Annotated in this window: 209 protein-coding genes, 3 rRNA genes, 2 pseudogenes and 1 riboswitch (1 of these 215 only partly in view); of the genes and pseudogenes, 121 read left to right on the top strand and 93 right to left on the bottom strand. The window is 71.4% G+C overall.

The genetic code is table 11. From position 1 onward, the window contains the following. The 7 genes from CEB94_RS10005 to CEB94_RS09975 all read left to right on the top strand — a co-directional run. On the top strand, positions 1-408 hold the end of the coding sequence (locus CEB94_RS10005; RefSeq protein WP_175431845.1) for a 1-aminocyclopropane-1-carboxylate deaminase. It extends 609 nt beyond the left edge of the window; 408 of the gene's 1,017 nt are visible here — the last part of the coding sequence; its start codon lies off the left edge, out of view; its stop codon occupies positions 406-408. A gap of 80 nt (positions 409-488) precedes the next feature. Continuing rightward, a complete protein-coding gene (locus tag CEB94_RS10000) occupies positions 489-893 on the top strand; it encodes a VOC family protein (protein WP_175431844.1) in 405 nt (134 codons plus the stop codon). Positions 894-1,197: 304 nt separating this feature from the next. Next, the gene (locus CEB94_RS09995; protein ID WP_175431843.1) at positions 1,198-2,235 is read left to right on the top strand and encodes a LacI family DNA-binding transcriptional regulator; all 1,038 of its coding nucleotides are present in this window, start codon (positions 1,198-1,200) and stop codon (positions 2,233-2,235) included. Positions 2,236-2,531: 296 nt separating this feature from the next. Continuing rightward, complete coding sequence (locus tag CEB94_RS09990; protein ID WP_246111762.1) at positions 2,532-3,827, top strand: ABC transporter substrate-binding protein; 1,296 nt, start codon at positions 2,532-2,534, stop codon at positions 3,825-3,827. A 1-nt stretch (position 3,828) separates the two neighbouring features. Then, on the top strand, positions 3,829-4,851 hold the full coding sequence (locus CEB94_RS09985) for a carbohydrate ABC transporter permease (RefSeq protein WP_175431842.1): 1,023 nt from the start codon (positions 3,829-3,831) through the stop codon (positions 4,849-4,851). Beyond that, entirely contained in the window at positions 4,841-5,713 is an 873-nt protein-coding gene (locus CEB94_RS09980; protein ID WP_175431841.1) for a carbohydrate ABC transporter permease, read from the top strand. Before CEB94_RS09985 ends, CEB94_RS09980 begins: the two co-directional genes overlap by 11 nt. 68 nt (positions 5,714-5,781) lie before the next feature. Further along, on the top strand, positions 5,782-6,357 hold the full coding sequence (locus CEB94_RS09975; RefSeq protein WP_175431840.1) for a TetR/AcrR family transcriptional regulator: 576 nt from the start codon (positions 5,782-5,784) through the stop codon (positions 6,355-6,357). 60 nt (positions 6,358-6,417) lie between these two features. Here CEB94_RS09975 and CEB94_RS09970 read toward each other — a convergent pair whose 3' ends face one another. The 8 genes from CEB94_RS09970 to CEB94_RS09935 form a co-directional block, all read right to left on the bottom strand. Further along, a complete protein-coding gene (locus tag CEB94_RS09970; RefSeq protein WP_175436953.1) occupies positions 6,418-7,626 on the bottom strand; it encodes a TerD family protein in 1,209 nt (402 codons plus the stop codon). A gap of 64 nt (positions 7,627-7,690) precedes the next feature. Continuing rightward, entirely contained in the window at positions 7,691-7,912 is a 222-nt protein-coding gene (locus CEB94_RS09965; RefSeq protein WP_175431839.1) for a hypothetical protein, read from the bottom strand. A gap of 74 nt (positions 7,913-7,986) precedes the next feature. Next, positions 7,987-8,976 carry a zinc-dependent alcohol dehydrogenase family protein gene (locus CEB94_RS09960; protein WP_175431838.1) on the bottom strand — a complete coding sequence of 330 codons (990 nt, stop codon included), beginning with the start codon at positions 8,974-8,976 and terminating at the stop codon, positions 7,987-7,989. Next, entirely contained in the window at positions 8,973-9,824 is an 852-nt protein-coding gene (locus CEB94_RS09955; RefSeq protein WP_175431837.1) for a carbohydrate ABC transporter permease, read from the bottom strand. Before CEB94_RS09955 ends, CEB94_RS09960 begins: the two co-directional genes overlap by 4 nt. Then, complete coding sequence (locus tag CEB94_RS09950) at positions 9,821-10,762, bottom strand: carbohydrate ABC transporter permease (RefSeq protein WP_175431836.1); 942 nt, start codon at positions 10,760-10,762, stop codon at positions 9,821-9,823. The genes CEB94_RS09955 and CEB94_RS09950 overlap by 4 nt, the downstream gene beginning before the upstream one ends. Continuing rightward, complete coding sequence (locus tag CEB94_RS09945; RefSeq protein ID WP_175431835.1) at positions 10,759-12,132, bottom strand: ABC transporter substrate-binding protein; 1,374 nt, start codon at positions 12,130-12,132, stop codon at positions 10,759-10,761. Before CEB94_RS09945 ends, CEB94_RS09950 begins: the two co-directional genes overlap by 4 nt. Before the next feature lie 83 nt (positions 12,133-12,215). Continuing rightward, complete coding sequence (locus tag CEB94_RS09940; RefSeq protein WP_175431834.1) at positions 12,216-12,983, bottom strand: DeoR/GlpR family DNA-binding transcription regulator; 768 nt, start codon at positions 12,981-12,983, stop codon at positions 12,216-12,218. A gap of 312 nt (positions 12,984-13,295) precedes the next feature. After that, a complete protein-coding gene (locus tag CEB94_RS09935; RefSeq protein ID WP_175431833.1) occupies positions 13,296-14,120 on the bottom strand; it encodes an NAD-dependent epimerase/dehydratase family protein in 825 nt (274 codons plus the stop codon). A gap of 223 nt (positions 14,121-14,343) precedes the next feature. Between CEB94_RS09935 and CEB94_RS09930 the strand changes: the two genes are divergently transcribed. Both CEB94_RS09930 and CEB94_RS09925 read left to right on the top strand, forming a co-directional pair. Further along, complete coding sequence (locus CEB94_RS09930; RefSeq protein ID WP_175431832.1) at positions 14,344-15,285, top strand: 5-dehydro-4-deoxyglucarate dehydratase; 942 nt, start codon at positions 14,344-14,346, stop codon at positions 15,283-15,285. After that, positions 15,282-16,445 carry a hypothetical protein gene (locus CEB94_RS09925; protein ID WP_175431831.1) on the top strand — a complete coding sequence of 388 codons (1,164 nt, stop codon included), beginning with the start codon at positions 15,282-15,284 and terminating at the stop codon, positions 16,443-16,445. The genes CEB94_RS09930 and CEB94_RS09925 overlap by 4 nt, the downstream gene beginning before the upstream one ends. Here CEB94_RS09925 and CEB94_RS09920 read toward each other — a convergent pair. Continuing rightward, positions 16,382-17,620 carry an MFS transporter gene (locus CEB94_RS09920; protein ID WP_175431830.1) on the bottom strand — a complete coding sequence of 413 codons (1,239 nt, stop codon included), beginning with the start codon at positions 17,618-17,620 and terminating at the stop codon, positions 16,382-16,384. The genes CEB94_RS09925 and CEB94_RS09920 overlap by 64 nt on opposite strands. 504 nt (positions 17,621-18,124) lie before the next feature. Between CEB94_RS09920 and CEB94_RS09915 the strand changes: the two genes are divergently transcribed. The 21 genes from CEB94_RS09915 (at position 18,125) to CEB94_RS09815 (ending at position 41,674) form a co-directional block, all read left to right on the top strand. Continuing rightward, positions 18,125-18,499, top strand: a complete 375-nt coding sequence (locus CEB94_RS09915) for an SseB family protein (RefSeq protein ID WP_342789598.1) — start codon at positions 18,125-18,127, stop codon at positions 18,497-18,499. Then, on the top strand, positions 18,496-19,167 hold the full coding sequence (locus tag CEB94_RS09910) for a hypothetical protein (protein WP_175431828.1): 672 nt from the start codon (positions 18,496-18,498) through the stop codon (positions 19,165-19,167). The genes CEB94_RS09915 and CEB94_RS09910 overlap by 4 nt, the downstream gene beginning before the upstream one ends. Then, on the top strand, positions 19,167-20,906 hold the full coding sequence (locus CEB94_RS40340; protein WP_179956570.1) for a putative T7SS-secreted protein: 1,740 nt from the start codon (positions 19,167-19,169) through the stop codon (positions 20,904-20,906). Before CEB94_RS09910 ends, CEB94_RS40340 begins: the two co-directional genes overlap by 1 nt. Beyond that, positions 20,907-21,224 carry a YrhB domain-containing protein gene (locus CEB94_RS09900; RefSeq protein WP_175431827.1) on the top strand — a complete coding sequence of 106 codons (318 nt, stop codon included), beginning with the start codon at positions 20,907-20,909 and terminating at the stop codon, positions 21,222-21,224. A gap of 3 nt (positions 21,225-21,227) precedes the next feature. Then, positions 21,228-22,526 (top strand): YrhB domain-containing protein, encoded by a 1,299-nt coding sequence (locus CEB94_RS09895; protein WP_175431826.1) that lies wholly within the window; start codon positions 21,228-21,230, stop codon positions 22,524-22,526. Positions 22,527-22,759: 233 nt separating this feature from the next. After that, on the top strand, positions 22,760-23,365 hold the full coding sequence (locus CEB94_RS09890; protein ID WP_175431825.1) for a TIGR03086 family metal-binding protein: 606 nt from the start codon (positions 22,760-22,762) through the stop codon (positions 23,363-23,365). Between the two features lie 149 nt (positions 23,366-23,514). After that, positions 23,515-24,174, top strand: coding sequence for a GntR family transcriptional regulator (locus tag CEB94_RS09885; protein WP_175431824.1), 660 nt, complete (start codon positions 23,515-23,517; stop codon positions 24,172-24,174). Beyond that, positions 24,171-25,082 (top strand): dihydrodipicolinate synthase family protein, encoded by a 912-nt coding sequence (locus CEB94_RS09880; RefSeq protein WP_175431823.1) that lies wholly within the window; start codon positions 24,171-24,173, stop codon positions 25,080-25,082. Before CEB94_RS09885 ends, CEB94_RS09880 begins: the two co-directional genes overlap by 4 nt. Next, positions 25,079-26,809 carry an L-arabinonate dehydratase gene (araD, locus tag CEB94_RS09875; RefSeq protein ID WP_175431822.1) on the top strand — a complete coding sequence of 577 codons (1,731 nt, stop codon included), beginning with the start codon at positions 25,079-25,081 and terminating at the stop codon, positions 26,807-26,809. Before CEB94_RS09880 ends, araD begins: the two co-directional genes overlap by 4 nt. 134 nt (positions 26,810-26,943) lie before the next feature. After that, on the top strand, positions 26,944-27,876 hold the full coding sequence (locus tag CEB94_RS09870) for a carbohydrate ABC transporter permease (protein WP_031143502.1): 933 nt from the start codon (positions 26,944-26,946) through the stop codon (positions 27,874-27,876). Next, complete coding sequence (locus CEB94_RS09865; RefSeq protein ID WP_175431821.1) at positions 27,873-28,769, top strand: carbohydrate ABC transporter permease; 897 nt, start codon at positions 27,873-27,875, stop codon at positions 28,767-28,769. Before CEB94_RS09870 ends, CEB94_RS09865 begins: the two co-directional genes overlap by 4 nt. Beyond that, a complete protein-coding gene (locus tag CEB94_RS09860; RefSeq protein WP_175431820.1) occupies positions 28,766-30,052 on the top strand; it encodes a pectate lyase family protein in 1,287 nt (428 codons plus the stop codon). Before CEB94_RS09865 ends, CEB94_RS09860 begins: the two co-directional genes overlap by 4 nt. Beyond that, a complete protein-coding gene (locus CEB94_RS09855; RefSeq protein WP_175431819.1) occupies positions 30,049-31,236 on the top strand; it encodes a Gfo/Idh/MocA family protein in 1,188 nt (395 codons plus the stop codon). Before CEB94_RS09860 ends, CEB94_RS09855 begins: the two co-directional genes overlap by 4 nt. Then, the gene (locus CEB94_RS09850) at positions 31,233-32,078 is read left to right on the top strand and encodes a DUF6807 domain-containing protein (RefSeq protein WP_175431818.1); all 846 of its coding nucleotides are present in this window, start codon (positions 31,233-31,235) and stop codon (positions 32,076-32,078) included. Before CEB94_RS09855 ends, CEB94_RS09850 begins: the two co-directional genes overlap by 4 nt. Then, positions 32,075-33,583, top strand: a complete 1,509-nt coding sequence (locus CEB94_RS09845; RefSeq protein ID WP_175431817.1) for a glycoside hydrolase family 43 protein — start codon at positions 32,075-32,077, stop codon at positions 33,581-33,583. The genes CEB94_RS09850 and CEB94_RS09845 overlap by 4 nt, the downstream gene beginning before the upstream one ends. A 33-nt stretch (positions 33,584-33,616) precedes the next feature. Beyond that, entirely contained in the window at positions 33,617-35,605 is a 1,989-nt protein-coding gene (locus CEB94_RS09840) for a pectinesterase family protein (RefSeq protein ID WP_175431816.1), read from the top strand. Between the two features lie 50 nt (positions 35,606-35,655). Beyond that, the gene (locus tag CEB94_RS09835; protein ID WP_175431815.1) at positions 35,656-37,017 is read left to right on the top strand and encodes an ABC transporter substrate-binding protein; all 1,362 of its coding nucleotides are present in this window, start codon (positions 35,656-35,658) and stop codon (positions 37,015-37,017) included. Positions 37,018-37,163: 146 nt separating this feature from the next. Further along, the gene (locus CEB94_RS09830) at positions 37,164-37,961 is read left to right on the top strand and encodes a rhamnogalacturonan acetylesterase (RefSeq protein ID WP_175431814.1); all 798 of its coding nucleotides are present in this window, start codon (positions 37,164-37,166) and stop codon (positions 37,959-37,961) included. Positions 37,962-38,013: 52 nt separating this feature from the next. Then, the gene (locus CEB94_RS09825) at positions 38,014-39,324 is read left to right on the top strand and encodes a pectate lyase family protein (protein WP_175431813.1); all 1,311 of its coding nucleotides are present in this window, start codon (positions 38,014-38,016) and stop codon (positions 39,322-39,324) included. Between the two features lie 99 nt (positions 39,325-39,423). Further along, positions 39,424-40,530: a pectinesterase family protein gene (locus tag CEB94_RS09820; RefSeq protein WP_175431812.1), complete on the top strand. Its 1,107-nt coding sequence runs from the start codon at positions 39,424-39,426 to the stop codon at positions 40,528-40,530. Further along, the gene (locus CEB94_RS09815) at positions 40,517-41,674 is read left to right on the top strand and encodes a dienelactone hydrolase family protein (protein WP_175431811.1); all 1,158 of its coding nucleotides are present in this window, start codon (positions 40,517-40,519) and stop codon (positions 41,672-41,674) included. Before CEB94_RS09820 ends, CEB94_RS09815 begins: the two co-directional genes overlap by 14 nt. A 3-nt stretch (positions 41,675-41,677) precedes the next feature. On the opposite strand, the gene CEB94_RS09810 is transcribed toward CEB94_RS09815, so the two are convergent. Beyond that, the gene (locus tag CEB94_RS09810; protein WP_175431810.1) at positions 41,678-43,894 is read right to left on the bottom strand and encodes a glycoside hydrolase family 43 protein; all 2,217 of its coding nucleotides are present in this window, start codon (positions 43,892-43,894) and stop codon (positions 41,678-41,680) included. A 247-nt stretch (positions 43,895-44,141) separates the two neighbouring features. On the opposite strand from CEB94_RS09810, the gene CEB94_RS09805 reads away from it, so the two are divergent. Further along, positions 44,142-45,296 carry a right-handed parallel beta-helix repeat-containing protein gene (locus CEB94_RS09805; protein ID WP_175431809.1) on the top strand — a complete coding sequence of 385 codons (1,155 nt, stop codon included), beginning with the start codon at positions 44,142-44,144 and terminating at the stop codon, positions 45,294-45,296. Positions 45,297-45,512: 216 nt separating this feature from the next. Here CEB94_RS09805 and CEB94_RS09800 read toward each other — a convergent pair whose 3' ends face one another. From CEB94_RS09800 to CEB94_RS09790, 3 genes are all read right to left on the bottom strand, one after another. After that, positions 45,513-46,346 carry a pectate lyase gene (locus CEB94_RS09800; RefSeq protein WP_175431808.1) on the bottom strand — a complete coding sequence of 278 codons (834 nt, stop codon included), beginning with the start codon at positions 46,344-46,346 and terminating at the stop codon, positions 45,513-45,515. Positions 46,347-46,431: 85 nt separating this feature from the next. Beyond that, positions 46,432-47,283, bottom strand: a complete 852-nt coding sequence (locus tag CEB94_RS09795; protein ID WP_175431807.1) for a hypothetical protein — start codon at positions 47,281-47,283, stop codon at positions 46,432-46,434. Next, complete coding sequence (locus tag CEB94_RS09790) at positions 47,280-47,879, bottom strand: SigE family RNA polymerase sigma factor (protein ID WP_175431806.1); 600 nt, start codon at positions 47,877-47,879, stop codon at positions 47,280-47,282. The genes CEB94_RS09795 and CEB94_RS09790 overlap by 4 nt, the downstream gene beginning before the upstream one ends. A gap of 270 nt (positions 47,880-48,149) precedes the next feature. Between CEB94_RS09790 and CEB94_RS09785 the strand changes: the two genes are divergently transcribed. Next, the gene (locus CEB94_RS09785) at positions 48,150-49,607 is read left to right on the top strand and encodes an NCS2 family permease (RefSeq protein ID WP_175431805.1); all 1,458 of its coding nucleotides are present in this window, start codon (positions 48,150-48,152) and stop codon (positions 49,605-49,607) included. 126 nt (positions 49,608-49,733) lie between these two features. Here the strand turns inward: CEB94_RS09785 and CEB94_RS09780 are convergent, their stop codons facing one another. The 6 genes from CEB94_RS09780 to CEB94_RS09755 form a co-directional block, all read right to left on the bottom strand. Continuing rightward, the gene (locus CEB94_RS09780; RefSeq protein ID WP_175431804.1) at positions 49,734-51,191 is read right to left on the bottom strand and encodes a peptidoglycan D,D-transpeptidase FtsI family protein; all 1,458 of its coding nucleotides are present in this window, start codon (positions 51,189-51,191) and stop codon (positions 49,734-49,736) included. Between the two features lie 75 nt (positions 51,192-51,266). After that, the gene (locus tag CEB94_RS09775) at positions 51,267-51,929 is read right to left on the bottom strand and encodes a response regulator transcription factor (protein ID WP_175431803.1); all 663 of its coding nucleotides are present in this window, start codon (positions 51,927-51,929) and stop codon (positions 51,267-51,269) included. Then, positions 51,926-53,179 carry a sensor histidine kinase gene (locus CEB94_RS09770; RefSeq protein ID WP_175431802.1) on the bottom strand — a complete coding sequence of 418 codons (1,254 nt, stop codon included), beginning with the start codon at positions 53,177-53,179 and terminating at the stop codon, positions 51,926-51,928. Before CEB94_RS09770 ends, CEB94_RS09775 begins: the two co-directional genes overlap by 4 nt. Further along, the gene (locus CEB94_RS09765) at positions 53,176-54,183 is read right to left on the bottom strand and encodes a hypothetical protein (protein WP_175431801.1); all 1,008 of its coding nucleotides are present in this window, start codon (positions 54,181-54,183) and stop codon (positions 53,176-53,178) included. Before CEB94_RS09765 ends, CEB94_RS09770 begins: the two co-directional genes overlap by 4 nt. Positions 54,184-54,271: 88 nt before the next feature. Further along, positions 54,272-54,745, bottom strand: a complete 474-nt coding sequence (locus CEB94_RS09760) for a GNAT family N-acetyltransferase (protein ID WP_175431800.1) — start codon at positions 54,743-54,745, stop codon at positions 54,272-54,274. A gap of 3 nt (positions 54,746-54,748) precedes the next feature. Continuing rightward, positions 54,749-55,522 carry an IclR family transcriptional regulator gene (locus CEB94_RS09755; RefSeq protein WP_031109054.1) on the bottom strand — a complete coding sequence of 258 codons (774 nt, stop codon included), beginning with the start codon at positions 55,520-55,522 and terminating at the stop codon, positions 54,749-54,751. Between the two features lie 132 nt (positions 55,523-55,654). On the opposite strand from CEB94_RS09755, the gene CEB94_RS09750 reads away from it, so the two are divergent. The 5 genes from CEB94_RS09750 to CEB94_RS09730 all read left to right on the top strand — a co-directional run bounded on the left by CEB94_RS09750 (position 55,655) and on the right by CEB94_RS09730 (position 60,372). Then, positions 55,655-57,184 (top strand): aldehyde dehydrogenase (NADP(+)), encoded by a 1,530-nt coding sequence (locus CEB94_RS09750; protein ID WP_175431799.1) that lies wholly within the window; start codon positions 55,655-55,657, stop codon positions 57,182-57,184. A 98-nt stretch (positions 57,185-57,282) separates the two neighbouring features. Beyond that, complete coding sequence (locus CEB94_RS09745) at positions 57,283-57,891, top strand: DUF1349 domain-containing protein (RefSeq protein WP_175431798.1); 609 nt, start codon at positions 57,283-57,285, stop codon at positions 57,889-57,891. Positions 57,892-57,937: 46 nt separating this feature from the next. After that, positions 57,938-58,432 (top strand): GNAT family N-acetyltransferase, encoded by a 495-nt coding sequence (locus CEB94_RS09740; RefSeq protein ID WP_175431797.1) that lies wholly within the window; start codon positions 57,938-57,940, stop codon positions 58,430-58,432. Between the two features lie 74 nt (positions 58,433-58,506). Further along, positions 58,507-59,223, top strand: coding sequence for a DsbA family oxidoreductase (locus CEB94_RS09735; protein WP_175431796.1), 717 nt, complete (start codon positions 58,507-58,509; stop codon positions 59,221-59,223). A 96-nt stretch (positions 59,224-59,319) separates the two neighbouring features. Further along, a complete protein-coding gene (locus CEB94_RS09730) occupies positions 59,320-60,372 on the top strand; it encodes an aminotransferase class V-fold PLP-dependent enzyme (RefSeq protein ID WP_175431795.1) in 1,053 nt (350 codons plus the stop codon). A gap of 63 nt (positions 60,373-60,435) precedes the next feature. On the opposite strand, the gene thpD is transcribed toward CEB94_RS09730, so the two are convergent. The 6 genes from thpD to CEB94_RS09700 all read right to left on the bottom strand — a co-directional run bounded on the left by thpD (position 60,436) and on the right by CEB94_RS09700 (position 65,678). Continuing rightward, positions 60,436-61,344 (bottom strand): ectoine hydroxylase, encoded by a 909-nt coding sequence (gene thpD, locus CEB94_RS09725; RefSeq protein WP_175431794.1) that lies wholly within the window; start codon positions 61,342-61,344, stop codon positions 60,436-60,438. A 7-nt stretch (positions 61,345-61,351) separates the two neighbouring features. Then, on the bottom strand, positions 61,352-61,750 hold the full coding sequence (locus CEB94_RS09720; RefSeq protein ID WP_031142802.1) for an ectoine synthase: 399 nt from the start codon (positions 61,748-61,750) through the stop codon (positions 61,352-61,354). A 39-nt stretch (positions 61,751-61,789) separates the two neighbouring features. Continuing rightward, positions 61,790-63,061, bottom strand: coding sequence for a diaminobutyrate--2-oxoglutarate transaminase (gene ectB / locus CEB94_RS09715; RefSeq protein WP_175431793.1), 1,272 nt, complete (start codon positions 63,059-63,061; stop codon positions 61,790-61,792). A 58-nt stretch (positions 63,062-63,119) separates the two neighbouring features. Further along, entirely contained in the window at positions 63,120-63,626 is a 507-nt protein-coding gene (gene ectA, locus CEB94_RS09710) for a diaminobutyrate acetyltransferase (RefSeq protein ID WP_175431792.1), read from the bottom strand. A 339-nt stretch (positions 63,627-63,965) separates the two neighbouring features. Next, the gene (locus CEB94_RS09705) at positions 63,966-64,499 is read right to left on the bottom strand and encodes a DinB family protein (protein WP_175431791.1); all 534 of its coding nucleotides are present in this window, start codon (positions 64,497-64,499) and stop codon (positions 63,966-63,968) included. 57 nt (positions 64,500-64,556) lie between these two features. Next, complete coding sequence (locus tag CEB94_RS09700; protein ID WP_246111761.1) at positions 64,557-65,678, bottom strand: pyridoxal-phosphate-dependent aminotransferase family protein; 1,122 nt, start codon at positions 65,676-65,678, stop codon at positions 64,557-64,559. Between the two features lie 113 nt (positions 65,679-65,791). On the opposite strand from CEB94_RS09700, the gene CEB94_RS09695 reads away from it, so the two are divergent. From CEB94_RS09695 to CEB94_RS09685, 3 genes are all read left to right on the top strand, one after another. Beyond that, positions 65,792-66,883, top strand: coding sequence for an amidohydrolase family protein (locus CEB94_RS09695; protein ID WP_175431790.1), 1,092 nt, complete (start codon positions 65,792-65,794; stop codon positions 66,881-66,883). 207 nt (positions 66,884-67,090) lie between these two features. Next, entirely contained in the window at positions 67,091-68,002 is a 912-nt protein-coding gene (locus CEB94_RS09690; RefSeq protein ID WP_175431789.1) for an SCO1860 family LAETG-anchored protein, read from the top strand. Between the two features lie 92 nt (positions 68,003-68,094). Then, the gene (locus tag CEB94_RS09685) at positions 68,095-68,745 is read left to right on the top strand and encodes a hypothetical protein (protein ID WP_175431788.1); all 651 of its coding nucleotides are present in this window, start codon (positions 68,095-68,097) and stop codon (positions 68,743-68,745) included. A gap of 4 nt (positions 68,746-68,749) precedes the next feature. On the opposite strand, the gene cobC is transcribed toward CEB94_RS09685, so the two are convergent. The 16 genes from cobC to CEB94_RS09605 all read right to left on the bottom strand — a co-directional run bounded on the left by cobC (position 68,750) and on the right by CEB94_RS09605 (position 88,716). Continuing rightward, a complete protein-coding gene (cobC, locus tag CEB94_RS09680) occupies positions 68,750-69,805 on the bottom strand; it encodes an Rv2231c family histidinol phosphate aminotransferase CobC (RefSeq protein WP_246111760.1) in 1,056 nt (351 codons plus the stop codon). Beyond that, positions 69,795-70,724, bottom strand: a complete 930-nt coding sequence (locus CEB94_RS09675) for a sirohydrochlorin chelatase (RefSeq protein ID WP_175431786.1) — start codon at positions 70,722-70,724, stop codon at positions 69,795-69,797. Before CEB94_RS09675 ends, cobC begins: the two co-directional genes overlap by 11 nt. Next, entirely contained in the window at positions 70,721-71,308 is a 588-nt protein-coding gene (locus CEB94_RS09670; protein WP_175431785.1) for a precorrin-8X methylmutase, read from the bottom strand. The genes CEB94_RS09675 and CEB94_RS09670 overlap by 4 nt, the downstream gene beginning before the upstream one ends. After that, positions 71,305-72,996, bottom strand: coding sequence for a precorrin-3B C(17)-methyltransferase (gene cobJ / locus CEB94_RS09665; RefSeq protein WP_175431784.1), 1,692 nt, complete (start codon positions 72,994-72,996; stop codon positions 71,305-71,307). Before cobJ ends, CEB94_RS09670 begins: the two co-directional genes overlap by 4 nt. Next, positions 72,993-74,231 carry a precorrin-6y C5,15-methyltransferase (decarboxylating) subunit CbiE gene (cbiE, locus tag CEB94_RS09660; protein ID WP_175431783.1) on the bottom strand — a complete coding sequence of 413 codons (1,239 nt, stop codon included), beginning with the start codon at positions 74,229-74,231 and terminating at the stop codon, positions 72,993-72,995. The genes cobJ and cbiE overlap by 4 nt, the downstream gene beginning before the upstream one ends. Continuing rightward, positions 74,228-75,046 (bottom strand): precorrin-4 C(11)-methyltransferase, encoded by an 819-nt coding sequence (gene cobM / locus CEB94_RS09655; protein WP_175431782.1) that lies wholly within the window; start codon positions 75,044-75,046, stop codon positions 74,228-74,230. Before cobM ends, cbiE begins: the two co-directional genes overlap by 4 nt. A gap of 56 nt (positions 75,047-75,102) precedes the next feature. Further along, a complete protein-coding gene (gene cobI, locus CEB94_RS09650) occupies positions 75,103-75,834 on the bottom strand; it encodes a precorrin-2 C(20)-methyltransferase (protein ID WP_175431781.1) in 732 nt (243 codons plus the stop codon). Then, positions 75,831-77,240: a cobyrinic acid a,c-diamide synthase CobB gene (locus CEB94_RS09645; RefSeq protein ID WP_175431780.1), complete on the bottom strand. Its 1,410-nt coding sequence runs from the start codon at positions 77,238-77,240 to the stop codon at positions 75,831-75,833. Before CEB94_RS09645 ends, cobI begins: the two co-directional genes overlap by 4 nt. Next, positions 77,237-77,836, bottom strand: coding sequence for a cob(I)yrinic acid a,c-diamide adenosyltransferase (gene cobO, locus CEB94_RS09640; RefSeq protein WP_175431779.1), 600 nt, complete (start codon positions 77,834-77,836; stop codon positions 77,237-77,239). The genes CEB94_RS09645 and cobO overlap by 4 nt, the downstream gene beginning before the upstream one ends. Next, the gene (locus tag CEB94_RS09635) at positions 77,836-79,833 is read right to left on the bottom strand and encodes a putative cobaltochelatase (RefSeq protein WP_175431778.1); all 1,998 of its coding nucleotides are present in this window, start codon (positions 79,831-79,833) and stop codon (positions 77,836-77,838) included. The genes cobO and CEB94_RS09635 overlap by 1 nt, the downstream gene beginning before the upstream one ends. Then, positions 79,830-83,486, bottom strand: a complete 3,657-nt coding sequence (gene cobN / locus CEB94_RS09630) for a cobaltochelatase subunit CobN (RefSeq protein WP_175431777.1) — start codon at positions 83,484-83,486, stop codon at positions 79,830-79,832. Before cobN ends, CEB94_RS09635 begins: the two co-directional genes overlap by 4 nt. Continuing rightward, the gene (locus CEB94_RS09625) at positions 83,483-84,991 is read right to left on the bottom strand and encodes a cobyric acid synthase (RefSeq protein WP_175431776.1); all 1,509 of its coding nucleotides are present in this window, start codon (positions 84,989-84,991) and stop codon (positions 83,483-83,485) included. Before CEB94_RS09625 ends, cobN begins: the two co-directional genes overlap by 4 nt. Position 84,992: 1 nt before the next feature. Then, positions 84,993-85,946 carry a cobalamin biosynthesis protein gene (locus tag CEB94_RS09620; protein ID WP_175431775.1) on the bottom strand — a complete coding sequence of 318 codons (954 nt, stop codon included), beginning with the start codon at positions 85,944-85,946 and terminating at the stop codon, positions 84,993-84,995. A 100-nt stretch (positions 85,947-86,046) separates the two neighbouring features. Beyond that, positions 86,047-86,204: riboswitch (cobalamin riboswitch) on the bottom strand. Between the two features lie 115 nt (positions 86,205-86,319). Then, positions 86,320-86,541 carry a hypothetical protein gene (locus CEB94_RS09615; RefSeq protein WP_175431774.1) on the bottom strand — a complete coding sequence of 74 codons (222 nt, stop codon included), beginning with the start codon at positions 86,539-86,541 and terminating at the stop codon, positions 86,320-86,322. Between the two features lie 34 nt (positions 86,542-86,575). Continuing rightward, positions 86,576-87,820, bottom strand: a complete 1,245-nt coding sequence (locus CEB94_RS09610) for an inorganic phosphate transporter (RefSeq protein WP_175431773.1) — start codon at positions 87,818-87,820, stop codon at positions 86,576-86,578. A 143-nt stretch (positions 87,821-87,963) separates the two neighbouring features. Next, complete coding sequence (locus tag CEB94_RS09605; protein ID WP_175431772.1) at positions 87,964-88,716, bottom strand: lysozyme; 753 nt, start codon at positions 88,714-88,716, stop codon at positions 87,964-87,966. Between the two features lie 140 nt (positions 88,717-88,856). Between CEB94_RS09605 and CEB94_RS09600 the strand changes: the two genes are divergently transcribed. The 3 genes from CEB94_RS09600 (at position 88,857) to CEB94_RS09590 (ending at position 92,458) form a co-directional block, all read left to right on the top strand. Beyond that, positions 88,857-89,588, top strand: a complete 732-nt coding sequence (locus tag CEB94_RS09600) for a class II aldolase/adducin family protein (protein WP_175431771.1) — start codon at positions 88,857-88,859, stop codon at positions 89,586-89,588. 84 nt (positions 89,589-89,672) lie between these two features. Continuing rightward, positions 89,673-90,800 carry an alpha/beta hydrolase gene (locus CEB94_RS09595; protein WP_175431770.1) on the top strand — a complete coding sequence of 376 codons (1,128 nt, stop codon included), beginning with the start codon at positions 89,673-89,675 and terminating at the stop codon, positions 90,798-90,800. Positions 90,801-91,057: 257 nt separating this feature from the next. Continuing rightward, positions 91,058-92,458 (top strand): hypothetical protein, encoded by a 1,401-nt coding sequence (locus CEB94_RS09590; RefSeq protein WP_175431769.1) that lies wholly within the window; start codon positions 91,058-91,060, stop codon positions 92,456-92,458. A gap of 25 nt (positions 92,459-92,483) precedes the next feature. Here the strand turns inward: CEB94_RS09590 and CEB94_RS09585 are convergent, their stop codons facing one another. After that, positions 92,484-92,897 (bottom strand): VOC family protein, encoded by a 414-nt coding sequence (locus CEB94_RS09585; protein WP_175431768.1) that lies wholly within the window; start codon positions 92,895-92,897, stop codon positions 92,484-92,486. Between the two features lie 251 nt (positions 92,898-93,148). Between CEB94_RS09585 and CEB94_RS09580 the strand changes: the two genes are divergently transcribed. The 3 genes from CEB94_RS09580 to CEB94_RS09570 all read left to right on the top strand — a co-directional run bounded on the left by CEB94_RS09580 (position 93,149) and on the right by CEB94_RS09570 (position 96,255). After that, on the top strand, positions 93,149-94,747 hold the full coding sequence (locus tag CEB94_RS09580) for an ABC-F family ATP-binding cassette domain-containing protein (protein WP_175431767.1): 1,599 nt from the start codon (positions 93,149-93,151) through the stop codon (positions 94,745-94,747). A gap of 335 nt (positions 94,748-95,082) precedes the next feature. Then, on the top strand, positions 95,083-95,301 hold the full coding sequence (locus CEB94_RS09575) for a helix-turn-helix domain-containing protein (protein WP_010037790.1): 219 nt from the start codon (positions 95,083-95,085) through the stop codon (positions 95,299-95,301). 150 nt (positions 95,302-95,451) lie between these two features. Beyond that, a complete protein-coding gene (locus tag CEB94_RS09570; protein ID WP_175431766.1) occupies positions 95,452-96,255 on the top strand; it encodes an enoyl-CoA hydratase/isomerase family protein in 804 nt (267 codons plus the stop codon). Positions 96,256-96,282: 27 nt separating this feature from the next. On the opposite strand, the gene CEB94_RS09565 is transcribed toward CEB94_RS09570, so the two are convergent. Next, a complete protein-coding gene (locus tag CEB94_RS09565; protein WP_175431765.1) occupies positions 96,283-97,005 on the bottom strand; it encodes a nucleopolyhedrovirus P10 family protein in 723 nt (240 codons plus the stop codon). An 87-nt stretch (positions 97,006-97,092) separates the two neighbouring features. On the opposite strand from CEB94_RS09565, the gene CEB94_RS09560 reads away from it, so the two are divergent. Genes CEB94_RS09560 through amaP form a run of 5 tightly spaced genes read left to right on the top strand, consistent with a single transcriptional unit; the run spans position 97,093 to position 99,448 of the window. Further along, the gene (locus tag CEB94_RS09560; RefSeq protein ID WP_175431764.1) at positions 97,093-97,566 is read left to right on the top strand and encodes an Asp23/Gls24 family envelope stress response protein; all 474 of its coding nucleotides are present in this window, start codon (positions 97,093-97,095) and stop codon (positions 97,564-97,566) included. 46 nt (positions 97,567-97,612) lie between these two features. Beyond that, positions 97,613-97,795, top strand: a complete 183-nt coding sequence (locus CEB94_RS09555) for a hypothetical protein (RefSeq protein ID WP_175431763.1) — start codon at positions 97,613-97,615, stop codon at positions 97,793-97,795. Next, on the top strand, positions 97,792-98,175 hold the full coding sequence (locus CEB94_RS09550) for an Asp23/Gls24 family envelope stress response protein (protein WP_175431762.1): 384 nt from the start codon (positions 97,792-97,794) through the stop codon (positions 98,173-98,175). Before CEB94_RS09555 ends, CEB94_RS09550 begins: the two co-directional genes overlap by 4 nt. Next, the gene (locus CEB94_RS09545) at positions 98,172-98,864 is read left to right on the top strand and encodes a DUF6286 domain-containing protein (protein WP_175431761.1); all 693 of its coding nucleotides are present in this window, start codon (positions 98,172-98,174) and stop codon (positions 98,862-98,864) included. Before CEB94_RS09550 ends, CEB94_RS09545 begins: the two co-directional genes overlap by 4 nt. Continuing rightward, positions 98,861-99,448, top strand: a complete 588-nt coding sequence (gene amaP / locus CEB94_RS09540; RefSeq protein WP_175431760.1) for an alkaline shock response membrane anchor protein AmaP — start codon at positions 98,861-98,863, stop codon at positions 99,446-99,448. Before CEB94_RS09545 ends, amaP begins: the two co-directional genes overlap by 4 nt. 41 nt (positions 99,449-99,489) lie before the next feature. Here the strand turns inward: amaP and CEB94_RS09535 are convergent, their stop codons facing one another. From CEB94_RS09535 to CEB94_RS09515, 5 genes are all read right to left on the bottom strand, one after another. Further along, the gene (locus CEB94_RS09535) at positions 99,490-100,245 is read right to left on the bottom strand and encodes an SDR family oxidoreductase (protein ID WP_175431759.1); all 756 of its coding nucleotides are present in this window, start codon (positions 100,243-100,245) and stop codon (positions 99,490-99,492) included. A 5-nt stretch (positions 100,246-100,250) separates the two neighbouring features. Next, entirely contained in the window at positions 100,251-102,035 is a 1,785-nt protein-coding gene (locus tag CEB94_RS09530) for a glycoside hydrolase family 15 protein (protein ID WP_175431758.1), read from the bottom strand. Positions 102,036-102,248: 213 nt separating this feature from the next. Next, positions 102,249-103,046, bottom strand: coding sequence for an SURF1 family cytochrome oxidase biogenesis protein (locus CEB94_RS09525; protein WP_175431757.1), 798 nt, complete (start codon positions 103,044-103,046; stop codon positions 102,249-102,251). Between the two features lie 49 nt (positions 103,047-103,095). Next, positions 103,096-103,329 carry a hypothetical protein gene (locus tag CEB94_RS09520; protein ID WP_078615365.1) on the bottom strand — a complete coding sequence of 78 codons (234 nt, stop codon included), beginning with the start codon at positions 103,327-103,329 and terminating at the stop codon, positions 103,096-103,098. A gap of 97 nt (positions 103,330-103,426) precedes the next feature. Further along, positions 103,427-104,428: a DEDDh family exonuclease gene (locus CEB94_RS09515; RefSeq protein WP_175431756.1), complete on the bottom strand. Its 1,002-nt coding sequence runs from the start codon at positions 104,426-104,428 to the stop codon at positions 103,427-103,429. A gap of 277 nt (positions 104,429-104,705) precedes the next feature. On the opposite strand from CEB94_RS09515, the gene CEB94_RS09510 reads away from it, so the two are divergent. Together CEB94_RS09510 and CEB94_RS09505 are read left to right on the top strand one after the other, a co-directional pair. Then, positions 104,706-105,629, top strand: coding sequence for a sterol desaturase family protein (locus CEB94_RS09510; protein ID WP_175431755.1), 924 nt, complete (start codon positions 104,706-104,708; stop codon positions 105,627-105,629). Then, positions 105,626-106,306, top strand: coding sequence for a lysoplasmalogenase (locus tag CEB94_RS09505; RefSeq protein ID WP_175431754.1), 681 nt, complete (start codon positions 105,626-105,628; stop codon positions 106,304-106,306). Before CEB94_RS09510 ends, CEB94_RS09505 begins: the two co-directional genes overlap by 4 nt. A gap of 12 nt (positions 106,307-106,318) precedes the next feature. On the opposite strand, the gene CEB94_RS09500 is transcribed toward CEB94_RS09505, so the two are convergent. The 3 genes from CEB94_RS09500 to CEB94_RS09490 all read right to left on the bottom strand — a co-directional run bounded on the left by CEB94_RS09500 (position 106,319) and on the right by CEB94_RS09490 (position 110,658). Continuing rightward, the gene (locus tag CEB94_RS09500; RefSeq protein ID WP_175431753.1) at positions 106,319-107,344 is read right to left on the bottom strand and encodes a CopD family protein; all 1,026 of its coding nucleotides are present in this window, start codon (positions 107,342-107,344) and stop codon (positions 106,319-106,321) included. A gap of 195 nt (positions 107,345-107,539) precedes the next feature. Continuing rightward, the gene (locus tag CEB94_RS09495; RefSeq protein WP_175431752.1) at positions 107,540-109,066 is read right to left on the bottom strand and encodes a S8 family peptidase; all 1,527 of its coding nucleotides are present in this window, start codon (positions 109,064-109,066) and stop codon (positions 107,540-107,542) included. A gap of 62 nt (positions 109,067-109,128) precedes the next feature. After that, a complete protein-coding gene (locus CEB94_RS09490; protein ID WP_175431751.1) occupies positions 109,129-110,658 on the bottom strand; it encodes a S8 family peptidase in 1,530 nt (509 codons plus the stop codon). Between the two features lie 254 nt (positions 110,659-110,912). Between CEB94_RS09490 and CEB94_RS09485 the strand changes: the two genes are divergently transcribed. The 3 genes from CEB94_RS09485 (at position 110,913) to moaA (ending at position 114,052) form a co-directional block, all read left to right on the top strand. Further along, positions 110,913-111,269: a DUF485 domain-containing protein gene (locus CEB94_RS09485; RefSeq protein WP_175431750.1), complete on the top strand. Its 357-nt coding sequence runs from the start codon at positions 110,913-110,915 to the stop codon at positions 111,267-111,269. Then, on the top strand, positions 111,266-112,891 hold the full coding sequence (locus CEB94_RS09480; RefSeq protein ID WP_175431749.1) for a solute symporter family protein: 1,626 nt from the start codon (positions 111,266-111,268) through the stop codon (positions 112,889-112,891). Before CEB94_RS09485 ends, CEB94_RS09480 begins: the two co-directional genes overlap by 4 nt. A gap of 171 nt (positions 112,892-113,062) precedes the next feature. Continuing rightward, a complete protein-coding gene (moaA, locus tag CEB94_RS09475) occupies positions 113,063-114,052 on the top strand; it encodes a GTP 3',8-cyclase MoaA (RefSeq protein WP_218945898.1) in 990 nt (329 codons plus the stop codon). On the opposite strand, the gene CEB94_RS09470 is transcribed toward moaA, so the two are convergent. Both CEB94_RS09470 and CEB94_RS09465 read right to left on the bottom strand, forming a co-directional pair. Continuing rightward, complete coding sequence (locus CEB94_RS09470) at positions 114,049-114,264, bottom strand: hypothetical protein (RefSeq protein WP_175431747.1); 216 nt, start codon at positions 114,262-114,264, stop codon at positions 114,049-114,051. The genes moaA and CEB94_RS09470 overlap by 4 nt on opposite strands. Positions 114,265-114,490: 226 nt before the next feature. Continuing rightward, positions 114,491-114,886 carry a DUF3099 domain-containing protein gene (locus CEB94_RS09465; RefSeq protein ID WP_175431746.1) on the bottom strand — a complete coding sequence of 132 codons (396 nt, stop codon included), beginning with the start codon at positions 114,884-114,886 and terminating at the stop codon, positions 114,491-114,493. Between the two features lie 244 nt (positions 114,887-115,130). Between CEB94_RS09465 and CEB94_RS09460 the strand changes: the two genes are divergently transcribed. Beyond that, positions 115,131-115,406, top strand: coding sequence for a GlsB/YeaQ/YmgE family stress response membrane protein (locus CEB94_RS09460; RefSeq protein ID WP_175431745.1), 276 nt, complete (start codon positions 115,131-115,133; stop codon positions 115,404-115,406). Positions 115,407-115,466: 60 nt separating this feature from the next. Here CEB94_RS09460 and tyrS read toward each other — a convergent pair whose 3' ends face one another. The 3 genes from tyrS to CEB94_RS09445 are packed head-to-tail and all read right to left on the bottom strand — an operon-like array spanning position 115,467 to position 119,693. After that, complete coding sequence (tyrS, locus tag CEB94_RS09455) at positions 115,467-116,735, bottom strand: tyrosine--tRNA ligase (RefSeq protein ID WP_175431744.1); 1,269 nt, start codon at positions 116,733-116,735, stop codon at positions 115,467-115,469. A 43-nt stretch (positions 116,736-116,778) separates the two neighbouring features. After that, positions 116,779-118,173 (bottom strand): metallopeptidase TldD-related protein, encoded by a 1,395-nt coding sequence (locus tag CEB94_RS09450; protein ID WP_175431743.1) that lies wholly within the window; start codon positions 118,171-118,173, stop codon positions 116,779-116,781. Continuing rightward, a complete protein-coding gene (locus tag CEB94_RS09445) occupies positions 118,170-119,693 on the bottom strand; it encodes a TldD/PmbA family protein (protein ID WP_175431742.1) in 1,524 nt (507 codons plus the stop codon). Before CEB94_RS09445 ends, CEB94_RS09450 begins: the two co-directional genes overlap by 4 nt. 270 nt (positions 119,694-119,963) lie before the next feature. On the opposite strand from CEB94_RS09445, the gene fabG reads away from it, so the two are divergent. The 3 genes from fabG to CEB94_RS09430 all read left to right on the top strand — a co-directional run bounded on the left by fabG (position 119,964) and on the right by CEB94_RS09430 (position 121,967). Then, complete coding sequence (fabG, locus tag CEB94_RS09440; RefSeq protein ID WP_175431741.1) at positions 119,964-120,683, top strand: 3-oxoacyl-[acyl-carrier-protein] reductase; 720 nt, start codon at positions 119,964-119,966, stop codon at positions 120,681-120,683. Positions 120,684-120,688: 5 nt separating this feature from the next. Beyond that, a complete protein-coding gene (fabI, locus tag CEB94_RS09435; protein ID WP_175431740.1) occupies positions 120,689-121,456 on the top strand; it encodes an enoyl-ACP reductase FabI in 768 nt (255 codons plus the stop codon). A 160-nt stretch (positions 121,457-121,616) separates the two neighbouring features. Beyond that, a complete protein-coding gene (locus tag CEB94_RS09430) occupies positions 121,617-121,967 on the top strand; it encodes a hypothetical protein (protein WP_175431739.1) in 351 nt (116 codons plus the stop codon). Here the strand turns inward: CEB94_RS09430 and CEB94_RS09425 are convergent. Continuing rightward, positions 121,945-122,637, bottom strand: coding sequence for a FadR/GntR family transcriptional regulator (locus tag CEB94_RS09425; RefSeq protein WP_175431738.1), 693 nt, complete (start codon positions 122,635-122,637; stop codon positions 121,945-121,947). The genes CEB94_RS09430 and CEB94_RS09425 overlap by 23 nt on opposite strands. Before the next feature lie 70 nt (positions 122,638-122,707). Here CEB94_RS09425 and CEB94_RS09420 point away from each other — a divergent pair, with 70 nt between their 5' ends. The 4 genes from CEB94_RS09420 (at position 122,708) to CEB94_RS09410 (ending at position 125,196) form a co-directional block, all read left to right on the top strand. Then, positions 122,708-124,054, top strand: a complete 1,347-nt coding sequence (locus CEB94_RS09420; RefSeq protein ID WP_175431737.1) for a CynX/NimT family MFS transporter — start codon at positions 122,708-122,710, stop codon at positions 124,052-124,054. Between the two features lie 69 nt (positions 124,055-124,123). Next, entirely contained in the window at positions 124,124-124,240 is a 117-nt protein-coding gene (locus CEB94_RS41680) for an SGM_5486 family transporter-associated protein (RefSeq protein ID WP_104779641.1), read from the top strand. 165 nt (positions 124,241-124,405) lie between these two features. Then, entirely contained in the window at positions 124,406-124,612 is a 207-nt protein-coding gene (locus tag CEB94_RS09415; protein WP_175431736.1) for a hypothetical protein, read from the top strand. 65 nt (positions 124,613-124,677) lie between these two features. Further along, positions 124,678-125,196, top strand: a complete 519-nt coding sequence (locus tag CEB94_RS09410; protein WP_175431735.1) for a SixA phosphatase family protein — start codon at positions 124,678-124,680, stop codon at positions 125,194-125,196. Positions 125,197-125,254: 58 nt separating this feature from the next. Here CEB94_RS09410 and serB read toward each other — a convergent pair whose 3' ends face one another. Both serB and CEB94_RS41870 read right to left on the bottom strand, forming a co-directional pair. Continuing rightward, positions 125,255-126,481 (bottom strand): phosphoserine phosphatase SerB, encoded by a 1,227-nt coding sequence (serB, locus tag CEB94_RS09405; protein ID WP_175431734.1) that lies wholly within the window; start codon positions 126,479-126,481, stop codon positions 125,255-125,257. A 129-nt stretch (positions 126,482-126,610) separates the two neighbouring features. Further along, on the bottom strand, positions 126,611-129,265 hold the full coding sequence (locus CEB94_RS41870) for a streptophobe family protein (protein ID WP_342789597.1): 2,655 nt from the start codon (positions 129,263-129,265) through the stop codon (positions 126,611-126,613). Positions 129,266-129,506: 241 nt separating this feature from the next. On the opposite strand from CEB94_RS41870, the gene CEB94_RS09395 reads away from it, so the two are divergent. Then, entirely contained in the window at positions 129,507-132,044 is a 2,538-nt protein-coding gene (locus tag CEB94_RS09395; protein ID WP_175431733.1) for an ABC transporter ATP-binding protein/permease, read from the top strand. Positions 132,045-132,133: 89 nt separating this feature from the next. Here CEB94_RS09395 and CEB94_RS09390 read toward each other — a convergent pair whose 3' ends face one another. The 3 genes from CEB94_RS09390 to CEB94_RS09380 form a co-directional block, all read right to left on the bottom strand. Beyond that, positions 132,134-132,862, bottom strand: a complete 729-nt coding sequence (locus CEB94_RS09390) for a transglycosylase SLT domain-containing protein (protein WP_175431732.1) — start codon at positions 132,860-132,862, stop codon at positions 132,134-132,136. A gap of 343 nt (positions 132,863-133,205) precedes the next feature. Further along, on the bottom strand, positions 133,206-134,249 hold the full coding sequence (locus CEB94_RS09385) for an S-adenosylmethionine:tRNA ribosyltransferase-isomerase (RefSeq protein ID WP_175431731.1): 1,044 nt from the start codon (positions 134,247-134,249) through the stop codon (positions 133,206-133,208). Next, complete coding sequence (locus tag CEB94_RS09380; RefSeq protein WP_175431730.1) at positions 134,246-134,944, bottom strand: SDR family NAD(P)-dependent oxidoreductase; 699 nt, start codon at positions 134,942-134,944, stop codon at positions 134,246-134,248. Before CEB94_RS09380 ends, CEB94_RS09385 begins: the two co-directional genes overlap by 4 nt. Before the next feature lie 234 nt (positions 134,945-135,178). Between CEB94_RS09380 and CEB94_RS09375 the strand changes: the two genes are divergently transcribed. The 3 genes from CEB94_RS09375 (at position 135,179) to CEB94_RS09365 (ending at position 137,390) form a co-directional block, all read left to right on the top strand. Continuing rightward, the gene (locus tag CEB94_RS09375; protein WP_175431729.1) at positions 135,179-136,357 is read left to right on the top strand and encodes a GAF domain-containing sensor histidine kinase; all 1,179 of its coding nucleotides are present in this window, start codon (positions 135,179-135,181) and stop codon (positions 136,355-136,357) included. Then, complete coding sequence (locus tag CEB94_RS09370; RefSeq protein WP_175431728.1) at positions 136,350-136,991, top strand: response regulator; 642 nt, start codon at positions 136,350-136,352, stop codon at positions 136,989-136,991. The genes CEB94_RS09375 and CEB94_RS09370 overlap by 8 nt, the downstream gene beginning before the upstream one ends. Positions 136,992-137,147: 156 nt before the next feature. Beyond that, entirely contained in the window at positions 137,148-137,390 is a 243-nt protein-coding gene (locus CEB94_RS09365; protein ID WP_030852293.1) for a chaplin, read from the top strand. A 257-nt stretch (positions 137,391-137,647) separates the two neighbouring features. Here CEB94_RS09365 and CEB94_RS09360 read toward each other — a convergent pair whose 3' ends face one another. After that, entirely contained in the window at positions 137,648-138,433 is a 786-nt protein-coding gene (locus CEB94_RS09360) for a hypothetical protein (protein ID WP_175431727.1), read from the bottom strand. Between the two features lie 161 nt (positions 138,434-138,594). Here CEB94_RS09360 and CEB94_RS09355 point away from each other — a divergent pair, with 161 nt between their 5' ends. The 3 genes from CEB94_RS09355 (at position 138,595) to CEB94_RS09345 (ending at position 141,010) form a co-directional block, all read left to right on the top strand. Next, the gene (locus CEB94_RS09355) at positions 138,595-139,392 is read left to right on the top strand and encodes an ABC transporter ATP-binding protein (RefSeq protein WP_175431726.1); all 798 of its coding nucleotides are present in this window, start codon (positions 138,595-138,597) and stop codon (positions 139,390-139,392) included. Between the two features lie 95 nt (positions 139,393-139,487). Next, a complete protein-coding gene (locus CEB94_RS09350) occupies positions 139,488-139,919 on the top strand; it encodes an NfeD family protein (protein ID WP_175431725.1) in 432 nt (143 codons plus the stop codon). A 131-nt stretch (positions 139,920-140,050) separates the two neighbouring features. Continuing rightward, a complete protein-coding gene (locus CEB94_RS09345) occupies positions 140,051-141,010 on the top strand; it encodes an SPFH domain-containing protein (protein WP_175431724.1) in 960 nt (319 codons plus the stop codon). A gap of 60 nt (positions 141,011-141,070) precedes the next feature. Here CEB94_RS09345 and CEB94_RS09340 read toward each other — a convergent pair whose 3' ends face one another. From CEB94_RS09340 to CEB94_RS09330, 3 genes are all read right to left on the bottom strand, one after another. Continuing rightward, positions 141,071-141,577, bottom strand: coding sequence for an HNH endonuclease (locus CEB94_RS09340; RefSeq protein ID WP_175431723.1), 507 nt, complete (start codon positions 141,575-141,577; stop codon positions 141,071-141,073). A 215-nt stretch (positions 141,578-141,792) separates the two neighbouring features. Next, complete coding sequence (locus CEB94_RS09335; RefSeq protein ID WP_175431722.1) at positions 141,793-142,332, bottom strand: YbhB/YbcL family Raf kinase inhibitor-like protein; 540 nt, start codon at positions 142,330-142,332, stop codon at positions 141,793-141,795. A 40-nt stretch (positions 142,333-142,372) separates the two neighbouring features. After that, a complete protein-coding gene (locus CEB94_RS09330; RefSeq protein WP_175431721.1) occupies positions 142,373-143,155 on the bottom strand; it encodes a sporulation protein in 783 nt (260 codons plus the stop codon). Between the two features lie 144 nt (positions 143,156-143,299). Here CEB94_RS09330 and CEB94_RS09325 point away from each other — a divergent pair, with 144 nt between their 5' ends. The 6 genes from CEB94_RS09325 (at position 143,300) to CEB94_RS40390 (ending at position 151,790) form a co-directional block, all read left to right on the top strand. Continuing rightward, positions 143,300-143,941, top strand: coding sequence for a DNA-3-methyladenine glycosylase (locus tag CEB94_RS09325; RefSeq protein ID WP_175431720.1), 642 nt, complete (start codon positions 143,300-143,302; stop codon positions 143,939-143,941). Between the two features lie 527 nt (positions 143,942-144,468). Beyond that, positions 144,469-145,994, top strand: a 16S ribosomal RNA gene (locus tag CEB94_RS09320). Between the two features lie 302 nt (positions 145,995-146,296). Beyond that, positions 146,297-149,418: ribosomal RNA gene (locus CEB94_RS09315) — 23S ribosomal RNA — on the top strand. Between the two features lie 105 nt (positions 149,419-149,523). Further along, positions 149,524-149,640 (top strand): 5S ribosomal RNA (gene rrf, locus CEB94_RS09310). The 16S, 23S and 5S rRNA genes sit together here, the layout of an rRNA operon. A gap of 189 nt (positions 149,641-149,829) precedes the next feature. Further along, on the top strand, positions 149,830-151,044 hold the full coding sequence (locus CEB94_RS41675) for a hypothetical protein (protein WP_218945986.1): 1,215 nt from the start codon (positions 149,830-149,832) through the stop codon (positions 151,042-151,044). Further along, positions 150,981-151,790 carry a tetratricopeptide repeat protein gene (locus tag CEB94_RS40390; protein WP_218945971.1) on the top strand — a complete coding sequence of 270 codons (810 nt, stop codon included), beginning with the start codon at positions 150,981-150,983 and terminating at the stop codon, positions 151,788-151,790. The genes CEB94_RS41675 and CEB94_RS40390 overlap by 64 nt, the downstream gene beginning before the upstream one ends. Positions 151,791-151,873: 83 nt before the next feature. On the opposite strand, the gene CEB94_RS09300 is transcribed toward CEB94_RS40390, so the two are convergent. Then, positions 151,874-153,166 (bottom strand): DUF1015 domain-containing protein, encoded by a 1,293-nt coding sequence (locus CEB94_RS09300; RefSeq protein WP_175431718.1) that lies wholly within the window; start codon positions 153,164-153,166, stop codon positions 151,874-151,876. A 73-nt stretch (positions 153,167-153,239) separates the two neighbouring features. Here CEB94_RS09300 and CEB94_RS09295 point away from each other — a divergent pair, with 73 nt between their 5' ends. From CEB94_RS09295 to CEB94_RS09280, 4 genes are all read left to right on the top strand, one after another. Continuing rightward, on the top strand, positions 153,240-154,271 hold the full coding sequence (locus CEB94_RS09295; RefSeq protein ID WP_175431717.1) for an HAD hydrolase-like protein: 1,032 nt from the start codon (positions 153,240-153,242) through the stop codon (positions 154,269-154,271). A gap of 105 nt (positions 154,272-154,376) precedes the next feature. Beyond that, positions 154,377-155,420, top strand: a complete 1,044-nt coding sequence (locus tag CEB94_RS09290) for a FecCD family ABC transporter permease (protein WP_175431716.1) — start codon at positions 154,377-154,379, stop codon at positions 155,418-155,420. Continuing rightward, the gene (locus tag CEB94_RS09285; protein ID WP_175431715.1) at positions 155,417-156,457 is read left to right on the top strand and encodes a FecCD family ABC transporter permease; all 1,041 of its coding nucleotides are present in this window, start codon (positions 155,417-155,419) and stop codon (positions 156,455-156,457) included. The genes CEB94_RS09290 and CEB94_RS09285 overlap by 4 nt, the downstream gene beginning before the upstream one ends. Positions 156,458-156,465: 8 nt before the next feature. Continuing rightward, positions 156,466-157,347, top strand: a complete 882-nt coding sequence (locus CEB94_RS09280; protein WP_175431714.1) for an ABC transporter ATP-binding protein — start codon at positions 156,466-156,468, stop codon at positions 157,345-157,347. Here the strand turns inward: CEB94_RS09280 and CEB94_RS09275 are convergent. Beyond that, positions 157,331-157,678 carry a sterol-binding protein gene (locus CEB94_RS09275; RefSeq protein WP_175431713.1) on the bottom strand — a complete coding sequence of 116 codons (348 nt, stop codon included), beginning with the start codon at positions 157,676-157,678 and terminating at the stop codon, positions 157,331-157,333. The two genes, CEB94_RS09280 and CEB94_RS09275, sit on opposite strands and share 17 nt — an antisense overlap. Positions 157,679-157,720: 42 nt before the next feature. Here CEB94_RS09275 and CEB94_RS09270 point away from each other — a divergent pair, with 42 nt between their 5' ends. The 5 genes from CEB94_RS09270 (at position 157,721) to CEB94_RS09250 (ending at position 163,000) form a co-directional block, all read left to right on the top strand. Next, positions 157,721-157,996 (top strand): hypothetical protein, encoded by a 276-nt coding sequence (locus tag CEB94_RS09270; RefSeq protein ID WP_175431712.1) that lies wholly within the window; start codon positions 157,721-157,723, stop codon positions 157,994-157,996. Positions 157,997-158,003: 7 nt separating this feature from the next. After that, positions 158,004-158,819, top strand: coding sequence for a TlyA family RNA methyltransferase (locus tag CEB94_RS09265; RefSeq protein ID WP_175431711.1), 816 nt, complete (start codon positions 158,004-158,006; stop codon positions 158,817-158,819). Further along, positions 158,816-159,721 (top strand): NAD kinase, encoded by a 906-nt coding sequence (locus tag CEB94_RS09260; protein ID WP_175431710.1) that lies wholly within the window; start codon positions 158,816-158,818, stop codon positions 159,719-159,721. Before CEB94_RS09265 ends, CEB94_RS09260 begins: the two co-directional genes overlap by 4 nt. A gap of 172 nt (positions 159,722-159,893) precedes the next feature. Beyond that, positions 159,894-161,612, top strand: coding sequence for a DNA repair protein RecN (gene recN / locus CEB94_RS09255; protein WP_175436950.1), 1,719 nt, complete (start codon positions 159,894-159,896; stop codon positions 161,610-161,612). 245 nt (positions 161,613-161,857) lie between these two features. Next, a complete protein-coding gene (locus tag CEB94_RS09250) occupies positions 161,858-163,000 on the top strand; it encodes a glycosyltransferase family 4 protein (protein ID WP_175431709.1) in 1,143 nt (380 codons plus the stop codon). A 4-nt stretch (positions 163,001-163,004) separates the two neighbouring features. Here the strand turns inward: CEB94_RS09250 and CEB94_RS09245 are convergent, their stop codons facing one another. Beyond that, positions 163,005-164,648, bottom strand: a complete 1,644-nt coding sequence (locus tag CEB94_RS09245; protein ID WP_175431708.1) for a PucR family transcriptional regulator — start codon at positions 164,646-164,648, stop codon at positions 163,005-163,007. A gap of 104 nt (positions 164,649-164,752) precedes the next feature. On the opposite strand from CEB94_RS09245, the gene CEB94_RS09240 reads away from it, so the two are divergent. Beyond that, positions 164,753-165,709, top strand: a complete 957-nt coding sequence (locus tag CEB94_RS09240) for an LLM class F420-dependent oxidoreductase (RefSeq protein ID WP_175431707.1) — start codon at positions 164,753-164,755, stop codon at positions 165,707-165,709. Positions 165,710-165,730: 21 nt separating this feature from the next. Here CEB94_RS09240 and CEB94_RS09235 read toward each other — a convergent pair whose 3' ends face one another. Then, entirely contained in the window at positions 165,731-167,533 is a 1,803-nt protein-coding gene (locus CEB94_RS09235) for a glycoside hydrolase family 15 protein (RefSeq protein WP_175436949.1), read from the bottom strand. A gap of 528 nt (positions 167,534-168,061) precedes the next feature. Between CEB94_RS09235 and CEB94_RS09230 the strand changes: the two genes are divergently transcribed. From CEB94_RS09230 to CEB94_RS09180, 11 genes are all read left to right on the top strand, one after another. After that, complete coding sequence (locus CEB94_RS09230; protein WP_175436948.1) at positions 168,062-169,720, top strand: CTP synthase; 1,659 nt, start codon at positions 168,062-168,064, stop codon at positions 169,718-169,720. 94 nt (positions 169,721-169,814) lie between these two features. Next, complete coding sequence (locus CEB94_RS09225) at positions 169,815-170,441, top strand: NUDIX domain-containing protein (protein WP_175431706.1); 627 nt, start codon at positions 169,815-169,817, stop codon at positions 170,439-170,441. Positions 170,442-170,962: 521 nt separating this feature from the next. Further along, positions 170,963-173,002 (top strand): tetratricopeptide repeat protein, encoded by a 2,040-nt coding sequence (locus CEB94_RS09220; protein WP_175431705.1) that lies wholly within the window; start codon positions 170,963-170,965, stop codon positions 173,000-173,002. 135 nt (positions 173,003-173,137) lie between these two features. Then, positions 173,138-174,262, top strand: coding sequence for an alanine dehydrogenase (gene ald, locus CEB94_RS09215; RefSeq protein WP_175431704.1), 1,125 nt, complete (start codon positions 173,138-173,140; stop codon positions 174,260-174,262). 413 nt (positions 174,263-174,675) lie between these two features. After that, the gene (locus CEB94_RS09210; protein WP_078899435.1) at positions 174,676-175,803 is read left to right on the top strand and encodes a ParA family protein; all 1,128 of its coding nucleotides are present in this window, start codon (positions 174,676-174,678) and stop codon (positions 175,801-175,803) included. Further along, positions 175,788-176,372 carry a hypothetical protein gene (locus CEB94_RS09205; RefSeq protein ID WP_175431703.1) on the top strand — a complete coding sequence of 195 codons (585 nt, stop codon included), beginning with the start codon at positions 175,788-175,790 and terminating at the stop codon, positions 176,370-176,372. Before CEB94_RS09210 ends, CEB94_RS09205 begins: the two co-directional genes overlap by 16 nt. Positions 176,373-176,732: 360 nt before the next feature. Continuing rightward, positions 176,733-177,776 (top strand): segregation and condensation protein A, encoded by a 1,044-nt coding sequence (locus CEB94_RS09200; protein ID WP_342789596.1) that lies wholly within the window; start codon positions 176,733-176,735, stop codon positions 177,774-177,776. Beyond that, positions 177,773-178,462 (top strand): SMC-Scp complex subunit ScpB, encoded by a 690-nt coding sequence (gene scpB, locus CEB94_RS09195; RefSeq protein ID WP_175431701.1) that lies wholly within the window; start codon positions 177,773-177,775, stop codon positions 178,460-178,462. The genes CEB94_RS09200 and scpB overlap by 4 nt, the downstream gene beginning before the upstream one ends. Further along, positions 178,462-179,523, top strand: a complete 1,062-nt coding sequence (locus CEB94_RS09190) for a pseudouridine synthase (protein ID WP_175431700.1) — start codon at positions 178,462-178,464, stop codon at positions 179,521-179,523. Before scpB ends, CEB94_RS09190 begins: the two co-directional genes overlap by 1 nt. A gap of 80 nt (positions 179,524-179,603) precedes the next feature. After that, the gene (locus tag CEB94_RS09185; protein ID WP_175431699.1) at positions 179,604-180,323 is read left to right on the top strand and encodes an NUDIX hydrolase; all 720 of its coding nucleotides are present in this window, start codon (positions 179,604-179,606) and stop codon (positions 180,321-180,323) included. Then, positions 180,320-181,339, top strand: coding sequence for an ADP-ribosylglycohydrolase family protein (locus tag CEB94_RS09180; RefSeq protein ID WP_175431698.1), 1,020 nt, complete (start codon positions 180,320-180,322; stop codon positions 181,337-181,339). Before CEB94_RS09185 ends, CEB94_RS09180 begins: the two co-directional genes overlap by 4 nt. Positions 181,340-181,363: 24 nt before the next feature. Here CEB94_RS09180 and CEB94_RS09175 read toward each other — a convergent pair whose 3' ends face one another. Beyond that, complete coding sequence (locus CEB94_RS09175) at positions 181,364-181,804, bottom strand: Rieske (2Fe-2S) protein (RefSeq protein ID WP_175431697.1); 441 nt, start codon at positions 181,802-181,804, stop codon at positions 181,364-181,366. Between the two features lie 181 nt (positions 181,805-181,985). Here CEB94_RS09175 and aroH point away from each other — a divergent pair, with 181 nt between their 5' ends. From aroH to der, 5 genes are all read left to right on the top strand, one after another. Continuing rightward, positions 181,986-182,348, top strand: a complete 363-nt coding sequence (gene aroH, locus CEB94_RS09170) for a chorismate mutase (protein ID WP_175431696.1) — start codon at positions 181,986-181,988, stop codon at positions 182,346-182,348. After that, on the top strand, positions 182,345-183,430 hold the full coding sequence (locus CEB94_RS09165) for a prephenate dehydrogenase (protein ID WP_175431695.1): 1,086 nt from the start codon (positions 182,345-182,347) through the stop codon (positions 183,428-183,430). The genes aroH and CEB94_RS09165 overlap by 4 nt, the downstream gene beginning before the upstream one ends. Before the next feature lie 167 nt (positions 183,431-183,597). Further along, complete coding sequence (gene cmk / locus CEB94_RS09160; protein WP_175431694.1) at positions 183,598-184,278, top strand: (d)CMP kinase; 681 nt, start codon at positions 183,598-183,600, stop codon at positions 184,276-184,278. Further along, the gene (locus CEB94_RS09155; RefSeq protein ID WP_175431693.1) at positions 184,275-184,922 is read left to right on the top strand and encodes a lysophospholipid acyltransferase family protein; all 648 of its coding nucleotides are present in this window, start codon (positions 184,275-184,277) and stop codon (positions 184,920-184,922) included. The genes cmk and CEB94_RS09155 overlap by 4 nt, the downstream gene beginning before the upstream one ends. Positions 184,923-185,003: 81 nt before the next feature. Further along, entirely contained in the window at positions 185,004-186,497 is a 1,494-nt protein-coding gene (gene der / locus CEB94_RS09150; RefSeq protein WP_175431692.1) for a ribosome biogenesis GTPase Der, read from the top strand. Positions 186,498-186,557: 60 nt separating this feature from the next. Here the strand turns inward: der and CEB94_RS09145 are convergent, their stop codons facing one another. Continuing rightward, positions 186,558-186,947, bottom strand: coding sequence for a hypothetical protein (locus CEB94_RS09145; RefSeq protein WP_175431691.1), 390 nt, complete (start codon positions 186,945-186,947; stop codon positions 186,558-186,560). 85 nt (positions 186,948-187,032) lie between these two features. Continuing rightward, positions 187,033-187,815, bottom strand: a complete 783-nt coding sequence (locus tag CEB94_RS09140; protein WP_175431690.1) for a hypothetical protein — start codon at positions 187,813-187,815, stop codon at positions 187,033-187,035. Positions 187,816-188,358: 543 nt separating this feature from the next. On the opposite strand from CEB94_RS09140, the gene CEB94_RS09135 reads away from it, so the two are divergent. Beyond that, positions 188,359-188,991, top strand: coding sequence for a LysM peptidoglycan-binding domain-containing protein (locus tag CEB94_RS09135; protein ID WP_175431689.1), 633 nt, complete (start codon positions 188,359-188,361; stop codon positions 188,989-188,991). Between the two features lie 72 nt (positions 188,992-189,063). Here CEB94_RS09135 and CEB94_RS09130 read toward each other — a convergent pair whose 3' ends face one another. The 3 genes from CEB94_RS09130 to CEB94_RS09120 are packed head-to-tail and all read right to left on the bottom strand — an operon-like array spanning position 189,064 to position 193,306. Next, a complete protein-coding gene (locus CEB94_RS09130) occupies positions 189,064-189,705 on the bottom strand; it encodes an ABC transporter ATP-binding protein (RefSeq protein WP_175431688.1) in 642 nt (213 codons plus the stop codon). Beyond that, positions 189,702-192,830 carry a branched-chain amino acid ABC transporter permease/ATP-binding protein gene (locus CEB94_RS09125; protein WP_175431687.1) on the bottom strand — a complete coding sequence of 1,043 codons (3,129 nt, stop codon included), beginning with the start codon at positions 192,828-192,830 and terminating at the stop codon, positions 189,702-189,704. The genes CEB94_RS09130 and CEB94_RS09125 overlap by 4 nt, the downstream gene beginning before the upstream one ends. Further along, positions 192,830-193,306, bottom strand: a complete 477-nt coding sequence (locus CEB94_RS09120; protein WP_175431686.1) for a hypothetical protein — start codon at positions 193,304-193,306, stop codon at positions 192,830-192,832. The genes CEB94_RS09125 and CEB94_RS09120 overlap by 1 nt, the downstream gene beginning before the upstream one ends. A 145-nt stretch (positions 193,307-193,451) precedes the next feature. Here CEB94_RS09120 and CEB94_RS09115 point away from each other — a divergent pair, with 145 nt between their 5' ends. Genes CEB94_RS09115 through CEB94_RS09105 form a run of 3 tightly spaced genes read left to right on the top strand, consistent with a single transcriptional unit; the run spans position 193,452 to position 196,353 of the window. After that, positions 193,452-194,012: an MTB12 C-terminal domain-containing protein gene (locus CEB94_RS09115; protein ID WP_175431685.1), complete on the top strand. Its 561-nt coding sequence runs from the start codon at positions 193,452-193,454 to the stop codon at positions 194,010-194,012. Continuing rightward, positions 193,987-195,273: an ABC transporter substrate-binding protein gene (locus CEB94_RS09110; RefSeq protein WP_175431684.1), complete on the top strand. Its 1,287-nt coding sequence runs from the start codon at positions 193,987-193,989 to the stop codon at positions 195,271-195,273. The genes CEB94_RS09115 and CEB94_RS09110 overlap by 26 nt, the downstream gene beginning before the upstream one ends. Positions 195,274-195,312: 39 nt before the next feature. Then, the gene (locus CEB94_RS09105) at positions 195,313-196,353 is read left to right on the top strand and encodes a helix-turn-helix transcriptional regulator (protein ID WP_175431683.1); all 1,041 of its coding nucleotides are present in this window, start codon (positions 195,313-195,315) and stop codon (positions 196,351-196,353) included. On the opposite strand, the pseudogene ctaD reads toward CEB94_RS09105, so the two are convergent. Further along, a pseudogene (gene ctaD / locus CEB94_RS09100) lies at positions 196,352-197,923 on the bottom strand (aa3-type cytochrome oxidase subunit I); the annotation flags it as partial. The gene CEB94_RS09105 and the pseudogene ctaD sit on opposite strands and share 2 nt — an antisense overlap. A 430-nt stretch (positions 197,924-198,353) precedes the next feature. Between ctaD and CEB94_RS09095 the strand changes: the two are divergent. Then, on the top strand, positions 198,354-198,569 hold the full coding sequence (locus tag CEB94_RS09095; RefSeq protein ID WP_053672320.1) for an I78 family peptidase inhibitor: 216 nt from the start codon (positions 198,354-198,356) through the stop codon (positions 198,567-198,569). Between the two features lie 76 nt (positions 198,570-198,645). Here the strand turns inward: CEB94_RS09095 and CEB94_RS09090 are convergent, their stop codons facing one another. Then, positions 198,646-199,644 carry a phosphatase PAP2 family protein gene (locus CEB94_RS09090; protein ID WP_175431682.1) on the bottom strand — a complete coding sequence of 333 codons (999 nt, stop codon included), beginning with the start codon at positions 199,642-199,644 and terminating at the stop codon, positions 198,646-198,648. A 227-nt stretch (positions 199,645-199,871) separates the two neighbouring features. Continuing rightward, positions 199,872-201,086 (bottom strand): glycosyltransferase family 39 protein, encoded by a 1,215-nt coding sequence (locus CEB94_RS09085; protein ID WP_175431681.1) that lies wholly within the window; start codon positions 201,084-201,086, stop codon positions 199,872-199,874. 263 nt (positions 201,087-201,349) lie between these two features. Between CEB94_RS09085 and CEB94_RS09080 the strand changes: the two genes are divergently transcribed. Together CEB94_RS09080 and CEB94_RS09075 are read left to right on the top strand one after the other, a co-directional pair. Continuing rightward, on the top strand, positions 201,350-202,951 hold the full coding sequence (locus tag CEB94_RS09080; protein ID WP_175431680.1) for an MFS transporter: 1,602 nt from the start codon (positions 201,350-201,352) through the stop codon (positions 202,949-202,951). 488 nt (positions 202,952-203,439) lie between these two features. Beyond that, complete coding sequence (locus tag CEB94_RS09075; RefSeq protein ID WP_175431679.1) at positions 203,440-204,630, top strand: acyl-CoA dehydrogenase family protein; 1,191 nt, start codon at positions 203,440-203,442, stop codon at positions 204,628-204,630. Between the two features lie 49 nt (positions 204,631-204,679). On the opposite strand, the gene CEB94_RS09070 is transcribed toward CEB94_RS09075, so the two are convergent. Next, positions 204,680-205,117 carry a cell division protein SepF gene (locus tag CEB94_RS09070; protein ID WP_175431678.1) on the bottom strand — a complete coding sequence of 146 codons (438 nt, stop codon included), beginning with the start codon at positions 205,115-205,117 and terminating at the stop codon, positions 204,680-204,682. A gap of 291 nt (positions 205,118-205,408) precedes the next feature. On the opposite strand from CEB94_RS09070, the gene CEB94_RS09065 reads away from it, so the two are divergent. The 4 genes from CEB94_RS09065 (at position 205,409) to CEB94_RS09050 (ending at position 209,692) form a co-directional block, all read left to right on the top strand. Continuing rightward, on the top strand, positions 205,409-206,647 hold the full coding sequence (locus CEB94_RS09065; protein WP_175431677.1) for a DUF5685 family protein: 1,239 nt from the start codon (positions 205,409-205,411) through the stop codon (positions 206,645-206,647). A 210-nt stretch (positions 206,648-206,857) separates the two neighbouring features. Next, positions 206,858-207,151 carry a hypothetical protein gene (locus CEB94_RS09060; RefSeq protein ID WP_175431676.1) on the top strand — a complete coding sequence of 98 codons (294 nt, stop codon included), beginning with the start codon at positions 206,858-206,860 and terminating at the stop codon, positions 207,149-207,151. A 184-nt stretch (positions 207,152-207,335) separates the two neighbouring features. Then, positions 207,336-208,241 carry a S1 family peptidase gene (locus tag CEB94_RS09055; protein ID WP_175431675.1) on the top strand — a complete coding sequence of 302 codons (906 nt, stop codon included), beginning with the start codon at positions 207,336-207,338 and terminating at the stop codon, positions 208,239-208,241. Positions 208,242-208,609: 368 nt separating this feature from the next. Then, a complete protein-coding gene (locus CEB94_RS09050) occupies positions 208,610-209,692 on the top strand; it encodes a S1 family peptidase (RefSeq protein ID WP_175431674.1) in 1,083 nt (360 codons plus the stop codon). 320 nt (positions 209,693-210,012) lie between these two features. Here the strand turns inward: CEB94_RS09050 and CEB94_RS09045 are convergent, their stop codons facing one another. Continuing rightward, on the bottom strand, positions 210,013-211,035 hold the full coding sequence (locus tag CEB94_RS09045) for a DUF3533 domain-containing protein (protein ID WP_175431673.1): 1,023 nt from the start codon (positions 211,033-211,035) through the stop codon (positions 210,013-210,015). Positions 211,036-211,189: 154 nt separating this feature from the next. Between CEB94_RS09045 and CEB94_RS09040 the strand changes: the two genes are divergently transcribed. Together CEB94_RS09040 and CEB94_RS09035 are read left to right on the top strand one after the other, a co-directional pair. After that, positions 211,190-214,678 carry a DNA polymerase III subunit alpha gene (locus tag CEB94_RS09040; protein WP_175431672.1) on the top strand — a complete coding sequence of 1,163 codons (3,489 nt, stop codon included), beginning with the start codon at positions 211,190-211,192 and terminating at the stop codon, positions 214,676-214,678. Continuing rightward, positions 214,675-215,658, top strand: coding sequence for a DNA polymerase Y family protein (locus tag CEB94_RS09035; protein WP_175431671.1), 984 nt, complete (start codon positions 214,675-214,677; stop codon positions 215,656-215,658). Before CEB94_RS09040 ends, CEB94_RS09035 begins: the two co-directional genes overlap by 4 nt. A 16-nt stretch (positions 215,659-215,674) precedes the next feature. Here CEB94_RS09035 and CEB94_RS09030 read toward each other — a convergent pair whose 3' ends face one another. Then, a complete protein-coding gene (locus tag CEB94_RS09030) occupies positions 215,675-216,049 on the bottom strand; it encodes a cupin domain-containing protein (protein WP_175431670.1) in 375 nt (124 codons plus the stop codon). A gap of 79 nt (positions 216,050-216,128) precedes the next feature. Here CEB94_RS09030 and CEB94_RS09025 point away from each other — a divergent pair, with 79 nt between their 5' ends. Beyond that, on the top strand, positions 216,129-216,575 hold the full coding sequence (locus CEB94_RS09025) for a MarR family winged helix-turn-helix transcriptional regulator (protein WP_175431669.1): 447 nt from the start codon (positions 216,129-216,131) through the stop codon (positions 216,573-216,575). Between the two features lie 173 nt (positions 216,576-216,748). Continuing rightward, on the top strand, positions 216,749-217,609 hold the full coding sequence (locus CEB94_RS09020) for an esterase/lipase family protein (RefSeq protein WP_175431668.1): 861 nt from the start codon (positions 216,749-216,751) through the stop codon (positions 217,607-217,609). Between the two features lie 93 nt (positions 217,610-217,702). Here the strand turns inward: CEB94_RS09020 and CEB94_RS09015 are convergent, their stop codons facing one another. Then, complete coding sequence (locus CEB94_RS09015) at positions 217,703-218,707, bottom strand: lytic polysaccharide monooxygenase (RefSeq protein ID WP_175431667.1); 1,005 nt, start codon at positions 218,705-218,707, stop codon at positions 217,703-217,705. Positions 218,708-218,890: 183 nt separating this feature from the next. On the opposite strand from CEB94_RS09015, the gene CEB94_RS09010 reads away from it, so the two are divergent. Continuing rightward, positions 218,891-219,340, top strand: a complete 450-nt coding sequence (locus CEB94_RS09010) for a GNAT family N-acetyltransferase (protein ID WP_175431666.1) — start codon at positions 218,891-218,893, stop codon at positions 219,338-219,340. Positions 219,341-219,370: 30 nt separating this feature from the next. Here the strand turns inward: CEB94_RS09010 and CEB94_RS41670 are convergent, their stop codons facing one another. After that, complete coding sequence (locus CEB94_RS41670) at positions 219,371-219,505, bottom strand: hypothetical protein (protein WP_281292498.1); 135 nt, start codon at positions 219,503-219,505, stop codon at positions 219,371-219,373. Positions 219,506-219,644: 139 nt separating this feature from the next. On the opposite strand from CEB94_RS41670, the gene CEB94_RS09005 reads away from it, so the two are divergent. Then, complete coding sequence (locus CEB94_RS09005; RefSeq protein WP_246111759.1) at positions 219,645-220,277, top strand: class I SAM-dependent methyltransferase; 633 nt, start codon at positions 219,645-219,647, stop codon at positions 220,275-220,277. On the opposite strand, the gene CEB94_RS09000 is transcribed toward CEB94_RS09005, so the two are convergent. Both CEB94_RS09000 and CEB94_RS08995 read right to left on the bottom strand, forming a co-directional pair. Then, positions 220,236-220,736 carry a ribonuclease FAU-1 family protein gene (locus CEB94_RS09000; RefSeq protein WP_175431665.1) on the bottom strand — a complete coding sequence of 167 codons (501 nt, stop codon included), beginning with the start codon at positions 220,734-220,736 and terminating at the stop codon, positions 220,236-220,238. The two genes, CEB94_RS09005 and CEB94_RS09000, sit on opposite strands and share 42 nt — an antisense overlap. Further along, on the bottom strand, positions 220,717-221,646 hold the full coding sequence (locus CEB94_RS08995) for a GNAT family N-acetyltransferase (protein ID WP_175431664.1): 930 nt from the start codon (positions 221,644-221,646) through the stop codon (positions 220,717-220,719). Before CEB94_RS08995 ends, CEB94_RS09000 begins: the two co-directional genes overlap by 20 nt. 71 nt (positions 221,647-221,717) lie before the next feature. Between CEB94_RS08995 and CEB94_RS08990 the strand changes: the two genes are divergently transcribed. Beyond that, complete coding sequence (locus CEB94_RS08990; protein ID WP_175431663.1) at positions 221,718-222,086, top strand: GntR family transcriptional regulator; 369 nt, start codon at positions 221,718-221,720, stop codon at positions 222,084-222,086. 6 nt (positions 222,087-222,092) lie between these two features. On the opposite strand, the gene CEB94_RS08985 is transcribed toward CEB94_RS08990, so the two are convergent. The 7 genes and pseudogenes from CEB94_RS08985 to CEB94_RS42195 all read right to left on the bottom strand — a co-directional run. Further along, positions 222,093-222,869 carry a DUF72 domain-containing protein gene (locus tag CEB94_RS08985; protein WP_175431662.1) on the bottom strand — a complete coding sequence of 259 codons (777 nt, stop codon included), beginning with the start codon at positions 222,867-222,869 and terminating at the stop codon, positions 222,093-222,095. A gap of 63 nt (positions 222,870-222,932) precedes the next feature. Further along, positions 222,933-223,328, bottom strand: coding sequence for a hypothetical protein (locus tag CEB94_RS08980; RefSeq protein WP_175431661.1), 396 nt, complete (start codon positions 223,326-223,328; stop codon positions 222,933-222,935). A gap of 113 nt (positions 223,329-223,441) precedes the next feature. Then, positions 223,442-224,536 carry a DUF5925 domain-containing protein gene (locus CEB94_RS08975; protein WP_175431660.1) on the bottom strand — a complete coding sequence of 365 codons (1,095 nt, stop codon included), beginning with the start codon at positions 224,534-224,536 and terminating at the stop codon, positions 223,442-223,444. A gap of 75 nt (positions 224,537-224,611) precedes the next feature. Next, positions 224,612-225,412 (bottom strand): polysaccharide deacetylase family protein, encoded by an 801-nt coding sequence (locus CEB94_RS08970; protein ID WP_175431659.1) that lies wholly within the window; start codon positions 225,410-225,412, stop codon positions 224,612-224,614. Next, complete coding sequence (locus CEB94_RS08965; RefSeq protein ID WP_175431658.1) at positions 225,405-226,403, bottom strand: glycosyltransferase family 2 protein; 999 nt, start codon at positions 226,401-226,403, stop codon at positions 225,405-225,407. Before CEB94_RS08965 ends, CEB94_RS08970 begins: the two co-directional genes overlap by 8 nt. Then, entirely contained in the window at positions 226,400-227,221 is an 822-nt protein-coding gene (locus CEB94_RS08960; RefSeq protein WP_175431657.1) for a glycosyltransferase family 2 protein, read from the bottom strand. The genes CEB94_RS08965 and CEB94_RS08960 overlap by 4 nt, the downstream gene beginning before the upstream one ends. 187 nt (positions 227,222-227,408) lie before the next feature. Beyond that, positions 227,409-227,806, bottom strand: a pseudogene (locus CEB94_RS42195) (S8 family serine peptidase); the annotation flags it as partial. Positions 227,807-227,985: the final 179 nt, after the last annotated feature.

Raw genomic sequence — 227,985 nt, 5'->3', positions numbered from 1 at the left:
GGCATGGTCGCCGGGTTCGCCGCGCTGGAGGAGGCGGGCGGGTGGCCCCGGCGGGTACTCGGCATCGACGCCTCGGCGAAACCGGCCGCGACCCGCACCCAGATCGCCCGGATCGCGCACGGCACCGGGCAGCTCATCGGCGTCGCACGGGAGCTGACCGAGGCGGACGTCGCACTCGACGAGCGGTACCACGCCGGCGTCTACGGCATCCCCGACGACGCCACCCTGGAGGCGATGCGGCTCGCGGCCCGGACCGAGGGGATGGTCACCGACCCCGTCTACGAGGGCAAGTCCATGGCCGGGATGATCGACCTGGTGTCGAGGGGCGAGATCCGCCGCGACTCCACGGTGCTCTACGCCCACCTGGGCGGGCAGCCGGCGCTGAACGCGTACAGCGCGTTGTTCTGACCGCTCGGCGGGGTGCGTACGGGAATCTTCCGGCCGGCCGTCGGGTTGTCGCGGTCAGCCGATGACCTGGAGGAGCCGCCATGTCCGACGAGCCAGCCGTTCGCGAACTCCGTCTGGTCGTGACCGCCGAGGACTACGACGCCGCGCTGCACTTCTACCGGGACGTGCTCGGGCTGACCGAGCAGGCCGCGTTCGCCTCGGAGGACGGGCGGGTCACGATCCTCGACGCCGGGCGGGCCACCCTGGAGCTGACCGACCCGAACCACGCCGCGTTCATCGACGAGGTCGAGGTGGGGCGGCGGGTGGCCGGGCCCATCCGGGTCGCCTTCCAGGTGGACGACTCCGTCGCCACGACGGCGAAGCTGGCCGCCGCGGGAGCCGAGGTCGTCGCCGAGCCGACACGCACCCCCTGGAACTCCCTGAACTCCCGGCTCGAAGGCCCGGGCGCCCTCCAGCTGACGCTGTTCACCGAGCTCGGCGACTGACGGGGGTGGTGGGTGCCGGGGCGGGGTGATCGGCCGGCTGCGGCGGCGTCTGGGGCGCCTGACGCCGGGTGGTGGGTCGAGGCCGCGCAGGGGGGTGTCCGTCCTCGGAACGGCGCGATGGACCCACTTACCGACTGACTGGCGTTGACGCGCCAACCGCTGCGGGCGGACACCCCCCGACACGTCCCCTTCTCGCCGTGCGCGGGTGCGGAGCGGCGGGTGCGTCTGTACCGGGGGGCATCCGGAGGGCGTTCGTCCGGCTTCCCCTGCCGGGCAGGCTCCGGCGCCGGATACAGTGCTGACCGTGTGGACGGACAATCAGCGTGCGGAGCCGAGTGCCGAGCGGCCCGGCGGTGCCCGGCGCCGGGCCACGATCCACGACGTCGCACGGCTGGCCGGGGTGTCACGCCAGACGGTCTCCCGGGCGGTCAACGACAAGGGTGAGATCGACCCCGGCACCAAGGAACGGGTCCTGGAGGCGGCGCGGCTCCTGGACTACCGGCCGAGCCGGTTCGCGCGCGGACTCGTCCAGAAGGGGGCCGTCACCGCGGGCCTGGTCATCCCCGACCTGCGGAACCCGTACTTCCCGGAGGTGGCCGCCGGGGTGCTGGAAGCCGCCGAGCAGCGCGGCTGGCAGGTCGTGGTGTGGGACTCCCGGATCGACGAGGCCAGGGAGCGTGAGGCGCTCGACGTGCTCTCCCACCAGGCGGACGCGGTCGTGGGCTACTTCAAGGACCCGGACGACGTGCTCACCCGGCACCTCGGAGGCGTACCGCTGGTGCTGCTGGAGCGCGGCCCGCAGCAGACCCGGTTCGCAGCCGTGGGCATCGACGCCGCCACCGGTGTCGAGCAGGGCATGAACCATCTGTTCCGCGCGGGGCACCGCAGGATCGGCATGCTGGACGGCGTGCACGGCCCCGGCCCTCGCCGGCAGGCCTTCCTGGAGCAGGTACGACGGCTGGGCCTGCCGGTCGACGAGCGGTGGGTCGTGGTGTGCCCCGAGCACAGCGTGGCGGGCGGCGAGGCCGGCATGGACCGGCTGCTGACCGCGCGGCCCGAGATCACCGCGGTCTTCGGCTTCAACGACCTGATCGCGGTCGGGGCGATGCGCACCGCCCGCCGCCGCGGCCGGAGCATTCCGGACGACCTGGCCGTGCTCGGCTTCGACGGCCTCTCCCTGGGCGAGCTGGTCGAACCCGCCCTGACCACCCTGCACATCGACAAGCGGCAGCTGGGACGGCTGGCCGTGGAGCAGGTGGCCCGGCTGCGCGCGGGTGAGGAGCCGTTGCGGGGCGCGGAGGCGTGGGTGACGCCCGAACTCGTGGTGCGCGATTCCGCCTGACGTTCCCTCGCCGCCCGTCCGCCCGGCGCCTCGGTAGATCAGCGCCGCCGTTCCCTTGACACCGGATTTCGGGCGCCCCGATACTCGACGGCAACGCTCACGTGAACGTTCACGGACGCTCACGGACCCCCACCGCGAGACCCGGCGGCCCCACACCCACTGCACGCCGACATCGTTGTCTTCCACTTCCGCATCCAGGAAGCCTCCCCCCATCCCCCGTGAGAACGGGCCCGCGGCAGCGCTGTGCCCCGGCCGCGGCACGCCCGGAAAGCGAGTGCGCGCCCATGGAACACCGAATGATGTCCCGCAGACGCTTTCTGGGGGCCTCCCTGGGCGGCGCGGGCGCCGGCCTGCTGACGCTCTCGGGGTGCGGGACCGCCGAGGGATCGGCCTCGGCCGGCTCCGGCCACCTCAGCCTCTGGTACTGGAAGGGCTCGCTCAGCGACAGACTCCTCGCCACCGCCGCCCGCGGGGTCCCCGGCGTCCCGGGGCTGAAGGTGAAGGGCTCCCAGGTCCCGGACGGCGACATCGACTCCAAGGTGCGCACCAGCCTCGCCGCCCGCGCCTACGTGCCGGACCTGACGGTCGTCAACAACGACAACCTCGCCACGTTCTTCCCCGACGAGGACGAGTTCCTCGACCTGCGCACGCTCGGTGCTCAATCCGTCCGCGACCAGTACCTCGACTGGAAGTGGAAGGCCTGCTTCACCCCGACGGGCCGGATGATCGGCTTCCCCCTCGACGCCGGCCCCACCGCGCTCTACTACCGCCGCGACCTCTTCGACCAGGCCGGACTGCCCCACGAGCCGGTGGACGTCGCCGAAGAGCTCTCCTCGTGGGAGGACTTCATCGCCGCCGGACGGACGCTGCGGCGAAAGGTGCCCGGCACGCCCTACCTCGTGAGCAACATCGGCAACGTCTTCCAGCAGGTGCTGCTGCAGAGCCCTAAGCAGTTCGTGGACGCGGACAACCGCTTCATCGGCGACCAGGAGCACATCCGGCGCGCCTGGGACCTGTCCGTGGACATCCTCCGCCAGGGCCTCAGCGCCAGGATCACGGACGGCACGCCCGACTTCAACGCGGCCATGAGCGGCGGCCGCGTCGCCACCATGACCACGGCGGTGTGGGCCATCAACAGCCTGAAGGACACCGCGCCGAAGACCTCCGGGTCCTGGCGACTGACCACCCTGCCGGACGGCCCCTGCAACTACGGCGGCTCCTATGTGACGTTGACCCGCTACTGCCGGGAACCGGAGGCCGCCTTCGCCTTCCTGAAGTGGCTGCTCAGTCCGGCGAACCAGCTCGAGAGCTACCAGGAGATGGCCCTGTTCCCCACCACTCCGGCCTCCTACGCCGACCCGGCGATGCACAAGCCCGACCCCTTCTTCGGCGGTCAGCAGCCCATCGACGTCTTCGGCCCGGCCGCCCGGAAGGCCCCGGTCGTCTACTTCAGCCCCTACGAGGAGACCGCCAACACCCCGTTCTTCCAGGAGCTGACCAACGTGGAGACGCTCGGCAAGAACCCCGAGCGGGCCTGGCGGGACGCCGTGAACACTGCCGGGACCGCGCTGACCCGGCTGGGGGTGAGCTGACATGGCCACGGTTCTCGATCCGGCCGGGGCGTCGGCGGCCGACGAGCGGCGCCCTGTCCGCCGTAGCGAGTCCGCCCCTCCCGGCGGACGCCGGCGGTTCCTCCCGCCGCTGCTCGCCATCTCCCCGTTCTACGTGCTGTTCGCCGTGTTCGGCGCCTTCCCGGTGGTTTTCTCCATGTACCTGTCCTTCCAGGACTGGGACGGCATCGGGGACATGCGGTTCGTCGGGCTCAAGCAGTACGGCTGGCTGCTCCAGGACACGGTGTTCTGGCACGCGGTGCTCAACACCTTCGAGATCTGGTTCCTGTCGACCGTTCCGATGCTCTTCCTGGCACTCGTGCTGGCGTTCCTGCTGCACTCCCAGGTCCGCTTCGCCGGCGCCTACCGGGTGGCGTACTTCATCCCCAACGTCACCTCGATGGTCGCCATGACCATCGTCTTCGGCTCGGTCTTCGCCCAGGCCGGCCTGGCCAACGCGCTGCTCAGGGCCGTCGGTCTGGACGGGATCGGCTGGCTGTCCTCCGAGTGGGGCATCAAGTCGTCCGTGTCCGTCATGATCATCTGGCGGTGGGTCGGCTACAACGCGCTGATCTTCCTCGCGGGCATCCAGGCCATCCCCACCGAGCACTTCGAGGCCGCGCGCGTCGACGGCGCGAACAGCCGGCAGACCCTGTTCCGCGTCGTGGTGCCGCAGTTGCGTCCGGTGGTCCTCTTCGCAGCCGTCACCTCCACCATCAACGGCCTGCAGATCTTCACCGAGTCCCAGGTGCTCTTCCAGTCGACCGACGTCGGCACCACCGGCGGCCCCGGTCAGGAAGGGATGACCATCGTGCTCTATCTGTGGCAGAAGGCCTTCAAGGAGCACCAGTTCGGCTACGGCGCCGCCATGGGCTGGCTGCTCTTCGCCATCATCGCGGTGTTCACGATCATCAACTGGCGGCTGGTGTCCGGCTCCGACCGCGACGACCGCCGGCCCGGCATCGCCGGACTGCTGCGCCGCAAGGGGGCTCGCGATGGCCGCTGACCACAGGACGACCGGCACCGCCGGGCTGGCGATCGGCTCCGGCGGCAGGCTCTCCCGGATCTGTGTCCGGGCGGTGCTGCTGCTCGGTGTGCTGATCTCGCTGTTCCCCTTCTACTGGCTGGTGGTGATGGCCTCCGGCACGACCCAGGACATCTACAGCTACCCGCCCGAGCTGGTGCCGGGCCCGCACCTGCTGGACAACATGGGGCGGGTGCTCGACACGATCGACTTCTTCGGCTCGCTGTTCAACACGGTCGTGGTGTCCGTGGTCGGCACCGCGCTCGTGCTGTTCTTCGACTCACTGGCGGCGTTCGCCTTCGCCAAGTACGAGTTCCCGGCGAAGAAGTTCCTCTTCGGCATGCTGCTGGTCACGTACATGATCCCCGCCCAGCTGTCCCTGGTGCCGCAGTTCGTCACCATCGCCGAGTTCGGCTGGGCCGGTTCACTGAAAGCGCTGATCATTCCCGGCGCGGCCAACGCCTTCGGCATCTTCTGGATGCGCCAGTACGCCCAGAACTCCCTGCCCGACGAACTGCTGGACGCCGGGCGGATCGACGGCGCCGGCTTCTTCCGCCTCTACTGGCAGGTCGCCCTGCCCCTCTTCCGCCCGGCCCTGGCCTTCCTCGGCATCTTCACGTTCATCGGCCTCTGGAACGACTACATCTGGCCCCTGGTCGTGATGATCGACCCGGAGAAGGTGACCTTGCAGGTGGCGCTGGCGAACCTCAATGTCCTCTACAACGCGGACTACGCCCTGGTGATGGCAGGAGCGCTGATGAGCGTCATCCCGCTGATCGTGGTGTTCCTGTTCGGGGCGCGGCACTTCCTGCGGGACCTGGCGGCGGGGGCGATGAAGATGTAGGGCCGGGCCCGGGGTCTGCCGTCTCGGTAAGGTGCGGAGAGAGTCCCCGGTTCGTGAGGAGTGGTCGCGTGGCGCAGGTCCGGCCTATGCGGGCGGATGCCCGGCGCAACTACGAGCGGTTGCTGACGGTCGCCGTGGAGGCCTTCGCCGAGCATGGGGAAGGCGCGTCGCTCGACGACATCGCCAAGCGTGCCGGGGTCGGCTCCGGCACGCTGTACCGGCACTTCCCGACCCGGCGGGCGCTGCTGGAGGCCGCGTATCTGGACCGCGTCGAGGCGATAGCGGCCCGGGCCGATGTGCTCGCGGCCGAACTGCCGCCGGGCGAGGCGCTGGGGGAGTGGCTGTACGAACTGGGTGCCGGGCTGACCCGGATACGGGGGCTGAAGGCGCTGCTGGGCCCGGCCGTCACGGACTCCGGCTCCCTCGTGAACACGGCCTGCGGCGACTCGGTCAAGGCCGCGGCCGGGCGGCTGGTCCGGGCGGCGCAGGAGGAGGGCACGCTGCGGCGGGACGTCGACCCGGTCGACGTGCTGCGGCTGGCGCACGGGGTGGCGACGGCGTCGGAACTGGCGGACGGGGAGGGCCGGCACATCCGGCGGTATCTGACGCTGCTGATGGAGGGGCTGGTGGTGGGGCGCCGCTGACCCGGTGAGCCCGGACGCCCCCTGGGTGAGGGGGCGTCCCCGGAGGCCGGTTCGGTCGGGTTACAGGGACTGTGCCGCCGGCTTCACCATTCCCCTCACCGTGCGGGACTTCACGAAGTCGCCCATGGCCGTCATGTCCCACTCGCCGGAGAACTGGCGGATCAGCTTGGCCATCATCACGCCGGTCTGCGCCTCGGCGCTGGTGAGGTCGAAGCGGACCAGTTCCTCGCCGGTCGCGCCGTCCAGGAGGCGGCAGTAGGCCTTGGCGACCTCCGTGAACTTCTGGCCGGAGAAGGAGTTGACCGTGAAGACCAGGCCGGTGACCTCCTGGGGCAGGCGGCCGAGGTCGACGGTGATGACCTCGTCGTCGCCTCCGCCCTCGCCCGTGAGGTTGTCGCCGGAGTGCCGGATGGCGCCGCCCACGATCTGGAGCTTGCCGAAGTAGCAGCTGTCGATGTGGTTGCGCTGCGGCCCGTAGGCGATGACCGAGGCGTCCAGGTCGATGTCCTTGCCGCGGTAGGCCGGCTCCCAGCCGAGGCCCATCTTCACCGAGGAGAGCAGGGGGCGGCCGCCCTTGATCAGGGAGACGGTCTGGTTCTTCTGGAGGCTGACGCGGCCCTTGTCGAGGTTGATCTTCCCGGCGCCCGGGGCGGGCGGAGGAGGCGTGGCCGGGGCGGCCGGGGGCGCGGCGGGGGCGCTGACGGGCGGGGCCGGCGGCTGCACCGGGGCCGGCGGCGGGGTGACCGGCTGGGGCGGGGTCACCGGCTGGGCGGCCGGTTCCTCCACCGTGACTCCGAAGTCCGTGGCGATGCCCGCGAGGCCGTTGGCGTATCCCTGGCCGACGGCGCGGGCCTTCCACTGGCCGCCTCGCTGGTAGACCTCCACAATGACCAGGGCCGTCTCGCTGCCGAGCTGCGGAGGCGTGAACGTGGCCAGGACGGAGCTGTCGTCGGCGTTGCGGATGGTGGCCGTCGGCTCGATGCCCTGGAAGGTCTGGCCCGCGGCGTCCGGGCTCGCCGTGACGACGATCTTCTCGATGCCGGGGGGCACGGCCGTCGTGTCGACCACGATCGCGTCGGGCGCACCACCGCCGCCCGAGCGGTACGTCACGCCCGGGCCCGACGGCTGGTTGTAGAAGATGAAGTCGTCGTCGGAGCGCACCTTGCCGTCGGCGGTGAGCAGCAGGCCCGATACGTCGAGCCGCACCGGGGCGGTGACGTCCACCGTCACGCGGGCGGCGGACAGGGGGATGTTCGAGCCGGGGGTCATAGCTGTCATGCCGGGTGAACGAGCGAGGTGGTTTTGCCGTTCCCTTACCTTGGGGCCAATCGGGTCACCGGCGATTTCGGGGGTGGGCGCGGGCGGTGCGTTCGTTGCCCCGCTTGTAGTTGCCGGTCCAGCGGGCCATGACCAGCTGTGGGTCGGCGGTCTCGACCTCGGCGAGGAACCGCGTGGCCCGGGGCCCGTTCAGGGTGGTGGCGGGGCGGCCGTGGTGGCTGATGCGGACCGTGCCGCCCGTGTGCTGCTCGTAGGTGAATCCGTGGGGTCGTGGCATGCCGCGAGCGTAGAGATGCGGGGGCGGGCGGCCCACTGAATTTCCGCCCGCCCCTCCTACGGTGGTCCGTGGCCCTACGGCACGACCACGATCTTGCGGCCGACCCCCGCCGCGAACTGCTCCAGCGCCTGCGGGTAGCGCTCCAGCGGTATGCGGTCGCTGATGAAGATCTCCGGGTCCAGGACGCCGTTCGCGAAGAGTTCCGCCGCCCGCTCGAAGCTGTGCAGGACCGCCATCGAACCCGTGATGGTGATCTCCTGGTTGTAGATGCGGTAGGGGTCGATCGTCACCCGCGTCGCGTAGTCGGCCACCCCGAACTGCAGGAACGTGCCGGCCTTCGCCACCCGGTCCAGGCCGTCCTGGATGGCCGCCGCGTTGCCCGTGGCGTCGACGACCAGGTCCCAGCCCTGCGGACGGTCCAGTTCGTCGGGGTTCGCCGCCGACGCCGAGACACCGAGGCGGCGGGCGGTCTCCAGGCGGGCCGGGTTCACGTCGACGACGTCCACGCTCGCCGCGCCCGTGCGCTTGGCCAGCTCCAGCATCATCAGGCCCATGGTGCCGGAGCCGTAGATCAGCACGTGCGCGCCCAGGCGGGACCGGAGCACGTCGTAGCCGCGCACAGCGCAGGACAACGGCTCCACGAGCGCCGCGTCCTCGGTGCGGACGTGCTCGGGGAGCTTCACGCAGTTCGCCACCGGCGCGACCGCGTACTGCGCCGCGCCACCGGCCGTGGTCACGCCGATCGCCGCCCAGCGTGCGCAGAGGTTGTTGTGGCCGGTACGGCAGTAGCGGCACTCGTAGCAGTAGAGGGACGGGTCGACGGCGACCCGGTCACCCACCGCCACCTCGGTGACCTGGGTGCCGACCCCGACGACCGAGCCTGCGAACTCGTGCCCGGGCACGATCGGGAGCTTCGGGGCGAACTCGCCCTGGAGGATGTGCAGGTCCGTGCCGCACAGCCCGCAGGCCGCGACCTCGACGACGACCTCGCGCGGCCCTGGCGTCGGGTCCGGGACCTCGGCGACGACGGCCTTGCCCACGGACTCGATGACGGCGGCCTTCATTTCACGGCTCCCAACGACAGGCCCTGGACCAGCTTGTCCTGGGCGGCGAACCCCGCGGCGAGCACCGGCAGGGAGATGACGAGCGACGCGGCGCACACCTTCGCCAGGAACAGGCCCTGGCTGGTGATGAAGCCGGTCAGGAAGACGGGGGCGGTCTCGGCGACCACACCCGTGAGCACCCGGGCGAACAGCAGCTCGTTCCAGCTGAAGATGAAGCAGATCAGGGCGGTGGCGGCGATACCGGGGAGGGAGATCAGGGCGACCACGCGCGCGAGGACCGTCGGCAGCCGCGCCCCGTCCACCCGGGCCGCCTCGATCACCGCGACCGGGATCTCGGCGAGGAACGACTGCATCATCCACACGGCGATCGGCAGGTTCATGGAGGTGTAGAGGATGACCAGCAGCCAGATGTTGTCCAGCATCCCGGCGTTCTTGGCGAACAGGTAGATCGGCAGCAGGCCGGCCACGACGGGCAGCATCTTCGTGGAGAGGAAGAAGAACAGCACGTCCGTCCACTTGCGGACCCGGTTGATGGACAGCGCGTACGCGGCTGGGAAGGCCAGCAGCAGGACCAGCAGCGTCGAGGCCACGGACGCGACCAGGGAGTTGACCAGGGCCGGCCAGGGACTCGCGCCGCCGCCCGCGCCGAAGAACTCGCGGTAGCCGTCCAGGGTCAGCGAGGCCGCGAAGGACGGCGGGTTGGTCGCCGCGTCCGCCTCCGAGTGGAAGGACGTCAGCGCCATCCACGCGATGGGCAGGAAGAACGCGATGCCGAGCAGCCAGGCCAGCAGGCCCAGGCCCGCTCCCTTGCCACGGACACGGGGGGCACGCGGTGCGGTCGTGCTCATGCGCGGGACACCTCCTCGCGGAACAGGGACGACACCACGCGCAGGGCGAAGGTCGCGATGACGATCGAGCCGATGACGACCAGGACGCCCGCGGCCGAGGCGAGGCCGTTCTCGTGGGCCTGGTAGAAGCTCTGGTAGACGGTGTAGGGGAGGTTGGCGGTGCCCAGGCCGCCGGACGTGATCGTGAAGACCGCGTCGAAGTTCTGGACGATGTAGATCGAGCCCAGCAGGGCGCCAAGTTCGAGGTAGCGGCGCAGATGCGGAAGCGTCAGATGGACGAAGATCTGCCAGTCGCTCGCGCCGTCGACCCGGGCCGCCTCGATCTGCTCGTGGTCGCGGCTCTGCAGGCCGGCGAGCAGGATCAGCATCATGAACGGCGTCCACTGCCAGACGAGGGAGGCCTCGACCGCGAGCAGCGGGGTGGTGGAGATCCAGTCGGGCTGTGGTCCGCCCACATAGTGCAACAGCCCGTTGAGCAGCCCGTATTCAGGGTTGTAGAGCACATGTTTCCAGAGCAGGGCCGCCGCGACGGGTACCACCAGGAAGGGTGCGATCAGCAGGGTCCGTACGATGCCCCGGCCGCGGAACCTCCGGTCCAGCAGCAGCGCCAGGACCAGTCCGAGGACCAGGCTGGCCAGGACCACAGCCACCGTCAGCAGCACGGTCGTCCACACCGAGTGGCGCAGGTCCGAATCGGTGAGGACCTCCTGGTAGTTGTCGAGGCCCGCGAAGTGCCGGGCGTCGGGGTAGAGGCTGTTCCAGTCGAAGAAGGAGATCACCAGCGTGGCCACGAAGGGCAGCTGGGTGACGACGATCATGAAGATCAGGGCGGGCAGCAGCGGGGCCCGGGTCGCCCAGGCACGCAGCCGGGCTGAGGGGCGGCGGACCGGGGTGCGCGTCTCTGGTGCGGCCACGGGAGCCGTCGTCGTGGCGGTCATCGTCCCTCGTACTCCTCGGAGATCTTCTCGGCGAGCGCCTGAGCCTTCTTCAGGGCCGACTCGACGGACTGGCGTCCGGCGATGGCCGCGCTGATCTCCTGGGAGACCTTGGTGCCGAGGTCGGTGAACTCGGGGATGCCGACGAACTGGATGCCGGGCGCGGGCCGCGGCTGCACGCCGGGATCGTTCGGCCGGGCCTTCTCGATGGCCTCCTTGGTCATCTCCTGGAAGGCACCGGCCTCCTTGCGGTAGTCGGGGTTGGCGTAGGTCGAGGCCCGCTTCCCGGCCGGGACGTTGGACCAGCCGGCCTTGTCCCCGACCAGTTCCTCGTAGCCCTTGCCGGACGCCCAGGAGACGAACTTCCAGGCGTTGTCCGGGTTGCGGGAGGCCTTCTGGATGCCCCAGGCCCAGGTGTAGAGCCAGCCGGAGGACTCGGTCTTCTCGACGGGGGCGGGGGCGTAGCCGACCTTGCCTTTGACCGGGGAGTTCGCCGCCTCCAGGGATCCGGCCGCGGAGGTGGCGTCGTACCACATGGCGACCTTGCCCTGGGTCATGTTGTTCAGGCACTCGGCGAAGCCGGACTGGGCGGCGCCGGACTCGCCGTGCTCGCGTACCAGGTCGACATAGAACTTCGTCGCCTTCTCGAAGGCCGGGGAGTCGAGCCGCGCCTTCCAGTCCTTGTCGAACCACGTGCCGCCGAAGGTGTTCACCACCGTGGTGAGCGGGGCCATCACCTCGCCCCAGCCGGGCAGGCCGCGCAGGCAGATGCCCTTCATTCCGGGCTCGGCGCCGTCCGCCCGCGCCGCGAGGTCCGCCACCTGCCGCCAGGTGGGGTGCGCGGGCATCGTCAGGCCCTGCTGTTCGAACACGTCCTTGCGGTACATCAGGAACGACGACTCGCCGTAGAAGGGCTGGCCGTAGAGCTTGCCGTCGTCGGCGGTGAGGGACTGGCGCATCGGCCTCAGGACGTCCTGCTCGTCATAGGCCGGGTACTTGGCGACGTAGCCGTTCATCTCGCGCAGCCAGCCGTTGCGGGCGTAGATCGGTATCTCGTAGTTGGACAGCGTGGCCACGTCGTACTGGCCGGCCTGGTTGGCGAAGTCCTGGCTGATCTTGTCGCGGACGTCGTTCTCGGGGAGGACGGTGAAGTTGACCTTGATGCCCGTCTCCTCGGTGAAGTGGGCACGGGTCAGCTTCTGCAGCTCGACCATCTGCGGGTTGTTGACCATCAGGACGTTGATGGCGTCGCCGCCGGATCCGGCCCCGCCCGCGCCGACCCAGCAGCCGGACAGCAGCGGGGCGAGCAGCGTCCCTGCGGCGGCCAGGGCGAGCGTGGCTCGCGGTGGCCGTCGTCGGCTCTGGGTTCGCATGGATCGCTCCTGGATGTATGGGGAGATATGGGGCACCGCAGGGCCGTGCGGGTGCCCTGGGGAGACGTGGGGTCGGAGTGGGGTCAGACGCGGATGACCTGTGGTCCGAGCAGCGAGTACCGGTGGGCCTCGGCGGTCGGCAGCAGCGTGCTCGTCACGATCGCCTCCAGTGCGGCGACCTCGGCGAACCGGCAGAAGCTGACGGCTCCGAACTTGGTGTGCACGCCCGCGAAGACCACGCGGCGGGCGGCCCGGATCGCCTGTGTCTTGACCTCGCTGACGGCCGGGTCGGGGGTGGTGAGGCCGTGTTCGCGGGAGATGCCGTTGGCGCCGATGAACGCCAGGTCGACGACGAAGCCGGACAGCATCTTCGTCGTCCAGTGGTCGACGGTGGCGAGGGTGCCGCGCCGCACCCGGCCGCCGAGCAGCAGCACGGACATGTGCTCGGCCTCGGCGAGGGCGCCCGCGACCGGCAGGGACGCGGTGACCACGGTCAGCGGCCGGTCCCGGGGGAGCGCCTCGGCGATGAGCTGCGGGGTGTAGCCCTCGTCGACGAAGACGGTCTCGGCGTCGCCGAGCAGCTCGGCCGCGGCGGCCGCGACCCGGCGCTTCTCGGGTACGTGGCTCGTGGCCCGGAAGGCGAGCGTCGTCTCGAAGCCGGCGCTCTCCACGGGGTAGGCGCCGCCGTGGGTGCGGCGGAGCAGGCCGTGCTCCTCCAGGACGCGCAGATCCCGCCGTACGGTCTCCTTGGCCACGTCCAGCTCGGCGGCGAGGGCCGTGACGTCGACCGAGCCGTCGCGCCGTGCGGCCCGCACGATCTCGCGCTGGCGTTCTTCCGCGGTCCTGTTCATGGCCGTCACCCGCCTTTCCGCTGTGCTGCCCGTTCGGGCCCTCGGTCGGGCCTTGGGGGAAGTTCTACAGCGGGTGTTCGGCGGTGGCCAGGTCTGTTGCGGGCGTGATCCTGCCCGTGTGTGCCCGTTCGGTCTTGCGGATGCGCGCGGTGCCGCGGGGAGGTCGTGGCCGTCCTCGCGTGCGTTGTGGCTGGTCGCGCGGTTTCTCGCTCCCCTGAGGGCGTTGGCCTGCCGCTTGCAGGCCGTGCCCGAATGCCCGAGCGGGCGGGCCCGTTCTGTGCCCGCCCGCCCTGGTGCGATGACTCTTTCCGGTCAGTACGGCCAGATCGGGGGGTCCGTCACGAACTGGCCGCCCAGGTAGGCGTGTGCCTCGTTGCCGTCCTGCAGCTCGCCCTGCTCGGCGATGAGCTTCTCGGCGAACGGCTCGGAGTCGTCCTGCGGCTCGTAGCCGAGCGCCCGGGCGGTGCCGAGGTCCCACCACAGCCGGGTGTTGGCGGAGGAGCCGTGGACGACGGTGTGGCCGACGTGCTCGGCGGTCAGGGCCGCGTGAAGGAGACGGGCGCCGTCGGCGGGGCTCATCCACACCGAGAGCATGCGCACGCTGGTCGGCTCGGGGAAGCAGGAACCGATGCGCACCGAGACCGTCTCCAGGCCGTGCTTGTCCCAGTAGAGCTGGGCGAGGTCCTCGCCGAAGCACTTGGACAGGCCGTAGAAGGTGTCCGGGCGACGGGGGGTGTCGATCGGGATGAGCGCGCTCGGATCGAGAGGTGTGTCGCCCTGGGGGCGCGGGGTGTAGCCGACGGCGTGGTTGGAGGAGGCGAAGACGATCCGGCCGACGCCCTCCTCGCGGGCGGCCTCGTACAGGTGGTAGGTGCCCTCGATGTTCGCCTTGAGGATCTTCTCGAAGGGGGCTTCCAGGGAGATGCCCGCGAGATGGATGATCGCGTCGACACCCCGGACCGCCTCGCGCACGGCGTCCCGGTCGGCCAGGTCGGCGGTGATCGCGTCGGGCACGCCCTCGATCGGGCGCATGTCCAGCAGGCGCAGGTCGTAGCCGTAGTCCGGGAGCAGGTCCCGCATCAGGGTGCCGAGGCCGCCGGCGGCGCCGGTGAGCAGGACGGTGCGGGGAGCGGGCATCCTCGGGTCTCCTTGATCGCCAACCGTGCACATGAGCGCACGGCATTCATATGCGTGGACACGCTAAGGATCTGGGGCGGAGCCCGTCAAGTATGCCGCGGAGGGGGTGAATCCGCAGGTGCGTCGCGGGTATGCACGCTTGACCGGCGCCGAGGGGGCGCCTTAGCGTGAAGTCGTTCAGAAATATAGACGCCAATCATGAATATGGAACCGGGAGAGCTTTGTGACGTCAGCCCTTCTCGCTGCTCGACTCGACATCCCCAGCGGGCCGCTGTTCTTCCCGGTCACCGCCTACGGACCCGACGGCTCCGTGGACCTCGACACCTACCGCACGCACGTCCGGCGCGGCGTGGAGGCCGGAGCCGCCGCCGTGTTCGCCTGCTGCGGCACCGGCGAGTTCCACGCGCTGACGCCCGAGGAGTTCGAGGCCTGCGTACGGGCCGCCGTCGAGGCCGCCGACGGGCGTGTGCCGGTCGTCGCGGGCACCGGGTACGGCACCGCGCTCGCCGTGCGCTACGCCCGCCTCGCCGAGGCCACCGGGGCGGACGGGCTGCTCGCCATGCCGCCGTACCTCGTCGTCGCCGGGCAGGAGGGGCTGCTGCGGCACTACCGGGAGGTGGCCGCCGCGACCGCCCTGCCGGTCATCGTCTACCAGCGCGACAACGCCGTGTTCACCCCCGAGACGGTCGTCGGACTCGCCCGCACGGACGGGATCATCGGCCTCAAGGACGGGCTCGGCGACCTCGACCTCATGCAGCGCTTCGTCAGCGCTGTGCGCACCGAGGTCCCGGGCGACTTCCTCTACTTCAACGGCCTGCCGACCGCCGAGCAGACCCAGCTCGCCTACCGCGCCCTCGGTGTCACGCTCTACTCGTCCGCCGTGTTCTGCTTCGCGCCCGAGATCGCCCTCGCCTTCCACCAGGCCCTGCGGACCGGCGACGACGCCACCGTGGAGAAGCTGCTGGACGGTTTCTACCGCCCGTTCGTCGAACTGCGCGCCCAGGGCCGCGGCTACGCGGTCGCCCTGGTCAAGGCCGGTGTACGGCTGCGCGGCCTCGACGTCGGGGAGGTGCGGCCCCCGCTGCACGAACCGGCCGGGGATCATGTGAAGCAGCTCGCCGAACTGATCGAGCGGGGTTACGCGCTGCTGGAGGAGACCAAGTGAAGGCGTCGGCATTCGTCTACCCCTGGGACGTCAACGGGGACCCGGAGGCGGCCGCGCGGATCGCCGCGCTCGGCGTGCGGCAGGTGACGCTCGCCGCCGCCTACCACTCCACGCGCGCGCTCACGCCCCGCCACCCGCGCCACCGCATCGTCACCGCCGAGCACGCCGCCGTGCTGTACCCGGCGGACGACCGCTGGACCGGGCGGGAGCTGCGCCCTTACCCGGCCGGTGACTGGGCCCCCGGCGACGCCGTCGGTGAGGCCGCCGCCGCGCTCGCCGAGGCCGGTCTCGAGGTGCACACCTGGGTCGTCCTCGCGCACAACTCCCGCCTCGGCGCCGAGCACCCGGACACCTCGGTCGTCAACGCCTACGGCGACCGCTACCCCTGGGCGCCGTGCATCGCGCAGCCCGCCACGCGCGCGTACCTGACCGACCTGGCCGCCGAGGCCGCCGTCCGGCCCGGGGCGCGCGGCACCGAGCTGGAGTCCCTGGGCTGGTACGGCCTGCAGCATCTGCACGCCCACGACAAGACCGGCGGTGTCGGCCTCGGGGACGCCGGGCAGTACCTGATGGCGCTGTGCTTCTGCCCGTCCTGCCGGGACGGCTACGGCCGGCACGGCCTGGACGCCGACGAGCTCGCTGCCGCCGTACGGACCGCGCTGGAGCCGGTGTGGCAGGGCACGCCCTCCGACGGGGGCTGGGCCGGCATCGAGAAGCTCCTCGGCGAGACCCTCGCGCACACCACGCGCACGTACCGCGACGAGACCGCCCGTACGCTCCAGGAACAGGCCGTCGCGGCGGTCCGGACGGCCGCCCCCGACGGCTTCCAGGTGCTGCTGCACGCGGACCCCGTGTCCTACCACGTCGGCGCCAACCCGGGGGTCGACCCGGCGCACATCCTGTCCGTCGCCGACGGTGTGGTCGTGCCCTGCGCGGGCGGGACCGGAACGCTGACGCCGTTCGCGCGGCAGGACCGCCGGGGCGCCGTCATCGCGGCCAACTTCACCGTCGTCTCGGGGATGGGCGGCAGCCCCGGCACCCTCGCCGCCGACGCGGCCGGGGCGCGGGAGCTCGGCGCCACCGAACTGCGGCTGTATCACGCCGGGTTGGCGTCCGACGACGACCTGGAGACGGTCCGCTCCGCCCTCGCCGGCCTCTGACACAGCGCGGCCGCCGTCACCAGCAGGGCCACGCCCAGGGCCACCAGCACCAGCCGGTGGCCCACCAGCTCGACCAGGGCCGCCCCGGCGGCCAGCCCGACCACGTTCGGTGTGTACACCAGGGTGTTCGCGGTGGCCGTGACCCGGCCCAGCAGCGCACCCGGCGTCTCACGCTGCACGGACGTCAGCGCGGCGATCAGCACCGCGGCCAGCCCCACGCCGATCGCCGCGCCGCACACCAGCGCCACCGGATCGGACGGCACCGCCCGCAGGGCCACGGCGAACGCCAGCAGGGCGATCCCGGAGGCCGCGAAGCGCCGAGCACCCAGGTGACGCAGGGCGGAGCCGGACAGCAGGCCGGCCGCGACCGAACCGGCGCCCTGCACGGCGTACAGCACGCCGGTGTACGCGGGGGAGTGCCCGAGGCCGTCGACAACGGCGTACACCATCGCCCCGTTCAGACCGGCGCACAGCATCGTGACGCCGCCCGCCAGGACCAGGGGGCGCAGCACGGGGTGCGCCCACAGGTGGCGGACGCCTTCGGTGGTCCGCCGCCGGCGGCTGCCGGTGGGCGGCGCGGGCTTCCCCTCCCTCACCCGCAGCATCGCGTACAGCCCCGTGGCCAGCACGAACGTCGCCGCGTCCAGGAGGGCGACGCTCGCGCCGCCGTGCGCCGCGTAGAGGCCCGCGCCCGCCAGCGGGGCCAGGAGCTTCATGCCCTCGGTGGCGGTCATGCGCAGGCCGTTGAAGTCGCCCAGCAGGGACGGGTCGACCGCGGTCGCCACGAGGGCCGACTCGGCCGCGTCATGGACGACGCCCGCCGCGCCGTACACGAACAGCACCGCGTACAGCAGCCACAGGCCGCCCGGGGCGTCGACGCTCACGAGGGTCAGCAGGAGGGCGGCCAGGAGCAGGTTCACGCCGATCAGCAGGGGCTTGCGGCGGACCCGGTCGGCGAGAGTGCCCAGCAGCGGGCCGGCCAGGGTCGGCAGCCACATGGCGAGCACGCACAGCGCGGCCAGGCCGTCCGAGCCGGTCAGGTCCTTGACCCACACGCCGGACGCCAGCCACAGGGCCGAGGTGCCGAAGCCGGAGACCACCACGCCGGAGAGGTAGAGCCCGGCGTCGCGGTCGCGCAGGACGCGCACGAGCGGCCGGGTCGTCTTGGTCGTCATACCCGGCCATCGTGCGGCTAAGGACCCGGGGAGTGGATCGGGCAGGTTCCTTAGTGGAGCGTCCAGGAGTCGCCGGATCTCTGCCACTTGAACGAGACCGCCTGTTCCGCGCGCCAAAGGGGGCCGAAGGACCTGCGGCCGGAGCCCCACCCACTCAGGCTGCTTCCTTCAGGCCCTGACCTGGCCGGGAATCGTGATTGCTGCGTATCGATCTTGTGTGTGACTGAGGTGGCCCATGAGGCTGAGGAGGAGCGCTAGTGCGTCACATGCAAAAGTTACGTCGTGACAGATTTCGGGGGAGGATCGGAGACGCCGATGCGGCGCTCCCGACTTGCCGAGTACGCAGAGATGACCTTGCGGCCCGAGCCACCCGTGCCTGAGAAGTCCGGTCCTGACGAGGAGAATCGACCGGTTGAGCCGGACGGTGCTCCCAGGCCACCTGAGGCCTCGGGGGCCGCCGAGGTGCCGTCGCTCAACGAGGCGTCAGAGCCCACCGAGGAGGAAGTGGCCCTCCGGCGAAGCGAGTTCGCCGTGCTGCTGGAGGCGTTCCGGGACACGGCGGTGCTGGTGCCGCTGCACGACGGCGGCTGGCTCACCGCCGACTTCGGCGGGATCCGCTGGATCCTGGCCTTCTCCGACGAGTCGGCGCTGTCCCGGTACGCGCTCGCTCGGGACGAGGCCGACCGGGAGTGGACGTACCAAACGGTCCTCGGGGCGAGGCTGTTGGACGTGGCGGTACCGGAGGCCGGTGTGCCGTGCGGGGTGGCTCTGGACGCGGCCGACGGTGCCGAACACGCGCTCCTGCTCCCGCCGGTGACCGGAATCGTGCCCGACGCGTTCGCAGTGGACCAGGTACAGCAAGGAGGGACGCCTCGATGACGGGGGGCGGCGGCAACGGCAACGATCTGACGGCGATCGGTCTCGACGAGATCGCCAAGGGACTGACGGCGGCGCTGGGCGAGTTGAAAGAGCTCGGCATGGTCGGTGAGGCAGGCGCGGGCCGTGGCTTCGGCGACATCGCATTGTCCGGTCTGGAGCTGGGGGCGGAGGGCCTCACCGGCGCCTTCGGCTCCTTCTGTGAGCGGTGGGAGTGGGGTGTTCGTTCGCTGATCCAGGAGGGCAACGGGTTCGCGCTGAAGACGGGGCTCGCGGCCGGGACGTACTACGAGACCGACCAGTACGTCGCAGGAGCGATGAAGGTCGGCGTCAACTCGGTGATCGGCAATCCGCACGCCTCGGAGGACGAGATCACCGGCAAGGACTGGGGCGAGGTCTGGTCGAACAACCCGGTCACCCAGATCAGGGACGCCGACTACAGCAAGGAGTCCTTCGACCGGGCTTGGGAGACCAGCGCCCAGGGTTGGCGGGACGCGGGCCGGGACGTCATGACGTCCGAGAACCTGGCCGGCGCGGGGTCGCTGGCGCCCGAGAACATCCGCGAGCGTTCGGGAGTCTCGGAGGCCGCGTGGGAGCGGATGCTGGACGAGCAGTTCGGCCCCTCGCCGGAGGAGCGCGCCCGTATGCAGGGTGGCGGGGGTGAGGGCTGATGGGCGTCCTCGACGACATCGGCAGCGGCCTGGGCAGGCTGAAGGACGGCGTCAACCACGGCCTGAACGTTCTCGAGGACGGTGTCGACGCCGGTAAGAAGGTCGTCGGCGAGGGCATCGACTGGGGCACCGACCGGCTCGGTGACGGCCTTGACCGGGTCGGCATGGAGGATGCCGCGGACGCGGTGGAGGATTGGGGCGACGAAGTCGCGTCCGACCTCGGGGCGACACCGGGAGAGCAGCAGCTCGGCCAGACCGAGGAGGCCAACGAGCTGATCCACGGCAACGCCGAGAAGATCCGGAGCAGTGCCAAGCACCTGCGGGACTTCTCCGCCGCCTTCGACAAGGTCGGCTCGGGGATGAAGAAGGTCGACTCCTCCGCCTGGCGCGGCAAGGGCGGGGACACCTTCCGTGAGAAGTTCGGCGTCCATCCCTCGAAGTGGCTCCAGGCCGCCGACGCATGCGAAACCGCCGCCACTGCGCTGGACGCCTACGCGGGCACGGTGAAGTGGGCGCAGCAGCAGGCGCAGGAGGCCATCGAGCTGTACGCACGCGGCAAGAGCGCGTCCGAGAGAGCCATCGGGGAGTACAACCAGAAGGTCGACGCCTACAACGCCAAGGTGCGGGCGGACCAGGACCCCGGCCCCACTCCCGGGCCGTTCCACGACCCCGGCAAGGAGACCATCCGGCAGGCGCGGGAGCAGCTGGCCCGGGCCCGCGCTCAGCGGAACACCGCCGCCGGTGACGCCGAGGCGGACATCAGGAGGGCCCTCGCCCATGCCCCGGCGGAGCCGCCGCCGCTGGACCGCCTGACCGGCAACGTGGTCGACGGCCTCGTGGCGACCGGCGTCGAGCTCAACCATTTCGTGGGCGGTGTCGTCAAGGGCAGCGCGGGCCTGGTCAGCTTCGCCCGGGGCCTGAACCCGGTCGACCCCTACAACCTGACGCACCCGGCGGAGTACCTCCAGAACATCTCCCTGACGCTCTCCGGCCTGGTCTCGACCGCGGCCCACCCCGAGCGGGCACTGAACGCAGCGGTGGAGGGCTTCAAAAAGGACCCGTCCGAGTTCATCGGCCGCCTGGTACCCGAGCTCATCGGCACGAAGGGGGCGGGGTTGGCGCGCGGGGGTCTGCGCATGGCCGTGAAAGAGGGTGCGGGGACCGCCGACAATCTGGCAGCGTCCGGAGCGAAATACGCCGACGAGGCCGCCGGCTCGGCGCCCAAAGGTTGGAGCGACCTCGCACGGTCGACGGACCACGTCAAGGAAAAAGCCATCCATTACGACTCCGTGGACCCGCAGAAGGCCCAGGAGTTTTTGGACAGCGAATTTCCATGGCTGAAAGAAATTAACAATACCGGCACTCCTGGATATCGAGACAACTGCAGCCACAACGTCGTCTCCGTGGACCGCAGGCTGGATGGGATCGAAGTGAGTGCGGCGCCCAAGCCGCAGCCCGATCACATTCCCCCGGAGCAACTCGGCCTCAAGGACAGGGCCAAGGGCCACTACGACATGGTGGACAGCTACGATGACATCATCCGAGACCTCCAGGCGCGGGGAGAAGGTTCAAGGAGTGCCATGTACGTGAGCCGGCCCGACGGCAGCGCCCACGTGTTCAATGCCGTGAACACCAAGCACGGGGTCGTTTTCCTCGACGGGCAGTCAGGAACCCTCGCCATCCTGGAGAAAAGCGTGTCATCGATCGGACACATTCCTTACCGTAATGGGAGCTCCTAAGTGCTGAGCCGTGACGAGGCCGTGGCAGCAGCCGCCGAATACCTGAAAACCAAGGCTTTCCCTGAGAAGCCCGATTCGGTAGTGATGCTGCCGGATACAGCGGTCCGGTTCACCTACGGCTGGACCGTGCGTTTCGATTTCAAGGAACACATCGACACGGGCGACCCCACGCAGGCTCCGTTCTCGTCGCTCATCGTGGTACCGCACGACGGCACCGCTCCGCACTTCTCCCCGACCAATCTTCCGGGGGATAGGTACATGGAACTCCGTGAGACGGGCGAATGGCCTCATGGATGGCCGCCGAAGAGGGGGCACTAGAAGATGTCGAGTCCCGACCAGCGGGCAACCGCCTGGCTGAACGCCACCTATGGTGGCCTCGTGCGGCTGGCCGTCGGGCACCCCGTGCACGAAACGGCCGCCGCGTGGCTGATGGCCTGCCGGCCGTTGCCGCAGCCGGGGTTTCCCGAGACGCCGATGATGGCCGCGTCGGTCGTCGTGCCCAAGGACGGCGGGACCCCGTTCCACCCGGCGCCCAGTGCCCCACTCGTGGACCTGGAGCCCGTGCCGCCGGAGGATGCGGCTCGCCGGGCTGCGACGCAGGCCCGTCGGATCAACATCCGCGGATGTGTCGTGACTCTGCACTCCGCGATCGACGGCGCCCCGTCCACGCCCCTGCCCTGGCAGCCCTCGGACGAGGCGCCCGGCTGGTGGGATCGGCTGACCCGCCGCTATTTCCCTCAGTTCACGCGGGTCGAGGTCGGCGGCTGGGACGACGTGATCCGGGCGGTCACGGAGACCGGGCCGGACACACGTGGCGTGGTCTGGGTCCGCCGGGAGGTCGGTGGCCATGAGGCCACCGGCAACCTGCTCTACGCGCACAACCACAAGGGACAGGTGGTTCTCCTCGACGCGCTGACGTCCTCCCTCGCCCGCCTCGACCCGTCCCTGGTCCGCGAGCTCGTGCTGATCCGCGCTCTGCCGGGCGCGTGCACGCCCCGCCTCGCCCCATGGGAGCACGCGGCACCCGACTTCGCCTCCGCGGTCGACAAAGCACGCCGTTGGCTCCAGGACGCCTACCACGGCGAAGTGGAACTACACGCCCCGACGGCGCAGGACGAGACCACTCGCGGCTGGGTCTTCTCCTGCAACACGAGCCGTTTCCTGAGCGCAGGCCACTGGCCGGACTGCATGCTCGACGCGACAGTCGTGGTCCCGAAGGACGAGGCCGCGCCTTTCGGCCTGCCCAACACCGACCCTTGGGCCTGGCTCGCCCGCTGGGACGCGGGCGGTACCGTCGGAACGGCGGACCTTCCGAAGCCACCGCCGCCCGCCCGCGCCGCGTGGTTCGAGCCGACACTCGACGACCTCGGCCCCGTGCTGTCCGTGTCCGAGCACCAGGACTGGGCGGCGGCGGTCGAGGCGGCTTCCGCACTGCCGGTCGCAGCCCGGGCCCTGATCTGGGCCCGCCGTACGGACGGCCGGGGCCGCGAGGCCGTCGGCCAGTTGGTGAACGCGCTCCGCCTGGAGGACGGCGTGGTCCTCGTCGACGGTTCGTCGGGCGAGCCGGCCGTCCTGGACCCGACGGGAGTCCACCGGTTGCACGTCGTCCGGTACCGCTGAGGAACGACGGGACAGGCGACGCCGATGAGCACCCGACACGCGATGGCCGGGCGCTCCGCGTCTCGCGCAGGACACCCGGGGCGTCATCCTGCCCGCTGAGCCGCCCCGCTACGCCCCTCACACCGACCGGCCCGTGTGAAGCGGTATCGGACGCGAGGGGCGCAGAAGTGCGGGCGATGAGTTCCGCGGCCGGCGTCGGTCTACTCCCCAGGACCACATCCTGAGGAGCTCGCATGACCGACATCACCGGGACCGGCACGACCCTTGACCTCGGCCCCCAGACGGAGGAGCTGGCGCGGCTCGTCGCCGGCGTCACCGATGAGCGGCTGGCCGGCCCGACGCCCTGCCCCGAGTACGCGGTGCGCCACCTGCTCGGCCACCTGGCGGGGCTGGCCGCCGCCTTCCGTGACGCCGCCCGCAAGGACCTCGGCGCCACCACCGACACCAGCCCGGGCTCCGCGCTCCCGGACATCACGCCCGGCTGGCGCGAGGAGCTGCCCGAGGTCCTCGCCGAACTGGCCGAGGCCTGGCGCGACCCGGCCGCCTGGACCGGTATGACCCGGGCCGGCGGGGTCGACCTGCCCGGTGACATCGCGGGCCTCGTCGTCATCGACGAGCTGGTCATCCACGGCTGGGACCTGGCCCACGCGACCGGCCAGGGCTACGACCCCGACCCGGCTGCCTTGGAGACCTGCCACGCCTTCCTCGCCGCGAGTGTCGACGACCCCGACCGCGGTGAGATCTTCGGGCCCGTCGTCACCGTCGAGCCGGAGGCATCCCTGCTGGCCCGGGCGGTGGGACTCGCCGGGCGCGACCCGGAGTGGGCGCCCAGGCCATAGAAAGCGATTGCAGTTTCTTTGCCGGAAGCATTGACGCAGCGAACGCGCCCTCCTACCGTCATCGCGTCGTACTTCGTACGTCATATATGAGACGCGATACGCGAGATCCGATACGCGATCCACCGAGACGCGAGATCCGAGAGGCGCGCATGACCTCTGTGCCCACGCCGATCCCCTCACGCACGCAGTACGTGCTGGAGGGGATCAAACACCGCATCCTCACGGGGCAGTTGACGCCCGGGCAGGCGCTGGTCGAGACCGAGCTCGCCGCGCAGTTCGGGGTGTCCAAGACCCCGGTGCGTGAGGCGCTCAAGACCCTCGCCGGGACCGGGCTGGTCGTGATGAGCCAGTACAAGGGCGTCACCGTGCGCATGGTGGACGCGGACATGGCGCGCGAGGTCTACGACGTCCGGCTGTTGCTGGAGCCCGAGGCGCTGAAGCGGGCTGTGCAGCGCGGGGCCTCCCTGGACGTCGCCCGCGAGGCGCTGACCCGGGCCGACGCCGCCACCGACACCGCCGAACGCTCCCTCGCCAACCGGGAGTTCCACCGCGCCCTGTATCTGCCGTGCGGCAACCCGCTGCTCGGCCGGATGCTCGACGAGGTCCGTGACCAGGCCGCCCTGGTCTCCGCCGTCGCCTGGGCCGCCTCGCCCTCCTGGGAGCGGGAGGCCGGCGAGCACCGGGAGATCCTGCGGCTCGCCCTCGACGGCGACGCCGACGGCGCGGCGCGTGCCCTGCACGCCCACATCGCGTCCTTCGTGCAGCGCGCTTTCCCCCAGGCAGGACTGGAACAGGAAGGTCAGGAATGAGCAGCGTGGCGTTCGAGACCCAGCGTGCGGCCCTGGCCGACGTGGTGGCGATCCCGGTGACCCCGTTCGCCGAGGACGGCTCCGTCGCGCAGGACACCCACCGGGCCCTGCTGCGCCGCCTGCTCGACGGCGGCATCACGACCCTCACCCCGAACGGCAACACCGGCGAGTTCTACGCCCTGACCCCCGAAGAGCGCCGCCTGGTCACGGAGCTGACGATCGACGAGGCCGGGGAGCGGGCCGTCGTCCTGGTCGGCGTCGGGCACGACATCCCCACCGCCGTCGCCTCCGCCCGGCACGCCCGGGAGCTCGGCGCCCACATGGTGATGGTCCACCAGCCCGTCCACCCCTACGTCTCCCAGGCCGGCTGGGTCGACTACCACCGCGCCATCGCCGCGGCCGTGCCCGAGCTGGGCGTCGTGCCGTACATCCGCAACGCGCAGCTCACCGGTGCCCGGCTCGCCGAACTCGCCGACGCCTGCCCGAACGTCATCGGCGTGAAGTACGCCGTCCCCGACGCGGCCAGATTCGCCGCGTTCGCCCGGGACGCGGGTCTGGAGCGGTTCGTGTGGGTGGCGGGGCTCGCCGAGCCGTACGCCCCCTCCTACTTCTCCGCCGGCGCCACCGGATTCACCTCGGGGCTGGTGAACGTCGCCCCGGCCGTCTCCCTGAACATGATCGAGGCGCTGCGCTCCGGCGACTACCCGGCCGCGATGAAGGTCTGGGAGCAGATCCGCCGCTTCGAGGAGCTGCGCGCCGCCAACGGCTCCGCCGACAACGTCACCGTCGTCAAGGAGGCCCTCGCCTCCCTCGGGCTGTGCCGCCGCGAGGTCCGCCCGCCGAGCAAGTCGCTGCCGGAGAGCGAACGCGCCGAGGTCGCCGCCATCGCCGCCGGGTGGTCGATATGACCGGCCGGAAGCGTCCCGAGGAGCTGCGGAGCCACCAGTGGTACGGCACCGAGGGGCTGCGCACCTTCAGCCACCGCGCCCGCACCCGGCAGCTCGGCTATCTGCCCGAGGAGCACCTGGGCAAGCCGGTCATCGCGATCCTCAACACCTGGTCCGACATCAACCCCTGCCACGTCCACCTGCGCGACCGCGCCCAGGCCGTGAAGCGGGGGGTGTGGCAGGCCGGCGGTTTCCCCCTGGAGTTCCCGGTCTCCACGCTCAGCGAGACCTTCCAGAAGCCGACCCCGATGCTCTACCGCAACATGCTCGCGATGGAGACGGAGGAGCTGCTGCGGTCGTATCCGGTCGACGGGGCCGTGCTGATGGGCGGTTGTGACAAGTCGACGCCCGCGCTGCTCATGGGAGCCGCGTCCGCCGATCTGCCGGCGGTGTTCGTGCCGGCCGGGCCGATGCTGCCGGGCCACTGGCGCAACGAAATCCTCGGCTCCGGCACCGACATGTGGAAGTACTGGGACGACAAGCGGGCCGGCGTCATCGGCGACTGCGAGATGCAGGAGCTGGAGAGCGGCCTGGCCCGCTCGCCCGGCCACTGCATGACGATGGGCACGGCCTCCACGCTGACCGCTGCCGCCGAGGCCCTCGGCGTCACCGTCCCGGGTGCCTCCAGCATCCCGGCCGTCGACTCCGGGCACGACCGGATGGCCGCCAGGGCGGGCATGACGATCGTCGAACTGGTCGACAAAGACCGCAAGCTGAGCGACATCCTCACCGCCGAGGCCTTCCAGGACGCCGTGACGACCGTGCTCGGACTCGGCGGCTCCACCAACGCCGTGATCCACCTGATCGCCATGGCGGGCCGCGCGGGGGTCCGGCTCACCCTCGACGACTTCGACCGCGTCGCCCGCACGGTCCCGGTGCTGGCCAACGTACGGCCCGGCGGACAGACGTACCTGATGGAGGATTTCCACTTCGCGGGCGGCCTGCCCGGGTTCCTCTCCCGGATCACGGACCTGCTCCACCTGGACCGGCCGACCGTCTCGTACGACACCCTGCGCGAGCAGATCACCGGCGCCCAGGTCCACAACGACGACGTCATCCGCACCCGGGACAACCCGGTCGCGCCGGAGGGCGGAGTCGCCGTGCTGCGCGGCAACCTCTGCCCGGACGGCGCGGTCATCAAGCACATCGCCGCCGAGCCGCACCTGCTCAAGCACACCGGGCCCGCCGTCGTCTTCGACGACTACAAGACCATGCAGCGCACCATCAACGACCCGGCGCTCGGCATCACCCCCGACCACGTGCTCGTGCTGCGCAACGCCGGCCCCAAGGGCGGCCCGGGCATGCCCGAGTACGGGATGCTGCCGCTGCCCGACCACCTGCTCAAGCAGGGAGTCCGGGACATGGTCCGGATCTCCGACGCCCGGATGAGCGGCACGAGTTACGGCACGTGTGTGCTGCACGTCGCGCCAGAGTCGTACGTCGGCGGACCGCTCGCCCTCGTGCGCACCGGCGACAGCATCACCCTCGACGTCGAGGCGCGCGCCCTCCATCTCCACGTCGACGACGAGGAACTGGAGCGGCGCAGGGCGCAGTGGACCCCGCCGCCCGTCCGGTACGAGCGCGGCTACGGCGCGCTCTACAACGAGCAGATCACGCAGGCCGACACCGGCTGCGACTTCGAGTTCCTGGCCCGACCGGGCAAGGTGCAGGACCCGTACGCGGGCTGAACAGGAACGACTCACGCGCCACCGCACCACCTTTGCTCAGCACGACCCGGCACGACCCTGCCCGGGGAGAAAGCGCTTCCCGCGCACGTACCGACGCACGACGTACCACGACGTACTGAGAACGGAGAACAGTCATGGCCCAAGCCGCAGCCGTGGCGAAACCGCCCGCGCCACCCCGGCGGCGCCGGGCCTCCGCCACGCCGCGCAGGCTCCCGTACCTGCTGATCGCACCGGCCGCCCTGCTCATGGTGGGGTTCATCGCCTATCCGGTCATCAGCGTCTTCTACTACAGCCTGCAGAACTACAACCCCACCAAGCCATGGCGGAACGGTTACGCGGGCTTCGACAACTTCGTCCACGCCTTCACCAAGGACCCGATCTTCTGGGACACCCTGGTCTTCAGCGCCAAGTGGGTCGTCGTCGAGGTCGGGCTCCAGCTGCTGTTCGGCCTCGCGCTCGCCCTGATCGTCAACCAGACCTTCGTGGGCCGGGGCCTCGGGCGCGCCCTGGTCTTCTCCCCATGGGCCGTCTCCGGCGTGCTGACCTCCGCGATCTGGGTGCTGCTCTACAACTCCCAGACGGGCATCACCCGTTACCTCGCGGACATGGGCATCGGCTCCTACGGCACGAGCTGGCTGTCGGACACCTCGACCGTGTTCCCGGCGGCGATCGTGGCCGACCTGTGGCGAGGGGTGCCGTTCTTCGCGATCCTCATCCTCGCCGACCTCCAGTCGGTCTCCAGGGACCTCTACGAGGCCGCCGAGGTCGACGGAGCGAGCCGGATCAAGCAGTTCTGGCACATCACGCTGCCGCACCTGAAGGACGCCATCATCCTGTCCACGCTGCTGCGCGCGGTGTGGGAGTTCAACAACGTCGACCTGCTCTACACCCTGACCGGCGGCGGCCCGGCGGGTGAGACGACCACGCTGCCGCTGTACATCGCCAACACATCCGTCGACGCCCACAACTTCGGCTACGCGTCGGCCCTGACCACGGTGGCGTTCGTGATCCTGCTCTTCTGCTCGATGGTCTACCTGCGGCTGAGCAAGTTCGGAGGCGAGAAGTGAGCGTCAAGGAAGCCACCAAGGCCGCACCCGCCCCCGTGCGCGCCACCACCGAACCGCCGCGCCCCGCCAAGGGCCACCGCGCCTGGGACGAGGCACCCCGCTGGCAGATCTACCTGCCCCTGGGCATCTACCTGCTCTTCACCCTCGTCCCCTTCTACTGGATCCTGCTGTTCTCGCTGCGCCCGGCCGGCTCGACCTCGCTCGTGCCCTGGCCGATGACCTTCGACCACTTCGAGAAGGTCTGGACGGAGCGCAGCTTCGGCACCTACTTCGCCAACAGCGTGCTCGTCGGCGTCGCCACCCTGCTGATGACGACGCTCGTGGCGCTGGCCGGCGGCTACGCCCTCGCCCGGTTCGACTTCAAGATCAAGCGGGCGTTCATGCTGGGCCTGCTGTGCTCCCAGTTCGTGCCGGGCGCGCTGCTGCTGGTGCCGCTGTTCGAGATCTTCGCCGAACTGCAGATGATCAACTCGCTGGGCAGTGTCATCCTCGCCGAGACGGTCTTCCAGCTGCCACTGTCGATGATCCTGATCAGCAACTTCATCAAGAACGTGCCGTACTCCCTGGAGGAGGCGGCCTGGGTCGACGGCTGCAACCGTATGACGGCCTTCCGGATCGTGGTGCTGCCGCTGCTGCGGCCCGGCCTGATCGCCGTCGGCTCGTTCGCCTTCGTCCACTCCTGGAACCACTTCCTGTTCGCCCTGATGTTCCTGAACAACCAGGACAAGCAGACGATCCCCGTCGGCCTCAACAGCCTGATGAGCGCCGACAGCGTCGACCTGGGCGCGCTCGCCGCGGGCGGCATCATCGCGGCCGTTCCGGTGGTGCTCGTGTTCGCCTTCATCCAGAAGTGGCTGATCACCGGGTTCAGCGCGGGGGCGGTGAAGGGATGAGGGGCCGACACCTGGCCGTCGCGGCCGGGCTGCTGGGGGTGCTCTGCGTGCCCGCGCACGCCGAGGCCCGGGACATCGGCCGCGACACCCTGCCCGCGAACGACGGCTGGGCCGCCGAGGGAGCGGGCACCACCGGAGGCACGGCCGCCGACGCCGACCACGTGTACACGGTGACCGACCGCGCAGGGCTCGTCCGGGCCCTCGACGGCGGCAGCGACACCCCGAAGATCATCAAGATCGCCGGGACGATCGACGCCAACACCGATGCCGAAGGCGACCGGCTGGACTGCTCCGACTACGCCACCGGCGGCTACAGCCTGAAGAAGTACCTCGCCGCCTACGACCCCCGCACCTGGGGTTCCGCCAAGCCCGGCGGCCCCCAGGAGGAGGCCCGCCAGGCCTCCGCCGCGCGCCAGGCCGAACGGATCGTGCTCCCCGTCGGCTCGAACACCACCCTCGTCGGCCTCGGCGACTCGGCCGTCCTCAAGGGCGCGAGCCTCCAGGTGAGGAACGCCGACAACGTGATCATCCGCAACCTCGACGTGCGCGACGCCTACGACTGCTTCCCCGTCTGGCAGCCCAACACCGGCGGCCTCGGCGACTGGAAGACGGCGTACGACAACATCTGGCTGACCGGAGCCACCCATGTGTGGGTGGACCATGTGACCCTGAGCGACAAGGGCCACCCCGACGCGAAGGAACCCACCTACTTCGCCCGCAACTACCTGCGCCACGACGGCCTGCTGGACATCACCAACGGCTCCGACCTGGTCACCGTCTCCTGGAGCCGCTTCGCCGGCCACGACAAGGCGATGCTCATCGGCAACGGCGACACCGCCACCGGCGACCGCGGCAAGCTCCGGGTCACCCTGCACCACAACCGGTTCGAGTCCGTCGTCCAGCGCGCCCCGCGCGTCCGCTTCGGCCAGGTGCACCTCTACAACAACCGGTACGACATCACCGGCGACGACCACCGCTACTCGCTCGGCGTCTCCACCGAGTCGAGGATGTACGCGGAGAACAACGCCTTCCACGCGCCCGGCCATGTGGAGGTCGCCGACCTGGTCAAGAGCTGGAACGGCAGCGCCCTGCACCAGAGCGGCACGCTCTTCAACGGCTTCCCGGTCGACCTGCTCGCGATCCACAACGCATACAACTCGGGCAGCGAGCGCGATCTGACGGCCGACGTCGGCTGGACGCCCGCCCTGCACGGGCGGATCGACAGCGCCCGGGAGGCAGACCGGGCGGTGGCCCGCGGCGCGGGTGCGGGGAGGATCCCATGAGCGGTCGCATGATCGATCCCATGAGCGAACCCCTGAGCACGCCCCTGCCCGTCGTCCTCGCCGGTGCCCGCGGTCACGGCCGCTGGCACGTGGAGAACATCCGCCGTCTACAGCGCAAGGGCATCGTCCGGCTCGTCGGAATCTGCGAGCTGACGCCGCTGACCGAGGAAGAACTGGGCGACCTGGGCACCCCCGAGCAGTCCGCCGACTTCGGCGCCCTGCTCGACTCCACCGGCGCCCGGATCGCGGTGATCTGCACCCCGATCCCCACCCACACCGACCTCGCCCTCACGGCGGCCGAACGGGGTGTGCACCTCCTCCTGGAGAAGCCGCCCGCCCCCTCCTACGCCGAGTTCCGCCGGATGGCCGACGGGGTCGCCGCGGCCGGAGTCGTCTGCCAGATCGGCTTCCAGTCGCTGGGCTCGCACGCCCTGTCCGCCGTCCGCGAGCTGATCGAGAAGGGCGCGATCGGGGAGCTCGTCGGGATCGGCGGCGCCGGTGCCTGGGTGCGCGACGAGGACTACTTCCGGCGGGCGGCCTGGGCGGGCAAGCGGCGGCTGAACGGCGTCGACGTGATCGACGGGGCGCTGACCAACCCCCTCGCCCACGCCGTCGCCACCGCCCTCGCCCTAGGCGGCAGCACCCGCGCCGAGGACGTCACCCGCATCGAGACCGAGCTGCTGCACGCCAACGACATCGAGTCCGACGACACCTCCTGCGTCCGGATCACCACCGCGCAGGGCCACCCGGTCACCGTCGCCGCGACCCTGTGCGCCGAGCGGGCCGACGAGCCGTACGTGCTGGTGCACGGCAGCAGCGGCCGGATCACCTTCTGGTACAAGCAGGACCGCGTGCTGCTCCAGCGCGCGGGGCACGGCCCGGAGGAGTCCGAGCACGGCCGCACCGACCTGCTGGAGAACCTCGTCGACCACCTCACCACCGGCGCGGACCTGCTCGTCCCGCCGGACGGGACCGGCGCCTTCATGAAGGTCGTGGAGGCCATCCGCACCGCTCCCGACCCGGCATCGCTGCCCGACACCGCCTGGCACCGGATCCCCGGCGAGAACCGCCGGGTGGTGCCCGGCATCGACGGACTCGTCGCGGCCGCCGCCGACACCCTCTCCCTCTACTCCGAGCTCGGCGCCCCCTGGGCACCCCTGTCGAACGAGGTGAGCACCCGATGACCGGCAACGACACAGCGGTCCTGCGCGTCGCCGGCCGGCCGGTCGGCCGGTACGTCACCCGGCCCGAGCTGCCGGCCCGGCTCTCCCCGCGCCCCTACCTGCACCCCGTCACCACCCTGGCCGGCACGGCCGTGACCGAACTCGCCCCGGCCGACCACGCACACCACCTCGGCGTCGGTGTCGCCGTTCCCGACGTCGAGGGGTTCAACTTCTGGGGCGGGCGCACCTACGTCCGCGACCAGGGCCCGACCGAACTCGACAACCACGGCTCGCAGCGGCACATCGCCTTCCAGCTGCGCGACCCGGACGGCTTCGTGGAGGAGCTGCGCTGGGTGAGCCCGGGCGGCGAGCTGCTGCGCGAGCGCCGTACGGTCGCCGCCACCGAACTCACCGGCCACGCCTGGGCGCTGGACCTCACGTTCTCCCTCACCAACGTCACCAGGAGCCCGCTGTCGATCGGCAGCCCCGCGACCAACGGGCGCCCGGGCGCGGCCTACGGCGGCTTCTTCTGGCGGGCCCGCAAGGAGTCCACCGCGCCGGAGGTCTTCACGGCCGGGGCCGACGGTGAGGAGAAGGTCCACGGCCGCCCCGCCGACTGGCTCGCCCTCCGCGGCGGCACCTGGACGCTGGTCTTCGCCGGCGCCACCGAACAGACCCGCCGCGACCCGTGGTTCGTGCGCACCGAGGAGTACCCGGGCGTCGGCTCCTCCCTGGCGTACGACGCACGCGTGCCGCTCCCGCCGGGCGAGACCGTCGTGCGCCGGGTGGTCACCGTCGTCGCCGACGGCCGGCTCGACCGGGACGCCGCGGCGTCCCTCGTCCGCAAGGCGGTGAGCCCGTGACCTCCGGGACCTACCGCAACCCGGTCCTCGACGCCGACTGGTCCGACCCGGACGTCGTCCGCGTCGGCGACGACTTCTACCTGACCGCCTCCAGCTTCGGCCGCGCCCCCGGACTGCCGCTGCTGCACTCCCGGGATCTGGTCAACTGGACCCTGGTCGGCCACGCGCTCGAATGCCTTGAACCGGCCGCCGAGTTCGGCAGACCCCGGCACGACTGCGGTGTCTGGGCCCCCTCCCTCAGGTATCACGACGAACGCTTCTGGATCTTCTGGGGCGACCCCGACCAGGGCATCTTCCAGGTCAACGCCCCGCAGATCAGGGGCCCCTGGACCCGCCCGCACCTGCTGAAGGCCGGCAAGGGCCTGATCGACCCCTGCCCCCTGTGGGACGAGGAGACCGGGGAGGCCTACCTGGTCCATGCCTGGGCCAAGTCCCGCTCCGGCGTCAAGAACCGCCTCACCGGCCACCGGATGCGCCCCGACGGCACCGGCCTCCTCGACGAGGGCAAGGTGATCGTCGACGGCGACCGCATACCCGGCTGGTTCACCCTCGAAGGCCCCAAGCTGTACCGGCACGACGGCTGGTTCTGGATTTTCGCCCCCGCCGGCGGCGTGGAGACCGGCTGGCAGGGTGCCTTCCGCTCGCGCGGCTTCTTCGGGCCGTACGAGGAGAAAGTCGTCCTGGAGCAGAAGGACACCGACGTCAACGGGCCCCACCAGGGCGGCTGGGTACGCACCCCGTCCGGCGAGGACTGGTTCCTGCACTTCCAGCAGCGCGGCGCCTACGGCCGTGTCGTCCACCTCCAGCCGATGCGCTGGGGCCCGGACAGCTGGCCGGTGCTCGGGGACGACGGCGCCCCCGTCCGCGAACACCGCCGCCCCGCCCTGCCGCCGCAGCCGCCCGCCGCGCCGGCCACCGACGACGACTTCCCCGGCGGACGGTACGGCCGCCAGTGGCAGTGGACCGCCAACCCGGGCGACGGCTGGGCCACCCAGCACTCCGGGGACGGGCTGCGACTGACCTGCGTCCGCTCGGCCGACGCTCACGACCTGCGGAAACTGCCCCACGTGCTGACGCAGCGGCTGCCCGGAAAACCCTGCACCGCCGAGGTGGAGCTACGCCTCGACAGCGACGATCCCGGGGCCCGGGCCGGACTCGCGGTCCTCGGGGACGCGTTCGGCTGGATCGGACTCCAGCGGGGCTCGGACGGCACCGTCCACCTCGTGCACCGGTTCGCCGAGGGTGTCGCCGAGGCCGAACGTGACGCCGCCCACCCCCGACTCGCCCCCGAGGGCCGGGTCCGGCTGCGGATCGAGATCGGCGCGGACGCCCGCTGCCGCTTCTCCTCCGACGTCGGCGACGGCTTCCGCCCGTCCGGCCCAGTCTTCGCCGCCACCCCGTGGCGCTGGGTCGGCGCCCTGCTCGGCCTCTTCGCCCTCGCGCCCGCCGGTCAGGGACACGCCGGCGCGGCGACCTTCACCCAGTTCCGGATCAGCTACTCGTAACGAACCCTTGTCGTACGCCTGTTGGGAGCCGCAATGACGCACCTCCGTAGCAAGCGCTTGTCGAGACCGGGGCACGGCAGGATCGCGGCCGCCGTGCTCGGCCTGGTCGTCGCGCTCGGCCTCGGCTCGATCGAGGACGCCCAGGCGGCCCCTGCATCGCGGCCCGGCCCCACCGCGGACCGCTGGACCGACCGGCCGCACGGCTTCGCCTCCCTCGCCGGCGGCACCACCGGCGGGGCGGGCGGCAAGGTCGTCACCGTCACCGACCAGGCCGCACTGGCGAAGTACGCGGCGGCCGAGGAGCCGTACGTCATCCGCGTCGAGGGCACCCTGGAGATGGAGCCCTTCGGTACGGAGATACCCGTCGCCTCGGACAAGACCATCATCGGCGTCAGCGACACCGCCGAGATCGTGCACGGTGGCTTCACCCTCGACCCCGGCACGCACAACGTCGTCATCCGCAACCTCACCATCCGCGACACCGCCATCGAGGGCAACTGGGACTGCAAGGACACCGACTACGACGGCATCCGCCTGGACACCGCCCACCACGTGTGGATCGACCACATACGGTTCTCGCGGATCTGCGACGGGCAGCTCGACATCCGCAAGGACAGCGAGTACGTCACCGTCTCGTACAACCAGTTCACGGACAACAACAAGACCTTCGGCATCGGCTGGACCCCGAACGTCAGGACGCAGATCACCGTCGACCACAACTGGTTCCGGGGCACCAAGCAGCGCAACCCGTCCGCCGACAACTGCGCCTACGCGCACCTCTACAACAACTACCTGTCCGCGCAGCTGTCCGACGGCGACCCGGTCTGGACGTACGGCAACTGGTCGCGCGGCAGGACGAAGATGGTCATCGAGAACAGCTTCTACGACGGCGTCCAGCACCCCTACCAGGCCGACGCGAGCGCCGAGCTGGTGCAGCGCGGGTCGATCCTGCGCAACACCACCGGCCGGCACGACGCGTGGGGCACCGCGTTCGACCCGCGGGACTTCTACTCCTACCGGCTCGACCCGGCCGCCGCCGTGCCCGCGCTGGTGAAGCGGTTCTCCGGGCCGCAGCAGCGGATCGGCGGGCCGGTCACGCTGCGCGTCCCGGGCGACTACCCGACCGTGCAGGCCGCCGTGGACGCCGTCCCCGACGGCAACGACATCCCGCTGACGATCGCCGTCGCGCCGGGCACCTACCGCGAGAAGGTGTTCATCCCCGCGAGCAAGCCGGACATCGAACTGCGCGGCACCGGACGGGACCGCTACGACACCGTCATCGTCTTCGACACGCCCGCCGAGTACGGGGGTTCGACGGGGAGCGCCACCGTCCGGATCGCCGCGAACGACGTCACCGCCCGCAACCTCACCTTCAGCAACGACTTCGACGAGGCCGCGCACGAGCTGAAGGGCGAGCAGGCCCTGGCGATGAAGACGACCGGCGACCGGATCGTCTTCGAGGACACCGCGTTCCTGGGCAACCAGGACACCCTCATGACCGACAGCCCCAAGCTGACCACCGTCAGCCGGGTCTACGTCCGCGACTCCTACATCGAGGGCGACGTCGACTTCGTCTACGGACGGGCCACGACGGTGATCGAACGGTCGGTGATCCGGGCACTGAGCCGCGGCTCGGACTCCAACAACGGCTACATCACGGCGGCTTCGACATGGAAGGGCAACCCGTACGGGTTCCTGATCACCAAGTCGAAGATCGTCAGCGACGCTCCCGCCGGGACCTATCACCTGGGACGGCCCTGGCACCCGGGCGGCGAGCCGGACGCGGTCGCCCAGGTGCTGATCCGGGACACCCGGCTGCCCGCCGCGGTCAAGTCCTCGCCGTGGACCGACATGAGCGGCTTCTCGTGGAAGGACGCGCGGTTCACCGAGTACCGGAACCACGGCCCGGGCGCGTCGGTCACCGCCGACCGTCCGCAGATGAGCGACCGGGATGCGCGCTCCCACACCGTCACCGCCTACCTGGCGGGCACCGACGGCTGGGCGCCGCACACCCGCCACTGACCCCCCCACACCTTCAAGTTCCGCTGGATCCAGAAGAAGAGAGCCGACCAATGAAGATCAGCAATCGCACCAGCAGCAGAGGCGGGCGCCGCACCTCGGCCGCCGTCGCCCTGGGGGCCGTGCTCGCGCTGACCGCGACCGCCTGCGGCGACGACGGCAGCGGGGCGGGCGGCGACAAGGGCGCCGACGGAAGCGGCAAGGGCAAGATCGTCTTCTGGGACAACAACGGCGGTGTCCGCACCGAGAGCTGGAAGGAGATCATCGCCGACTTCGAGAAGGCCAACCCGGACATCGAGGTCGACTACGTCGGGATCGCCTCGACCGAGTACCAGTCGAAGGTCGACACGGCCCTCCAGGGCGGCGGCCTGCCGGACGTCGGCGGTGTGGGCGCGGCGATGCTCGCGGGGTTCGCCGCGCAGGGCGCGCTGGAGCCGCTCGACGAGCGGCTCGGCTCGTCGTCCCTGAACGGCAAGCTCAACAAGGACATGGTCGAGTCGCTGAAGGCCGCCGGCGGCGGGGACGACAAGCTGTACTCGATCCCGACCTCCGCGAACAACGGTGTGCTGTACTACCGCACCGATCTGTTCGAGAAGGCGGGGCTCCAGGCGCCGACGACGTGGGACCGGTTCTACGAGGCCGCGAAGAAGCTGACGAACGCGGGCAAGAACGAGTTCGGCTACACCATTCGCGGCGGTGCGGGTTCCATCGCCCAGGCGCTGGACGCCATGTACGGGCAGTCCGGCATCACGTCGTTCTGGGACTCCAGTGGTGAGAAGACCACGGTCAACGACCCCAAGAACGTGGCGGCGCTGGAGAAGTACGCGGCGCTGTACAAGAAGGTCACTCCGGCCGCCGACCTCAACAACGACTTCACGAAGATGGTCGCGCAGTGGGACTCCGGCACGATCGGGATGCTGAACCACAACCTCGGGTCGTACCAGGACCATGTGAAGGCGCTCGGGGTCGAGAAGTTCCGGGGCATTCCCCAGCCGGTCGGCTCCTCCGGCAAGCGGGTGCAGGTGTCCAACCCCGTGGACGGGCTCGGGCTGTTCAAGAGCGGCAAAAACAAGGACGCGGCCTGGAAGTTCATCGAGTTCGCCACGTCCAGGGCGGAGAACTCGAAGTTCAACGAGGCGGCGGGGCAGGTGCCGTCGAACACGGACGCGGCGAAGGACGCGTGGATCTCGAAGGCCGAGCCGACGAAGCTGGCCGCTGACGCGTTGTCGGACGGGTCGACGACGATTGTGCAGCTGCCGTATTACCTGCCGGACTGGAACACGATATCCAAGGCCGACAACGAGCCGAACTTCCAGAAGGTGCTGCTGGGGAAGATGAGTGCGAAGGAATTCCTGGACACGATGGCTGAGCAGCTGAATGCCGCGCAGGAGGAGTGGGACCAGCAGAACGGGTAGTTCTGGACATCGCCGTGGGGCGGCCTGTGGTTCGCAGGGTGCGGGCCGTCCCTGGCTTGTCGCGCCCACGCGGCGGAGCCGCATATTGATACAGCCCCGCGCGCCCCTCGGTGAGTTGACCAGCCCCCCGCTGAAAGGAACTCCGCGTGTCTCTGAGTCGTAGACAGGTTGCTGTTGCCGCGGCCGCCGTGCCCCTGGCGTTTGCCGCCACCGGTACCGCTCACGCCGGTGCCCGTCGTACCCCCATCCTCTACATCGCCGGTGATTCCACCGCCGCGCAGAAGTACAAGGACGCCGCGCCCGAGACCGGGTGGGGAATGGCGATTCCCTTCTTTCTGCAGAGCTCCCGGCTTGCTGTGTCCAATCACGCCGTGAACGGGCGGAGTTCGAAGAGCTTTGTCGACGAGGGGCGGCTGAAGGGGATCCTGTCCGCCATTCGGCCGGGGGACTTCCTCCTCGTGCAGTTCGCTCACAACGACGAGAAGGCGGAGGACCCCACCCGGTACACCGAGCCCTGGACGACGTATCAGCAGTATCTGCGGATGTACCTCGACGGGGCCCGGGCCCGTGGGGCGCGGCCGGTGCTGGCGACCTCCGTGGAGCGGCGGCGGTTCGACGCCGCCGGGAAGGCCCTGCCGACGCACGGGGAGTACCCCGCGGCCATGCGGGCGCTCGCCGCCGAGGAGCGGGTGCCACTGCTCGACGTCCAGGCGCTGTCGCTGGCCCTGTGGCAGCGGCTCGGCGTCGAGGAGACCAAGAAGTACTTCAACTGGACCGCGACCGAGCAGGACAACACGCACTTCAACCCGCCGGGGGCCATCGAGGTGGCCCGGCTCGTGGCGCGGGAGCTGCTGCGGACCCGGGTGCTCGGGCCGCGTGATGTGCGGCGGCTGGACGGGCGGATCCCCGAGTCCTGGATCACCTGGCCGGAAGCCGCCGCGTAACACCCCGACGGCCGCGTAACACCCCCCGACGAAGAAGGAAGAGAGCCGCACCATGCACCTTCAGAAGTGTCATGATCATGTCATGGCGAGAGCCGGCGTGCTCGTCGGCTGCACCGCGCTCGTGCTGTCCCTGAGCGGCACCGGCGCGCACGCCCAGCCACGGGATCTCGCCCGGCAGACCCTCGGGGCCGGCGACGGCTGGGGCTCCCACGGCACCGGTACCATCGGCGGCTCCGAGGCCGACGCGGAGCACGTCTACACCGTCACCACCTGGGAGCAGTTCCGGGCCGCCCTGAAGGACGGCGGGTCGGCGCCCAGGATCATCAAGGTGAAAGGGGTGATCGACGCCGTCTCCGAGGGCTGCGACGCCTTCGCGGCCGAGGGTTACGACTTCCAGAAGTACCTCGCCGCCTATGACCCCTCCGCCTGGGGCCACGACAAGCCGGTCAGCGGTGAGCAGGAGGACCTGCGGGCCGCGTCCGCCGCCGCGCAGGACAAGACCATCAAGGCGAGCGTGCCCGCCGACACCACCATCGTGGGCGTGGGGAAGGGCTCCGGGATCCGCGGCGGCAGCTTGCAGATCAAGGGCGTGGACAACGTCATCGTCCGCAACCTCGCCTTCGAGGCCCCGGTCGACTGCTTCCCGCAGTGGGACCCGACCGACGACAACAAGACCGGCGCCTGGAACTCCGAGTACGACGGCGTGGTGGTGTACGGCTCTACCCATGTGTGGATCGACCACAACACCCTCACCGACGGGCGCTACCCCGACAGCAGCCTGCCGACCTACTTCGGCAAGATCTACCAGCAGCACGACGGCCTCGTCGACATCGTGCGCGGCGCCAACCACGTGACGGTGTCCTGGAACTCCTTCGAGGACCACGACAAGACCATGCTGATCGGCAACAGCGACGGTGCCGCCGCCGACGACACGGGCAAACTCAAGGTCACGCTGCACCACAACCGCTTCGAGGGCATCGTCGAGCGGGCCCCGCGCGTGCGGTTCGGGCAGGTCGACGCGTACAACAACCACTTCGTGGTGACCAAGGACCAGCCGTACGCCTACACCTTCGGCATCGGCGCCTCCTCGCAGCTCCACGCCACGGACAACGCGTTCTCGCTGCCCGCCGGCATCGGCGTCGGCAAGACCCTGAAGAAGTGGAACGAGTCGCCGCTCACCGCCGAGAACAACTACGTCAACGGCAAGCGGACCGACCTCATCGCCGTGCACAACGCGGAGATCCCCAGCGAGATCCTCAAGTCCGGCGCGGGCTGGAAGCCGGTCCTGCGCACGAAGGTCGACTCGCCGAAGGCCGTTCCGCGGATCGTCGACCGGCAGGCCGGCGCGGGCCGGATCTGCTGACGTCCCCTTGATACCGGCCGGGGCGGCCCGCATCGCATCCCCCACCCCGGGGATGCGCCCGCCCCGGCCCCCGCGCAGTGACAGAGAAGGAGCACCCGCATGCCCCTGTCCAGAAGAGGATTCCTGACAGTGAGTGCCGGAGCGGGCGCCGCGCTCGGTCCGGCCTCCGTTCCCGCACGGGCCGCCGGCCGCCCGCGCCCGTTCGGCCGGTACGGCTCACCGGCCGCGCGCCTGACTCCCAGGACGCTCTACGTCCATCCGGGCGGCGCCGGGGACGTCACCACCGTCCGGGACGCGGTGGCCGCGGCGAACGGGGCCGGGCACACCCTCGTCATCGCCCCCGGCACCTACCGGGAGACAGTCGCCGTCGACCGCACCCGCACGGGGATGACCTGGATCGGGGCGAGCGAGAACCCCCGTGACGTCGTCGTCGTGTACGACAACGCGGCCGGAACCCCCAAGCCCGGCGGCGGCACCCACGGCACCACCGGCTCGGCCACCACCACCCTGCAGGCCGACGGCTTCACCGCCCGCTGGATCACCTTCGCCAACGACTGGCTGCGCGCCGACCACCCCGGGACCACCGGCACCCAGGCCGTCGCCCTCAAGGTCCAGGGCGACCGGTCCGCCTTCCACCACTGCCGGTTCCTCGGCCACCAGGACACCCTGTACGCCGACTCCATGGCCCTGGGCACCTTCGCCCGCCAATACTTCACCCACTGCTACGCCGAGGGCGACGTCGACTTCGTCTTCGGACGGGCGACCGCGGTCTTCGAGCAGTGCCACTTCCGGACCCTGACACGGACCGACCTGGCCGGCGCCCCCTACGGGTTCGTCTTCGCGCCGTCGACCGCCGGCGCCAATCCGCTCGGTTACCTGGTGACCCGCAGCCGCGTCAGCAGTGAGGCACCCGACGGCTACTACAAGCTGGCCCGGCCCTGGGTGCCCAGCTTCGACACCACCGCCCGCCCCATGCTCACCGTGCGGGACACCCGGCTCGGCCCGGGCATCGACGCGGTCGCGCCCTACGCCAACATGTCGGACTCCCACCCGTGGCAGGCCCAGCGGTTCGCCGAGTACCGGAACACGGGGCCGGGGGCGGCGGTCCCCGTCCCCGAGAACCGGCCCCGACTGAGCCGCGAGCAGGCCCGGTCGCACACCAGGCAGACCTACCTGGGTGACTGGCGGCCGTATGGACGCCCATGAGGCGCTGGGGCGACGGACGTTCGTGGTCGGGGCGGGGACCGCGCTGCTGGGCGGGGGAGCGGTGAGCGGGGCGCGGGCGGCGGTCGTGGACGGTCCGCTGCCCGACTTCCACCCGGCGCTGAAGGACGCCCTGACCTTCCCGCTCGCCTGGGGCCGGTCCCCGATCCGCGACGTCCGCGCCTGGCGGCGTACCGCCCGGGCCACCGTCGAGGAGCACCTCCTCGTCGAGCGGCAGGACGTCACGCCGTACGCGCCGGAGTTCACCGGCCGTTCCCGGACGCGTGACTACACCCGCGAGCTGGTGACCGTGTCCCTCACCCGCTACGAACGGGTCCGCGGCGTCCTGCTGACCCCGCACGGCCGCGGGCCCTTCCCCGCGGTGCTGCTCCTGCACGACCACGGCGCCAGGTTCGACATCGGCAAGGAGAAACTCGTCCGGCCCTGGTACGACGACACGCGGCTCGCGTCCGCCCGAGCGTGGGCCGAGAAGTACTTCAGCGGGCGGTTCGTCGGCGACGAACTGGCCCGGCGCGGCTATGTGGTGCTGTGCCTGGACGCGCTCGGCTGGGGCGAGCGCGGGCCCCTGGCCTACGAGCAGCAGCAGGCCCTGGCCGCCAACTTCTACAACCTCGGCTCCTCACTCGCCGGGCTCATGGCCCGCGAGGACCAGCGGGCCGCCGCGTTCCTGGCGGGCCTCGACCGGGTGGACGCCCGGCGGGTCGCGGCCGTCGGCTTTTCCATGGGCGCCTACCGGGCCTGGCAGACCGCCGCCCTCAGCGGTCACGTCGCGGCCTCCGCGAGCGTGTGCTGGATGACCGGCCTGAAGGAGATGATGGTGCCCGGCAACAACACGCTGCGCGGGCAGTCGGCGTACTACATGCTCCACCCCGGCCTCGCCCGGCACCTCGACATCCCCGACGTGGCGAGCATCGCCGCACCCAAGCCGATGCTGTTCTTCGACGGTGGACTCGACACGCTGTTCCCGGCCGAGGGGGTGCGGGTCGCGTACGACAAGCTGCGTGCCGTCTGGCGCGCGCACCACGCCGAGGAGCGGATACGGATGAAGACGTGGCCGGAGCTCGGCCACGTCTTCACCGACAGGATGCAGGACGAGGTCGTCAGCTGGCTCGACGACGTCCTGTGAGACTCACCGCCGTACCGGTTTGATGCCCTCCAGGGTCGGTATCACGGGCTTGATCGTCCCGTCGGCCGCGAACTCCATGCGGTCGATGGTGGTCTCCCGGTGCATGCCGTCGCCGCCCGGCCTGCCGGGGCCGTTGAGGGCGAAGCGGTGGTAGACGGCGTACCAGTCGTCGGTGCCGGGGGTGTTCACCACCGAGTGGTGGCCGGTGCCGAGGATGCCGTACTCGGGCCGCTTCTCGAGGATCGTCCCGCGCTTGGTCCACGGGCCGAGCGGGGACGGTCCCGTCGCGTACGCCACGTGGTAGTTCTCGCTGCGGGTGTCGTCCTCCGACCACATGAAGTAGTACGTGCCCTTCCGCTTGATCACGAAGGAGCCCTCGCGGAAGTTGTCCGGGGTGATGTCCTGCACCTTCGACGCGTCGTACGACACCATGTCGTCGTTGAGCGGCACCACGTACCCGTGGCCGTTGCCCCAGTACAGGTAGGCCTGGCCGTCGTCGTCCGTGAAGACCGCCGGGTCGATCATCTGGCCCTTCAGCGATCCGCCCTTGGCGACCAGGGGCTTGCCGAGCGCGTCCTTGAAGGGGCCGGCGGGGGAGTCCGCCACCGCGACTCCGATCTGCTGCTCGGCGCAGAAGTAGAAGTAGTACTTGCCGTTCCGCTCGGCGATCGCGGGTGCCCAGGCGTTGTTGTCGGCCCAGCTCACGTCCGGCCCGAGGTCGAGGATGACGCCGTGGTCCTTCCAGTTGACCAGATCCTTCGACGAGTACGCCTTGAACCTGGTGCCGCTCCAGCCCTGGAAGCCGTCCGTCGTCGGGTAGATCCAGTACTGGCCGTTCAGGTAGTGCACGTCGGGGTCGGCGTTCAGGCCCGGCAGGATCGGGCTGCGGGTGCGGACCGCCTCGACCGTCCAGGTGCGCTGGGTGCCGTCGGCGGCCGTGACCGTGTACTTCTGCGGCGTGCGGAAGTCGCGGCGCGTGCCGGACTTCGGGCTGAGCTTCGCGCCCTCACCGACCCACAGCTTGGGGGCGAGGTTTCGCGGATCGGCGTCCGGCTCGAGGGGCAGGACGACCTTCGAGGCGCTGTCCGTGACGATCGAGTACCCCTTCTGGTGCTTCGCCGTCGCGTCTACGACCGAGGTGGGTGTGGACGGGTAGGCGGCCAGCAGGCGGTCGTACTCCTTCTGCGTCACCGGCAGGACCGTGCCGTGCCGGGGGCTCGCCGGGAGCTGGTAGTCCGTGGACGGGGTCCACTTGCCCGAAGCGAGGTCGGTGGTCTCGAAGGGGAGGTAGCCGCGGCCTCCGTACTCGTCGATGAACAGGTACCACTTCTTCTCGGTGTTCGATTTGAACACCGTCGGGCCCTCACCGCGGTCCATCGCGCCCTTGCCGACGCAGTCGGCCACGAAGTCGTACTTCGTCGAGGTCAGGGAGGTGGACTTCTCCCCGGTGATGAACTTCGAGCAGGGGCTGGAGGAGCTGGGGTCGCGCTCGTCCTTGGTGTAGCGGTAGTACTCGTCCTTGTACTTCACGACCGTGGAGTCGATCACCGAGTAGCCCGGGTCGTTCCAGACCTTCGGCTCGCTGAAGGTGCGGAAGTCCTTGGTGGTCGCGTACAGCATCTTGTTGTACGTGTTGCCCTTGTGGTCCGGGTCGTCGTCGGCGTACAGCTTCGACGCCCAGAAGACGACGTACTCACCGAGTTTGTCGTCCCAGTAGGCCTCCGGGGCCCAGGTGTTGCCCGCGCTGTCCGGGGAGACCTTCACCAGGCGCTGGTCGGTCCAGTGGACCAGGTCGGTGGACTCCCAGACCATGATCGACTTGCTGCCGTGCCGCTGGACCTGGTCCCAGCTGCCGCTGGAGTTCTTGTACATCCGCAGGTCGGTGGCGATCAGGTAGAACTTGTCGCCCTTGGGGGAGCGGATGACGAACGGGTCGCGCAGGCCCTTCTCGCCGGTCGTGGACGTCAGCACCGGCTTGCCGGCGTTCAGCTCGCGCCAGTGCAGCGGGTCGTTGCCGCGGCTGAGGGCGTAGCGGATCTGCTCGCCGTCGGCGGTGCCCTCGCCGGTGAAGTAGGCGAAGAGATAGCCGGCGTACTTGCTGTGCTTCACGGGTGGGGCTCCGGGGTCTGCGGTGCTGGGCGGTGCCGAGAGAAAGGTCAGGAGGAGGCCGGTCAGGGCAAGGAACGGAAGCAGGAGCGTGCGGGCGATGCGGGGGCGCATGACACTTCCTGTCGGAGTGTGGGGGATTCTGTTGGATAGCGGCCCTCGGAGTTTCACCGGAGGGACGCAGGGCGTCAACGGGTGCGCGTGAGGCCGGTGGCTCCGAAACTTTCGGAGCATCGAGGTCTCCGGCGCACGTGACGGCGGCAACCCTTTCCGGCGCGGCGGCGACTGCTGGACGGAAACGGGCCGGAGCGGGCCCCTCCGAGCCGTTTCCGTCCCCGGTCCCCCAGGAAAGGAACGCTCCGTGCTGCCGAGCGCCGGACGTCATCGCAGGACCCGTACGCTCTCCATCGCCGCAGCCGTGGCCTGTGCCGCGGGGGCCGGCGGCGTCTACCTCGGGCTGTCGACCGGCGGCGCGCAGGCCGCCTCGACGACGGTCACCGTCAGCGCCGCGGCCCAGCTCGAACAGGCCGTGAAGCACGCCACCGCCGGCACCGTGATCCAGGTCCGCGGCGGCACCTACTACCCGGCCGCCACCCTCAAGTCCACGGCCGACGGCACGAGTTCCGCGCCCATCACCCTGCGGGCGTACGGCGCTGAGAAGGTGCGGATCGACGGATCCAAGCTGCCCGCCGGGTCCTGGCTGGCCGGGATCTACGGCGACCACTGGACCGTCCAGGACCTCGCCTTCGTCAACTCCCCGGCCCAGGGTTTCGTCGCCACGTCCTCGGTCGGCGGCATCTTCAGGAACCTGGTCACCGCGGACAACGGCGGCTCCGGCTTCACCCTGCGCGGCGACGGCACCACCGGCAACCTCGTGCAGAACCTGGACAGTCACGGCAACTACGACCCGGCCGGACACGGCCAGAACGCCGACGGCATCGCCGTCACGTTCGGCTCCGGCACCGGCAACCGGATCACCGGAGGCCGGCTGTACGGCAACGCCGACGACGGCCTCGACCTGTGGCAGTTCTCCTCGCCGGTCACCATCGAGCACTCCTGGGCCTTCGGCAACGGCGAGAACCGCTGGAACGACGCGGCCTTCGAGGGCAACGGCAACGGCTTCAAGCTGGGGGGCGGGGGCGCGTCCGTCGCCCATGTCGTCAACGACAACGCGGCCTGGGACAACACCCTGCACGGCTTCACCGAGGGCTCCAACACCGCAGCCATCGCCCTGAACCGCAACACCGCGTACGCCAACGCCGGGAACGGCTTCTCCTTCGCCACCGGCAAGGCCCGCCTCGGCGGGAACCTCGCCGTCGGCGACAAGGGCGGGGCGGCGAAGCTCGGCTCCTCGACGGTCTCCGCCGGCAACGCCTGGGACAGTGGCATCGCCACCCCGCCCTTCCGGTCGACGGACGCGGCGGGCGCGTACGGGGCGCGCCGGGCGGACGGTTCCCTGCCCCCGACGACGTTCCTGACGACCGGCTCCACGACCATCGGCTCGACGATGGACTAGGGACGCCCGCACACAGGACGACGCCCCCGCCGGTGCGAAGCGGCGGGGGCGTCCTGCCGACCGGCCGAGGGGGGCTCGGCCGGTACTGTCCGGCCGTCCGGAGGGGGGCTCCGGAGGGCCGTGGTGCCGGGACGTCCGGCTGGGGGGCCGGACACCCGGCGTTCCGGCGGGCCCAAGGGGGGACGAGGGCCAACCGGAGTCACAGGGGGGCAGGCCCTACTGGTAGCTGATGTCGGAGGCCTTGAACTTGCAGCTCTTGCCGTCCGGGCCGGGCGGCGTCAGCTCCTTGGGCTCTTTGCCCGTGTTGTTGCCCTCGAAGCGCACACACGTCTTGATCTTCTTCTTGCTGTCGCCGTGGATACGGATCTTCGACAGCGTCGCCGTGTCGCCGTAGTTGGCGTTCACTCCGACGATCGAGTTCATCGGCGCCGTCACGTCGATGTCGCTGAGCACGATCGTGCGCTTGTACTGCGTCTTGCAGTTGCCGCAGGAACGGACCAGCTTGCCGGCGTTCTGAACCTGGAAGCCGGACACGTTCAGGGTGCCGGCGCCGTTGAACTGCAGCACCTTGTCGTCGGCGTTCCGCGCGCCACCGCCGATCACCTTGTACACCGCGGACGAGGACTTGCCCTTGAAGCTGGCCGCGTCCTCGCCGACGTCCGTCCACCAGACGTTCTGCAGCGTGCAACTGCCCTTGCAGTGCACACCGTCCGCTGCCGGGGTGCCGATGATGACGTTCTTGAGGACGGCGCCGTCGGCCAGCTCGAAGAGCGGGGCCTGACCCTCGTCCTGGCTGCCGCCGCCGAGCGCGCCGGTGCCGTAGAACATCTTCATCCCGCCGTCGCGCACACCGGAGACCGGGATGGTCTTGGAAACGGGCGTCTTGCCCTTGTCCGTGGGCCAGGAGGACGCGGCGCCCGCCGTCGACAGCATCGACGTGGTGACGATCGCCGCCCCCGTGATGCCGAACGCGGACACCGCGGCGATCACCGCCCGCCGCTTGGTGACCCTGCGGCGGTGGCGGACGCGCTGTTCTGCTGGTGCAGTCATGTACTGATTCCTCAGCTGCGTGGTGACTCTTGCGCATAGTGGTCGCCACACGTGAGGAAAGGGTTGCCGCCTCTTCAGGAAGTTTTCACGAATCGCCGTCACCGTCGTCGGCGGCGGCGAAACCACCGCCGACGGACAGCTGCCGCGAACCGGCGGTGGCCGTCAGCGTGTAGGCGTCCTCCCCCGCGTCGCGGCCGCCGCGGGCGTGGTCGAACTGACCGGCGAACACCCACTCGCCCGCCGGGACCGTACGGCCTTCCCGGAGGGTCCAGGTGTAGACGAGGAAGCCGTCCTGCTCGGCGACCGCGAGGGTGAAGTCGTTCTCGGGCAGGGAGCGCCAGGCGCCGGCGTCGGAGACCCCGCCGGTCTGGGCGACCTTCAACCGCACGGTCAGCGCGGTCAGTTGCGCGCTGGTCCTGAGGGTGATGTTGCTCTGCGCCCAGAAGTCGTTGCTGTGCGGGTCGACCGAACCGTCCGACCACAGCGGGCCGTCCTCGGTGGCCGCGGACGGCCGCTCGCCGGCCGGAGCGCTCGGCGTCCTCGACGGCGGCGGGCCGGACTCGCGGCGCTCGGGCGACCGGCTCGGCGCCGGCTCCACCGGTGCCGGAGGCACGGGGGCCCGGCTCGTCGCCTCCGGGGACGGCGTGGGTGTCGGCGACGTCGCCACTTCCTGCTGCCGCGGGGTCGTCTCGTCCTTCACCGCCGATGCCACCGCGTAACCGCCCACCGCCAGCACACCGGCGACCGCGGCCGTCGCCCCCGCGACCCGCATCCAGCCGAACACCGGCGGACGCGTCGCCCGGTGGCCGGAACCGGCCGGACCGGCCATGCCGCGCTCGACCCGGGCCAGCATGCGCTCCCGGTCGGGCTCGTGCGCCCCGGCCGCCTCGTGCAGCCGGGTGCGCAGCTCCTCGTGCACGTCCCGCCGCATGGTCATCGGTCCCTCCCTCCGCCCTCGCCGGTGCGCACACCCTCCACGGCGGGCGAGCGGCGGGGAGCGACCAGCGCCGCGTGCATCCGCTGCGGCACTCCCTGCGTCCCCAGCAACCGCTGGAGTTCGGCCATTCCCTTCGAGGTCTGGCTCTTCACCGTACCCACCGACACACCCAGTGCCAGCGCGGTGTCCTTCTCCGACAGGTCGAACGCGTGCCGCAGCACCACACAGGCCCGCTTGCGGAACGGCAGCATGCGCAGGGCCTCCTGCACGTCGACCACGCCCGCGATGTCCGGGTTCTCGGTGTTCTCCTCGCGCTGCGACCAGAACAGGGCGATGCGCCGCCGCTCACGCACCGCGCTGCGGATGCGGGTCCGGGCCAGGTTGGCGACCACACCGCGCGCGTACGCCGCCGGATGGTCGGCCGCGCGCACCCGGTCCCAGCGGTGCCACAGCGCCAGCAACGCGTCCGCCGCCAGGTCGTCGGCGGTGTCCGGCTCGCCCGTCAGCAGATGGGCGAGGCGGGACAGTTCGGCGTAGTGGCGCTCGAAGAAGGCGTGGAACTCCACGGAGGCGGCGTCGTCGACGACTGTGCCCACGGGCGACCTCTCCTCGCAGCGGCTACGGGCGTTCCCGGACGGGGCACCCTGTGGCTGTCATGTAGATGACATGTGATCATCCGGGGGAGGCCCGGACGAGATCGGGAAGCGTAGCAGCGATCGTCAGATGGTTCGTACGGAGCTTCGAACGGCGTATGGCAGGCCGGACTCTGATTCCGTAACACGGAGAAAACCTGAACAGGGTTCAACGCGGGCACAATCCGGCCAGCATCCGCACACCGATCACCCAGGCACCGAGGAGCACGCGCCATGTCCGAACCGCAGCAGGTCACCGACCGGCCGCCCACCACCCCACCCCCGGCGAACAGCGTCGACCGGTTCTTCCGGATCTCCGAGCGGGGCTCCACCTTCGGCCGGGAGATCCGCGGCGGCTTCGCCACCTTCTTCACGATGGCCTACATCCTTGTCCTGAATCCCATCATCCTGGGCAGCGCGAAGGACAAGTTCGGACACCAGCTGGACGCCGTCCAACTCACCACCGCCACCGCCCTGGTGGCCGCGGTCATGACGATGATCATGGGCGTGGGCGGCAACCTGCCCCTGGCGCTCGCCGCCGGACTCGGCCTGAACGCCGTGGTCGCCTTCCAGATCGCCCCGCTGATGAGCTGGGACGACGCGATGGGCCTGATCGTCCTCGAAGGCCTGCTGATCTGTGTGCTGGTCGTGACCGGTCTGCGCGAGGCCGTCATGCACGCGATACCCCAGCCGCTCAAGCAGGCGATCAGCGTCGGCATCGGCCTGTTCATCGCCTTCATCGGCTTCGTCGACGCCGGGTTCGTCAGCCGCATCCCGGACGCCGCGAACACCACCGTGCCCGTTCAGCTGGGCGGCACCGGCACCCTCACCGGCTGGCCCATGCTCGTCTTCTGCCTCGGCGTGCTGCTGACGATCGGACTGCTCGCCCGCAAGGTCAAGGGCGCCATCCTGATCAGCATCGTCACCATGACCGCCCTGGCGATCGCGATCAACTCCCTGGCCGACATCAAGTCCTGGGGCCTGACCACACCCTCCTGGCCGGACCAGCTCGTCGACGCCCCCGACTTCGGGCTCATCGGCGACTTCGACCTGTTCGGCGCCTTCAGCGCCCCCGGCGTCGGCGTCATCACCGTCGTCCTGCTGATCTTCACCCTGATCCTGTCCGACTTCTTCGACACCATGGGCACGGTCGTCGGCATCAGCGCCGAGGCCGGGCTGCTCGACGAGGAGGGCAAGGTCCCGAACCTCGGCCGGGTACTGCTCATCGACGGGGCCGCGGCCGTCGCGGGCGGTGCGGCCTCCGCCTCCTCCGCGACCTCCTACATCGAGTCGGCGGCCGGTGTCGGCGAGGGCTCGCGCACCGGCTTCTCCAACCTCGTCACCGGCGGCCTGTTCGGCCTCGCGCTGTTCCTGACCCCGCTGCTCACCATCGTCCCGCTCCAGGCGGCCGCCCCCGCCCTGGTCGCCGTCGGCTTCCTGATGATGACCCAGGTCAAGCACATCGACTGGGACCGCTACGACATCGCCATCCCCGCGTTCCTCACCATCGCCGTGATGCCGTTCACCTACTCCATCACCAACGGCATCGGCGCCGGGTTCCTCGCCTACGTCGTCATCAAGACCGTGCTCGGCAAGGCCAAGGAGGTGCACTGGCTGCTGTGGGGGACCTCGGTGCTGTTCCTCGTGTACTTCGCGATCGACCCGATCGAACAGCTCCTGGGAGCGAAGTGACGCCGGGCGGGCGATGACATGAGGACGGGCCGCCCCCGGGGGGAAGGGGGCGGCCCGTCTCGTCTGTACAGACGGCTCATCGACGGCTGAGGTTCAGTCCGTCAGCGGCTCATCGACGGCTGATGTTCAGTCCTTCAGTGCCGCTTGCATCATCGCCTTGGCGACCGGCGCCGCCAGGCCGTTGCCGCTGACCTCCGAGCGGGCCGCGTCCGACTGCTCCACGACGACCGCCACGGCGACCTCCTTGCCCGACGAGTCGGACTTGCCGTACGACGTGAACCAGGCGTACGGCACCTGGCTGTTGTTCTCGCCGTGCTGGGCCGTACCCGTCTTGCCGCCCACGGTCGCGCCCGGCACCTGGGCGTTGGTGCCCGTGCCCTTGTTCACGACCGTCTCCATCGCCGACTGCAGCTGCTCGGCGGTCGAGGAGCTGACGATCTCCTTGGTGCCCGCGTCGTCGTCGTAGTCCTGCAGTACATCGCCGCCGCTGTCGGTGATCTGCGAAACCATATGCGGCGACACCAACTTGCCGCCGTTGGCTATGGCCGCCGACACCATGGCCATCTGCAACGGGGTGGCGGTGACATCGAACTGGCCGATGCCCGTCAGGGCCGTTTGCGAGGGGTACATGTCCGAGGGGTACACGCTCGTGTAGGCCCGGACCGGCACGTCCAGCTTGTCGTCGTTGAAGCCGAACTTGTCGGCCATCGCCTTCACCTTGTCCTGGCCCAGCTTCACGGCCATCTTCGCGAAGACGTTGTTGCACGAGTACTCCAGCGCCGTGCGGATCGTGGCGTTGGTGCAGGGCGCGTTCGGGTTCTCGTTCGTCAGGTCCCGCGTGGTGCCCGGCAGCGTGTACGGGTCGGGGCTGTCCGTCTTCTCGTCCACCGACGAGTACAGCCCGTCCTCCAGCGCGGCCGCCGCCACGACCAGCTTGAACGTCGAACCGGGCGGCAGCGGCTGCCGCAGCGCACGGTTGACCAGCGGCTTCTCCGGGTCGGTGGTGAGCTTCTGCCAGGCCGCCCCCGCGGTGTTGGCGTCGGTCAGTGAGGAGGGGTTGTACGACGGCGTCGACACGACCGCGAGGATCTTGCCGGTCTTCGGGTCGATGGCGACGGCGCCGCCCTTCTTGTCGCCGAGCGCCTCGTAGGCAGCCTTCTGCACGTCCGGGTCGATGGTCGTGACCACGCTGCCCGGCTCGGCCCGCTGGTTGGTGAGCGTGTCCAGCACGGACTTCAGCCGGCTGTCCGTGCCGTTGAGCAGGTCGGTGTAGATGCCCTCCAACTGCGTCGGGGCGTACGCCTGAGACGCGTAACCCGTCACCGCCGCGTACAGCGGGCCGTCCGTGTACGTCCGCTTGTACCTGAGGTCGCCCGTCTTCGTCGGCGCCGAGCCGGTGACCGACCGGCCGCCCACGATGATGTTGCCGAGCGGCGCCGAGTACGTCTCGATCGCGTTCCGCCGGTTGTCCTTGTCGTCTGCCAGCGCCCGGCCCTCGTAGAACTGCACCCAGGTCGCCCTGACGAGCAGAGCCAACACCAGGAGCAGTGCGAAGACCGAAGCGCGCCTGATCGTCTTGTTCATTGCGAACAGGAAGACGAGCCACACCGGGCGGATCGTTCCCGTCCGTCCTGGTTTCTCATGCAGAGGGCCGGATTCTCATCCGCCGTTCAGAAAGCCGGCTTCGTACGCCGCGATCACCGCCTGCGTACGGTCCCGGGTGCCGGTCTTGGCCAGGACCGCCGCGACGTGCGACTTCACCGTGGCCGGGCCGACCTCCATCCGGCGGGCGATCTCCGCGTTGGTCAGCCCCTGCGCCATGTGCCGCAGCACCTCCCGCTCGCGACCCGTGAGCTTCGCCACCCACGCGGGCGGCGCCGGGTGCGCGCGGGCGTGTTCGGTCGCGAGGGTGCGGACGGCCGCCGGGAACAGCAGGCTGTCGCTGCGCGCCACCAGCCGGACCGCCTGCACGAGCGCGTCGGCGTCCGCCCGCTTCAGCAGGAACCCGGCGGCTCCGGCCCGCAGCGCGTCGTACACGTAGGAGTCGTTCTCGAAGGTCGTCACCACGACGATCCGGGGCGGCTCGTCCAGGGTGGCGAGTATCTGCTCGGTGGCGCGGATCCCGTCAATCTCCGGCATCCGGACATCCATGAGGACGACGTCCGGACGCAACTCCCGGACGACCGACACCGCCTGCGCGCCGGTGGCCGCCTCGCCCACGACCTCCAGGTCCGGCTCGGCGGTCAGGATGGCGCGCAGCGCGGTGCGCACCATGCGCTCGTCGTCGGCGAGGACGACACGGATCGGGGCCGGGCGGGTCATGCGGGTCCTCTCATCGGCAGGCGGGCGTGCAGCCGCCAGGTCTGCGCAGCGGTCGGTCCGGCCGTCGCGGTCCCGCCCAACAGCCGGGCCCGGTCCGCGATGCCCCGCAGCCCGTGGCCGCCACCGGTGCGGGAGGGCGCCGGGCCGCTCACCGGATTCTCCACGGTGATCTCCAGACCCCCGCGCGCCACCGCGATCCGCACCTCCACGGCGGCCCGCTCACCGGCGTGCTTGAGGGCGTTGCTCAGCCCCTCCTGCACGATGCGATAGGCCTCGCGGGACAGCAGCGGGGGCAGCGCCTCCGGGTCGGCGTCCACAGTGGCGCGCACCCGCTGTCCACCCGCCCGGGTGCGTCGCAGCAACCCGTCGAGGTCGGCGGCGAGGGTGGGCGCCGGGGCTGTGCCGGGGGCGTCGCCCTCGCGCAGCACACCCAGTACGGCGTCGAGTTCACCGACCGTACGCCGGGTCGTGTCCTCGATCGCGACGAGTGCCTCGCGGACGAACTCCGGGTCGGAGCCGAGGACCCGGCGGGCCGCGCTGGCCTGCAGGGTGACCGCGCTCAGGGCGTGGCCGACGGAGTCGTGCAGCTCCCGCGCCAGCCGGTTGCGCACGGCCAGGTCGGCGGCGCGTGCCTCGGCGGCCGCGAGCCGGCCCTCGGGAGACGGGCCGAGCAGCTCGGGCGCCCAGCGGGCCAGCAGCGCACCGCAGCCGGCCGCACAGCCGGCGAGGGCGACGAGCATCGCCGCGCCCGCGACCGGGGCGAGCGCCAGGACCCAGGTGTGGTCGAAGACTTCGGGCAGCCCGAGCCGGCCGCCGCGCAGTGCCGCGAAGACCGGCAGCACGATCAGCACGGCGGCGAACGGCGGCAGCGCCAGCGACATCCCCGCGATGATCCCGCCGAACCCGAGATGCAGCGTGAACCAGGCCGCCGTACGCCCCTTCTCGCCCCGCGTCCCGGCGGGCCCGGACGCGAGCCGGTCCGCCTCCACACCGCACAGCCAACGCACGGCGGCGGATTCCAGCGGCCGGGTGAGCGGGAACAGCGAGGTGACGGCGGCGATCGGCAGGCCCACGCCGAACGAGGCGAGCTGGAGGGGGAAGGACCCGAAGACGTCCGTGGCGCCGGTGGCCGGACCGATGATCACCGAGCCGACCAGGACGTACGGCATGGCCAGCGCGCCGCCGAGGATCAGATGGATCCAGCGCAGGCGCGCCCGCCGGCCGAACAGCGACCGGGCGACTGGGTTCACGCGGACCGCCGCGCGGCACCGGCCGAGCGCTCCGCGAAGTGGTAGGCGCCGATGGCGGCGACGAGGAGGCCGACGAGCATCTGGCCAGCGTAGGCGAGGTTCATCAGCGGCGTGGGGCGGTCGGCGAGGTCCGCCGCGCCGCCGACGGAGGCCAGCGACAGCCACCCGCCCCAGCAGGCCACGGCACCCGAGCCGACCCAGGCGAGAGCGAGCGGCACCGACACGGGCAGGGCCCGGCCACGCCGGAAGGACAGCAGCACGGCACCGGTGACCGCCGCGAGGAGGAACACGACGAACAGGGCCTCCAGGACGTAGAACTCGCCGCCCCGCTCCGCCGCCCGGCCCTCGCCGAGGCCGGCGGAGACACCGCAGACCCAGAGGGCGTGGAGAGTGAGCGGCAGCAGGGCGAGCACGGCGGCGGCCACCGCGAGGGCCCGGTGGGCCGGACCGACGGCACCGACGGGCAGGTCCCCGATCCGCCCGCGCCACAGGTGCCCCCAGCGGTCCCTCGCGTAGAGCACGAAGAGGCCGCCGAGAGCGAGCCCTTGTGCGATGAACCCCGTGTACACGACGGCGAACACCCACTCGTCCAGGAAGGCCTCCCGGCCCCCGGACGAGGCGCCGCCTCCGCCGGACGCCCTTACCACCAGCTGCGCCGGAAACCCGGCCATGACCGGCGCGAGCAGCCCGGTCGCGACCCACACGGGGAACGTGAGCAGCCACGCGGGCGCCCGCAGCCCCCACGGCCGGGTCAGCACCAGCGCCAGCACGATCACCGCGCTGTCCAGCAGCATCGACACACCGTTGACGACGGCCATGGCGAGGCGGTCGTCGAGCAGCGAACTCCCCTCGGGGATCCCGATGCGACTCCCGGCGACCCAGGCGGCCTTGAGGGCGAGGTACGGCCCGCAGGAGACGACGGCGACGGCTCGCAGGATCCGCCGCGGGCGGCCGGTACGGACGGCGGGGCCGGGAGCGGCGGGAGGAGCGATCGACTGCGTCATGCGATCAGGCTCCCGCGGGAGAGGCCGTCGGCACCTCCTGCCCGGTGACGATCCGCCTCCGCCGGGCGGGGGAGAGGTCCGGGTCCGCTCAGCCCTCCAGGATGAGCACCGTCTCGTCGATCTCGGCACCCCGGGCCGGGGCGAACCCCTGGGCCGTCGCCGCCACCCGGAACCCGCACTTCTCCAGCACGCGCAGCGACCCCGCGTTGTCCGACGCCGCCCGCGCGTACAGCGGGCGCTCGGGCACCTCGGCGAGCAACGCCCGCAGGGCCAGCGTGGCGATGCCCTTGCCCCAGTAGGCGCGGTCGACCCAGTAGGTCACCTCGCGCTCACCCGGCACCCCGTACACCGCCGCGCTGCCGACCACGTCACCGTCTGCGAGGACCGTACGGGCGACGATGTCGGGGGAGGAGCGCTGCCGGGACCACCGGGTGTCGAAGGCGGCCCGGTCGGCCGGATCCTCCGGGGTGAAGGCCGCCATAGTCAGGGACTCGGGGTCGTTCATCTGCCGGAAGAAGACCGGCAGATCGCTGTCGTGGACCTGGCGCAGCTCGACGTTCATGCCTCAGAGCCTACGGGTTGCCAGTGTCAGCCGGTCCCGGGCGTCGAAGAGCGCGTCCTTCACCAGCTGCTCGTGCGCCGGGGTCAGCCGGGCCACCGGCACCGAGCAGCTGATCGCGTCCCGCGCCGGGGTGCGGTACGGGATCGCCACACCGAAGCAGCGCAGCCCCAGCGTGTTCTCTTCGCGGTCCACGGCGAAGCCCTGCTCCCGCACCTGGCGCAGCTCCTCGATGAGCTTCTCCCGGTCGGTGATCGTGTGCTCGGTCAGCGCGGGCAGCGTCTCCGGGAGCATCTTGCGGACCTGCTCGTCGGAGTAGGTGCTCAGCAGCGCCTTGCCGAGGGACGTGGAGTGCGCGGGCAGCCGGCGGCCGACCCGGGTGAAGGGTCGCAGGTAGTGCTGCGACTGGCGGGTGGCCAGGTAGACGACGTTGGTGCCGTCGAGGCGGGCGAGGTGGATCGTCTCGGTCGTGTCGTCCGAGAGCCGGTCCAGCGTCGGGCGGGCCGCCGCGACGACCTCGTCACCGTCGATGTACGAGGTGCCGACCAGCAGGGCCCGCACCCCGATGCCGTACCGCGTGCCCGTCGCGTCCGTCTCCACCCAGCCCAGCTCGACCAGGGTGCGCAGCAGCATGTAGAGGCTGGACTTGGGATATCCGACGGCCTCCTGGACCGCCGCGAGGGAGTGCATGCCGGGGCGTCCGGCGAAGTATTCGAGCAGTTCAACCGTTCGTACCGCGGACTTGACCTGCGCCCCGCCGCCCGTCTCGCCAGCCGACATCGCCCTTGACCCCTTCGTTGGACGCGAAATAGTCTCCACAGCATATTCATCATCAGAGACAGCGTTCAGCATATCGAACGCCCCTGGTGGATGACCCAGTACTGCGGCAATACATGTGTGGAGGGACCCGCGGTGGCAGCAGCACCAGTCTGGAGTGTCGACCCCCGAACCGGGAAGCAGCGTGAACAGGTTGCGGTGGAGGCCACAGCCCAGGAGGTGGACACCGCCGTCCGCGCCGCGCACGAGGCGCGCGGCGCCCTCGCCGACCGTACGGTCCGCGCGGCCTTCCTGCGCACCGCCGCGGACGAGCTTCAGGCGGCCAAGGACGGCCTCGTCGAGACCGCCGACGCCGAGACCGCGCTCGGCCCGGTCCGGCTGACCGGCGAGCTCACCCGCACCTGCTACCAGCTGCGGGCCTTCGCGGACATCGTCGACGAGGGCGCCTTCCTCGACGTCGTCATCAACCACCCCGACGACACCGCGACCCCGCCGATCCCGGACCTGCGCCGCTACAAGGTGTCGTTGGGCGTCGTCGCCGTCTACTCGGCGTCGAACTTCCCCTTCGCCTTCTCCGTCGCGGGCGGCGACACCGCGAGCGCCCTCGCGGCCGGCTGCCCGGTCGTCGTCAAGTCCCACCCCGACCACCCGGCCCTGTCCGAGTACGTCGCCAAGGTGCTGCGCCGCGCCGCCGCCCGGCACGACATCCCCGAGGGCGTCGTGGGCCTGGTCCACGGCTTCGAGGCGGGCATCGAGCTGATCAAGCACCCGCTGGTCGCGGCGGCCGGCTTCACCGGTTCCGTGCGCGGTGGCCGGGCGCTCTTCGACGCGGCGGCCGCCCGCCCGGTCCCGATCCCCTTCCACGGCGAGCTGGGCTCGCTGAACCCGGTCGTCGTCACGGAGGCAGCCGCCGCCGAGCGGGCCGAGGCGATCGGTACGGGGCTCGCGGGTTCGATGACCATGGGCGTGGGCCAGTTCTGCGTGAAGCCGGGCCTCGTCCTCGCGCCGGCCGGCGCCGCCGGTGACGCCCTGCTGAAGTCCCTGACCGACGCCGTCAGCGACACCGACGCCGGAGTGCTGCTCGACCACCGCATGCGCGACAACTTCGTCGCCGGCGTCGCCGAGCGGGCCGGGCTGCCCGACGTCGACTCCCCGGTCACCCCGGGCGCGGGCGGCGAGCACACCGTCAGCGCGGGCTTCCTCACGGTGCCGGCGAGCAGGCTGGCGGCGGAGGGCGAGCACGACCTGCTCCTGGAGGAGTGCTTCGGGCCGGTCACCGTGGTGGCCCGCTACGAGGACGAGACCGAGGTGAAGGCGGTGCTGTCGCGGCTGCCGGGCAACCTGACGGCGACGGTGCAGTTGTCCGAGGAGGAAGCGGCGGGGCAGGGCCGCGGCGCCGAGATCCTCGCGGAGCTGACGCCGCTGGCCGGGCGCGTGCTGGTGAACGGCTGGCCGACGGGGGTCGCCGTCGCGCCGGCTCAGCATCACGGTGGTCCGTACCCGGCCACGACGTCCACGTCGACGTCGGTCGGTGGGACGGCGATCGAGCGGTGGATGCGGCCGGTCGCGTATCAGAACACGCCTGAGGCGTTGCTGCCGGCGGAGCTGCGGGACGACAACCCGCTGGGGCTGCCGCGGCGGTTCAACGGGCGTTTGGAGCGATAGCGCCGCCGGGGTGCGGTGAGCTGCGGGGTGCCGGTCCGTTGTGGCCTGTCGCGCAGTTCCCCGCGCCCCTGGGGGGCGGAGCTGGAAGACTCGGTTGAATGGATCTCGAACTTCCCGAACTTCCGTTCCTCCTGCGTGCGTACGGGCCCGAGGCGCAGTGGTCCTACGAGGGTGGCGTGCTCACCGGGTGGGCCGGGCCGCGGCAGGATCGGTTCGTTCCGCCCACCGGTGAGGGGCTGGACCCCGCTTCCGACGCGCCTCGGCTGCTCGGGGCGCCGGAGGGCGACTTCCAGCTGATCGCGAAGGTCACCGTCGGGTTCGGCGCGGCCTTCGACGCCGGGGTGCTCTACGTCCACGTGGGGGAGCGGGCCTGGGCCAAGCTCTGCCTGGAGTACTCCCCGGACGTCCCCACCGTCTGCACGGTGGTGACCCGGGGCCACTCCGACGACGCCAACTCCTTCACCGTGGACGGCAGTTCCGTCTGGCTCCGGGTCAGCCGCACCGGCCGCGCCTTCGCCTTCCACGCCTCCCGCGACGGCGAACGCTGGACCTTCGTCCGCCTCTTCACCCTCGGCGCCGAGAAGGAGACGGACGCGGCCCTGGTCGGCTTCATGACCCAGTCCCCGATGGGGGAGGGCTGCGTGGTGACGTACGACCACATCGAGTTCAGGGCGTCCTGGCCGAACGATCTGCGCGACGGCGGCTGAGGCCGCGCCGGGAACCGTTTCCCGGCCCGAGCACGTCATCGATTCCATGATCAGGGACCGAGTGACCTCAGACCGTGTGATCCGTACCGTCCTGCCCGCCGAGGTGGCGGACGTGGTCGCGCTGCACGCCCGGGCCAGGGCGACGTACTACCCCGGCGGAGTGCCGCAGGACGGTACCGACTGGACCGCCTCCTGGCGCAGCGCCCTCACCCGGCCGGACGGCCGTGTGCTGTGCGTCGTGGAGGCGGGCCGCATCATCGGCCTGGCCTCCTTCCGCACCCCCGAAGGCGGCCCGGCGGACACGGTGAAGCTGTTCCAGTTCCACGTCGACCCCGACCACTGGCGCGCCGGCGTCGGCACCGTGCTGCACGCGGCCTGCGTCGAGGAGTGGCAGGCCGACGGCAGGCGTACGGCCGTGCTCGAGGTGCACGTGGACAACCGGCGGGCGCAGGGGTTCTACCGGCGGCAGGGATGGGTCCCGGAGCCGGCCGGGCCGGCCCATCACCACCTGCGGATGCGGTTCGCCCTGGCCGGGGAATGAAGTCCGCTGCTTGAACGTTCATGCACTTGGTGGAGAGAGTCTCCGAACCCGTACGACCTGGAGAGAGCCGAGACATGCGCGTCGAGATCTGGAGCGACATCGCCTGCCCCTGGTGCTACGTGGGCAAAGCCCGCTTCGAGAAGGCGCTGCGGGACTTCCCGTACCGCGACGAGGTCGAGGTGGTGCACCGCTCCTTCGAGCTGGATCCGGGCCGCGCCAAGGACGACATCCAGCCCGTGATCACGATGCTCACCAAGAAGTACGGGATGAGCGCCGCCCAGGCCGAGGCCGGGGAGGACAACCTGGGGGCCCAGGCCGCCGCCGAGGGGCTCGACTACCGCACCCGGGGCCGCGACCACGGCAGCACCTTCGACATGCACCGCCTGCTCCACTTCGCCAAGGAGCAGGGCCGCCAGGAGCAGCTCCTCGACCTGCTGTACCGGGCCAACTTCGCGGAGGAGCGCTCCGTCTTCGACGACGACGAGCTGCTGGTGGAGCTCGCCTCGGCCGCCGGGCTGGACGCTGAGGCCGTGCGCGCGGTGCTCGCCGACCCGGGTGCGTACGCCGACGAGGTCCGCGCCGACGAGCGCGAGGCCGCGCAGCTCGGGGCGAGCGGCGTGCCGTTCTTCGTCCTCGACCGCAAGTACGGCGTCTCCGGCGCCCAGCCCGCCGAGGTCTTCGCCCAGGCCCTGACCCAGGCGTACGGCGAGCGACCGCCCCTGAAGATCGTCGACGGCGTCGACGGCGTGGACGCCTGCGGCCCGGACGGCTGCGCCGTGCCCCAGCACTGAAACGCCCAGCTCGGAGCGCATGCATAAGCGCTCCTTGGCGGCGTCATACAGAAACCGGCCATGGACGGGGAGATCCAGGGGACGCACAGTGGTCCCATGGAGACCTTCGAGAACCTCGTCCGTGCCGAGTTCACCCCGAAGCAGACCTTCCTCAACACCGCGAGCAACGGGCTCCTGCCCGCCCGCACCGTCAGCGCTGTCCAGCAGGCGGTGCGGATGCGCGCCGAGGGCGCGCCCCTGGGTCCCCTGTACGAGGACGTGGAGGCCGCCCGCGCCGCCTTCGCGCGGCTGGCCGGCGTTCCGGCCGAGCGCGTCGCGACCGGGGCGTCGGTCGCCGAGTACGGCGGGCTGATCGCCGCCTCGCTGCCCGCCGGCGCCGAAGTCCTCACGGCGGAGGGCGACTTCGCGTCGCTGGTGAACCCGTTCCATGTGCGCGGCGACCTCAAGGTGCGTGCCGTGCCCCTGGAACGGCTCGCCGAGTCGGTCCGCCCCGGCACCGCGCTCGTCGCGGTCAGCGCCGCCCAGTCCGCCGACGGCCGCCTCGCCGATCTGCCCGCGGTGCGCGAGGCGGCCCGGGCGCACGGCGCCCGCACCTATGTCGACGCCTCCCAGTCGGCCGGCTGGCTGCCGATGGAGGCCGACGCCGACGGTTTCCTGGCCGCCGTCGGATTCAAGTGGCTCCTGGGCCCGCACGGGGCCTCGTTCTTCGTCGCCCCGCAGGACTTCGGCGGGCTCACACCGCTGCTCGCCGGCTGGGTCGCCGGGGAACGCCCCTGGGACAGCTGCTACGGCCCCGTCGAGGAACTCGCCCACTCCGCGCGGCGGTTCGACGTCAGTCCCGCCCTCTTCACCTACGCGGGGCTGCGCGCCTCACTGGAGCTGCTGGAGGAGATCGGCGTCGACGTCGTGCACGCCCACGACGTCGGCCTCGCGGACCGCTTCCGCGCCGGGCTCGCCGGGCTGGGCCACGAGCCGGTGCCCGCACCCGGCTCGGCGATCGTGTCGGTGCCGGGGCTGGGCCACCGGCAGGACGAACTGAGCCGGGCGGGCATCGAGGTCTCGAACCGGGCCGGGAACCTGCGGGCCGCGTTCCACCTCTACAACACCCCGGCGGACGTCGACCGCCTCCTGGAGGTCCTGTCGGCATGACAAAACCGGGCGGGGCCTCCCGTCCCACACGAGGAGGCCCCACCCGGCAGCTCTGTCACACGGTCACTTCACCGGCGTGAAGTCCCGCGCCCCGATGAACTCCGGCCGTCGCACCGGAGCCGCGAACGGTTCCACCGCCGTGTTCTCCACGCTGTTGAACACGATGAACACGTTGCTGCGCGGGAACGGCGTGATGTTGTCGCCGGAACCGTGCATGGCGTTGCAGTCGAACCAGGTCGCCGACCCCGCCTTGCCCGTGAACAACTTGATGCCGTGCTGCGTGGCCATCTGGGTGAGCGCCTCGTCGGAGGGCGTGCCCGCGTCCTGCATCTGCAGCGACTTCTTGTAGTTGTCCTTCGGCGTTTCCCCCGCACACCCGAGGAACGTCTTGTGCGACCCCGGCATGATCATGAGTCCGCCGTTGGTGTCGTAGTTCTCGGTCAGCGCGATCGAGACCGACACCGTGCGCATCCGCGGCAGGCCGTCCTCGGCGTGCCACGTCTCGAAGTCCGAGTGCCAGTAGAAGCCACTGGCGCCGAACCCCGGCTTGACGTTGATCCGCGACTGGTGGACGTACACGTCCGAGCCGAGGATCTGCCGCGCCCGTCCGACGACCCGCTCGTCGCGGACCAGCCGGGCGAACACCTCGCTGATCTTGTGCACCTCGAAGACCGTGCGGATCTCCTTGGACGTCGGCTCGACGATCGACCGCTCGTCGGCCCGCATGTCCGGGTCGTTCACCAGCCGGTTCAGCTCGTTGCGGTAGACCGCGACCTCGTCCTCGGTGATGAGCTCGTCGATGGCCAGGAAGCCGTCACGCTCGAAGGACAGCAGGTCGGCCGGGGCGACCGGGCCCGGGGCGTCGGGTGCGCCCCAGACGACCGGGTCCTGGCGCGGGGTCAGTGCCTCGGCGGCACCGCGACTGGGATAGAGGTCCGGGATACCGGTGGTGGTCTCGGTGGTGGCGGTCATGGAAACGTCACACCTCCTCGGTGAGCAGCGGGTAGACGCCGTTCTCGTCGTGGTCCTCCCGTCCGGTCACGGGCGGGTTGAACACGCAGAGGCAGCGGAAGTCCTGCTTGACCCGCAGCGTGTGCCTCTCGTGCCCGTCCAGGAGGTACATGGTGCCGGGCGTGATGGTGTGCTTCTGCCCGGTCTCGTGGTCGGTCAGCTCGGCCTCGCCCTCCACACAGACGACGGCCTCGATGTGGTTCGCGTACCACATCGACGTCTCCGTACCCGCGTACAGGACCGTCTCGTGCAGGGAGAAACCGACCTTCTCCTTGGCGAGGACGATGCGCTTGCTCTCCCACGTACCGGACGCGGCCTTCACGTGCCGGTCGGTACCTTCGATCTCCTTGAACGAACGGACAATCACGGTGCTGCGATGCCTCCTAGATGAGTGGTGCTCGGTTGGTCAGGCGGTCTCTCGGACGGCGCGGGCCAGCGTGCTCAGGCCCTCGTCCAGTTCCTCCGGCGTGATGGTGAGGGCGGGAAGCAGCTTCACGACCTCGCTCTCCGGACCGGACGTCTCGATGAGCAGTCCGAGCTCGAAGGCGCGCTGGGCGACCTTGCCGGCGCGCGCCTTGTCGTGGAACTCCATGCCCCACACCAGGCCGCGGCCCCGGTACTCCTTCACGTCGGCCAGGTTCTCCTCGGTGATGGAGATCAGGGCCTGCTCGACCTGCTCGCCGCGCTTGCGGGTCTGCTTCTCCATCGCGGAACCGTCGGCCCAGTACGTCTCCAGGGCCGCGGTGGCCGTGACGAACGCGGGGTTGTTGCCGCGGAAGGTGCCGTTGTGCTCGCCGGGCTCCCAGACGTCCAGCTCGGGCTTGAACAGGCACAGCGACATGGGCAGGCCGTAGCCGCTGATCGACTTGGAGACGGTGACGATGTCCGGCGTGATGCCCGCCTCCTCGAAGGAGAAGAACGCGCCGGTACGGCCGCAGCCCATCTGGATGTCGTCGACGATCAGCAGCATGTCCTGCCGCTCGCACAGCTCGGACAGGGCGCGCAGCCACTCGGGCCGGGCCACGTTGATGCCGCCCTCGCCCTGCACGGTCTCGACGATCACGGCGGCGGGCTTGTTGAGGCCCGAGCCCTGGTCCTCCAGGAGCCGCTCGAACCACAGGAAGTCCTCGACCGTGCCGTCGAAGTAGTTGTCGAACGGCATCGGGGTGCCGTGCACCAGCGGGATCCCGGCGCCGGCCCGCTTGAAGGCGTTGCCGGTCACGGCCAGCGAGCCCAGCGACATGCCGTGGAAGGCGTTGGTGAAGGACACGATCGACTCGCGCCCCTTCACCTTGCGCGCCAGCTTCAGCGCGGCCTCCACGGCGTTGGTGCCGGTCGGGCCGGGGAACATGACCTTGTACGGCAGGTCCCGCGGGCGCAGCAGCAGATTCTGGACGGCCTCCAGGAACGTGCGCTTGGCGGTGGTCGACATGTCGAGCCCGTGCGTGACGCCGTCCCGCTCCAGGTAGTCGATCAGCGCGCGTTTCAGCACGGGGTTGTTGTGCCCGTAGTTCAGTGACCCGGCTCCGGCGAAGAAGTCGAGGTACTCATGGCCGTCCTCGTCGTACATGCGGCTGCCCACCGCACGGTCGAAGACGGTGGGCCAGCCGCGGCAGTAGCTGCGCACCTCGGACTCGACGGTCTCGAAGACGCTCAGGTCGGGCTGGGTGATGGTCACGACGAATCGCTCCTCGGTACGTGGGGAAGTCTGCGGGAGTGGGGTGGGGCGGGAAGTCTCAGTGGGGCAGCGGGCCGATGCGGTACAGCACCTCTGCGTCGTGCGGCCCGTCGGGGAACAGGCCCGCGTCGAACAGCACCTCGCGCTCCAGCCGCGCGCCGTGACGCTCGGCGAACGAAGTGAACAGGCGCTCCGAGGCGGTGTTGCCCGGGGTGATGGTGGTCTCCACCGTCGTCACCCCGCGCTCGGCCGCGGTCCGTGCGACGAGGCCGTCGAGCAGCGCGGCGGCCAGTCCACGCCCGCGGTGGGCCTCGTCCACCGCCACCTGCCAGACCAGCAGGGTGCGCGGGCTGTCCGGCCGCACGTACCCGGTGATGAAACCCATCGGCTCGCCGTGCTCGTCACGGGCGACGGCCGATGTGGCGGCGAAGTCCCGGCACCACAGCAGATAGCTGTAGGACGAGTTCAGGTCGAGAACCTTCGAGTCCTTCGCCATCCGCCAGAGTGCGGCTCCGTCAGCCACCGTGGGGCGGTCGATTTGCGGATCTGCTTGTACGGCAGTCATGTGAATTCAACTTACCCAGCCAAATTCAAAATCGCATCGTCGATCGGGGTTACATATGGGCCACGTCTGTGTTATCGCGCGAGCGCGAAGGTTCATGTACTGAGGTGGCGATATGCCCGATATTGCCTGGGAATTACCGGGCAAAATGGTCACAGTGTGTAACGCGTCACAGCCGTGTAAGCCCCGAGAGGGCTGTCAGGATTTCCCCTCCGAGTGTCCGCAAAATCTGCGTGTTTAGGAACAGGAAAAGCGGGCAGAAGAATACGGGAAGCTGTTCTTGAAAGAATTCTTAATTGTGTGCCATCTTACATGTGAGATATCGCGGAAAGCGCATGGAATTCAGGCCCCCGTCGCTCCGTCGATGCGTTCCCGCAGGAGATCGGCGTGACCGTTGTGCCGTGCGTACTCCTCGATCATGTGGATGAGCACCCAGCGCAGGCTGACCTCCATCCCGGGCACCGGCCCCTCGGCGACCCGCCCGATGTGGTCCAGCGGCAGCCCGGCGCACAGCTCCCGCCCCCGGGCGATCTCCCGCCGCCAGATCCCGAGCGCCTCGTCGAGCCCCCGCGCCGGATCCAGCGCATAGCCGGTCGGGTCCTCGAACACGGGCGGTGCGGTGAGCCCGCCGGCCACCCGCTGGAACCAGTTCCGCTCGACCTCGGCGAGGTGCTGCACCAGCCCGAGCAGGGTCAGCGACGACGGCTCGGCCGCCGCGATCCGCGCCTGCGCGTCGTCCAGACCGGCGCACTTCAGCTCCAGCGTGGCCCGGTGGAAGTCCAGCCAGCTCTCGAGCATGGCCCGCTCGTCACCGGTGAGGCGGGGCACGGGGCGGCCGTCGGGGAGGGCCGGGGTGTCAGGTGTGTCAGCGGTCATACGCGGAGCTTGGCACGGGGCACTGACAACGGTGCCCCGGCGCATCTCGGCCGAGGACTACCGCCACGCCTCCTCGGCGGCCCGCAGTGCCCCCTGCACGTCGACCGGCAGACCCGCCTCGGACAGTGCCGCCCCCAGCGCCGCCAGGCTCGCCCGCACAGCCCCGGGCGTCGCCTCCGCGCCGTAGTGGTTGACCCGGATCATCTCCTTGGCCAGCGCACCCCCGCCCGCGGCCAGCGGCACCGCCGGATCCGCTTCCAGCGCCCGCCGGACCAGTTCCGACGCCACCACCCCGGACGGCGCCCGCAGCGTCGTGGCGACGGGCGCCGCGTCCCGCGCCTCGTACACGTACGGCTCCAGCCCGCCACCGAGCGCGACCGCCCCGGCCCGGGTCGCCGCCGCGGCGGACGCGTGCCGGGCCATCACGGCCTGCGGCCCCGCCGCCTCGATCCGCTCCACACAGGCCTCCAGGGCCAGCATCTCCAGCTGCGCCGGCGCATGCAGCAGCGCCCTGCGGCCGCCGTCGATCCACCGCTCCTTCCAGTCGAGGAGCGACAGATACGACCGGCGCGGAGCGTTGGGGTTCGCCGCCATCCGGGCCCAGGCCCGCTCGCTCACCGACACCGCCGACACTCCGGCCGGACCGCCCATCGCCTTCTGCGCCCCGATCACGCACAGGTCCACGCCCCACGCGTCCGGCAGCACCGGCTCGGCCCCGATCGACGCCACGGCGTCCAGGTAGAACAGCGCCCCGTGCGCCCGTACGACCTCGCCGATCTCCGCGACGGGGTTGGTGTTGCCGGTCGCCGCCTCCGCGTGCACCATGGACACGAAGTCGATCTGCGGGTGTGCGGCGAGGGCCGCGCGGATCTGCTCGGCCGTGGCCGCCGTGTGGAAGGGCACCGCCAGGTCGATCACCGTGGCGCCGCAGTCCCGCAGCCAGTCGCCGAACGTCTGCCCGTACGGCCCCGTGATGACGTTCAGCGCCGTCGTGCCCGGACCGGCCGCGGCGCGGATCGCGCCCTCCAGCGGCAGCAGCGCCTCGCCCTGCATGATCACGACGTCCTGCCCGGTGCTCAGCAGCCGCGCCACACGGTCCTCGATCGCGGCGAAGCGGTCCGCGCCGAGCGGGGCCAGGTCCAGAAACGGATGCGTCACGGCAGTGCTCTCTTCACTCACAGCAGGTTCGATCGCATCGAGGGTAACCGGCGGCCCTCGCGCCCCTGCGCGGCACGTCCCGCGGACACCGGCCCCCGTCGATGCCCGGCGGCCGGCTCACTAAGGTGCGGTGCATGAGCGATCGCACGGTGCTGCACGTGAAGGGACGGGTGCTCGTCGGGCCCGAGGACGTCCGGGACGACCTGTGGGTGGTCGACGGCCGCATCTCCTACGACCGTCCCGCCGGCGCCCGCGACATCCGCACGGTCGTCGGCTGGGCCCTGCCCGGCCTCGTCGACGCGCACTGCCACGTCGGACTCGACCGGCACGGCCCTGTTCCCGAGGACGTCGCCGAGAAGCAGGCGCTGACCGACCGGGACGCGGGCACGCTGCTCATCCGCGACGCCGGCTCCCCCTCCGACACCCGCTGGATCGACGACCGCGAGGACCTGCCGAAGATCATCCGGGCCGGGCGGCACATCGCCCGCACCCGCCGCTACATCCGCAACTACGCCTGGGAGATCGAGCCGGAGGACCTGGTCGCCTACGTGGCCCAGGAGGCCCGGCGCGGCGACGGCTGGGTCAAGCTGGTCGGCGACTGGATCGACCGCGACCTCGGCGACCTGTCGGCCTGCTGGCCCCGCGAGGCCGTCGAGGCGGCGATCGCCGAGGCCCACCGCCTGGGCGCGCGCGTGACCGCGCACTGCTTCTCGGAGGACTCCCTCAAGGACCTCGTCGAGGCGGGCATCGACTGCATCGAACACGCGACGGGCCTGACCGAGGACCTCATCCCGCTGTTCGCCGAACGCGGCGTCGCCATCGTGCCGACCCTGGTCAACATCGCCACCTTCCCGCAGCTCGCGGACGGCGGCGAAGCCCGGTTCCCCCGCTGGTCGGCCCATATGCGCAGGCTCCACGAAAGGCGTTACGACACCGTGCGGGCCGCCTACGACGCCGGGATCCCCGTCTTCGTCGGCACCGACGCCGGCGGCGGCCTGGCGCACGGCCTGGCCGCGGCCGAGGTCGGTGAACTCGTCACCGCCGGCATCCCGTCCGTCGAGGCCCTCGCCGCGGGCACCTGGACGGCCCGCACCTGGCTCGGCCGCCCCGGCCTGGACGAGGGCGCCCCGGCCGACCTCGTCGTCTACGACGAGGACCCGCGGGCCGACGTACGGGTGCTGGCGTCGCCCCGCCGGGTGGTGCTGAACGGGCGCGTGGTCGGGTAGGGCCGTGGTCGGGCAGGGCCTCTCCGTGGTCCGAACGGCGGGGCTTGCGGCCGTGAGGGTGACGCCGGGGAACGCGTGTGCCGGGGGATTCGAATGGATCCTCGATATCGCCACGTTGGAGTGAAGCGGCGTCAGATCGCTGACGCGATACGCGCGGTGCGGCGATTCTTTCCGGGTCCCGAGCCTGTCTCCCCTGGAGTCCCCACCGTGAACAGCCCTTCCTTCCGCATGCCCGCACGCCGGCTGGCGACCGTCGCGACCGCCACGGCCCTCGCCGCCGGGCCCGTGGCACTGACCGGCGTGAGCCCGGCGCACGCCACCGGCGACCACGGCCGCGCGAGCGCCGTCGTCCTGCGCACCGGCCTGGACGTCTCCCTGCTGAACAAGTCGGTGAACGTCCCCCTCGCCGTCTCCCTCAACGACGTCCAGGCCCCGCGGAGCGCCGAGAAGACCACGCTGACGGCCACCCTCGACGCGGTGGACGACGGCCGGCCCTTCACCGTGCTGCGCGCGGAGGTCGCCGAGGCGAGAGCCACGTCGAGCGCCACGAAGGCCGAGGGAACCACCACCCTGGCCCACGCCCGCCTCCACGTCCCCGGCCTGCCGCTGCTGTCACTGATCGAGGTCGACCAGGTCACGGCCAAGGCCACCTGCGAGGCCGGGAAGAAGCCGGTCGCCACGACCGGCCTGCCCGGCTCGGTGACCGTGCTCGGCAAACGCGTGACCCTGACCGCCGGCGGCCCGACGGACGTCAGGGTGCCGGGCGTCGGCGACGTGCGCCTGGACCTGTCCAGCACCCGGACCACGGCCCGTACGGCCGCCGCCACCGCCCTCGAACTCAAGGTGTCCGTCAACCCGTTGAAGCTGAACGTCGCGGAGGTCGACGGCACCGTCACCCTGGCCGAGGCGACCTGCGAGACCCCCCGGCCCGAGGCGGCGGCACAGCCCCCGGCCGAGCCGTCCGCCCCGCCCGCCGGCGTCGAGCCGCAGGGCGAACCCGCCGAGGCGGACCTGGCCGACACGGGCGGCAGCCCGACCACGCCGTACGTCGTGGGCGCCGCGATCGCCCTGCTCGCGGCGGGCGGGGGAGCGGTGGCCCTGGCCCGCCGCCGGGGCTGACCCACCGGCGATCCGGGGCCGGATGGCGGGGCCCGGCCACCTCTGCGAGCGTGGGAGTCACAGGGGGAGGACCCTGCCGGCAGGAGGACTCCATGCGCATCGCACCTCTGAGCGGACTGGTGGCGGTCGTCCTGACGCTCGTCGGCTTCCTGCTGTTCGGCGACACCCCCGGCTACGACGCCACCGGTCCACAGGTCAGGGCGTTCTACGAGGACCACCAGGGGCAGACCGGAGCGAGCCTGTACCTGCTGGTGCTGGCGGCGGTCTTCTTCGTCTTCTTCGCCGCCCACCTGGCCCACGTCGTCCGGGACGTCCCGGCCGCGGGCGGCTGGCTGCACCGGGTGGTTCTCGGCGGCGGGCTGCTGCTCGCCCTCGGTTTCCTGGCCGGGTCGGCGTTCACCCTGGCCCTGGTGGACCTCGCCGACGAGCCGACGGCATCAGGGCCCGCGCTGCAGGCCCTCAACGCCCTGAACGAGGACTTCTTCATCCCGTTCGTCGGCGGCATGGGCATCATGCTGCTGGGCACGGGCCTGGCCACCGTCCGCGCCGCGGTCAGCCCCCTGCCTCGCTGGCTGGCCTGGGCCGCGGTCGTCATCGGCGTGCTGATCTTCATCCCCTGGGCGGGCTTCTTCGCCTTCATGGCCGCCGGCCTGTGGGTCGCCGTCACCAGCGTCCTGCTCGCCCGCCGCCCCCGGGAGGGCATCCCCGCCGAGCCGGTGACGGCCGGGCACGCCGGCGGGTGAGGCGTCAGTCCGTCAGCGCCCGCTCCAGCGCTCGCAGAAACCCGTCGGTGGTTCCGCGGTCTCGCACCGCCAGGCGCAGCCACTGTCCGTCCAGGCCGGGGAAGGTGTCCCCGCGCCGCACGGCGTAGCCGAGTTCGCGCAGGCGCCGGCGGACCGCGGACGCCCGCTCGACGCGGACCAGGACGAACGGGCCCTGCGCGGGTCCGGCCACCCGCAGGCCGGCCGGGGTGAAGCGGGCGAGGCCCGCCAGCAGGTGGGCGCGGTCCGCGGCGATGCGGTGTGCCGCGTGGGCCGCCTCCGCCACCGCACGCGGCCCCACGCACGCCTCGGCCGCGGCCAGCGCCGGGCTCGACACCGGCCACAGCGGCTGCGCCCGCTGAAGGTCCTCGACGGTCTCCGGCGCCGCCAGCACGTACCCGATCCGCAGCCCTGCCAGCCCCCACGTCTTCGTCAGGCTGCGCAGCACCACGAGGCCGGACACGTCCACGCGCCCGGCCAGGGCCTCGCGCTCGCCCGGCACCGCGTCCATGAACGCCTCGTCCACCACCAGCACCCGCCCGGGCCGGGCGAGTCCGGCGATCACGTCCGCCGGGTGCAGCACCGACGTCGGGTTCGTCGGGTTGCCGATCACCACCAGGTCCGCGTCCTCGGGGACGGCCGCCGGGTCCAGCCGGAAACCGTCCTCCTCCCGCAGCAGCACCCGGCCGACCGTGTGCCCCGCGTCCCGCAGCGCCGCCTCCGGCTCCGTGAACTGGGGGTGGACGACGACCGGCCGCCGCACCTTCAACGCCCGCGCCAGCAGCACGAACGCCTCCGCCGCACCCGCCGTCAGCAGCACCCGCTCCACCGGCAGCCCATGCCGCGCGGCCACCGCCGCCCGCGCGGCACGCCCGTCCGGGTAGGCCGCGAGCCCGCCCAGGGACGCGGCGATGTGCTCCCGCAGCCAGACCGGCGGCGTGTCCGCGCGGACGTTCACGGCGAGGTCGACGAGCGAGCCGCCGTCGTCCCGCACCTCCGCGTCCCCGTGGTGGCGCAGGTCGTGCCCGTCCTCAGTGCGCATGCGAGTGAGCGCCGTGATGGTGCCCGTGACCGTGACCATGGTGGTGGTCGTCGTCGTCCGGGTGGAAGTGCGGCTGCTGCGGCATGCCCACCTTGTCCTCGAAGCCCGGCAGCGCGATGCGGTACACGCACGAGTCGCAGTTCATCCGCAGATCGCCCTTGACGGCCTCCTCGTACCGCTCCCACACCAGGTCCAGCAGCTCCGGCTCCGGCCCGATGACGTCGGCCGAGAGCACCTCGGCCTCCGGGTGCGCGGCCGCCCAGCCCTCCGTCTGGTGCCGCACCCGGTCCGGCAGGATGCCCGTGAACAGGAAATAGGGCAGGACCACGATCCGGCGGGCGCCCAGCCGCACACAGCGGTCGAGCCCGCTCGGCACGTCCGGCGCCGCCAGCGACACGAACGCCGTCTCGACACCCGCGTACCCGCGCCCCTCCCACAGCAGCCGGGCCGCCTTGTGCACCTCGGCGTTGGCGTCCGGGTCCGTGGAGCCGCGCCCCACCAGCAGCACCGTCACGTCGGCCCGGTCCCCGGGCGTGCGGCCCGCCGACCCCAGGGCCTCGTCCAGCCGCCGCTCCAGCACGTTCAGCAGCGCCGGATGCGGGCCGAGCGGACGCCCGTAGGCGTAGGAGATGCCGGGGTGCCGCTCCTTCTCGCGGGCCAGGGCCGCCGGGATGTCGCCCTTGGCGTGCCCGGCGGACACCAGCATCAGCGGGACGGCGGCGAACCGCCGTACGCCCTGCTCCACCAGCTCGGTGACGGCCTCGCCCAGCGGCGGCGGGGACAGCTCGATGAAGCCGCCCGCGACGGGCAGTTCGGGATGCCGGGCGCCCAGCCGCCGTACGAAGTCGCGGAACGCCTCGGCTCCGGCGTCGTCCCGGGTGCCGTGGCCGGCGATGAGCAGGGCGGGCGGGGTGGTCACAGGTTCTCCTTGGCGGAAGTGGGGTGGTACAGCAGGGCGTTGAGCGCGGCGGCGGCGACCGCCGACCCGCCCTTCTCGGACACGTTGCTCACGGCGGGCAGTCCGCTCTCGCGCAGCGCGGCCTTCGATTCGACGGCTCCGACGAAACCGACGGGCAGTCCGATGACGAGCGCGGGGTCGGCGTCGAGCGTCAGCAGTTCCTCCAGCGCGGTCGGCGCGTTGCCGATCACCCAGAGGGCGCCGGGGCCGACCTGCTCGTGGGCGAGCCGGATCGCGTGCGCGGAACGGGTCAGTCCCGGCCCGGCCACGGCGTCCTTCAGACGGCAGACGGTCTCGCGCCGGGTGATCCCGGCCCCGACCATCTCCACGTCCACGACCACGGGCGCCCCGGCGTGCAGCGCCGCGTGCGCCTTCTCCAGGTCCGCCTCGGCCATGACGAGGTCGGCGGCGTAGTCGAGGTCGGCGGCGGAGTGGATGACCCGCTCCACGACCGCCCGGGTCAGCGGCGGGAAGTGCGAGGTGTCCAGCCGGGCGCGCAGCCGCCGGTAGGACTCCTCCTCGATCGGATGAACGACGCGGTTCACTCGGCGCCCTCCCGTGCTCCCTGCCAGCGGTAGCCACGCGGGGTCACCATGCGCCCCGCGATGTCCCGGGTCGCCGTGTTGCCCACGGTCACGACCGTCATCATGTCGACCGTCGCCGGGTCGAGCGCGCCCAGCGTGGTGAGCCGGCTGGACTCGTCCGGCCGTGAGGCGTTGCGTACGACACCGACCGGCGTGGCCGGCGTCCGGTGCTCGGCGAGGATGCCCAGCGCCTTGGGGAGCTGCCAGTCGCGGCCGCGTGAACGCGGGTTGTAGAAGGTGACCACGATGTCGGCCTCGGCCGCCGCCCGTACCCGCCGCTCGATGACCTCCCACGGCGTGTGCAGGTCGGACAGGCTGATGGACACGTGATCGTGGCCCAGCGGGGCGCCCAGGATCGCGCCGGCCGCGAGCGCCGCCGTCACGCCGGGCACCCCGACCACGTCGATGTCGTCGGAGGCCTCGGCCAGCGCGGGGGAGGCCATGGCGTAGACGCCCGCGTCCCCGCTGCCGATCAGCGCGACGGCCTGCCCCGCACGGGCCTCCTCGACCGCCGTGCGCGCCCGCTCCTCCTCGGCGCCGAGCCCCGACTCCAGGATCCGGGTGCCGGGCCGCAGCAGGTCACGGATCTGGTCGACGTACTGGTCGAGCCCCACGAGCACGGAGGCCCGCCGCAGTTCGGCCTTGGCACGCGGCGTCAGCAGGTCCCGGGCGCCCGGCCCGAGCCCGACCACCGCGAGCCTCCCGCGCCCCGGCCGCCGCACGACGGCACAGGTCGCCATCGCCGGGCTCGCGGCCGACTTCCGCTTGGGGACGAGGAGTTCGCCCCCGCCGACGAGCGCGGCGGCCTCCGCCACGGACGGGGTCCCGACGGCCGCGAGCGGCGCGTCGGACGGGTTGGGCACCTCGACCCCGGCCAGTTCCCCGGCGGAGTAGGTCACCAGGGGCACGCCCAGCCGCCGCGCGGCCTCGGCGATGCCGGGCTCCCCGGCCTTGGCGTCGACGGTGGCCAGCTCGGCGACGGACGCCACGGACAGCCCGGCCTCCCGCAGGGCGTCCTCCACCAGCCCGAGGACCTCCTCCACGGGGGCGCCCCTGGACGCCCCGACCCCGACGACCAGCGTCGGCGGACGCAGCACCACCTCGCGCCCGGCCGCCGCCACGAGCCGGTCGGTCAGCCGGATCGTGTACGCCCCCTCGTCCGTCACCGGCAGCGGCGGCAGCGGCCAGGCCACCTCGGCCCGCAGCGCCACCGCCTCGCCGTCCAGCAGCGCCCGCGACACCCCGGCGACATCGCCCTCCACGGGCAGGCCGAGGGTGTCCAGGCCCGGCAGGTCCACGGCGTCCGTGGCCGTCGTCACGACCGGCTCGGCACCCAGCAACCCGCCCACCTCGCGGGCCAGTTCATTGGCCCCGCCCGCGTGCCCGCCCAGCAGGGACACGGCGAACCGCCCGCCCTCGTCGACGCACACCACGCCCGGGTCCTCGGTCTTGCCGGACAGCAGCGGTGCCACCAGCCGCACCACCGCCCCCGTCGCCAGGAAGCACACGAGCTGCTCACACTGCGCGAACGCGGCCCGTACGGCGTCCCCGACGGGGCCCTCGTACACACGCGTGCGGTCCGGCCAGGCCGCGGCCAGCCGGTCCCGCGCAGCCGCTCCCGCCGCGGTGGCGGAAATGAGGCCGATCACTGAGCGACTCCTTCTTCGACAGCTGCCGGAGGCCGGATGCCCCACAGCAGGAAAACGGGGTTGGTCGCCGCGAGCCGGGTCACGTCCCCGGGCAGCGGCGCGAGCCGCGACGACTGCAGCAGCACGCCGTCGCAGGTGAAACCGGCCTTCGTCAGGGCTTCGCGCGCGGCCGGTACCCGGTCGAGCGCGGCCATGGCGACGACCACGGTGCGCCGGGCACGCCGCGCGCAGGCCGTGACGACGGCGGGCAGTTCGCGCCCGCCGCCGCCCACGAACACGGCGTCCGGGGCCTCGGCGAGATCCGCCAGCACGTCCGGCGCGACGCCCCGCACCACCCGCAGGTCCACACCGTGCGCGGCGGCGTTGGCGCGGACCCGCTCCACCCCGTCCGCGGTCTTCTCCACGGCGGTCACGGCCGCACCGAGCCGCGCGCACTCCACGGCCACGGACCCCGAGCCCGCGCCCACGTCCCACACCAGGTCGCCCGGGCGCGGCCCCAGCCGGGCCAGGGCCAGCGCCCGCACCTCGAACTTGGTGATCATCGAATCCCGGTGGGCGAACTCCGCCTCCTCCAGGGCCCAGCCCGCGGGCCGCTCCCCAAGACCCGCGACCGTCCGTACGGTGCCGAGCGCCCGCGCCTCGTCCAGGCACAGCACCACGTTCACCGCCGTACCCCAGTCCCGGGTGGCAGCCTCGGCGGGCGTCACCCGCTCCACGCGCTCCGCCCGCGAACCGAGCCCGGAGGCGACGACCAGCACTCGCGCCGTGTCCCGCAACGCGGCGCCCAGCTCCGCCGGACCCGCGCCCGGCCCGGTCAGCACGGCCGTCTTCGCCTGCGCCCGGCACACGTTGACGGCCGTGCGCAGGTCCCGGCCGTGGGCGCTCACCACCACGGCGTCGTCCCAGGGCAGCCCGATCCGCGCGAACGCGGCGGCGACGGACGACACCCCGGGCCGCACCTGAAGCCGCTCCGGCCCGAACCGCTCGGCCAGCGCCCGCACGATCCCGAAGAACCCCGGGTCCCCGGACGCGAGCACGACGACCCGACCGCCCGTGTCGACATGCCGCTCGACGGCGTCGAGTGCGGGCGCCAGCGGCCCGAGCACGATCCGCTCGGCCGACTCAGGCAGCCGTACGGCGTCCAGATGCCGCCGGCCGCCGACGACCAGTCCGGCCCCGGCCAGGACGTCCTCGCCCACCGGGACCCCGGTGCCGGTCCCGACCACGGTGATCATGTACTGGCACCCCGTTCGCGCAGGGCTCTGCGGGCCTCGGGGTCGGCCTTGCGGTACCCGTGGAAGTGACCCGGGTGGTACAGGTGTGAGCGTGTGCCGTGCGCGTCGAGCGCCGGGCCGACCAGGAACAGGGTGTGCTTCCAGAGCTTGTGCTCCTTGACCGTCTCCTCCAGCGTGCTGATCGTGCACTTCACGATCAGCTCCTCCGGCCAGGTCGCCTGGTACGCCACCACGACCGGGGTCGACGTCGGGTAGCCGCCCTCCAGCAGCTCCCGCACGAGCTGACCGCTGCGGGCGGCGGAGAGGAACACCGCCATGGTGGTGCCGTGCTTGGCGAACTCCCGGACCTCCTCGCCGGGCGGCATGGGCGTCTTGCCGCCACCGAGCCGGGTCAGCACGACCGACTGCGCGACCTCCGGGATGGTCAACTCGCGCTGTGCGAGCGCCGCGACGGCCGAGAAGGAGGACACCCCGGGCACGATCTCGGTCGCGATGCCCACCTCGGCACACCGGTCGACCTGCTCCTGTGTGCCGCCCCACAGGGCAGGGTCACCGGAATGGATACGGGCGACCTTGAGCCCCTCGCCGCGGGCCCGCTCGTACACGGCGACGACGTCCTCCAGGGACATGGTCGCCGAATCGAGGATCTCCGCGTCCTCGCGGGCGTGCTCCAGGACCTCCTCCTGGACCAAACTGGCCGCCCAGATCACGACGTCGGCCTCGGCGATGGCGCGCGCGGCGCGGAACGTCAGCAGGTCGGCGGCGCCGGGGCCGGCGCCGACGAAGGTCACTTTGCCGGCGGGGGCGTCGGCCATGGGATGGGTCCTCTCGTACGGGGGGTTGACCAGGGATGGAGTGGGGGACGGGCGGGTCAGAGCTTTCCGCCCCGTCCGCCGTCGCGCCGGGCGGGTGCGATGAGCGTCGACAGATAGGGCAGGGGCGTGTCGCCGAGCTCGGCGGCCGGACGTACGGACTCCTCCGGCAGCCCGAGCGCCGATCCCCACACGGCGTCGGCGAGCCGCCCGGTCTCCCGCAGCGCCTCGGCGACCTCATGGGCCTGCCGCCCGAACTTGTAGGCGACCACGGTCCCCGGCCCGGCCAGGGCGTCCTTCAGCACCGCCGCCCCGGCGGTGACGGGCACCAGCGTGAGCGGCTCGGTGCCCTCGGTCAGCACGGCGCCCGACCGGGCGGCGAGGTCCTGCATCGCGGTGATCCCGGGCACGGTCTCCACGACGGTCCCCGGCACCAGCTCGGCGATCGTCTGCGCGAGGTACGTGAACGTCGAGTACACGTTGGGGTCGCCGATGGTCGCGAAGGCCACGGCGGCATGACGGCGCAGCAACTCGGCGACCCGGCCCCCGGCCGCGTCCCAGGCGGCCTCGCGCCGCCCCCGGTCACTGCGCTCGTTCAGCGCGAACACGACCCGGACGACCTTCTCCTCGGGCACGTAGTGCAACACGGTCGCCTCGGCCCGGCCGCGCTCTCCCGTGTCCATCACGGGGACCACCACGACATCGGCCTCCCGCAGGGCGTTGACGCCCTTGACGGTCACCAGCTCCGGATCCCCGGGCCCCACCCCGACTCCGACCAGCCTGCTGCTCATGACGTCCGGCACCTCTCCACGAACCGACGGGCCACACCGGGCTCGGACGCCCAGTGCGTGTGCAGATAGCTCGCGTGCACACCGCGTTGTACGAAACCTTCGACCCGCGGCCGGGGGCCGCGGACCCCCCAGGCGGGCTCCGTCCCCGAGCCGGGCTCCACGACGGTCCGGTGGAACTCGTGCCCCCGCATCCGGGTCCCGGCCGCCGCGAGCACACTGTCGCCCACGGCCACGGCGTCCCGGTAGCCCAGAGTGAGCCGCTCGGTCATCCGCGCCCCGGCGTCCAGCACCCCACACATCGGCAGCCCGTCCAGCTCCCGGCACAGATACAGCAGCCCGGCACACTCGGCGGCGACGGGAGCACCGCTGCTCGCCAGCTCGGCAACGGCCTTGCGCAGGGGTTCGTTGGCGGACAGCTCGGCGGCGTATACCTCGGGAAACCCGCCCCCGATCACCAACCCGGCGGTCCCGTCCGGGAGTTCCTCGTCCCGCAGGGGATCGAAGGGCACGACTTGCGCCCCGGCGGCGGTGAGGAGCTCGGTGTTCTCGGCGTAGGAGAAGGTGAACGCCTCACCCCCGGCAACGGCGACGACCGGCGCGGCTCCGGCGACCACGTCCTGCGGGTCCTGCTTCTTGTCCGACCGTGTCGGATGGTGGGTGGGCGAGGAAACAACCCCGGCCACGTCCCAAGCCGCACACGACAACGCACCCGCACTCCGCGCCAGCCCCGCCAACGCGTCCAGATCACACCCGGCGGCAACCTGCGAAGCCATCGCCGCCACGGCCTCCACAGCGGCAGCGTGCCGCTCGGCGACCGGCACCAGCCCCAGATGCCGCGACGGCGTATCCACCTGCGGAGCCCGCCGCAACACCCCGAGCACCGGCACGCCGGCCTGCTCCAGCGCCTCCCGCAACAGCTCCTCGTGCCGGTCCGAGGCGACCTTGTTCAGGATCACGCCCCCGACCCGCACCTCCGGGTCCCAGGACGCGAACCCGTGCACCAGCGCCGCCACCGACCGCGACTGCGACGACGCGTCGACGACCAGCACCACCGGCGCCCGCAACAGCTTCGCGACATGAGCCGTCGACGCGAGCTCACCCTCGCCCGCGGCCCCGTCGTACAGCCCCATCACGCCCTCGACGACGGCGATGTCACACCCCCGCGCCCCGTGCAGGAACAGCGGCCCGACCAACTCGGGCCCGCACAGGTACGCGTCGAGGTTCCGCCCCACCCGCCCGGTCGCGAGCGCGTGGTACCCGGGGTCGATGTAGTCCGGCCCGACCTTGTGCGGGGACACGGCGAGCCCCCGCGCGGCGAACGCGGCCATCAACCCCGTGGCGACGGTGGTCTTGCCGCTGCCCGAGGAGGGCGCGGCGATGACCAGCCGAGGGACGGAAACACTCACCACTCGATGCCCCTCTGGCCCTTCTGGCCCGCGTCCATCGGATGCTTGACCTTGGACATGTCGGTCACGAGGTCGGCGAAGTCGACCAGCTTCTGGGGCGCGTTCCGCCCGGTGATCACCACATGCTGGGTCCCGGGCCGATTGCGCAGCACGTCGATCACCTCATCGGTGTCGACCCACCCCCAGTGCATCGGGTACGCGAACTCGTCGAGGACGTACAGCCGGTACGTCTCGGCCGCCAGGTCCCGCTTGACCTGCTCCCAGCCCTCCCGGGCCTTCTCCTCGTTGTCCATCTGGGCGTCGCGCTGCACCCAGGACCAGCCCTCGCCCATCTTGTGCCAGTCGACGGAGCCGCCCTCCCCGGAGGCCCCCAGCACCCGCAGCGCGTTCTCCTCGCCGACCTTCCACTTCGCCGACTTGACGAACTGGAACACCCCGATCGGCCACCCCTGGTTCCAGGCCCGCAGTGCGAGCCCGAAGGCGGCGGTGGACTTGCCCTTGCCGACGCCCGTGTGCACGACGACCAGCGGCCGGTTCCGGCGCTGCCGTGTGGTCAGTCCGTCGTCCGGCACCACACTCGGCTGTCCCTGCGGCATTACGCGGCCCTCCTCTGCACGTCCTTCACGAGCCCGGCGATGCTGTCCGCCCGCAGCTCGTCCAATGTCACGGCGGTCCCGCCCAGTTCACCGGCGAGCTGCCCGGCGAGCCCCAGCCGTACCGGCCCCGACTCGCAGTCCACGACGACCGAGGCGACACCGTCGGCCGCGAAGAGCCGCGCCGCCCGCCCGGCCAGGGCGACCGGCTCGGGGCCGCCGGTGGCCCGTCCGTCCGTCACCAGCACGACCAGGGGCCGCCGCGCGGGATCGCGCAGCCGCTCCACGCGCAGTACGTCGTGGGCGCGCAGCAGCCCGGCGGAGAGCGGCGTACGCCCGCCGGTCGGCAGCGTCTCCAGCCGGGCCGCCGCCGCGTCCACCGACGAGGTCGGCGGCAGCGCGACGTCCGCGCCCGAGCCGCGGAAGGTCACCAGGCCCACCTTGTCGCGCCGCTGGTAGGCGTCCAGCAGCAGCGACAGCACCGCGCCCTTGACGGCGCTCATCCGCTGCCGTGCCGCCATCGACCCGGAGGCGTCCACCACGAACAGCACGAGATTGCCCTCGCGCCCCTCGCGGGTGGCCTGCCGCAGATCGTCCCGGCGCACGACCAGGCCCGGCCCGGACCGGCCGCGCGCCCGCTGGTGCGGCGCCGCGGCCTGCACGGTCGCCGCCAGGTGCAGCTTGGTGAGCGCGCCCCGGGGCCGCCGGGCCCCGGTCGTCCGCCCGTGCTCGGTCCTGGCCCGCGAACGCCTCCCGGCGGCGCCCTCGCCGAGCCCGGGCACGCTCAGCACCTTGGTGCGGAACGGCTCGGAAGCCCGTACGGCCGACTGCTCGCCGGCCCCCGAGGGCTGCGGCTGCCCGTCCTCACCGGCCTCGGGCCGGGCCGCGGCGTCGCCGTCGCCCTGGGGCGCGTCGTCGGGTTCCGGCTGTCCGCCGCCCCCGCCGGGCCCGTCCGGCCCGGGGTCCGGGTCCGGATCGTCGTCGTCCGAGCCGCCGAACTCCTCCAGGGTCTCGTCCAGCTTGTCCTCGTCGAGCCCCGGCGCGTCGAAGGGGTTGCGCCGCCGCCGGTGCGGCAGCGCGAGCAGCGCCGCCTGCCGGACGTCCTCGGCGAGCACGTCCGTACGCCCGGCCCAGGCCGCCAGCGCGGTGGCGGTGCGCGCCATCACGATGTCCGCGCGCATGCCGTCGACCTCGAAGGCCGCACAGGTCGCCGCGATCTGCCGCAGCGCCCCGTCGCCCAGCCGCACGGACGGCAGCAGCTCCCGAGCGGCGATGATCCGCGCCCGTACGGCGGCCTCCTCCTCGGCCCAGCGCGCGGCGAATCCGCCGGGGTCGTCGTCGTAGGCCAGCCGTCGCCTGACGACCTCCACCCGCTGGTCCGGCTCCCGTGAGGCCGCCACCTCCACGGTCAGCCCGAACCGGTCGAGCAACTGCGGCCGCAGTTCGCCCTCTTCGGGGTTCATGGTGCCGACGAGCAGGAAGCGCGCGGCGTGCCGCACGGAGACGCCCTCGCGTTCGACGTACGAGGCGCCCATCGCGGCGGCGTCCAGCAGCAGGTCGACCAGGTGGTCGTGGAGGAGGTTGACCTCGTCGACGTAGAGGATCCCGCGGTGCGCGTCGGCGAGCAGGCCGGGCTCGAAGGCCTTCACACCTTCCGAGAGGGCCCGCTCGATGTCCAGCGCGCCCACCAGCCGGTCCTCGGAGGCGCCGACGGGCAGTTCGACCATGCGCGCGGCCCGGGTCTCGAACGCCCCCGCCTCGTGCGGCCCGTCCGGGCAGCCGGGGTCGGGGGAGCCCGGGGCGCAGGAGAACCGGCAGCCGGAGACGACGTCCAGCGTGGGCATGAGCGCCGACAGCGCCCGCACCGCGGTCGACTTGGCCGTGCCCTTCTCGCCGCGCACCAGCACACCGCCGACCGCCGGTGACACCGCGTTCAGCAGCAGCGCGAGCCGCAGGTCGTCCTGGCCCACGACGGCCGTGAACGGAAAGGGAGTGGTCACTTCTCGTCGCCCTCCAAGTCGCCTTCGAGCTCCAGATAGGTGGCACGCAGCCGTTCCAGCGTCTCCGCGTCCGGCTCGGCCCACAGCCCTCGGTCGGCCGCCTCCAGCAGCCGCTCGGTGATGCCGCGCAGCGCCCAGGGGTTGGACTTCTTCATGAAGTCCCGGTTCTCCGGGTCGAAGACGTACTCGGCGCTGAGCTTCTCGTACATCCAGTCGTCCACGACCCCGGCCGTGGCGTCGTACCCGAACAGGTAGTCCACGGTCGCCGCCATCTCGAAGGCGCCCTTGTAGCCGTGCCGCCGCATGGCCGCCATCCAGCGCGGGTTGACCACCCGGGCGCGGAACACGCGGTGCGTCTCCTCGCCGAGGGTGCGGGTCTTCACCTGGTCCGGGGTGGCCGAGTCACCGACGTACGCCTCGGGGCTCGCGCCCGTCAGGTGCCGCACCATGGCGACCATGCCGCCGTGGTACTGGAAGTAGTCGTCGGCGTCGACCAGGTCGTGCTCACGGGTGTCGACGTTCTTCGCGGCGACGGCGATCCGCTTGAACGCCGTCTCCATGTCCCCGCGCGCCGCCCGCCCGTCGAGCCCCCGGCCGTAGGCGTAGCCGCCCCACACCGCGTACACCTCGGCGAGGTCCGCGTCGGAGCGCCAGTTGCGGGCGTCGATCAGCGGCAGCAGACCAGCCCCGTACGCCCCCGGCTTGGAGCCGAAGATGCGGGCCGTGGCCCGGCGGCGGTCGCCGTGCTCGGCGGTGTCCTCGTCGGCGTGGGCCCGGACGTAGTTGGACTCCGCCGGCTCGTCCAGCTCGGCGACCGCGCGGACGGCGTCGTCGATCAGCCCCACCACGTGTGGGAACGCGTCCCGGAAGAAGCCCGAGATGCGGACCGTCACGTCGATGCGCGGCCGGCCGAGCTCCGCCGGGGGGATCACCTCGAACCCGGTCACCCGGCGCGAGGCGTCGTCCCACACCGGCCGGCAGCCCAGCAGCGCCAGGATCTCCGCGATGTCGTCGCCCTGGGTGCGCATGGCCGAGGTGCCCCACACCGTCAGGCCCACGGACGTGGGGTACTCGCCGGTGTCCTGCAGATACCGCTGCACCAGCGAGTCCGCGAGCGACTGCCCGACCTCCCAGCTCAGCCGGGATGGAATGGCCTTGGGGTCGACGGAGTAGAAGTTCCGGCCCGTCGGCAGGACGTTGACGAGCCCGCGGGTCGGCGAACCGGAGGGACCCGCCGGGACGTAGCCGCCGTTCAGCGCCCGCAGGATGTGCCCGATCTCGTCGGTGGTCTTCTCCAGCCGGGGCACGACCTCGGTGCAGGCGAACCTCACCACCGCGACCGCCTCGGGCAGCTCGGTGCCGAGGACCTCCCGGACCAGGGGCGCGCTCTCGGCGGCCGCCCAGCCGCGTTCCTCCATGCCCTCCGCGATCCGCCGGCACAGCTGCTCCAGCAGGTCGATCGCGTCGGCGGCGCTGCGGGCCGGGCCGTCCACCAGGTCCGTCAGCTCGGCGGGCACCTTCACCGGGGCCCCGGGCTCGGCCAGCAGCTCCTTCTCCGCCAGCCCGAAGTGCTGAGCCAGCGACGCCCTGAGCCCGGGCAGCGCGTTGGCCTGCCCGCCCCACACCTGCGAGGCGCGCAGCACGGCCAGGACGAGGTTGACACGCGGCTCACCCACCGGCCCGCCGCCCAGGATGTGCAGCCCGTCGCGGATCTGCACATCCTTGATCTCGCACAGGTAGCCGTCGATGTGCATGACGAACTCGTCGAACGCGGCGTCGTCCGGCTGCTCGTCGACATGCAGGTCGTGGTGGAGTTCGGCCGCCTTGACCAGCGTCCAGATCTGGGCGCGCACGGTCGGGGCCTTCGCCGGGTCCAGGTCGGAGACGAGCGCGTACTCGTCGAGGAGCTGCTCCAGCTTGGCCAGGTCGCCGTAGGTGTCGGCGCGGGCCATCGGCGGCACGAGGTGGTCGACGACCGTGGCGTGCCCGCGCCGCTTGGCCTGGGTGCCCTCGCCGGGGTCGTTGACGATGAACGGGTAGATCAGCGGCAGCTCCCCGAGGACCGCGTCCGGGGCGCAGCCCCCGCTGAGCCCGAGGCCCTTGCCGGGCAGCCACTCCATGGTGCCGTGCTTGCCCATGTGCACGATGGCGTCCGCGCCGAAACTGTTCTCCAGCCAGCGGTAGGCCGCCATGTAGTGGTGGGACGGCGGCATGTCCGGGTCGTGGTAGATCGCGATCGGGTTCTCGCCGAAGCCGCGGGGCGGCTGGATCATCACGACGACGTTCCCGAACTGCAGGGACGCCAGCACGATGTCGTCGCCGTCGACGTAGAGGCTGCCCGGCGGCTCGCCCCACGCCTCGGTCATCGCGTTCTTCAGCTCCGGGTCGAGCTTGTCGAACCAGGCCCGGTAGTCCGCCAGCGGCACCCGCGCGGGCGCGGCGGCCAGCTGCTCCTCCGTCAGCCACTCCACGTCGTGCCCGCCGGCGCTGATGAGCCGGTGGATCAGCTCGTCACCCTCCGCCGGGTGCCCCTCGACGACGTATCCGGCGTCCCGCAGCGCGTCCAGCACCCGCACCGCCGAGGCCGGGGTGTCGAGCCCGACCGCGTTGCCGACCCGGGAGTGCTTGGTCGGGTACGCGGTGAAGACCAGGGCGAGCCTCTTCTCGGCGTTCTCCTTGTGCTTCAGCCGCGCGTGCCGTACGGCGATGCCGGCGACGCGCGCCGCCCGCTCAGGGTCGGCGGTGTACACGGGCACGTCGTCCGGGCCCTGCTCCTTGAAGGAGAACGGCACGGTGATCAGCCGCCCGTCGAACTCCGGGATCGCCACCTGCATCGCGGCGTCCATGGGGGAGAGGGCGGCGTCCGAATCCGCCCAGGCCTGCCGCGAGGAGGTCAAACAGAGGCCCTGCAGTACGGGGATGTCCAGCTCGGCGAGGGCGCCGATGTCCCAGGCCTCCTCGTCGCCGCCCGCCGAGGCCTGCGAGGCGTGGGTGCCGCCGGCGGCGAGGACGGTGGCGACCAGGGCGTCCGCCCGGCCGAGGATCTCGTACAGTTCCTCGTCCGCCCCGCGCAGCGAACCGCAGAACACCGGCAGCGCGTTGGCGCCGTGTGCCTCGATCGCGTCGCACAGGGTGTCCACGAAGGCGGTGTTGCCGCTCAGCTCGTGGGCCCGGTAGAAGAGCACGCCGACGGTCGGACGGCCCTCCACCCGGGCGCGCTCGCCGTGGACGCCGAACTCCGGCATCTTCCGCGGCTCGACGAACCCCTCGCCCGTCAGCAGCACGGTGTCGGAGAGGAACCGGGCCAGCTCGGTGAGGTTGTCCGGCCCACCCTCCACGAGGTACTTCAGCGCCTCGGCCACGACACCGGCCGGGACGGACGACTCGGCCATCAACTCCGCGTCCGGCACGGCCTCGCCGCCGAGCAGCACGGTGGGGATGCCGGAGGCCTTCAGCGCGGCGAGACCGTCCTCCCAGGCCCGCTTGCCGCCGAGCAGCCGGACGACGGCGATGCCGGCCCCGTCCAGCAGGGCCGGAAGCTCCTCCTGGACGTCCACGCGGGTCGGATTGCCGATCCGGTAGTCGGCCCCGGAGGCGGCCCGGGCCGCCAGCAGGTCCGTGTCGGCGGTCGACAACAACAACACTGTGCTCATGCGGGCGCTCCCGGTGGAATGAAGGGCAGTCCTTGCGGCGCGCCGGACTCGATGAGCCGCCACAGCGCGTCCGTGTCCGCGTGCTGTTCGATCAGGTCGCCGAGCCGGTCGAGCTGCTCCTCGCGCAGCGCGGCGAACGAGGTGTCCGGCGCCGGCACGAAGCGGCGGCCCGCGGCGGCCGCCACCTCGCGCAGAAAGGCCCGCCGGAAGCCGTCCGACTCCAGTGAGCCGTGCCAGTGCGTGCCCCAGGTCTGGCCGACCCGGCAGCCGTCCAGGAAGGGGATTCCCCCGGTGACGTCGGCGACGCCGTGATGGATCTCGTAGCCCTCCACCCGCTCGCCGAGGGCTTCCCCCGCCGGCCGGGTGAGGGTCTTCTCGCGGGCGAACCGCACCCGCACGGGCAGGATCCCGAGCCCGTCGACGTGGCCCCGGCGGCTCTCGACGTCGTCCTCGATGTGCTCGCCGAGGATCTGGAAACCGCCGCAGACACCGAGGACGGGCCGCTGCTCGGCGGCCCGGCGGACCAGGGCCTCGGCGAGCCCCCGCTCACGCAGCCACTCCAGTGCCCGGACCGTCCCGCGGGTGCCGGGCACGATGACGAGGTCGGCGTCGGACAGCTCCTCCGGCCGGTCCACGAACCGCACCACGACCCCGGGTTCGGCGGCCAGGGCGTCCACGTCGGTGAAGTTGGACATGAGCGGCACGGCACAGACCGCGACCCGCAGCACGTCCTCGCCGACGGGCGGGGCGACGACGGATTCCCGCACGGCGCCCCGCAGGGAGACGCGCAGCCCGTCCTCCTCGTCGATCCCGAGCCCGTGCCGGAAGGGCAGTACGCCGTACGTGCGCCGCCCGGTGAGGCCGAGCAGCATGTCCAGGCCCGGCTCCAGCAGGGAGACGTCCCCGCGGAACTTGTTGACGAGGAACCCGGCGACGTAACGCTGGTCCTCGGGCGACAGCAGCGCCACCGTCCCGAAGAACGAGGCGAACACACCGCCCCGGTCGATGTCGCCGACCACGAGCACGGGCAGCCCGGCGCCCCGGGCGATCCCCATGTTCACGATGTCCGTCCGCCGCAGATTGATCTCGGCGGGAGAACCGGCCCCCTCACAGATCACCGCGTCATACGTGCCCCGCAACTGCTCCAGGCAGTCCAGCACCGTCCCGAGCAGCCTCTGCTGCCGCCCGCCGTGGTAGCCGCGCGCGCTCATCTCGCCGACCGGCTTGCCCAGCAGCACGACCTGACTGCTCTGCTCGCCACCGGGCTTGAGTAGCACGGGGTTCATCAGCGCGGTCGGCTCGACCCGGCAGGCCTGCGCCTGCATGGCCTGGGCCCGCCCGATCTCGGCCCCCTCCTTCGTCACGAAGGAGTTCAGGGACATGTTCTGCGCCTTGAAGGGCGCGACCTTGACGCCCTGGCGCACCAGCCACCGGCAGATCCCGGCGGTCACGACGCTCTTGCCGGCGTCGGAGGTGGTACCGGCGACGAGAAGACCACCGCCCATGTCATTTCCCCCTCTTCAGCAACCGCGCACTCCTCAGCAGCCGCGCACCGGCGCACACCCCGAGCGCGAGCCAGGTGACCCGCCGCGAGAGCCGCACGGCCCGTTCGACGTCGTGCGTACCGACGGCACGTCCTTGCGTGTTCAGCACGGGCCGGTGCTCCATCCGCCCGCCGTACGAGAGCGTCCCGCCCAGCCGCACCCCGAGCGCCCCCGCGAACGAGGCCTCCACAGGCCCGGCGTTGGGACTCGGATGCTTCGCCGCGTCGTCCCGCCAGGCCCGCATGGCCCCCCGCGGATCCGGCCCGGCCAGGGCGGCGAGTACGGCGGTCAGCCGTGCTCCCGGCCACCCCGCGAGGTCGTCCAGGCGCGCGGAGGCCCACCCGTACCGGCGGTACCGGGCCGACTTGTGCCCGACCATGGCGTCCAGCGTGTTGACGGCCCGGAAACCCAGCAGCCCCGGCACCCCGCCGACGGCCCCCCACACCAGCGCCCCCACCACCGCGTCGGAGGTGTTCTCGGCGACGGACTCGACCACGGCCCGGGCCATACCGTCGGCGTCGAGGGCCTGCGGATCCCGCCCGCACAGATGCGGCAGCCGGGCCCGGGCCGCCTCGACGTCCCCGGCCTCCAGGGCACGCCCGATGGTCCGTGCCTCCCGGGCGAGTGAAGTCCCCCCGACGACACCCCAGGTGGCGGCTCCGGTCAGCGCGACGGAGGCGACGCCGGAGGTCCGCACGGCACGCGCGGCGACGGACCCGAGGGCGATTGTCCCTCCGGCACACACGGCGGTGTGCAGCGCGCCCCACCCGCGGTGGTCCCGCCACAACACCCGTTCCACGGCGCCCGCGGCCCGCCCGAACGCGGCGACCGGATGCCCTCGGCGAGGATCACCGAGCAGCAGGTCACCGATCAGACCGGCGGCGGCGCCGTACGCGAAGACGCGACCGGCACCCATGGGCTCAGCCGGCCGGAAAGGCAGGCAGGGGTGGGATGTTGAAACCGGATGGGCAGCCGCGCATGGCGATACGTGTCCTCACTCAGGGTGTCCACGCCCTGGTTCGACGAGACCGGCGGTGAGAGTTCCTGGCTCCCGGGGATTGCTACCCCGGTGACAGTGGCGGGACCGCGCCGGACTTTCACCGGCTTCCTCTCCTGCCGCCGTACTGGCCCCGGCAGTCCACCACGGCCGGGAACCGCCGTCAACTTGCCGTTGACCTGCGAGGGGAGAGTGTGCAGAACCCCACATCGTCCCCTTCCGTACACACGACGACCGGGCGGCACAGGACCGAAGTCCCGCGCCGCCCGGTGGACGATGTGCGGTCGGGCCGTCAGGCCACGATCAGGTAGATGCCGTACCCGACAGCCGCCGCGCACGCCGCGAAGCACGCGTACGCGCCGGTGACCGCGAGGCTCGCGGACCCGCCCTCCGCCACCGCACGCTCGCGGCGCGACAGGCCGGTGATGCCGAGGGTGAACAGGCCGACGAGGGCCACGGTGACCACGAGGCTGACACCGAAGACGGAGCCGAGGGCCGCCCAGTCGATCTTCATCTCAGAGACTCTTCCTTGTAACCGGGTGGCGGGGTCAGACCGTCGTGGTCGTGGTCGGCGTCCGTTCGACGGTGGCCTGGGCCGGGAACGACGGCACCGGCTCCTCCGCCGGCGTACCGGCCGGCGGCGGCGTCACGGCGGCCATCGCCGTGGTGACCACGCCCGCGGGCTCCGCCTCGTCGGTGTCGTTGACGTTGGTGTGGTCGACGATCTCACGCCGCGACAGCTTCCAGATCGCCGCGCTGGAGGCGATGAGGAAGACGGCCACCACAGCGGTGCCCCAGGCGCCGAAGCCGGTGACGTACTCGGCGAGAGCACCCACCAGGGCCGCCGCCGGCAGCGTCAGACCCCACGCGACGAACATCCGCGTCGCGGTCGACCAGCGGACGACGCCGCCCTTGCGGCCGAGCCCCGCGCCCATCACCGCGCCGGACACGGAGTGGGTGGTGGACAGGGAGAAACCGATGTGCGAGGAGGCCAGGATGACCGTGGCCGCGGAGGTCTGGGCGGCGAAGCCCTGCTGCGGCTGGAGGTCGGTCAGGCCCTTGCCCATGGTGCGGATGATGCGCCAGCCGCCCAGGTAGGTGCCGAGCGCGATCGCGACGCCCGCGGAGAGGATGACCCACATGGGCGGGTCGGAGTCGGGGGCGAGGGTGCCGCCGGCGATCAGGGCGAGGGTGATGATGCCCATGGTCTTCTGGGCGTCGTTGGTGCCGTGCGCCAGGGAGACCAGGCCCGCCGAGGCGATCTGGCCGGCCCGGTAGCCCTTCCGGGACGCCTTGCCGTCGGCCTTCTTGCCGAGGGAGTACGTCAGCCGCGTCGCCAGCATCGCCGCGAGGCCCGCGACCAGCGGGGCGGCGATCGCCGGGATCAGCACCTTGGTGACCAGCACGTCACCGTGGACCGCGCCGACGCCCGCCGAGGCGATCGTGGCACCGATCAGACCGCCCATGAGAGCGTGGGAGGAGCTGGACGGCAGGCCGACCAGCCAGGTCAGCAGGTTCCAGAGGATCGCGCCGACCAGGGCGGCGAAGATGACCTCAGGACGGATGCCGGCCTCGTCGACGAGGCCCTTGGAGATCGTGTTGGCGACTTCGACGGACAGGAAGGCGCCGACCAGGTTGAGGACCGCGGACATGGCCACCGCAACCTTGGGCTTCATGGCGCCCGTGGAAATGGTCGTGGCCATCGCATTCGCGGTGTCGTGGAAACCGTTCGTGAAATCGAACGCGAGTGCGGTTACCACCACAATCGCGAGGATCAGCGAGAAGCTTTCCATTTACCCAGGCAATCGTTCGAGGTCGTTGGCTGTATGAACGTAGGCAACCTGAGTGAACGGAAGATGAACTGAGAGGGGCGCAGGGGTGACCGCAACGGGGGGTCGCGGCGACGCCCCGGAGCGGCGGCCCGGCGCCCCGGTGGCTAGGTGCCTCGCGCGAACCGTTTCAGCTGATCGAGCGACCCGTTGAAGAGATTCTGGTCACCCGGGAAGGTCCCGCTGCCGTTGTCGTGCTGCCAGAAGGTCCAGGAGGACCAGCCGGCCGGCAGCGTCCCGGGGCCCGACGTGTCGTAGCGGGCGATCCACAGGGCATGACCGGCGGCGAGGACGCCGCTGTCGCCCGTGCACGTGCTCCACCGGTGGGCGGTCGTGTAGATCACCGGGCGGCGGCCGGTGAGCCGCTCGACCTCGTCGCTGAACGCCTTGATCCAGCCGACCATCCCCGTCTTCGTCAGGCCGTAGCACTTGTGCTTCTTGTCGTACGGGTTGTATTCGATGTCGAGCGCGGGCGGCAGCGTCCAGCCGTCCGCGGTCCAGCTGCCGCCGTTGCGCGCGAAGTACGCCGCCTGCGCCTGACCGGAGGACCGGTTCGGCAGGGCGAAGTGGTACGCGCCGCGCACCAGGCCCGCCGCGCGCGAGCCGTTGTACTGCTGCCCGAAGTAGGGGTTGCGGTAGGCGGTGGACTCGGTCGCCTTGACGTAGACGAACCGGGCGCCCTTGCTCTTCGCGTCCTGCCAGTCGACGTTCCTCTGATGGGACGAGACGTCGTGCCCCTTCGGGCGGCCCGCCGCCGAGGCCGGAACTCCGGCGAGCGCGGTCCCGGCCAGGGCGAGTGCCGCCGCGGATGCCGCCAGTAAGCGGCCGCGGCGGCGGGTCGGTGTGCGGTCACGGGCCATGTGGTTCCCCCCGGAAGGGCGACATGCACGGCAAATCCACCAGATAGTATGGGAAGATCGTTGAATGACCGGAGATCTCCGGTCACGAGAAGTGCCCCCTCCGCGCGGCGCGTTGCCATCCTGCCTGGCAGGATCGCGGCATGGCTGAGCAGCGGGGCGACGAGCGGGGCACGGGGGACGCACGGAAGGGCGAACGGGGCGCGGGGGAGCCGCGGCGCCGGAGTGCGCGCCCCGAGGAGGCGCGCGCCTGGGAGGACCTCGTCGCGACGGCCCGCCGGACGGTCTCGGACGGACTCGTCGTCGGCACGTCCGGCAACGTCTCGGTGCGCGTCGGGGAAACCGTCCTGGTCACGCCGTCGGGCGTCCCCTACGACCGGCTGACCCCGGACGACGTGACCGGCGTCGGCCTCGACGGCCGGCAGGTCCTCGGCACCCTCGTCCCGACCAGCGAGCTGCCGATGCACCTCGCGGTCTACCGCACGACCGGCGCCCTGGCCGTCGTCCACACCCACGCCGTGCACGCGACGGCCGTCTCGACGCTCGTGAGCGAGCTCCCGCTGATCCACTACATGGCCGCGGCGCTCGGCGGACCCGTCCGGGTCGCACCGTACGCCACGTACGGTACCGACGAGTTGGCCGAGAACATGCTCCGCGCCCTCGCCGACCGCTCCGGCTGCCTCCTGCAGAACCACGGCACCGTCACCTACGGCACCACCCTCGCCCAGGCCTACGACCGCACCGCCCAGCTGGAGTGGATGTGCCGCCTGTGGCTGACCGCCGCCTCGGTGCCCGGCCTCACCCCGAGCCTGCTGTCCGGGGAGCAGCTGACCGAGGTGGAGGAACGCCTGCGCGGCTACGGCCAGCGAGGCTGAGTGCCGTCCGCACGGCACCCGCGGGCATCACCCCGCCGCTCCCGCCCACTGGTCGCCCACGGAATCCGCCAGGACACTGAAGCCGTGCGCATTGTCAAAGCGACGGCCGCTGCCGTCACCGCCGTGCTCGGGGCCGGTGCCGCCGCGGTGGCCGCCGGCCGGCTCGCCAGCGACGCCGCGCTCAAGGCGCCCCCAGGCAGGCCCCTGCCCACCGAGCCCCGTCTCACCGTGCACGGCACGGCTGCCGGGCAGATCAGCCTCACCCGGGACCTCGCCGCCCTGCGCCCCGGCCGCTACGGCCTGTCCGGCGACGGCTCCCACGCGGTCGTCGGCCCCGTCCTGACCGGCGCCCCGCACCCCGCCGACACCGTCGTGCGCCGTCTGGAGAGCGTCACGCACGGCACGCTGAAGTCCGGTGACAAGGTCTGGCTCACGCCGAACGTATACGTCGGCAACCCGAGCGCCGCCCTCGGGATCGAACACGCCGACGTCGACGTCCCCGGTGAACTCGGCGCCCTGCCCGCGTGGTTCGTGCCGGGCAAGCGGGACACCTGGGTGATCGCCGTGCACGGCCTGGGCGCCACCCGGGAACTCGCCATGAACGTCATGCCGTTCCTGCACCGCAACCACTTCCCGGTGCTCGCCCTCGCCTACCGCGGCGACCTGGGCGCACCCCGCCCGCCCGACGGCCTGAACCACCTCGGCGAGACCGAGTGGCGTGACCTCGACGCGGCCATCCGCTACGCCGTGCGCTACGGAGCCCGGCAGGTCGTCCTGCACGGCTGGTCCACCGGCGCCACCATGGCCCTGCGCGCCGCCGAGCGCTCGGGGCTGCGCGACCGCGTCTCCGGGCTCGTCCTGGACTCACCGGTGCTCGCCTGGGAGACCACCCTGCGCGCCCTCGCCTCGGCCCGCCGCACCCCGGGCGCGCTGCTGCCCCTCGCGGTCCGCGCCGCCCAGGGACGCACCGGCCTGTCCGGCGACCGCGTCGCGGGCCCGGCCCCGTCCGACGGGCTGCGCGTCCCGGCGCTGGTCTTCCACGGCCCGGACGACACCGTCGCCCCATGGCAGCTCTCCCGCCGGCTCGCCGACGCCCGCCCCGACGCGGTCACCCTGCGCACCGTCGGCAACGCTCCCCACGGAGCCATGTGGAACGCCGACCCGAAGGCCTACGAGGAAGCGCTCCGGCGCTTCCTGACGCCCCTCATGTGACCCCCTGCCCGCACACCCGTCGATGCGGCCTGCCGTGCCGGCTTCTCACGCACCCCCCGTTCACGCCGCCTTCGCCCCGTCGCGACCGCGTCCCGTCGCGCCCCGCACCGACCGGTCGCCACGATTCCGTTTAGCGGCGTACCACTGGCCTGTTCCCGGCCCTCGACCGCTCACGGGAACCGGTGCGTTGGCCATCCCCGTCGCCCGCCGTGACATTCCGTTTGGGTTTTCGGACCGTCAACCGGAAGACTGCCCCCGTGACGTCCCGTATCCCGCGCGACTCCAGGCTTCGACTCGTCCGCCCGCGACCCCTGGCCGCCGCCCCCCCAGCGATGAACCAGCGGCGCTCGCGCCGCCCCGCACCCCGCCCCCCGGAGGGCACCCCGGCACCGGCGGAGCTGGCCAGAAGCGCACGCTCAGGTCTCGCCGACGCGGCCCGCGTCGCCCGCTGGGCCGACGCCGCGCTCGGCCCCGGCCGCGACAGCGCCACCGACGGCGGCAAGGCCACCCTCTCCGACGCGACGGCCGAACGGGCCGCCCGCGATCTGGGTCTGACCGCGGCTCAGGTCAGGGCCGACTGGGACACCGCCCGCCTCGCCGGCCTCGTCGAGGTGCACGGCGACAGCGCCCGCCCCGGCTGGCGGCTGCGCGCCTGGGACCGCGACGACAGCGCCGTGCTGCGCGGCTGGGTCGCGCTCTTCGACGCCTGGTCGCTCGCCCATCCGGAGCCCGCGGAGCACGAGCCCGCCGCCGTCGCCGAGGTCGTCTCCGCCATGCCGCAGGCGCTGTCCTTCCTCCAGCTGTCCGCCGGGCCCGTCCCCGTGGAGCAGCTCCTCGACCTCCTGGAGCAGCGCGTCACCGAGCTGCGCACCGCCCGCTGTGAGATCCCCTACGGCCCCCGGCCCGAGCCGCCGGTCGAACCGGAACCCACCGACGCCCCGCTCGCCCCCCTGCTCGACTGGGCTCTGCGTGCCCTCGCCTCCGTCGGCGCCCTCACCTACGGCGACGGCCATGCCACCCTCACCCCGCTCGGCAGCTGGGCGGTCTGGGTCAAGCTGGAGCAGATCTGCGTCGCCGCGCAGAGCCCCGCCGGGAACATCGAGCAGGCCGCCGACGGCATGCTCCGCGGCTGCGCCCAGCTGCGCCCGAACGCGGCCCGCGCCGAGTACCGCGCCTGGCTCGCCGCCCGCCCCGTCGGCAGCGCCGTCACCGAACTCCTCGGCGCCGCCCGCGGCGAGGACGCCCTGCTGCGCGGCCTCGCCTTCGAGGCGCTGCGCGTGGTCGGCGCCCCCGCCGAGCCGGACGTCCGCGGCGTGCTGGACGAGCCCACGCTCCGGCCGTACGCGCTGCTGTGGCTGGCCGAGCACGACGGCGCCGACCCCGAGGACGCCCACGAGGTCCTCACCCGCGAGGAGGCGACCTGGCTGTGGGTGGACACCGCGGCCGCCGTCGCCGACCACGGTGAGGCGCCGCTGCTGGTGCGCCATCTGGAGTCCGCGGTGCAGCCGACCATCCCGATGCTGCTGGACGAGGTACGCGCCGTGGGGCACCCGCGCACCGTGCAGGTCCTGGTCGCCCTCGCCGCCGCACACCCCGACCCGGCCCTGGCCAAGGCCGTGCGCCGGGCCGCCTTCCAGGTGCACACCGGCGGCAGCTAGCCCCCGCGGCCCGCCCCGCGGGTCGTCAGCCCGCTATCTCGGGCGCGTACGTCCCGAAGCTCCACACGTTGCCCTCGAGGTCCCGGGCCATGTAGTCCCGCGAGCCGTAGTCCTGGTCCGTCGGGGGCATCAGCACCTCCACTCCGTGGTCCACGGCGCGGCGGTGGTGCCCGTCGACGTCGTCCACCACCACGTACACCCCCGTGGTGCCCGCGTTCTTCATGGCCGCGTCGAACAGGCCGCCCCGGCCCTTGGTGCCGACCATCACCGCGCCGTTGCCCTGCGCCAGCTCGGCGTGCATCACCGAGCCGTCCTCGCCCTCGTACACCGACAGCTCCGTGAAACCGAAGGCCTCCGTGAGCTGCCGGATCGCCGCCTTCGCGTCCGTGTACAGCAGCGTCGGGTAGATGCTCGGACGTCCGCCGGACGTGCCTGCCATGGCGATCACTTCCTCGTGTCTCACTGCGTGTCCCACCGCTGGGAAAGCCGGAGTCCGGCCCGCTGCTCAGTCTTCCACCGGCCACTGACAACGGCCCTTCGTCCGGCCGCCGGTGATCGAACACCCGCACACAGAAAAAGTGGTTGCACGTCCCCGTTAGACTGTCCTCATGGCCATTCTCCTCGCGCATTAGACGGCGGGAACGTCCTCAGCCGTCCATCCCGCCCCCGTATCCGCCCTGGAGTCTGTCCGTGATCTCCGCCTCCGGTATCGAGCTGCGCGCCGGTGCCCGCGTCCTCATCGAAAACGCCTCGTTCCGCATCGCCAAGGGCGACCGCATCGGCCTGGTCGGCCGTAACGGCGCGGGGAAGACCACCCTCACCAAATGCCTGGCGGGCGAGGGCATGCCCGCCGGCGGCACCATCACCCGCTCCGGCGAGGTCGGCTACCTCCCGCAGGACCCCCGCACCGGCGACCTCGACATCCTCGCCCGCGACCGCATCCTGTCCGCGCGCGGCCTGGACGTGCTGATCCGCAAGATGCGCGACAACGAACAGCGCATCGCCAACGGCCAGGGCGCCACCCGCGAGAAGGCGCTCAAGCAGTACGAGCGCCAGGAGACGGAGTTCCTCACCAAGGGCGGGTACTCCGCCGAGGCCGAGGCCGCCACCATCGCCGCCGCGCTCAACCTGCCCGACCGGGTGCTCGGCCAGCCGCTGCACACCCTCTCCGGCGGTCAGCGCCGCCGTATCGAGCTGGCCCGCATCCTGTTCTCCGACGCGGACACCCTGCTCCTCGACGAGCCCACGAACCACCTCGACGCCGACTCGATCGTCTGGCTCCGCGACTACCTGAAGACCTACCGCGGCGGCTTCATCGTGATCTCCCACGACGTCGACCTGGTCGAGACGGTCGTCAACAAGGTGTTCTACCTGGACGCCAACCGCGCCCAGATCGACATCTACAACATGGGCTGGAGGCTCTACCAGCAGCAGCGCGAGGCCGACGAGAAGCGCCGCAAGCGCGAGCGGCAGAACGCCGAGAAGAAGGCCTCCGCGCTGCATTCGCAGGCCGACAAGATGCGGGCCAAGGCCACCAAGACCGTCGCCGCGCAGAACATGGCCCGCCGGGCGGACAAGCTGCTGGCCGGCCTGGAGGCCGAGCGGAAGTCCGACAAGGTCGCCAAGCTGCGCTTCCCCGAGCCCTCCCCGTGCGGCAAGACCCCGCTCATGGCCGAGGGCCTGTCGAAGTCCTACGGATCGCTGGAGATCTTCACCGACGTCGACCTGGCCATCGACAAGGGCTCGCGGGTCGTCATCCTCGGTCTCAACGGCGCGGGCAAGACGACCCTGCTCCGCCTGCTCGGCGGGGCGGAGGAGCCCGACACCGGCAAGGTCATCGAGGGCCACGGCCTCAAGCTGGGCTACTACGCGCAGGAGCACGAGACCCTCGACCCGGAGCGCACGGTCCTGGAGAACATGCGCTCGGCCGCCCCCGACCTGGACCTGGTGGAGGTCCGCAAGACGCTCGGCTCGTTCCTGTTCTCCGGCGACGACGTCGACAAGCCGGCCGGGGTCCTCTCCGGCGGCGAGAAGACCCGCCTCGCCCTCGCCACCCTCGTGGTGTCCTCGGCGAACGTGCTGCTCCTCGACGAGCCGACCAACAACCTCGACCCCGCCAGCCGCGAGGAGATCCTCGGCGCGCTGCGCACCTACAAGGGCGCGGTCGTCCTCGTCACGCACGACGAGGGCGCGGTCGAGGCCCTCCAGCCGGAGCGGATCATCCTGCTGCCCGACGGTGTCGAGGACCTGTGGGGCGCCGACTACGCGGATCTCGTCGCCCTCGCTTGATCGAATGCGTGATCAACGGCGTATGGATCATTCGGCCTAGCGGTGATCCATCATCTGTGTGAGATCTCCTCGTACCGAGGTGTGTCCTACATCGATTTCGCGGCCGAGCCCCCGATTCTTCCGGGCTCGGCCGCGCCGCCTTTCTGACCTGGCCTTTTCCTCCATCATCCGTTCGGCCGTACGGACGCCAGTCTTCGGAATTTTGTATTCCGCATGTGGGGACGCGCTCCCGTCGTCACAACCTTGTCTCACGGACCTTGCCGAATGGGTGGCCATGACGGCCCGGAGGGGTGATCATGAGGAGACCAGAGCGCACTTCCCATGAGGAGGCACGGGTGGCCGAGACTCTGAAGAAGGGCAGCCGGGTGACCGGCGCCGCGCGCGACAAGCTCGCGGCAGACCTGAAGAAGAAGTACGACGCCGGTGCGAGCATCCGGGCGTTGGCCGAGGAGACCGGCCGCTCGTATGGCTTTGTGCACCGCATGCTCAGTGAGTCGGGCGTCACGCTGCGAGGGCGTGGTGGGGCGACCCGGGGCAAAAAGGCCACGGCCTGACCCCGGGTGGCCCCTCGGCTCCGATGGTGGCCACCCGGTCGGTCGACTGACCGGCCGGGTGGTTACTGTGCAGTCACTTAAGCGTGGCCTGCTACGGCGGTGAAGCCGTCGTACGGCACGCAAGACGACCGCACACATCGGAGGCGTCCCATGGCTTCGCCCGACAAGGACCTCGTTCCCGTACTCGACAAGGACGGCGTACGGCTCACCGTCGACGACGCGATCGCCACGGTGATGCTGACCAACCCGGCCAAGCGCAACGCGCAGAGCCCCGCTCTGTGGCGCGCGCTGACCGAGGCCGGGCGGCGGCTGCCGGGCTCCGTCCGCGTCGTGCTGCTGCGGGCCGAGGGCAAGTCCTTCTCGGCCGGGCTCGACCGGCAGGCGTTCACGCCCGAGGGCTTCGACGGCGAACCGTCGTTCATCGACCTCGCGCGCGGCGCCGACGCCGAGTTGGACGCGACCATCGCCGAATACCAGGAGGCGTTCACCTGGTGGCGGCGCAGCGACATCGTCTCCGTCGCCGCTGTCCAGGGGCATGCCGTCGGGGCGGGCTTCCAACTCGCCCTCGCCTGCGACCTGCGCGTTGTCGCCGACGACGTGCAGTTCGCCATGCGCGAGACCAGCCTCGGACTCGTGCCCGACCTGACGGGCACGCATCCGCTGGTGGGACTCGTCGGATACGCCCGCGCGCTGGAGATCTGCGTGACCGGGCGCTTCGTCACGGCCGAGGAGGCCGTGAACACCGGCCTGGCCAACGTCGCCGTGCCCGCCGACCAGCTCGACGACACCGTGCGCGACCTCGCCTCGGCCGTGCTCGCCGCGCCCCGTGACGCGGTCGTCGAGACCAAGGCCCTGCTGCGCGGCGCCCAGGACCGCACGTACGAGGAGCAGCGCGTGGCGGAGCGCCAGTCCCAGGCCCGCAGGCTGCGGGACCTCGCGGGCGTCGGGGACTGAGGACCGCCGGGCCGGCCGGGAGCGCGGTCAGCCGATCGCGCTCACCACGACCGCCACCGTCGGGTGATCCGGCAGCGCCCTCCTGACCACCGTCCGGACCTCGCGGGCCACGTCCCGGGCCCGCTGGTCCGCGCCCACCGCCAGCTCCAGCCGGACATGGCGGTGCGGCAGCGCGGCCTCCTCGCCGGGGAGTTCCTCGATGTGCACGGGGTGGCCCAGCGTGCCGGTCAGATGGAGCACGCCCTGGACTCCGAGCGCGGCGGCGGCCACCCGGGCCTCGTCGCCGCCGTCGGCCGATGCGGCCCGCGGAGGCTCGGGGAGGCCCGTCCCGGCCCCGGCTTCCGCGGGCCGCTCCTCGTCCAGCAGGCCCGTCACCCGCAGGTCCACCTCCGCCACCGTCAGGCCGAGCCGCCGGGTCGCGGCGGTCGCCAGCGTCGCCCGCAGCAGGGTCGCCGTCGCCGGCAGGGGCTGCGAGGCCGTCGCGGCGAACTCCGCCGTCACCCGCAGCGGCCCGGGCGGCAGCGCACTCGGCGGTGCCGGTACGGCCGGTTCCGCGGTGTCCGCCGTGCCGGCGGCCGTGACCCGGAGCGCGTCGAGGCGCACGCCCGGCGCGTCCCACGCCGCGCTCCGCAGCACCGCCTCGGCTGCCCGCTCCGCGATCCACGCGCCGTCCCGCGCGTCACCCAGCGGCAGAAGCCTGCCGATTCCCAGCTGATGTCTCACTGCTTGCGTCCATCGATCGGCCGTCATTCCTCCAGCCTGCCGCATCAGGGGCGCGCTCCCACGCAACCGTGCTTACGGTGGTCCAAGGACGACGACCGAAAAGGACGTACGGCGATGACTGACATGACCGAGAACCAGAGCGGGGAGTCCGAGACGCCGGCGGCGCGCAGGAGCCCGCTGGTCAAGCGCGGTGGAGGTGACCCGGGTTCCCGGGGCCGGACGACCATCGCGGACGGCGTCGTGGAGAAGATCGCCGGCCTCGCCGCACGCGACGTCGACGGCGTGCACGCCATGGGCAGCGGCATGTCCCGCACGTTCGGAGCAGTGCGCGACCGCGTGCCCGGCGGCACCAAGTCGGTGTCGCGCGGCGTGAAGGCCGAGGTCGGTGAGGTGCAGGCGGCCCTCGACCTGGAGATCGTGGTCGAGTACGGCGTGTCGATCGCCGATGTGGCCCGGGACGTGCGGGAGAACGTCATCACCGCTGTGGAGCGGATGACGGGCCTGGAGGTCGTCGAGGTCAACATCGCGGTGAGCGACGTGAAGCTGCCGGACGAGGAGGAAGAGGAACCGGAGCGCCGGATCCAGTGAGGCACGGGCCATCGGACAACACAGCGGCTGAGGAGCTGAGGAGCGCATGAGCATGGCCGTGGTCGGCATGATCGCCGGCATGGCGCTGGCCTTCGCCGGATATTTCGGCGGATTCGGTGCCTTCCTGCTGGTGGCGGCACTGGGCGCCGTCGGCTTCGTCGTCGGCCGGTTCCTGGACGGGGACCTGGAGTTCGGCGACTTCTTCCGTCCCCGTGAACGGCGGCGGTGACGCCCGTGAGCACGGGGGCCGGTGAGCTGGACAGACCCCGGACCGTCGTCCCGCCGGGCGAGCGCGGGGCGACCCGGATCGCTGACCGGGTCGTCGCGAAGATCGCCTCGCAGGCGGCCCGCGAGGCGGTCGGCACACTGCCGCCGGACGCCGGCCGGCCCACCGCGTCCGTCGTCGTCCACCACGAGGTCGCCCACGTCAGGGTCCACATCGAACTCGACTACCCCTGCGACATCGGCGCCCGCTGCCGCAAGGTGCGTCACCAGGTCGTCGAACGGGTGGGCGCCCTGGCCGGGATGCAGGTGCCCGAGGTCGTCGTCCAGGTGGAGCGGCTGCACCTGGTCGCGGGGCCCGGCGCGGTACAGGGGAGGACGCGATGAGCGAACCCCGGGGCGCAGAGCCCCCCGAGAACGCCACACAGCGCCTGCCCGTCCTCGGCCGGCAGGAGCCGGAGTACGACGACCTCGACCGGTCCGAGTCGTCGGCCGCCCACGGACCACCGTCCGAACTCGAGGGCGAGGGCGGCCGCGAGGGCCGCTTCTGGTCGGCGCGCCGCGTCCCCGCCGGCATCGTCGCCCTGCTGCTCCTGGGCCTCACCGGGCTGTTCCTCTACGACGTCGTCTCCGTGCGCGCCGGCCGGCCCGGCATGTACTGGCGCCGGGAACTGGCGCGGCAACTCGCCGAACGGCCCCTGGACGACACCTGGGTGCTGGTCGGCGCCGGGATCACCGCCGTCCTCGGCCTCTGGCTGCTGATCCTCGCCCTCACGCCCGGCCTGCGGGACATGCTCCCGATGCGGCGCACGCACGCCGACGTACGCGCCGGACTGCACCGGGACGCCGCCGCCACCGCGCTGCGGGACCGGGCCATGGAGGTGGCCGGCGTGCAGTCGGCACGGGTACGGGTGCGCCGGAGGCGGGCGGACGTCCGCGCCGTGTCGCACTTCCGGGAACTGGACGACGTACGGACCGATCTGGACGCCGTGCTCGCCGACGCGGTCCGCGGGCTGGGGCTGTCCAAGGTGCCCTCGCTGTCGGTGCGCGTCCGGCGGCCAGGCCGGAAGGGGTGAGAGCGGTGCTCAGGACCGTCAACCGCGTGTTCCTCGGCCTGGTGGGCCTGGTCCTGCTGGTGCTGGGCGGCTCCGTCCTGGCCGTCGGCCTCGGCGCCCCGGTGCCCTCGTGGTGGATCCACGACAGCGAGCACGACGTGCTGCTGAGCAACGCCGAGCGCACCCGCTGGCGCGACGACGGCTGGTGGTGGCCGGTCGTCATCGCCGCCCTCGCGGCCCTGCTGCTGCTCGCCCTGTGGTGGCTCGTCGCGGTCCTGCGCCGGCGTCGCCTCGCCGAGGTCCTCGTCGACACCGGCGACGGCGAGGGCGCGCTCCTGCGCGGCCGGGCCCTGGAGAACGTCCTCACCCAGGAAGCGGCCCACGTCGACGGCGTGGACGGAGCCCACGCCCGTCTGAAGGGCCGCCGCAGCACCCCCGAGGCCCACGTACGCCTCGCCTTGGAGCCCCACGTGGACCCGGGGACCGCCCTGCACGACTTCACGACCGGCGCCCTCACCCATGCCAGGACGTCGGCGGGCCTCGCCGCACTTCCGGCGGAGGTGAGGCTGAAGGGCGTCAAGCACGGCGCGGAACGGGTGAGTTGAGTACCGGGCGAGCCGGGTACGGGCGAGTTGAGTGCGGCCCGTCAGAAACCGTGCCGCGCGCCACCGTCGACCGGCACCATGACCCCGGTCAGATACGAAGCCGCCGGCGACATCAGGAACGCCGCCACCCGCCCGAACTCCTGCGGCGCCCCGTACCGCCGCAGCGGAATCCGCGACTCGGAGGCCGCCCGGGTCGCCTCGGGATCCGCCGACAGCGCGTCCAGCTGCCGTACCCGGTCGGTGTCGATCCGTCCGGGCAGTACACCGACCACCCGGATCCCCCGCGGCCCCAGCTCGTCGGAGAGCGACTTGGCGAATCCCGCCAGCCCGGGCCGCAGCCCGTTCGAGATGGTCAGCCCCGGAATCGGCTCGTACACCGACCCGGACAGCACGAACCCGATGACGCCCCCGGCCTCCATCTCGGCGGCCGCGGAGCGAGCCAGCCGCACCGCACCGAGGAACACCGACTCGAACGCCGTCTGCCACTGCTCGTCCGTGTTGTCCGCGACGAACCCGGCCGGCGGCCCTCCCACGCTGACGAGGACACCGTTGAAGCGGCCGAAGTGCTCCCGCGCGGCCCCGATCAGCCGGGCCGCCGCCTCCGGGTCCGCGTTGTCGACGGCCACCCCGACCGCGTTCGGTCCCAGCTCGGCCGCCGCCTCGGCGACACTCTTCTCGTCCCGCCCCGAGACGACCACCTTCGCCCCGTCCGCGACGAGCTCACGCGCGGTGGCGTTGCCGAGGCCCCGCGTGGCCCCGGTGACGACGTACACCCGGTCCTTCAGTCCAAGATCCATGGTCCCTATCCTGCCCCGTCCCCACCGAACAGGGCGAGGGCGGTGTTCACCAGCCCGATGTGGCTGAACGCCTGCGGGAAGTTGCCGAGATGCCGGCCGGTCACCGGATCGAACTCCTCGGACAGCAGCCCGACGTCGTTGGCGAGCCCCGCCAGCCGTTCGAACAACTCGCGGGCCTCCTTCGCGCGCCCCGTCATGTACAGGGCGTCCGCGAGCCAGAACGAGCAGACCAGGAACACGCCCTCGCCGCCGGGCAGCCCGTCGACGTCCGCGTCGGCCGTGCTGTAGCGGCGCAGGAAGCCGCCGTGGGTCAGCTCCTCGCGGACCGCGTCGATCGTGCCGATCACCCGTGGATCGTCCGGCGGCAGGAATCCGACGCGCGGGATGAGCAGCAGCGCCGCGTCCAGTTCGCGTGAGCCGTAGGACTGCGTGAAGGTGTCGCGTTCCGCGTCGTAGCCCTTCTCGCACACCTCCCGGTGCACCTCGTCGCGCAGCACGCGCCAGCCGTCCAGGTCGCCGTCCAGCTCCGGATGGTGCTCCAGGGTGCGTACGGCACGGTCGGCGGCCACCCACACCATCACCTTCGAGTGCACGAACTGACGCCGGCCGCCGCGCACCTCCCACAGCCCCTCGTCCGGCTGCCGCCAGTTCGTCCGCAGGAAATCCAGCAGGGCCGTCTGCAGCGCCCACACGTCGGGCTGGGGGGACAGGCCCGACTCGCGGGCGAGCGACAGGGAGTCCATGACCTCGCCGTAGACGTCCAGCTGGAGCTGGTTCACGGCGTCGTTGCCGATGCGCACGGGGGCGGACCCGACGAACCCGGAGAGCCAGGGCAGCTCGAACTCGGGCAGCCGCCGCTCGCCCGCCACGCCGTACATGATCTGCAGATCCGCCGGGTCGCCCGCGACCGCGCGCAGCAGCCAGTTCCGCCAGGCCTCCGCCTCCTCCTGGTAGCCCGCCGCGAGCAGCGCGTTCAGGGTGAGGGTGGAGTCGCGCAGCCAGCAGTAGCGGTAGTCCCAGTTGCGCACGCCGCCCGGTTCCTCGGGCAGTGAGGTGGTGGGGGCGGCGACGATGCCGCCCGTCGGAGCGTAGGTGAGCGCCTTGAGGGTGATCAGGGAGCGGACGACGGCGTCCCGGTACGGGCCGTCGTAACGGCAGCGCGAGACCCAGGCCCGCCAGTCCTCCACGCTGTGGCGCAGTGCGTCGTAGGGGTCGACGAGCGGGGGGCGCGGCTCGTGGGAGGGGTGCCAGGTCAGGACGAACGCGACCTTGTCCCCCTTCTTGACGGTGAACTCGGCGTGTGTGCCGAAGTCCTCGCCCCAGCTGGTCACCTCCGGCTCGCTGCGCAGCCAGGTCGAGTCCGGGCCGGCGACGGCGACGCGGTGGCCGTCGGCCCGGCGCACCCAGGGGACGATCGAGCCGTAGTCGAAGCGCAGCTTGAGGGCGCTGTGCAGCGTCACCTCGCCGTCGAGGCCCTCGACGACGCGGACGAGGTCGGGAGCACGGTCGCGTTGGGGCATCAGGTCGGTGACCCGGACCGCCCCCTGCTCGGTCTCCCACTCGGTGTCCAGAACGAGCGTGTCGCGTCGATAGGAGCGCCGGGTGCAGCGTTCCGCCCCCACGGGGGCGATGCGCCAGTGGCCGTTGTCCTCGTCACCGAGCAGTCTGGCGAAGCAGGCGGCCGAGTCGAAGCGGGGCAGGCACAACCAGTCGACGGACCCGTCCGTACCGACCAGGGCCGCGGTCTGCTCGTCGCCGATGAGCGCGTAGTCCTCGATGCTGGGGTGCACGGAGTGCGGGTTCCCGGCAACTCGGCGTGGCAATCAGGGCGGGAGCCGGGGGAGTGATGGGCCCTGGCCGGCAGGGCCGGGACTTCCTCACTTTCCGTCGCGGCCGGCCGGGTCTCGACAGGGCCGGCTTCAGTCGCGGCCGGCCGGGTTCCGGCGCGGGGCGAGCTCGGTGCCCCTGGCTCGGTTCGGGCGGGGCGGATGCGCCGGTGGCGTCTACACCGCTGCCGGCTCGGACTTCGCCGTGTCGGACTGCCCGGCTGTCTTCTGGGCCCGGTCCCGGGCCTCGCGGCGGGCCAGGACCACCCAGCCGACCGGTACGGCCGCGGAGAACAGCCACCACTGGAAGGCATACGCGTAGTTCAGCGCGGCGTCCTCCTTGCCGGGGTCGCCGAGCAGCTCGGGGACGTCGCCCTTGGGCTCGGGAGCCGTCTGGGCGATGTAGCCGCCGAGTACCCGGGCGTCCAGGCGACGGGCCTGCTGCTCGCTGTTGATCAGCATGATCTGCCGGTCCGGCAGGCCCTGGAGGTTCTTGATGCCGCTGGCCGCGGTCGTCTCGCTCGGCATCAGCCGGCCCTCGACGGTGACCTCGCCGCTCGGCGGGGCGGGGACCTTCGGGAACGTGGTCTGGCTCGGGCCGTCGGAGGGGATCCAGCCCCGGTTGACCAGCAGCACCTTGCCGTCGTCCAGGACGAACGGGGTCAGTACGTGGTAGCCGACCTCGTCGTCGGAGTTGGTGCGGCGCCGGACGACGACCTCGTCCTCCGTGTCGAAGCGGCCCTTGGCCGTCACGGTGCGGTAGCGCTCGGTGCTGGTCACGGTGTGCCCGGGCGCGGTCAGCTTCTCCACGGGCACCGGCTTCGCCGCCAGCGCGTCGGTGACCAGCTGGTTCCGGGCGGTGCGCTCCTCGTAGCGATGCATCTGCCAGATGCCCAGCCTGATCATCGTGGGAATGAGAAGCATGGCGATCAGCGTGAGGATCACCCACTGCCGGGACATCAGGAAGCGGTACACCCCACGACCGTACAACTCGGTCGTGGGGTGTATTCATGCGGGTGCGGGTTCACACCTTGTCGACAATTCCTGCCTTTCCCTCCGCGCGGGCGCAGTGGGCGCCGCAGTACCAGTGGCCCTCGACCTCGACACCCTGGCCGATGATCTGCACCCGGCAGTGCTCGCAGATGGGGGCCATGCGGTGGATCGCGCAGGAGAAGCAGTCGAAGACGTGCACCGCGCCCTGCGCGTGCACCTCGAAGGTCATTCCGTACTGATTGCCACATACCTCACAGGTCGCCATGCGCCACAGGGTGAGCCGTCCTCCCCGTGCGGGCGAGCGGTCGCCGGGCGAGTCGCCCGGCAATCACCCGTCCGTACGGTCACCCCTGCGAGGTAGGTCACCCCTCCGGCGCCGGCTCCACATCCGCGAGGAGCTGCCCGAAGGCCGCCTCGTCCACGACCGGCGTACCGAACTGACGGGCCTTGACGACCTTGGACGTGCCCGAGTCCGGGTCGTTCGTGACGAGCAGGCTGGTCAGCCGGGACAGGCTCGTGGCCACATGCAGCCCCGCCTCGGTCGCGCGGTCCTCCAGCAGGTCCCGCTCGGTGGAGGTGTCACCGGAGAAGGCGACCCGCATGCCCTGCTTGAGCCGCCCGCCCGCCTCGTACCGCCCGGGGTTGGGGTAGGGGCAGGCGGGGCGCTTGCGGGACGGGCGCCAACTGCCCGGCCGGTAGCTGCCGTAGCCTCCGGGGCCCGCCTGCTGCCCGATGCGGGCCGCGGCGGGGCGGTCCGTCCATTCGGTCAGCGGCCGGCACTCGTGCAGTGGCAGCCGTACGTTGTTCGCCGCCGCGGCCCGCAGGCTGGGCCGGAACGCCTCCGCCAGCACCCGCGCGTCGTCCAGCGCGTGGTGCGCCCGCTGCTGGACGACGCCGAAGTGCGCGGCGAGGGACTCCAGCTTGTGGTTGGGCAGCGGCAGCCCGAGCTCCTTGGAGAGCGCGATGGTGCACAGCCGCTGCCGCACCGGCGCCTCGCGCTCGGCGCGCGCGTACTCCCGGGCGATCATCTGCCAGTCGAAGACGGCGTTGTGCGCGACGAGCACCCGCCCCGCCAGCCGGGCGGTGAACTCCTCGGCGATGTCCGGGAAGAGAGGGGCCCCCTCGAGCGCCTCGCTCGTCAGTCCGTGGATCCACACGGGGCCCGGGTCGCGCTCGGGGTTGACCGTGGTGTACCAGTGGTCCTCGACCTCGCCGCGCTCGTCCAGCCGGTAGACCGCCGCGGAGATGATGCGGTCGTCCCGGGCCAGGCCCGTGGTCTCCACGTCAACGACCGCGTACCCCTTGGGATACGCGGTCGGCCACGGCGTGGCAGAGAACACTGCGGTCGTCAGGTCTTCCAGCATGGTTCCTGAGGATACGGGCCACGACTGACACCGCCGTCCGCCAGGTGTGCCCGCCGGGGTCTTCCGATGCCCCCTCAGGCGTGTTGTCCGGTCTGTCCGTTCGCGGGGCGTACGTCTGATCGACACTCAGTCGATCTGCCGGGCGTCTCGTCCGCCGTTGCCCGTCTTCGCCCGTGCCGGATTGGCGGAGATCGCCAAGAAGCAAGCGCGTACCGTCGGTAATACTTGTGGGTAACAACGTCTAGTCGGGGCAGGACGCCGGTCCTACGGTCATTGCATGCCGAACCTGCCCGATGTCGTGCTGTGGTCCATCCCCGCCTTTGTGCTGCTCACCGTGGTCGAAATGGTGAGCCACCGGCTCCATCCCGACGAGGACGCGGAGGGCTACGAGGCGAAGGACGCGGCGACCAGCGTCGGCATGGGGCTCGGCAGCCTCGCCTTCGACTTCCTGTGGAAGATCCCGATTTTGGCGATCTACACGGCCCTCTACGAACTCACGCCGCTGCGCGTGCCCGTGCTGTGGTGGACCGTCCCGCTGATGCTGCTCGGGCAGGACTTCTTCTACTACTGGTCCCACCGCGGCCACCACGTCATCCGCATCCTGTGGGCCTGCCACGTCGTCCACCACTCCAGCCGGAAGTTCAACCTCACCACCGCGCTGCGCCAGCCCTGGACGTCCCTGACCGTGTGGCCGTTCTACGTCCCCCTCATCGTCGCGGGCGTGCATCCCGCCGCGCTGGCGTTCTGCTCCTCCGCGAACCTCGTCTACCAGTTCTGGATCCACACCGAGCGCATCGACAAGATGCCCCGCTGGTTCGAGTTCGTCTTCAACACCCCTTCGCACCACCGCGTCCACCACGCCTCCCAGGGCGGTTACCTCGACCGCAACTTCGGCGGCATCCTCATCGTCTGGGACCGGCTGTTCGGGTCGTTCGTCGCCGAGACCGAGCGGCCGCGGTACGGGCTGACCAAGAACATCGAGACATACAACCTGCTCAAGGTGGCCACGCACGAATACGTGTCCATCGCCAGGGACCTGAGGGCGGCGCGGAGTTGGCGCGAGCGGGCGGGACGCGTGTTCCGGGGGCCGGGGTGGGGGCCGGGGCCGGGTCCGGCCGCCGTACCGGCTCCGTCACCGGCCGACGCGACCACGTCCCTCGGCGAGACCGCGCCGGTCCCTGAGAAGAGCACGTCCGCGTGAATCCCCCCCGCCTGCTCCTGGCCGCCTTCGGCCTCGCCGCCGCCGTCGACCTCGTCTCCCTCGCTGCCGGTTTCGACGCCGGTCACACCGTCGCCAAGCCCCTGCTGATGCCGCTCCTCGCCCTGTGGGGTGCCCTGCGCAGGGCACCCCGGCCGCTCCTGGCCGCCCTGCTGTTCGGCTGGGGCGGGGACGTCCTGTTGCTGTCGGACGCCGAGCCGGCCTTCCTGGCGGGCATGGCCTCCTTCGCGGCGGGGCACGTCTGCTACCTCGTGCTCTTCGCGACGTACGGCAGCCGGAACGCGGTCCCACGCGCGCGTGCGGGCGCCCTTGCCCTCGGCTACGCCGCCGCCCTCGTCACGACCGTCGCGCTGCTGTGGCCGGACCTGCCCGCCGACCTGCGTGTGCCCGTCGCCGGCTACAGCCTCCTGCTGACGGCCATGGCGTACCGGTCAGCCACCCGGCTCGGCCTCTTCGCCGGGCTCGGCGGGGCGCTGTTCCTGCTGTCCGACACGCTCATCGCGACCGGTGTGGCCGAGTGGCCGCAGCCGCCCGGGCCCGACTTCTGGATCATGCTCACGTACATCGCCGCGCAGGCCCTGCTGACCTGCGGCACACTCGGGGCGCTCGACGCGCGCAGGGCCCCGGCCGCGACGTACGGCGAGATGCGCGCCGGCTGAGACGCGCCGGCGTCACCAGCGGATGGGCACCGGAAGCGCCGTCAGCAGTCCGGACGCCGCGACCGCCAGGCCCAGGGCGGCCACCTCCGCCCGGGCCGGCGCACAGGCGGTCAGCGGGTCGGCCGCCCGGCGCAGCCGTCGCCGGGCCCACACGGCGAGGGCGGCGACGACCGCCACGAGAAGCACCTTGGCGAGCAGCGCACGCCCGTACGCCGTTCCCGTCAGCTGCTCCAGGACCGTCTCCGGCGGCATCCGGCGCAGTGAACTGCACGCGCCCGTCGCGGTGACGGCGGCGAGCAGTACGACCGCCACGCGCGCGTAGAGACCCAGCAGGGCGGCGCCCGCCGTGCGGGGCCACAACCGGAGGGTGCGCAGGGCGTGCAGCAGACCGCCCGCCCACAGCGCCGCGCACGTCAGATGGACGAGCGTCAGCCCGGAGCCGGTCAGCGGGCTGTGCTCGGTCGTGGGGTGGGCGCGCAGGGCCTCGGCGACGACCACGGCGGCCAGCGGCCACACCTGCCTGACCGGCCGGCGCGACGCGGCGCACAGCCCCGCCAGGAGGAACGCGTTGACCTCCAGCAGGGCGAGCTTGCCGTCCCGGGACGCGTAAAGCCCGCCGACGTCGATGTCGGCCACATCGTCCGGCACGAGGTTGCCGGTGGCCACGACCGAGGCGAGCCCCAGGGCAGCGACGAAACCGGCTGCGGCCGCGAAGAAGGACCAACTGCGAGGCCCGGCCGGGCGCCCCGCCCCGGTGTCGGTCTCCGCGCCGGGCAGCGAACGCGCCAGCCGGTTCACGAACAGTTCACCGACGGGTATGCACAGCGCCGCGAACAGCACCGTGCGCAGCAGGGCGATACCGCCCGCACCGGGCGTTTCGGCCTCGCCGGTGCCGTGCAGCGCGGCGGACGGGCCGAGCAGCGGGATCAGCGCGGCCAGTGCCACCAGCACCAGAACGGCGACGGCCCGGCCCGCACCGGCGCGTCGCACGGGCCCGCGCGGATCGGGCACCCCGGGCGTGGATCTCGTCAAAGTCACCCCAGGATCTTCACCAACCTCCACACGACCGGGCAAGTCAGCAGCACCTGATCAACCCTCGACGGGAAGCAGGCCCGCGACGTGTCGCTGGAAGGGGTGAGGGCATCGGCGAACGGGCTGACGACGATGCGGCCGCGGACACGAACCGGGCCGGGCGGGTGTCCCCGTCCGGCCCGGATCACCTTCGCATCAGCTCTACTTGGTCACCGCGTCCAGCGCGTCCGCGATGCCCCAGCCGTAGAAACCGTTGCGGTTCTTCGAGCCCTCGCACACCGCGTCGATCTTGCCGTCGGCGTTGATGTCGTACGGGTCCGTGCACGGCGTGGCGTCGGCCTCCGCGTACAGCAGGGCCTTCACCAGGGCCGGAGAGGCGTACGGGTGCGTCGACTTGATGAGGGCGGCGACGCCCGCGACGTGCGGGGAGGCCATCGACGTACCGGCCATGTAGCCCCACTTGCCGCCCGGCAGCGTGCCCAGGATGAGGCCGCTCGTGGCCGGCGCCTCCGGCTTCTGGTAGGCGGTCGAGTCACCGCCCGGGGCGGCTATGTCCGCCACGCCCAGCCCGTAGTTGGAGAAGGACGACTTGATGCCCTTCGCGCCCGTCGAGGCGACCGTGACGACACCCGGCAGCTGGGTCGGGATGTCGAGGCACTTCGAGGGGTCGACGACCCGGTCGCCCGGCGTGGTGTCGTTCGGGGACGACGGGTCGGTGATCTCGTCGGAGGCGAGGTCGTAGTTCTCGTTGCCGGCCGCGGCGACGTTGACCGCGCCCTTCTTCTCCGCGTACCGCGAGGCCCGGGTGACGGCGTCCACGAGCGCCTTCTGGTCCGGGTCGTTCTTGCAGTTGAAGTACCAGGGGTCGGTGTAATAGCTGTTGTTCGTCACGTCGACCCCGTGCTCGGCCGCCCACACGAAACCGCACACCACGGCCTCCGTGTAGAAGAAGCCGGCCGTGGTGGACACCTTGATGCCGGAAACCTTCACCCCGGGCGCGACACCCGTCATCCCGACGCCGTTCTTGGCGGCGGCGATCTCACCGGCGACGTGCGTGCCGTGCGGGCTCTCCTCGGCGCTCGGCCGCCAGGCCCCGTCGGTCGTGTCCGGCTTGCCCGACACGCAGTTGACCGACGCCTTACGGTCGAAGTTGGGCGCGATGTCGGGGTGGGTGTCGTCGACACCGGTGTCGATCACGGCGACCGTGACCTTCTTGCTGCCCAGCGACTTCTCGTGCGCCTTGTCCGCCTTGATGGCCGGCAGGTCCCACTGCTGGGGCTCCAGCGGGTCCTGCCCGGCGGGCGCTTCGGCCGCGGCGACCTCGGCCGCGCTCAGCACCTTCGGCGCGCCCAGGTCGCCGGTGGACGCCGAGGGCAGCGGCGCGGTACGGGTGGCCCCCGCCGACTGCACGCCGCGCACCTTGCGGATGGTCTTGGCGAAGTCGGCGTCCGAGGAGTGGACGACGATGACGCCTATCTGGTCGTACGACGTCACGATCGTGCCGCCCGCCTTGGCGACGGCCTTCTTCACATACGCCGAAGTGCCGTGCCCCGGCCTGACGTTGACGACATAGCTGAGCGGGGTCGCGTCGGCCCGGGCCGACGCGGGAGCCGGGGCGTCCTCGGCGGCCGTGGCCGCGCTGTTCGGCAGGAACGCGAGGGCCGCGGCCATGGCCATCCCGGCCGGGATCGCGACGGCGCGACGGTGGCGCGCGTGCGGCGCAGTCATGGTGTCTCCAGTTCGTTCACGATACGAGCTGATCTTGCGGAAGGTCTCGGTGGCGAGTCGGGTCACTTGACCGCGCGCAGCGCGTTGACGATGCCGTGGCCGTAGAAGCCGTTGACGCGCTTGCCGCCCTCGCAGACCGCGTCCTGCGTGCCGTCACCGTCCTGGTCGTAGGAGGCGGGGCAGGCGGTCTTGTCGGCCTGTGCCTTCAGCAGCGCCTGGAGCTGGGCCGGAGACGCCCAGGGGTGCTTGGACTTCAGCAGCGCGGCGACGCCGGAGGCGTGCGGCGAGGCCATCGAGGTGCCCTGCAGGAAGCCCCACGCGCCGTTCGGCATGGTGGACAGGATGCGGCCGTTCTTCGAGGGCGTGTCGGGTATCTGGTAGCGCCCGTCGCCACCCGGCGCGGCGACGTCGACGACGCCCTTGCCGTAGGTCGAGAAGTACGACTTCTCGTTGTCGACACCCGTCGAGCTCACCGTGACGACACCCGGCAGCTGGGTCGGTATGTCGAAGCACTCGTGCGGGTCGATCGTGCGCTCGACGGGCGTGGTGTCATTCGGGCTGGAGTCGTCGACGATCGCGTCCGCGTCCAGGTCGTGGTTGGAGTTGCCCGCCGCGGCGACGTTGAGCGTGCCCTTCTTCTGGGCATACAGCTGAGCCCTGTTGACCGCGTCGACGATGGCCCGCTGGTCCGGGTCGTCCATGCAGTTGTACAGCCACGGGTCGACGTAGTAGCTGTTGTTCGTGATCTCGACGCCGTGGTCGGCGGCGAACACGAACGCGCACACGACGCTCTCCGGGTAGAAGAGGCCGTTCGCCCGGTCGGTCACATTGATGCTGGACACCTTCACACCGGGAGCGACGCCCGCCACGCCGATGCCGTTGCGGGCGGCGGCTATCTCACCCGCGACATGCGTGCCGTGGTAGTCCTCGGGCGTGTAAGGCCGCCAGGCGCCCTCACTGGTGTCGGGCTTGCCGCCCGCGCAGTTGGCGGACTGGGACGCGGAGAAGTTCGGGGCGATGTCGGGGTGGGTGTCGTCCACGCCGGTGTCGATCACGGCCACGGTCACCTTGCGGCTGCCCGGGTTGATCTGTGCGGCCTTGTCGGCGCCGATCGCGCGCAGGTCCCACTGGTCCGCCTCGAGAGGCTCGCTCTCGGGCGTCTTCGCCGAGGCGGCCTCGGTGCGCTTCGCCTGGGCGGCCGTCAGGTACTCGACCGCGCCCTCCTCCTTCGTCCCCGCGGCCGTCAGCGGCGCCGTCCGCGTCGCACCCGCCGACTGGACCCCGCGCACCTTGCGGATGGTCTTGGCGAAATCGGGGTTCGAGGAGTGGACGACGATCACGCCGATCCGCGCGTACGTGGCCACGACCGAACCGTCGGCCTTCCCGATCGCCTTCTTCACCGAAGCGATCGTGTGGCGGTCCATTTTGGTGTTGACGACGTACGCCAGCTTCGGCGCATCCGCCGTGCGGGTGGCCGGCGCCGCCTGCGGGGCCGCCGACGCGGCGGCCGGCAGGAAGCCCAGCGAGGCCGTCAGGGACAGCACGACGGGCACGGCGAGAGCGAGCCGGCGTCTGGAACGCAAGTGAGACATGGGGTCTCCACATCCTCCGGAAACGAAACCGGCCCGAGGCACAGGTGGTGCTCGGGCAGGTACATGACGTAGTGGTGCAGGGTGAAGCTATCCCGGCCTCTCGCTGGCCAGCAACGCTTTGCCGAAATGACTTCGGAAAGAACGCCGGGCAGTTGAACCGGTTCTCGTGTGCCGCCGTGACGTTGAACAAGGAGCGCGAGGACACTCGCCTCCGCCCCCGTTCCCAACCGCTTCCGTCATTGCGAGGAGACTCCGTGGCCACCGACGCACCGCCCCCCTCGAAAGAGCAACACAAGCTCCCCTCACCCGAGGAGTTCGTGGAGGTGCAGGAGAGCGCGGAGTTCAGTGAACTGCGCCGCTCCTACCGCTCCTTCGCCTTCCCGCTGACCGTCGGCTTCATCGCCTGGTACCTGCTGTACGTCCTGCTCTCGAACTACGCGGGCGGCTTCATGGGCACCAAGCTGTTCGGCAACATCAACGTCGCCTTCGTCCTCGGCATCGCCCAGTTCGTCACCACGTTCCTCATCGCCTGGTGGTACTCGCGGCACGCCGCCGCGAAGCTCGACCCCAAGGCCGAGGCCATCAAGACCCGGATGGAGAGCGGCGCATGAGCCCCGTACAGCAGACCTTCCTCGCCGCGAACGAGGCCAGCGAGCACCGCCCGCTGATCATCACCCTGTTCGCGCTGTTCGTCCTGGCCACGCTCGGCATCACCATCTGGGCAGGCCGCCAGACCAAGGACGCCGCCGACTTCTACGCGGGCGGCCGCCAGTTCAGCGCCTTCCAGAACGGACTCGCGGTCTCCGGCGACTACATGTCGGCCGCGTCATTCCTCGGCATCGCGGGCGCCATCGCCCTCTTCGGCTACGACGGCTTCCTGTACTCCATCGGCTTCCTGGTCGCCTGGCTGGTCGCCCTGCTCCTGGTGGCAGAGCCGCTGCGCAACTCCGGCCGCTACACCATGGGCGACGTCCTCGCCTACCGCATGCGCCAGCGGCCGGTGCGCACCGCCGCCGGTACGTCCACGATCGTCGTTTCGATCTTCTACCTGCTGGCCCAGATGGCAGGAGCGGGCGTCCTCGTCTCGCTGCTGCTCGGCATCACCTCCGACGCCGGCAAGATCCTCATCGTGGCCCTCGTCGGCCTCCTGATGGTCGTGTACGTCTCCATCGGCGGTATGAAGGGCACCACCTGGGTCCAGATGGTCAAGGCCGTGCTGCTCATCGGCGGCACCATCCTGATCACCTTCCTGGTGCTGCTGAAGTTCAACTTCAACATCTCCGACCTGCTCGGCACGGCCGCCGAGAACAGCGGCAAGGGCGCCGCCTTCCTGGAGCCCGGTCTCCAGTACGGCGCGACCGGCACCTCCAAGCTGGACTTCATCTCCCTGGGCATCGCCCTGGTGCTCGGCACCGCCGGCCTGCCGCACATCCTGATCCGCTTCTACACGGTGCCCGACGCCAAGGCCGCCCGTAAGTCCGTGAACTGGGCGATCGGCATCATCGGCGGCTTCTACCTGATGACCATCGCGCTCGGCTTCGGCGCCGCCGCGCTCATCTCGCAGGAAGAGATCATCGCCTCCAACCCGTCCGGCAACACGGCGGCGCCCCTGCTCGCCCTGCACCTGGGCGGCGTCGACTCCACCTGGGGCGCGATCCTGCTCGCCACGATCTCGGCGGTGGCCTTCGCGACGATCCTCGCCGTCGTCGCCGGCCTCACCCTCGCCTCGTCGTCCTCCTTCGCGCACGACATCTACGCCAACGTCATCCGCAAGGGGAAGGCCTCGGGTGCCGAGGAGGTCCGCGCGGCCCGCTGGGCGACCGTCTTCATCGGTGTCGTCTCCATCGGCCTCGGCGCCCTCGCCCGCGACCTGAACGTCGCCGGCCTGGTCGCCCTCGCCTTCGCTGTCGCCGCCTCGGCCAACCTCCCGACGATCCTCTACAGCCTGTTCTGGAAGCGCTTCACCACCCAGGGCGCGCTGTGGTCGATCTACGGCGGTCTGATCGTCGCCGTCGGCCTGGTGCTGTTCTCGCCCGTCGTCTCCGGCGACCCCAAGGCGATGTTCCCCGAGGTCGACTTCGCCTGGTTCCCGCTGAAGAACCCGGGCGTCATCTCCATCCCCTTCGGCTTCCTCATGGGCTGGCTCGGCACGGTCCTGTCCAAGGAGGAGCCGGACGCCAAGAAGTTCGCGGAGCTGGAGGTCCGGTCCCTGACCGGCACCGGAGCCCACTAGCACGACCCTTTCGACGCGGCCGTGTCGTAGGAACCTCCAGGTCCCTGCGGCGCGGCCGCGTCGTGCGTCGTGTGATCGAGGCCTGTGGAGTTGTCGGTGGGGTCACGTAGGCTCACAGGTGCCGGGGAAACAGTGCTCCGGGCACGATCCGCATCGAGGGAGGGGGCCCACGTGCTCATCGACACCTACGGCCGGGTGGCCACCGACCTGAGGGTCTCGCTGACCGACCGCTGCAACCTGCGCTGTACGTACTGCATGCCCGAGGAGGGCTTGCAGTGGCTCGCCAAGCCGGACCTGCTCACCGACGACGAGATCGTCCGCCTGATAGACATCGCGGTCACGTCCCTCGGGATCGAGGAGGTCCGCTTCACCGGCGGCGAGCCCCTGCTGCGCCCGGGCCTGGTCGGCATAGTGGAGCGGGTCGCCGCCCTGGACCCGCGCCCGCAGATGTCCTTGACCACCAACGGCATCGGCCTCAAGCGCACGGCGGCCGCCCTGAAGGAAGCGGGCCTGGACCGGGTCAACGTCTCCCTCGACACGCTCCGCCCCGACGTCTTCAAGACCCTCACCCGCCGCGACCGCCACAAGGACGTCATCGAGGGCCTGCACGCCGCCCGCGACGCGGGCCTCACGCCGGTCAAGGTCAACTCGGTCCTGATGCCTGGCCTCAACGACGACGAGGCGCCCGACCTGCTGGCCTGGGCCGTGGAGCACGACTACGAGCTGCGCTTCATCGAGCAGATGCCCCTGGACGCCCAGCATGGCTGGAAGCGCGACGGCATGATCACGGCCGGCGACATCCTGGCCTCCCTGCGCACGCGCTTCGAGCTGACCGCCGAGGGCGAGGAGAAGCGCGGCTCGGCCCCGGCGGAGCGCTGGCTCGTGGACGGCGGCCCGCATGTGGTCGGCGTCATCGCCTCCGTCACCCGACCGTTCTGCGCGGCCTGCGACCGCACCCGCCTCACGGCCGACGGCCAGGTGCGCACCTGTCTGTTCGCCCAGGAGGAGACGGATCTGCGCGCCGCCCTGCGCTCGGGCGCCCCGGACGAGGAGATCGCCCGCGTCTGGCGCCTGGCGATGTGGGGCAAGAAGGCGGGAGCGGGCCTCGACGACCCGACGTTCGTGCAGCCGGACCGGCCTATGTCAGCCATCGGGGGCTAGGCCCCCGGGGACTCCCACTCCTTGAGCAGGACCACGTCCTTCAGAAATCCCCGCACCCCGAGGAACTGCGACAGATGCTCGCGATGCTCCTCACAGGCCAGCCACGTCTTGCGCCGCTCCGGCGTATGGATCTTCGGGTTGTTCCACGCCAGGACCCACACGGCCTCGGCTCGGCAGCCCTTCGCGGAACAGATGGGCGTCTCGTCACTCACAGCTTCGTCTCACCACTGCACACAGAAAAGGCGACGCCGAGCAGCCACGGGGGGAGCTGCCCGGCGTCGGTCCGTCGCTCCGACGGGGGATGCGGAGCGCGTACGAAGTATGTCACGGGTCACCCTGAGCACGGCACCGGAACAACATGATTGATCTGAGCTTTTCTTGAGCTTGGCGGGAAGCTGACTTCCCCGCCTGATCACCCGTGATCTCTCCCCGGAGCCCCTACCGCTCGGGCGATTCGGTCCGAGCGCCCGGCACCGGCTCGGACGCGGCATCTTCCGCGACGGATTCCGCCGGCTCGTCATCCGGACCCGGCGGCGCGATCATCGGACGCACCGGCGGCGCCACGAACGTCGACGGCAGAGACGGCGCGTTCTCGCGCCCGGCGTTCGCGACCACCACCGCGATGTATGGCAGCACCAGCCCGAGCACCAACGCCACCATGGCGACGTGCCGTTCGACGTTCCACAGGGTGGCCGCGAGGATCACGGAGATCGTGCGGACCGTCATCGAGATCACGTACCGGCGCTGCCGCCCGCGTACGTCCTCCTGGAGTCCCGTCCGGGCGCCGGTGATCCGGAAAACCTGGACGTTGCCGCCGCCATGCTGCTTCCGCATCGCATTCCACCATCCGCCCGTATCGGACTCTCCCCGCCCCGTAGCCGCCCGCGGCCGGTCGGGGAACCTGACCGGGACAGCTCCCACGTTACGCCGCGGCTGCGCCGGCCACGAGACCGGGTGGCGCACCGTCCGGGCGAACGGACTGCGCCGTGACGCGTACGGCCCGCGTCGGCATGCGGCGTACGGCACCTGGGCCGACACTGGCCGTAGTGCTCACGTCGAGCCGTACGAGGAGGCAGCGATGGGCTGGTTGTGGGCGATCATCGTAGGACTGGTACTCGGCCTGATCGCCAAGGCGATCATTCCGGGCAAGCAACATGTTCCCCTGTGGCTGACCGTCATCCTGGGCATGATCGGCGCCATCGCCGGCAACGCCATCGCCCGGGCGGCCGGCGTCGACGCCACATCGGGTATCGACTGGTGGCGGCACGTCTTCCAGCTGGTGATGGCGGTCATCCTCGTCGGTCTCGGCGACCGGGCCTGGACGGCTGCCAGAGGAGACAAACGCAGGGCATGACGGGGCACACGGCGAAGGGGGCGGCCTCCGGCACCGGAGACCGCCCCCTTCCCCGCGCTCTCAGCCGCCCGTGACCTCGACGGCCGCCAGGTTCTTCTTGCCCCGGCGCAGCACCAGCCAGCGGTCGTGCAGCAGGTCCTCCTTGGCTGGGACGGCGTCCTCACCGGCGACCTTGACGTTGTTCACGTAGGCGCCGCCCTCCTTGACCGTGCGGCGCGCGGCCGACTTGCTGGCCACCAGGCCGACCTCGGCGAACAGGTCCACGGCCGGGCCGAGCTCGGCGACCTGGACATGCGGCACCTCCGACAGGGCCGCGGCCAGCGTCTTCTCGTCGAGCTCCGCCAGCTCGCCCTGCCCGAAGAGCGCCTTGGACGCGGCGATCACGGCGGCCGTCTGGCCGGCGCCGTGCACCAGCGTCGTCAGCTCCTCGGCCAGCGCGCGCTGCGCGGCCCGGGCCTGCGGACGCTCCTCCGTCTGCCGCTCCAGCTCCTCCAGCTCCTCGCGGGAACGGAAGGACAGGATGCGCATGTACCGGGAGATGTCCCGGTCGTCCACGTTCAGCCAGAACTGGTAGAACGCGTACGGCGTCGTCATCTCGGGGTCGAGCCAGACGGCGCCGCCCTCGGTCTTGCCGAACTTGGTGCCGTCCGCCTTGGTCATCAGCGGCGTCGCCAGCGCGTGCGCGGTCGCGTCGGGCTCCAGGCGGTGGATCAGGTCCAGGCCCGCCGTGAGGTTGCCCCACTGGTCGCTGCCGCCCTGCTGCAGCGTGCAGCCGTAGCGCCGGTAGAGCTGGAGGAAGTCCATGCCCTGCAGGAGCTGGTAGCTGAACTCCGTGTAGCTGATGCCCTCGGAGGACTCCAGGCGCCGGGCCACGGAGTCCTTCGTCAGCATCTTGTTGACGCGGAAGTGCTTGCCGATGTCCCGGAGGAACTCGATCGCGGAGAGGTTCTCCGTCCAGTCGAGGTTGTTGACCATGACGGCCGCGTTCTCGCCCTGGAAGTCCAGGAACGGCTCGATCTGGGCGCGCAGCCTGCCGACCCAGCCGGTGACCGTCTCCGGGTCGTTCAGCGTGCGCTCCGCGGTCGGGCGCGGGTCGCCGATCAGGCCCGTGGCACCGCCGACCAGCGCCAGCGGCCGGTGACCGGCCTGCTGGAGCCGGCGCACGGTGAGCACTTGCACCAGGTGCCCCACGTGCAGCGACGGCGCCGTCGGGTCGAAGCCGCAATAGAACGTGACGGGACCGTCCGCGAGCGCCTTGCGCAAAGCGTCCTCGTCAGTGGACAGGGCGAACAGCCCGCGCCACTTCAGCTCGTCGACGATGTCCGTCACGGTTCTCGTATCTCCTCGGGTGGGCTCGTCATCAGGTACGAGGTTATACGCCCTGGCTGACAGAGCTCATATTGAAATCGGGGACGCGCAGCGCGGGCATCGCCGCCCTGGTGAACCAGTCGCTCCACTCCCTGGGCAGCGTCTTCTCGGTCCGCCCCGCCTCCGTGGCCCGGCCGAGCACGCCGACCGGCGACTCGTTGAACCGGAAGTTGTTCACCTCGCCCGTCACCTCGCCGTTCTCCACGAGGTAGACACCGTCCCGGGTCAGGCCCGTCAGCAGCAGCGACGCCGGATCGACCTCGCGGATGTACCACAGGCAGGTCAGCAGCAGCCCGCGCCCGGTGTTCGCGACCATCTCGTCCAGGGACCGGTCCTCACCGCCGTCCAGGACGATGTTGTCGATGCCCGGCGCCACGGGCAGCCCGGTCAGGCCCGCGCTGTGGCGGCTGGTCGTCAGATGCCGCAGCTCGCCCTCGCGCATCCACTCGGTGGCCGTGAGCGGCAGCCCGTTGTCGAACACCGACTGGTCGCCCCCGGAGGAGTGGGCGATCACGAAGGGTGCCGATTCCAGGCCCGGCTCGTTCGGGTCGCTGCGCAGGGTCAGCGGCAGGCCGGTCAGCTTCTCGCCGACCCGCGTGCCCCCGCCCGGCTTGGAGAACACCGTGCGGCCCTCGACCGCGTCCCGGCCCGAGGCCGACCACATCTGGTAGATCAGCAGGTCCGCCACGGCCGTCGGCGGCAGCAGCGTCTCGTAGCGCCCGGCGGGCAGCTTCACGCGCCGCTCGGCCCATCCGAGGCGCACCGCCAGCTCCGCGTCCAGGGCCCCCGGGTCGACGTCCTTGAAGTCCCGCGTGGAACGCCCGGCCCACGCGGACCGGGTCCGGTCCGGCGACTTGGCGTTCAGCTCCAGCGTCCCGTTCGGCTGGTCGTGGCGCAGCCGCAGCCCCGTGGAGGTGCCGACGTACGACGACACCATCTCGTGGTTGGCGAAGCCGTACAGCTCCCGGCCGCCCGCACGCGCGCGTGCGAAGGCCTCGCCGAGCGCCGGAGCGAAGTCGGCGAACACGGCGGAGGAGGTCTCGGCGGGCGCCTCGGTGAACTCCGGCGACCGCTGCACGCCCGTGACCAGCGGCTGCGCGTCCTCGGCGGGTCCGGCGCCGCGCGCGGCAGCCTCGGCGGCCCGCACCAGGGGCTCCAGCTCATCGGGGGTCACGGCGGACCGTGACACGACCCCGGAGGCCGTGCCCTCCTTGCCGTCGACCGTGGCGATCACGGTGAGCGTCCGCCCGCGCGTGACGCCGTTCGTGGTCAGCGCGTTGCCCGCCCAGCGCAGGTTGGCGGTGGACTGCTCGTCGGCGATGACGACACAGCCGTCCGCCCGGGACAGTTCGAGGGCGCGCTCGACGACCTCGTGCGGCTTGCTGGAACGCGCGCTCATCGACCGGCCTCCTGGGTCGTGTTCAGAATGTTGACGCCCTTGAAGAGGGCCGAAGGACAGCCGTGCGAGACGGCCGCGACCTGACCCGGCTGGGCCTTGCCGCAGTTGAAGGCGCCGCCGAGCACATAGGTCTGCGGCCCGCCCACGGCGGACATCGAGCCCCAGAAGTCGGTGGTCGTCGCCTGGTAGGCCACGTCCCGCAGCTGCCCGGCGAGCCGCCCGTTCTCGATGCGGTAGAACCGCTGACCGGTGAACTGGAAGTTGTAGCGCTGCATGTCGATCGACCAGGACCGGTCGCCGACGACGTAGATGCCGCGCTCCACACCCCCGATCAGATCCTCGGTCGACATCCCGGCCGGGTCCGGCCGCAGCGACACATTGGCCATGCGCTGCACCGGCACGTGCCCGGGGGAGTCGGCATAGGCGCAGCCGTTGGACCGCTCGAAGCCGGTCAGCTTCGCGATCCGCCGGTCCAGCTGGTACCCGACGAGCGTGCCGTCCTTGACCAGGTCCCAGGACTGGCCCTCGACGCCCTCGTCGTCGTAGCCGACGGTGGCCAGGCCGTGCTCGGCGGTGCGGTCGCCGGTGACGTTCATCAGCTCCGAGCCGTAGCGCAACTTGCCCAGCTGGTCGAACGTGGCGAACGAGGTGCCGGCGTAGGCGGCCTCGTAGCCGAGCGCGCGGTCGAGCTCGGTGGCGTGCCCGATGGACTCGTGGATGGTCAGCCACAGGTTGGACGGGTCGACGACCAGGTCGTACAGGCCCGGCTCGACGCTCGGCGCGCGCATCTTCTCGGCGAGCAGCTCCGGGATCCGCTCCAGCTCGCCCTCCCAATCCCAGCCGGTGCCCCGCAGGTACTCCCAGCCGCGTCCCACGGGCGGCGCGAGGGTGCGCATCGAGTCGAACTCGCCGCTCGACTCGTCCACCGACACCGCGTTGAACACCGGGTGCAGCCTTACGCGCTGCTGTGTGGTCACGGTCCCGGCGGTGTCGGCGTAGAACTTGTTCTCGTGGACCGTGAGCAGCGAGGAATCGACATGGTCGACCCCGTCGGCCGCCAGCAGCCGTGCGCTCCACTCCGCGATCAGCCCGGCCTTCTCCTCGTCGGGCACGGAGAAGGGGTCGATCTCGTACGACGAGATCCACGTCCTGTCCGCGTGCACCGGCTCGCCGGCCAGCTCCACGCGCTCGTCCGACCCGGCCGCCTTGATCACCTGGGCGGACAGCTTGGCCATCGCCACCGCCTGCCCGGCGACCCGGGCGGCGGCGTCCATGCTGAGGTCGACGCCGGACGCGAATCCCCAGGTGCCGCCGTGCACCACCCGCACCGCGTATCCGAGGTCGGTAGTGTCCGACGACCCGGCGGGCCTTGCGTCCCGGAACCGCCAGGAGGCCCCCCGCACCCGCTCGAACCGGAAGTCCGCGTGCTCGGCGCCCAGCGCACGCGCGCGTGCGAGGGCCGCGTCGGCGAGGGCGCGTAGGGGGAGGGCCGTGAAGGCCTCGTCGATGGTATGAGGCACCGCCGTCTCTTTCTGTCGAGGTGAGCGTGGTTGCCGTGCGTGGTGACTGCTCCGATCATGTCGTCCATCCCGCGCGCGGGCCATGAGTTTGTGGAGCCGGACCCGCGGCTTTCTGTAGGGACCCGACAGCGAGTCCCGTTCGCCACTGTCGGTGCCCGATTGTCCGCGGGCCTGCCCGGACCGATAGGTTTTCGAGGAAGCCGCCTGTCATCACCGCCTGTCGTCCAGGCGGCCGGGCGGGCATCAGACCGCAAACGAAAGGGTGATCCGTTGAGCCGCTCGGTTCTCGTCACCGGAGGCAACCGGGGCATCGGCCTCGCCATCGCCCGCGCTTTCGCCGATGCCGGCGACAAGGTCGCCATCACGTACCGCTCGGGTGAGCCGCCGGCGGCCCTGACGGAACTGGGCTGCCTGGCCGTCAAGTGCGACATCACCGACACCGAGCAGGTGGAGCAGGCCTACAAGGAGATCGAGGAGGCCCACGGCCCCGTCGAGGTCCTCGTCGCCAACGCCGGCATCACCAAGGACCAGCTCCTGATGCGCATGTCCGAGGAGGACTTCACCTCGGTCATCGACACCAACCTCACCGGCACCTTCCGCGTGGTCAAGCGCGCCAACCGCGGCATGCTGCGCGCCAAGAAGGGCCGCGTGGTGCTCATCTCGTCGGTCGTCGGCCTGTACGGCGGTCCCGGCCAGGCGAACTACGCCGCCTCCAAAGCCGCCCTGGTCGGCTTCGCGCGCTCCCTCGCCCGTGAGCTGGGCTCGCGCAACCTCACCTTCAACGTCGTCGCGCCCGGCTTCGTCGACACCGACATGACCAAGGCGCTCACCGAAGAGCAGCGCGAGAACATCGTGAAGCAGGTCCCGCTCGGCCGGTACGCCCAGCCGGAGGAGATCGCCGCGACGGTGCGGTTCCTCGCCTCCGACGACGCCTCGTACATCACTGGAGCCGTCATTCCCGTTGACGGCGGACTGGGAATGGGTCACTGATCACCATGAGCGGAATCCTCGAGGGCAAGCGCATCCTGATCACCGGGGTGCTGACGGAGTCCTCCATCGCCTTCCACACCGCCAAGCTGGCCCAGGAGCAGGGCGCCGAGATCATCCTGACCGCGTTCCCGCGGCCCACGCTGACCGAGCGCATCGCCAAGAAGCTGCCCAAGCCCACCAAGGTCATCGAACTCGACGTCACCAACGACGAGCACCTCGGCCGGCTCGCCGACATCGTGGCCGAGGAGCTCGGCGGCCTCGACGGCGTCGTCCACTCCATCGGCTTCGCCCCGCAGGACGCCCTCGGCGGCAACTTCCTCAACACGCCGTTCGAGTCGGTCGCCACGGCCATGCACGTCTCGGCGTACTCCCTGAAGTCGCTCACCATGGCCTGCCTGCCGCTGATGCAGAACGGCGGCTCCGTCGTCGGTCTGACCTTCGACGCGCAGTTCGCCTGGCCGCAGTACGACTGGATGGGCCCGGCCAAGGCCGCCCTGGAGGCGACCAGCCGCTACATGGCCCGCGACCTGGGCAAGCAGAACATCCGCTGCAACCTGGTCTCGGCCGGTCCGCTCGGCTCCATGGCCGCCAAGTCCATCCCGGGCTTCGGCGAGCTCGCCTCCGTGTGGGACTCCCGCGCCCCGCTGGAGTGGGACCTGAAGGACCCCGAGCCGGCCGGCCGCGGCGTCGTCGCCCTGCTGAGCGACTGGTTCCCGAAGACCACCGGCGAGATCATCCACGTCGACGGCGGCCTGCACGCCATCGGCGCCTGATCTCGGTACGTCCGCGACGCCCCGTTTCCCGCAGCGCACGGGGAGCGGGGCGTCACCCGTTCGGCTCAGCCGGCCGGGCGGGACAGGCCCGCAACTGGGCACTCTGGAGTACGCGTTCACCACCCGAGCCCCTCCCCAGCACGGCCGAGGAGGTCCCCTTGTGCGCTTGCCCCGCCGAACGGCCTCAGTGTCCCTCGCCGTCGCCCTCGTACTGACCGTGGCGTACGAGGCGGTGCCCCACGCGCGCGTGCCCGCCGACGACCACGACTCCGCCGATCCCTTCGGCGCCGCCTGCCGGATCCGCGTGACCGGCTCCAAGGTGAGCGCGTACTGCCACAACCCCTACCCGGAGACCGACCGTGTCAGCCTGCACGTGGAGTGCGCCCGCTGGTGGGACATCGACACCGACAGCTCACCGGTCGAGGCCGGGCCCGCGCAGACCGTGCGGCTGACGGGACGGTGCTGGAAAGAGGTCGGCGACGTGTGGATCAGTCACCGGCGGGAGAGCTGATCCCGCCCAGCCGGCACAGGAACGGGTAGCGGGCGGCCTCCGCCGCGGCCGCGTCCGCCTCGCCCGCGCGGATCGCATCGAGCAGCCGCCCGTGGTCCATGTACGTCTCCGGGGTCAGCTTCTCGCCGACGTCCTCGCGCAGCCAGTCCCGCAGCACCTCGCCCAGGTCCGCGTACATCGCGGTCATCACGTCGTTGTGCGAGGCGGACACGACGGCCAGGTGGAAGGTGGCGTCCGCGGTCACGAACGCCTCCTTGTCGCCCGACTCCCAGGTCTCCTCGCGCCGCAGCAGCAGCGCGTCGAGCTGCTTGAGGTCCTTGTCCGTACGCCGCTCGGCGGCCAGCCGGGCGGCGGCCGACTCCAGCGTGGAGCGCAGCTCGGCGATGTGCCGGGGGTCGGCCTCGGCGAACCGCCGCTGCATCACGCCCGCCAGCTCGCTCGTCGCCACCACGTACGTGCCGGAACCCTGGCGGATGTCCAGCAGGCCGTTGTGCGACAAGGCGCGGACGGCCTCACGGACCGTGTTGCGGGCGACGCCCAGCTGCTCGACCAGTTCCGGCTCGGTCGGGATGCGGGAGCCGACCGGCCACTCGCCCGAGGTGATCTGGGCCCGCAGGGCGGCGATGACCTGCTCGGAGAGCGCCGAACGGCGGGGATGGCTCAGGGGCATGGCTCACCTTCGCACGGCCGGGGCACCCGGGGGCAGCCGACGACTGGACAGTCAATCATCCCATGATTCTATGATGGGTCTCATGCCTAGCGAGGAAACCCGCACGATGACGCCCCCGACCGTACGCAGCCCGGCCGCGCACGACGCCGGGAAAGAGGGCGGCGCGTCCGGGCGCGCGTGGACGATGCGACTGCTCGTCCTCGGCATCGTGCTGTCCGCGCTGAATCTCCGCCCCGCCATCACCAGCCTCGGCGCCCTCCTGGAGGAGGTCCGCGACGGGCTCGGCATGAGCGGCAGCGTGGCCGGGCTGCTCACCTCCGTGCCGCCGCTGTGCTTCGCCGTCTTCGGCGTCATGGCCCCGCGGCTCGCCCGCCGCTTCGGGGCGGGCGCCGTGGTGTGCGCCGGCATGGTCGCCATCGCCACCGGCCTGCTGGTGCGCCCCTACGCCGGCGGCACGGCCGGCTTCCTGGCCGGCAGCGCCCTGGCCCTCATGGGCATCGCGGTCAGCAACGTCCTGATGCCGGTCATCGTCAAGCACTGGTTCCCCGACCGCGTGGGTTCCATGACCGGCCTGTACTCGATGGCCCTCGCCCTCGGCACGGCCCTCGCGGCCGCCGTGACGGTGCCCCTCACCGACGCCCTCGGCGGCAGCTGGCAGACGGGCCTGGCCCTGTGGGCGGGGCTCGCCGTGGCGGCCGTCGTGCCGTGGCTGCCCTTCGTCCGGGGACGCGCGACGCCGCCCGGGGCGGGGGAGAAGGCCACGGAGGTTGCGACGCCCACGCAGGGCTCGGCCCCGGCCTCGACGGAGCACGCGCGCGTGGAGGCGCCTCGGCTGCGGATGTCCCGGAGCCGCACCGCCTGGGCGCTCGCCGTCTTCTTCGGACTCCAGGCCACCGCCGCCTACATCACCATGGGCTGGATGGCGCAGATCTTCCGGGACGCCGGTGTGCCCGCCGGCACGGCGGGACTGCTCCTGGCGGTCACCATGGTGATGGGCGTGCCCCTGGCCTTCGTCATACCGCGCCTGGCCACCCGGCTGCCCCACCAGGGCCCGATCGTGCTCGCCCTGGGCGTCTGCGGCCTCGCCGGCTACGCCGGGCTGTACCTCGCACCCGCCGCCGGCGCCTGGGTCTGGGCCGTGCTGCTCGGCGTCGCCAACTGCGCCTTCCCGCTCGCCCTGACCATGGTCGGCATGCGGGCCAGGACCGGCCCGGGCGTGGCCCAGCTGTCGGCGTTCGCGCAGAGCACCGGGTACCTGATCTCCATCCCCGGACCGCTCCTGGTCGGCATCCTCTACCAGCACAGCGGCGGATGGGGCCTGCCGATCGCGCTGATGAGCGCCCTGATGATCCCGCAGATGGTTGTGGGCTTCCTGGCCGGCCGCGACCGCACGGTGGAGGACGAGGCGGCCCGCTGAGCCACGCCCGCGGGGCCGCGGAGTCACCCCGGGGCGCCGGGCGGGCACGGGGGGTGGGAGACTTGCCCCATGCCAGTGCTCGACCCGAATCCCCAGCACGGTCAGAAGAAGATGCTGCTCGTGTTCGGAGCGTTCTTCGCGATCTTCATCGTCATCGCCGTCATCGCGACCCTCGCCTCGCCATGACCGGCGCACACGCGGCCCATGGTGGGGTTAGCCCCCCTGTCCCCTAGGGGGTGAGGGTCAGGGTCAAGTGGGTGGATCACCGGATGGGGCGGCAGCTGCGGATTCCGTAGCTTCGAGTGTGTGACCGCGAGACGGTCACCGACCACTCGAAGAGCGGAGGCACTCATGTCGGCCCCTACGCACACCCGGCCCCACCCGGCGACCCGGGCCGGCGCGGCCGGCCGGCTGCCCTGGTGGGCTCTCGCCCTGCCCGTGCTCGCCTTCACCGCACTGCTCACCCTGATCCTGAACCCGTCCGACGCGCACGCGGCCACCGGCGACCCGGCGATCGCCCACCTCTTCGAGCGCGTGGAGCAGCTGATAGCCCGCTGATCACGGCCGAAGCCGGTGGTCAACTCCCTGCGCCCCGTGGCGTGTTTCATGCGAAGCTGGATCTCATGAGCGTCGCAGAACCCCGCAGGATTGTCCTCTTCCGCCATGCGAAAGCCGACTGGCCACAGATGACCGATCACGAGCGTCCGCTCGCCGACCGGGGCCGAATGGACGCGGCGGAGGCCGGGCGCAGGCTGACCGACACCGGAATCGCCTTCGACCTGGCCCTGTGCTCCACCGCGGTCCGGACCCGGGAGACCTGGAAGCTCGCCGTCCAGGAGTTCCCGCAGCGGCCGAAAACCGTCTACGAGGAGCGGATCTACGAGGCCTCGCCGGGCGAGCTGATCGCCCTGCTCAACGAGACCCCCGACGACGTGCGGAACGTCCTCATGATCGGGCACAACCCGGGCATCCAGGGCCTCGCCGACGTCCTGGCCGGCTCGGGCGAGGACGACGCCCGGGAGCGGATGACCCGCCGCGGGTTCCCGGCCTCCGCCTTCGCGGTGCTGTCGTTCGGCGGCACGTGGAAGAGCCTGGAGCCGGGCGCGGCCTCGTTGCGGGACTACTGGGCGCCGGCCGAGTGACGACCCACGCGTGACAGGGGCCCGGCGCCGGCGCGGTGCCGGGCCCCTCCTGGCCGGTTCAGACGACGTCGAGGGTGTCCGCCGCCTCGACCTCTTCGCGCGTGACGCCCAGCAGATACAGGACCGTGTCCAGGAAGGGGAAGTTCACCGCGGCGTGCGCGGCCTCGCGCACCACCGGCTTGGCGTTGAAGGCGACACCTAGGCCGGCCGCGTTCAGCATGTCCAGATCGTTGGCACCGTCACCGATCGCCACCGTCTGCGACAGCGGCACACCCGCCTCCGCGGCGAACCGGCGCAGCAGCCGGGCCTTGCCCGCGCGGTCGACGATCTCGCCGGTGACCTTGCCCGTCAGCCGGCCGTCGACGATCTCCAGCGTGTTGGCCTGGGCGAAGTCCAGCCCGAGCCGCTCCTTCAGATCGTCGGTGACCTGGGTGAAGCCACCCGAGACGACACCGACTTGGTAGCCGAGCCGCTTCAGCGTACGGATCAGGGTGCGGGCGCCCGGCGTCAGCCGCACCTCGCTGCGCACCTTGTCCACGACCGAGGCGTCCAGCCCCTCCAGCAGCGCCACACGCGCGTGCAGGGACTGCTCGAAGTCCAGCTCCCCGCGCATCGCGGCCGCCGTCACCTCGGCGACCTTGTCCTCGCAGCCGGCGTGGGCGGCGAACAGCTCGATGACCTCGTCCTGGATCAGCGTCGAGTCGACGTCCATGACGACCAGGCGCTGCGCGCGCCGGTACAGACCGGCGGCGACGACCGCCACGTCGATGCCGAGCCTGGCCGCGTCCGTCACCAGGGCGGTGCGCAGCGGTTCGGTCTCCACGCCGGAGACGGCGAACTCGACGGCGGTCACGGGGTACTTCGCGAGCCGGAAGATACGGTCGATGTTGCCGCCGGTCTTCGTGATCCGCGCGGCGATCGCGGCCGTCGCCTCGGCGGTGAGCGGGTGCCCGAGCACGGTGACCAGGGAGCGGCCCAGCCCGCGCGGGCGGTTGTCGCCCAGGCCGGAAATGATCTCCGCCTGCATCCTCATCGACTCGGCCCAGCTGTGGACGGTCGCCCGCAGATCTCCCTCGAGCCCGGGGGGCGGCTCGGTCACGAGCGCGCACAGCACCATCCGGCCACGGGTGACGACCTGCTCGATGTCGACGACGTCGACGGAGTAGGCGGCGAGGGTGTCGAAGAGGCCGGCGGTGATGCCCGGCCTGTCCTTGCCGAAGATCTTCACAAGGAGGGTGGGGACGTCGGCAGGGACGTCGGAAGACGAGGTCTGCGAAGCGCTCATGGTGGTTCCACCGTATCCGGCGGGCCGGGCACACCGCCCCTGAGGTCCGTCTGGCGGACAGCGAACACTGCATGTCGCGTCGGTGGCGTGAACATTGCGTGCCGGTACGGCGTCCGGTGCCCTCACCGGTCACCTCCCGCCGTGCGGTTTCCGCGGCGGGGGAGGCGGAGGCGGAGGGGGCGGCGGAGAGGGCGGCCCGTTCCCGTTCGTCGGCCCGGGCGACTGCCGGGGGCCACGCGGCGGCGGTCCGGCCGGCCGTACGACGGTGGGGGCGCCGTAGACGTCACCGGGGGCGGGGGGCTCGTCGTCCGGCGGCCTCGGCCGGCCGGCTTGCGGGGGAGGGTCCGGGCGCTGCGGCGGGCCGGGCTGCTGAGGCCTGCCGGTGATCGGCTGAGGCCCGGGGTGATGCCGGTCCGGCGGGGACTCCTCGCCGGGACGCCGCCCCGCGGCCCCTGGCTGCTGTTCCTCGCCGTCCCGCGGCCCCTCTCCGTACGCCCCATCCACCGGCGGTCCGTCCGACAGCCGCTCCTCGCCCGCAGGCCTGGCGTCCTCCGGCACCCGGAGGTACGGGTTGGTCCCCGGGTTCGGTGGCCGGTACGGCGTACCCGGCACATAGGGCCCGGCTTCCCCACCACGCTCTCCACCCCGGACTCCGGCCTGCCCGGCACCGGCATCGTCCCCGGCCCGCCCGGCGCCGGCGTCGGGCCAGGATTGCCTGGCGCTCTCGTCGTACCTCGCTTGGTCCGGGCCGGCTTGCCCGGCAGCGGCGTCCTCCCCGGGCCGCCCGGCGCCGGCGTCGGGCCAGGCTTGCCTGGCGTCCTCGTCGTACCTCGCCGGGCCCGGGCCGCCCCAGGTCTGGGCTTGCCCGGCAGCGGCGTTGTCTCCGGGGCGCGCGGTGTCTGCGTCCCCCGGCCAGGCCTGCCTGATACCCCGGTCGTACCTCGCTTGGTCCGGGTCGGCTTGCGCAGCATCGGTATCGTCCCCGGGCCGCCCGGCGCCGGCGTCGGGCCAGGCTTGCCTGGCGTCCTCGTCGTACCTCGCAGGGGCCGGGCCGCCCCGGGTGTGGGCTTGCCCGGCACTGGCATCGTGCCCGGGCCGCACCGTGCCCGCCCCAGGCCACGCCTCCCGGCTGCCCTCGTCGTAGCCAGCCGGTGTCCGACCGCCCCAGGGCTCCGCCTCCCCGGCCCCGGCCCGGTACTCATCCCGCGAAGTTCCCGTTCCGGCCTGTCCGGCCTCGGCCCGGTACTCATCCCGCGAAGTTCCCGTTCCGGCCTGTCCGGCCCCGGCCCCGTACCCACCCCGCCAAGTTCCCGCTCCGCCCCGACCGGCCCCGTACTCGGCCCACTCGGTGCCCGGCAGGCCCGCCGCACCGTCGGCCGGGGCCAACTCCTGCCCCAACCCCTGCACCCGGGCCAACGCCGTAGCCCGTCGCCCCGCCGTCCCGCACCCCCACGCCAGCAACGCCCCGACCGCCCCGGCCCCCGCGCCCCACACCGCGCCCAGGAGCAGGGCCAGGCCGAGGTGGCCGTGCAGTTCGATGCCCGCGCCGAAGGCGTCGAAGCCGAGTACGGACAGGGCCGCGGTCACGGAGACGTCCGTCAGCCAGGCCAGCAACGGCAGGGCGAGCGCGGTCGCGACCCCGAGCCGCAGCGCACACCGGCCCGCGAAACGAAGGGCATCTTCCCCCGCCCCGACCGGCGTCCGCACCGCCGCCAACACGCCCGCCAGCAGCATCATCGACCCCGCCGCCACCCCGAGCAGCCACACCCGCCCGTCCAGCTCGGCCAGCCGGCCCAGCGTCACCGACCCGCCGGACCCGCCACCGAGCAGATCGTCCAGCGGGTCCGGCAGGAACCGCGTCAGTTCACCCGTCGCCCGTCCGTCCCACGGCACGAACAGGCCGAGCGGGATGCCCAGCCACACCCCGTTCGGCGCCCCGAGCAGCGCCGCGCCGGCGATGCGCCCGGGACGGTCGTCGCCGATCGCCGCGTACGCCGCCGCAGCGAACCCCGCCGCCACCGCCACCAGCAGCACGGTCACCACCGCCGACACGGCCGGCCGCACGACCCGGTGCACGGCCTCCCAGCCCCGGGGCAGCGGCGTACGGCGCGAGGCCAGCAGCGCGATGAGGAGGATCCCGGCCGACCAGCCGAACCCGCCGAGCAGCGTCGGGGCGGTGTCGACCGTGAAGCCGACCGCGGCCTGCGCGTCGACCAGATCGCCGAGCCGGTCCGGCAGCAGCCCCCCGATGTCCCCGAGCCCCGGGATCTCGACACCCCCGCTCCCGCCGGTCACGTCGTCCAGCCCGAGCGAACCCCCGTCGATCGTGATGACGTCGTGCCCCGCCCACGCCAGCCCGCCCAGCATCGCCACGAAGAGCGCGACCACCGCGCCCGCCCGTGCGAGCAGTTCGGCCCGTGAGATCACAACTCCCGCCGCCCGCAAGGACCGCAGGAAGAACCACGACAGCAGCACCGCCCCGACCAGGCTCACTCCCAGTGGCGTGATCTCGACGGCCGTGTCCGCCTCCGCGCCCGTGAGGCCGAACGCCGACACTTCACCGGACGGCGTGACCGACCCACCCGCCCCTAGCGCCACCACCGCAGCGGTCATCGGCCCCAACGACCCCGCCGTGTCCGCCTCCAGCAGCCGCAGGCCCAGCGCCGCCGTCCCCGCCATCCCGATCAACGCCCAGCTCACGGCGGCCACGGCGGACATCAGCACGTCCCCCCACGGCACGCGCTCGTCGTCCCTCGCCGTCCCGACCCTTGCGGCAGCACTCATGGCAGACCCCCCGATCCGCTGCGCGGCGGGAACACCACGCATGTCCCCCTCGCGTCGAAATACCACTCTCCGGCCCGGTTTCAACCCCGTCAACGGAATCGGCCGATGCGTCCGAAGGCGGTCTTCACAAGGCCCGACTTTCGGTCAGAGGGCAGCTCCTGAAATAGTTCCCCCCGATGTTCGACATCCCTAGACTCCCCATGTCGGGGGTAAATCGGGGGACAACTCAGTGGGGCATGGAGTGCCGGAACTCGTACTGGAATCAAACGGACGTACCTGGACGCTCGATCCGTCCAGGGCATACACCCTCGGACGTGATCCGCAGGGGGACGTCGTCTTCGACGACGCCAGGGTCTCCTGGCGTCACGCCACGGTCAGTTTCAACGGCCGCAGTTGGGTCATCGAGGACCACGGCAGCACCAACGGCACGTTCGTGCAGGGGCAGCGCATCCATCAGATGGAGCTCGGTCCCGGCTCGGCCGTCAACCTGGGCAACGCGACCGACGGCCCGCGCCTGAACCTGTCCGGCGCCGCGGCCTCCGCCGCCACGCCGCAGGCCCAGCCCCAGCAGCAGCCGTACGCCGCGCAGGGCGCGAACCCCGGCTGGGGCCAGCAGGCCCCGGCCCAGCAGCCGCCGCACCAGCAGCCGCACCAGCAGGCCCCCCAGGCCGGCTGGCAGCAGCCGCAGCAGGCCGCGGCGCACATCCCGCAGCAGCAGGGTCCCGGCGGCGCCGCGGGGGCGCCGCCGGTCTACGGCGACCGCAGTCCGACCACGTTCCACCAGTTCTCCCTCGGCCGCGTGATGCGCATCGGCCGTGCCCTGGAGAACGAACTGGTCGTCTCCGACCTGCAGGTCTCCCGGCACCACGCCGAGTTCCACGCCACGCCCGACGGGCGCATGGAGATCCGCGACCTCGGCTCCCACAACGGCACGTACGTCAACGGCCAACCCATCGCCAAGGGCGGCTCGCAGCTGCTCGGCCCGACCGACGTCGTCGGCGTCGGCCACTCGACGTTCCGTATCGTCGGCGACCGGCTCGAGGAGTTCGTCGACACCGGTGAGGTGTCCTTCTCCGCCCGCCACCTGACCGTCACGGTCGACGGCGGCAAGCAGATCCTCAAGGACGTCTCCTTCGGCGTCCCGGAGAAGTCGCTGATCGCGGTCATCGGCCCGTCCGGCTCCGGCAAGTCGACCCTGCTCAAGGCGCTCACCGGCTACCGCCCCGCCAACCAGGGCGAGGTGCTGTACGACAACCGGAACCTCTACAAGCAGTTCGCCGAGCTGCGTCAGCGCATCGGTCTGGTCCCGCAGGACGACATCCTGCACAAGGAGCTGACCGTCAAGAAGGCCCTCAAGTACGCGGCCAAGCTGCGCTTCCCGGCCGACACCACGGGCGCCGAGCGCGAGGCCCGCATCGACGAGGTGCTGCGCGAGCTCAAGCTCGACATCCACAAGGACAAGAAGGTCACGTCCCTCTCCGGCGGCCAGCGCAAGCGCGTCTCGGTCGCCCTGGAGCTGCTGACCAAGCCGTCGCTGATCTTCCTGGACGAGCCGACCTCCGGCCTCGACCCGGGCATGGACCGCGATGTCATGCAGCTGCTGCGCGGCCTGGCCGACGACGGCCGGACGGTCCTCGTCGTCACCCACTCCGTGGCCGAGCTGGCGATCTGCGACAAGCTGCTGGTGATGGCGCCGGGCGGCTCGGTCGCCTACTTCGGCCCGCCCGAGGAGGCGCTGAACTTCTTCGGCTACGACACCTGGGCCGATGTCTTCTCCGCCTTCGAGAACTACCGCGACTACGACTGGGCGGGCCGCTGGAAGGGCTCGCAGCACTACCAGATGTACGCCGCGGACATCGACGCCGTCGCGCCGCAGTCCGTACAGGTTCCGCACATGCAGGCGATGAAGCCGCCGAAGCCGCAGGGCTGGATGTCCCAGTTCATCACGCTTGTCCGGCGTTACGTCTCGGTGATCGTGTCCGACAAGGGCTTCCTCGCCCTGATGGTGATCCTGCCGGCCGTACTCGGCGCGGTCAGCCTGCTCATCGACGCCGACAAGGGCCTGCTGCCGAACCCGGCGAACCCGCAGACCGGCCGGATCATCCCGAACGGCACGGCCACCACGGTCCTGCTCATCCTCGCGGTCGGCGCGTGCTTCGCGGGTGCGGCGAACTCGGTCCGAGAGCTGATCAAGGAACGCGTCATCTACGAGCGGGAGCGCGCCACCGGCCTCTCACGCTCGGCGTACCTGATGTCGAAGGTGTTCGTGCTCGGCATGATCACCGTGCTCCAGGGCCTGCTGGTCGGCGTCATCGGCTTCTCCAGCCGAGAGATCCCCGAGGAGGGCCTGGTCCTCGGCGGCGCGACCCTCGTCGAGCTCTCCATCCCGATCATGGCGCTGGGCTTCACCTCGATGATGTTCGGCCTGATCATCTCCTCGCTGGTGAAGACCGCCGAGAAGACCATGCCGCTGCTGGTGATGTTCGCCATCATCCAGGTCGTCTTCACCGGCTGCCTGTTCACGCTGCACGGCTCGATCGGCGTCAACCAGTTCTCGTTCCTGATGCCGTCGCGCTGGGCGGTCGCCGCCTCCGGTGCCACGCTGGACTTCAACAAGATCAGCCCGCCCGAGACGGCCGGCGACACCGACCCGCTGTGGGAGCACACGGTCGGGGCGTGGGCCATGGACATGGGCGCGCTCCTCGCGATCGGCGTGCTCTGCGGCTTCTTCGTGGCCCGCTTCCTGCGCCGCCACGAGCCCGAGGTCATGCGGAAGTAGTCGCCGCCGTACGACGCCCGAAGGGCGGCACCCCGTCAGGGGGTGCCGCCCTTCGGCGTTCGTGCAGCGAGCAGAGGTCCGCGCCGGCCTCAGTACGCGCTGTCGACGTTGTCCATCGAGCCGTACTTGTCGGCCGCGTAGTTGCAGGCGGCGGTGATGTTGGCTACCGGGTCGTAGATGTCCCAGGAGGTGCCGGGGACGTGCCAGTGCTTGAAGGTCGGCGGGATGACCTGCAGCAGACCCTTCGACGGGATGCCGTTGATGGCGTTGATGTCCCAGTTGTTGATCGCCTTCGGGTCACCCGAGGACTCCCGGATGATGTTGCGCTTGATGCCGTCGTAGGAGCCCGGGATCCCGTGCTTCTTCATGACGTCGAGCGACTCGCGGATCCAGCCGTCGAGGTTGTTCGGGTAGCTCTTGGCGGCGGCCTTCTTGACCTGGGCGCGCTTGGCGTCGCGGCTCGCGGCCTCCTTGGCTTCGCGCGCGGCCTCGGCCTTCTTCTTCGCCGCCTCGGTGGCGGCCTTCTTCTTGGCGGCGGCCGCGGCGTCGGCCTTCTTCTTCGCCGCTATCTGCTCGGCCTTCAGGCTGGCGCCGGCCATCTGGTCCGTGACGCTCGCCTTGACGTCCTTGATCTGCTCGTTGCTGTACGCCACCGCAGCCGGCTGAGCGGCCTCGGTCGTGGTCTTGGTCGAGGCGCCGCTCGGTACCGCGGAGAATCCGATGGCGGCGGCACCGAGGGTGGCGACACCGGCCATGGCGATCTTGTGGTGACGGGTCAGGCTACGACTGTGAGCACGGCTGAAGATGTTCTTGGGCATGCTGCTGTGGACCTCTTCGAATAGCGCGGGAGTCGCTCGGCGTCCGGCGTTGGACTCGGTGTGTTTCCGACACAAACGCCGCGGAGGTGAACCCACGGCGCTGAGCGACGTCGCCAATTCTTAGCGGCCGCAAAATGGCGTGGCAAAGGTGTGACGTACGAAGGAAGATAGTGGATCAGGGATGGGTAAATCGGGGCAGACTGGACTATCCGCGCCGCTCAAAAGGTGGGGCTTTGTCTCCTACGCACTTTCGTACGTGACGTGCGCCCTATGCGCGGGCTCACACCGGTCGGCATGCGTTCTCACCGCACGTTGCACGAGCGATGCTCTGTGTGAGGCCCTTTCAGGGCAGCACGAGGTGCACGTCCCCGAACTCGTGCCACAGGTACCGGCCCTGGAGCGCGGCCTCGTATCCCCGCTCGATCGCCACCCGCCCCGCGACCGCCTCCAGCATCAGCAGATGCGAGGCCTCCGGCTCGTGCAGCCCGGTCAGCAGCCCGTCCACCACCCGCACCCCGCGCTCCGGCGTGACGACGAGATCCGTCCATCCCGCACGCGCGCGTACGGCTCCGTCGGCGCCCACCGCCGACTCCACGGCCCGCACCGCCGTCGTCCCGACCGCCACGACCCGGCCCCCACCGGCCTTCGCCGCGTTGATCAGCCGTGCCGACGCCTCCGGCACCGCGAAACGCTCCGGGTACGGCGGCTCGTGCGCCTCCGCCGAGGCCACCCCCGTATGCAGCGTGACCGGCGCGAACCGCACCCCCCGGCTCACCAGCTCCGCCACCAGCCGGGCCGTGAAGGGCCGCGCCGCGCTCGGCATCTCCGCACTGCCCGCCCCGTCCGCGGCCGGCAGCGCGAACACCGTCTGGTAGACGGACAGCGGCTGGTCCCGCCGCGTGTAGGCGTAGCGAATGGGCCGCCCGTACGCCCGCAGCAGCCCCGGCACCCCCGGCCCGGACACCCGCGCCCACCACAGTCGCTCGCTCCGGCCGCTCAGCGGCTCCTCCAGAACCAGCCGCACGCCTCCCGGCAGGCACACCTCCCTCCCCGCGGGCCCACCCGCTCGCGCGCGCGAGGTGCCCCGCCCGTCGGGCTCCCGCAGCTCCACCGCCCAGCGGCCGTCGTCCCCAGGGGTGGAGAAATGCACCACCACACGCGCGTGCCCGGTCCATCCGTCCACGGCGGCCGCCAGCGTGGCCGAGGTGTTGACCACGAGAAGATCCCCGGCCCCCAGCAGCAGCGGCAGCTCCGTGAACGTGTGATGCGCCACCTCGGCACCCCGCGACACCAGCATCCGCACGGCGTCCCGCTCCAGCCCTGGCCCCCGCTGCTCGACGGGCACCCGGGCCGACAGCTCCTCCGGTACCCGCACGGCCAGTGTCATCGGACCCCCTCCAGCAGAGCCGGAGCCCCGTACCGACCGCTCACCGGACGCTCGTCCAGCAGCCGCAGGAACCCCGGCACCACAGCCGCCGGCTCCGGCCGGGGTTCCCGGTCCTCCGGTACGGCCGCCGCGTACAGGTCCGTGGCCATGTCCCCGGGATCCACCGCCCAGACCCGCAGCCCCGGCTCCTCCACGGCGAGCACGGCCACCAGATGGTCCAGGGCCGCCTTGGACGCCCCGTAGCCGCCCCAGGTCTCGTACGCCTCGGCCGCCGCGTCCGAGCTGACCGCGACGACCGCGCCCGCCAGCGAGGCCCGCAACAGCGGCAGAGCCTCCTGGACCATGCCGAGCCCCGCGACCAGGTTCACCTCCAGCGCCCGCCGCAGCCCCTCCATAGACAGCTTCTCCAGCCGCACCAGCGGCTCGGCGCCCAGCGCGCTCGCGTTGTGCACCAGCAGATCGACGCCGCCCAGCCGCCAGGCCGCCGACACCAGCTCCGCCCGGTGCGCCGCGTCGGTGACGTCCCCGGGCAGGGCGGTCACGCGCGTGCCGTGCGCGGAGACGACCTCCGCCGTGCCCGCCAGAGCCTCGGCACCCCTGGCGTCGAGCACCAGGTCCCAGCCCCGCCCGGCCAGGGCCTCGGCCAGCGCCCGCCCCAGGCCCTTCGACGCCCCGGTGATGATCGCAACCGGCATGATGTGCTCCCTCGTCGTGATCGCGTGCCCACAACCTAGGAACGGGCCCGCCCCCGCCGCCTCGGGCGCGGGCCGCAATCCGCCGGGTCCCTTCGCCCTACGCCATGGGCCCGGCGCTCCCGGTCCTACACCTCCCACCCGGCCGTCTCGGTCCCGCGACCTAGGCCCACCGACCGGGCGCCCGCCGCCACCGGTCCGATCCGCGCTGTCACTGCCCGCCGGTACCGTGAGGACATGAGTCACGGTCCCCGGTCCGGCCTCGCCGCGGTGAGTTCCGCGTTGCTGGCCATGAGCAGGCATCTCGAGGTGCGCGACGTCCTCAAGACGATCGTCGCCTCGGCCCGCGAGCTGCTCGACGCGCAGTACGCCGCGCTCGGCGTCCCGGACGACCACGGCGGCTTCGCCCAGTTCGTCGTCGACGGCGTCAGCGAGGAGCAGTGGAAGGCCATCGGCCCCCTCCCGCGCCAGCACGGCATCCTCGCCGCGATGCTGCACGAGGCCAGGGCCGAGCGCCTCGCAGACGTCCGCAAGGACCCCCGCTTCGAGGGCTGGCCGAAGGCCCACCCGGACCTGGTCGACTTCCTGGGCCTGCCGATCCGCGACGGCGACGAGGTCATCGGCGCTCTGTTCCTCGCCAACAAGCTGCGCCCTGTGGGGGGAGACCCCCCACACCCCCCGTGCCCGAAGCCCGAAGGCGGTTGCGGCTTCACAGCGGACGACGAGGAGCTGCTCGGCATCCTCGCCCAGCACGCGGCGATCGCCCTCACCAACGCCCGCCTCTATGAACGCAGCCGTGAACTCACCATCGCCGAGGAGCGCTCCCGCCTCGCCCACGAACTGCACGACGCGGTCAGCCAGAAGCTCTTCTCCCTCCGCCTGACCGCCCAGGCCGCGGCCCGCCTGGTGGACCGCGACCCCGCCCGCGCCAAGGGCGAACTCCAGCAGGTGGCGGCCCTCGCCGCCGAGGCCGCCGACGAACTGCGCGCGGCGGTCGTCGAGTTGCGTCCCGCCGCCCTCGACGAGGACGGCCTCGTGGCGACCCTCCGGACGCAGATCCAGGTACTCGACCGGGCCCACAGCGCCCGCGTCACCTTCGCCGGCCACGGCGTGAAGGCCCTGCCCGCCTCCCAGGAGGAGGCGCTGCTGCGCGTCGCCCAGGAGGCCCTGCACAACGCCCTGCGCCACTCCGGCGCCGACCACGTCGACGTGACCCTGGACCGCCGCGGCAGCGGAGCCGTCCTGCGGGTCACGGACGACGGCAGCGGCTTCGACCCGACGGTGGTCCGCCGCGCGGGACGCCATCTCGGCCTGGTCTCGATGCGGGACCGGGCGAGCGGCGCCGGCGGCACGCTGACCGTGGGGTCGGCGACCGGCAAGGGCACCGTGATCGAGATGGAGGTCCCCGGTGGCTGACGCAATCAGGGTGCTGCTCGTCGACGACCACCAGGTCGTCCGCCGGGGCCTGCGCACCTTCCTCGAAGTGCAGGACGACATCGAGGTCGTCGGCGAAGCGGCGGACGGCGCCGAGGGAGTCGACCGCGCCGAGGAGTTGCAGCCCGACGTCATCCTCATGGACGTCAAGATGCCGGGCATGGACGGCGTCAACGCCCTGCGCAGACTCCGCGAGCTGGACAACCGCGCGCGCGTGCTGGTCGTCACCAGCTTCACCGAGCAGCGCACGGTGGTCCCGGCCCTGCGCGCCGGCGCCGCCGGGTACGTCTACAAGGACGTCGACCCCGACGCCCTCGCCGGGGCCATCCGCTCGGTCCACGCCGGGCACATCCTCCTCCAGCCGGAGGTCGCCGGCGCCCTGCTGGCGCAGGAGGAGACCAACTCGGGCACCGGAAGGACCGGTTCACTCACCGAGCGGGAGCGCGAGGTCCTCTGCCTGATAGCGGACGGCCGCTCCAACCGGGAGATCGCCCGCGCGCTGGTCCTCTCCGAGAAGACCGTCAAGACCCACGTCTCGAACATCCTCATGAAGCTCGACCTGGCCGACCGAACACAGGCCGCCCTGTGGGCCGTTCGCCATGGCGTGACCGGCTGACACGCTTGCCCCACAGCAACACGGAAGGTTGCGTTCCGGACTGAGATTCATACTGTCGTGGGAACGTCCCTCACATGGCGCAACCTCGATGGATCTGCGCCGTTCTTCAGTGCGTGCTGCGGCGCCTGCCGCGGCAATCGCAAGGAGGGCTCAGAAGTGAAGAACCTGAAGAAGGCAGCGGCCGTGACGATGGTGACGGGTGGCCTGCTGGCCGCCGGCGCGGGCATGGCCTCCGCCACCAGCGCGCACGCCGACGGCCAGGCCGTGGGCTCCCCGGGCGTCGGCTCGGGCAACGTCGTCCAGGCCCCCGTGCACGTCCCGGTCAACGTGTCCGGCAACAGCGTGAACGTCGTGGGCATCCTGAACCCGGCCTTCGGCAACCTCGCCGTCAACCACTGACGCACCACCTCCGTCTCCGAGCCGGAGGTGACCACCGGCCTCCCGGCATCGCCTGGGAGGCCGGTCTGCTCAGCGGCGGGCACCCGTCCCGCTCAGCGGCGGGCACTCGCGCTGCCGGGGGCGGCACGGGTGGTCGCAGCGGCACCCCGCAGCGCCGGGTTACGTACCCACGCAGCCCCAGCAGCAATGCCGAGCACCAGACCGACCCCGGTCAGCGCCTCCACCGCACCGCTGCCCAGTACCACCACAACCCCCAGTCACCGCACCCCCCGCTCCCGCTCCTCCACAACGGAGTTGTACGCGGCGACCTGTGCCCGCCGAGCCGTCCGCTCCACCGGCCGCAACGCCTCCCGCCGCGCAGAGATCTCGGACGAACTCACCGCGCCGCCGTGCCCGCTCTCCGTCGCCACGCCGATCAGCGCCCCCACCCGCTGCGCCAGCTCCAGCACCCGCACCGCCCGCGGCGGATACCCCGGCGCCAGCACCTCCCGCCCCCGCTCGGCCCGCGCCCGATACGCATCGACCGCCGCCTCCGTCACCGGCCCCGACCCGGCCACATCCAGCCTCGTCAGCACCTCGGTGGCCTCCCGCAGGGCCTCCGCGAGTTCCCGCTCCGCCTCACCCAGCGACGGCACATCCGCGGGCGGTGCCTCCCGCACGGGCAGCGCATGCCACACCACCTCGTCCCGCACGCCCTCGGGCCCCGCCTCGTACACGTCCGGCACCAGCCCGAGGGCGGCCCCATGACAGACCACCGCCTCCTCGGCCTCCAGCGCCCGCGCGTTGAACTCCGGCGGCCCGCTCAGCCCCAGCGGATGCCCCGGCGCGGGCAGCGCGACCCGCAGCCCGGTCACCCCGAGCGTCCGCAGCCGCCCCAGCGCGAGGGTGAGCCCCACGGGCGACGACTCCCCGGGCAGCCCCTGCACCCGGTGCACCGCGTCCTCACCGACGATGGCGAGCACAGCGTCATCGGGAGAGACAAGTCCGGCCAACAGGGCATTTCCCCAAGCCGCAAGACGTCCAGCACGTGGTTCCGAGAGCATGCACCCACCCTAGGACCCTCCAAGGACCGGACCGAGGGAATGCCCCGGTCGGCCGGTGGCGTAGATTTCATGGAGGGCTGCGCCCACCGGCGCGGCGGACCGAGCCACAGGCTTACGCGACAGCCGAGACCGGCCACACTGCAAGGGGAGACAACGCGCTCATGAGCGATGTTCTGGAGCTTCAGGACGTATCCGTGGTCCGTGAGGGCCGGGCTCTGGTGGACCAGGTCTCCTGGTCGGTCAAGGAGGGCGAGCGCTGGGTCATCCTCGGCCCGAACGGCGCCGGCAAGACCACCCTCCTCAACCTCGCTTCCACCTACCTCTTCCCCAGCTCGGGCACCGCCGCCATCCTCGGCGAGGCCCTCGGCCGCCCCGGCACCGACGTCTTCGAGCTGCGCCCCCGCATCGGCATGGCCGGCATCGCCATGACCGAGAAGCTCCCCAAGCGCCAGACGGTCCTGGAGACGGTCCTGACCGCCGCGTACGGCATGACCGCCACCTGGCACGAGGACTACGAGGACATCGACGAGCAGCGCGCCCGCGCCTTCCTCGACCGCCTCGGCATGAGCGACTACCTGGAGCGCAGGTTCGGCACGCTCTCCGAGGGCGAGCGCAAGCGCACCCTGATCGCCCGCGCCCTGATGACCGACCCCGAGCTGCTCCTCCTCGACGAGCCCGCCGCCGGCCTCGACCTCGGCGGCCGCGAGGACCTCGTCCGCCGCCTCGGCCGCCTCGCCCTCGACCCGATCGCCCCCTCGATGCTGATGGTCACCCACCACGTCGAGGAGATCCCCCCGGGCTTCACTCACGTCCTCATGATCCGCCAGGGCAAGGTCCTCGCCGCCGGCCCGCTGGAGCTGGAACTCACCTCCCGTAACCTCTCCCTCTGCTTCGGCCTCCCGCTCGTCGTCGAACAGTCGGGCGAACGCTGGACCGCGCAGGGCCTCCCGCTCTCCTGAGTCTGCCCACCACCCCGCAAATCCCAGAGCAAGAACGGGATTTCACACCACGGGCGCCCTGTCGGCGACAGGGCCCGCGGACCTACCATGACCATGTGGAAATCGACGCATGGCTGTGGTGGCTGATCGGCGCGGCAGCGCTCGGCATCGCGCTCGTGGTCACCGCGATGCCCGAACTCGCGATGCTGGCGGTGGGCGCCGTCGCCGCGGCGGTGGTCACCGGCGTCTTCGGCGGCGGAGCCGTCGCCCAGGTCGTGGTCTTCGCCGTCATCTCGACCGCGGGCATCGCCGTCGTACGGCCCATCGCGAACCGGCACCGTGCCCAGCGACCCCAATTCGCTTCCGGAGTTGACGCCTTGAAGGGCAGACAAGCCGTCGTCCTGGAACGCGTCGACGCCTCCGGCGGCCGGATCAAGCTGGCCGGCGAGGTCTGGTCGGCCCGCGCCCTCGACACCGGCCGCGCTTACGAAGCGGGCCAGGAAGTGGATGTCGTGGACATCGAGGGAGCCACCGCGATCATCATGTGACCTCGCAGGACGTAACTGGAGTGAACTCCTCGCCAGCTACGCGACGGTCTGTCAGACTCACCAGCAAGATCTTCGACAACCATAAGATCTGCCGAAGGCGCCGAAGCGGAGAAGGGACACGGGGAACGACGATGGAACCGGTCATCATCGTCCTGATCATTCTGGTGGTGTTGGTCTTCATCGCCCTGATCAAGACGATCCAAGTCATCCCACAGGCCAGCGCGGCCATCGTCGAGCGCTTCGGGCGCTACACACGGACTCTCAACGCGGGCCTCAACATCGTCGTCCCGTTCATCGACACCATCCGCAACCGCATCGACCTGCGCGAGCAGGTTGTGCCCTTCCCGCCGCAGCCGGTGATCACCCAGGACAACCTGGTCGTGAACATCGACACCGTCATCTACTACCAGGTGACCGACGCACGGGCCGCGACGTACGAAGTCGCCAGCTACATCCAGGCGATCGAGCAGCTCACCGTCACCACGCTCCGCAACATCATCGGCGGCATGGACCTGGAGCGGACCCTGACCTCCCGCGAGGAGATCAACGCGGCCCTGCGCGGCGTCCTCGACGAGGCCACCGGCAAGTGGGGCATCCGCGTCAACCGCGTCGAACTCAAGGCGATCGAACCTCCCACCTCCATCCAGGACTCGATGGAGAAGCAGATGCGCGCCGACCGCGACAAGCGCGCCGCGATCCTCCAGGCCGAGGGTGTCCGGCAGTCCGAGATCCTGCGCGCCGAGGGTGAGAAGCAGTCCCAGATCCTGCGCGCCGAAGGCGAGGCCAAGGCCGCGGCCCTGCGCGCCGAGGGCGAGGCCCAGGCCGTCCGCACGGTCTTCGAGGCCATCCACGCCGGCGACCCCGACCAGAAGCTCCTCTCCTACCAGTACCTCCAGATGCTCCCCAAGATCGCCGAAGGCGACGCCAACAAGCTCTGGATCGTCCCCAGCGAAATCGGCGACGCCCTCAAGGGCCTCTCCGGCGCCATGGGCAACTTCGGTGGCCTCGGCGGCGGTTCCGGCGGCAACGGGGGCGCGTCCGGAGGCGGCGTCCCCGCCCAGGAACGCCGCGAGAAGCCGTCCATCGACTGACCCGGCACATACGAAGGGGGCCCGCTTCCCAAGGAAGCGGGCCCCCTTCGTACGACAGCTCTAGGCCGCGGGCCGGGCCAGCCACTCCGGCAGCGCGGCGAAGTCGTCCTGCCCCAGCGTCAGCAGCATCGCGTTCGCCGGAGTCGGCTCGAACGGCTGCCGCAGCAGCGGCATCCCCGCCTCCTCCGGAGTCCGGTTCGCCTTACGGTGATTGTCCTGCGCACACGAGGCCACCGTGTTCAACCACGTGTCCTTGCCCCCCTGCGACCGCGGCACCACGTGGTCCACGGTCGTCGCCCGCCTCCCGCAGTACGCGCACCGGTGCCGGTCCCTGACCAGCACACCCCGCCGCGACCACGGCGCTCGTCTTCGGAACGGCACCCGTACGTACTGGCACAGCCTGATCACGCGGGGCGCCGGTATGTCGACCGCGGCTCCCCGCATCCGCAGTTCGGGGTGGGACTGCTCGACGACGGCCTTGTCCTGAAGCACCAGAACGACGGCTCGGTTCAACGTCACCGTCGACAGCGGCTCGAAGCTCGCGTTCAGTACCAGCGTGTCCCGCATACCAGCCCACCTCCCGTGTGCACCGGCCCACCCCCTGGCGGGCGGGCTGGGATCAACTCTGGCCGGGCACGCCGAGATGGACAACGCAATATCTGCTGCTCCCACGGGGGGCGACCCCCCCGCGACCCCCGGCAACAAAAATGCCCGCTCCTGATCAATTCCAAGACCAGGAGCGGGCAAACGTTCCATGAACGCCGGGATCGCGGGCGACTCGCTCAGCCCTCGGCGGGCACCTCGTACTCACCGATCAGCTGGGCCCGCCCGATCGTGTGGAACCGCAGGTTGAAGCCCACGACGGCCGGTGACGCGTCCGCGTCCGGACCGAGCCTCTCCTGGTCCACGGCGTACACCGTGAACACATACCGGTGCGGCCCGTCCCCGGGAGGCGGCGCGGCACCGCCGAACTCCTTGCCGCCGTAGTCGTTACGAGCGTGGATCGCACCCTCCGGCAGACCCTCGAACTCGCCGCTGCCCGCGCCTACCGGCAACTCGGTCACCGACACCGGGATGTCGAACAGCACCCAGTGCCAGAACCCGCTGCCCGTCGGAGCATCGGGGTCGTAGCAGGTCACGGCGAAGCTCTTGGTCTCGGGCGGGAAGCCCTCCCACCGCAGCTGCGGCGAGGTGTTGCCGGCCGCTTGGACCTGAGCGTCCTTGAGCGTCGCACCTTCCTCGACGTCCTCGCTCGTCACCGTGAACGACGCGACGGGCGGATGGAAGTCGTGGGGGAGCGGCCGCCGCTTGAGCTCGGTCACCTCGGTACCTCCTGATCGTTACTTGCAGTCGCCCCCGAGCCTAGAACCAGTTGCGCTTGCTGCCGACCTCCGACAGCCACTGGTTGAGATACGCGGTCCAGTCGGTCCCCTGGTAGTCGTTGAGACCCACCTGGAAGGACCGGAAGGTGTCGCTGCCCTCGCTGAAGAGCCCCGGCTTCTTGTCCATCTCCAGCACCACGTCCATGGCCCGTTCGTCGGCCACGAAGCTCAGCTCGACCTGGTTCAGCCCCCGGTACTGCTGCGGCGGGTGGAACTCGATCTCCTGGTAGAAGGGCAGCTTCTGCCGCGTACCCCGGATGACACCGCGCTCCATGTCCGCGTTCTTGAACCGGAAGCCCAGCTGGATGAAGGCGTCGAGGATCGCCTTCTGCGCCGGCAGCGGGTGCACGTTGACCGGGTCCAGGTCACCGGAGTCCACCGCACGTGCGATCTCCAGCTCGGTGGACACCCCGATGTTCATGCCGCGCAGGGACTGACCGTCGATCGTCGTGATCGGCGTCTCCCACGGGATCTCGAGACCGAACTGCACCGCGTGCACCGCGTTCGCCTGCAGCTCGAACGCCCCGCCCAGCCGCGACTTCGTGAACTCGATGTCCTGCTTGTACTCCTGGTCGCCGCTCTCCACCTCGACCTTGGCCTGCAGCCCGACCGAGAGCCCCTCGATCTGCTGGTTGACGGACCCGCCCTGGATCCGCACCTCACCCTGGACGACGCCGCCCGGGACGACGTTGATCTCGTGGAGCACCGTCTCGACCGAAGCCCCGCCGGCCCCCAGGCTCGCGAGCAGCTTCTTGAACGCCATGTCTCTCCCTCTCGCCCACTACGGGTGGATCCTTGATCCATACAAACGCGATCCGGCCGTGGCCGGTTCCATGTCCCACCCTGGCAAGGCCGGTGCCCGAGGGCCACCCCGCGGCACGACTCGTCTCCAGTACCCTCGGACGGCATGATCGCGACCCCTGACCGTACGCCCCTGTCCAGGGAGTTCTTCGACCGGCCCGTCCTCGATGTCGCTCCCGACCTCCTCGGCCGCATCCTGGTCCGCAGCACCCCGGACGGTCCGATCGCCCTCCGCCTCACCGAGGTCGAGGCCTACGACGGCGCCGACGACCCCGGCTCCCACGCCTATCGCGGCCGCACGGCCCGCAACGGCGTGATGTTCGGTCCGCCCGGTCACGTGTACGTCTACTTCACCTACGGCATGTGGTTCTGCATGAACCTGGTCTGCGGCCCCGAGGGAAAGGCGAGCGCGGTCCTGCTCCGTGCCGGCGAGATCATCGAGGGCGCCGAGCTGGCCCGCACCCGTCGACTCTCGGCCCGCAACGACAAGGAACTGGCCAAGGGCCCGGCCCGTCTGGCCACGGCCCTGAACGTGGACCGCTCCCTCGACGGCACGGACGCGTGCACCTCCGAGGACACCCCGCTCCGCATCCTGACGGGCACTCCCATCCCCTCCGACCAGGTACTCAACGGCCCCCGCACCGGTGTGGGCGGGGACGGAGCCGTGCACCCCTGGCGCTTCTGGGTCGCCAACGACCCGACGGTGAGCCCGTATCGAGCCCATGTCCCGAGGCGCCGACGAAGTTGACGCGTCCTGCCAGGGTGCGTAATGTAGTCCGAGCCGCTGAACCGGGTACGGCAATCGCCAGCAGCCGGAAGCGACAAAACCACTACCTAGCGACTCCCCTCAGCAGGGGCGAATTCGGCGTGCCCGCATGCCTGAATTCGACGCCGACAGACTCGATTATGAGTTGGACGGGGAATCGGCTAACGTAGTGAATGTCGAAAGGCCGACGAGCGAAAGCCCGGGCCGGACGGCAAATCCCACCGACAGGGAATCAGATCGAAAAGGATCTGATAGAGTCGGAAACGCAAGACCGAAGGGAAGCGCCCGGAGGAAAGCCCGAGAGGGTGAGTACAAAGGAAGCGACCGTTCCTTGAGAACTCAACAGCGTGCCAAAAGTCAACGCCAGATATGTTGATACCCCGTCTCCGGCCATCACGGCTGGGACGAGGTTCCTTTGAAGAAAACACAGCGAGGACGCTGTGAACGGTCGGGCCTATTCCGCCTGACTGTTCCGCTCTCGTGGTGTTCATCCCGATTACGGGAAAACATTCACGGAGAGTTTGATCCTGGCTCAGGACGAACGCTGGCGGCGTGCTTAACACATGCAAGTCGAACGATGAACCACTTCGGTGGGGATTAGTGGCGAACGGGTGAGTAACACGTGGGCAATCTGCCCTTCACTCTGGGACAAGCCCTGGAAACGGGGTCTAATACCGGATAACACTTCCATCCTCCTGGGTGGAGGTTAAAAGCTCCGGCGGTGAAGGATGAGCCCGCGGCCTATCAGCTTGTTGGTGAGGTAATGGCTCACCAAGGCGACGACGGGTAGCCGGCCTGAGAGGGCGACCGGCCACACTGGGACTGAGACACGGCCCAGACTCCTACGGGAGGCAGCAGTGGGGAATATTGCACAATGGGCGAAAGCCTGATGCAGCGACGCCGCGTGAGGGATGACGGCCTTCGGGTTGTAAACCTCTTTCAGCAGGGAAGAAGCGAAAGTGACGGTACCTGCAGAAGAAGCGCCGGCTAACTACGTGCCAGCAGCCGCGGTAATACGTAGGGCGCGAGCGTTGTCCGGAATTATTGGGCGTAAAGAGCTCGTAGGCGGCTTGTCACGTCGGGTGTGAAAGCCCGGGGCTTAACCCCGGGTCTGCATTCGATACGGGCTAGCTAGAGTGTGGTAGGGGAGATCGGAATTCCTGGTGTAGCGGTGAAATGCGCAGATATCAGGAGGAACACCGGTGGCGAAGGCGGATCTCTGGGCCATTACTGACGCTGAGGAGCGAAAGCGTGGGGAGCGAACAGGATTAGATACCCTGGTAGTCCACGCCGTAAACGGTGGGAACTAGGTGTTGGCGACATTCCACGTCGTCGGTGCCGCAGCTAACGCATTAAGTTCCCCGCCTGGGGAGTACGGCCGCAAGGCTAAAACTCAAAGGAATTGACGGGGGCCCGCACAAGCAGCGGAGCATGTGGCTTAATTCGACGCAACGCGAAGAACCTTACCAAGGCTTGACATACACCGGAAACGTCTGGAGACAGGCGCCCCCTTGTGGTCGGTGTACAGGTGGTGCATGGCTGTCGTCAGCTCGTGTCGTGAGATGTTGGGTTAAGTCCCGCAACGAGCGCAACCCTTGTTCTGTGTTGCCAGCATGCCCTTCGGGGTGATGGGGACTCACAGGAGACCGCCGGGGTCAACTCGGAGGAAGGTGGGGACGACGTCAAGTCATCATGCCCCTTATGTCTTGGGCTGCACACGTGCTACAATGGCCGGTACAATGAGCTGCGATACCGTGAGGTGGAGCGAATCTCAAAAAGCCGGTCTCAGTTCGGATTGGGGTCTGCAACTCGACCCCATGAAGTCGGAGTTGCTAGTAATCGCAGATCAGCATTGCTGCGGTGAATACGTTCCCGGGCCTTGTACACACCGCCCGTCACGTCACGAAAGTCGGTAACACCCGAAGCCGGTGGCCCAACCCCTTGTGGGAGGGAGCTGTCGAAGGTGGGACTGGCGATTGGGACGAAGTCGTAACAAGGTAGCCGTACCGGAAGGTGCGGCTGGATCACCTCCTTTCTAAGGAGCACTTCTTACCGAGTTCGCTCGGTCAGAGGCCAGTACATCGGCGAATGTCTGATGCTGGTTGCTCATGGGTGGAACGTTGACTATTCGGCCAGGACCTCGGGTCGGAGGCTGCTAGTACTGCTCGTAAGAGCGTGGAACGCATGATCTCCGGACGGGATTTGGTTGGGCACGCTGTTGGGTGTCTGAGGGAATGGATTTCCTCAGTCGCCGGCCCCAGTGAACTCGCCTGTAAGGGTGGGGTGATGGGTGGCTGGTCGTTGTTTGAGAACTGCACAGTGGACGCGAGCATCTGTGGCCAAGTTTTTAAGGGCGCACGGTGGATGCCTTGGCACCAGGAACCGATGAAGGACGTGGGAGGCCACGATAGTCCCCGGGGAGTCGTCAACCAGGCTTTGATCCGGGGGTTTCCGAATGGGGAAACCCGGCAGTCGTCATGGGCTGTCACCCTTGCCTGAACACATAGGGCAAGTGGAGGGAACGCGGGGAAGTGAAACATCTCAGTACCCGCAGGAAGAGAAAACAACCGTGATTCCGGGAGTAGTGGCGAGCGAAACCGGATGAGGCTAAACCGTATACGTGTGAGACCCGGCAGGGGTTGCGTATGCGGGGTTGTGGGATCTCTCTTTTACGGTCTGCCGGCCGTGAGACGAGTCAGAAACCGTTGATGTAGGCGAAGGACATGCGAAAGGTCCGGCGTAGAGGGTAAGACCCCCGTAGTCGAAACATCAGCGGCTCGTTTGAGAGACACCCAAGTAGCACGGGGCCCGAGAAATCCCGTGTGAATCTGGCGGGACCACCCGCTAAGCCTAAATATTCCCTGGTGACCGATAGCGGATAGTACCGTGAGGGAATGGTGAAAAGTACCGCGGGAGCGGAGTGAAATAGTACCTGAAACCGTGTGCCTACAAGCCGTGGGAGCGTCGGACGGAGAGCTTGCTCTTCGTCTCGTGACTGCGTGCCTTTTGAAGAATGAGCCTGCGAGTTTGCGGTGTGTTGCGAGGTTAACCCGTGTGGGGAAGCCGTAGCGAAAGCGAGTCCGAATAGGGCGTTTCAGTAGCACGCTCAAGACCCGAAGCGGAGTGATCTAGCCATGGGCAGGTTGAAGCGGAGGTAAGACTTCGTGGAGGACCGAACCCACCAGGGTTGAAAACCTGGGGGATGACCTGTGGTTAGGGGTGAAAGGCCAATCAAACTCCGTGATAGCTGGTTCTCCCCGAAATGCATTTAGGTGCAGCGTCGTGTGTTTCTTGCCGGAGGTAGAGCACTGGATAGGCGATGGGCCCTACCGGGTTACTGACCTTAGCCAAACTCCGAATGCCGGTAAGTGAGAGCGCGGCAGTGAGACTGTGGGGGATAAGCTCCATGGTCGAGAGGGAAACAGCCCAGAGCATCGACTAAGGCCCCTAAGCGTACGCTAAGTGGGAAAGGATGTGGAGTCGCAGAGACAACCAGGAGGTTGGCTTAGAAGCAGCCACCCTTGAAAGAGTGCGTAATAGCTCACTGGTCTAGTGATTCCGCGCCGACAATGTAGCGGGGCTCAAGCGTACCGCCGAAGTCGTGTCATTCACACAATAGGGCCAACGCCTGTGTGGATGGGTAGGGGAGCGTCGTGTGCCGGGTGAAGCAGCCGCGGAAGCGAGTTGTGGACGGTTCACGAGTGAGAATGCAGGCATGAGTAGCGATACAAACGTGAGAAACGTTTGCGCCGATTGACTAAGGGTTCCTGGGTCAAGCTGATCTGCCCAGGGTAAGTCGGGACCTAAGGCGAGGCCGACAGGCGTAGTCGATGGATAACCGGTTGATATTCCGGTACCCGCTGTGAAGCGTCAAACATCGAGCATCGTGATGCTAAGGCCGTGAAGCCGTTCCGGACCCTTCGGGGAAAGGAAAGTGGTGGAGCCGCCGGACCAAGCGGTTAGTAGGTGAGTGATGGGGTGACGCAGGAAGGTAGTCCATCCCGGGCGGTGGTTGTCCCGGGGTAAGGGTGTAGGACGTCAGGTAGGTAAATCCGCCTGGCAATAGTCTGAGACCTGATGCCGAGCCGATTGTGGTGAAGTGGATGATCCTATGCTGTCGAGAAAAGCCTCTAGCGAGTTTCATGGCGGCCCGTACCCTAAACCGACTCAGGTGGTCAGGTAGAGAATACCGAGGCGTTCGGGTGAACTATGGTTAAGGAACTCGGCAAAATGCCCCCGTAACTTCGGGAGAAGGGGGGCCATCACTGGTGAGAGGACTTGCTCCTCGAGCTAGGGGTGGCCGCAGAGACCAGCGAGAAGCGACTGTTTACTAAAAACACAGGTCCGTGCGAAGCCGTAAGGCGATGTATACGGACTGACGCCTGCCCGGTGCTGGAACGTTAAGGGGACCGGTTAGTCATGATTCGTCATGGCGAAGCTGAGAACTTAAGCGCCAGTAAACGGCGGTGGTAACTATAACCATCCTAAGGTAGCGAAATTCCTTGTCGGGTAAGTTCCGACCTGCACGAATGGCGTAACGACTTCTCGACTGTCTCAACCATAGGCCCGGTGAAATTGCACTACGAGTAAAGATGCTCGTTTCGCGCAGCAGGACGGAAAGACCCCGGGACCTTTACTACAGTTTGATATTGGTGTTCGGTTCGGCTTGTGTAGGATAGCTGGGAGACTTTGAACTCTGGACGCCAGTTCAGGGGGAGTCGTCGTTGAAATACCAGTCTGGTCGTGCTGGATGTCTAACCTGGGTCCGTGATCCGGATCAGGGACAGTGTCTGATGGGTAGTTTAACTGGGGCGGTTGCCTCCTAAAGAGTAACGGAGGCGCCCAAAGGTTCCCTCAGCCTGGTTGGCAATCAGGTGTTGAGTGTAAGTGCACAAGGGAGCTTGACTGTGAGACCGACGGGTCGAGCAGGGACGAAAGTCGGGACTAGTGATCCGGCGGTGGCTTGTGGAAGCGCCGTCGCTCAACGGATAAAAGGTACCCCGGGGATAACAGGCTGATCTTCCCCAAGAGTCCATATCGACGGGATGGTTTGGCACCTCGATGTCGGCTCGTCGCATCCTGGGGCTGGAGTCGGTCCCAAGGGTTGGGCTGTTCGCCCATTAAAGCGGTACGCGAGCTGGGTTTAGAACGTCGTGAGACAGTTCGGTCCCTATCCGCTGTGCGCGTAGGAATATTGAGAAGGGCTGTCCCTAGTACGAGAGGACCGGGACGGACGAACCTCTGGTGTGCCAGTTGTCCTGCCAAGGGCATGGCTGGTTGGCTACGTTCGGGAGGGATAACCGCTGAAAGCATCTAAGCGGGAAGCCTGCTTCGAGATGAGTATTCCCACCTCCTTGAGAGGGTAAGGCTCCCAGTAGACGACTGGGTTGATAGGCCGGATATGGAAGCACGGTAACGTGTGGAGTTGACCGGTACTAATAGGCCGAGGGCTTGTCCTCAGTTGCTCGCGTCCACTGTGTTAGTTCTGAGACAACGAACAGTTGTCGGCTTTGAGCAGAACAGACAATAGAAGAGTGTGCTTGTTCGCTCGAAACCATTAGGGTTTCGGTGGTTATAGCGTAGGGGAAACGCCCGGTTACATTTCGAACCCGGAAGCTAAGCCTTACAGCGCCGATGGTACTGCAGGGGGGACCCTGTGGGAGAGTAGGACGCCGCCGAACAATCTTTGGAAAGGACCCTTGGTCCCAGCGTTCAGCTGGGACCAAGGGTCCTTTTTGTTTTTGCAGTGCGCGCCGGGCAGCCGGCTGCGCGAGAATGACTTGCAGTACCGATGACAGGAGTCACCATGTCCACCAACTCTCCCGACGACCGACCGGAGCGCGACCAGCGGCGACGGGAGGGGGACCGGAGTGAGCGGAACGACCGCGGCGGTCAGCGCGGGGGTCGCGGGGACCGTGGCGGCTTCCGCCGCGACAACGACCGTGGTGGCAACGACCGTGCCGGCAACGACCGCCCGGGCTACGGGCGTCGTGAAGGAGACCGGGGCGACCGGGGCGACCGGGGTGGTCGGGGCGGTCGCCCCGACCACGGGGACCGTGGCGGCTTCCGACGGGACGACAACCGCGGTGGTGGATATGGCCGGCGTGACGACCGTGGCCGTGGACCGCGCAGGGATGACCGCGACCGTCCCGCCGTCCGTCGTGACGACCGCGGCGACCGTCCCGCCGTCCGACGTGACGACCGCCCCGCCGTCCGTCGTGACGACCGCGGCGACCGCCCGGCCTTCCGGCGGGACGGCGATCGGCGTGACGGCGACCGAGGCGGTTTCCGCCGCGACGACAACCGTGGTGGTGGGTACGGCCGGCGTGACGACCGTGACCGTGAGCCGCGCAGGGATGACCGCGACCGCGGCGGGTACCGTCGTGACGACCGGGGTGACCGTCCTGCCGTCCGACGTGACGACCGGCGCGATGATCGGCGGGGCGAAAGGCGCGAGGGTGACCGCGGTGGCTTCCCCCGCCGCGATGACCGTGGCGGCTTCCGTCGCGACGACAACCGCGACCGCGGCTTCCGTGGCGACGACCGCGATCGCGACCGCGGCTTCCGCAGCGACGATCGAGACCGACCCAGGGACGGTGACCGCGGCATCCGGCGTGACGACCGCGGGGGGTTCCGGGGCCGTGACGAGCGCCGCGGAGACGACCGTGGGGAGCGTGGAGGTTTCCGTCGAGACGACGCCGGCCGGGGCGGACGTCCCGGCTTCCGTCGCGAAGACGGCCCCCGCAGCGACCGTGGCGAGTTCCGTCGCGAAGACGGCCCCCGCGGCGACCGTGGCGAGTTCCGTCGGGACGACAACCGCGGCGACCGCGGTGGCTTCCGCGGCCGTGACGACCGTGGCGGGCGCGGTCCCCGGCGTGACGACCGTGGCGACCGCCCGGCGTTCCGGCGTGACGGCGATCGGCGTGACGGCGACCGGGGTAGTTTCCGCGGCCGTGACGACCGGCGTGGTCCCGGCGGGTTCCGTGAGGAGCGGGAGCGGGACAGGGAGCCCATCAAGCGGCTGCCGATCCCGGAGGACGTCACGGGCGAGGAGATCGACAAGGACGTACGGCAGGAGCTTCTGAGCCTGCCCAAGACGCTCGCGGACGATGTCGCCAGGAACCTGGTGATGGTCGCGCGGCTCCTCGACGACGACCCCGAGGGCGCGTACGGCTACTCCAGGGTGGCGCTGCGGCTGGCGTCGCGTGTGGCCGCCGTACGAGAGGCCGCCGGGTTCGCCGCGTACGCCAGCCAGAAGTACGGCGAGGCGCTGGCCGAGTTCCGGGCCGCCAAGCGGATGACCGGGAACATCGACCTGTGGCCCGTCATGGCCGACTGCGAGCGCGGGCTCGGACGGCCGGAGAAGGCGCTGGACATGGCCGGGGCGCCCGAGGTGCACAAGCTCGACAAGGCCGGGCAGGTCGAGATGCGGCTCGTCGTGGCCGGCGCGCGGCGGGACATGGGGCAGCTGGACGCGGCCATCGTGACGCTGCAGAGCCCGGAGCTGGCCGCGAACTCCGTGCAGCCGTGGACCGCGCGTCTGCGGTACGCGTACGCCGACGCGCTGCTCGCCGCCGGGCGGGAGAGCGAGGCGCGGGAGTGGTTCGCGAAGGCCGTCGAGGCCGATCGCGACGGCAGCACCGACGCCTCGGACCGGCTCGCCGAGCTGGACGGCGTGGAGTTCGTCGACGCCCTGGTCGAGGACGAGGACGACGAGGCCCAGGCTCCGGCCTCGCCGAAGGCGGACGAGGACGAGAGCGACAAGGGCGAGAGCGACGAGAGCGAGACCGACAACGACGAGTCCGACAAGGACGAGTCCGACAAGGACTGACGTCCGTAGGGGAAGGGGCGGGATCCCGGCTGTGAGGCTTCAGGGTCCTGCCCCTTCGTCGTGTCAGCGCTGTTGCGGTCCCGTCAGAGGTCCAGCGCCCGCAGGACCAGACCCGTCGCCGGTTTCGGGCCGAACGACGTCGACTTGCGGGGCATCGTGACGCCCTGGCGGGCTAGGTCGCGGACGACCTCCTCGCGGACCGGGTGCATCAGGACGGCCGTGCCGCCGTCGCGTTCCGCCTTCTCCACCGTGGCCGTCGTGTCGTGGATGTAGGCGACGTGGGCGGGGGAGTCCTCGGAGATGCGCCAGACGTGCTCCAGGAGCGTGGCGTGCAGGACCGTCGCGTCGAGGGTGCGCCAGGCCGCAGGGCGGTCGGCGGGGATCGTGCGGGCCAGCAGGTCCGGGTCCGGGTGGTCGACGAGGTGGAAGGCGCCGTCGCCGGCCAGCAGGAACGCGTTGCCGGCGCCGGCCGCGTCGGCCAGTGTGTCCAGGGCCTCGGGCAGCGGGACTTCGAGGCGGCGTACGCGGAAGTGGTCCTCCAGGGCGGCCACGGCGTCGCCGACCGGCAGGTCGTGCAGGAGGCGGTGGATGGCGCGCACCCGGAGGGGGTAGCGGGCCGTGTCGACGAGGAGGACCAGGCCGTGGTCCCACGGGCTGGGGGAGGGGTGCTCCGTGCGGAGGCGGCGGTAGGTCGCCCAGCGGTGGTGGCCGTCGGCGATGAGGGCCTGGTGCCGGCCGAGGTCGGTCTGGATCGCGGCCAGGTCGTCGGGGGAGGTGACCGACCACAGGCGGTGGCGGAAGCCGTCCTCCGTCGTGGTGGCGAGGAGCGGAGGCCGTTCGGCGGTGCGCTCGATCAGGTCCGCCGTGACGGCCGTCGAGCCGTCGCCCCGGTAGGTGAGGAGCAGGGGTTCGAGGTTGGCGGAGGTGGCGCGCATGAGGGCGGCGCGGTCGGCGACGATGTGCGGCATGACGTCCTCGTGCGGCAGCACCACCTGCTCGGCGGGGTCCGACACGCGCAGGGCGCCGATGATGCCGCGTTGCAGCATGCCGTTGCCGTCCTGCTGCTCGTAGACGTAGAGGCCCGGTTCCGGGTCGGTGGTCAGGACGCCCTCGGACAGCCAGCGGCGCAGGGTGTCGGCGGCCCGTTCGTTGCGGGCACTGGGAGTGGCGGCCTGGGGGAGGATCAGGCGGACGATGTTGTACGGGTCCGAGGACTCGAGGTGGTGCAGGCCGTCGGGGCGCACCACGACGTCGTACGGCGGAGATGTGACGGCGGCAAGGCTGCCGACCCGGTCGGGGTCGTAACGAAGGCCTCGGAACGGGGTGAGTTCCAGGCCTCGGTGCGCCGTTGCCTCCGAGTGACCTGCTGTCTTCATCCCGGCATCGTACGGCTGTCGGTGGCATGGGGGATGATCGGGGGGAAAGCCGTCGAACGAGGAGCGATGCGGGATGAGCCGGAGCGTCAGGACGAGGCCCGAGGCCAGTGGGCAGGCCCTGAGCGAGGCGTACGACACGGCGCTGCTCGATCTGGACGGTGTCGTGTACGCGGGCGGGAACGCGATCGCGCACGCGGTCGAGTCGCTGGCCCGGGCCCGGGCGGGCGGGATGCGCCTGGCGTACGTGACGAACAACGCGCTGCGGACACCGGACACGGTGGCCGGGCATCTGACGGAGCTGGGGATACCGACGGGCGCGGAGGATGTCGTCACCTCGGCGCAGGCGGTCGCGCGGCTGATCAGCGAGCAGGCGCCGCAGGGGGCCCGGGTGCTGGTGATCGGCGGTGAGGGGCTGCGGGTCGCGCTGCGCGAACGCGGGCTGGTGCCCGTGGAGTCGGCGGACGACGATCCGGCGGCGGTGGTGCAGGGGTTCGGCGGGCCCGATCTGCCGTGGGGCCGGTTCGCCGAGGCGTCCTACGCGGTGGCGCGAGGCGTGCCGTGGTTCGCGTCCAACACCGACCTGACGATTCCGAGCGGCCGCGGGATCGCACCGGGCAACGGAGCCGCGGTGGAGGTCGTCCGCATCGCCACGGGTGCCGAGCCGCAGGTCGCGGGCAAGCCGCTGCCTCCGATGCACCGGGAGACGATCCTGCGCACGGGGGCGAAACGGCCGCTGGTGGTGGGGGACCGGCTGGACACGGACATCGAGGGTGCGTTCAACGGGGAGGTCGACTCGCTGCTCGTCCTGACCGGTGTCACCGACGGCCCGCAGTTGCTGGCCGCGCCGCCGCAGCACCGGCCGACGTTCGTGGACGCCGATCTGCGCGGGATGCTCGGCGGTCAGCCTGAGGTCGTCGAAGTGGGCGAGGGCGGGTTCCGGTGCGGTGGCTGGACGGCGACGGCCGGTGCGGACCGGCTGGAGCTCGCCGGGGAGGGCGGGGCTCTGGACGGGCTGCGCGCCCTGTGCGCCGTGGCGTGGACGGCGGCCGGTGAGGGTGTGTGCGAGCTGGACGGGGGGAAGGCGCTGGCGCGGCTGGGTATCTGAGCGCCTGTCAGCGCCCGAGCCGGGTGGCAGGTGCAGGGCTGGGTGGCAGAGGCAGGGCCGGGAACCGAATCTTGCTCGAATGCGAGGGTAGGCTAACCTAACTACGTGTTGGTCGAGAGTCCCCCCGAACAGCGCGCGGAGACCGCCCCCGCGCCCCCGACCCGACGGGCGGTACGAGCCTTCGGGCTGCTCATGTCCGTCGCGATCCTGGTGCTCGTCGCGCTGGCGAGTATCGCGATCGGAGCGAAAGAACTGTCCCTCGGGCAGGTCTGGCACGGCTTGTTCGAGGACTCGGGGACCTACGGGGACGTCGTCGTGGCGGAGCGACTGTCGCGGACCGTGCTCGGGCTGCTCGCCGGCGCCGCACTCGGCCTGGCCGGGGCGGTCCTGCAGGCCCTCACGCGCAACCCGCTGGCCGATCCCGGCCTGCTCGGCATCAACGCGGGCGCGTCCGCCGCGGTCGTCACGGCCATCACGTACTTCGGGGTCACCTCGCTCACCGGCTACGTCTGGTTCGCGTTCTTCGGCGCGGCCGCGGTCGGGGCGCTGGTCTGGTTCCTGGGCGGCAGCAGGGGCGCGACACCGGTGCGACTCGCACTCGCCGGTACGGCGATCAGCGCCGCGCTCTACGGCTACCTCCAGGCCGTGATGATCATGGACGAGGCCGCGCTCGGCAAGATGCGGTTCTGGACGGTCGGTTCGCTGGCCTCGGCGACCGACTCGACCATCACGCAGGTCCTGCCGTTCCTGCTGACCGGCACGGTCCTGGCCCTCGCCCTGGCCCGGCCGCTCAACGCGATGGCCATGGGCGACGACACCGCCAAGGCGCTCGGCGCCAACCTCAACCGCACGCGGGCGCTGTCCATGCTGGCCGCGACCGTGCTGTGCGGGGCCGCGACCGCCGCCTGCGGGCCGATCGTGTTCGTCGGGCTGATGGTGCCGCACGTCGTGCGTTCCTTCACCGGGCCCGACCTGCGCTGGATCCTGCCGTACGCGGCGATCCTGTCGCCCGTGCTGCTGCTCGGCGCCGATGTCCTCGGGCGGATCGTGGCCCGGCCCTCGGAGCTCCAGGTGGGCATCGTCACCGCGATCCTCGGCGGACCGGTGTTCATCTTTCTCGTACGACGGCGGAGGACGGCGCAGCTGTGAAGACCACCAACCGTGCCGTGCGGACTCCGGGCGGGCTCTCGATACGCCTGGACGTGCGGGCCGTCACCGTCGTGCTCCTGCTGCTCGTCGCGGCGCTCGTGGCGAGTGTCGTGCTCATCGGCACCGGCGACTTCCCGATCCCGGCCGCCGACGTGCTGCGGACGCTGGTCGGCGAGGGCAACCCGGGCCAGGAGTTCATCGTCAACGAGCTGCGGCTGCCGCGGGTCCTGGTCGGGCTGCTGGTCGGCGCCTCACTGGGGCTGGGCGGCGCTCTGTTCCAGGCCATCTCGCGCAATCCGCTGGGCAGTCCGGACGTGCTCGGCCTCGGGCAGGGGGCGACGGCCGGCGCGCTCATGGTGATCGTGCTGACCTCCGGGACCGCCAACCAGGTCGCCGCCGGGGCGCTGGTGGGCGGCCTGTTGACCGGGCTCGCCATCTACGTGCTCGCCTGGAAGCGGGGTGTGCACGGCTACCGGCTGGTCCTGGTCGGTATCGGCGTCTCCGCGATCGTCACGGCGGTCAACGGCTATCTGCTCACCAAGTCCGACATCGTGGACGCGGCCCGCGCGGTCGTGTGGATGACCGGCTCCCTCGACGGCCGGGACTGGGATCAGGTGTGGCCGCTGCTCGCGCTGACCGCCGTGCTGGTGCCGCTCGTCCTCGTCAACGCGCGCGGGCTGCGGATGATGGAGATGGGCGACGACGTGTCGTACGCCCTCGGGGTGCGGGTCGAACGCGTACGGCTGCTGCTCATGGTCGCGGCGGTGCTGCTCACCGCGTCCGCCACCGCCGCGGCCGGTCCCGTCAGCTTCGTCGCGCTCACCGCGCCGCAGCTGGCCCGGCGCCTGACCCGCTCGCCCGGGCCGAACCTGGTGCCCTCGCTGTGCATGGGAGCGGCTCTGCTGGTCGTCGCCGACTGGGTCGCCCAGCGGGCGTTCGGCGCCGAGCAGCTGCCCGTGGGCGTGGTCACCGGCGTGCTCGGCGGGGTCTACCTGCTGTGGCTGCTGGTCAGCGAGCGCAGGGCGGGCCGGATATGAGGGCGGGCATGCGTCCCGAGAGCAGGACCAGCAGCGGACTGAACCATCAAAGGAGCACCGTGAACCGCCTGTCCGCCGAGAACGTCACCCTCGCCTACGACCAGCGGGTCATCGCGGAGCAGTTGTCGGTGGAGATACCCGACAACTCCTTCACCGTCATCGTGGGCCCCAACGCGTGCGGCAAGTCGACGCTGCTGCGGGCGCTGTCGCGGATGCTCAAGCCGAGTGAGGGCCGGGTGCTGCTGGACGGGCAGGTCATCCAGTCGATGCCCGCGAAGAAGGTCGCGCGGACCCTCGGCCTGCTGCCCCAGTCGTCCGTCGCGCCCGACGGCATCACCGTCGCCGACCTGGTGGGCCGCGGCCGCTACCCGCACCAGGGCATCCTGCGCCAGTGGTCGGCCGAGGACGAGCGGGTCGTCCAGGAGTCCATGCGGCAGACCGGTGTCGCCGAGCTCGGCGACCGCTACGTCGACGAGCTGTCGGGCGGCCAGCGCCAGCGGGTGTGGATCGCCATGGCGCTCGCCCAGCAGACGCCGCTGCTGCTGCTCGACGAGCCGACGACGTTTTTGGACATCCAGCACCAGATCGATGTCCTGGACCTGTGCGCGGAGCTGCACGAGGAGCAGGGGCGCACGCTGGTCGCCGTGCTGCACGACCTGAACCACGCCGCCCGCTACGCCACCCACCTCATCGCCCTGCGAGAGGGCCGGGTCATCGCCGAGGGCGCCCCGAAGGACATCGTCACGGCCGAACTGGTCGAGGAGGTCTTCGGGCTGCGCTGCCAGGTCGTCGACGACCCGGAGACGGGCACACCGCTGGTCGTGCCGGCGGCGCGCAAGGCCCGCGCCGAGAGGGCGGGCGGGAAGGTCGCGGCTACAGAAGCTTCCTGAGCTGGAACAGGTCCCGCACCGACGCGTGCAGCTTCACGCGGCCGGAGCCCCAGGCCTTGGCGAAGTGCAGCTCGCCGCCGACCAGGGCCACCAGGTCGTCGCCGGTCATGGCGAGTCTGATCTCGGCCTTGCCGGGCGGCGGCCCCGGCACGGTGTCGTGCACCTCGATCCGCCCGCCGCGCATCCGGCCGACGAAGGTCACGTCCAGGTCCGTGATGTGACAGCTCACCGAGCGGTCCAGGGCCGCGGCGTCGCGGACGTCCCCTTCGGCGCGCTGCATGCTGTCCGAGAGCTTGTCGAGTGCGCTGCGGCACTCCTCGATCGTGGCCATCGCGGTCGACGGTACCGCAGCGGTTCGCGGTAGCGTCGGGGCATGGACGACGCAGTTCCCGAGACCCCGCCGGCGGCGGAGGAAGAGCCCGCCCGCGACCCCGCCGCCCCCGCCCCCCTGAACGTGCCGCGCACACCGACCGGCGACGCCGGTGTGGACGCGGCCCTGGGCCGGCTCGGCGACGCGGACCACCTCGCCACGGACGGGCATGTCGAGGTGTACGAGGATGTACACCGGGGGCTGCGCGACGCGCTCACCGCGCTCGACGTACGCCCGGGACCTCCCGCGCCCCCGACGCCGCCTGGACCTAGGAGCTGAACCGAACGTGGCAGGAGTCGCACGTCGCCGTCTGGACGCGGAGCTGGTCCGCCGGAAGCTCGCGCGCTCGCGTGAGCACGCCGCGCAGCTGATCGCCGCCGGGCGGGTCTCCGTCGGCAAGACCGTCGCGGCCAAACCCGCCACGCAGGTGGAGACGGCGGCCGCGATCGTGGTGAGCCAGGACGACAGCGACCCCGACTACGTCTCGCGCGGCGGCCACAAGCTGGCCGGCGCGCTCGCGGTGTTCGGGCCGCAGGGGCTGGCCGTCGAGGGGCGCAGGGCGCTCGACGCGGGCGCGTCCACCGGAGGTTTCACCGACGTCCTGCTGCGCGCGGGCGCCGCCCATGTCGTCGCTGTTGACGTCGGATACGGACAACTCGCGTGGTCCCTCCAGAAGGATGAACGCGTCACTGTCAAGGACCGTACGAACGTACGCGAGTTGACGCTTGAAGCGATCGATGGGGAGCCTGTGGATCTTGTCGTGGGGGATCTGTCCTTCATCCCGCTCGGGCTGGTCCTGCCCGCCCTGGTGCGGTGCGTGAAGCCGGACGCCGATCTGGTGATGATGGTCAAGCCGCAGTTCGAGGTGGGGAAGGAGCGGCTGGGCAGCGGGGGAGTGGTGCGCAGCACCCAGCTGCGGGCCGAGGCGGTACGCGGGGTGGCCGAGAAGGCCTGGGGGCTGGGGCTCGGGGTGAAGGGCGTGACGGCCAGTCCGCTGCCCGGGCCGTCGGGGAATGTCGAATACTTTCTGTGGCTGCGGTCCGGGGCACCGGAACTGGACCCGGCCGAGGCAGACCGTGCTGTGGCGGAGGGGCCGCGTTGACCGAGAACCGAGCTCGTACTGTTTTCCTGCTCGCCCACACGGGCCGGCCCGCGGCCGTGCGCAGTGCCGAGCTCGTGGTGAAGGGGCTGCTGCGCTCCGGCCTCGGTGTGCGCGTCCTGGAGGCCGAGGCGCGCGACCTGCCGCTGCCGGCGGAAGTGGAGCTGGTCAAGGAGGCCACTCCGCAGTGCCTCGACGGGTGTGAGCTGCTCATCGTCCTGGGCGGCGACGGCACGCTGCTGCGGGGCGCCGAGTTCGCGCGGGCGTCGGGTGTGCCGATGCTCGGCGTCAACCTCGGGCGCGTCGGGTTCCTCGCGGAGGCCGAGCGGGACGACCTCGACAAGGTCGTCGACCGGGTGGTGTCCAAGGCGTACGAGGTCGAGGAGCGGATGACCGTCGACGTCGTCGTGCACCGCAACGGGGACATCGTGCACACGGACTGGGCGCTGAACGAGGCGGCTGTGCAGAAGGTGTCCGCCGAGCGGATGCTGGAGGTCGTCCTGGAGATCGACGGACGGCCGGTGACCGGGTTCGGCTGCGACGGGATCGTGTGCGCGACGCCGACCGGGTCGACCGCGTACGCCTTCTCGGCGGGCGGGCCGGTGGTGTGGCCGGAGGTCGAGGCGCTGCTGATGGTGCCGATCTCCGCGCACGCGCTGTTCGCGAAGCCGCTCGTGACATCGCCGGATTCTGTGTTGGCTGTGGAGGTTCTGCCGCACATTCCGCCGGGTGTGCTGTGGTGTGACGGGCGGCGGACGGTCGAGTTGCCGCCCGGGGCGAGGGTGGAGGTGCGGCGGGGGGCGGTGCCGGTTCGGCTGGCCCGGCTGCACCATGCTTCGTTCACGGACCGGCTGGTGGCCAAGTTCGCGCTGCCTGTTTCCGGGTGGCGGGGGGCTCCTCACTAGCCGTCCGTGGGGGTGGTTGCCCATCGTCGGAGGGTGCGGGTGCGGGTGCGTTGTGGCTTGTCGCGCGGTTCCCCGCGCCCCTGGAGGGCGCTGCCACTCTCGTGGGTGACAAGGCCGGGCCGGTCGCACTTTCCGGCCCGGACCTCGTAAGGTCGTGTCCGTGTTGGAGGAGATGCGGATACGGTCGCTGGGCGTGATCGACGATGCTGTCGTCGAGCTGTCGCCCGGGTTCACCGCGGTCACCGGTGAGACGGGTGCCGGCAAGACGATGGTGGTCACCAGCCTGGGGTTGCTGCTGGGCGGGCGGGCCGACCCTGCGCTCGTGCGGATCGGGGCCGGCAAGGCCGTCGTGGAGGGGCGGATCACCGTTCCCCGGGGCGCCACGGCCGCGATGCGCGCCGAGGAGGCCGGGGCCGAGCTCGACGACGGGGCCCTGCTGATCAGCCGTACCGTTTCCGCCGAGGGGCGCTCACGGGCGCACTTGGGCGGGCGCAGCGTGCCCGTGGGCGTGCTGGCCGAGCTCGCCGACGAGCTGGTGGCCGTGCACGGGCAGACCGACCAGCAGGGGCTGCTCAAGCTGTCCCGGCAGCGGCAGGCGCTCGACCGGTACGCCGGCGACGCGGTCGCCGGGCCGCTGGCCAAGTACGGCGAGGCCTACAAGCGGCTGCGGGCCGTCTCCGCCGAGCTCGACGAGATCACCACCCGGGCCCGTGAGCGGGCCCAGGAAGCCGACCTGCTGCGCTTCGGGCTCGACGAGATCGCCGCCGTCGAACCCCGTCCGGGTGAGGACGTGGAGCTGGCCGAGGAGGCCGAGCGGCTCGGGCACGCCGAGGCACTGGCGTCCGCCGCCGCGGCCGCGCACGCCGCCCTCGCCGGCAACCCCGAGGACCCGGAGGGCGTCGACGCCGGGACGCTCGTCGCGGGCGCGCAGCGGGCCCTGGACGCCGTACGGTCGCACGACCCGGCGCTGGCCGCGCTCGCCGACCGCATCGGGGAGATCGGGATCCTGCTGCGCGACGCGGCGGGCGACCTGGCGGGGTACGCCGACGACCTGGACGCCGATCCGCTGCGGCTGGCGGCCGTCGAGGAGCGGCGGGCCGCGCTCACCGGGCTGACGCGCAAGTACGGCCAGGACATCGCCACCGTGCTGGCCTGGGCCGAGCAGAGTGCCACCCGGCTGACCGAACTGGACGGCGACGACGAGCGGATCGGGGAGCTGACCGCCGAGCGGGACGCGCTGCGGTCCGAACTGGGCGGGCTGGCGCAGGCGTTGACGGACGCCCGGACGGAGGCCGCCGAGCGGTTCGCCGCCGCCGTGACCGCCGAGCTGGCCTCCCTCGCCATGCCGCACGCGCGGGTCTCCTTCGACATCCGGCAGACCGAGGACCCGGAGGGCGTCGAGGTCGGCGGGCGTCCGGTCGCCTACGGGCCCGCGGGCGCCGACGAGGTCGAGCTGCTGCTGGCCCCGCACCCGGGAGCGCCGGCGCGGCCGATCGCCAAGGGCGCGTCCGGCGGTGAACTGTCGCGGGTGATGCTGGCCGTGGAGGTCGTGTTCGCGGGGACGGATCCGGTGCCGACATACCTCTTCGACGAGGTCGACGCAGGGGTCGGCGGCAAAGCCGCGGTCGAGATCGGCCGGCGGCTCGCACGGCTGGCGAAGAACGCGCAGGTCGTGGTGGTGACGCATCTGCCCCAGGTGGCCGCCTTCGCCGACCGGCAGCTGCTGGTCGAGAAGACCAACGACGGGTCCGTGACCCGCTCCGGCGTCAAGGTCCTCGAAGGCGAGGACCGGGTCCGGGAGCTGTCGCGCATGCTCGCCGGGCAGGAGGACTCCGAGACGGCACGGGCGCACGCGGAGGAACTGCTGGCGGCGGCCCGGGCGGACGGCTAGGGGGCCGGAGCGGGCCCCGGCCCGGAGCGGCCCCCGGCCCGGAGCGGTGCACGGCGGCGGTGGACAAGGCCGGGCGGGTCGCCCGAAGTCACTCGTGTGGGTGACCCGGCCCGGCGCATTCCCCCGACGCCCCGCCCCACTGTCGCGCCGCAGGGGTTCCGGCGTTCCCGGAACCCCCCTATGGCCTGGCATCCTTGGCGGAGTACGCGTCGTGACCGCCCGACCCGAACCAGGAGCCCGGCCACGTGACCCCCGTGAGCAGCCACTCACCGCATGGCCAGTTGCCGCTGCGCACCGTGCAGGTACTGGGCGGAGGCAATGCCGCCAGCAGTGCGCATGTGCGCTCGCTGGCCGCGGGGCTCGTCGCGCGGGGCGTGAAAGTCACGGTGTGCGCCCCCTATGAGGCCGATCGCGCCTATGACTTCAGCGGTGCAGGGGCCGACCACGTGCACGTTCCGCGCAGCAGCGACCCGGTGTCGGTGGCCGCCCTGCGGGCGGCCTGCGCCGGCGCCGATCTGGTGCACGCGCACGGGCTGCACGCCTCCTTCCGCACCGTGCTCGCCCTCAGCGGGCGGCGCGTGCGCACTCCGCTCGTCGTGACGTGGCACGACCGGGCGCACGCCGACGGCGCGCGGTCCCACATGCTCCGCGTGCTGGAGCGAAGGGTCGTGAAGGCGGCCACCGTGGTCCTGGGCACGACCTCGGCGCTCGTGGACCGGGCCCGGCTCACCGGCGCGCGGGACGCACGGCTCGCGGCCGTCGCGCTGCCCGGCCCCCGCCGGCCCCGCGAGCCCGACGACCCCGACCGACGGCGGTCCAAGGTGCGCGCCGAACTCGGAGCCATCGGACGACCGTTGCTGATGGCCGTCGGCTCCCTGGAAAGCCACCGCGGATACGACGTGCTGCTGGACGCCGCGCGTGCCTGGCGCCGCCTCGATCCCGTGCCCCTGGTCGTGATCGCAGGGGAGGGGCCGCTGCGTGGTGAACTCCAGGGGCGGATCGAGGAGGAGGGGCTGCCGGTCCGGCTCATCGGGCGGCGCGACGACGTCACCGACCTGCTCGCCGCCGCCGACCTCGCCCTGCTGCCGAGCCGCTGGGAGGCGCGCTCCGTCCTCGCCCAGGAGGCCCTCCACGCGCGCGTGCCGCTCGTTGCGACGCGTGTCGGCGGCATCCCCGAACTCGTCGGCGACGCGGCCGAACTCGTCCCGTACGGGGACGCCAAGGCCCTCGCCGACTCCGTCGTACGGCTGCTCGGCGACCGGGCGGGTCGCGAACTGCTGACGGCCAGGGGCACCCGGCAGGCCGCCACCTGGCCGACCGAGGACGAGACGGTCGCCCAAGTCCTCAGCGTGTACGACGAGTTGACCCAGCCCCGACCCCTCCCGTAAGCCCCTACGGCACGTGCCTGCGGGCCCGCAGGGCCAGGCTCAGGGCCAGGACCGTCTGCGGGTCGTCGAGGTCGGTGCCCAGCAACTCCCCGATGCGTGCCAGGCGGTTGTAGAGGGTCTGCCGGTTCAGGTGCAGCTCCCGGGCCGTCTCCGCCTTGCGACCCGCGTGGGCGAGGTACGTCGTCAGCGTGGGCAGCAGCGGCGGCCGGGAGCGGCGGTCGTGCTCCAGGAGCGGGCCGAGGGCGCGGTCGACGAAGGCCGCCAGATCCGGATGGTCGCGCAGCCGCCACAGCAGCAGGTCGATGTCGAGGCGGCGGGCGTCGTACCAGGGCCGGTCCGGCAGGCCCCGGGCCGCCGTGGCCGTCTCGGCCGCGTGCCGCAGGCCCGAGGCCGCCGCCGTCCAGCCCCCGGCCATTCCCACGACCACCACCGGCGGCTGCCCGCCCGGCCGCGGCAACCCGGCCCGGCCCACACCGGCCCGCAGTGCCGCCGCGACCCGGTCCGCCACCGCCGCCCGCTCCGGTTCCGCACGCAGTCCGAGCAGCACCAGCACCCGGCCTTCCACCGGCCGCACCCCCAGCAGCACGGGCACGCCCACCGACGCCAGCTCCTCCGAGATCGCCCGGGCCGGCACGGCCCAGCCGCCGCCCTGGGAGAGAGTGTCCCCGAGCCGCATGACCACCGGCAGCAACGGGCCCTCGCCCGGCCTGAAGCCCAGCACGCGTGCCTGCGCCGGGGCGTCCTCCGCCGTGACCCGGCCCTCGGCGAGGTCGGTGGGGAAGTCGCCGCGCCCGCGCGCCGCCAGTTCCTCCTCCTGCCGTGCCTGCATCAGCACCACGGCCAGGATGCCCGCGGCGCGCTCGGCGGCCATCCGGTGCACGGGCGTCAGGGGAGTCCGCACGGGCAGCAGGACCAGACGCGCCCGGACGCCCCCGCTGCCGGGCCCGCCGCCCGGCACGTCCACGAACACCGAGCCCGCGAGCGGCGGCTCGTCCTTGTGCTGCCCGCGCAGCCCCTCCCACACCTGGAGCGGGTCCGCGCCCTCGGGACCGGCCCCGGCCGCGTACAGCAACTGCCCTTCCGCCGTCTCCAGGAACATGGGATTGCCGGCGAAGTCGGCCAGAATGCCGAGCACGCGGGGCACACCGCCGCCGCCCAGCACGGCCTGCGTGCACCGCCGGTGCACCTCCTCGGCCCGCTGGAGCAGGGCGTAGTGGCCGTTGACGATCTCGGTGTGGACCTCCTCCGTCACCGTGACGAACGGCACCTCTCGGTGCAGTTGGACCAGCGGCAGCCCGGCCGCGCGTGCCGTGTCGACGAGGGACGCGGGAAGCCGGGTGAAGCGCGGACCGAGTTCCACGACCAGGGCCGAGATGCCGCGCTCGGCCAGGGTGCGCACGAACGCCCGCTGCTCGGCGGGGCGGGTGCCGAGGCCGTAACCCGTCGTGAGCAGCAGTTCGCCGCCCTTCAGCAGCGAGGCGATGTGCGGCACCTCGCCGGCGTGCACCCAGCGCACGGTCCGCCCGAGCCGCTCGGCGCCCGCCAGCACCTCGGGCAGACCGCTGCGCAGCCCGGGCAGCTCCAGCGCCCGCTGCACGGTGATCCCGGCGCCCTGGGTGTCGTAACCGCTGTCCGTCCCGCTGTCCATGTGCCGGACGCTACCCGCGCTTGTGCCTCCCGGACATCTGCGGAGGGACACGAGGACGATCACGCCCTGGAATACACGGTGATCGGCCGGGTACGGGCGCCCTCATGGACATAAGCGTGGTCGCCGTGGGGCGGGAGGACGACAGTCCGGTCGAGGAACCGTTGCGGGTCGCGGTGCTCGCCGACCGGCTCGGGTACCGGGAGGTCTGGGCGGGCGAGGGGCCCACGTGGGACTCGTTCGTCCTGGCGGCGGCGATCGGCGCGGCCACCGAGCAGGCCGCGCTGACCGCCGGACCCGTGCCGGTGTCGGTGAGGGACCCGCTGACCATCGTCCGGGGCGCCGCCTCGACCGCGGTCGTCACCGGCCGGCCCGTGGGCGTGGCCCTGGGCACGTCCAGCAGGCGGGTCGTCGAGGGTGTGCACGGCCGGCCGCGGACCCGCCCGGCCGCGGCCCTGGAGGAGTCGGCGGCGGCCGTGCGGGCGCTGATGGACAGTGTGCCGGGCGAGCCGATCGTGCCCGGCAGCGGGTTCCCGCGCCGGCTGCCGCCGCCCGGCGGCATGGTCACCGTCGCGGCTTTCGGGGAGCGGGCGGTCGCCGCGGCCGTCGCGCACGCCGACCGGATGCTGCTCGACCTCGTCTCGCCCGAGCAGGTCCGCGTGCTGCGGGACCGGATGCTCACCGCGGCCGAGAAGGCGGGCCGTACGCCGCCCCGGCTGGCCGCCTGGCTGCCCGCCGCCGTCGATCCGGAGCCGGAGTCGCTCACGCAGGTTCTGCGCAGCGTCGTCGGCTACCTCGCGGTGCCGGGCTACAGCGACATGTTCGTCGACGCGGGGTTCGCCGAGGTCGTCGAGCTGGCCGCCAAGGGCGCCGACGCGGACACCCTGCTGCGGGCCCTGCCGCCCGAGGTCGCCGGCACGGTCGCCCTGGTCGGCGACGCCGACACCGTCCGCGCCCGCATCGACGCCTACGCCGAGGCCGGACTCGACGAGATCGCCCTCGTCCCGGCCACGGCCGGGGACTTTGCGGGGGAGCGCACGCTCACGGCTCTCAAGCCGCGGTGACACCCCCGCGGGCCGCCCCGCTCAGCCGCCGTACGCGCCCGAAGCCGTCAGACGCAGCGCCGTGTCGATGAGCGGCACATGGCTGAACGCCTGCGGGAAGTTGCCCACCTGGCGCTGCAGGCGCGGGTCCCACTCCTCGGCCAGCAGACCGAGGTCGTTGCGCAGGGACAGCAGCTTCTCGAACAGCTTGCGGGCCTCGTCCACGCGGCCGATCATCGCCAGGTCGTCGGCCATCCAGAACGAACAGGCCAGGAACGCGCCCTCGTCACCGGGCAGGCCGTCGACGTTCTCGTCGCCGCTGGCGGTCGGGTAGCGCAGGATGAAGCCGTCCGACGTGGACAGCTCGCGCTGGATCGCCTCGATGGTGCCGATGACCCGCTTGTCGTCCGGCGGCAGGAAGCCCATCTGCGGGATCAGCAGCAGCGAGGCGTCCAGCTCCTTCGAGCCGTACGACTGCGTGAAGGTGTTGCGCTCCTTGTCGTAGCCCTTGTCGCACACGTCCCGGTGGATGTCGTCACGCAGCTCCCGCCAGCGCTCCAGCGGGCCGTCCGCGTCACCGGACTCGATCAGCTTGATCGTGCGGTCCACGGCGACCCAGGCCATCACCTTGGAGTGCACGAAGTGGCGGCGCGGGCCGCGCACCTCCCAGATGCCCTCGTCCGGCTCCTGCCAGTGGTCCTCCAGGTAGCGGATCAGCTTCAGCTGGAGCAGCGAGGCGTAGTCGTTGCGCGCGAGGCCCGTCATGTGCGCCAGGTGCAGGGCCTCGGTGACCTCGCCGTACACGTCGAGCTGGAGCTGGTGGGCCGCGCCGTTGCCGACCCGGACCGGGGTGGAGTTCTCGTAGCCCGGCAGCCAGTCCAGCTCGGCCTCGCCGAGCTCGCGCTCACCGGCGATGCCGTACATGATCTGCAGGTTCTCCGGGTCGCCGGCCACGGCCCGCAGCAGCCACTCGCGCCAGGCGCGGGCCTCCTCGCGGTAGCCGGTGCGCAGCAGCGAGGACAGCGTGATCGCCGCGTCCCGCAGCCACGTGTAGCGGTAGTCCCAGTTGCGCACGCCCGCGATGTCCTCCGGCAGGGAGGTGGTCGGCGCGGCGACGATGCCGCCGGTCGGGGCGTACGTCAGGGCCTTCAGCGTGATCAGCGAGCGGACCACGGCCTCGCGGTAGGGGCCGTGGTACGTACAGTGGTCGACCCACTCGCGCCAGAAGTCCTCCGTCGCCTCCAGCGACTGCTCCGGCTCGGGCAGCGGCGGCGGCTCCTTGTGCGAGGGCTGCCAGGAGATCGTGAAGGCGATCCGGTCACCCGGCGCGACCGTGAAGTCCGCGTACGTCGTCAGCGACTTGCCGTAGGTCTCCGCGGATGTGTCGAACCACACGGAGTCGGGACCCGCGACGGCCACCGTGCGCCCCTCGTGCTTGTGCACCCACGGCACCACCCGTCCGTAGGAGAACCGCATCCTGAGCGCCGAGCGCATCGGCACCCGGCCCGAGACACCCTCCACGATCCGGATCAGCTGCGGGGCGCCGTCACGCGGCGGCATGAAGTCCGTCACGCGGACCGTGCCCCGCTGGGTGTCCCACTCGGACTCCAGGATCAGCGAGTCGCCCCGGTAGCTGCGCCGCGCGGCGGTGGGTGGCTGCTGGTCGGAGGCGTGCGCGGGGCCGAGCCGCCAGAAGCCGTGTTCCTCGGTGCCCAGCAGGCCGGCGAAGATGGCGTGCGAGTCGAAGCGGGGCAGGCACAGCCAGTCGACTGTGCCGTCCCGGCAGACCAGGGCGGCGGTCTGCATGTCTCCGATGAGTGCGTAGTCTTCGATGCGCCCGGCCACGTGCAACTCCAGTCGAACGGCCACGTCACCCCACGAGGGGGCTGTCGCTAGTGCGGTCAAGGGGGGGTTTCAGCAGGTCTTGCAATGCGTCGTTGAGCGATGAAGCAAAACAGGTCACTCAGCCGTGATGCAAAGCGCCAATTGTTGCTCAACGAACTGACGAGCTCACGTTGTTCCGGTGCTTACGGGCGGAGGGTGGTGCCGTTGGGCCGGACGGGCTCGGCAGCGAGTGTCCGAGCAGGATACGACGCATGCGGATGATCCGGGTGCCCGTCCAGGCAAGGCGAGTACGCCGAACGAGTGAGCAATGGGTGAGAGACCGGTGAGGGTGATCGCCTCCGTGTCGGGATGTGTGCGGAGCGTGGCCGGAAGCCATCGCCTCGCGGCGCTGATACGCTGGTAGCCCGTGGACCGGTGGGCCCCTTCCCGACAGGGAACCCCGGAACCGCAGCGACGGCACCCCGGAGATTTCCGGCGGGCAGCCGCACCGCACCCCCAGACCGCGACCACGGGAGCCCCGTCTTGGCCATGCCGCCCGCCGCTTTTCGTAATTCGACGACCAAGCACATCTTCGTCACCGGAGGTGTCGTCTCCTCGCTCGGCAAGGGCCTGACGGCCTCCAGCCTCGGCATGCTGCTCAAGGCCCGGGGCCTGCGCGTCGTGATGCAGAAGCTCGACCCGTACCTGAACGTGGACCCGGGCACGATGAACCCCTTCCAGCACGGTGAGGTGTTCGTCACCAACGACGGCGCCGAGACCGACCTGGACATCGGCCACTACGAGCGCTTCCTCGACCGCGACCTCGACGGCTCCGCCAACGTGACCACCGGCCAGGTGTACAACACGGTGATCGCCAAGGAGCGCCGCGGCGAGTACCTGGGTGACACCGTGCAGGTCATCCCGCACATCACCAACGAGATCAAGCACCGCATCCGCCGCATGGCGACGGACGAGGTCGACGTCGTGATCACCGAGGTCGGTGGCACGGTCGGCGACATCGAGTCGCTGCCGTTCCTGGAGACCGTGCGCCAGGTCCGCCACGAGGTCGGCCGTGACAACGTCTTCGTCGTCCATATCTCGCTCCTGCCCTACATCGGCCCCTCGGGTGAGCTGAAGACGAAGCCCACCCAGCACTCGGTTGCGGCCCTGCGCAACATCGGTATCCAGCCGGACGCGATCGTGCTGCGCTGCGACCGCGAGGTGCCCACCGCGATCAAGCGGAAGATCTCGCTGATGTGCGACGTCGACGAGGCCGCCGTCGTGGCCTGCCCCGACGCCCGCTCGATCTACGACATTCCGAAGACGGTGCACGGCGAGGGCCTGGACGCCTACGTCGTCCGCAAGCTCGACCTGCCGTTCCGCGACGTCGACTGGACGACCTGGGACGACCTGCTCGACCGCGTCCACAACCCCGACCACGAGATCACCCTCGCCCTGGTCGGCAAGTACATCGACCTGCCCGACGCCTACCTGTCGGTCACCGAGGCGCTGCGCGCGGGCGGCTTCGCCAACAAGGCCCGCGTGAAGATCAAGTGGGTCACCTCCGACGACTGCAAGACCCCGGCCGGCGCCGCGGCGCAGCTCGGCGACGTCGACGGCATCTGCATCCCCGGCGGCTTCGGCGACCGCGGCGTGCTCGGCAAGGTCGGCGCGATCAAGTACGCACGCGAGAACAAGATCCCGCTGCTCGGCCTCTGCCTCGGCCTGCAGTGCATCGTGATCGAGGCCGCGCGCAACCTCGCGGACATCACCGACGCCAACTCCACCGAGTTCGACCCGGCCACCTCCCACCCGGTCATCTCCACCATGGCCGAGCAGCTCGACATCGTCGCCGGTGAGGGTGACATGGGCGGCACCATGCGGCTCGGCATGTACCCGGCCAAGCTGGCCGAGGGCTCGATCGTGCGCGAGGTGTACGACGGCAAGGAGTACGTCGAGGAGCGCCACCGGCACCGCTACGAGGTGAACAACTCCTACCGCGCCGAGCTGGAGAAGCAGACGGGCATCCTGTTCTCCGGCACCTCGCCGGACGGCAAGCTCGTCGAGTACGTCGAGTACCCGCGCGACGTCCACCCGTACCTGGTCGCCACGCAGGCGCACCCGGAGCTGCGCTCGCGGCCGACGCGTCCGCACCCGCTGTTCGCCGGGCTCGTCAAGGCCTCGGTCGAGCGGAAGACTTCGAAGTAACACACCAGTTGTACGGTGGCCGGGGTGCATCCCTTCAAAGGGTGTGCACCCCGGTTTCGTTTCGGCAGGTCGTGTGGCACGTGGAAGGACAGGCATGACGATCAAGGACACCCCGCAGGAGTGGGAGATCCGGGCGACTCAGACCCCCTTCGTGGGCAACAAGACCTCCGTCCGCACCGACGACGTGGTCATGCCCGACGGCACCGTGGTCGGCCGCGACTACCAGGTCCACCCCGGCTCCGTGGCCGTCCTCGCCCTGGACGAGGCCGACCGCGTCCTGGTCCTGCGCCAGTACCGCCACCCCGTGCGCCACAAGCTGTGGGAGATCCCGGCCGGACTGCTCGATGTCCCCGGTGAGAACCCGCTGCACGCCGCGCAGCGCGAGCTGTACGAGGAGGCGCACGTCAAGGCCGAGGACTGGCGGGTGCTGGCCGACGTCTACACCACGCCCGGCGGCTGCGACGAGGCCGTCCGGATCTTCCTCGCGCGCGATCTGTCCGAGGCCGAGGGCGAGCGCTTCGCGGTCGAGGAGGAAGAGGCCGACATGGAACTCGACCGGGTGCCGGTCGAGGACCTCGTGAGGGGCGTGCTGGCCGGCGAGCTCCACAACAACTGCCTCGTCGTGGGCGTGCTGTCGCTGGTCGCCGCCCGGGGCGGCGACGGCCTGGACGCGCTGCGCCCGGCCCAGGCGCCGTGGCCGGCGCGTCCGTTCGAGACGTGAACCCTCCGGGGGGTGCGCGGGGCCGGGGGATCGCCCGCGGGCGGGTTTCCGGTGCGTGGGGCTCGGCTGGTGTCTCTGTTCGAGTGTGAACCCGCCAGAGGCGGAGTGAGCCATGTGCGCGCTTCCCCGCCCGGCGCGAAACCAGGTCTGCCGGCATCGGCCTGCGACCCGACGGTCACCCTGCCGGCCGGGGAGCGAAGCGACCTGCGAGCTCCGGTCGTCCGTCTGGGGCGATCGGACACTGCCCGTGCCCGGCCCCGGGCCGGCGCCGCCTCTGCCCGCCCGCCGGGTGCGGATCCCGGTTCCCGGACCGGCTCCGTCCGCCGGCCCGGACCGGTCTCCTCGTGGTGCATCCGCCCGGAACCCTCGCGGTGTGAAGATCGGCTGATCCGATCGGGGGAAGCGGCCGTCCCGCCCGTCGTGCTCCACCCGGAACGTTGCAGAGCGTGAACTAGGCTCTGAGCACGCCCGAACCGGAGTCCCGGCGGGCTTGCGTGTGCGGTGGGACGGGAGTGTGGCCCGTGGCGGATCAGGTCGTGGAGACAGACGACGTGCGGCTGACCGGGCGCCCTGCCGGGGCGAGCGAGTTCCTGGGCCGCACACGGGAGTTGAAGGAACTGCGCGCCGACATCGAGCGCGCCGGACTGGACACCCTGGCCGGCCGCAAGGCACCCCGCGCGCGCGTGCTGCTCATCGCCGGCCGACCCGGCTCGGGCCGCACCGCACTCGCCGAGGAACTCGTGCGGCAGGTCGCGGACCGTTACCCCGACGGGGTGCTGTGCGCCCGCCTGACCGACCCCGACGGCAGCCCCGTACCCGTCGGGCGCACCGCCCGGGACCTGCTCATCACCCTGGAGGAGGAGGCCCCGGCCGGGGCAGCCGAGGACGACCTCACCGACGCCCTGCGCACCGCCCTGGCCGACCGCCGGGCCCTGCTCCTGCTGGACGACGCGGCCGACGCCGAGCAGGTCGACGCCCTGCTGCCCGACACCCCGGACTGTCTCGTCGTCGCGGTCTCCGACGGCCCGCTGACCGGCATCTGCGACGTCCGCCCCTGCACCCTGGGCGGCCTGGACGCCAAGTCGGGCGTGGAGCTGCTGACCCGGCACACCGGCTCGGTCCGGATCACCGTCGACCCCCGGGCCGCCGAGGGGCTCGCCGAGGAGTGCCAGGGCCAGCCCGCCGCGCTGATGCTGGCGGGCGGCTGGCTCGCCGCCCGCCCCAAGGCCGCCGTCTCCGACCTCGCCAAGCAGCTGCGCGCCGAGGACACCGAGGGCACCGCCCTGACCAGGGTCTTCCGGCTCGCCTACGCCGCTCTTCCCTCGACCGCCGCCCGGATGCTGCGCCTGCTCTCCCTCGCCCCGGCCGGACTGGTCGACCCGCAGACCGCCTCCGCGCTCGTCGGCTGCTCGGTCGGCACGGCCCACACCACCCTGGACGACCTCGTCGCCCTCGGCTTCCTGCACGCGGTGGACTGCCCGCTGCCGCAGTACGAGGTGCCCGGCTGCCTGCATCCCCAGCTCAAGATCCTCGCCGAGCATCTCGAACGTCCGGCCGAACTCCAGCTGGCCCGCGCCCGCATGCTGGAGCGGACCGTACGGCTGCTCCAGGCCTGCCGGGCGATCACCGAGACCGACAGTCCCCAGGCACGCCAGAAGCTCCTCGACATGCCGCGCGCCCTGCGCTTTCCCACCCCGCGGGCGGCCGCCGACTGGCTGCGTCTGACCCGGCCCGCCCTGCTGGCCTCGGCCCGGCTCGCGGTAGCCGACGGGGAGCTGGACACCCTGGCCCGACGGCTGATGTCCCAGCTGGTGCGGGCGATGGCGGCCCACATCGGCACCCAGGCCGCCGCGCCCGACCTCTACGACATCCACCGCATGGTCCTCGGCGTCGCCGAGCGCCGGGACCTGCCCCGCGAGCGGGCCGCCGCCCTGCTCAACCTCGGCGACCTCGACGCCCGCACCGGCCGCACGGCCGACGCCCTGGCGCGCTACCGGGCCGCGCTGGACGCCGGGCGCGAGGTGAACGACCCGTATGCGACCGGCCGCGCGATGGAATCCGTAGGCGGCGCACACCTGGAGCTCGGCGACTTCGACCGGGCCGCCGACTGGTTCGGCCGCGCGCTGGTCGAGCGGCTCGCCCGGGGCGAGCGCGCGGGGGCCGCCCGGCTGTACGGGCGGATCGCCGCCGCCCACACCTTCGCGGGCCGCTACGGCGAGGCCCTGCGGAACTGGCGCGCGGCGATCGCCGGCCACCGCAAGAACGGCGATGTGGCCGCCCAGGCCCGGGCCTTGAGCGAGCTGGCGCGGGTCCAGGAGTACGCGGGCCGGCCCGAGGAGTCGCTGCGCACCTGCCGGGAGGCCGTGGAGTGGGCGCGGCGCGCCGAGGACCCGCGGCTGCAGGCCGCCCTGCATCTGCGGGTCGCCGACACCCTCGAACACCTGGGTGATCCCGCGTCGGCCGGGCTGCACCGGGGCGCCGCCGAGCGGATTCTCGACGACTCAAACCTTCAAAATGAACCGGACGCCTGCGAAATCCGTACCGCATCAGCTGAAGATTGACGCAATGAAAGGCTAGACACCGAGAACACCTTCATTAGACTGGCTCTGCCGCACGTTCTCCTGCGGTCTCCCGGTGTGCCCGTGCGTGCCCGGGTATGTCTTAGTAAGACCCCCATACCCTCTGAGCCAAGGACCGTGATCGACGTGAAGGTCGGCATCCCCCGCGAGGTCAAGAACAACGAGTTCCGGGTGGCCATCACCCCCGCCGGCGTGCACGAGCTGGTGCGCCACGGCCACCAGGTCGTCATCGAGCGCGGCGCCGGCGTCGGCTCCTCGATCACGGACGAGGAGTACATCGCCGCGGGCGCGCACATCCTGGACACCGCCGACGAGGTGTGGGCCGCCGCCGACCTGCTGCTGAAGGTCAAGGAGCCCATCGCCGAGGAGTACCACCGCCTCCGCAAGGACCAGACGCTCTTCACCTACCTGCACCTGGCCGCCTCCAAGGAGTGCACGGACGCGCTCCTGGAGTCCGGCACCACCGCGATCGCCTACGAGACCGTCGAGCTGCCCAGCCGCGCGCTGCCGCTGCTCGCCCCGATGTCCGAGGTCGCGGGCCGGCTCGCCCCCCAGGTCGGCGCCTACCACCTGATGCGCGCCAACGGCGGCCGCGGTGTGCTGCCCGGCGGTGTCCCCGGCGTGCTGGCCGGCCGGGCCGTCGTGATCGGCGGCGGCGTCTCCGGCTGGAACGCCGCGCAGATCGCCATCGGCATGGGCTTCCACGTGACCCTGCTCGACAAGGACATCAACAAGCTCCGCGAGGCCGACAAGATCTTCGGCACGAAGATCCAGACCGTCGTCTCGAACGCCTTCGAGCTGGAGAAGGCCTGCCTGGAGGCCGACCTCGTCATCGGCGCGGTGCTGATCCCCGGCGCCAAGGCCCCGAAGCTGGTCACCAACGAGCTCGTCTCGCGGATGAAGCCCGGAAGTGTTCTTGTCGACATCGCGATCGACCAGGGCGGCTGCTTCGAGGACTCCCGCCCGACCACCCACGCCGAGCCGGCCTTCCGGGTCCACAACTCGGTCTTCTACTGCGTCGCCAACATGCCCGGCGCCGTGCCGAACACCTCCACCTACGCGCTGACCAACGCGACGCTGCCGTACATCGTCGAGCTGGCCAACCACGGCTGGGCGGACGCGCTGCGCCGCGACCCGGCTCTGGCCAAGGGTCTCAACACCCATGACGGCAAGGTCGTTTACCGCGAGGTCGCCGAGGCGCACGGCGTGGAGCACGTGGAGCTGACCTCGCTGCTCGGCTGAGCCCGCACAGCCGGAAAGTCGGCTAAGTGACCAACCGGCAAAGGCGACACGTCAACATGGGTCGTCAACGCCCCGCACCCGGCCGGACCTTGCCCGACAAGGTCCGGCCGGATGTGTGTATGGTCACTTCGCGATTCTCGCGTAACTCGCCTCGAACGTAACCCTTCAACCGATTCGCACACCGGTGAAACCTGCCGTGCGACGGCCGTACGCCCTTGACAGCGGGATGTTTCATTGCCGACACATCGGGCCGGGTCCGGCGGATTGTGTTGCTGTGGACGCCCGACACGCCATAGAGTCGCCAGCTGTCGGCATGGTGCCACGCTGACCTGTCTAGAAGTTTCCTGGTCACCAAGGAGGTAAGACGACTTGTGAATGAGTCGACATTTACTCCCGGGGGTGGTCAACCAGGAATGCCTGCACCGGGCCAGGGGCCCGCGGGGTTCGAGGCTGTCGGCTCCGTCGCTGTGCGCACCTTCGCAGCCCACCAGAGTCAGCAGGCGACTCACACTGCACACCAGAAGATGGATGGCCATCACGTGAACGCCATGGCCGGCGACGGAAGTGGCGCGCCCCACAACCACTTCGCCGACTACGACGAACTGCCCGAGGGGCACTTCTACGACCCCGACGCGGAGTACGAGCCCGACCCCGAGTACGCGGCCACCCTCGCGCCCGACGCGGCCAGACAGCGCCGGGAGCGCGTCGGCCCGACCGGGCGCCCGCTGCCGTACTTCCCGATCCCGGGCCCGCTGCCCGACCACGGTCCCGCGAAGATCATCGCGATGTGCAACCAGAAGGGCGGCGTCGGCAAGACGACGTCGACCATCAACCTGGGTGCCGCGCTCGCGGAGTACGGACGCCGGGTCCTGCTCGTGGACTTCGACCCGCAGGGCGCGCTGTCGGTCGGACTCGGTGTCAATCCGATGGAGCTCGACCTCACCGTCTACAACCTGCTCATGGAGCGGGGGATGGCGGCCGACGAGGTGCTGCTGAAGACGGCGGTCCCCAACATGGACCTGCTGCCCAGCAACATCGACCTGTCGGCGGCCGAGGTCCAGCTGGTCTCCGAGGTCGCCCGCGAGTCGACGCTGCAGCGCGCCCTGAAGCCGCTGCTGCCCGACTACGACTTCATCGTCATCGACTGCCAGCCCTCGCTCGGCCTGCTCACGGTGAACGCCCTGACGGCCGCGCACAAGGTGATAGTGCCTCTGGAGTGCGAGTTCTTCGCGCTGCGCGGTGTGGCCCTGCTGACGGAGACCATCGAGAAGGTCCAGGAGCGGCTCAACCCCGAGCTGGAGCTCGACGGCATCCTCGCCACGATGTACGACTCGCGCACGGTGCACAGCCGTGAGGTGCTCGCGCGTGTGGTCGAGGCGTTCGACGACCACGTCTACCACACGGTCATCGGGCGCACGGTCCGCTTCCCGGAGACCACGGTCGCCGGTGAGCCGATCACCACGTACGCCTCCAACTCCGTCGGTGCCGCCGCCTACCGCCAGCTCGCCAGGGAGGTGCTCGCCCGGTGTCACGCCGAGTGAGTCTGCCGGGGGCCGACGAACTCTTCCGTACGACAGGGGGGATGGGGCTTCAGTCGTCCCAGCCCAGGCGTCAGGCCAACGGCGACGCCCGGGTGCCCGCTCCGGCGGGGGAGGGCGACGCGGCAGCGGCCGCGGAGGACGCACCGCAGTCGGTGCCCGCGCAGGGCGGTGACGGCGAGGGTGCCGAGCATGTCGCGGCGGATGCGGAGCCGGCCGAGGCCGGGGAGGCCCACAGCCGTTCCGCGGCCGCCGAGCGCTCCGGCACCGCCCGGCGGCAGACGGCGCAGGAAGGTTCTGCCGCCGGTGCCGCAGGGGCCGCGCCCCGCAAGCGCGGACGGAACCCCTCGCGCCGCCCCAGCGGCCGTGAGCGGCACGACGAGAAGATCACGGTGTACGTGTCGGCCGAGGAGCTCATGGACCTCGAGCACGCCCGTCTGGTGCTCCGCGGCGAGCACGGCCTGGCCGTCGACCGCGGGCGCATCGTCCGCGAGGCGGTCGCGGTGGTCCTCGCCGACCTGGAGACCCGCGGAGACGCCAGCATCCTCGTACGACGACTGCGCGGGCGGTAGCGGTAGCCTGCGAGGGCCATGACCTCGAATGCTCCCCCACCCCCTCCCGGCGGCCCGGCAGGCCGCCGGCGTGCGCTGGGGAGGGGGCCGGCGGCTCCATCAGCCGAGCCGCCGGTGCCTCCGGCGGAGGCGGACGGGGCAGCTCCAGGGGCTGAGCAGTCGGAGATCGAGACGGGACCTGCGCTTCCGGACGCCCAGCCGATGCCGCCGACGGGGCCGGTGGAGACGGCCGGGCCCGGAATTGCGCCCGCGGGCGTGGCAGGGGTGGACACAACCTCCGCGGATGCGGACCCGGTGATCCCGGCGGCCGAGCCGGCTGAGGCGGTTCAGGCGGACGTCTCACTCGTGGAGGCCGGGCCCGTGACTCCCTCGGCCGAGCCCGTGGCGGCGGCCGGGTCGGCGGAGCCGGTCGGGCCCGAGGGGCCTCCTGCGGGTGGTGCCGGGCCGGCCGAGCCCGGGGTACTGCTGGCGGCGGGCCCGGCCGAGGCAGGCGGGTCGCCCGGAGCCGTGGAGCCGGCCGGGTCGGTGGTCGTGGCCGGGTCCGGCGGGTCTGCCGATGAGGCGGCATCCGCGGTTCCGGCGGACGGGGCCGACGACGGGGTCTTCAAGGTCCGGCTCGCCAACTTCGAAGGGCCCTTCGATCTGCTGTTGCAGTTGATCTCGCGGCACAAGCTGGATGTCACCGAGGTCGCGCTGTCGAAGGTGACCGACGAGTTCATGGCCCACATCCGGGCGATGGGGCCGGACTGGGACCTGGACGAGACGACCGAGTTCCTGGTCGTCGCCGCCACGCTGCTGGACCTGAAGGCCGCGCGGCTGCTGCCCGCCGCCGAGGTGGAGGACGAGGGCGATCTCGCGCTGCTCGAAGCGCGGGACCTGCTGTTCGCCCGGCTGCTGCAGTACCGCGCGTACAAGCAGATCGCCGACATCTTCAGCGGACGGCTCGACGACGAGGCCCGGCGCTACCCCCGCACCGTCGGGCTCGAAGCGCACCATGCCGAACTGCTGCCCGACGTCGTCATCAGCATCGGCGCGCAGGGCTTCGCCAGGCTCGCCGTGAAGGCCATGCAGCCCAAGCCCAAGCCGCAGGTCTACGTCGACCACATCCACGCCCCGCTGGTCAGCGTGCAGGAGCAGGCGCAGATCGTCGTGGCCCGGCTCCGGGAGCTCGGCGAGGCCAGCTTCCGGTCCCTCGTGGACGACACCGACGACACCCTGACCGTCGTGGCGAGGTTCCTCGCACTGCTGGAGCTTTACCGCGAGAAGGCCGTGGCGCTGGAGCAGGAGGCCGCGCTCGGGGAACTGCTCGTGCGGTGGACCGGCGGGGACGGGGACGAGACCCCGGCCGTCACCGACGAGTTCGACCGGCCGCCCGAGCCGCCGAAGGAGGAGAAGAAGGCGTGAGCGAGCAAACGACCGACCTGCCGGACGGGCTGCGTACCGTCGCCGGTCTCGACCTCAAGCCGGCCCTGGAGGCCGTCCTCATGGTCGTGGACGAACCCGCGACCGAGGAGCACCTCGCGAAGATACTGGAGCGGCCGAAGCGCCAGATCGCGGACGCCCTGCGCGAGCTGGCCGACGAGTACACCGTCCAGGGCCGCGGCTTCGAGCTGCGGTACGTCGCGAACGGCTGGCGCTTCTACACCCGCGCCGCGTACGCCCCGGCCGTCGAGCGCTTCGTGCTGGACGGCCAGCAGGCCCGCCTCACCCAGGCCGCCCTGGAGACCCTGGCCGTCGTCGCCTACCGCCAGCCGGTCAGCCGCAGCCGGGTCTCGGCCGTCCGCGGAGTCAACTGCGACGGCGTCATGCGCACCCTCCTCCAGCGCGGTCTGATAGAGGAGGCGGGCGCGGAACCCGAAACAGGTGCGATCCTGTACAGGACGACGAACTACTTTCTGGAGCGGATGGGCCTGCGCGGTCTGGACGAGCTCCCGGAGCTCGCGCCCTTCCTCCCGGAGGCGGAGGCGATCGAGGCCGAGACCCAGGAAGGCGTACCGTCGTTCGACCCGGACGCGCCTGACGACGACGTGCCGGGCAGCCGCCCGGCCACCCCGGGTACCGACGACGAAGACGACCAGACGGAACTTTGATGCGAAGCAGCGGCAGCGGCAAGAGCGGCGGACGCGGTAACCACCGCGGCGCCGGCAACAACAGGGACCAGAAGCAGGGGCAGGGCCGCCCCAGCAAGCCCCGCCCCGAGGAGCGCCGCTACGACGTGGGCCCCGGGGGGACGAAGGAAGGCCCCAAGTCCGGGCGTGGCGGTGCCGCGCGCGGCGGCGCCAAGGGCGGGCCCAAGCAGCCCCACAAGCAGGGGCGTACGGCCCCGGCGCGCCCGCGTGAGTACGAGGCGCAGGTCGAGGAGCGCAACCGCGACCGGTACGCCGGGAAGAAGGAGGTCAAGCTCCCGAAGACCTTCCCCGGAGCCGAGCAGGAGGGCGAGCGGCTGCAGAAGGTCCTCGCCCGCGCGGGCTTCGGCTCCCGGCGCGCCTGCGAGGAGCTGATCGAGCAGGCCCGGGTCGAGATCAACGGCGAGATCGTTCTGGAGCAGGGCCGGCGCGTCGACCCCGAGAAGGACGAGATCAAGGTCGACGGGCTGACTGTCGCCACGCAGCGCTACCAGTTCTTCGCGCTGAACAAGCCCGCCGGTGTCGTGTCGACGATGGAGGACCCGGACGGCCGGCAGTGCCTCGGTGACTACGTCACCAACCGCGAGACCCGGCTCTTCCACGTCGGCCGGCTCGACACCGAGACCGAGGGCGTCATCCTGCTCACCAACCACGGCGAGCTGGCCCACCGGCTGACCCACCCGAAGTACGGCGTGAAGAAGACCTACCTCGCGCACATCGTCGGACCCATCCCGCGCGACCTGGGCAAGCAGCTGAAGGACGGCATCCAGCTGGAGGACGGCTACGCCCGCGCGGACCACTTCCGGGTCGTCCAGCAGACCGGCAAGAACTACCTCGTCGAGGTCACCCTCCACGAGGGCCGCAAGCACATCGTGCGCCGGATGCTCGCGGAGGCCGGCTTCCCGGTCGACAAGCTGGTCCGGGTCGCCTTCGGGCCGATCACCCTGGGCGACCAGAAGTCGGGCTGGCTTCGGCGGCTGTCCAACACGGAGGTCGGGATGCTGATGCAGGAGGTCGACCTCTAGATACCGCGGTCTCCAAGGGCTTGTGAGCCACCTGCACCCCCCTTTATAGTCATCACGACTATAAAGGGGGGTGCAGGTGCATGGACGGCTACGACAAGTACGCCCACGAACCCTTCGCCGTCACCGTCGACCTCGCGGTGTTCACCCTCCGCGACGGCGCGCTGCACGTCCTGCTCGTCGAACGCGGGCAGGAGCCGTACGCCGGGCGCTGGGCCCTGCCCGGCGGGTTCGTGCAGCCCGACGAGTCCGCGGAGACGGCAGCCCGGCGTGAACTCGCCGAGGAGACCGGCCTGTCCGACGTCTCGGGGCTGCATCTGGAGCAGCTGCGGACGTACAGCGAGCCCGGCCGCGACCCCCGGATGCGGGTCGTGTCGGTCGCCTTCGCCGCACTGCTGCCCGACGCTCCCGAGGCGCACGGCGGCAGCGACGCCGCGCAGGCCCGCTGGGTGCCGTACGGCACGGCCGGGTCGCTCGCCTTCGACCACGACCGCATCCTGGCCGACGCCCACGAGCGGATCGGCGCCAAGCTCGAGTACACCTGCCTCGCCACCGCCTTCTGCCCGCCGGAGTTCACCCTCGGCGAACTCCGGCAGGTCTACGAGACCGTGTGGGGCACCGAGCTCGACCGGCCCAACTTCCGCCGCAAGGTGCTCGCCACGTCCGGCTTCGTCGAAGCCGTCCCGGGCGCCGCGCGGCTGACCGGCGGCCGCGGCAAACCCGCCGCGCTGTACCGCGCCGGCACCGCCACCGCCCTCCACCCGCCTCTCCTCCGGCCCACCCGGGAAGGACGCCCCACATGACCACGCTCGTCCACAAGCAGGCCGCCACCGGAGCACTCACGGGCCTCGCCCTCGGGGACGCGCTGGGGTATCCGACCGAGTTCAGTGACGTTCCGTCGATACTCGCCAAGTTCGGTCCCTGGCGACAGATGGGCCTTCCGGCGCCGGCGATCGTCACCGACGACACGCAGATGACGCTGGCGCTCGGGCGGGGCATACGGACGGCGATGGACCGGGGTGTGCTCGGGCCTCAGGGGATGGCCGAGGCGGTGCGCCAGGAGTTCATCACCTGGAACCGTTCTCCGGAGAACAACCGTGCCCCCGGCAACACCTGTCTGCGGGCCTGCGCCCTGCTGGAGCACGCGGACCGCCCCTGGCAGGACGCCAGTCAGATCCACTCCAAGGGCTGCGGCGCCAACATGCGGGTCGCGCCCCTGGGCCTGGTGTCCGGCCTGAGCGACGAACAGCGGGCCGGCGCCGCCCAGTTGCAGGCGGCGCTGACACACGGCCATCCGACGGCTCTGGCGGCCTCCGACCTCACCGCGCACACCGTACGTCTGCTCGCGCAGGGCGCCGAGCCGACCGGGCTGGTCGGTCTGCTCCGCTCGTACGCCCTGGAGAACCGCGGCCACTACCACGAGCGCTGGCTCGGCGACCTGTGGCGCCGGGCCGAGGACCCGAGCCCCGAGCGGTTCATCGCGCGCGGCTGGGACGAGTGCCTGGAGATCCTCGACCGCCTCCAGCACGCTCTGCGCACCGTCTCGCCCGAGACCGACCCGTGCCTGGCCACCGGCGAGGGCTGGATCGCCGAGGAGGCCCTGGCGACTGGGCTGCTGTGCTTCCTGCTCTTCGTCGACGAGCCGGTGACGGCCCTGCGCCGCGCCGCCTGCACCGCCGGCGACTCGGACTCGATCGCCTGCCTGGCGGGCGCCTTCGCGGGCGCGTACCTGGGCACGGAGGCCTGGCCCACCGAGTGGGCCGACCGCGTCGAGTACCGGACCGACCTGCTCACCCTCGGGGCGCTGTGGGACGCGTGACGCCGCGGAGCCGGTCGCGGGCCCTCACGCCAGGCGAACCGAGTTGCCCTCCACGGTGATCTGCTCGGCGGGCAGCGACCGCGTCGCCGGGCCGTGGGCCACCGCGCCGTCGGCGATCTGGAACTTGCTGCCGTGGCAGGGGCAGTTGATCGTGCCGCCGGAGACGGATCCCACCGTGCAGCGCTGGTGGGTGCAGATCGCCGAGAAGGCCTTGAACTGACCCTGCTCCGGCTGGGTCACCACGACCTCCTCATCCTTGAAGATCTTGCCGCCGCCGACCGGGATCTCGTCGATGTTGGCCAGGACCTGGCCGGCGGGGGCGTTCGTCGCGTCCTGGCCGGTGGGGGAGCTCGTCGACGCGGAGCCGTTGTCGTCGCCTCCGCCGCCGCAAGCCGCGACGAGCGCCGCCGCGCCCGTCGCACCCGTCGCGAGGAGAACCGTGCGGCGCGTGGTCTCGTAAGTCATGTCGTCACTCCGAAAGTACCGAAGGGGGGGTAAATCAGAATGTGCACCATATTGGCACTGAACTTACCCAAAGGTGCCAATCCCGGCGTCTCACCGGACGGGCGCCGCCCACCCGGGCCGCGCGGGCTGACTAGGCTGGTCGGACGTAGAGCGACACGCACGTCAGCTAAGGAGCATCGCCGTGGCGGTACGAGCGGTCCGGGGCGCCGTCCAACTCGAACGGGACGAGGCCGGGCACATGGACGAGCAGGTCGGAGCCCTGCTCACGGAGATCCTCGAGCGCAACGATCTCGCCGCCGACGACCTGATCAGCATCTGGTTCACGGCCACGCCCGACCTGCACAGCGACTTCCCGGCGGCCGCCGCCCGCAAGCTGGGCATCGTCGACGTGCCGCTGATCTGCGCCCAGGAACTGGACATCGAGGGCGCCATGCCTCGTGTCGTCCGGGTCCTCGCGCACATCGAGTCCGACCGGCCCCGGGCCGACATCGCCCACGTCTATCTCGGCTCCGCGGCCGCCCTGCGCAAGGACATCGCCCAGTGAGGACCGCACTCGTCATCGGTACCGGCCTCATCGGCACCTCCGCCGCCCTGGCGCTGTCCCAGCGGGGCGTCACCGTGCACCTCGCCGACCCCGACCCCGAGCAGGCCCGTACCGCGGCCGCCCTCGGCGCCGGCACGGACCAGGCGCCGGACGGGCCCGTCGACCTCGTGATCGTCGCCGCCCCGCCCGCACACGTGGCCGACGTGCTCACCGACGCTTTGCGCCGCGGTGCGGGACGCGGCTACCTCGACGTCGCCAGCGTCAAGGGAGGGCCGCGCCGCGAGCTGGAGGCACGCGGCCTCGACCTGTCCGCGTACATCGGCTCGCACCCCATGTCGGGCCGGGAGAAGTCCGGCCCGCTCGCCGCGACCGGGGACCTCTTCGAGGGCCGCCCCTGGGTGCTGACCCCGACCCGGGACACCGACACCGAGGTGCTGAACCTCGCCCTGGAACTGGTCTCGCACTGCCGGGCCGTGCCGGTGGTGATGGACGCCGACGCCCACGACCGTGCCGTCGCCCTCGTCTCCCACATGCCCCACCTGGTCTCCAGCCTGGTCGCCGCGCGGCTGGAGCACGCCGAGGAGGCCGCCGTGCGGCTGTGCGGGCAGGGCATCCGGGACGTGACACGGATCGCCGCCTCCGACCCCCGGATGTGGATCGACATCCTCTCCGCGAACCCCGCGCCGGTCGCCGACCTGCTCACGGACGTCGCCGCCGACCTGGAGGAGACCGTGCGGGCCCTGCGCGCTCTGGAGTCCTCGGACGACCACAAGCGCCGCGAGGGCGCCGGCGGGATCGAGGACGTGCTGCGGCGCGGCAATGCCGGACAGGTCCGCGTCCCCGGCAAGCACGGGTCCGCACCCCGGGCCTACGAGGTCGTCGCCGTGCTCATCGACGACCAGCCCGGACAGCTGGCCCGGATCTTCGCCGACGCGGGCCTGGCCGGCGTCAACATCGAGGACGTACGGATCGAGCACGCGACGGGGCAGCAGGCCGGTCTGGTGCAGCTGATGGTGGAGCCGAAGGCGGCCACGGTACTGAGCGCCGCGCTGCGGGAGCGGGGCTGGGCGATCCGGCAGTAGGAGCCGCCTGCCGCAGGCCGCACACGCGTCGGCCCAGAGGCCCACCGCACAGCCGTCGACCTCCTCGCCGCCGACGCCGCGGCCGGACGAGTGACCCGCACCCAGTAACCTTGTGCGGGGCACTCGCGCCCTCACCCCGCCGAGCCCGGTTCAGGAAGGTCCCCACTGTGGAAAGCGCCACGCCAGTGATTGTCGCCATCGACGGTCCCGCCGGCACCGGCAAGTCGAGCACCTCGAAGGCCGTGGCGGCCCAGCTCGGGCTGAGCTACCTGGACACCGGCGCCCAGTACCGGGCGATCACCTGGTGGATGGTGAGCAACGGCATCGACATCGACGACCCGTCCGCCATCGCCGCCGCAGCGGGCAAGCCCGAGATCGTCTCCGGCACCGACCCGCAGGGACCGGCCATCACGGTCGACGGCGTGGACGTGGCCGGTCCGATCCGCACCCAGGAGGTCTCCTCCAAGGTCAGCGCGGTCAGCGCGGTGCCCGAGGTGCGCGCCCGGATCACCGAGCTGCAGCGCTCGATCGCCGCCTCCGCCGAGCAGGGCATCGTCGTCGAGGGCCGGGACATCGGCACGACCGTGCTGCCCGACGCCGACCTCAAGATCTTCCTCACCGCCTCCCCGGAGGCGCGTGCGGCCCGCCGCAGCGGCGAGCTGAAGGGCTCCGACGTCCACTCCACCCGCGAGGCCCTCATCAAGCGGGACGCCGCCGACTCCAGCCGCAAGACCTCCCCGCTCGCCAAGGCGGACGACGCCGTCGAGGTGGACACCACCGAGCTCACGCTGGCCCAGGTCATCGAGTGTGTCGTCACCCTCGTCGAGGAGAAGCGGGCCGGAAAGTGACCGATCTGCCTTCGGCGCGGGGCGCCGAGGTCGGGCGGCGCATCGGCGTCGGCCTGATGTACGGGCTGTGGAAGCCGCGCGTACTCGGCGCCTGGCGGGTGCCCGCGAGCGGCCCCCTGATCCTCGCGGTCAACCACTCCCACAACATCGACGGCCCGATGGTCATGGGCGTGGCGCCCCGGCCGACGCACTTCCTGATCAAGAAGGAAGCGTTCATCGGGCCCCTGGACCCCTTCCTGCTCGGCATCGGGCAGGTGAAGGTCGACCGCGACACCACCGACCGCACGGCGATCACCCGGGCGCTCGGCATCCTGGACAACGGCGGCGTGCTCGGCATCTTCCCGGAGGGCACCCGGGGCGAGGGCGACTTCGCCTCGTTGCGTGCCGGGCTCGCGTACTTCGCGGTGCGCGGCGGCGCCCCGATCGTCCCGGTCGCCGTGCTGGGAAGTTCCGACAGGCCCGGACGGTTGATAAGGGGGCTGCCTCCGCTGCGCTCCCGCGTCGACGTCGTCTTCGGCGAGCCCTTCGAGGCGGGCGACGGCAGCGGCCGCCGGACGCGCAAGGCGCTGGACGAGGCCACCGGGCGCATCCAGAAGCAGCTCGCGGCCCACCTGGAAAACGCCAGGCGCCTCACCGGGCGCTAGGCGACACTGAGTAGTGGATCAGCCCGCCACCACGGCGGGCACTCCACCGACCACCACGATGAACGACGAGGTACGGACTTCATGAACGACCACATCCAGCCCGACGGCTCGGACGCGTCCGAGGGCGCGTACGAGCACGACCACGGGGCGCTCGGCGACGCCGAGTTCGCGGAGTTCATGGAGCTCGCCGCGGAGGAGGGCTTCGCCCTCGAGGACGTCGAGGGCGCCATCGAGGAGGCGGGCCACGGTCCGCTGCCCGTGCTCGCCGTCGTCGGCCGCCCCAATGTCGGCAAGTCGACTCTGGTGAACCGCATCATCGGGCGCCGTGAGGCCGTCGTCGAGGACAAGCCCGGAGTCACCCGCGACCGTGTCACCTACGAGGCCGAGTGGGCGGGCCGCCGCTTCAAGGTCGTCGACACCGGCGGCTGGGAGCAGGACGTCCTCGGTATCGACGCCTCCGTGGCTGCCCAGGCCGAGTACGCCATCGAGGCCGCCGACGCGGTCGTCTTCGTCGTCGACGCCAAGGTGGGCGCCACCGACACCGACGAGGCCGTCGTCCGGCTGCTGCGCAAGGCCGGCAAGCCGGTCGTGCTGTGCGCCAACAAGGTGGACGGCCCGAGCGGCGAGGCCGACGCGTCCTACCTGTGGTCGCTGGGCCTGGGGGAGCCGCACCCGGTCTCCGCGCTGCACGGCCGCGGCACCGGCGACATGCTCGACCGGGTCCTCGAGGTGCTGCCGGAAGCGCCGCTCCAGACCTTCGGCGGGGGCGGCATCGGCGGCCCGCGCCGCATCGCCCTGATCGGGCGCCCGAACGTCGGCAAGTCCTCCCTGCTGAACAAGGTGGCGGGCGAGGAGCGCGTCGTCGTCAACGAGCTGGCGGGCACCACCCGCGACCCGGTCGACGAGCTGATCGAACTCGGCGGCGTCACCTGGAAGTTCGTCGACACGGCGGGCATCCGCAAGCGGGTCCACCTCCAGCAGGGCGCCGACTACTACGCCTCGCTGCGCACCGCCGCCGCCGTCGAGAAGGCGGAGGTCGCCGTCATCCTGATCGACGGCTCCGAGTCCATCTCGGTGCAGGACCAGCGGATCGTCACCATGGCCGTCGAGGCGGGCCGCGCGATCGTCCTCGCGTACAACAAGTGGGACACCCTCGACGAGGAGCGCCGCTACTACCTGGAGCGGGAGATCGAGACCGAGCTCGGCCAGGTGTCATGGGCGCCGCGGGTGAACGTCTCGGCGCTCACCGGGCGGCACATGGAGAAGCTGGTCCCCGCGATCGAGACGGCCCTGGCGGGCTGGGAGACCCGGGTCCCGACGGGCAGGCTGAACGCCTTCCTCGGTGAGCTGGTCGCCGCCCACCCGCACCCGGTCCGGGGCGGCAAGCAGCCGCGCATCCTGTTCGGCACGCAGGCGGGCACCAGGCCGCCGCGGTTCGTGCTGTTCGCCTCCGGTTTCATCGAGGCGGGCTACCGGCGCTTCATCGAGCGCCGGCTGCGCGAGGAGTTCAGCTTCGACGGGACGCCGATCCACATCTCCGTGCGGGTGCGCGAGAAGCGCGGCAGGAAGAAGTAGCGCGAAGCACTGGAAAGGGCGGCCCCGAACGGGCCGCCCTTTCCAGTGTCCGGTGCTCGCTCAGACGCCGCCGCGCCGTCCCGGCGGCAGTGCGGCCGGGACGTAGTGCATCCCCGTGCTGTACGTGCCGACGGTCCCGACGCGCTGCCACTGCGGCTGCTGTCCGGCCGCATGGCGGGCGCTCTGGGCGCCCGCGCTGTAGGCACTGTACGAGCCGCCGTACGTCCCTCCGTACGAGCCCGAACTGTGCGGGTTGTTCCCGAAGGCGGTGAAGCCCAGCTTCTCCTCGCCGCTGCGGTCGCCGGGCAGTGCGCGGAAGGACTTGACGTACTCAGCGTAGAGCGCGTCGTAGATCGGCGTGGCCGATGGGCCGCCCAGGGACTCCTGAGCCGATCGCGCGGACGGGATCGGCGAGAAGGACTGGCGGCGGGAAACGTCGTATGCGTGCACGTATGTCCAAACGACCCCGCGGGTCAAGGGATGCGGTTCGGGTACGGCTTTCGCGGGTGTACGGGGTGCGCGGGTGACGCGCGGCTCAGGTGCCGGCCAGCGGCAGCGCCGAGGCGACCAGCTTTCCGTTCGCCGCCGCCTTGTCCAGCGCGTCGCGCAGCAGGTCCTCGCGCGGCTGGCGGCCGATCGAGCCGACGGGCGCGGCGAACATCAGCACCTGCTGGTGCTTGTTGGCGGCCGCGCGCCAGCTTTCGGTCACCTGGAGCGGCTGGTGCGCCTGCCACCAGGCCACCGGCTGGCCGCCGTTGCCGCCCGGCTGGAGCACCGCGTGCAGCTGGCCCACTGCGAGCAGCACCGACCAGCCGTGCAGCACCGGCGGTACGGCCGACAGCTCCGTCAGCGGCGTGAAGCCCTGCTCGATGAGCAGCGGCAGGAAGTCGTCGCCGCCGCCGGTCGTGCCGGGCCGGGCGACGGGCCCGGTCGGTTCCACCACCAGGGCCGGGTGCAGCTCCCCGCCGATCAGGACGAGCCCGCTGGTCACGCCGAGCACCGCCTGCTCGGGCACCACCTTGTCGGGCTCCAGGTCGACGGTGTCGCCGGCGATGGACTTCACGGCGCCCCGCAGCTGTTCCTCGGTGACCTGCACGACCTGCGAGGGCAGGCAGCCGGCGTGGGCGAAGGCGAGGACGGCAGTCTCGTCACCGATGAACAGGACGGTGCTGGTGCGCTCCTGCTCGGAGTCGCCCGGAGTGCGGCAGGACGTGCAGTCGTAACTGCCCGGGGCGGTCTCTCCGGCGAGCAGGCGGTCGGCTTCTTCGTCGCCGATCTCGGCGCGTACCTCGTCGCTGACGTCGAGCATGCGCGGCACGGGTGGCTCCCTCGGGGATGCGGTGCGTGGCAAAGCCGGGTGGCTCCCGGCCCGTGGTCCGGGTAGGTCCCGGCTCATGAAGAAGACAACGGGCGATCTGTGGCGGGAGTCACGCCCCAGGGGGAACGGAATCGAACCAACCAGCGCACAGGGTCACGCTCGGCGCGGAATCGCGCACTCACCGTCAACTCACTGATACGTAAAGGGCGTTGAGGGGGTGAAGTGGGTCACAGATCGCGAGGGGGGCTGGTCGACAAATCCGGAAATCAACGAATGAAGTGGGTGTCCGGAAATTGCCGTTACCCGAGGTATCGGTGAACTGGCCTGCCCGGACGGGTGACTGGTTGATGTCGCCCGTCGACCTCCTTAGATTCCTCCGCCGTGTGCAACGAGCACCGCTCGGGTACGTCCGCCGGCCGCCGGGTTCCCAGGAACCGGGCATGGCACCGCTCCGGTGGACGGGGCGAGCGCGACCCTCGCGCCCCATGGCGCGGGAGTGGCGCTCCGCCTTGGGGGATCCCGGGTGTTTCGAGAGGGACCTACATGTCCGAATGTGCCGATACCACTCGCCCCGACGCTCGGAAGAACCAGGTTCGTACGACGGCGGTCCTCGCCGGGGCGGCACTGCTCGCGCCCCTCGGACTGCTGGCCGCGACCGGAAACGCCGCGGCGGCCGACAGCGGAGTGTGGGACCGCATCGCCCAGTGCGAGAGCGGCGGCAACTGGCACATCAACACCGGCAACGGCTACTACGGCGGACTCCAGTTCGCCGCATCCACCTGGAACGCCTACGGCGGCACGGCCTACGCGCCCACCGCCGACCGGGCGAGCAGGTCCCAGCAGATCGCCGTCGCCACCAAGGTCCAGCGCGCCCAGGGATGGGGCGCCTGGCCGACCTGCTCGGCACGCGCCGGGGCGAGCGGCGGCGCACCCGCCGCCGATCCGGTCACTTCCGCCGAGCCGGCCCCGGCGAAACCGTCGAAGGCGCCGGCGCGTGCCACGGAACACGCGGACCGCGGCTCGTCCCGGGGCGACTACACCGTCCGCCAGGGCGACACGCTGAGCGGCGTCGCCGCCCGGCACGGAACCACCTGGCAGCGCCTCTACGCCGCCAACAAGGCCGCCATCGGTGCGGATCCCGACGTGATCGTGCCCGGCCTGCGCCTCGCATTCTGAGCCGCTGCTCCCCCTCGCCGGGACACGGGCCCCGTCCGGTCGACCGACCGGACGGGGTCTCGGCGTCCGGGGTCAGTCCGTGAGCTCACTCGCCTCCCCGGCGAACGCGACGGTCCCGCGGCGCAGTTCGTAGACGATCGCGGACCGGTCCCGCAGGGCGGGCGGCAGCCGCTGCTCGGCGACCACCACGCACGCGTCGAGCGAGCCCAGCAGTTCGTACGTCCGGGCCGCGACCGAGGGCGCCATGCCCTGGGCGGGCTCGTCGACGAGCACCACGCGCGCGCGTGCGAGCAGGGCCCGGGAGAGGGCGAGCATGCGCTGCTCGCCGCCGGAGAGGGTGCCGGCGCGTCGCTCCAGCAGGGGCCGCAGCTGCGGGTAGGCGTCGAGGGCCACGGTGTGGTCGCGCGCGGTGAGTCCGAGGTTCTCGCGCACGGTGAGCGAGCCGAACACCGCCCGCCGCTCCGGCACCAGGCACATGCCGCGCCGGGCGCGTTCGTGGGCGGGTACGCGGGTCACGTCGGCTCCGTCCCACACCACCGTGCCACCCGACAGCGGCACGGTGCCGGCCAGGGCGCGCAGGGCGGTGGTGCGGCCGGAACCGTTGCGGCCGAGCAGCACGGTGAGGCCCGGACCGGGGGCGGCGAGGGTGACGCCGTGCAGGGCCTCCAGGGGGCCGTAGCGCACGCGAGCGTGGCGCAGGGAGACAGTCGTCATCGGCCGGCCCCCGAATCCAGGGCGTCCAGCACGCTCCCGGGCGGGCCGGAGGCGACGATCCGGCCCGCGCTCATCACGTGCACCATGTCGGCGAGACCGGCCACCAGGTCCAGGTCGTGCTCGACGACGAGGAGGGCCGTGCCGTCGGCGGCCAGGGCCTTCAGCACCCGGGCCAGGGCGGTCACTTCGGCGGTGTCGAGACCGGCGGCCGGCTCGTCGAGGAGGAGGACGTGGGGGCTTCCCGCGAGGGCCCGAGCCAGTTCGACGCGGCGCAGCGTCCCGGTGGGCAACCCGGCGGCGGGCAGTGCGCGCACGGGTCCGTCGAGCCCGAGCAGCCTGAGGGTGCGCTCCACGGCGCCCGGGTCGGTCACCCGGCCCTGCTCGGCGCCGACGCGGACGTTCTCGGCCACGGTCAGCGAGGGGAAGACGGCCAGTTGCTGGAAGGTCCGGGCGACACCGAGCCGGGTGCGGGCATGGGCGGGCAGCGTGGTGATGTCCCGCCCGCCGAGACGCACGCTCCCGCGCGCGGGCCGCAGCGTCCCGGCCAGACAGTGGAACAGGGTGCTCTTCCCGGCCCCGTTGGGCCCGACGACCGCGGTGACCCGGCCGGGGGAGACGTCCAGGTCCACTCCGTCGAGGGCGGTGAAGCCGCCGTAGCGGGCGTGGAGGTGGCTGGCGCTGAGGAGCCGAGCGCCGGGCGCCGTGGCGGTCGGGCCCGTGGGCGGCGGGGTGTCTCCCACGTGTGTTGCGGCGCGAGGCCGGCGGGCCGGGGAGGGTTGGGGGGTTGGCTCGGGCCGGGTGGCCAGGGGAGGTTCGGGGGTCGGCTCGGGCCGCGTGGCTGAGGAAGGCTTGGGCCGGGTGGCTGGGGAGGGTTGGGGGGTTGGCTCGGGCCGGGTGGCCGGGGAAGGTTCGGGGGCGTCCTTGGGCTGGACGGTCGAGGGGGGCTCGTGCGCGGCCGCACGCGGTTGACGGCCCGGGGAGGACTCGGGGGTCGCCTCGGTCCGGGCAGCTGGGGAAGGCTCGGGCTGGGTGGCCGGGGAGGGGCCGGGGGTCGGCTCGGGCCGGGTGGCCAGGGGAGGTTCGGGGGGCGGCTCGGGGCGGGTGGCCGGTGGGTGGTTGCCGTCGTGGGGCAGGTGGTCGGCGGCCCGGCCCGGCGGGACGCGCTTCGGGCGGACCTCGCCGTTTCGGCGCTCGCGCCGGCCGGCCGCTTCCGGGCTCTCCGTCCTGCGTGCCCCGGTCGGCACCGGTGCCCCGGGGACCGCCTCCGGCTCCGCCGGGCGCAGCCTCCCGCGGGCCCGCGCGCCCGCCGCCGTCAGGGCCGGGGTGCGGCCCAGCCGGAGGCGTTCCGCCGCTGTGCGCAGGGCCTCGTACAGGCCGCCGGGGAAGCGGCCCACCAGGATCGCCAGGACGCCGATCAAGGCCGCCGCGACGCCGCCCCGGGTACCGGCGTCCAGCCCGACCAGGAGGGCCGCGGCGCCGAGGGCGCCGAGCGTGCTGTCGGCGCCCAGCACCACCACCGCGGCGAACCACAGCAGACCGCGCACCGGGTCGTAGGCGGCGGCGTCGAAGGCGCGCAGGCCCATGCCGAGCATGCCGCCGCCCAGCGCGGCCAGCGCGGCGCCCGCGACGAAGGCCAGCAGCTTGAGGGACGGCACCGGGACGCCCGCCGCCTGCGCGCCCCGCTCGTGATCCCGCAGGGCGGCGAGGGCCCGGCCCGTCCGCCCCCGGCGCAGCGCGTGCGTCGCCAGCAGCGCGACCCCCAGCAGGAGCAGCTCCAGGACGTAGTACGCCCGGTCCCCGTCGAAGCCCGCAGGGCGGCCCAGTGACAGGCCCGAGGTCGCGTACGGCTGGGCGAAGACGAAGCGGCTCACCCCCACGCCGACCGCGAACGTCGCGAGCGCGAGCGCCAGGCCCCGGCGGCCGATCGCCGGCCAGCCCGTCAGCAGGCCCAGCGGCGCCACCAGGACCACCGACACCGCGAGGGCCGCCAGCTCCGGCAGGGCGGGCAGCCCCGGGAAGCGGCCCGCCGCCAGCAGCGCCGTGAACAGGGCACCCAGCCCCGCGTACGCCGCCTGCCCCAGCGAGATCTGGCCGCCGCGGCCGGTGACCACCACCAGGGACAGCAGGATCACGGCCAGCGCCGGCACCTGGACCGAGGTGTGGAGGTCCCGGCCGGCCAGGCCCAGCGGCAGCAGGAACAACACGAGCACCACGATCCAGGCGCCCGGCGGCGTCGGCACCCGCGCCGTGGCCGTGCGCGGCAGCGCGTCCCGCTCCCCGGCGCCCGGCAGCACCAGCGCCGCGACCAGCAGCGCGACGACGAACAGGTTCGTGGCCGCCGCCTGGAGCAGCGGCTCGGCCCAGCCCGACGGGTGCAGCCGCGTCAGCTGGCTCTGCGCCACCCCGATGCCCAGCGCCACCACCACCGCGATCGGCAGGCTGCGCATCCGCGCGGCCACCGCGACGGCCACGACCTCCATCACGAGCAGCGAAAGACCGTACGGGTCGAGCCGCACGTACGGCGCCAGCAGCACACCCGTCAGACCCGCCGTGAACGAGCCGAACGCCCAGCCCGCCGCCGCGACCCGGTCCGCGTCGATCCCACCCAGCACGGCGAGCCGCCGGTCGTCCACCACGGCCCGCAACTCCCGCCCGAACCGCGTCCGGCGGACCACCACCGCGACCCCGGCGGCCAGCACCAGCACCACCGCCAGCTGCCCCCACGGCTCGTCCGGCACCAGCACCGGCGCGTCGTCCCGCGCCCCCTGCCCCCACAGCAGCGCCGCCCCGCCCACCAGCAGCACGAACACCCCGATGGACGCCACCAGCGTCTGCGCCGGGTCACCGCCGAGGACCGCCAGGGGACGGAAGACGAACCGCTCCAGTGCGACCCCCAGCCCCGGCGCCAGCACCAGCAGCGTCACCACCGCCCCGAGCCACAGCGGCCAGCCCCACTCGACCACGCACTGCCGCAGCGCGTACGCGCACACCATCGCGATCGCGCCGTGCGCGAAGTTCAGTACTCCGGTGGCGCGGTACGTCACGATCAGGCCGATCCCGGTCAGCGCCGCCGCGCTGCCCACCGAGAGCCCGGCGAGGGTGAGGTCGTACGTCAGCGACGACATCAGTCGGTTTCTTCGGCCGGCTCGCAGATCGGGCAGGGCGCCAGCTCACCGCTCGCCACCAGCTTGGAGTCCACCGGGACCGCCTCCGCCTTGCCCGCGACCAGCGGGCAGTCCGCGCGGTGCCACAGCGTGCCGCCCGGCACCATCAGCAGGTCGCCGCTGACCGCGAGCGGCGCGAGCGCGGCCCGGCCGGCCTCCTCCGGCTCGCCCGGCTCGGCCGCCACCAGCAGGCCGTACAGCTCCTCCACGCGCGCGGCGGCGATCGAACTCCGGCCCCGGGCCAGCAGCACCGCCCCGGCGATGATCAGCGCGGCGCCGGGAATGCTGCAGGAGGCGAGGTAGGGCAGCTGCCGTTCGGCGTAACGCTCGCCGGAGACTCCGTACCAGCCGACGACGCACAGCACCGCGCCGGCGGCCAGGGCCGCCCAGCCGGCCCACAGGACGGGATGTACGGTCCGCGGTCGGCTGGTCCGCATCGCTGCCTCCCACACGTCGCATTCGGCTGTGCGCGCGTCCGGCTGCCTGTTCAAGTCCGCCGATCGCTTGCACTATGCCCTGTGGAAGCTGACCCTGAAAGCACCGGGCGCACATGGCCCGGACCGACACCCGGTGGTGAGCCAGATGGTTCTCGGCAGCGACCTCAGGCGGGCGAACGCGACGCGGCGTCCACGAGTCGCGGGACGGGGCACGGCGATCGCGGCCGCCCTGGTCCTGGCCCTCGCCCCGGCCCTGGCGGCCTGCAGCGACGACAGCGGCGGCAGCGAGAGCACCCCTCCCATCCCGACCGCGGAGCGCACCACGAGCGCGCCGGCCACCGCACCGGCCGACCGGGCCGCCGCGGAGGCGGAGATCCGGCAGAACTGGCAGAAGTTCTTCGACCCGAAGACCTCGGCCGAGGACAAGCAGGCCGTCCTGGAGAACGGCGACCGGATGGGCCCGGTGCTGCAGGCCTTCAGCGGTGACGAGCGCGGCGGGCAGGTCCAGGCGAAGGTCACCAAGGTCGAGTTCACCTCGGCGACCGGGGCGGACGTCACGTACACGCTCACCCTGAAGGGCGCCACCGCCCTGCCCGACGCCTCCGGAAGCGCCGTGGAGCAGGACGGCACCTGGAAGGTGTCCGCCAAGACGCTGTGCGCGCTGGTGCAACTGAGCGGCAATGCGTCCCCGATTCCGGGCTGCTGAGGCACTGGCCGCGGTGCTGCTGCTCGCTCTGAGCGCGGCCTGCGGCAGCCGGCTCCCGGAGAGCGACTTCGAGCACGACGACCGCACCCCCGCGCCCCGCGACGCCGCGCCCCTGCGGGTCGGCATCATCACGAGCGCCACCAGCCCGGTCGGCGGCAGCGCCTTCACCGGCCCGCGCGACGGCGCCCGGGCCTTCTTCGACCGGCTCAACGCGCGCGGCGGCATCGACGGGCGCCGGGTCGAGGTCCGCAGCTGTGACGACGGCGGCAGCGGCGTCGGCAACAACGAGTGCGTCCACAAACTCGTCGAGGAGGACGAAGTCGTCGCCCTGGTCGCCACCACGGCCCTCGACTACGCGGGCGCCTCCCGTGTCTCCCGCGCGCGCGTGCCCGACATCGGCGGCCAGCCCCTCGGCACCGCCTACGACACCTACCCGCACCTCTACGGCATCTACGGCAGCCTCGCGCCCCGCAACGGCACCCCAGGCTGGGACGGCACGCTGTACGGCGGCACCGAGGTCTACCGCTATTTCAAACGTGAGCACGGTGCCCGCACCGCCGCCGTCGTCTCCTACAACCAGTCCGCCTCGGCCGCCTACGCCCGGCTCGTCGAGCGGGGCCTGCGCGCCGAGGGCTACCAGGTCGTCACCGAGCAGGTCGACTTCGCCCTGCCCAACTTCCGCGCCGTAGCCGCCGACCTCAAGGAGCAGGGCGCCGATTTGGTCTTCGACGCCATCGACGGGCACGGCAACGCCCGGCTCTGCCAGGCCATGGACGAGGCCGGCGCCGACGTCACCGCCAAGGTGACCAACGTGCAGAACTGGACGTCCACGGTCCCCGACGCCTACAAGGACGCCCCGCGCTGCCGCAACGCCCTGTGGGCGACCGGCGCCAGCCGCAATCACGAGGACACCGGCCACCCGGCCGTACGGGAGTTCCGTGAGGCGACGAAGGACCTGAAGACGCACTCCCAGTGGCAGCTGGAGGGGTGGGCGGCCGCCCGGTGGTTCACGGACGCGGCGAAGTCCTGCACGACGACGGGCATCACGCGCGCGTGCGTCGACGCGTTCATGAACCGCAGCCAGGGCTACACCGCCGGAGGGCTGCTGCTTCCCGTCCGGTTCGAACACTCGCCCGTTCCGCCGAAGAGCAGCAGGACCTGCCTGTCGGTGGCCCGCTGGCAGGACGGGAAGGGCTGGGCGAGCCAGGGGGACATGAACCACACATGCTTCACCGTCCCGCAACTGGCCTACGAGCCTTGAGGACAGTGGCTGTCCGCAAGGGCTGGCAGACTCGCTCCCATGTTGGAGACCTCGGCCCGTCTGCTGCGTCTGCTGTCCCTGCTCCAGGCCCACCGCGAGTGGTCCGGCGCCGATCTGGCCGACCGGCTCGGCGTCAGCGCCCGCACCCTGCGCCGGGACGTCGACCGGCTGCGCGAACTCGGCTACCCGGTCAACGCAAGCCCCGGCACCGGCGGCGGCTACCAGCTCGGCGCCGGCGCCGAACTGCCGCCGCTGCTCCTGGACGACGACGAGGCCGTCGCCGTGGCGGTCGGACTGCGCACAGCCGCCGGACAGGGCATCGACGGCATCGGCGAAACCTCCGTACGGGCCCTCGCCAAGCTGGAGCAGGTGCTGCCGAACCGGCTGCGCCGCCGCGTGGGCGCCCTGAACGCCTTCACCGTGCCGATGCTGCGCAGCAGCCTGCCCTCCTCGGTCGACCCGGCAGTCCTCACCGAACTCGCCCATCTGTGCCGGGACGCCGAACGGCTGCGCTTCGAGTACCGCGGCCACGACGGCACCCCCACCCGCCGCACCGTCGAACCGCACCGCCTGGTGTGCACCGAGCGCCGCTGGTACCTGGTCGCCTGGGACCTCGACCGGGACGACTGGCGCACGTTCCGCGTGGACCGTGTCACGCCCAGGCCGCCGCACGGCCCGCGCTTCACCCCGCGCAAGGCACCCGCCGAGGATCTCGCCGCCTACGTCTCCCAGGGCGTCTCCACGCGCGCGTACGCCACCCACGCCGTCGTGCGGCTCCTGGTGCCTGTGGAGGAAGCCGCCGAACGCATCTCGCCCTCCGCCGGCGTGCTGGAGGCGGAGGGCCCGGACAGCTGTCTGCTGCGCTGCGGCGCCGGCAGCCTCGACGTGATGGTCATCCACGTCGTGATGCTGGGCTTCGAGTTCGAGGTGCTGGAGCCGGACGGGCTGGTCGAGGCGATCAGGAGGACTCGGGACCGGCTTGATGGCGCTTTGGCTCGGGCTGCGCAGTCACCGCCGCGTACTGCGGATGATGCAGGTCGAACGCCGGCGACTCGGAGCGGATCCGGGGCAGCGTCCTGAAGTTGTGCCGCGGCGGCGGGCACGAGGTCGCCCACTCCAGGGAACGGCCGAAGCCCCAGGGGTCGTCGACCTCGACCTTCTCGCCGTACTTGGCGGTCTTCCACACGTTGTAGAGGAACGGCAGCGTCGACATGCCGAGCAGGAACGCGCCGATGGTCGACACGGTGTTGAGCGCGGTGAACCCGTCCGCGGCGAGGTAGTCCGCGTACCGGCGGGGCATGCCCTCGGCGCCCAGCCAGTGCTGCACCAGGAACGTGGTGTGGAAGCCGGTGAACAGCGTCCAGAAATGGATCTTGCCGAGCCGTTCGTCGAGCATCTTCCCGGTGAACTTCGGCCACCAGAAGTAGAAGCCCGCGAAGATCGCGAAGACGACGGTGCCGAAGACGACGTAGTGGAAGTGCGCGACCACGAAGTACGTGTCCGTCACGTGGAAGTCCAGCGGCGGCGACGCCAGGATCACCCCGGTCAGCCCGCCGAACAGGAACGTCACCAGGAAGCCCGTCGCCCACAGCATCGGCGTCTCGAACGACAGCGAGCCCTTCAGCATGGTGCCGGTCCAGTTGAAGATCTTCACGCCGGTCGGCACCGCGATCAGGAAGCTCATGAAGGAGAAGAACGGCAGCAGCACCGCGCCGGTGGCGAACATGTGGTGCGCCCACACGATCATCGACAGGCCGGTGATCGCCATCGTCGCCCCGACCAGCGTCAGATAGCCGAACAACGGCTTGCGGCTGAAGACCGGGATGATCTCCGTGATGATGCCGAAGAACGGCAGCGCGATGATGTACACCTCGGGATGGCCGAAGAACCAGAACAGGTGCTGCCACAGGATCGCACCGCCGTTGGCCGCTTCGAACACCTGCGAGCCGAACCGCCGGTCCGCCTCCAGCACCAGCAGCGCCGCCGCCAGCACCGGGAACGCCATCAGGATAAGGATCGACGTGAACAGGGTGTTCCACACGAAGATCGGCATCCGGAACATCGTCATGCCCGGGGCGCGCATCCCGATGATCGTGGTGATGAAGTTGACCGCGCCGAGGATCGTGCCGAAGCCCGACAGCGCCAGCCCCATGATCCACAGGTCGGCCCCGATACCCGGCGTGCGCTCCGGGCTGTTGAGCGGGGCGTAGGCGGTCCAGCCGAAGTCCGCCGGCCCGGAGGGCACCAGCAGCGAGCCGAGCACGATCAGCCCGCCGAACAGGAACAGCCAGTACGAGAACATGTTCAGCCGCGGGAAGGCGACATCGGGCGCGCCGATGTGCAACGGCATCAGCTCGTTCGCGAAGCCCGCGAAGGTCGGCGTCGCGAACAGCAGCAGCATGATCGTGCCGTGCATCGTGAACGCCTGGTTGAACTGCTCGTTGTCGATGATCTGCAAGCCCGGCCGGGCCAGCTCGGCGCGCATCAGCAGCGCCATCACACCGGCGACCAGGAAGAACACGAACGACGTGATCAGGTAGAGATGGCCGATCTTCTTGTGGTCCGTCGTCGTCAGCCAGTCGACCACCACCCGCCCGTGCCGCTTGCGCGGCGCGGGCGGCGCCACCGCCGTTACGGTCTGCGTCCCCATCGCTCGCTCGCCCCTTCGCTCATCGCGCACCGGGCCCGCCGCAGCCCGCGCCTCACGTACCCGCGAGCTCACGCCATGATGCTCGCGTCACCGTGCGCTCCGACAGGGGGCGTACCGGCCTCTCTGTGCCGAAGCCATGCATTTCCCCGTACCGGCCGACTCCGCCGGGCCGGTACGGCACCGGAAAGGAATGGCGCCCCGGAGGCACTTCACCCGGCACTTTCCGCCGGGCTTTTCCATGAGCTCATGTGACACGCGGGAATTACGATCGAATGCCTGCGGAAGGCGTACGGAACCGCTCGTCCGTGTGACGGACAGCTCCCGAAACTCCTGTCGTGATCTTGTGACAGAAGCGTGACGGGAGGCGGACAGTGACCGGGGCGGCGGGCCCGGACTTCCGCGGTCGGCGGGCAGCACATAGCGTGGCGGCATGGCACCGACTCCGACACCTTCCGCGGAACCCGACGACAGCCCGGACACGTATGTCGGCCTGGAGGCCGGCCGGGCCGAAAGCCTCGCGCGTGAGCGCGGCTGGCCGACGGTGCGCGCGCTGCCGCCGGGCGCGATCATCACGATGGAGTACCGCGTGGGCCGGCTGAACTTCGAGGTCAAGGGCGGCCGGGTGGCGCGGGCCTGGAAGGGCTGAGACCCGGCGAAGGCCCCGGTTCCGCTCCGGAACCGGGGCCTTCGCGATGCCGTACGCGGTGCGCACCGGCCTGTGGTCAGCCGCCCGTCAGGGGGCGGGCCGACGGGGTCGAACCGCGCGGGTGGCGCTCCGGGTGCGGCGGGCGGCGGCTGCCGGCCGGGGTGACCGGCGTGCGCTCCGAGCGGGCCGTGTGGGGGCCCGGCGTCAGATAGACCGGGGCCCGGGACGAGCAGGCCCCGACATCGTCCCGGTCGTCGGCGGGCAGGGGCGTGACCACCACGGGCGGCGCTTCCACCGGGGTGGCCGAGGTGCGGCGCCTGCGGGCCAGCAAACGGTCGCGGAGGTCGAAGATCCTGGTCTCGGCACGGGCGATCAGCGGCTCGAACCACGGCAGGCCGAGCAGAATCAGCAGACCGGCGGTCCAGCCGAGGATCACATCGCTCAGCCAGTGCGTACCGAGGTAGACCGTCGCCATCCCGACGCCGAGCGAGGTCACCGCGGACACGGCGGACAGCCAGCGCTGCGCTCTCGCGGAGGACGCCAGGTAGGCCAGGATTCCCCAGGTCACGACGGCGTTGGCGGTGTGACCGCTCGGAAATATATCGCCGCCGAGCCACATCTCGTTCGAGCCGATCGAGGTCGCGTAGTGCGGTCCCAGACGGCCCATGCCGTACTTGGCGGCGCCGACCGTGATGTTCAGCAGCAGCAGTGAGACGCCGAGCGCGAGCAGCGGCCGCAGGGTGTGCTGCCGCCAGGAGCGCCAGCCCAGCCAGGCCGCGACCATCACGGCGGTCGGGCCGCGCTGGCCGAGGACCACGTAGTAGTCGACGAACCAGTGGATCTCCGACCACTGCTGGTACGGGCGGAAGAACATGACCTGCCAGTCGAGCCGGACCAGCCAGGACGTGATCACCACGGCCCACACGATCGCGCCGTAGAAGGCCAGGGTCGCCGCGAAGAGCACGATGCGGTGCCTGCTCATCTTCGGCACATCGATGTGGGCCGGTCGTTCCGGCTCACGGTCCAGCCGGGCGAACACCCGGTCCAGACGGGTGAGCTTCGGTTCGGTACGCACCCAATCGACGTTACAGCGAGTGAGCTCAGATCCCCGGCGAATCAACGGCTTTGTGATGACGATGTGATGTGGGATTCCTCTCAGGCGGAGGTTTATTTCCAGCGAATCTGCAATCGCCGGACGCTGTGGCCTTCAATTCCTTTGATCATTCCGGATGCGGGTTTTATTGCGCTTTTGAATTCGTTCACCGGAGCATGGGGCGGAATTCCCCTTGCGCTCACAGCGGGTCAGGGCGGACCGGAGCCGTTCAGCCAGAACGCCCCGTACACCGCAGAGGCGACCGCCACGGACCCGAGCACCATCGCTGACCTGCGCATACGCAGTCCGGCCAGGGACCGCGCGAAGGGCAGCAGCAGAGGGAAGGCCGGCAGCAGCAGACGCGGTTTCGAGCCGAAGTAGCTCGACGCGCACAGGGCGAGCGCGGTCACGACCCCGGTGTAGACCAGCAGCGGCAGCGGCTGGCGCTGACGTACTCCGGTCACATACAGCCAGATGACTGACGCCACCCCGAGGATCAGTCCCACGCCGGCCAGAGCCGCCGGGAACGACGTGAACTTCTCGGCGACGAACCGGGCGAAGGCGTATCCGCCGTCGAAGCCGTTGCGCCATCCGGCCTGGACGTCCAGATAGCCCAGCGGGCCCTTGCCGGTGCGGTGACCGACCCAGAGCACGTAGCCGACGGTGCCGAGGGGTGCCAGGAGCATGCCGAGCCCACGCCGGATGCGGGTCCCGGGGCCGGCCGGGGCGCGCGGGGCGTCCTGCTCGGCCGTGCGTCTGTCGTCTGCCGAGTCGGCCGTACGCCGGTTCCGTACGAAGGAGGCCACCGCCGCCACCCACACCGCCGCCACCACGGCCAGCCCCACCGGACGGGTCAGCCCCGCGAGCAGGGCCAGCGTGCCCGCCGTCACCCAGCGGCCGGTCAGCACCGCGTACAGCGACCATGCCGCGAGCGCAGTGAACAGGGACTCGCTGTACGCCATCGACTGCACGATCCCGACCGGCAGCACGGCCCACAACAGCACCGCGCACACCCCGGCCCGGCGGCCGTACACCCGGTCCGCCACCGCGAAGATCCCCCAGGCCGCGGCGAGCGAGGCGAACAGGCTGACGAGGAACCCCCCGTCCGCGTACGACAGCGGCGACACCGCCGCCACCAGCCGCTCCAGCCAGGGCAGCAGCGGGAAGAACGCCAGGTTCGAGTGCACGTCCCCGTTGGCGAGCCGCACCTCGTAGCCGTAGCCGAGCTCGGCGACCCTGACGTACCAGAGCGCGTCCCAGCGGGCGGTCAGCAGCGTGTACGCGCTCTTGTCCCGCGCCGCGCTCCACAGGAACAGGGCGAGCAGGCCCAGGGCGCGGACAGCCGCGTACCCGGCGAGCGCCGGGGCCGCTCGGCGCAGCGCCCCGGCGCGGGGCGGGGCCGCGCGCGTCTCAAGATCGGTCACGGGCCCGATTATCGACCCGGGGCGGAACCGCCCGGCCGACCGGGGCGTGGACGACACAGGAGCGAGTGGCGTACGCCACATCGTCCCGCCGGAGGTGTGAGAGGTCCGCCACTGGTCTCCGTCGGGGACTCGCGTACGCTGACGTGTCACTCGCTTTTCGTTTGCGCGGGCCGGAGACCACCGCTCCTCTCCGGCCGAGTCGCGGGGGCGTCCCCCACCCCGTGAGCCCGCCGATCGCGAGGGAACATCTGGGAGGTACGTACATGTCCGGGACGACCACGGCCGCCGCAGCGCTGCGCCGTAGGGCGGCCGGGGCCGGTGCCAACCGCTGGGTGGTTCTCGTCGTCCTCTGCGCCAGCCTGCTGCTGGTCGCCGTCGACGCCACCGTGCTGCACGTGGCGGTCCCCGCCGTCACGGAGGACCTGAAGCCCGGCGGGATAGAGCTGCTCTGGATCGTCGACGTCTACCCACTGGTCTGCGCCTCGCTGCTGATCCTGTTCGGCACGCTGGGCGACCGCGTCGGCCGCCGAAGAGTCCTGCTCCTCGGATACACGCTGTTCGGCGTCGCCTCCGGCCTCGCGGCGCTGGCCGACAGCGCGCAGGTACTGATCGTGGCGCGGGCGCTGCTCGGCGTCGGCGGGGCGATGATCATGCCCGCGACCCTGTCGATCCTGCGGCAGGTCTTCCCGGACCGGCGCGAGCGGGCGCTCGCGATCGGCATCTGGAGCGCCGTGGCCGCGGTGGGCGCGGCGGTCGGTCCGCTGCTCGGCGGCTTCCTGCTGGAGCACTTCTGGTGGGGCTCGGTGTTCCTCGTCAACATTCCGTTGATGCTGGTCAGCCTCCCGGTGGGACGACTGCTGCTGCCCGAGTCGAAGGGGGACGGCAAGGGCCCCTGGGACGTGGTCGGTGCGCTGATGGCGGCGGCCGGGCTGTTCGGTGTCGTGCTGGGCGTGAAGCGGCTCGGCGGCGGAGAGTCGGTGGGCAGTCTGCTCACCGTGCTGCCACTGGTGGTGGGCGCGGCGCTGCTGGTCGGCTTCGTACGGCGGCAGCGGCGGCGGACGTATCCGCTGGTCGACCTCAGGATGTTCGCGCGGCCGGCGTTCAGCACGTCCGTCGGGTGCATCGTGCTGGCGATGCTCGCGCTGGTGGGCCTGGAACTGATCGCCGCGCAGTACCTGCAGCTGGTGCTCGGGCTGTCGCCGCTGGAGACCGGGCTGCGGCTGCTGCCGCTGACGTTCGCGGCGATGGCGGCCGGGCTGGCCGGGGCGCGGATGCTGCGGCGGTTCGGGCCGCGGCGGATGGTGTGCGCCGGGTTCTGCCTCACGGCGTTCGCGGTGGTGCTGCTGACGGGGCTGGGCCGGACGGACGACTGTGCGCTGATGCTGAGCGGGTTCGTGCTGCTCGGCTTCGGGCTGGAGACGACGCTGTTCGGGGCGTACGAGTCGATGCTGAGCGAGGCGCCGCAGGACCAGGCCGGTGGGGCGGCGGCGATCGGGGAGACGTCGTACCAGCTCGGGGCGGGGATCGGGATCGCGCTGCTCGGCACGGTGATGAACGCGGCGTACGCGCCCGGGCTGTCGGGTGTGCCGGGGGTGTCGGCGGCGGCGTCCTCCTCGGCGGGGCATTCGCTGGGGGAGGCGTACGAGGTCGCCGCGCGGCTGGGCGGGTCTGCCGGTGCTGCTTTGCGGCATGCCGCCCGGGATGCGTTTGTGCACGGGCTGCATGTGACGTTGCTGGTGAGTGCGGGGTTGTTGCTGCTGGGGGCGGTGATGGCGTTGCGGTTGCCGCGGGTCATGCAGTGCGAGTCGGGGCCGGTGGAGTTGCCCGCCCCCAGGGACGCGGCGGAGTCACGCGTCTCGGTATGACCCCCCCTCTTCGCCCACCCACGCGCCGCCCGTAACCGCTCCTGAAGGGGTGGAGGTCGCCCGCGGGGGCGGGCCGCCGTCGGCGGCTTGCGGGCCTCGCATGCGGGCACCTCCTGGGCCGCGCCCGGAGGAGGCAGGACCGCGCCCAGGCCGAAAACCGACTGGCTGTCACCTCGACACGCGTCTCCCTTGACCCGGCATCCGGTGTCCGCACCCGGCTTCCATGCCCGGCGTCCGGCGCTTCGGCCCGGTTGCCGTGCTCGCGGTGGGGGTTCCCGGCGCGGGGAGACCGTGCTCGGGGCGGGGGTCTTCCTGCGTCCGGCGTGGCGTTTTGCCGCTTGGCCATGGCTCGCAGTCGCGGGGCGGCGCGGGGACCCCGCGGGAGACCAGGACTGGTCAGTTGGCGGCTACGGGTGGTGCGTGGGTGGGTGGGCGTCGTAGCGTCTTGGTTAGCGGTGCTAGTTAAAGAGTTTCGGAGGGTGTCGATCATGTCCGGTTCGTCCAAGCTGCCTCCCTTCGATCCCGGCGATCCCCTCGGCCTGGACGACCTGCTGGAGCCCGAGGATCTCGGGATCAGGGACACCGTGCGGGCCTGGGCCGCGGACCGGGTGCTGCCGTATGTCGCCGAGTGGTACGAGAAGGGGGAGCTGCCGGGGATCCGGGAGCTGGCCGAGGAGCTCGGCGGGATCGGTGCCCTCGGGATGTCCCTGGACGGGTACGGGTGTGCCGGCGCGTCGGCCGTGCAGTACGGGCTGGCCTGTCTCGAGCTGGAGGCCGCCGACTCCGGGATCCGGTCCCTCGTCTCGGTGCAGGGCTCCCTCGCCATGTACGCGATCCACCGCTTCGGCAGCGAGGAGCAGAAGCAGCGGTGGCTGCCGCGTATGGCCGCCGGCGAGGTCATCGGCTGCTTCGGGCTCACCGAGCCCGATCACGGCTCCGACCCCGCCGCCATGCGCACGTACGCCAAGCGCGACGGCTCCGACTGGATCCTCAACGGCCGCAAGATGTGGATCACCAACGGCTCCGTCGCCGGCGTCGCCGTCGTGTGGGCGCAGACCGAGGACGGGATCCGCGGGTTCGTCGTGCCGACCGGCAGCGGAGGGTTCTCCGCACCCGAGATCAAGCACAAGTGGTCCCTCAGGGCCTCCGTCACCAGCGAGCTCGTGCTCGACGACGTCAGGCTGCCCGCCGACGCCGTCCTCCCGGAGGTCACCGGCCTGCGCGGACCCCTCAGCTGTCTGTCCCACGCCCGGTACGGAATCGTCTGGGGTGCCATGGGCGCGGCCCGCAGCAGTTTCGAGGCCGCGGTCGACTACGCGAAGTCACGGGAGCAGTTCGGGCGCCCCATCGGCGGCTTCCAGCTCACCCAGGCCAAACTCGCCGACATGGCGGTCGAACTGCACAAGGGGATTCTGCTCGCCCATCATCTGGGGCGGCGTATGGACGCCGGCCGCCTGCGTCCCGAGCAGGTCAGCTTCGGCAAGCTCAACAACGTCCGGGAAGCGATCGAGATCTGCCGCACGGCCCGGACCATTCTCGGCGCCAACGGGATCTCGCTCGAATATCCCGTGATGCGGCACGCGACCAACCTCGAATCGGTGCTCACCTATGAGGGCACCGTCGAGATGCACCAGCTCGTGCTGGGCAAGGCGCTCACCGGACTCGATGCCTTCCGGTAGACCGGTCCGGTAACCCTGCGCGGGGGCAGGGCCGGTGAGCGGCCCTGCCTCAGCTCTGGTTGAAGAAGCCGTCCGTGCGGTGCGCGGCCGGGTCGCCGTTGACGATCTCCGTGTTGGCGGGGGTCAGCAGGAACACGCGGGTCGACACTCTCTCGATCGAACCGCGCAGGCCGAAGATCAGCCCGGCCGCGAAGTCGACCACGCGCTTGGCGTCGGAGGCCTCCATGGCCGTGAGGTTCATGATGACCGGCACGCCCTCGCGGAACAGCTCGCCGATGGCGCGCGCGTCCCGGAAGCTGTCCGGGGTCACCGTGCCGATGCGGCGGCCCTTCTCCTCGGCGACGTCCGAGGCCACCTTGACGCGCGGATCGGTGACCCAGGCCTCCCCGGGCTCGGCCCCATCGGAGTAGTCGTCGTCGTAGTAACGCTCGTCTTCGTTGTCGTCGACGAGGCCAAGCCAGGCACTTGCCTTGCGTACCGATCCCATGGACGCCTCCTCTCACAGCGGTCTTTTCTGCTTTCCGCATCCCTATGGTCGTCCATGATGCGGATGGCGCGCCAAGTGGATAGACGCCGCACGGGGGGTTTGTGACGGTACTGGTGCACAGCGATTCCGTCGAGAGTCCGTGTGTCCCAAGGGCCGTTTCCCAAACGGCTGCTGACTGTGAGTGAAATATGATTCTTCTCGGCGTACGGGTGACGGCCGGGGCGTACGGGTGAATGCGTGGACCGATACGATGCCGCAGCTCAGCGTCGTTACGAAGCTCGGGGGAGCGTTGTGTTCGGAATCGTCAGGCCCTGTAGACACCGGCTCGGGGAGAAGCTCACCAGCCAGTGGATGGCGCATTTGTGCGGGCTCTGCCTCGCCCTGCGCGGTGACCACGGACAGTTCGCGCGGATAGTGACGAACTATGACGGACTTCTCATATCAGTTTTGACGGAGGCTCAGACGGACAGTGACGGGACCGGTCGGCGTACGGCCGGACCGTGCCCGCTGCGCGGTATGCGCACCGCCTCCGTCGCGCACGGCGAGGGGGCCCGGCTCGCAGCCGCCGTCTCCCTGGTGCTGGCCTCGGCGAAGATGCGCGATCACGTCACCGACGGTGACGGGCTGTTGGCCCGCAGGCCGGTGGCGCGTGCCGCCCACCGGATCGCCGCGAGCTGGGACACGGCCGGCGCCCGGAGCGGCACCGCTGTGGGATTCGACACCGCCCTCCTGGTCGACGCCGTGGACCGGCAGGCCGGGATCGAAGCGCTGGCCGGGCCCGGGACGCCGCTCCTGACGGTCACCGAACCGACCGAGACCGCGACCGCCGCTGCCTTCGCGCACACGGCGGTCCTCGCCGGCCGGCCGCGCAACGCCGGGCCGCTCGCCGAGGCCGGACGGCTCTTCGGACGCCTCGCGCACCTGCTGGACGCCGTGGAGGACCGGCACACTGACGTCGCGTCAGGCGCCTGGAACCCCATCGCCGCTACCGGCACCTCCCTCGCGGAGGTCCGCCGGCTCGCCGACGACGCGCTGCACGGCATTCGGCTCGCGCTGCGCGACGCCGAGCTCGCCGACGCGCAGCTCGTGCATCTGCTGCTCGTACACGAACTGCGGCGCTCGGTGGACCGGGCGTTCGGCACGGTGCCGGTGTGCGCCTCCCACCAGGGCGGCGGACCCCATGGACAGCAGGGACCCCACGGACAGCCGCCGCAGGGGCCCTACGGCTCCCCGCACCACCCGTACGCGGGCGGTGGCGTACCTCCGTACGCCGGTGGGGGAGACGGGTTCGGCGGGTTCGGCGGAGGCGGGTTCGGCGGGGGCGGGTTCGGCGGGGGCGCGCCGGTGCCCCAGCCACCCCGCCGGCGTGGGTTCTGGGCCGGCTGCGGGATGTTCTGGCTGCTGTGCTGCACCTGCAAGCTGTGCTGCGCAAAGGAGTACGAGGGGCCGTGGTCCCGCAAGAAGCGCGAGGGCGTCTGCCGGGACTGCGACTGCGACGGGTGCGACTGCTGCTGCCCGTGCGACTGCTGACACGCCCCGCGTGGCAGGGGCGCGCGTAGGGCAACGGAGCCAGCCCAGGACTGGCTGCGGTGGCAGCGGTGGCTGCGGTGGCACGAGCGGTGCTTCGCGACGGTGTCGGCGCCGAGCGCGCCCGCGGCTGTCGCGCAGCCGTACGCCCCCTCGCGCTCGCCGGCACGCTCCCCCAGTGCGGGGGCACCCTCAGGCTCGAGGACTATCCGGATGGTCGACTTCCGGACATCCCCGGACGCGGTCGGGCTGACCGCCGCCGCGGCGGACGGATTCATCGTCGGCGGACGGCCCTTCGGTGGTGAGGTGCGGCTCGCGGCCAACCCGGGCTCCGCGAGCAGGGCCCGGGCGGCGTACGGCGAGCGGCGGCTGGTCGTGCTGGTGCGCGAGGGGGCGTGGGGCGTATGGGACTTCGACCCGGAGCCCGCCGCGCGCCGGGCGTTCCGCGGCCTCCGGGTGACGTGCGGGCGGGGGCCCCGGAAGCCGGCCGCGGGGGCGACTTCGTAAAGATCCCTCAAAGGTTGAAGTCCGAAAGGCACTCTTGCGCCGACCGGCCGTTCGGCCGAATACTCCCCCTCAGCGCTTGTCAGGGGCACGGCGTGTTCGGAATCCGAACCGCCGGTCCCAGGCTGCGCCTCACGGGCCCGAAACCCCACGAGGGCCCCCTACTTCCTTTGTGGAGGAACGAAAAGTGAGGATCAAGCGCACCACCCCCCGCAGTGGCATTTCGAGACGGACCCGGCTGATCGCCGTTTCCACCGGACTCGTTGCCGCCGCAGCGATCGCGATCCCCAGCGCGAACGCCTCCGACGCCCCCTCCACCTTCAGCACCGCGGAGCTCAAGAGCGCCAGCGGCTCGTTGCTGAAGGCCGACATCCCGGGTACCGCCTGGGCCGTCGACAGCAAGACCAACCGTGTGCTCCTGACCGTGGACAGCACGGTCACACAGGCCGAGATAGCGAAGATCAAGCAGCAGGCCGGCGGCAACGCCGACGCGCTCACGATCAAGCGCGTCCCCGGCACGTTCAACAAGCTCATCCAGGGCGGCGACGCCATCTATGCGAGTAGCTGGCGCTGCTCCCTCGGCTTCAACGTCCGTGCCAGCAACGGCACCGAGTACTTCCTGACCGCCGGTCACTGCACCGACGGCGCGGGCACCTGGTACTCCAACTCCGGCCGCACCACGGTCATCGGCTCGACCGCCGGCTCCAGCTTCCCGGGCAACGACTACGGCCTCGTGCGCTACAGCGGGTCCGTCAGCCGCCCCGGCACCGCGAACGGCGTGGACATCACGCGCGCGGCCACCCCGAGCGTGGGCACCACCGTCATCCGCGACGGCTCAACGACCGGTACGCACAGCGGCCGTGTCACCGCCCTCAACGCCACCGTCAACTACGGCGGCGGTGACATCGTCTCCGGCCTGATCCAGACCACTGTCTGCGCCGAGCCCGGTGACTCCGGCGGTTCGCTGTACGGCAGCAACGGTGTGGCCTACGGCCTGACCTCCGGCGGCAGCGGCAACTGCTCGTCCGGTGGCACGACGTTCTTCCAGCCCGTCACGGAGGCCCTGAGCGCCTACGGCGTCAGCGTCTACTAGGCGCCCCCGGCGGCAGTTCGCGGCACTTCACGGCCCCCGCACGCACCGCGTGCGGGGGCTTTGTGCTGTGTGCGGGCTCCTCCGGAACTGGACGCCGGAGGGGCGAAATTCAGCCACGGGTAGACCTCGTAGAGTGCGTGCACATTACTCACCCGTAATGTTTGCAGTGTGAACGCGTGGGAGTTGGGTCCGTTTTGATCGTGGACGGTCAAAATGAGGGGGCGTGCGAAGCGCTGTCTACGCGCGTCTCGAACTCACCCTTGTGTGCTCCCCGTTGTCCTCGGAATAGTGGGCGCTCGTCAACGAAGCCTTCCGGCTCGTGAGGTCCCCACAACCTCTCGTGCCGACCCCCCACAGGAGGACACAAGTTGAAGCACCGACGCATACCCAAGCGGCGTGCAGCCGTGGCAGGCGCGGGCATCGCCGCGCTGGTCGCCGCGGGAGTGACGTTCCAGACCGCGAACGCCAGTGAGACCCCCGAGGCGTCCGCACCCCGGACCCTGTCGGTCACGGCGGCCGGAAAGCTCGCCTCGACGCTGGCCGAGGACCTGGGCGGCGACGCCGCCGGGACGTACTACGACACCAAGAGCAAGAGCCTTGTGGTGAACGTGCTCGACGAAGCCGCCGCGCAGGCCGTCGAGAAGGCCGGCGCCAAGGCGAGAGTCGTGGCGAACTCCCTCGCCGAACTCAAGAGCGCCCGCAGCACGCTGAAGCAGGACGCGACGATCCCGGGCACGGCCTGGGTGACCGACCCGACGACGAACAAGGTCGTCGTGACCGCCGACCGCACGGTCTCCAAGGCCGAGTGGGCGACGCTGACGAAGGTCGTGGACGGGCTCGGGGCGAAGGCCGAACTCAAGCGGTCGAAGGGGGAGTACAAGCCCTTCATCGCCGGTGGCGACGCGATCACCGGTGGCAGCGGGCGCTGCTCGCTGGGCTTCAACGTGGTCAAGGGCGGCGAGCCGTTCTTCCTGACCGCCGGGCACTGCACCGAGGGCATCTCCACGTGGTCGGACTCCAGCGGCAAGGAGATCGGCACCAACGCGGACTCCAGCTTCCCGGACAACGACTACGGGCTGGTCGAGTACACCGCGGAGGTTGCTCACCCGAGTGAGGTGAACCTCTACAACGGGTCCACCCAGAAGATCTCGGGCGCCGCGGACGCGACCGTCGGCATGGCGGTCACCCGGAGCGGGTCGACCACGCAGGTGCACGAGGGCAAGGTCACGGGGCTGGACGCCACCGTGAACTACGGCAGCGGCGACATCGTGAACGGGCTGATCCAGACCGACGTGTGCGCGGAGCCGGGTGACAGTGGCGGGTCGCTGTTCTCGGGTGACAAGGCGGTCGGGCTCACGTCCGGTGGCAGCGGTGACTGCACCTCCGGTGGGGAGACGTTCTTCCAGCCGGTGACCGAGGCGCTGTCGGCGACCGGGACGCAGATCGGCTGACACGCGAGTGTGTGAAGTCCCGCCCCTTGTGCGAGGGGCGGGACTTTTGCGTGTACCTCCGGTGGTGGGCGGCGCCTGCGCTGGGGCGGGGGGCGCGTCGTCTGCGCCTGCGCGGTGGTGGTGGGTCGGGGCCGTGTCGGGGGGTGTCCGTCCTCGGAACGGCGCGATGGGGTCTCACGCCGACTGACTGTCCGTTGACGCGCCAACCAGCTGCGGGCGGACACCCCCCGACACGTCCCCTTCCGTGCGTGCGCTGGTGCGGGCCGCTGCGGGCGGTCCCCTTCCGTGCGTGCGCGGGTGCGGGCCTCCTCTGGCTGTGGTTACGGCGTCCGCGGCGTGTTCGCGCGTCTTCGTAGTGTGGCCGCCGCCATGGTGATCGCGGTTCCCGCCACCGCCCATGCCGCCAGAACCAGGAGTGACGTCGTCATCGCGTTGTTGCCGAAGTAGGCGATGGAGCGCGTCGACCAGGTGCCGGCGCCCGGGGGCAGGGCCGGGCCGATCGCCTTCCAGAAGGGTGGGAGGAGGGGTGGGGGCAGGGCGCCACCCGCGCTGGGGTTGCCGAGGATGACCACCAGCAGGATGACCAGGCCGATGCCGATCGTGCCGAAGACGCCCTGGAGGGCGAGGGTGGCCGCGCCCACGGCGAAGATGATCAGGGTGCCCAGGCCCCAGAGGGCCGCGGTGCTGCCCGGCAGGGCGTCCAGGACCGGGCCGGTGATGAGGGCTCCGCCGAGACCGCCGGTGAGGGCGACCAGGGCCATGACGGCCAGGCGGATCGCGGCTCGGGTGGGGCTGGAGGGTTTCGCCCCGGCGCTGATGGCCAGGGCCGCGGCACCCAGATAACCGCCCACGCACCAGCCGATCACCAGGTAGAAGGACGACAGTCCGTTGGGGTCGTGGGGCGCGGACGGGATCACGTCGATCGTCCGGATGGTGCGTCGCTCGGACTTCTCCAGGGTGGTGACCAGGGTCGTCAGTGTGGTGGAGAGGACCCTGCCGCCCCCGGAGGCGACCAGGAGGGTGTCGGTGCTGCCCCCGGGGTCGATGATCAGAGCCGCGTCGATGTCGCGGTGGGTGAGCTGGGTCCGGGCCGTTGCCTCGTCGGGCAGGGCGCGGGGGTCCAGGGGGGAGCCGGGAAGGCGTTCCAGGCGGGTGAGCGCCTGGTCGGCGGCGGCCTGGGGGGCGACCAGGCCGAAGGGGACGTCCTTGGGTTTCGGGTCGTGCAGTGCTCCCACGTAGGAGGCGATGAACAGCAGCTGGAGCGCGATCACGCCGACGATGAGCAGGGTGGCCCGGGGGGTGACGGCGTCTCTCACCTCGGCGAGGAACGAGCGGTGCGGCATGCCTCCACGGTCGGGGGGCGGGGGGTGTTTTCGCAGGTGGGACGGGGCCGAACGGATGTCGTACATACATTCGAGGATGGAGGTATGGTGGGGGTGAGGTAGCTGGGAACAGATGTTCGAGAGCTGGTGTGGCTCACGAGTGCGGGAGGTGCGTGTGCCGGGGTTCACGCATCTGCACACCGTCTCCGGATTCTCGTTGCGCTATGGAGCCTCGCATCCGGAGCGGCTGGCCGAGCGTGCCTCCGAGCGGGGCATGGAGGCCCTGGCGCTGACCGACCGCGACACGCTCGCCGGTGCGGTGCGGTTCTCGAAGGCCTGCGGGAAAGCGGGGGTCCGGCCGCTGTTCGGAGCCGATCTGGCGGTGGCGGGTGCGGAGCCCGAGCGGCGGGAGCGGCGCAGGACTCCGGTGCGGGGTGGTGCCTTCGTCGACGAGTCGGCTCCCCGCGTGACTTTTCTCGCCCGGGACGGCGCCCGGGGGTGGGGGGAGCTGTGCCGGCTCGTCTCGGCTGCTCACGAGGGGGAGGGGACGCCCCTGCTGCCCTGGGAGCGCAATCACGCCGAGGGGCTGACCGTGCTGCTCGGGCCCGGATCGGACGTCGGGCGAGCCCTGGCCGCGGGGCGGCCCGACCGTGCGGCGCGGCTGCTCGTGCCCTGGCGTGACATCTACGGCGACGACCTGCGGCTGGAGGCCGTCTGGCACGGCCGGGAGGGGACGGGGCCGGGGTCGCTGCGGCTGGCCGCCCGTACCGTCGGGTTCGCCGCCGAGCAGCGGATCCGGCCCGTGCTCACCAACGCGGTGCGGTACGCGGACCCCGGTCTCGGGCCGGTCGCCGACGTGCTGGACGCCGCCCGGCGGCTGGTGCCCATCGATCCGGCCAAGGGGCTGGACTCCGGTGAGGCCTGGCTCAAGGGCGCCGGGGACATGTTCGGTGCGGCGGAGCGGATCGTGGAGGCCGCGGGGTTCCGGCGGGAGACCGCACACCGGCTGGTGGCGCAGACGGAGGCCGCGGCCGCCGAGTGTCTGGTCGATCCCGAGGACGATCTCGGGATCGGTACCGTCCACTTCCCCGAGCCGCATCTGGTCGGCGCCGGGCGTCGCACCGCCCAGCGGACGCTGGCCTCGCGGGCGGCGGCCGGGATGGTGCTGCGCGGATACGACCGGCGGCGGGAGTACTGGGAGCGGATGCACCACGAGCTGGACATCATCGCCCACCACGGGTTCGCCTCCTACTTCCTGACCGTCGCCCAGGTGGTCGACGACGTCAGGGAGATGGGCATCCGGGTCGCCGCCCGCGGGTCCGGGGCCGGGTCGCTCGTCAACCATCTGCTCGGTATCGCGCATGCCGATCCGATCGAGCACCGGCTGCTGATGGAGCGGTTCCTGTCGAAGGAGCGGGTCGTGCTGCCCGACATCGACATCGACGTGGAGTCCGCGCGGCGGCTGGAGGTCTACCGCGCGATCATCGACCGGTTCGGCACCGAGCGGGTCGCGACGGTCGCGATGCCGGAGACGTATCGCGTACGGCACGCCATCCGTGACGTGGGGGCCGCCCTGTCCATGGACCCGGCAGAGATCGACCGGGTCGCCAAGTCCTTTCCTCATATCCGGGCGCGGGACGCTCGCGCGGCGCTGGAGGAGCTGCCCGAGCTGCGCGCGCTGGCGGGGGAGAAGGAGAAGTACGGGAGGCTGTGGGAGCTGGTCGAGGCGCTGGACGCCCTGCCGCGTGGGGTGGCCATGCACCCGTGCGGGGTGCTGCTGTCCGACGCCTCGCTGCTGGCGCGTACGCCGGTCATGCCGACCAGCGGCGAGGGCTTTCCGATGTCGCAGTTCGACAAGGACGACGTCGAGGACCTCGGGCTGCTGAAGCTCGATGTGCTGGGCGTGCGGATGCAGTCGGCCATGGCGCACGCGGTGGAGGAAGTGGAGCGGGTGTCGGGGGTGAGGGTCGATCTGGACGGGCTGCCGCCGGGGGATCCGGAGACGTACCGGCTGATCCAGTCCACCGAGACCCTCGGGTGCTTCCAGATCGAGTCGCCCGGGCAGCGGGACCTGGTCGGGCGGCTCCAGCCGGCCGGCTTTCACGATCTCGTCGTCGACATCTCGCTGTTCCGGCCCGGGCCGGTCGCCGCCGACATGGTGCGGCCGTTCATCGAGGCGCGGCACGGGCGGGCGCCGATCCGGTATCCGCACCCGGATCTGGAGGGGCCGCTGAAGGAGACGTACGGGGTCGTCGTCTTCCACGAGCAGATCATCGACATCGTCGACATCATGACCGGCTGCGGGCGCGGCGAGGCCGACCGGGTGCGGCGCGGGCTGTCGGATCCGGAGTCGCAGGAGCGGATCAAGGTGTGGTTCGCGCAGCACGCGGCGGCGAACGGCTATGACGCGGAAACGATTCAGCGGACCTGGGAGATCGTCGAGGCCTTCGGGTCGTACGGCTTCTGCAAGGCGCACGCGGTCGCCTTCGCCGTGCCGACGTACCAGTCGGCGTGGCTGAAAACGCATCATCCCGCCGCCTTTTACGCCGGGCTGCTCACCCACGACCCCGGGATGTATCCGAAGCGGCTGCTGCTGGCGGACGCGCGGCGGCGGGGGGTGCCCGTGCTGCCGTTGGACGTGAACGCGTCGGGAGTCGCACACCGTATCGAACTGGTGTCCGGTAAATGGGGGCTGCGGCTGGCCCTCTCCGATGTGTACGGCATCAGCGAGGCCGAGGCGGCGCGGATCGCCGTGGGACAGCCGTACGCCTCGCTGGTCGACTTCTGGGAGCGGGGCCGGCCCAGCCGTCCGCTGGCCCAGCGGCTCGCGCAGGTGGGAGCGCTGGACGCGTTCGGCGCCAACCGCCGGGATCTGCAACTGCATCTGACCGAGCTGCACCGGGGCGCCCGGGGCGGCGGCGGTGGCCAGCTGCCGTTGGCCGGGGGGCGGAAGACCGCCCCGGCCGGGCTGCCCGACCTCACCTCGTCGGAGCGGCTCAGCGCCGAGCTGGGGGTGTTGTCCATGGACGCCTCGCGCAACCTGATGGACGACCACCGGCAGTTCCTCGACGAACTGGGCGTGGTGTCGGCGCGGCGGCTGCGTGAGGCCCGGCACGGGGAGACGGTGCTGGTCGCGGGCGCCAAGGCGGCCACCCAGACGCCGCCGATCCGGTCCGGCAAGCGCGTCATCTTCTCCACCCTGGACGACGGCACCGGCCTGGTCGACCTCGCCTTCTTCGACGACTCCCACGACGCCTGCGCCCACACCGTCTTCCACTCCTGGCTGCTGCTGGTGCGCGGGGTGGTGCAGCGCCGCGGCCCGCGCAGCCTCAGCGTGGTGGGCGCCGCCGCCTGGAACCTCGCGGACCTGCTGGAAGTGCGCCGGGAGGAGGGGCTGGAAGGGGTCGCGGCCCGGCTGGCCGGCGCCGGCGGTTCCGGGGACTCCGGCGACGACGCCGAGGGGGCCGCGCGCAGGCGGCTCGCCGGGTCGGACGGAGCGCCCGCACCGGCGGGTTCCGCGGCCCAGGACCCGATGGAGCAGCGGAAGATCCGCATGGCCACGGGGTACGAGATGCACCCCTGGGCCGATCTGCGCCCCGCGGGGGAAGGACCCGCGGCGGTCGGAAGGAAGTTGTGGCACCAGAGTCCGGGGAGTGCGGGATGACCATCCTCTGCGTACGTTTCCAGCTGCCTCCGACGAGCGAGGCGGACCTGCCCCACCTGCTCGGGATGCTCGAGGAGTTCACCCCCGTCGTCCAGGCCCTGCCGCCGGACGGGGCGCTGGCGGACCTGCGCGGCGCCGAGCGGTACTTCCGGCGGGACGCCGTCGAACTGTCCTCGGTGATCCGGGTGCGGTCGCTCGCGCTGTACGGCGTCGACTGTGCGATCGGGGCAGGTCCCGGGCCGATGCTGGCCCGGATGGCGCTGCGCGACGCTGTCCCCGGGGTGACGTGTGCGGTGCCCGGCGAACCGGACGCCGTCGCGGAGTTCCTCGCGGACAAGCCTGTCGCCGCGCTGCCCGGTGTGGGCGCCGCGACCGCCCGCACGCTGGGCGACTACGGCCTCGACACCCTCGGCCGGGTCGCCGCCGCGCCGCTGTCCACGCTCCAGCGGCTGATCGGTGCGAAGGTCGGCCGCGAGCTGCGTGAGAAGGCGAACGGCGTCGACCGCGGCCGGGTCGTACCGAACGCCGTCTCCCGGTCCCTGGCGACGGAACGCCCCTTCGGACGCGACGAACTGGACCCCGACCGGCACCGCCGGGCGCTGCTGTCGGCAGCCGAGGAGATCGGCGCCCGGCTGCGCGCCCTGGAGAAGGTCTGCCGCACGCTCACCCTCACCGTGCGCTACGCCGACCGGTCGGCCACCACCCGCAGCCGCACCTTGACCGAGCCGACCGCGCACTCCCCGGCGCTGACCAAGGCCGCGTACGGCATGTACGAGGCACTCGGACTGCAACGGGCCCGGGTGCGGGTGATCGCTCTGCGCGCCGAGGGGCTCGACCCCGCCGACCGGGCCGCCCACCAGCTGACCTTCGACCCGGTGGACGAGAAGGTCCGCCGTATCGAGGAGGTCGCGGACCGCGCGCGGGCCAAGTTCGGGCCGCGGGCGGTGATGCCCGGGGGATTGGGAGGGGCGGCGGCGTAGACCCCTCCGCCTGACGTCAGTTGGCCCACGGCGGCGCGATGCGGGTGCCGTCGGCCAGCCGTGCCTCCAGGCCGATCGAGGTGGTGACCCAGGAGTAGGCGGTCCGGTCGGTCGGGTTCTCGACGGTCAGGGTGGCGCCGGCGTTGACGATCACCGTGTCGCCCGCGGCGATCCGCTCGGTGCGGCCGTCAAGGGTGATCAGCAGTTCGCCGTCGAGCAGATGGAAGATCTCCTCCCGGCTGACCGTGTGCGCGGGCGCCTTGAGGCCGGCCGGGATCTCGCCGCGCCAGGCGCACAGCTCCTTGCTGCCGCCGGCCGGGGTGGCGTACGAGACGAAACGGGCGCCGTGGATCTCGTGGGTGACGGCTTCGGACGAGCGGACGATGGGCATGAGACCTCCAAGTGGTCAAGTAGCTTGACTATATAGTCAAGCTACTTGACCATCACGTCAAGGGTGTTTCAATGCACGGGTGCAGAACTCCGAGGCCATGGCCCTGTCCGCCGCCCTGCTCGCCGCCGCCGGCGGGCTCACGCAGCGCATCCACGAGGGCGTGATCGCTCGCGGCTTCGAAGGGCTGCGGCCCGCGCACGGCTTCGCGTTCGCCCGGCTCGCCCCGGACGGGGCGACGGTCACCGACCTCGCCGCCCATCTCGGAGTGACCAAGCAGGCCGCGAGTCAGCTCGTCGACGAGATGGTGCGCAAGGGGTATGCCGAGCGGCAGCCGCATCCCGGGGACGCGCGGGCGCGGCTGGTCGTGCTGACCGCGCGGGGCTGGGAGTGCACGCGGGCGGCGGAGGAGGCCGCCGCGGAAGCCGTGCGGGAGTGGCGGGATCTGCTGGGGGAGCGGGAAGTGCGGTCACTGGGGGAGCAGTTGCTGCGGATCGCTCCTCACGGGCCCATTCGGCCTGCCTGGTGAGGGGGCGTCGGGCGGGAGTCCGGGCGGCGCCGGTTAGCACCGCAAGTTTTACTGACGCGTAACTTCCCAGTTCGACTACTCGCTCGTAACTTGACGAGTGAACAGCATCCTCGTGATCCGGATCACAGGGCCCGTGCCGCCGCACCTCCCTTGAGCCGCAAGGAGATCACCCGATGCTGCCCTGGAAACGAGTGCTCAGACCCCTGGCCGCGCTGCTGCTGACCGCCGCAGCCGTCACCGTCCCCGCCACCACCGCCCAGGCCACCGGCGCCCCGAGCTCCGGCTGGAACGACTACTCCTGCAAGCCGTCCGCCGCCCACCCCCGCCCCGTCGTCCTCGTCCACGGCACCCTCGGGAACTCCGTCGACAACTGGCTGGGCCTCGCCCCCTACCTCAAGGTCCGCGGCTACTGCGTCTTCTCCCTCGACTACGGGCAGCTGGAGGGGGTCCCCTTCTTCCACGGCCTCGGACCCGTCGAGAAGTCCGCCGGACAGCTGAAGGACTTCGTGGACAAGGTGCTCGCCGCCACCGCGGCCGCCGAGACCGACGTCGTCGGGCACTCGCAGGGCGGCATGATGCCCCGCTACTACCTGAAGTTCCTCGGCGGAGCCGCCAGGGTGAACGCCCTGGTCGGCATCGCGCCCAGCAATCACGGCACCACTCTGAGCGGGTTCACCCGCCTGCTGCCGTACTTCCCGGGCGCCGCGGACCTGTTGGCGAAGAACACCCCCGCCCTCGCCGACCAGGTCACCGGCTCCGCCTTCCTCGCCAAGCTCAACGCGGGCGGCGACACCGTGCCCGGCGTGCGCTACACCGTCATCGCCACCCGGTACGACGAGGTGGTCACGCCGTGGCGCAGCCAGTACCTGACCGGGCCCGACGTGCGCAACGTCCTGCTCCAGGACCTGTGCCCCGTCGACCTGTCCGAGCACGTGGCGGTCGGGCTGCTGGACCGGGTCGTCTTCCACGAGGTGGCCAACGCCCTCGATCCGGGGCGTGCCAAGCCCACCACCTGTGCTTCGGCGTTCGAATGACACGTGTCAGTGATGGGCGACTGCCCGGGAAACGATTCGGGGCCTGCCCGGCCTGAGCCGCCGGACAGGCCCCGGGTCATGGGGCGGTGGACGTCAGCCGCCGTGCCGTCCGCCACTCACCGTGCGGCGCCGGGCCGACAGGAACAGGGCCGACGAGCCGAGCGCCAGCGTGGCCGCGCCGCCGATCGCGAGATAGGTGGTGCCGCTGTCGCCGCCGGTCTCGGCGAGGTTCTCGGTGGCACCGGCCGCCTTCGGCCGGTTGGGCGCGGGTGCGGCGGCCTTCGGCCGGCCCGGCGTGCTCTCCTGCGGGGCCGCGGCCGGCTCCGCAGAGGTGCTGGGGTCGTCGTCGCCGTGCCCGTGGTGCTCGACGGTCGACCTGTCGTTGCCCTCCTCGATCTGCTTCTCGCTGGGAGCGGAGGCGGACGGGGCCGTAGCGGCGGCGCCGCCCGCCGTGCTGTCACCACCGCCGAAGCTGACGTCCGAGCAGGAGTAGAACGCCTCCGGGCTGTCCGAGCGCTGCCAGACCGCGTACAGCAGGTGCTTGCCGGAGCGCTGGGGCAGGGTGCCGGAGAAGGTGTAGAAACCGCCGGTGGCGGCCGGGTCGGTGGACGTCGCGACCGGGTTCGCGAGATCCAGGTCCTTCCAGGCGAGCGGCTCGGCCGGATCGTAGCCGGGCTTGGTGAGGTAGACCTTGAAAGTGCCCTTGTGAGGGGCCGTCACGCGGTACTTGAAGGTGTGCGAGCCGCTGCGCACGCTGGTCGCGGGCCAGTCGGCGCGGGCCAGGTCGAGGCCCTTGAACTGCTCGTTGTTCGCGCTGCACAGCTTGCCGTCCGGGATGAGCCGCTGGTGGCGTCCGCCCGCGTCGCCGATGCGGATGCCGTTCCAGTCGTAGAGGGCCTGGGTGCCGCCCGCCACGACCGCCGCCCCGCACGCGGCCGACTTCGGGCTCTCGGGACCCTCGGCGTAGCACTGCGAGACCCGGCTGACCGGGTCGCCCATCGAGCCGTGTGCGGCGGCCGGGGCGGCGGTCAGCGCGGTCAGGGCGAGCGGGAGGCTGCCGAGAGCGGCGACGGTGGCTGCCTTGCGGCGTGCGGGCATGCGGGAACTCCTCGGAACGGTTTCATGGGACAGGTCCGGGCCCGGGTGGGCCGGATCCCGTGGGGTGCTCCCGAAGCTAGCCCCTGAAAACCGTGAAATCGCCTGCTGAGGGCGGGTGGAGGAGATCCTTATGGCCCGCTTAAGGGAGTGTTCGGACTGGGATCAGGTAGGTACCGTCGCGGCATGGCAGACGAGGAGATCCGGCTGGCCGGGGCCGTCGACGTACCGGTCGTCGCGGGCGTGATCGACGCGGCCTTCCGCCCCTACATCGAGCGCATCGGGCGCGTGCCGCAGCCCATGGAGGAGGACCACGCGGCGAACGTGGCCGCGGGCAAGGTGTTCGTGACGGGCGATCCCGTGACCGGCCTCGTCGTGGTCGAGGCGTTCGAGGACCATCTCTTCCTCGACACCATCGCCGTCCACCCCACCACGCACGGCGGGGGAGTGGGGCGGCGGCTGCTCCGGTTCGTGGACGCACACGCGCGTGCGCTGGGCCTGCCCGAGGTCAGGCTCTGTACGAACGCGCTGATGTGGGAGAACCAGAAGATCTATCCGAGATACGGCTACGAACTGGTGGAACGCCGCGTGGACGGGCCCTACGACCGCGTGCACTACCGCAAGCGGCTGTTCTGAGGCGTGCGTCTCATGACCGGCGCCGGCCGTTCAGCCCTCAGGCCACCAGGTGCGGGCGATGTCCTTGCGGACCTCGGGGCGCCCGGCGGGGCACTCGTCGACCTCATCGCGGACCCGGCGGACGTCCGTCTTCTTCAGGGGCTTCTGCACGGTCACACGGCGCATGGCTGCCTCCTCAATGGTCTACCGGGTTCCGCGTTCTCACGGAGGTAGACCTTTCGGGGGAGAGTTACTCATCGCTCCTGGTTTGTCAGTGGCGGCAGTCACGATGGGCGTGTCAGTGGCGGGTGTCACTCTTGGGCCCATGACGAACGTGGACTGGGACGCCGAGGCCGCCTCCTTCGACGAGGAGCCGGACCACGGCCTGCGCGATCCCGAGGTGCGCCGCGCCTGGGCCGGGCGACTGCGCGGCTGGCTGCCCGGGCGGGCGGGAGACGTCCTCGATCTCGGGTGCGGCACCGGCAGCCTGTCACTCCTCGCGTCCGAGCAGGGACACCGGGTGAGGGGCGTCGACCTCTCCCCGGCGATGGTGACGCTCGCCAGGGAGAAACTCGCCGGGCGTGACGCGGTGTTCCTCGTCGGTGACGCCGCGGCACCGCCGATCGGGGAGCAGCGCTTCGATGCCGTGCTCGTCCGGCACGTCCTGTGGGCCCTGCCCGATCCCGGCCGCGCCCTCAGGCACTGGTGCGGGCTGCTGCGGCCGGGCGGGCGGCTCGTGCTGGTCGAGGGCGTGTGGGGGAGCGTCGAGCCGGTCGGCGTACCCGCCGAGCGGCTCACCGGCCTGCTCGCCCCGATCGCCGGTCGGGTGTCCGTGGAGCGGCTCTCGCACGATCCGCTGCTGTGGGGCGGGCAGGTGACGGACGAGCGGTACGCGGTGATCGCGCAGGTGAGGACGTCAGGCCAGGAGCGCGGTGAAGCCGCCGCCGCGGGCCAGTGACTCCAGCTCGTCGAGCGCGGCCAGGGCGGCCCGTGCCGCCTCCGGGTCCGACTCGTCGAGGCCGCTCTCGGCGAACTCGTCCTCGTCCAGGCGCCGTACGTCCGCACCGTCCGCGGAGCGCCACAGGTCCAGGTCGAGATCCTCCACGACCAGTTCCGCACCGGAGCGCCGGGCGGGGCGGGTGACGTCGCAGTACCAGCCCTTCAGCGCGCCCTTGGCGGAGCGGACCTCCTTCACCGCGTACCAGCGGTCGCGCCAGTAGTACTCCGTGAAGACGTCCCCGGGCTCGAAGCGGACGAACCCGAAGTCGCGGACGCCGGAGCCCGCCCACGGGGCCCGGACCGCGACCCGGGTGCCGTCGTCCGTCAGCAGCTCGCCGGTGTAACGGATCTTCGTACGGCCCGCCTTGACGAGTACGACGTCCAGCTGCGGGAGCCGGTCAGCCGAGTTCGCGGACATAACGCACTTCCTTCGCGCAGATTTCGTAGCCGAACCACTTGTTGATGGCGATCATCGGCTCGTTGCCGGTGTCGTTGCCGGTGAACGCCTCCTTGTACCCCGCGGCGCGGGCGCGGTGCAGGGAGTCGTTCTTGGCGAGCTTCGCCAGGCCACGGCCGCGGAAATCCCGGGCCGTGCCGGTCATCGCGGTGCTGTAGCGGGAATCGCCGTCGGTGTACGCCACGCTGAAGGCGGCGGGCCGCCCGTCGACGACGGCGACCGTCGTCAGGTCGCGGTTCAGCAGCGGGTGCTTCCAGTTCTCCTCGAGCCAGGCCTCGTAGTCCGTGAACTCCACGTCGATGTCGCTCGGTTCGTCCGACGAGGTCTCCGCGTCCAGTTCGAACATCGGGCGCGGGTCGTCCGCGAAGCCGGCGGCCGTGCGCAGCTCGACGCCCGCCGGGAGGTCCTGGCGGGGCGGCAGGGTGCCGGCCGCCAGGTCCAGGCGCAGGAACCAGGCGGAACGGCTGGCCCGGAAGCCGTGCCGCTCGGCGAAGGCGAGGTTGTCCGGCTCGTCCAGCACCCAGGTGAACAGCTTGGTGACGCCCAGACGTCCCAGGCGCTCCTCGGCGGTGCGCAGCAGGAGCGAACCGGCGCCGCGACCCCGGTGGCCCGGGCGCACGTAGATGTTGGCGGAGCCCTGGCCGGGCTCCGGGCTGTCGTGGGCCACACTGACCTGGGCCGTGCCGATGATCTCGCCGTCCTCCTCGGCGACGAGCTGCCCGAAGTGGGCGTCCGGGTGCGCGTGCGTCAGGGTGTGCACCACGGACTCGGGTGTGGACAGCATGTAGGGCAGGGCGAGGCGGCGGGTGTCGGAGAACCCCTCGGCGTCGGCTCGGACGTCGGGACGCAGGTCGCGCACGATCATGGTCATGGAGACGCACGCTACGTGTGGACCCGTCCGGGGTGCCTCTCATTTTCCGTCGGGTGCGCGACAATCGGCCTGTGACCTTGAAGATCGACATCGACGACAGTGCTCCGCCGTACGAGCAGGTGCGGGCGCGGATCTCCGAGCAGGCGCGGTCGGGTGCGCTGCCGGTGGGGTACCGGCTGCCGACCGTGCGGGGACTGGCCGGGTCGCTGGGGCTGGCCGCGAACACGGTCGCCAAGGCGTACCGGGCGCTGGAGGCGGACGGGGTGATCGAGACGCGGGGCCGCAACGGCACGTTCGTGGCTGCCGCCGGCTCGGCGGCGGACCGCGAGCTGGCCTCGGCCGCGCAGGCCTATGCGGAGCGGGCCAGGAGGCTCGGGCTGGGCGAGGACGTCGCGCTCGCAGCGGTCCGGGACGCCCTGCGGGCGGCTTACGGCGAGTAGGAAGTCCTAACCGGACCGCTGCGTCAGCCGCTCGGGGGTCCGCGTGACCTCCAGCCCCGCCGACCTCCCCGTCCGTGCGAACGCCATCGCGTCCTCCACCGCGGCGCCGCCCGGGTCGTTGTTGAAGTACGCGTAGACGTCCTCGCCGCCGGGCCAGGTCGTGGCGATGCGGTCGAGCCAGGTGGCCAGCGAGCGGCGGCCGTAGCGGGGCCAGGGCCGGGCGCGGCCCTGGTGGAAACGGACGTAACCCCAGTCGGTGGTGCGCCACAGGGGTGTCGCCGGGCGGGCCAGGATGTCGGCCCAGCACAGGGCGGCGCGCCGGGACTCCAGGACACGGCGGACCTCCGGCGTCCACCAGGAGTCGTGGCGCGGCTCGACCGCGATCCGGGTCGAGGCGGGGAAGCAGGCCAGGCAGGCGTCCAGCAGGCCCGGGTCGGCGCGCAGGGTGGGCGGGAGCTGCAGCAGGACCGGGCCGAGCCTTTCACCGAGGCCCGCCGCGTGGCTCATCAGGCGGTGCACCGGCTCCTCGGGGTCCTTGAGCCGCTTGATGTGGGTCAGATAGCGGCTCGCCTTGACGGCGACGACGAAGTCTCCGGGCACCCGTCGCCGCCAGTCCTCGAAGGTGTCCCGGGCCGGCAGTCGGTAGAAGGCGTTGTTGATCTCGACGGTGGCGAAGTGCCCGGCGTACTCCTCCAGCCAGAGCCGCATCGGCAGCCCCGACGGGTACAGGACATCCCGCCAGTCCTTGTACTGCCACCCTGACGTGCCGACGAAAAGGGTCATACGCCTATCAAAGCACCGCGCAACCTTGGAGGGTGGCCGTGGCGACCTGGTTCCCCGGAACCGCTACGCGTCAGCGCGCGCGTGGAAGCGGTAGAACAGCAGCAGGAAGACGGCTGCCGTGACCAGCAGCGTCGTGATGACCACGGGACGGATGTCGTCGCCGGTCTGGCTGTAGAGAAAGCCCAGCGCGACGCCGGCGAAGGCGGCCCGGAGCAGGGCGTGCAGGGCGTGCAGGTCGCGCCTGAGGCGCCGGGTCACCTGGACCACGGCGACGCAGAGCGCCATGAAGGCGAGCGCGCTCCACACACCCGACGCCACATCCGGTCCGGTGATCGGACCGCCGTGACGCCGGTTCACCGCGACCCAGTTGCCGTAGACGGCACCGAGGACGACGGGCAGGACCCACCGTGCGGCGCGGTGGGCGGGTTCGCTGAGCACGGTGGGCGCCGTGTGCGCCATCGGAGGCCTCCCTGGTCCATGCGGAGCTCGGCGTCGCTCCGCCGCACACCTTGGCACGCCCGGGTAACAGGGAGGTGAGAGGCGGTTGTGAGCGAACCGGACGGGTGGCCCCGCTACAGATACAGCCCCGCGTCGACGCCGCCGCGTGGCTCCGGCAGGGACGTCGGGGACGTGCCCCGGCGCAGCGCGTACAGCTCCGCCAGCGTCGCGCCCTCGCGGCCGACGCCGTCCTCGTGGCCCAGCCAGGTCACGGCCTCCCGGCGGGTCAGCGGGCCCACCTCGATGCGGGCGAGGCAGCGGCCCGGGCGGACCACGGCGGGGTGCAGCCGCTCCAGATCCTCGTTGGTGGTGACGCCGACCAGGACGTTGCGGCCCTGGCCGAGCAGTCCGTCCGTCAGGTTCAGCAGCCTCGACAGCGCCTGGCCCGCCGTGTGCTTGGCCTCGCCGCGGATCAGCTCGTCGCAGTCCTCCAGGAGCAGCAGCCGCCAGCGGCCCTTGCCCGCCGCGTCCTCCTCGCCGATGGCGATGTCCATGAGGTAGCCGACGTCGGAGAAGAGCCGCTCGGGGTCCAGGACGCAGTCCACCTGGCACCAGTCGCGCCAGGAACGGGCCAGCGTCCGCAGCGCCGACGTCTTGCCGGTGCCCGGCGGGCCGTGCAGCAGCAGGAGACGGCCCGCGATGTCCTCGGGGGTCGTCTTCATCAGCCGGTCCATGGCGTCCGCCACCGGCGCGGTGTAGTTGGACCGGACCTCGTCCCAGGTGCCCGCCGCGATCTGGCGGGTCGTGCGGTGCGGGCCGCGGCGCGGGGAGACGTACCAGAAGCCCATCGTGACGTTCTCCGGCTGCGGTTCGGGCTCGTCCGCCGCGCCGTCCGTGGCCTGGTCGAGGACCTTCTTCGCCAGCTCCTCGCTGGTCGCCGTCACCGTGACGTCGGCGCCCCGGTTCCAGCGGGAGACCAGCAGCGTCCAGCCGTCGCCCTCGGCGAGGGTCGCGCTGCGGTCGTCGTCCCGGGCGACGCGCAGCACCCGGGCGCCGGACGGCATCAGCGTCGCCCCGGCCCGCACGCGGTCGATGTTCACCGCGTGGGAGTACGGCTGCTCGCCCGTCGCGAAGCGGCCGAGGAACAGCGCGTCGACGACGTCGGACGGGGAGTCGGAGTCGTCGACGTTGAGCCGGATCGGCAGCGCCTCGTGCGGGTTTCCAGACATGCCGCCATGATCCGGCACGGCGACGCCGCGTGCACCCGTTTTCCCGGTGCGCGCGGCGCGCTGCCCCTGTGCAGGTCAGCCCCCGGAGCGGGCGACCAGCCGGCGTGCTTGGCGGGCCCTGCGGACCACGGCGTACCCCTTGGTCAGGGCACGGTCCCCGGCGAACGTACGGGCGATCGCGCGCCCCTCGATGACCCGCTCGAACTCCTCGGCACCCGTGCTGCGGCGCACCGTCACCCGCCGCAGCGCGTACGGCCCCTGCGCACGCTGGGCGAGGCCGTTGCCGACGGCGAGGGCCTGGGCGTAGCCCGTCTCGCGCACCGTCTGCCGGACCCGGCGGCTGGAGTAGCCGTAGGGGTAGGCGAACGAGGCCGGTGCGGCGCCCAGTTGGTCCGAGATGATCTCCTTGCAGTGGATCAGCTCGAACCGCAGGGTGGCGTCGGAGACCTGGTCGAGCTGCGGGTGGCTGTGGCTGTGCCCGCCGATCTCGACACCCCCCGCCGCGAGTTCGCGGACCTGGTCCCAGTCCAGCATGGTGTCCAGGCCGCCCCCGGTGTCGTACGGCCCCCTGAGCCACCCGGTCGAGACGAACAGGGTGGCCGGGAAGCCGTGCTTGGCGAGCACGGGGAGGGCGTGCCGGTGCACGCCCTCGTAGCCGTCGTCGAAGGTGATGAGGACCGGCCGCTCGGGCAGCGGCCGGCCGGAGCGCCAGCACGCGGCCAGTCCGGCCGTGGTGAGGGGCCTCAGGCCCCGGTCGGCGAGCACCGCCATCTGCTCGGCGAACGCCTCCGGGGTCACCGACAGGGCGCGGGTCGCGTCGTTCGGGTCGGTCGCGACCGCGTGGTACATGAGGATCGGGACGCGGGCGTCACTCACGGGCCGCCACCTCCACCTCCGGCACCCGGAACGTGGTGCCGCCCCGGCGGGCCCGGACGCTGCCGACGACGTAGCCGCCCGCCGCCGTCAGCACCCCGGCCACGATCGCGCCGGCCCGTCCCGCACCGCCCGGCCGGGCCAGCACGGCGTCCCGCAGACCCCGGGCCACCCCGGCCGGCAGGACCCGCGTGGCGTACCGGCGCTCCGACTCCAGGCCCTTCTGGGCGCCGACGCTCCGGGCCACCAGGGCCTTGGACAGGCCCTCGGCGTAGGCGCGGGTGCGGAAGTAGCCGAAGTGCTCCCGGATCTCGGGAACACGGTGGTGGATCACCGCCCGGTCGTCGATCAGCAGCACCGCGTCGGGCCGTGCACGGCTGAGGCGGATGCACAGTTCCGTCTCCTCGCAGCCCAGCGGGCGTTTGTCCCCGTCCCGGCCGATGCCGGTGGCGAAACCGCCCGCCGCGTCGAAGGCGCTGCGGCGGAACGAGGCGTTGCCGCCGAGCACGTTGCGCACCCGGACCCGGCCGCGCGGCAGACCCCGGTACGTGCAGCCCACCACCCAGTCGAACTCCTCCGGGAACCAGTCGGGCCGCCGCCCCGACGCCCAGACCGGCACCGTGCGTCCGCCGACCGCCATCACCCGCGGGTCGGCGTACGCCTCGGCGAAGTGCCGCAGCCAGTCGCGCTCGGCCACGGCGTCGTCGTCGAGGAAGGCCACGACCTCGCCGCGCGCGGCGGCGATGCCGGTGTTGCGGCCGGCGGACAGGCCGCGGGGGCCCGCGTTGGCGAGCACCCGCACCGCAGCGGCCCCGGAGGACTCCTTGTACTCCCTGGCGAGCCGCTGCCGGAGCGTGTCGTTGTGATCGACGACCAGCAGCGTCTCCAGGGCCGGCCGCGACTGCGTGTGGACCGAGGAGACCGCCGCGAGGATGTCCTCCCAGCGGTCCTCGGTGTACGCGCAGATCACGACGGAGACGTCGGGACCGCTCAAGACACCTCTCCCCGCATCGCGGCCGGCATCGATGACCGGGGCGAACGGCGGCGCAGCGCACGGCGGTTGGAGCGCTCCTGAAGGATCACCCGCAGCACGCGCAGACCGTCCCGCACGGCCCTGAGGTTGCTGGTGCCGTGGATGCGCAGGTACTCGTGGCTCGGGATCTCCTGCACCTTGAGCCCGGCCTTGACGACCCGGATGTTCATCAGGGTCTCGACCTCGAAGCCGGTGCAGTCGAGGTCGATCTTGTCCAGGCAGTGCCGCCAGAAGGCGTTGTAGCCGTAGCACAGGTCGGTGTAGCGGGCGCCGAACTTGCGGTTGACGACCGTGCACAGTGCCCAGTTGCCGAGCTTGCGGATGAAGGTCATGTCGTCGGTGCCGCCGCCGTTGGCGAAGCGGGAGCCCTTGGCGAAGTCCGCGCCGGAGACCAGGGCGGAGACGTAACTGAGGATCTCGCCCCCGTCCGCCGAGCCGTCCGCGTCGACCATCACGATGATGTCGCCGGTGCAGGCCTGGAACCCGGTGATCAGGGCGTCGCCCTTGCCCTTGCCGCGCTGCTCGACCACCTTGACCTCGGGCCACAGCTCGCGGGCCACCTCGACGGTGTTGTCCCTGGAGTTGCCGTCGACCAGGACCACTTCGTGGATCCAGTCGGGCAGGGTCTTGAAGACGTACGGAAGGTTCTCGGCCTCGTTCATGGCCGGGATGACCACGCTCACCGGCGGCGCTATGGCCAGGTGCGAGGAGACGGGCCGGTACTTCCCGGCGGTCGGCGGATGCGGGTCCGCCGCGGCCGGCTGCAGTACGGAACTCATGAGTCTGGTCCCTCTCGTCCGGTGGACCGCCCCCCCAGGGCAGTCCGGATCCAGTCCGGTTCGAAAGGGGGGTTCTCACCCGTGGCACGCCGAGATGGAGCTTCGGGCACGCCGGGTGAGCTGGCAAAGCTGGCCGGCGGCGAAAAACGGCAGCCGACCGCGCGGCACGGCCCGGAGACAGTTGCGATCACCGAGCACGGCACCCCCCTACCGCGCCCCGCGCCGGTTCGTCGCGGTCCTTGAGCCCTCCCCTAGAGCCGCGTACTGACGGACCGATGCGGGTGAGATGTATGACGGTATTGACGATTGAACCCGTATGGCAAGACCTGGAACGGCCTCTCACGTTTTTGTTGGTTTGGCCGTTGTGGCAGGCGTCTTGTGCGACGCAAGTTGCACGTTCCCGTCGCATAAACATGCGTTCCCCGGAGGCCGGGGTGGACGAGGTGTGGCCCGCCAGGCAGACCGCCGCCGCGCCCGCGACGTGCGGGGTCGCCATCGAGGTGCCGGAGATGGTGTTGGTCGCGGTGTCGCCGGTGCGCCAGCCGGCGGTGATGGAGGAGCCGGGGCGAAGATGTCCAGCGCGGAGGGCGCCGGAGTAAAGCCTCGGTCAAGCATGGAAGAGGACAAGGGAGTTGAGCACCAGTCAACAAACCTGTCATGGGCACGTAACAAGAGAGTCGGACGTGTGACAAGAGGCGTGGTGAACGCGCCGAGCATCGGGGAGAGGCCGAAAAGACTTGGCATGAACACTTCCTGTCAACACG

Origin of the sequence: Streptomyces hawaiiensis, assembly GCF_004803895.1 — a bacterium.
GTDB classification, from domain to species: Bacteria; Actinomycetota; Actinomycetes; order Streptomycetales; family Streptomycetaceae; genus Streptomyces; species Streptomyces hawaiiensis.
This window is presented reverse-complemented; position numbering and strand designations above follow the sequence as displayed.

Coding starts and splice junctions, on each gene's coding strand:
- CEB94_RS10000 (WP_175431844.1), top strand. CDS start 489: ATGTCCGACGAGCCAGCCGTTCGCGAACTCCGTCTGGTCGTGACCGCC.
- CEB94_RS09990 (WP_246111762.1), top strand. CDS start 2,532: ATGATGTCCCGCAGACGCTTTCTGGGGGCCTCCCTGGGCGGCGCGGGC.
- CEB94_RS09985 (WP_175431842.1), top strand. CDS start 3,829: ATGGCCACGGTTCTCGATCCGGCCGGGGCGTCGGCGGCCGACGAGCGG.
- CEB94_RS09980 (WP_175431841.1), top strand. CDS start 4,841: ATGGCCGCTGACCACAGGACGACCGGCACCGCCGGGCTGGCGATCGGC.
- CEB94_RS09970 (WP_175436953.1), bottom strand. CDS start 7,626: ATGACCCCCGGCTCGAACATCCCCCTGTCCGCCGCCCGCGTGACGGTG.
- CEB94_RS09965 (WP_175431839.1), bottom strand. CDS start 7,912: ATGCCACGACCCCACGGATTCACCTACGAGCAGCACACGGGCGGCACG.
- CEB94_RS09960 (WP_175431838.1), bottom strand. CDS start 8,976: ATGAAGGCCGCCGTCATCGAGTCCGTGGGCAAGGCCGTCGTCGCCGAG.
- CEB94_RS09955 (WP_175431837.1), bottom strand. CDS start 9,824: ATGAGCACGACCGCACCGCGTGCCCCCCGTGTCCGTGGCAAGGGAGCG.
- CEB94_RS09950 (WP_175431836.1), bottom strand. CDS start 10,762: ATGACCGCCACGACGACGGCTCCCGTGGCCGCACCAGAGACGCGCACC.
- CEB94_RS09945 (WP_175431835.1), bottom strand. CDS start 12,132: ATGCGAACCCAGAGCCGACGACGGCCACCGCGAGCCACGCTCGCCCTG.
- CEB94_RS09940 (WP_175431834.1), bottom strand. CDS start 12,983: ATGAACAGGACCGCGGAAGAACGCCAGCGCGAGATCGTGCGGGCCGCA.
- CEB94_RS09935 (WP_175431833.1), bottom strand. CDS start 14,120: ATGCCCGCTCCCCGCACCGTCCTGCTCACCGGCGCCGCCGGCGGCCTC.
- CEB94_RS09920 (WP_175431830.1), bottom strand. CDS start 17,620: ATGACGACCAAGACGACCCGGCCGCTCGTGCGCGTCCTGCGCGACCGC.
- CEB94_RS09910 (WP_175431828.1), top strand. CDS start 18,496: ATGACGGGGGGCGGCGGCAACGGCAACGATCTGACGGCGATCGGTCTC.
- CEB94_RS40340 (WP_179956570.1), top strand. CDS start 19,167: ATGGGCGTCCTCGACGACATCGGCAGCGGCCTGGGCAGGCTGAAGGAC.
- CEB94_RS09895 (WP_175431826.1), top strand. CDS start 21,228: ATGTCGAGTCCCGACCAGCGGGCAACCGCCTGGCTGAACGCCACCTAT.
- CEB94_RS09890 (WP_175431825.1), top strand. CDS start 22,760: ATGACCGACATCACCGGGACCGGCACGACCCTTGACCTCGGCCCCCAG.
- CEB94_RS09885 (WP_175431824.1), top strand. CDS start 23,515: ATGACCTCTGTGCCCACGCCGATCCCCTCACGCACGCAGTACGTGCTG.
- CEB94_RS09880 (WP_175431823.1), top strand. CDS start 24,171: ATGAGCAGCGTGGCGTTCGAGACCCAGCGTGCGGCCCTGGCCGACGTG.
- araD (WP_175431822.1), top strand. CDS start 25,079: ATGACCGGCCGGAAGCGTCCCGAGGAGCTGCGGAGCCACCAGTGGTAC.
- CEB94_RS09870 (WP_031143502.1), top strand. CDS start 26,944: ATGGCCCAAGCCGCAGCCGTGGCGAAACCGCCCGCGCCACCCCGGCGG.
- CEB94_RS09860 (WP_175431820.1), top strand. CDS start 28,766: ATGAGGGGCCGACACCTGGCCGTCGCGGCCGGGCTGCTGGGGGTGCTC.
- CEB94_RS09855 (WP_175431819.1), top strand. CDS start 30,049: ATGAGCGGTCGCATGATCGATCCCATGAGCGAACCCCTGAGCACGCCC.
- CEB94_RS09850 (WP_175431818.1), top strand. CDS start 31,233: ATGACCGGCAACGACACAGCGGTCCTGCGCGTCGCCGGCCGGCCGGTC.
- CEB94_RS09840 (WP_175431816.1), top strand. CDS start 33,617: ATGACGCACCTCCGTAGCAAGCGCTTGTCGAGACCGGGGCACGGCAGG.
- CEB94_RS09835 (WP_175431815.1), top strand. CDS start 35,656: ATGAAGATCAGCAATCGCACCAGCAGCAGAGGCGGGCGCCGCACCTCG.
- CEB94_RS09825 (WP_175431813.1), top strand. CDS start 38,014: ATGCACCTTCAGAAGTGTCATGATCATGTCATGGCGAGAGCCGGCGTG.
- CEB94_RS09820 (WP_175431812.1), top strand. CDS start 39,424: ATGCCCCTGTCCAGAAGAGGATTCCTGACAGTGAGTGCCGGAGCGGGC.
- CEB94_RS09815 (WP_175431811.1), top strand. CDS start 40,517: ATGGACGCCCATGAGGCGCTGGGGCGACGGACGTTCGTGGTCGGGGCG.
- CEB94_RS09810 (WP_175431810.1), bottom strand. CDS start 43,894: ATGCGCCCCCGCATCGCCCGCACGCTCCTGCTTCCGTTCCTTGCCCTG.
- CEB94_RS09800 (WP_175431808.1), bottom strand. CDS start 46,346: ATGACTGCACCAGCAGAACAGCGCGTCCGCCACCGCCGCAGGGTCACC.
- CEB94_RS09795 (WP_175431807.1), bottom strand. CDS start 47,283: ATGACCATGCGGCGGGACGTGCACGAGGAGCTGCGCACCCGGCTGCAC.
- CEB94_RS09785 (WP_175431805.1), top strand. CDS start 48,150: ATGTCCGAACCGCAGCAGGTCACCGACCGGCCGCCCACCACCCCACCC.
- CEB94_RS09780 (WP_175431804.1), bottom strand. CDS start 51,191: ATGAACAAGACGATCAGGCGCGCTTCGGTCTTCGCACTGCTCCTGGTG.
- CEB94_RS09775 (WP_175431803.1), bottom strand. CDS start 51,929: ATGACCCGCCCGGCCCCGATCCGTGTCGTCCTCGCCGACGACGAGCGC.
- CEB94_RS09765 (WP_175431801.1), bottom strand. CDS start 54,183: ATGACGCAGTCGATCGCTCCTCCCGCCGCTCCCGGCCCCGCCGTCCGT.
- CEB94_RS09760 (WP_175431800.1), bottom strand. CDS start 54,745: ATGAACGTCGAGCTGCGCCAGGTCCACGACAGCGATCTGCCGGTCTTC.
- CEB94_RS09755 (WP_031109054.1), bottom strand. CDS start 55,522: ATGTCGGCTGGCGAGACGGGCGGCGGGGCGCAGGTCAAGTCCGCGGTA.
- CEB94_RS09745 (WP_175431798.1), top strand. CDS start 57,283: ATGGATCTCGAACTTCCCGAACTTCCGTTCCTCCTGCGTGCGTACGGG.
- CEB94_RS09740 (WP_175431797.1), top strand. CDS start 57,938: ATGATCAGGGACCGAGTGACCTCAGACCGTGTGATCCGTACCGTCCTG.
- CEB94_RS09735 (WP_175431796.1), top strand. CDS start 58,507: ATGCGCGTCGAGATCTGGAGCGACATCGCCTGCCCCTGGTGCTACGTG.
- CEB94_RS09730 (WP_175431795.1), top strand. CDS start 59,320: ATGGAGACCTTCGAGAACCTCGTCCGTGCCGAGTTCACCCCGAAGCAG.
- thpD (WP_175431794.1), bottom strand. CDS start 61,344: ATGACCGCCACCACCGAGACCACCACCGGTATCCCGGACCTCTATCCC.
- ectA (WP_175431792.1), bottom strand. CDS start 63,626: ATGACTGCCGTACAAGCAGATCCGCAAATCGACCGCCCCACGGTGGCT.
- CEB94_RS09705 (WP_175431791.1), bottom strand. CDS start 64,499: ATGACCGCTGACACACCTGACACCCCGGCCCTCCCCGACGGCCGCCCC.
- CEB94_RS09695 (WP_175431790.1), top strand. CDS start 65,792: ATGAGCGATCGCACGGTGCTGCACGTGAAGGGACGGGTGCTCGTCGGG.
- CEB94_RS09685 (WP_175431788.1), top strand. CDS start 68,095: ATGCGCATCGCACCTCTGAGCGGACTGGTGGCGGTCGTCCTGACGCTC.
- cobC (WP_246111760.1), bottom strand. CDS start 69,805: ATGCGCACTGAGGACGGGCACGACCTGCGCCACCACGGGGACGCGGAG.
- cbiE (WP_175431783.1), bottom strand. CDS start 74,231: ATGATCACCGTGGTCGGGACCGGCACCGGGGTCCCGGTGGGCGAGGAC.
- cobM (WP_175431782.1), bottom strand. CDS start 75,046: ATGGCCGACGCCCCCGCCGGCAAAGTGACCTTCGTCGGCGCCGGCCCC.
- cobI (WP_175431781.1), bottom strand. CDS start 75,834: ATGAGCAGCAGGCTGGTCGGAGTCGGGGTGGGGCCCGGGGATCCGGAG.
- cobO (WP_175431779.1), bottom strand. CDS start 77,836: ATGCCGCAGGGACAGCCGAGTGTGGTGCCGGACGACGGACTGACCACA.
- cobN (WP_175431777.1), bottom strand. CDS start 83,486: ATGAGCACAGTGTTGTTGTTGTCGACCGCCGACACGGACCTGCTGGCG.
- CEB94_RS09625 (WP_175431776.1), bottom strand. CDS start 84,991: ATGGGCGGTGGTCTTCTCGTCGCCGGTACCACCTCCGACGCCGGCAAG.
- CEB94_RS09620 (WP_175431775.1), bottom strand. CDS start 85,946: ATGGGTGCCGGTCGCGTCTTCGCGTACGGCGCCGCCGCCGGTCTGATC.
- CEB94_RS09615 (WP_175431774.1), bottom strand. CDS start 86,541: ATGAAGATCGACTGGGCGGCCCTCGGCTCCGTCTTCGGTGTCAGCCTC.
- CEB94_RS09610 (WP_175431773.1), bottom strand. CDS start 87,820: ATGGAAAGCTTCTCGCTGATCCTCGCGATTGTGGTGGTAACCGCACTC.
- CEB94_RS09605 (WP_175431772.1), bottom strand. CDS start 88,716: ATGGCCCGTGACCGCACACCGACCCGCCGCCGCGGCCGCTTACTGGCG.
- CEB94_RS09600 (WP_175431771.1), top strand. CDS start 88,857: ATGGCTGAGCAGCGGGGCGACGAGCGGGGCACGGGGGACGCACGGAAG.
- CEB94_RS09585 (WP_175431768.1), bottom strand. CDS start 92,897: ATGGCAGGCACGTCCGGCGGACGTCCGAGCATCTACCCGACGCTGCTG.
- CEB94_RS09570 (WP_175431766.1), top strand. CDS start 95,452: ATGGCTTCGCCCGACAAGGACCTCGTTCCCGTACTCGACAAGGACGGC.
- CEB94_RS09565 (WP_175431765.1), bottom strand. CDS start 97,005: ATGACGGCCGATCGATGGACGCAAGCAGTGAGACATCAGCTGGGAATC.
- CEB94_RS09560 (WP_175431764.1), top strand. CDS start 97,093: ATGACTGACATGACCGAGAACCAGAGCGGGGAGTCCGAGACGCCGGCG.
- CEB94_RS09555 (WP_175431763.1), top strand. CDS start 97,613: ATGAGCATGGCCGTGGTCGGCATGATCGCCGGCATGGCGCTGGCCTTC.
- CEB94_RS09545 (WP_175431761.1), top strand. CDS start 98,172: ATGAGCGAACCCCGGGGCGCAGAGCCCCCCGAGAACGCCACACAGCGC.
- CEB94_RS09535 (WP_175431759.1), bottom strand. CDS start 100,245: ATGGATCTTGGACTGAAGGACCGGGTGTACGTCGTCACCGGGGCCACG.
- CEB94_RS09520 (WP_078615365.1), bottom strand. CDS start 103,329: ATGGCGACCTGTGAGGTATGTGGCAATCAGTACGGAATGACCTTCGAG.
- CEB94_RS09515 (WP_175431756.1), bottom strand. CDS start 104,428: ATGCTGGAAGACCTGACGACCGCAGTGTTCTCTGCCACGCCGTGGCCG.
- CEB94_RS09510 (WP_175431755.1), top strand. CDS start 104,706: ATGCCGAACCTGCCCGATGTCGTGCTGTGGTCCATCCCCGCCTTTGTG.
- CEB94_RS09495 (WP_175431752.1), bottom strand. CDS start 109,066: ATGACTGCGCCGCACGCGCGCCACCGTCGCGCCGTCGCGATCCCGGCC.
- CEB94_RS09490 (WP_175431751.1), bottom strand. CDS start 110,658: ATGTCTCACTTGCGTTCCAGACGCCGGCTCGCTCTCGCCGTGCCCGTC.
- CEB94_RS09480 (WP_175431749.1), top strand. CDS start 111,266: ATGAGCCCCGTACAGCAGACCTTCCTCGCCGCGAACGAGGCCAGCGAG.
- CEB94_RS09465 (WP_175431746.1), bottom strand. CDS start 114,886: ATGCGGAAGCAGCATGGCGGCGGCAACGTCCAGGTTTTCCGGATCACC.
- CEB94_RS09460 (WP_175431745.1), top strand. CDS start 115,131: ATGGGCTGGTTGTGGGCGATCATCGTAGGACTGGTACTCGGCCTGATC.
- CEB94_RS09450 (WP_175431743.1), bottom strand. CDS start 118,173: ATGAGCGCGCGTTCCAGCAAGCCGCACGAGGTCGTCGAGCGCGCCCTC.
- fabI (WP_175431740.1), top strand. CDS start 120,689: ATGAGCGGAATCCTCGAGGGCAAGCGCATCCTGATCACCGGGGTGCTG.
- CEB94_RS09425 (WP_175431738.1), bottom strand. CDS start 122,637: ATGCCCCTGAGCCATCCCCGCCGTTCGGCGCTCTCCGAGCAGGTCATC.
- CEB94_RS09420 (WP_175431737.1), top strand. CDS start 122,708: ATGATGGGTCTCATGCCTAGCGAGGAAACCCGCACGATGACGCCCCCG.
- CEB94_RS41680 (WP_104779641.1), top strand. CDS start 124,124: ATGCCAGTGCTCGACCCGAATCCCCAGCACGGTCAGAAGAAGATGCTG.
- CEB94_RS09415 (WP_175431736.1), top strand. CDS start 124,406: ATGTCGGCCCCTACGCACACCCGGCCCCACCCGGCGACCCGGGCCGGC.
- CEB94_RS09410 (WP_175431735.1), top strand. CDS start 124,678: ATGAGCGTCGCAGAACCCCGCAGGATTGTCCTCTTCCGCCATGCGAAA.
- serB (WP_175431734.1), bottom strand. CDS start 126,481: ATGAGCGCTTCGCAGACCTCGTCTTCCGACGTCCCTGCCGACGTCCCC.
- CEB94_RS41870 (WP_342789597.1), bottom strand. CDS start 129,265: ATGAGTGCTGCCGCAAGGGTCGGGACGGCGAGGGACGACGAGCGCGTG.
- CEB94_RS09390 (WP_175431732.1), bottom strand. CDS start 132,862: ATGCCCAAGAACATCTTCAGCCGTGCTCACAGTCGTAGCCTGACCCGT.
- CEB94_RS09385 (WP_175431731.1), bottom strand. CDS start 134,249: ATGACACTGGCCGTGCGGGTACCGGAGGAGCTGTCGGCCCGGGTGCCC.
- CEB94_RS09380 (WP_175431730.1), bottom strand. CDS start 134,944: ATGCCGGTTGCGATCATCACCGGGGCGTCGAAGGGCCTGGGGCGGGCG.
- CEB94_RS09375 (WP_175431729.1), top strand. CDS start 135,179: ATGAGTCACGGTCCCCGGTCCGGCCTCGCCGCGGTGAGTTCCGCGTTG.
- CEB94_RS09360 (WP_175431727.1), bottom strand. CDS start 138,433: ATGCTCTCGGAACCACGTGCTGGACGTCTTGCGGCTTGGGGAAATGCC.
- CEB94_RS09355 (WP_175431726.1), top strand. CDS start 138,595: ATGAGCGATGTTCTGGAGCTTCAGGACGTATCCGTGGTCCGTGAGGGC.
- CEB94_RS09345 (WP_175431724.1), top strand. CDS start 140,051: ATGGAACCGGTCATCATCGTCCTGATCATTCTGGTGGTGTTGGTCTTC.
- CEB94_RS09340 (WP_175431723.1), bottom strand. CDS start 141,577: ATGCGGGACACGCTGGTACTGAACGCGAGCTTCGAGCCGCTGTCGACG.
- CEB94_RS09330 (WP_175431721.1), bottom strand. CDS start 143,155: ATGGCGTTCAAGAAGCTGCTCGCGAGCCTGGGGGCCGGCGGGGCTTCG.
- CEB94_RS09325 (WP_175431720.1), top strand. CDS start 143,300: ATGATCGCGACCCCTGACCGTACGCCCCTGTCCAGGGAGTTCTTCGAC.
- CEB94_RS09300 (WP_175431718.1), bottom strand. CDS start 153,166: ATGAAGACAGCAGGTCACTCGGAGGCAACGGCGCACCGAGGCCTGGAA.
- CEB94_RS09295 (WP_175431717.1), top strand. CDS start 153,240: ATGAGCCGGAGCGTCAGGACGAGGCCCGAGGCCAGTGGGCAGGCCCTG.
- CEB94_RS09280 (WP_175431714.1), top strand. CDS start 156,466: ATGCGTCCCGAGAGCAGGACCAGCAGCGGACTGAACCATCAAAGGAGC.
- CEB94_RS09275 (WP_175431713.1), bottom strand. CDS start 157,678: ATGGCCACGATCGAGGAGTGCCGCAGCGCACTCGACAAGCTCTCGGAC.
- CEB94_RS09270 (WP_175431712.1), top strand. CDS start 157,721: ATGGACGACGCAGTTCCCGAGACCCCGCCGGCGGCGGAGGAAGAGCCC.
- recN (WP_175436950.1), top strand. CDS start 159,894: ATGCGGATACGGTCGCTGGGCGTGATCGACGATGCTGTCGTCGAGCTG.
- CEB94_RS09245 (WP_175431708.1), bottom strand. CDS start 164,648: ATGGACAGCGGGACGGACAGCGGTTACGACACCCAGGGCGCCGGGATC.
- CEB94_RS09240 (WP_175431707.1), top strand. CDS start 164,753: ATGGACATAAGCGTGGTCGCCGTGGGGCGGGAGGACGACAGTCCGGTC.
- CEB94_RS09230 (WP_175436948.1), top strand. CDS start 168,062: ATGCCGCCCGCCGCTTTTCGTAATTCGACGACCAAGCACATCTTCGTC.
- CEB94_RS09225 (WP_175431706.1), top strand. CDS start 169,815: ATGACGATCAAGGACACCCCGCAGGAGTGGGAGATCCGGGCGACTCAG.
- CEB94_RS09210 (WP_078899435.1), top strand. CDS start 174,676: ATGCCTGCACCGGGCCAGGGGCCCGCGGGGTTCGAGGCTGTCGGCTCC.
- CEB94_RS09190 (WP_175431700.1), top strand. CDS start 178,462: ATGCGAAGCAGCGGCAGCGGCAAGAGCGGCGGACGCGGTAACCACCGC.
- CEB94_RS09185 (WP_175431699.1), top strand. CDS start 179,604: ATGGACGGCTACGACAAGTACGCCCACGAACCCTTCGCCGTCACCGTC.
- CEB94_RS09180 (WP_175431698.1), top strand. CDS start 180,320: ATGACCACGCTCGTCCACAAGCAGGCCGCCACCGGAGCACTCACGGGC.
- CEB94_RS09175 (WP_175431697.1), bottom strand. CDS start 181,804: ATGACTTACGAGACCACGCGCCGCACGGTTCTCCTCGCGACGGGTGCG.
- der (WP_175431692.1), top strand. CDS start 185,004: ATGAACGACCACATCCAGCCCGACGGCTCGGACGCGTCCGAGGGCGCG.
- CEB94_RS09135 (WP_175431689.1), top strand. CDS start 188,359: ATGTCCGAATGTGCCGATACCACTCGCCCCGACGCTCGGAAGAACCAG.
- CEB94_RS09130 (WP_175431688.1), bottom strand. CDS start 189,705: ATGACGACTGTCTCCCTGCGCCACGCTCGCGTGCGCTACGGCCCCCTG.
- CEB94_RS09125 (WP_175431687.1), bottom strand. CDS start 192,830: ATGTCGTCGCTGACGTACGACCTCACCCTCGCCGGGCTCTCGGTGGGC.
- CEB94_RS09120 (WP_175431686.1), bottom strand. CDS start 193,306: ATGCGGACCAGCCGACCGCGGACCGTACATCCCGTCCTGTGGGCCGGC.
- CEB94_RS09115 (WP_175431685.1), top strand. CDS start 193,452: ATGGTTCTCGGCAGCGACCTCAGGCGGGCGAACGCGACGCGGCGTCCA.
- CEB94_RS09110 (WP_175431684.1), top strand. CDS start 193,987: ATGCGTCCCCGATTCCGGGCTGCTGAGGCACTGGCCGCGGTGCTGCTG.
- CEB94_RS09105 (WP_175431683.1), top strand. CDS start 195,313: ATGTTGGAGACCTCGGCCCGTCTGCTGCGTCTGCTGTCCCTGCTCCAG.
- CEB94_RS09095 (WP_053672320.1), top strand. CDS start 198,354: ATGGCACCGACTCCGACACCTTCCGCGGAACCCGACGACAGCCCGGAC.
- CEB94_RS09080 (WP_175431680.1), top strand. CDS start 201,350: ATGTCCGGGACGACCACGGCCGCCGCAGCGCTGCGCCGTAGGGCGGCC.
- CEB94_RS09075 (WP_175431679.1), top strand. CDS start 203,440: ATGTCCGGTTCGTCCAAGCTGCCTCCCTTCGATCCCGGCGATCCCCTC.
- CEB94_RS09070 (WP_175431678.1), bottom strand. CDS start 205,117: ATGGGATCGGTACGCAAGGCAAGTGCCTGGCTTGGCCTCGTCGACGAC.
- CEB94_RS09060 (WP_175431676.1), top strand. CDS start 206,858: ATGGTCGACTTCCGGACATCCCCGGACGCGGTCGGGCTGACCGCCGCC.
- CEB94_RS09045 (WP_175431673.1), bottom strand. CDS start 211,035: ATGCCGCACCGCTCGTTCCTCGCCGAGGTGAGAGACGCCGTCACCCCC.
- CEB94_RS09035 (WP_175431671.1), top strand. CDS start 214,675: ATGACCATCCTCTGCGTACGTTTCCAGCTGCCTCCGACGAGCGAGGCG.
- CEB94_RS09030 (WP_175431670.1), bottom strand. CDS start 216,049: ATGCCCATCGTCCGCTCGTCCGAAGCCGTCACCCACGAGATCCACGGC.
- CEB94_RS09020 (WP_175431668.1), top strand. CDS start 216,749: ATGCTGCCCTGGAAACGAGTGCTCAGACCCCTGGCCGCGCTGCTGCTG.
- CEB94_RS09015 (WP_175431667.1), bottom strand. CDS start 218,707: ATGCCCGCACGCCGCAAGGCAGCCACCGTCGCCGCTCTCGGCAGCCTC.
- CEB94_RS09010 (WP_175431666.1), top strand. CDS start 218,891: ATGGCAGACGAGGAGATCCGGCTGGCCGGGGCCGTCGACGTACCGGTC.
- CEB94_RS41670 (WP_281292498.1), bottom strand. CDS start 219,505: ATGCGCCGTGTGACCGTGCAGAAGCCCCTGAAGAAGACGGACGTCCGC.
- CEB94_RS09005 (WP_246111759.1), top strand. CDS start 219,645: ATGACGAACGTGGACTGGGACGCCGAGGCCGCCTCCTTCGACGAGGAG.
- CEB94_RS09000 (WP_175431665.1), bottom strand. CDS start 220,736: ATGTCCGCGAACTCGGCTGACCGGCTCCCGCAGCTGGACGTCGTACTC.
- CEB94_RS08995 (WP_175431664.1), bottom strand. CDS start 221,646: ATGACCATGATCGTGCGCGACCTGCGTCCCGACGTCCGAGCCGACGCC.
- CEB94_RS08985 (WP_175431662.1), bottom strand. CDS start 222,869: ATGACCCTTTTCGTCGGCACGTCAGGGTGGCAGTACAAGGACTGGCGG.
- CEB94_RS08980 (WP_175431661.1), bottom strand. CDS start 223,328: ATGGCGCACACGGCGCCCACCGTGCTCAGCGAACCCGCCCACCGCGCC.
- CEB94_RS08975 (WP_175431660.1), bottom strand. CDS start 224,536: ATGTCTGGAAACCCGCACGAGGCGCTGCCGATCCGGCTCAACGTCGAC.
- CEB94_RS08960 (WP_175431657.1), bottom strand. CDS start 227,221: ATGAGTTCCGTACTGCAGCCGGCCGCGGCGGACCCGCATCCGCCGACC.